The sequence below is a fragment of the Paenibacillus sanfengchensis genome, assembly GCF_036864765.1.
GTDB classification, from domain to species: domain Bacteria; phylum Bacillota; class Bacilli; order Paenibacillales; family Paenibacillaceae; genus Fontibacillus; species Fontibacillus sanfengchensis.
Genome location: NZ_JBAGJC010000002.1, coordinates 461,372 through 658,167 on the forward strand (window position 1 = coordinate 461,372; position 196,796 = coordinate 658,167).

A 196,796-nucleotide genomic window follows, 5' to 3' on the forward strand; every position below is an offset into this window, starting at 1 on the left:
ACAACGATGAATTTGCCCCCGTCCATGCCGCCGATCGAAGGAAGCTGCGTGTTGGGAAGCGTCATGGCCAGCGCCACGGCCGCCAAAATCGAATCGATCGCAAACGCGATATCCGCCAGCTCCACTTTAAGAACGGTAGCCCAGAACCCGGATTGCTTCTTCTCCCCCTCGACCTTGTCGTTCTTCCTGTTTTTAAACGCCAATTTTCTTACGATGTGGTTGATACTGATGAACAACAAGTACAGCGCGCCGATGGCCTGAATCTGCCACACGTCCACCAGAAACGAGATGACGAACAAGGAAGCCAAACGAAACACGAACGCGCCCAGCAGCCCGTAAAAAAGCGCCTTTTTGCGCTCCGCTTCGGGAAGATGCTTGACCATAATCGCCAGCACCAGCGCGTTATCCGCCGCAAGCAATCCCTCCAGTACGACCAGAAGCAGCAGTACCCAGCCGTATTCCAACAACATCGACAGTTCCATATCAGTTCCCTCTCTCCCATTTTTATAGTAAAAAAATAAAAGACCTTTGCCTTCCGCGGCAAAGGTCCATAAAACAAGAAAAGACCTTTACCTCATAGCGGGCAAAGGTCTTGCTAACAACGTCAATCATTCATCGTTGCCAACAAAGCCGGGAGATTGAAGCCTCCGAAATGACGGCAATGTTGTAAAAGCTACTCCCCTTTAGGAGAACTATTTGGTTTAATTTTAATATAAGTGATTTACTGGGGATTGTCAAAGGCCTGAGGATCATATTCGCTCAATTTCCCCTCATAGATCAGTCGAAGAGATTCGCTCTGCCGGAAGTCATCCGGCGTCACCAGCGCGGGCAGCTTATTCCAGAGCTTGATCCCCGAGCGCTCCAAAATTTCCGCGACAAACTGCGAGCAAAAATAAGAATTACTGAATTCGACGGGCTCCTGAAGCGCGATGCCGATGACCCCGAGAATATTGTACAAATACTTTTGCCGCTTCCGTATGAAAAGTTGCAGCACCCGTTTCATCTTCTCGACTTCGCGGTCCGATACTTTAAGCTCATAGATGACGCAGGTCGTGTTCGGATATTTGCTGAAGGTGCCCGTCTTGATGTCTTCCTTGACGAACCCGCCGTTCAACGGATTGTTCGGGTTCTTCCTCCCGAAGCTGTAAAGCTCCGAAAGCTCCCGGTTAAAGGAAATCGACGCATGATTATAGGGTGCCCGGGTGTAGCCTTTGATCATCTTGGTGAAAAGCGTTCCCGTATTCGTCAGCAAAATGTAAACCGACCGATTCCGTTCCTCTGCCATTTACGAAATTTCCCCTTATCAAGTTTGAACTATTCCTTCATAATAACATAGGATCCCTATTAAGGAATCCCGGGCCCTCAGCAGGGCAAGGAGGATTAATCTGATGAATAGCTCGCTGATTACACTTCTGGTGATTTTTATGGTTTTAACCGCTATACATGTCATTTACTACGTCCAGTCCAAGCGCCGCTCCGGGCAAGAAGATTATGAGGCTATCGGCCTTCGCCTCCGGGACTGGTGGGGCATGTTTCTGGTGCTGTGCCTCGCCACGCAGTTCAATGCGGTCGTTTCACTGCTGTCGCTGATGGTGCTGGCCTTTTTTGCGCTAAAAGAGTACTTCTCGATGATCCGGTCGAGAAAGGCCGACCGCCGGATTTTTCTGTGGGCGTATCTGTCGATTCCGGTACAGTTCTATTGGATCTACACCGATTGGTACGGGATGTTTATCGTGTTTATTCCGGTGTACGTCTTCCTCTTTCTCCCGCTCCCGCGCCTGATCAACAAGGGGACCGTCGGTTTTGTACGCAGCGTCAGCCGCGTGCAGTGGGGCCTCATGCTGATGGTGTTTGGCCTCAGCCATCTGGCCTATTTCCGGTATGCCACGCCGGAGTATGGAGCGGGGTTGGTACTGTTCCTCGTCGTTCTGACACAGCTCAATGATATTATTCATTACCTGGCCTCGATGTACTTCGGCAAAAGAAAAGTCGTCCCGACCGCGAACCCCAATCTGACCTGGGAGGGCTTCGTCTGCGCGTTTGTCGCCACCACGGCCGCTTCCTTTTTGATCCACCCTTACCTGACGCCGCTGACCCTGAAGACCAGCCTCTTTTTCGGCATGTTAATCAGCCTGAGCGGCTTTTTCGGCAGCCTGACCATCTCCGTGCTCAAGCGGGATCTGCTGATCGGCGACGACGACAAATCCCACGCCCTGAGAAAAAGCTACCTCGGCCTGGTCGACAGCCTCACCTACACCTCGCCGGTGTTCCTGCATGTGATGCGGTACTTTTTTGATTTCATGTAAGCAAGGCTTCTCTCCCCGATCCGGAAAAACGCTTGCGAGCTTTTGCCCGCAAAGTTTGTTATATCCCCCCTATGGATACAATAAATACCGCACCTTTCTCTATGTTGGATTCTGAAGGAGGTAGTGGGGGGATATGACCTACAAAATATCCAAGTACCAACTGTTCACGATTACTTTCATTTTTCAATTAGGAACGACCATTATTTTTGGATTCGGCGGCTTGGCCGGTAGGGATGCGTGGATCAGCAACCTGGTTTCATTAGGTCTTGGCTTTTGCGTGATTTGGATATATACCACTTTGGCGCGCATGAACCCGGGGTTATCCCTGGTCGAATGGTTTCCCGCCCAACTGGGCCGCTGGATCGGGACACTGATTGCGCTGCTGTACCCGCTCATGTATTTGTATCTTGTAGGCCGAATTATTGCGGATGTGAGAGATATGGTTTCAACCACCATCTTGCCAGGAGCGCCGCCCATTGTATTTACGGGGTTATTTGCCATTGTTATCGCCTATTGCGCCTTTGGCGGCATTGAGATTGTCGCGCGGTTGGGGGAATTAATTTTTCCCGTCGTCATCCTTATGTTCATTACGGAGACAATCCTGCTCATCGGGTCGGATGTATTGCATTTCGATTATATCCAACCGGTGTTGGAGGAGGGATGGGGTCCCATCTGGAAGGTGGTTTATCCAAACGGGATCACCCAGCCGTTTGGGGAAACCCTTGCCTTAGCCATGTTCTGGCCGGATGTACGAAACCGGGATAAGGTTGCAAAAAGCACCTTTCTCGCCACTTTATTGGCCGGACTGATGATCACCTGTTTTGATTTTTTGGCGGTTCTGGTTTATGGAGATTTGTTTTCGCGTTTTCTCTATCCGCTTTACACCCTACTGAGTATGATCAGCATAGGAAAATTCATCGAGAACTTGCAGATGTTCGGAGTTCTATATTTTTTCGCGACGGCTTTAATAAAGAGCACGATCAACATACTCGCGGCGCTCAAAGGCATCCAGCAGCTGAAGAAGATGAAAAATTACCGCGCGCTTGTCATCCCGGCTGCCGCCATCGCCTTGTTCCTGGGAATGACCATGTCGAAAAACATCGCCGAGCATATCTATTACCAGCATTTTAAAATATTGGTTCCTTATTTCTGGGTCCCGCTGTTTTTGGTCCTGCCGGCGCTGCTGCTTATTGTAACGTGGATCCGGCAAAAGGCGCTAAAAAAGTGATCCGTTTATTTTTGGATGCTGTCTTCTTCCAGTTGCAGCGATGCTCCCGTTACGCCGATCCGCCGGATCGACAAATCCGCTTTGACGGAAATCTCGACCTCACGGAACTCTTTGTTCCAGTTGTTCTTTAAGGTTTTCCAGCGGGATAAGTGTTTCCGGTGGATGGTTTCGCCAAATCCGAAAACATCTGCCCCAAACTCTTTTTGGACCTTCTGAATGGTTCGCAGAACTTGCTCTTCAATGTGTTTCTCCAGCGCCTCTTTAACGAGTGCAATATGACGGGTTTGCGTGAGATCCAGACCGGTGTTGTTTTCGCGTATCATACCTTGTCCAGTTAACTTGACCCGGATTTTAACTTTATCGTTTTCAAACATCGGCTGAATCTTGCTGCCTATTTTGTTCATATCCATACTGACGTAGCCGTCATCTTCCGGTATGTTTGCCGTAACCACCAGTTTTCTTAGTTGCCCTTTAATCCACCGCAGCGTTCGGCCCTCGGGCACGTTCAAGAACCCGAGCAATTTCAGATCCTTGTTAAAAATCCCGGTTCCGGCAATATGGAACCCATTCGCATTGGAGTCATCTTGCTGCTCATCCCCTCCTTGCGCGGACGGGTCAAAACCGATCGCAATGACCGGCAAGGCCACACAGCTACCTTCACTGGCCGCGGAAATCATCAAGTTAATTAACCCCATTTCCTGCATCGTCCCGGTCTGGTCATATTCTTGTAAAGCCCCGAGGCCGGGGATTTTCTCCAGTGGGTAGGAAACCTCCAGAAAATTTTTGGCGGTTCCGCCTCGGACGATAAATACATCGCTTCTCAACTTGAGATTCGGATCCCGGGTATACGTATCCAAAATATTTTTGATGCCTTTTCTAGCGAGCGGTTCTCCAATCACGATGATCCGCCGGTGGCCGCGGAACACTTGCCGCGAAAGCTTGGTTTGCATTTGCTGGACCGCATCCAGCGTGTCCCTTCCGATGCCGTTCACAACGAAATAGGATTTGCCCTGGCCCCCTCCGCTTCCGCCGCCTTGTCCCTGTACACTGCTGATTTGCGACGGGATGATCACTTGCGCGCTTATCAGAACCCCCTTGTTTTTTGCTTCGTCGATGCCCCATGCCAGCTCAAGGGCAAGCTCGTCGACCTCCGAACTACCCCAACACCCCGTCGTTAAAAATAAAGGCAGCATGGTCAGCAAAATCAAACAACTCGTTCGTCTCCGGTTCATCTTTCCTCTCTCCCTCGTCTTGGACCCGGCCGCTGACCTTGCGGCACGCGCTTTTGGTTCGCCCCGGAGCTGAGCGGGGGACGGTCGGTCATGCTCCATCTGGGCGCACGGATGAGAACATTTTTCAAACTTCCGGGAATTTGCGGGGCCATCGGACTCATGTAAGGAATCCCAAATGAACGAAGGCCGAGGAGATGGATGGCTATGATAAAAACGCCCGCAATGACCCCGTATAAGCCCAGGATCCCAGCCAAAATCAAAACGGGAAAGCGGAGCATCCGGTACGCCGTCCCGAGATTATATCGCGGTATGGCAAATGAGGAAATACCCGTTGTAGCTACGATAATCACGACCGTGGCCGATACGATGCCGGCCTGTACGGCGGCTTGCCCGATCACAAGAGCCCCTACGATACTGACGGCCGAACCGATCGTTTTCGGCAGACGGATACCCGCTTCGCGAAGGCCTTCAAACATAAACTCCATCAGTATGACCTCGACAACCGTAGGAAACGGGACGCCTTCCCTGGCCGCGGCGATGCTGATGAGCAAATCGGTAGGAATAAGCTGCTGATGAAAGGTGGAAAGCGAGACGTACAAAGACGGAAGCAACAGAGAAATATTTAATAGGGAATAGCGAATGAGGCGAACGAAAGTCGTATAAAGAAACCGTTCGTAATAATCCTCCACCGCCTGTAATCCGGACCAAAAGGTCATCGGAACGATCAGCACAAACGGAGTGTTGTCGACGAGAATGCCGACCTTGCCTTCAAGCAGGCTGGAACAGACGACATCGGGCCGCTCCGTGTTTTGAATCTGGGGAAACGGGGACCAAGGCACATCTTCAATGAATTCTTCGATATAGCCCGATTCCAGTACCCCGTCAATTTGAATGCGCCGAATTCTGCGGCGGACTTCCTCCAGAACCGAATCCGAGACGACACCTTCCAGGTAGGCAATGACGACATCGGTCCGGGTGAATTCACCTATGGCGAGCGATTCCATTTTGAGCTTTTCACTGCGGATGCGTCGGCGGATCAGGCTGGTGTTGGTTCGCAACGTTTCCGTGAATCCATCCCGCGGTCCGCGGACGGACAGTTCGGCGGTCGGTTCTTCGATCGCCCGTTTTTCGAATCCGCTAAGATCGGTGAGCAACGCCTTATTCTCTCCATCTGTCAAAACGGCGATATTGGCTTTCAGAATCCCTTCGACGACCTCACTGACCCGATGAGCCGTCTTTACCTGGGCTATCGCCAGAAGTTGTTCTTCGATAAGGGCTCCTGGCAAATCGGCACTCTCCGTCCCGAGCGGCAGGCCTTCGAACATCATCGGCTTTAGTACGACCTGATCCAGTATATTGGCGTTCACCAGCCCATCGAAGTAAATCAGAAGCAGGCGAGGTTGTCCATGAATCGTAACCGAACGGAACACGATATCGGAACAGTCGGCAAAGATTTGCTTAAACACCTGTTCATTTGCGGAGACAGCGGCAGCGAGCGAATCCGCCTGATCGTCTCGGGCAGGTGCGCTCTGATTCTTTGTCGGCTCCGCTTTGCTTAAGGATCTCAACAACTTAAGGATGTCCATCTTTCCGCTCCTATCTCGTAATGATGTATATTATTCCGGTTCAAAAGCGGATCATGCAAAATGATGGTTTTTTCCAGAGTCTGTCTCTATCGTGCACCCTATAACATGTTATATTATCTAACATAAAAGTAAACTCAAACTACCGAATACGCTATTATTTTAAATTTATATGTCATCAATATTGACATTTAAATCATTTGAATTTATATTGAGCTTATTAGACTTCCAGGTCTATCCCCACAACGACCGTGGCCGGATAGACCCCCCTCATCATTTACAACAAAATAAGCAGAGTCAGCCACAAGGGCGTGGCTGCGCATGGCAATGGGGCCGATAAACGGGAATCGCATTCTTCATCAGGATGCGGGTTTCGGGTGTCGGTCTCTTTTTGCTTTTAAACACCTAACTGAGGAGGGAATGTAAATTAACATAACATTATGGATAGAAGGCAGCAGGATTCATGCAACCCACTGAATTGGAAAAAGGAGGATGTTCACCATGGATGCAAAAAGCTTTCGCAAAGCCGGCCATTTCCCGAGTTTACTTTCTTCATTTCTGTACTTTGATGTCAGCTTTATGATTTGGGTGCTGTGCGGAGCGCTGGCGCTCTTCATCACGAAGGACTTCGGCCTTTCGGATACGCAAAAAGCGGCGATGGTCGCCATTCCCATCCTCGGCGGCTCGATCTTCCGCATCCCGATGGGCATCCTGGCGGACCGCATCGGCAGCAAAAAGGCCGGCCTGATCGGCATGTCCCTGACCCTGATCCCCCTGATCTGGGGCTGGCTCGGCGGAAGCAGCCTGCTGGAGATGCAGATGATCGGCTTTCTGCTCGGCTTCGCCGGGGCCAGCTTCGCCGTATCGCTGTCCTTGGCCAGCCGCTGGTATCCGCCGCAATACCAGGGGCTGGCGATGGGCATCGCGGGCGCCGGCAACAGCGGCACGGCGCTCGCGACCTTTTTCGGGCCGCAGATCGCCGAGGCTTACGGCTGGCACAGCGTATTCGGCTTTGCGTTGATCCCGCTGGTGGCCGTGATGATCGCCTACACCCTTATGGCGAAAGACGCGCCGGGCCGCCCCGCGCCCAAGCCGCTCAAGAGTTATCTCGGCGTCTTTAAGTATCCCGACACCTGGTGGTTTTCGATTTTCTACGCGATCACCTTCGGCGGGTTCGTCGGCTTCGCCAACTATGCGAGCATTTTCTTTTACGACGTCTATGGCGACCATGTACACCCCGGCGGTCTGACCAAAATTCAGGTCGGCTATCTCGTGACCATCACCGTGATCGCCGGCAGCTTCTTCCGACCCTTGGGCGGATGGATCGCCGACAAAATCGGCGGCATGCGGCTTCTGCTCGTACTCTACAGCGTCATTGCCGCCAGCGCCTTTGCCATCGCCACCATGCCGGATTCTTTTGTGGTTATGCTGATCTACACCAGCATCATGATGGCCTGCCTCGGCATGGGGAACGGCTCGGTATTTCAGATTATTCCGCAGCGGTTCTCCAGCGAAATCGGGGTGATCACCGGCATCGTCGGCGCCGCCGGGGGCTTGGGCGGCTATCTGCTCCCGACGTACGTCCTCGGTCCGCTCAAGCAGTCGACAGGCTCCCAGGTAGCCGGATTTTTGGTCGTCGGCTCGATCGTGCTGCTCACGACGCTTGTTTTTTACGCGGTAACCCGGTCCTGGAAAAAAACCTGGGCCAAAGCGGAATCCGGCGTCCAGTTCTAGACCTAGTGCCCCATCAGCCATCGCAGTAGGAGAAAATGGGAATTCTCTGCTTCAGGAGTAAGGTACTCCATAAGCACGCAGTCTCGAGCACACAGAACATCTCAATCCAAGTCCGCAATTTCCCTAGCCGCCCGCTGTAATAGCGGTCTTATGGCCGCTATTTCGGCCCGACTCGGCCTCACGGGGATAATAGCGGTCAAAAAAGGCCTTATTTCCCTGTTGCGGGCACCGAAATCAGGGTTTGGCCTGCTTTTTCCCAAAATAAGACCCTAAAAAGCACTGAAGTTGCATCAAACCTGACAGGGTGCTGCTTATTTTGAAACTTGTCGCCTCGGTGTGGCGAGTTGGATCCGGCGCCCCCATTTCCCTAACCTCCGTCGCATGAGCAGCCTTGCAAGAAAGACGAAATTAACGCTAACGGTTGCCTCAGCCGTTATTTGTCCTGAAAACGCCGACTTCCCATTCTAACGGTCGCCACGGCGCCTATTTTCGCATAAACAGGCTGTTAAGGCGAGAATCCAGGGGAATAACGGCGCTCACAACCGTTAGAATTTCGAAAGGGCTACTTTTCGTTAAATAGCGGCTGCTACAGCCGTTAGACTCCTCTCAGGCGTTAGTACCAGCCGGAAAGCCTGACCTTTTGCAGGAATTTATACTTAGGGCCCCCATTTTTAACCATATTCTTCTTTCATGTTAGGGTAGTGTATCGTTAGTGCCTAAAAAGCCGTTATTTCACACCGCCCAGCCGAATCCGGCAAAATAGCGTCGTAAAAGGCCTTTATCTACCTGCCCGGCTGTCAAAGGGAAGCGGGCTCCGCCGAAAAGGATAAGGTGTTGGCCTAGAATGGCAGGAGTCTGAAAAGTTTTGTTCCAAACAGAAGAAAAGATACAGTTGTGCAGGAATTCTATGTAAAACAAGGTTGTCTGATGAAGCACTAGTATAGTATTTCAATCTCAATCCAATCGGCGGGAGGTGAACTCGGATGACCACGAAACAAGTGAAAAGCGTGTGCCCTTACTGCGGGGTCGGGTGCGGAATGGTGCTGGAAGTCTCCGGCGGCCGTGTCGTCAAAGTCTCCGGCGACCGGGAGCATCCGGCCAACTTCGGCCGGCTCTGCACCAAAGGCGCCACCTCTGCTGAAGCCCTGGCGGAGTCCGGCCGTATGGAGCAGGCCTATCTCCGCCCTTCCCGGGAGGCCGCCCCCGTGAAGACGGGGATGGATGAGGCCATCCGCGAAACCGCCCGGCGGCTCCGCGGCGTGCTGGAAAAGCACGGGCCCGACGCCCTCTCCTTCTACGTGTCGGGGCAAATGTCGCTGGAGGCCCAATATTTGATCAACAAGCTGGCCAAAGGCTTCATCCGGACCCGGCACATCGAATCGAACTCGCGCCTTTGCATGGCGAGCGCGGGCAGCGGCTACAAGCTCTCGCTGGGAGCGGACGGGCCGCCGGGGTCGTACCGGGATATCGATCAGGCGGAGCTGTTCTTCGTCATCGGGGCCAATATGGCCGACTGCCACCCGATCCTGTTCCTGCGCCTGATGGACCGGGTCAAAGCGGGAGCGCGGCTGATCGTCGTCGATCCCCGGCGGACGGCGACCGCGGATAAGGCGCATCTTTATTTGCCGGTCCGGCCCGGGACCGACCTGGCTCTGCTGAACGGGCTGCTGCATCTGCTCGTCCAAAACGGCCGCACGGATCCGGAATTCATATCCGCGCATACGACCGGCTTTGAGCAAATCCCGGAATTTATGGACGATTACCCGCCCGCCAGGGTGGCGGAAATCACAGGCATCCCCGAAGCGGATATCCGCACCGCAGCCGACTGGATCGGCGAATCGCGCGAGTGGATGACCTGCTGGACCATGGGCCTTAACCAGAGCACGCACGGCACCTGGCACACGAACGCGATCTGCAATCTGCATCTCGCCACCGGCGCCATCTGCCGTCCGGGAAGCGGCCCCTTCTCCCTCACCGGCCAGCCCAATGCCATGGGCGGACGGGAGATGGGTTATATGGGGCCGGGGCTGCCCGGTCAGCGTTCCTTGCTGGAAGAGGCGGACCGCCGATTTGTGGAGAAGCTCTGGCAGATCCCTGCCGGAACGCTTCGCACCGAGACCGGCGGCGGCACGGTCTCCATGTTCGAAAGCATGAAGTCCGGCGAAATCAAAGCCTGCTGGATCATTTGCACCAACCCGGTCGCCTCCGTCCCCAACCGCAAAACCGTGATCGCGGGTCTCGAAGCGGCCGAACTGGTCATTGCGCAGGACGCTTTTCTGGAGACCGAAACGAACCGCTATGCGGACATCCTGCTGCCCGGCGCGCTGTGGGCCGAAGGCGAAGGGGTGATGGTCAACTCCGAGCGGAATCTGACTTTAATGCAAAAGGCCGTCGAACCGCCCGGGGAAGCTCTCCCGGACTGGCGGATCATCGCCGCGGTCGCGTGCGAGATGGGCTACGCCGACGCCTTCACCTACGCCTCCTCGGAGGAGGTGTACCGGGAAATCCAACAGGCGTGGAACCCGAAAACGGGCTACGACCTGCGGGGCGCCACTTACGAACGGCTGCGGGAAGCGCCCGTGCAGTGGCCGAGCGCGCCGGGCGAGGCCAGCCGCCGGAGCCCGATCCGCTACCTGAACGGGCGGGCGAAGACGGCATCGGCTGTCGCCCCGGACCCGCAGCAGCGCCAATCTCCCGGCGAACCGCGGATCCTTTTTCCTACCGCGGACGGGAAGGCCGTGTTTTGGGCACGGCCCTATATGCCCCCGGCGGAACTGCCGGATGAGGAGTACCCGTATGTGCTTAACTCGGGCCGGCTCCAGCACCAATGGCACACGCTGACCAAGACGGGGAAAGTCCCCAAGCTGATGAAGCTGAATCCCGGGCCGTTCCTGGAGATTCACCCCGCCGACGCGGCGCGGCTGAACATCCGGGATGGGGACCGGGTGAACATCGCCTCCCGGCGGGGTCGCGCGGTCCTGCCTGCCGTCGTGACCGACCGGGTGCGCGTGGGAACCTGCTTCGCCCCGTTCCACTGGAACGACCTGTTCGGCCCCGATCTTGCCGTCAACGATCTCACCAGCGATGCGGTGGATCCCCTCTCCCTGCAGCCTGAGCTGAAATACTGCGCCGTCGCGCTGGAGAAGGCGGCCGAGCCGCGGCAAGCGGTGGAGGAGACGCCGCCGAATCACCAACCCTATCGGAAGGAGGCCGAACCGATGGCACAACAACAACAATTGCAACTGGAGCAGTTGGAGGCGCTCACCCATGTGCTGGGCCTTCCCCACCCGCTGACCGACTTGACGCTCGACCCGCACGAGCAGGCTTATTTGTCGGGCTTTCTGACCAGCCTGCGGAGCGGGGATGCCCGGGCGGTGCCCGCCGTCCCGGTGCTCCCGCCGACCGCGCCGCTTCCGCCCGCCAAACGCTATTGGGTCGACGGGCTGCTGGCCGGCATGTTCTCCCGGGTTCCTCTGCCGGAAGCGGAGAAGCCCCAATTCCCGCCCGTCACCATCCTCTGGGCGTCCCAAACCGGGAACGCGGAAGGCGCCGCCCTGCACTGCGCCCAACAGCTAAAAAAAGCCGGCCATTCCGTCAGGCTCGCCAGCATGAGCGAGTATCCGGTGGCCGAATTGGCCGGCGAACACTTTGTACTGTTCATCGCCAGTACGTTTGGCGATGGGGACCCGCCGGACAATGGGGAAAGCTTTTTTCGCGCCTTGAAGAGCGGGAACGCCCCCTCGCTGCCTGAATTGCAGTTTGCCGTGCTTGCGTTCGGGGATTCCAGCTTCGAGCGTTTCTGCGGCTTCGGGCAGGACCTGGACGACCGCCTGGCGGAGCTCGGGGGACGACGGCTGCTCAGCTGTATGCGCTGCGACACGGATTACCGGGAACAGGCCGAGGCCTGGGCAGATGCGGTTGTGGAGCGGTTAAGCGATGGAAACGGGGCCCTCGGAGATGCCGAATCCCCGAGCCCTCGTGTTTTTGCCGCCGCTGCCCCTGCCGTTGTCTCTCCCGCCAGTCCCCGCCTCACCGCCGCCGCAGGCATGGCGGCGGCTACGCTGGCGACCGCGGCAGCCACAGCCGTCGCCCCCCATCCGGATGAGCGCGGGGCGGGCGAATCCGGCCGGGATCGGCCGGTGTCTTCACGGCTTCTTTTTAACCGGCTCCTGAACCGGCCCGGCTCCGAAAAAGAAACCCGCCACTACGCCTTCGATCTCCGCCGAACCGGGCTGGCGTACGAGGCCGGCGACGCGTTGGGCGTTTGGCCCGCCAACGACCCGAACCTGGCGGAAAGGCTCCTCGGTGCGTTGAGGCTCGATCCTTTGGCCCCGGTACACGTCAAGGACCAAGGCACGCTCCCGCTCGCCGAAGCGCTGCGACACCACTACGAGATCACCCGGATCAACAGAGAGTTGCTCCAGTTTATTCAAGAGCGCATACGGGCCGAAGTCTTGGGGGATCTGCTGCAGGAGAGCCATCGGGACAAATTCAAGGCCTGGCTGTGGGGCCGGCAGTTGGTCGATGTGCTGGAGGAGTTCCCCGTCTCTCTCACCCCGGCGGAGTTGACCGGGCTGCTCAAGCCGTTGCAGCCCCGGCTCTATTCCATCGCCTCCAGCCCGAAGCTGCACCCGGAAGAGGTGCATATTACCGTCTCCACCGTACGGTATGAGCATCGGGGTCAAGTTCGCAAAGGGGTCTGCTCCACTTTTTTGGCCGACCTCGCCAAGCCCGGGATGGGTATCCCGGTTTTCATCCAACAAAACCGCCACTTCCGCCTCCCGGATGATCCCCGTGCGCCGATGATCATGGTCGGCTCGGGCACCGGGATCGCCCCCTTCCGCGGCTTCCTGCAGGAACGCCGGGCAGCCGGGGCCCCGGGCAGGAACTGGCTGATTTTCGGGGAACAGCGGGAGGCGTGCGATTTTTACTTCCGGGAGGAGTTGGAAGCCTTCCGGAAGGACGGATATCTGCACCGTCTCGATACGGCGTTTTCCCGCGATCAGGCGGACAAAATCTACGTCCAGCACCGCCTGCTTGAGCAGGGTGCCGAGCTTTGGGCATGGCTGCAAGAAGGCGCCCGCTTCTATGTTTGCGGAGACGCCGGCCGCATGGCCAAAGAGGTCGATGCCGCCCTCCGGACCGTGATCCGGGACCATGGCGGACTGGACGAAGACGCCGCGGACGCCTATGTATCCGACATGAAGCGAAACAAGCGCTATGCCAAAGATGTGTACTGAGTCTGCCGTAAATATCCCTCACAAGATTTTTCGGGCCGTTCCCGCGAACGGTCCTTTTCCGGTCCTCCCGGGAAGGAAATGCCCCCGCTAAAGCGAATGGAAATAGGAGATGGCAGTGAATAAACCTGGAAAGGCGGATATCCATGATTCGATCGAGTATTCTTAGCGACGGGATGGTTCTTCAGCGGGGCGACAAAGTGAACATCTGGGGAAAAACGGACCGGGCGCAAACCGTGAAGCTTTCTTTTCTCGGCAAAACCTACAGCGCGCAAACCGACTCCGATGGGGGGTGGAGCGTCGTTCTGGAGGATTTGGTGGCGGGCGGCCCCTTTGAAATGGTCATTACCGCGGGCGAAGAACAGCGCGTCCTCCGCGATATTTTAATCGGTGAGGTTTGGGTGCTTGGCGGCCAGTCCAATATGGAGCTGCCGGTACGGAGAACGCTGGACCTGCTGGCGGACGAGATTGCGGACGTCCATCTCCCCTGGATTCGGCAGTTCGCCGTTCCGCAAACGTACGATTTTCATGGCCCGCGGGACCCTTTGACGGAGGGTCATTGGGTTTCCGCCGTCTCCGAGGACGTGTTGGACTTTAGTGCAGCCGGGTTCTTTTTCGCCAAAGCCTTATATGAAAAATATAACGTCCCCGTCGGCCTCATTCTCACGGCGGTGGGCGGTACCCCGGTCGAGGCCTGGATCAGCGAGCCGACGCTGAGGCGGCTGGGCGGCTATGACGTCCTTTTGGATCAGAATAAAGACGATCAATTTGTAACCGCTGTCAAGAAAAAAGATGAACAACGCAGCGCCCGGTGGTTTGAACGCCTGAACGCGTCCGATGCGGGACTCCGTGAGGACTGGTACCGCGATGACCGGGCTGCGGGAGAATGGGGGACATTGACGCTGCCCGGTTCCTGGGCGGAGCTCGGCCTCGAATCCATGCGGGGCGCAGTATGGTTCAGGAAAGAATTCGATCTCCCCGCATCCCTCGCCCCGGAGACAGAGGAAGCTTTTTTGAAGCTCGGCACCATCGTGGATGCCGATGAGACGTTTATCAACGGGACGCGGATCGGGAGTACCGGATATAAATATCCACCGCGCCGGTATCCGGTTCCCGCCGGGCTGTTGAAGCCGGGTAAAAACACGCTCGCCGTGCGCGTCATCAGCACGCAGAACACCGGGGAATTCATCCGGGATATGCCCTATGAGCTGAGGGTCGGCGGGTACAAGCTGGACCTGACGGGCGCGTGGGAATACCGGGTCGGTGCGGTCGCCGGAAACCTGGAGTCCCAGACCTTTTTTCAATATATGCCCGCGGGGGTTTATAACGGGATGATTCATCCGCTGCGGAATTACCGGATTCGAGGAGTCGCCTGGTACCAAGGGGAATCGAACACGGAGCGCCCGGCGGGGTACCATAAGCTGTTCCGGGCTTTGGTTGAGGATTGGCGGCGGCTGTGGGGATTCGACGAGTTTCCCTTCATCTTCACGCAGCTGGCCAATTTCGGAACCGACGATGGGGACGCCCCGGCCAACTGGCCCGTGCTTCGGGAGGAGCAAAGAAAATCTTTGGAGATTCCGGTTACGGCGATGGCGGTAACGATCGATATCGGAGAATACAACGACCTGCACCCCCAGGATAAAAAGACGCTGGGGCAACGGCTCGCCCTATGCGCCGCCAAAATCGCCTATCGCGACGAACGGATCGTGCATAGCGGTCCGCTTTATGCGGGCATGGACCGCGCCGGAGATACTCTCCGGCTGCATTTCGACCACGTCGGCGGCGGTCTCGCCATACGCGGCCGGGACACGGAACTGCGGGGATTCAGCCTGCGCGGAACGGATGGTGTTTTTGTCCCCGCACAAGCGGAGATCTCCGGCAGCACTGTTGTGGTGAGGCACGAGAGTGTCCCGGTACCGGTTCATGCCCGCTACGCCTGGTCCAATAACCCGGCGGACGCCAATCTGGTGAACCGGGAAGGGCTCCCGGCCTCGCCGTTCACCACGGAAGAGTAAGACGCGGATATCCGTGCATACCGGCGTCACAGGAGTGTAATGGCTACTCACTCCCTGTGACGCCATTTTGCTTTTTTCGTTCCATGTGGAACAATTTTCGACATTCTCCACGCTAATCCGTCAGAAAGGCCCTGACCCGGTCCGCCCGAATCCACAGCGGTTTGCGCTGCCCCGCCCTTTTTACGATGCCTTCGGCGGCGAGGCGGTTCATCGCTTCGGTCACCGTCTCGCGCGCGCTTCCCATCATGCTGGCCAGTTCCTGATGTGTCAGCTCCACCTCCAGCCGGACCCATTCCGGCCGATCCGCCTCCGCCTCCTCCCCGGCCAAAGGAGCGGCGAATTTGTCCGCAAGCTTATTCAGAAGAAATAACAGCCGCTTTCTGACGCTGCTGTAAGCCATGTGCTCCAGAAGCTCCTCGACTTCCGCCAAGCGGGCGGACATGATTTCTATGAACTTGATGGCCAAATCCGGTTTCTCCCGGAGGAGCGCTTTAAATTGCCCATAACTCATCGTGCATATGACGGAATCCTCCAGTGTGACCGCATAAACCTGCCTACTGGAGACAGGCGCTCCGATTTCCCCGAAAAGATGTCCCGCCGTCAGCACATCGAGCGTAAGCTCCTTTCCCTCCAGAGTCATCGAATACAGCCGAACCGCCCCGGACTTCACGAAGTATAGCCGGGGTTCTTCCGGGTTCGGGGCAGCGACAAGGCTCCCTTTTTCGACAGGTTCGATTCGGGTATCCCGCTCCACCTGGTTATAGTCCTGCGGCTCCAGGATTTGAAATAAGTTAACTCTTGATAAGTACTTGAGCTTGTTCAATGCGGACCCTCTCTTTTTTTAGCGAGTGTAGGCTGGCTTACATTTCTCCATCTTATTTCAGACTATAATCACTTTCAAGAACGCTAGGGGGTGTACGTCTTTGAACTACTTATTGATCGGCCAATGGACTCTGGTCGTGATGTTCGTCCTGTCGGCGGGAATGAAATTTGCCCGTACAAAAAACATGGTCCAGCATTGGACCGAGTACCGCTATCCCATGGGTCTGATGTTCCTGATCGCTTCGCTGGAGCTATTGGGCGCGGCAGGCATTTTTGCGTCGCTCTGGCTTCCGGAGTTGTTGAAGGTGTCCGCGCTCCTCCTGGGAGGAATGATGCTCGGGGCGATTCATGCCCATCTTGTTCGAGCCAGGCACAAGCCCTACATGGCCCTTAACGCGCTATTCATGCTCATGATCGCCGCTGCCCTGTTCATCTCGTAAATGTTGCCGGACTAACCCGCAGAAAAACCACTTCCTAAAGAAAGAAGTGGTTTTCCCCGTAGTTTATTGTCGCAATGGGTCTATTCGCCATTCAAATCAACCGTCTTGTTCAGCTCGGTCTTGGACTCGGTTCCCGTCAGTTTGGAAAACAGGCGCTTCACCATTTTGATTTTGCTGCCGGTTTCCCAATACTCGGCGGTTTCCGCTTTGATCTTGATCAGGACGAGGTTCGGATCGTCGCTCGTCGTATCCAGTAATTCGCCGTAAGCGGCGTTCCAGAACTCCTTGATCTTCCCGCGATCCTCGACCAATTCGGCCTTCCCCCGGATCGACACATAGGATTGCCCTACGTAAGCCACATTTACCATGGGATTCTGAAGCAATTCACGGTATTTATTGGTGTCCTTCATGGTCAAAAACCAAAGATCGCCGTCAAATTCGACCTCCTGGGTCTTCATCGGGCGGGAGACCAGTCCTTCCCCCGTCAGGGTAGTTAACATCGCCGTATCGATTCCTTTGATTAAGTCTCTTACCGTTTCAATCGCTTCTTGATGGGCTGTCTGCGAATTCGACATGTCTGTTCACTCCATTTGCTTAGTTTGGGCGGGCCGTGTTCTTCGTTTATATTAAACAACAGGAGGCCGGATTAACCCTAATTTGAAGCCAGGGAAAATTGCGGGCGTCGGATCTCCGTACGTCATTTCATTTTATATAAAAAGTACATAAACCGGTATGGCCGTCCATTACTCCTTCGACGCGGCCGCATACACTGATTGTGATTGCATCTATGCAAGGAGGTCGTCGACATGCCCATTACCGATAGATATATTTTGCAGCCCAGTCCGCCGTTCTCGCTGGATGGAAATGATGAGGAGAGCGTAAACCTGGCGCTTCAGGCTGCTCCCAACGCATCCGTAGGTGTGATTCAGGGATCGGTTCGACTCGCCAACGGCACCCCCGTCCCTGCGGCTACCGTCCAATTGTTTACCTCGCAAGGTGTGCCTGTCCAGCATGTGAACACCAACCCTCAGGGGCTCTTTGTCATTCCGGATATTCCGGTCGGCGCTTATTTAATTACTGCCGCAGAAACGGGATTCCTTACGCCTCCGCGGATTCCGCTCAGCGTTTCCCAAGGGCAGCCCACTCAGGTGACAATCACGCTGCAGCCGGATCCGGCAGCCACCACCGGGGCCGTGTTTGGCATTGTGAGAAATGCCACGAACAATCAGCCCGTGAATAATGCCGCCATCAACCTGTTCAGGGTCGATGGAGCCACAAACATCCTGGTCGGAACGGTGTCTTCCAATTCAACCGGGCAATATCTGTTTGCCAACCTGCCGAGCGCCACCTATTTCGTTCAAGCTACCATTCTGGGGTTTCTGCCCAATCAGAGTGCCCCTGTCACAATTACAGGCAATCAATTCGCCCCCTTGGACATCAACCTGACCGTCGATCCGGATGCCAATACGGGAACCTTATCCGGAATTATCACCGATCAAGCGACCGGTGCCGCCGTTCCCGGGGCGCTGGTGGCCCTGTACGCGCTGAATGGCAATGTGGAGACGGTCGTCCAGATCACGCAAACGAATGCCGCGGGGCTGTATCTGTTCGGCGATATACAGCCGGGAACTTACCGGGTCAAGGCTACGGCTCAGATTGAAGTATGACGAAGGAACAATATGTACTCACGGACAGCTCCGTTTTTGTTCTCCGCCCCAAAGAGAGCCTTTGGGTGCCGCTGGAACTCCAAAGACGGAAGAAGAGCAAAGAACCCAGCCCCCATACAGAGCCTTCCCGGTACAAGCGCAACACCTCCAAACGTTACCGGCCCCTCTGCCGTTCTCCCTTGCACATAGGGTTCTGCCTCGTCATCAAAAGCAAGAGGCGAATTTACAAGCAGCGGATCCGGCTAAGGATTTTAGACCGAAGCGGGTGTCGGAGCAAAGTTACATGGAGTAACACAAGAAAGCTGCACACCCTGCGCGGGGCAGTCCGGCCTGCTCCTGTCGACGCCAGGCTTTCCGTTACCGTAAGAAGGCGAAAAAGAAAGACTCGAAAGCGATTCTTCGTAAGCTTTTAGGGAAGCAAGGCTCCCACGAAATAGTTAAAGCCTGCTCCATTTCTCAAACGGTAGCAGGCTTTAAGTTTCTTATTTAAGATTCACCCAGGAATCCCTTTTTGAAAATACCCAGCAGGTAGTCCAGCGTAATCGGATCGCTGTACGTCGAGGCGTTCATATCGATTTCAATGACTTGCTTGTTCTTCACGGCCGGAATGTTCTTCCACATCTCCGTCTTCATAAACGAATTGTCGTCCGCGGCTCTGCGGCTCAAGACGACAAAATCGCCGGCATACTCGGGAATCACCTCTTGAGACAGCGTGTAGTAGCCCGGCCCCAAGGCATCCTTTTCCACCTTCTCCGGCATGCTCAGACCCATAGCCTGGTACAGAATCTCGGTCCCGCGCGCCCAATTATTGCCGAACACGTAGAAGTTCTTCGCGTCCGTTTCAAATACCGTCACCGAGACATCTTCGCCATGCTTGGCTTTGATTTCCCGTCCGGCTTCTTCGGCCCGCTTCTTGAAATCATCGATCCAGGTCTGCGCCTCCTGCTCCTTGTTCAGCAGCTTTCCGATCTCAAGCTGTTGTTCCAAATAGTCCAGCTTCCCCCAGGTATAAGCCACCGTTGGCGCGATTTTCTCCAGTTGGTCCAGATTCTTCATATGCGTACCCGTGATAATCAAGTCCGGGTTCAATGCCATAATCTGCTCCAGATCATCGTCCGAAACCACATCCACTCCCGCAAGCTTCTCCGTAAAAAGCGGGTTCTTCATCGTCCATTCGTCCACGCCGACCAGCGTCCCCCCAAGCGACAGCACGTTCGGCGCATTTGTCAATGCCACGATCCGGGTCGGGTTCGCGGGAACCTCCACAGGGCCTTTTTCCGAGGAATAGGTGACCGTTCCGGTTGCGGACGGCTCCGCCGCTTCAGCCTTAGGCGCCGAAGCACTAGCCTTCTCCGGGGACGCGCCTTGCCCGGAATTGGCCGAATTGCCCCCGCAAGCGCTAAGGACCAGCAACAGGATGAGTGAGGTTAAGGTGAACAGCTTGTTTTTCATTTTCGTCTCCTTCTGTGTTGATTCATATTTATAGATGTCCATTATCCTCCAAATGATAATGATTATCGATCTCATATGTACCTACTATATTTTCTCCCCCGCCGGTTGTCAATCCTATTTTTTTGGCAGGCCTACGTTAAGGATCTGGCTGATAACGGACCACCAAATCTCTAAAAACAAAAAAAGAAGCCTTAACATTCGCTAAGGCTTCGCTTCCGCTTCGTGCTTGCTTATACTCTTGGGAAACCGCTCAAATACTGCTTCGGCACTTGCGTTTCTTTGCCGAGCTTCACCGCCGCTTCCAGCGTCCAATAAGGGTTCCGCAGCATGGCCCTTCCAACGGCCACCAGATCCGCGTCACCGTTGCCGATGACGGCATTGGCCAAGGCAGGCTCATCCAACCGGCCGACCGCGATTACCGGAACATCCAGAGTATGCTTGATATCTCTTGCCAAAGGAACCTGATAAGCGGCATGCGTTCCCGGTCTGCCCCAAGCTGCAATCGGCCCCTCTCCGCCGGCGCTGATGTGGAACATATCCACGCCAGCTTCACGATAGACTTTGGAGAACTCAAGGCTCTCCTTAATGCCGTATCCTCCCTCCATATACTCCTGAGCGGAAATACGCATGATCAGCGGCATACCGGCAGGCATTTCGCTTTTGGCGGCTTCAATGACCTCCCGGCCGAATCGGGTCAAATCCTGACCATACTCATCCGTTCTTTGATTCGTGAGCGGGGAATGAAACTGATGAATCAAGTAACCGTGTGCGCCGTGAAGCTCGATCGTATCGAAGCCGGCCTGAACGGCCCGGCGTACGGCCAGGCGGAATTTTTCCACCATGTCCTTCACTTCTTCGGTGGTCAAGGCTCTTGGCGTCTTGGACTTCTCGTCAAAAGGAATCGCCGAAGGCGCCACGGGAACCGGGGCATCTTCCGCCTTCCGCCCGGCGTGGGCGATTTGGATGCCCACCCTCGCGCCGTGCTGATGGGAAGCTTCCACGATACGCGCCAAGGGCGGGATCTGGTCGTCCGACCACAAACCCAAATCATAGTCGGAAATGCGGCCATCCGGCTCCACGTCCGTCATTTCAATGATAACCAATCCGGTTCCGCCCACGGCTCTGCTCACATAATGCGTGTAATGCCAGTCGTTCGCGATCCCGTCTTTTTTCGTAACGGAATATTGGCACATCGGCGGCAAGACAACGCGGTTTTTTAACTCCAACGATTTAAGCTTGTAGGAACTGAACAGATGATCCATAGTGAATACCACTCCTTTTTGATCTACATCCAGAATATCCATGAAACGAACTTATGATGCAAGTCAATAAATTGCATGCGCATGCATATAAATTAGCACGCTACAAGCCATTCCGTCAAGCCCGGCCCTGGGCCGCAAAACTTCCGTCGGCCCGGGGTTGGCTCTATTTGTCCGAGAGAAAGCAAAGGACCATCCTTTGAAATTCTTCGCCCGCGAAGGCTTCCGCGAGGGTCGCCTTAAAAGTGGGCATGGCCTTCTCCAGCTTTTCGGCACCGATCGGCGTTAAACAAGTGTACACGGCTCGGCGATCATCTTCACAGACATTTCTTCTCAGCGCTCCGCACCCCTTGGCTTCAAACCGGCTGACCAGCCTGGAGATGGCGCTCTGGCTTAAACCTACAAGGTCTTCCAATTGCTGCAGTTTCAATTTTTGCTCCGCGGCTTCGGACAAAAACATCAGCAGGTAGAACTCTTTGAGGGACAACTGATGGTTCTCCTGCAAGGCCGCTTCCAACCGATTGGCGATACTCGCCTGAACCTGCGTTAAGGACAGCCAGTTATCGATCAAACGATCCCGATTCACGGGGTCTTTTTCCATAGTTAAGTTCACCTGTCTTCATGTTAGCGTTTCTTCTCCGGGGTGGGACGCTCTTATTTTATCATTTTTTGCCCGGTTGTGGCCAAACCGCATTTTGTTCACTTTGTCCTTGTTTATATAAAAGCAGCGTTGCATTTCTGGTGCCCGTAATTTCCCAGTCACCCGCCGAGCTTAGCGGCCTTTTGGGGCGCTATTTCGGCCCGACTCGGCTCCGGGGAAATCATAGCGGTCAAAAAGGCCCTTATTGGACTAGTGCGGACCCCGAAATATAGTTTCGGCCCGATTTTTCCCAAGAATAAGACCTAAAAAGTCCGCTATTTCATACCGATGATCCGCTTTCGACAAAATAGCGCCGTTTAAGGCACTTATTCACTTACCCTACTTTCAAAGAGGATCTGGCCGCCCGTGATTCAATGGCTTAATGCAGCGCTAGTGACAGAAACAGTCATTTTTCGCGAAATAGCGGCTGTGCCGTCAATGACGTTGCAACAAACCTTCCTTGATGCTGCCCATTTGGGGATCCGCCGCTTCGGCAAGCAACATGTCGAACTTAGATCGTCGTCTCCCCTTCTAAACCATGCTAACGGTCGCCACAGCCGTTATTTGCCCTGTTCGCGCTGACTCCAAATTCTAACGGCTGCCACGGCCCCTATTTCATATAAGTATGGCTGTTTTGGTCGAAATGAAGGTAAATAACGGCCCACACGACCGTTAGAATCCCAATACGTGATTCAATCGCAGCATAACGGCTCTCACGGCCGTTAGACTTCCTAACTGCAGAGCCTTGTTTAGAGTCCTGTACTTTTTTGCGAAGTTCTTTAAAAGCGATTAAGGCATCAAGCTCCGTTGTAATCATCTGTCAGGGTTAATGCAACGCAATGGACTTTTCTTCACTCGTCCGCGCCGATATTCACGGCGTTCCCTTTCACTCGGGGCTCCCCGTCCATATCCTGCGCTCCGATGATGGCGTTATCCGTCGACCCGGCATCGATCGCCGGCGACGAAGACTTTAGATGGAAGTCGCCACCCGCGGCATTCACGAATTCGGGATCGGCAAACAAAGAATGCGCATCGTTGCCGGTTCCCGATTTGTACGCGGAGAATCCCGTATACTCTTTATTTTTCCAGGTCCAGGTGGCATCGGAGCCGCCGCCCGGAGCAAAATATAAATTATAATCCACAACGTTGCCGGAGTTTTTGGTGAATGCATTGTAGATCAATACATCCGTGGAGTTGGCCACGAAAATATTGTTCTTGATCACGTTGTTTCGCGTATCGTACTGCACGAGAAGCTGGCCGTTATAGCCGTTCAGAGTATCGTTTTTGTACACCGTATTGTTGACGATCTTGCAGTTCACAGTCGAGCCGCGCTCATCATCGTAACCACCCATGGCGATGCCGGTCAGCCGGTTGTTATAGACCACGTTGCTGCGGACCGTAATATTGCTGGTGGCTTTACCGGCATGCTCGGAGGCAATTTCAACGCCGATGTCGTTGTTGTAGCTGTAGTTCCGCTCGATGATGCTGTCCTTGCCGCCATCCACATAAATGCCGCCGGCAGAGTTGTCGTCTTTCCCGTAAGACGGGTTGTTTTTAACGGAATTATTGTACACCCGATTGCCCTTCACCAACCCGTTCCTCGCCTGATCGTAAGCGGTATTCGGGGCGGTTCCCTCAAAGCCGATCAGATCGATCCCGATGTTGTCATTATCATGAACGAGGTTATCGGTCACCGCGAAGCCGTCCACATTTCCGTTTAAAACGAGAGCTTCGCTGGAGCCCAGTACTAGATTGTACAGCTCATTGCCGCTGATGGTAAGGTCGTGAAGCGAAGCCGGAGCTTTCGTGCCATAAACGGCGATACCGTGGGCGTCCCGGCCGAGCCGATCCCCGCCGGTCGGCTTGGCCGTGTTTTTGATGTCGTGAATTTTGTTGTTGGACAGATTAATGAAGCCGCCCGAACCGTGGACATAGATGCCTACAGGGACCGCGTTCTTGGAAGCCGTTGTAAACCCGCGGATTTCAAATCCCCGAACAGTAACATAATCGACATCGGACAGTTCGATCAGCCCCTCGGTTCCGCTGACCGAAAGCCCGGTCCCGTCAATGATGGCGCTCTCCGTGCCGTAGCTTGCGAACACAATAGGGCCCTGCGAAGCGGAGCCGGAACGGGTTATTTTCAGCTTCTCCTTGTACACGCCGCCCCGGACATAGACCGTGCTGCCCGGAGGAACGGTGTCGGCCGCATACTGCAGCGTCTTCCACGGCGCGCCGCTCGTCCCCGCGTTGGAGTCACTGCCGCTCGTCGCTACATAGTATTCGGCACCCGCCGCCGAAGCGGCCGGAGGTTGTACATTTCCGGCAGCCAGACCGAATCCCAAAACCATCGTTAAACAACCTGCCAGTAACATTTTTCCGAGTTTCTTCACGATTTTTCAACTCCCATCTCATTTGGCATTCGTCAAACTAACGTATCATCGATTTGCGTCTTCTTGCAAGCGATGCACGGCTTCCACCGTCGGCAGACTTCCGGTGCCGCCAGTGCCAAGGGTCGACAAGGCTCCGCACGCGCTGGCGAATCGCAGCAGTTCATCGCCGCGGCGGCCAAGCAGGTAGCCGTGAATGATCCCCGCGTTGAAGCAGTCGCCCGCTCCCGTCGTATCCACCGGAGTCACCGCGTAAGGACCGGCCGTGATCACACTTCCATCATGCTGGCGCAGCGAAGCCCCTCTGGAGCCTTGCTTGACCGCCACCATCCCCCCGACGGGAGGAAGCAGGGTTTCAAGAACACTGGCGACCCCGTCGGCCGGGAAAATATGCAGCAGTTCATCCTCACTGGGAATGAACAGATCCGTTTCCGCCAGCAGCGCGCAGATGCCGTCGCGATCCCACCGGTTGGCCACATCCCAGCCCGTATCGAACGACGTGCTGATCCCGTCCGCGCGCAGCCATCCAAAAAGCTCCCGCCAATGCGGTCTCATGCCATCCTGCAAATAATAGGAGCCGAAATGCAGATGGTGGGCCTGCCGCAGCAGCGCCTCCGGGATATACTCCGGGGTCAGCAGCGGGATGCTGCCGGCATAGGTTAACAACCCACGGTCGGCGGGTGTGGAGAAGGACAGCGTTACACCTGTCTTAACGTCCGGCAGCCGGGTAACATGCTCCGTGCCCACGCCCATACGCCGCAGTTCGCCCGTGCAAAAGGCGCCGAAATCGTCGTCCCCCACCACGCTGACGAACCTCACATCCGCGCCCAGGCTGGCCAAAGCACAGGCCGTGATGGCCGAAGAGGAACCGAGCACGACCTCGAAGCCATCGATCATCTTCTCCCGGTTCCACTCCGGCATCACATCGCCTCCGGACACGATGATGTCCACATTCAGCTCGCCGGCGACGACTACAACGGGCCTCGCCTCCATGGACCGCATCATTTCAATACCGGAACGAAGTCCCGTTCCGCCTCATACAGTTCTTCGAACATGCGCCCGATTTCCTCCAGGGAGCAAACGGCCGCGGACAGCGGGTCCACCATCAGGGCATGGCGGGCCATCTCCTTGTCGCGATTCAGCACCGCTTCCACAGCCAGGTCAAAGAAAGCCATATTTGAGCGGCACAATGCGGCCAAATGCTCCGGCAGTCTCCCGAAACGGGTAGGCTGCACGCCTCTCCGGTCAACCAGGCAAGCTACCTCGACCACGCCGTCCGCCGGTAAATTTTCGATTAGCCCCCGGTTGGGCACGTTGCCGTAGATCACTTTCGGCTCATGCTTCAGCACCGCTTCAATAATGACTGCCGCATACTCCTTACTGGATTGCAGTTCAAGCGGCATCGTCCCCTCGAGCTGCGCAGCGATCTCTTCATCGTTCTCTTTACGCCAAATTGGCCAGTTGTCGGCATAATAACCTGTCGCCCCGTTATAACCGGAGTTGCAGTGCAAATCGATCAGCGACTGACGCTTCCGGTAATATGGAATATACTCCGAGAAATGCCCGCTGGATTCCGAAACGAAAGCGCCCAGATATTTCATCGCATCGAAGCGGACAGGGTCCTGGCGCAGCAGCTCGGGGTCCTTGATTTTTTCCAGGAGAACGGGGTACAGGTCCTTCCCGGCATGAGTCAGTTCCACAAACCAGGACATGTGGTTGATGCCGCCGGCTCTCCAGTGCATTTCTTCGTAAGGAATCCCGGCGTATTCCGCCAGTTGGGCGGACGTGTTCTGGATGGAATGGCACAGGCCGACCACCGGGAGATTCGTGATGCGGGAGGTCAGAAGCGTTACGGCGGACATCGGATTCGTATAGTTCAGAATCATGGCGTCGGGACACAGCTCTTCGACGTCCCGGACAATCTCCATCCAACTGGGGAGGGTACGCAGGGTTTTAAATAGGCCGCCCGGCCCCAGCGTATCACCGATGCATTGATTGACCCCGTATTTCAGCGGAATTTCATACTCGTAACGGACCGTCTCCAGCCCGCCGACCTCAATTTGGTTGATCACGAACCGGGAGCCGCCGATCACTTCCCGGCGGTCCGTGGAGGCAATTACCTCCCACCGTTTTCCCGTCAATTCCACAATTTTGAGCACCAGCTTGCGCGCAAGCTCAAGCCGCCCCGCATCGATATCGACCAGGGCGATCGTACCGCCCTCCACCCCCTCGATCAAAAGGATATCCATGGCGATTTCCCGGGTAAACGCACTGCCTGCACCGATAATTGAAATTTTCGTCATAGCTCTTCTCCTCGCCCCTTATTTCATGCCTGTCATCGTCAGGCCTTTAATGAATTGCTTCTGGAAGATCAGGAACACAATAATAACCGGCACGGTAATCAGAACCGCCGCGGACATAACGACGTTGTAATTGACCTGGTGGGTCCCGTTAAAATAGACCAATGCGAGCGGAACGGTCATCTTGCTCTCATCATTCAATACAATCAGCGGCCAAAGGTAGTTGTTCCAGGAGTTCATGAACGTGAATATTCCCAAGGCCGACAGCATCGGCAGGATGAGCGGCGAGATGATGCGGAACATCAGCCGGAACTCGCCGGCGCCGTCCATTCTGGCCGCCTCCAGCAGTTCCTGCGGGATCTCCTCGATAAATTGCTTGGCCAGGAACACGCCGTAGGAACTGACCAAATTCGGCAAGACGATCGCCATCAGATGGTTGACGAGTCCAAGCTCGGCCGTAATGAGATAAGTCGGAATCATCAGGACCTGAAACGGAATCATCATGGTCGCCAGGATCAGGATGAACAGCAGTTTTTTCCCCTTGAATTGATGTTTGGCAAAAATATAGCCGGCCAGGGAGCTGGTGAACAAGGTGATGGCCGTGATGATGACGGAGGTCACCAAGCTGTTCAACAACCACGTGACAAACGGCGCATCGCGGAAGACCGTCCGGTATCCCTCCAGGCTGGGCTGCCGGGGAAACAGCCCGCCGGTGCCCGAAACGATTTCCATATTGCTCTTTAGCGATGACAACACCATCCAGGCGTAAGGAAGCAGCATGATACAGGCGGCCACCGCCAGAAAGAATATAAGAACCCCATCCCACGAACTGCGTTTATGCGGCATAAGCTTCTTTTCCCCCTCTCAATGTTCCCACTGCGTACGCCCCCATCTCAGCTGCAGCAAAGTCACAAGCAGAATGATCACGAGAAATACGGTTGCCATTGCCGAAGCGTATCCCATATTCGAAGTGGAGAACGCCTGGTCATAAATATGCAGGGCCAGCACCCGCGTCTCGTTGAAAGGCTCCCCCTTGGTCATGATCTGAAATTGGGCGAAGGTCTGGAAGTAGGAGACTACCGTGGTCACGGAGACGAACAGCAGCGTTCGGCGCAGCAGCGGCAGCGTGATCCGCCGAAAAATATGCCACCGGCCCGCGCCCTCCAGGATCGCCGCTTCATAGTACATCTCGGGAATGGAATCCAGCCCGGCTATGAAAAGGACGATGTTATAGCCGATGTCGGCCCACAGGGTCATCAGAATAACGGAATAAAGCGCATAGTGCGGATCGCCGAGCCACTGGACCGGGGCCATATGCAGCTTGGTCAGCAGCATGTTGAACAAGCCGCTGTTGTAATTGAACATCGTGTTCCATACGATGGCGGTACCCGCCAGCGGCGCGATCGTCGGGAGAAAAAACACGGTGCGGAACAAATTTTTGAGCCACGGAATTCTGACTCGCTGAATGGCCGAAGCAATCAACAGCGTAATGACGATATTGACCAGCACGGCGATGGTTACGAATTTGAACGTGACCCATAACGATTTCAAGAAGACGGTATCCTGGACCATGCGGAGATAGTTCTCCGCTCCCACGAACAGCGCGCTTGTACTGAGCGGGCTGTATTTAAACAGGGACAAACCCAGGCTCCAGGCAATGGGCAGGAAAGCAAACACCCCGAACAGAAGCAGGATCGGCACCAATGAAATGAGGATGAACCTCCGCTTGGCCCTGTACCCCGCCGTCTTTCCAGCCAGTCTGGCCTTTTCCGCCTTGTCGGTTGGTACTGCCATACTCATGCGAACACCCCAATCACTTATGTTGGTCCTGATTACCGTTGATGGCCTTCTCTATGTTCGCCAATCCATCCTCCACGCTTAGCTGTCCGCCAACCATCAACTGAAAGTTGTCGTTGACCTGCTTGAAGAAGAAATCCCGGTCCGCCACCGGACCGATCCATTGGCCGAGCGGCAATACTTCCAGCGAGGTTTTCATGTACGGATTGTTCTTCAGGAATTCCGGATCTTCGGCGATTTCTTTTTTGGCCGGGACGGTAAAAGTGTCCGTATTCCATGCCGAAAGATTCTCCTTCTCCGAAATGAACCGGATGAACTCGAGCGCGGCCTCCTGCTGCTTGCTTTGCTTCGCGATCGCAAGGCCCCAGCCGGATTCGGCGGCAAAGGCGGGCGGATTCTCCGTGAAGGACGGTACAGGGACGTATTCAAAATCGCTGACTTTATAATTGTTCAGTCCGGCGGCAATCGTCCAAGGACCGCGGTAGGTCATGGCCGAGTTCCCGCGGAAAAAATGATCGGAGGTGTCGAGCTCTCCACCGAACGAGGCCAAATCCGCGACTTTGTCGTCGGCCACGAGCGAGACCAAAGCGGACATCGCCTTCCGCGCCTCCGGTGTCCCGAAATGGACATGTCCGTCCTCTCCCCAGAAGCTTGCGCCCTGCTGCAGGATAAGCGACAGGAAAGTAAACGTGATATTGTCCGTCGATACAAAATCGAAGCCCTTGACTTTAATGACATCGCCTTCGCGGACGGTCAGTTTTTTGGCGTAGTCCACAAGCTCCGTCCAGGTGGACGGCGGCTGATCGAAGCCTTGCTCCTTCAGCATTTCCGGGTGAACCAGCATACCGCCGTTTTCAATGTTGTATTCCAGCGGCAGCCCGTACAGCTTGTTATCCCGCAGATACCCGCCAAGAGGCGCGTCATAATACGCCTTTTTCACATTTTCGCTATCGGGGATTTCAGCAAGCAGACTGTTCTTGGAATATTCGGGAACCCAAGTGCCGAACAATTCGGCGATATCGGGCGGTTTTTTCGCGGAGAATGACGCTTTTAGCTTCTGATTGTACACGTCATACGGAAAGGTCTGATACTCGATCGTTACATCGGGGTGTGAGGCCTGATATTTCGAGATTATTTTCTTGTATGCGTTTACAATTCCGTCCTCTTGATGGCTCCAAAAGACCAGGTTGACCTTGCCTTTCGGGTCCGCGGATGTACCCCCGCCGGAAGCGGCGGGGCTTGCACAGCCCACCATAGCGAATACAACGCAAACAACCGCCATAATCAGCATAAATTTGGAAAACCGCATTCGCATATCCTCCCTTATCCTGCAAATTAGCCAGCCTATGAAGGGGAGGTTGCTTGAGGTTAAAGCGCCATCAAATAGAAGCGGCGTGGTCTATAGGTGTATGTACGGCAATCTGCTGCTCCCGGCACGCTTGCTCAAACCATCCCTCCGGTTGCTTGTTCGTAATTACCCCCGTCACCTGATTGAGAGGAGTAATGGTAAACAAAGCGCTCTTCTCCAGCTTGCTTTGATCGAATACAGCATACACTTCGCTGGAACGTTCCATCATCAATTGGGCAATACGGGATTCAAGCTCGGAATGCATCGTAAAGCCATGATTCAGCGATACGCCATCCACCCCGAGAAACATCTTGGTGATGTTGATTTTATCGATCACATTCTCCGCCAGCGGACCGCTTAGCTCGTAGCTTTTGGCCCGCATCACGCCGCCGATCACGACCACCTGGATATCTTCGGCGTCGGCCAGTTCAAAAGCAATATTCACCGCGTTGGTGACAATCGTAATATTCCGGTGTTTCTTCAGCGCTTTCGCAATAAAGAACGTCGTGGTTCCCCCGGTCAGGCAGATGATGTCCCCTTCCTCCACCAGGGCGGCCGCGGCCTCGGCAATCAGCTCCTTATCCTGGCGCTTGAAATCGCGCTTGGCCGCAAAAGGAAGCTCCGCCGCCGATGACATCAGCGCCCCTTCATAGATCGCTCCTCCAGTGGTGCGAATGATGCCCCCCGCTTTTTCCAGCATATCCAGATCGCGCCTTGCGGTCGCTTCCGAGCAGCCGACGGCCTCGATAATCTCCTGCAGCGATATTTTTCCGTGCGTTTTGATCAGTTCCAGCGTTTTCGCTCTGCGCAGCTCACCCTTTGAATATTGCATAAGACTCTCCTTTGAAATATCTGGGACTAGCCCGTGTTAGCTCTATTGTGGAGGATGGAAGGATAGATTGCAATACGCCGAAATGAACCCGCATCCTGTTAAAAAGACCGCGCGACGACCGCTTTGGCCGGGCCCCTTCACAACGCTATAATCTGTACCTGCGGCTCGTATTCCCGGAAAAGACGGGGATCGATGTTTCCCGCTTTATCGGACATCGCGTTTGCCGCGGCCGCCGCGGCGGCGGTACGCAGTCTGGCCACGGCCGAATCGCCGCGTTCTTCCGCGTAAGCCATGCCGGCAACGAAGGCGTCGCCGCAGCCCACGGTATTCACGGGCTGAATGGCCGGCGGCAGCACCAGATACCCCGCTCCATCCAGGATCGCCACGGCTCCTCGGCTGCCCAGCGTGACGCACACCTCGGCAATTCCCTGGTCGGCCAGCATCCGCGCGGCCCGGGTCCATTCGCTCAGCTCCCCCGGTTCGCGCCCCAGCCATCCGGCCAATTCCCGCTCGTTCGGTTTCACAAAATGAGGCGGTGCGCCGAGTCCGGCGCTGAAGGCCGCTCCGCCGGTATCCAGAAATGCCCGCGCGCCAGCGGACCGAACGATGCCGATCAGTTCCGCGTACAAGCTGTCCGGCGATCCCGCGGGCAAGCTGCCGGACAGTACGACCACGCTGGACTGCGAGGCCAGACCGTGCAGCGTTTCCTTGATGGCGGCGATTTGGGGTTCCGTGACGGCCGGTCCTTGCCCGAGCAGTTCGGTGGAGCTTCCGCTCGACTCATCCAGGATGTTGAGGCAGACTCGCGATTCTCCTCCCGGGGCATGGACAAATTCCGTCCGGATGCCTCGTTCGGCCAGGCTGCGTTCAATGAACGCACCATTGGTCCCGGCGATGATGCCGGTGGCCGTGACCTGGCCGCCGAGCTGCCGGATCACCTTGGCGACATTGTTGCCTTTGCCGCCCGGCTCGTCTATTTGCCGGGACACCCGCTGCACCCGGCCCACGCTGAACCGGTCGACGTAACAGGTCCGGTCGATAGCCGCATGGAGCGTGACCGTGGTGATCATCGGGCCACGCCGGCTTTGCCGGCGCATCCGCAGAGCCGCATTTTCTCCATCGCCAGCCGTTTGACTGCTTCCTTCGCCGGAACCATGTATTTGCGCGGATCGTTTTCTTCGGGATGGTCCGTAAATACGCCCTTGATCGCGTCGGAGAACGCGATGCGCAGCTCGGTGGCGATGTTCACCTTGGACATCCCCAGCGCGACCGCCTGATGGATCTGCTCGGCTGGAATACCCGACCCGCCGTGCAGGACGAGAGGAACGGCCACACGATCCGCGATGCGAGCAATCCGCTCGAAATCGATGTTCGGCCGGCCCTTGTAAATGCCGTGAGCGGTTCCGATCGCGGGCGCAAGTGTGGATACTCCGGTAAGTTCAATAAACCGAACGCATTCTTCGGGGTCGGCCAACGACGCTTGCCGCTCATCGACGACAATGTCGTCCTCAACCCCGCCGACCTTGCCTAACTCGGCCTCCACGTTTACGCCTGAAGCCCGGGCGATCTCCATCACTTTGCGGGTTTGGTTCACATTTTCCTCAAAAGGATGCATGGAAGCATCGATCATCACCGAGGTGTAGCCTGCACGTATACACTGGATGATCGTCGGAAAATCGGTGCAGTGGTCCAAGTGCAGCGCAATGGGAAGACCGGACCGGTCCGCCGCGGTCTTGGCCGCACGGGCGATATAATCCGGCCCCAAATGTTTGACGGTGCCCACCGTGGATTGAATAATCAGCGGTGACTCCGTTTCAACCGCCGCTTCCACCACCGCTTGAAGCATCTCCAGGGTGTGCACATTAAAAGCGGCGATAGCGTATTTCTCCCTTCGCGCATCTTTCAGCATTTCAGTAGATGAGATTAGTGGCATACTTATCCCCCTTACGAATTATTCGCTGCAGTACCGGGGATGCAAAATTTTATAGGATAGCTGACCGCAGCAGTTTGAACGATCGTGGCTCCTCCTTCCGCAGGGATTGGAATCGGATGAAACAGATTTAAAAATGTTATGTTTGTGATTATAATAATCGGTAATTATGATTAAATCAATCATTTTATTGAAAAATATCGTAGGTATCTAGGTTAAATGCGTCAAAATTACTGATTTTTTCAATCTTATTATTGATTTTTTGATCTAAACAATTATAGAATTGACGTAAAGTGTCATTATTCCATTTTCAGGAGGTCCCCTTTATGAGTCTGACTTATAGTGAAGTTAAAGACCAGTACAAAGCCTTGCGGCAGACCTACGATTATATGCTGGCCAAACGCGATGAGATTACCGCCTTTGTCCGCGGCCGGCCGATCAGATCCCTTACTTTTGTCGGCTCCGGCTCGAGCTATTGCTTAAGCGAATCAGCCGCTTTCTCCTTCCGGTTGCGGGCAGGCTTGCCCGCCATTTCCTTGGCCGCCGGCGATCTGATGCTTCATTCCTCCCGCTACCGTTCCATGCTGGAGGGCACCTTGGCGATCGCACCCTCCCGCTCCGGCAGCACCAGCGAGGTGGTCGAAGCGCTGCGCCTGGTCCGGGCCGGGGAGTCGGTTCCCGTATTGACGATCTCCTGCGTAGCGGGTTCTCCGCTGTCCGCACAGGCCGATTTCGCCCTGGAACTCCCCTGGGCCTTCGACCATAGTGTCTGCCAGACGCGCACGGTGACCAACCTGTACGCCGCCAACCTCCTGATTGCGGCTTTTCTCGGCAACGATGAAGCCCTGATTGCCGATATGCAAAAGGCCATTCATCAAGGCGAGGCCTACATGGCGCGCGTAGAGGACAACATCCGCCGGACCGCCGGCTTCGCCTGGACGAACGCCGTGGTGCTTGCGGACGGGGAATTGCAGGGTCTGGCGGCTGAAGGCGCGCTCGCCTTGACTGAAATCGCCAAGACGCAAGCGCACTCCCACCATCTCCTCGATGTGCGCCACGGCCCGATGGTCACGGTGGGCCCGGACACGCTTGTGATCGCGGCCTTATCAAGCAGCGGCAGCGATCATCAGCGCAACCTGATGCGCGACATCAAAGACCGGGGAGCCACCGTGATCGCCTTTGCCGATTCGACGGCAGCCGTGCCGCAAGACATCGTTGACCTCGCGGTTGTGGCGGACAGTCCGCTGGACCCCGCGGTGCAAGGCATTCCGTTCATTTTCATTGCGCAAATCGCCGCTTTGACCAGTGCCGAGCGCCATGGCATCAACCCCGACCAGCCGGATGGGCTGGTTGCTTGGGTGAAGCTGTAAAAGAAAACAGGGCTCCCTTGAGCGGGAAGCCCTGTTCTCTTATGTTCCGCAAAATGTCCGGTATGGCCGACCGGAAGGATCCGGCAGGCCGCAGTATTCTTCCTGCTCCGGCCCGTAATCGTAAGGCTTGGCCAGCACGGCCAAAAGCCGCTCCATTACGCCGGTATCCCCGCGTTCCACGGCCGCCTCCAGCGCCTCCTCCACCCGGTGATTGCGCGGAATCACCGCCGGATTGCTGCGGCGCATCAGCGCCTGCGCGGCCTCGGCGCTCTCCTCCTGGCGGCCCTGTCTCGCTTGCCACTCCTTCCGCCAGGCCGCAAATTCGTCTGCGCTCTCAAGCGCGGCCTCCGTCGGCCGATCCAGGCTCAGCGCCCGGAAGGTGTTGGTGTAGTCGGCACGGGTCTTGTACATCACGCCCAGCAGACGCTTGATCAAAGGCACATCCTCCGGCTCCTCATTGAAGAGCCCCAGTTTGGCCCGCATGCCGCCCAACCAATGATGGTGGAACCGCTCGGCAAAATCGCCCAAGGCCGTTTCCGCCAGTTTGACCGCCTGCTCCTCGTCCTCATGCAGGAGCGGCAGCAGCGCCTCGGCAAACCGCGCGAGATTCCAGGCGGCGATTTCCGGCTGGTTGCCGTAGGCATAGCGGCCGTGCCTATCGATGGAGCTGAACACCGTGGCCGGATCATAGGCGTCCATGAAGGCGCAGGGTCCATAGTCGATGGTTTCGCCGCTAAGCGCCATATTGTCCGTGTTCATGACGCCGTGGATAAAGCCCACGAGCTGCCACTTGGCGATCAGCGAAGCCTGCCGCTCGATCACCTCCCGGAGCAGGGAGAGATAGCGGTTCTCGCCCGGGTCAGCCTCCGAAAAATGCCTTTCCCAAGTGTAATCCGCCAGCGCCCGAAGCTCCTCAGCCTCGCCCCAATGGGCCGCGTATTGAAAGGTCCCCACCCGCAGGTGACTCGAAGCCACGCGGGTCAAAATCGCGCCGGGCAATCCGGTTTCCCGGTGCACGGTTTCACCCGTTGTAACGACCGCCAGGCTGCGCGTCGTCGGAATGCCCAGCGCGTGCATGGCTTCGCTGATGATGTATTCGCGCAGCATCGGTCCGAGCGCCGCCCGGCCGTCCCCTTGCCGGGAATAGGGGGTCCGGCCCGGGCCCTTCAGTTGGACGTCAAACCGCGTGCCCTGCGGCGTCCTCTGTTCGCCCAACAGGATGGCCCGCCCGTCGCCCAGCTTGGTAAAATGCCCGAATTGGTGCCCGGCATAAGCTTGAGCCAGCGGCGCGGCCCCTTCGGGCAGTTCGTTGCCGGCCAATACCGCCAAACCCCGATCATTTTTCAGCGCTTGAATATCCAGCCCCAGGGCAGCGGCCAACGGCTCATTCAGAACGACCAGCTTCGGCAAGCGGACAGGCGTCGGGGTTACCTTGGAATAAAAAACCTCCGGTAACCGCGCGTAACTGTTATCGAAATTCCATCCGGGTTCCGGAATTGCGTTATGTTCTCTCATCGGATCTCCTTTCGGTTGTTATGATGGTAACGATAAACCAGGGCATTTTCTTGTATTGTTCGCTCGTATCCAATTATTATCCGAGAGGTTAAAAGATGTTGGCGACATACGCTGCAGAGGGCGGTGGGGCCAAATTAACGGGAATTCCTCCCGTTAATTAGGTACGTATACGGCTGCAGCGGAAAATTAACTGGAAAACATCCTGCTAATTCACCTGAAATCGGGTATATCGGCGATTAGGGCCACAATATAGATGGAGTTTTTCCAGCTAAATCGGGTCCAAGGGACCATAGCGGAAAATTAACGGGAGGTTTTCCCGTTAATTGCAGCCACTGATTCTAACTACTTCGTTCGCTTCTGTACGCCTCTATCATCCTCTTGTTCTTCTCATCGATCCGAAGCGGAATCCCTTGGCAGTTAATCACGATGCCGCTCATGGTTTCCGACAACGCCAAAAGGTCCTCATAACCCGCGACATTGCTGCTCCAGATCTCTTTATCGTACACCTTTTCAAACTCGGCCCAATCCGTAAAGGCCGGCAGCCAAATAGTATCACCCTCCCCTCCCAGTACGCCAAACTGAAGGGTGGCTCCTGCCCCGATCGTCTTTTTGCCGTGTTCGTCGGGCGGTGACGGGTTTGGCTCGATCAGTTGCATGGGCAGTAAGTACCTGGCCTGAATCAGTTGCTCCAGCATTTCGGTCTCCAGGGTCTGGAGAAGCGATCTTTTTCTATCCTGGTCAGGGTCTTGGATGGACATCGTTTGAAAAAATCGGATCAGCGCCCGCTGCAGCCCAGGATTGCTTACGGGAATGTTGATCTCCGGTACCCCGCTCCAATCCGGCGGCGGCAGAAGCTCGTCCCGTTCGATCTCGACATGGTATTGTCCATTATCGAGCAGAATCCTGGGCAGACCCAGCGTATGCAACTCCGCGATTTTCGGGAGAATGTTCTCCTGGTCCACCTTTTGCATATCCAGCATCAGCAACTGCTGCATAAAATAATCCCGCGCATTCGCAGCGTACGCTTCCCTGGAAAATATCCAGACCCGGTCGTCGGCGTCGAGGTAGGGGTAATTGGTGTTTTTTTCGTAGGCTATGTATAACGTTTCGGCTTCCTTGATCTTCTCCAGAAGCACGTTGTGAAACTCCTTAATCCGCTCATCCAGATAAACGTTCGGAAAAACCTCCTCCACCTTAAAATACTTGGCGGAATGAATCAAAAAAATCAGCTCCTGGATCTCCAGGGCCTCGTATTCCTCCGCGGATACCTGCGGACTAAAGATAAACTTCCGGCCGATTTCGTCCTTGCGCTGCTCGTTCATTGCCCCGCTCCTCTCGTAGGTTTTGCCTTACTATAGCGATGCTTGAAACTTGCCATATATGAACCGGGAAGGACTAAACTTAAGTCAATTTGCGAAACAAACCGGCGTTAATGTCGGATCCCTTAGTTACATTTTAAACGGAAATCGAACCTTGAGTATAGAGCAGCTAGACCTTATTACGGAAGCTATGGGGTTAACTAGAGGGTATTTTTATGACCAGTATTTTGAGGAAGTCTTGGTGGAGTCCGTTCCGAACTGGCGTAAAATCAGGCCATTTCTCTACGGCTGCGCGGAGCCATCCAGTTCGAATTATTCGTATACCAGTCGATGAGTATAATCAGTCGGATTCGCTAAAAGAGTTGGCCAATGTCTATCGTTCGTTGCATCGATGGGATAAGGTGAAGGAAATATCCGGGAAGCTGAGGGAAAGTGTACTATCAAGCCATAACCCTTTGAAAAGAAATTGTGTGGAGGGGGCTGCCAACTCCCTCCTACTTCATTAAAGATCTCTATCAAGCGCTACTGCACGGTTTTGTCTGCATCTAGTGCCGTATATTCATTTCCTGTAATCCTCTTATACTCTTCTGTCGTGATCTCTCCAAATGGGTTTAGTTCAGTCTTAACCGCACCTTTTAGCGCCTCTGCCGTAATCCAATTATTTTCAAAAGCGAGTGTCCAAAATTTCAAGCTTGTTCAACTCCCCTCAATTTAATAATGTCGAGTTTCGCCGCAGCCAGTTCCGTGCCCAAAGCGCTGATTGTTTGTTGCTGCTGAATATTTTGCAGCTTCATTGACGTTAACTCTGCCCCCAGCAAATCGGTAGCGCTCGGTTCCTGTGGATTTGGCCGAGTCCGCTCCTCAATCTCTTCCGGAGTCAATCCCTCCCCCCATAAAGTCGGCGGCTCTGGCGCCACATATACCGGAGGCTCTCCGCGCTCGTCCTCCGACTGCACGGACCATTCGTTATAGGCTACCTTATATGCTTCCTCGGCTGCGAACAACTCGTCCTGATATGCCTCCCACGCTTCCAAGTCGAAACGAGGACGGAACAGGCCCGGAGTTACCGGAATCCCGACCGTGTATCCGACATGAATGGGTTCCGGCGTTTTATCTGTGTCTTCCGCGTCCGGCGTGATATAAAAAGGGACAACGCCCGAAAAGGCGTCGTCCGCGATTACGTCCTCGATAAAGAGGCCATTCGTGTCTATTTTAGGAGCTGTTTTCATGTGCTTCCTCCTTTAGTATTCTGCCAAAAATGTTATATTAGAACAGTCTACGTATTCATTTCCCCCCAAACCATACAACATAACGCTCCCGTCCGAACCTAATACCAATTCCCCTATGCCAGAATTTGATGCCGCCGAATATAGAATAGGTATAGTCGTCGTCCGAAGGGTACGGTAGCCCGCAGGAAGCCTAAATAACACCACACCATTAGAAGTAAGTCCACCCGTTACACGTCCGGTTAGTTGGACTCGTCTGCCTACTTTCGTAAATAATAAGGGTTCGCTTACCATATTATTCCACCCATTAAGAAGTGTAGGGGTAATCCAGACGAGAGGCACATCCTTCTCGGCCTTTTTTTGCTCGACGACAGAAACGCGCTGTAACGCCTCGGCGACGTCTGCCGTTAAATCGACCAACTGCGCCTTTTCCGTCGCTGCCACGGATCCAGAAATAGGCTGAACCGGGGACCTGTCGAGCTTGATATATGTGACGGAGTATACTACAGATGGATCAAATAATCCCTTTGCAAGAACGGCAATAGCCCCTCCGCGCCCGTATGAACTGTTTGAAGCTGTCTCCCATCCATAGTCGTTTTGGGAGTCTTTATAAATCGACAAAATCCTATTTGTTGCGTATCTCAGCCACGAAATTGAAGCGCCTGCATCATTTATCTTGTAGGTGTCGATAAAATTAGGATTGGCCTTTTCCCTCAACACAATCCCCGTTCCGACTTCGGTAAGGTTATTGCCCTCATGCAGCGAAAGCGCGCCCTCGGAAGAGACAGGCTCGACGGAATCCTTTGCGAGACGGTATAAGAGCTGATACGGCGTCCAGAGCGAATTTATCACGGTCGAGGGCAGAGTATAGCCATAGTCACCGGATCCGCGTTCAAAAACGCCAATCTGCGAAGAAGTAACAGGAGTCCCTATTCCAACGTAGCGCTTAAGCCAGCCCTTTGTACCCGACCCATTATACTGCTCAAAGGTTGTATTCCAAGTTTCCTGAGAAGCCATAACCCATCCGTTAAAATACGCTTTGATCTCGTCCGACGTCGGTATATACGCTGATCTGTAAGTTATGACGATGTTATTCGTTCCGGCTGCTGGTGCCGTAGTAAACGTCAGGACGTGACTGGTGTACGTATAAGCTGTTGTCGGCGATCCGTTGACTGATACAAAAAAAGTAGACGGCATAAGCGCCAACCCGTTTGGCGGCGTAAGCGTGAATGCCTTTTTCGCCCCGTCACCGCTGAAGGTTTCCGTTTTCGATAGTTCGCCCCATCCGCTATCTTTATTAAGAACGGCAACTAGGAAAGACCCTCCATTAAAATTCAAGTCATTCCAGAAAGCTCCTTCGTCCCCGATTTCGCTTATCCATGGCAACCTAGCCCCGTTATATTTGGTTACGAATTTATTATTAGGGGAACTGTCGGTAAATCCTGATATCCTCCCCCCGGAAATCCTGACTACCTTATACCCGGATTCGGCGGTATGGTACTCCCACGGTAGCAACCCGTCCAATACGACTTTTTTCCATTTCGCCAGCTTGAAATATTGTCCCTCTTTCTCGAACAATACGTCGGGATTACTGCCATCGATGGGGTTCGAGTTTAACTCCGTTTGCAGGGCAAGCATCGTGTCCCGGCGCGGTTTGAATGGTTTTGGCGTGATTCCAAGGTTCAGCATCGGCTCCGTAGTTCGATAAACGCCCGGAGAGGTCCCCACGTTGCCCGTCCCGGTAGGGGCTTGTGTCGCGTTGCTAACAATAATACTCAGTTTTTTACAGTTAGATGGGATTGTGAATGTTTTGCTGGAAACAGTGTTTCCCGTAAATGCCAGAATTGTTACACTGTTAAGATCAACAGCCCGCACATTTGCTCCCGTAATCGTGTAGGATTGTCCCGGCAAAACGTCGAGGTTATATTGCAAATACTCCTGAGTTGTCCCTGCTGCGTTTATTGTTACGTCATAAGGACCATCAATCGCTACATTTCCGCCTTTTTCGGGCCATTCAGGAAACGGAGGTAGCAAGTTTTCACCGTATCTGACAACGTAAGGGCTATCGACGCCGATTATTCCGGACGGAACGAACGGATATTTTATCGCGATCTGCTCAGCTGTCATTCCGTTCAAACTGTCATACTCACTCGCCGAAATTTCGTATATTCTCAGCGCGTCGACGTTCCCTGTTGAGCCCTGTGATCCTACAATAACAGCCCCAAAATACACGGTTCCAGACTCGGAAAAGGCGTTTTGTGGAACCTTGAAGAACAGGGTTTTAAACTTGTCTCCTGTCGAGGATAGAATCACTTCTGATGCCCGCTCAGTCTCGGGCCTCTCCGACTCAATCATACGGATCCTGGCTTGTACTCCGCTAGGTACTTTTACCTCACCGACAGCAACATAAAATTTACTGGGTTGATAACGAATTATTTGATTAAGGTCGACGTAAGGGTCCCCCGTCAGCAAATTTCCTTTAATACTCGCGGATCCCTCGACCTTATTTGTTGTGTCTATTGTAAACCGCCCAGTGTCGGGCCATCCTTGAAGCGAGTCGCAACTCCCGGAATTCCCCAATACATTAATCAACGTCCGCCCCTTAATCTCACCCAGCCGGAACCGCGCATCCTTAGCTGCATTGATCACCTGTAGGCCGGGCTGGAGTGTAACCGGATCGATATCAGCGGTGTCCAGGCGATCCTTCAATTCGGTGTGCAGTTGATTGATTTCCTGTCCGATCTGGTTCATATCCTCGGCTTTGACAACATCACTATTCTTCCAATCCATTTTAGCCATCGTTTAGTTTCCCTCCTTTACCTCAATGGTTTGGAGCATCAAATGGTCGGCCGCAATCGGTATGTTGACGACATTGCTGCTCAAAACGGTATCCGCTGCGTCCTTGAGTTCAATTAAGGTGACCAGGGGGATTTCTGCAACCGGAATGATGTAATTCAATACCAGTACTTTATCCGTCACCGATTTAACTTCAAAATCCGTAATCGCATAGGTCCCGTTGAGGACCACTTTGGCCACCCGGCCATTAACATACTCGGCAACGTCATGTAGGATGCCTTCAGCTATCATTTTATTGGCACCTCCGTACCATAATGGAGAAACGGCTTTTCTCCCAGCTTCCAGGAGCCGTCTAATGTATAATTCCATCTCATTTCCCGCATACTGATGTGCTCTTCAAGTTCGATTGCACCCGTTAGCGCCGTGTTTTGCTGGTACACCAGGTTAGCGGGCTTGACCGTCTCGATCGTCCGGTGTACCTCTTTAAATACGTTGGCATTGTCGATGCTGGCCGTCACAGTTAGCACACTGTCGGCATAATTCACCGACGCGACCGTCATTCCCTGACCAACCAGCATGTCGAGCTGCCGCTGCAAATACCTGATCGTAAATGGAGGCTTGGTTTGGTAACGATTCAGCAGGCGACGACGCCTGAAATCCATCGTCTCCGCCGCCGGGTCCGCCTGGATCCCGAGCATTTGCTCCCGCCGCTTGATGGCCTGCAGGCCGGACGTCTCGATAAACTGGTCATCGAAGAGCTGATCGATTGCCCCTTGCATCAGGTGGAGCTCAACGGTCTCGGTGTCGGCCAACTCGGTAAAGTCCTCGATTCCCAAGTAAAAGGCTGGCAGATGGATCAAAATCCGATCCTCAGGCATGGATCTTCACCGTCCCCGGCAGCGGCACTTCGTCGGAACCCAATGAAAGGTTGGCCGGTGACCCGTCAATCGTCGTTCCGGTGACGTCCTCGATCCCCGACACAGTCAAGATGCGGGCATCGATCTGCGCCGTCCGAACGATCAATGGGTTCTGACCGGCCCAGTCCTTTCGGAGTTCCAAAAGATAGGATGCCACCACGGACTCCACATCTGCCTGTACCTGCCCAGGCGTCACCCCGGGGGCAAGCGTCAACGTCGTCTCGATGTTAATTGTATGGCCGCCCACACCCGCAATGGTGACTTTATGGTCGATCGGTGCCTGACCATACCCTTGGCCGGTGTTGCCCGTCGGATCTATGATCGTCTGTACTTCACCGACCAGGGTTTGCGAGGGTGGCGTCCAGTCCGCGGCGATGATCGTACACTTGACCGTTCCCCCACCCTGCCACACCGGATACACCTTGGTGGCACCCACGCCGGGGATGGCATTGATCCGCTGCTTGTAGTCGGCGACATTGCCGCCAAAAGCAGGCTCATTGACGGCAACATAAAAACGCTGCCGCAGCTCATCGTCCGGTTCTTCGTCCTCGCCCGGAACAAGTACCTCAGCCAGCACAGCACGGGAAAGATTCGCCACGTAATCGATCGGCAGCAGTGCGCCAAACTGCCCATTACCGATGGTTCCCGGCGTCTCGCAAACCAATTTATACATGCCGGTGCCGATTCTCTCCTTGACGACAAAGGTCAACTCTCCGATCGCATACCGGCCGCCCAGCGGCACATCCACCGGCGCGTTGCTCTCGCCGTAGAACAGCCCCTTGCGCTCGGCCGGCGTCGCCCCGGCCCGATTGACGCCGAATTCCGCGGTCCTCCGGGTCAAATACTCACCGGAGGCGGTGTCCACGAAGGACAGATTATAGTCGATGTCCAGCTCGATATACATTTGCGCCAGCTCGGCCGCCGCCGGTGCGCAGGCGTCATAAATGACGCTGCCCTCCCTTTTGTCGATCGTATCCGGCACCCGGGAGAGCATCCGCTGTAATATGAAATCAAATGTCATATGCTCATACATTTCGGTTCACCTCCTGCTCAAAACTCCCGTAAACCGTTGCCACCGTAAAGCGGATGGTGATTTGGTCTTCTTTCATCTCGGCCTGCACATTTTCAACCGAGTCAATCCGATCATCCGCTAAGAGAGCCTCCGTAATCATCCGGGTCGCTTCGGATTGAACAAATGCCGGACTGCTGCCGAGCAGCAGCGTGAGCTCGTGGCCGTAGTCGGAAGAGTAAATGTCATACCCAAACCGGTCTGTCTGAAAAACCTTATAAATCGCCTGTTTGATGGCATCCAGGCCGTCCGTTTTACCAACGACGCGTCCTTTAGCCAGGTCAAATTTCCAGGTCAGGGAGGGCAGCGGCTCCTCGTCCAGCCTTTCGTCCAACAGACTCCGGTCCGTTTCCGGAATCATGACGCGCTCACCACCCTATCCAAAATCACATACTGCTGCCCGCCCTGCACCCGGAGCAGTAGCAGCTTGTCCCCTGCCTCAAGACCGCGGCGGATAACGATCGGCTTTACCGGCAGCGCCGGCTTGGTCTGTTTCGTAGCGCTGCCCGAGCCGCTGTCGTCGGTATACTCGTGGCTGTGGTTCAAATTGATTTCAAAATGAACCAGCGACTCCGGGAGAAGCAAAAAATCCGCCGGAAGCGTGAATCGTTGATCCACGAGCACTTCCAGCGGATTTGTCTTAGTAACTTCCCCGAACATCACCGCGGCGGGATTGCCGGCATTTACGGCGTCCGTCGCGGCTTTTTTCAATGTGCCTAGTAAATTCGCCATTCACACCACCCTCAAATCCAGTGTCATTGTGTGCGCGGCGCCGTCAAAATCGTGAGCACACTCGTCCACCATCAGAGCCTGATCCACCCCGTATTCGGAGATGACGATCCGGACGCGAATGCCGGCCCTGACCCGGATATCCCCTAAAGCGTTTACCTTAAGCGACTTGGTTTCACGGTTTTTCATCATGGACAAGTTGTTCAGAAGCTCCTGGATCTGCGCCGCGTTCTTTTTTTCATCCACCGACTGGTAGAGCTGCAGCAGCCCCCACCGCTTGATATTGACGCTGTCCTTGGCCAGGTATATCTCGCGTTTGCCGGTCTCCTTATTGTCCTTGTACAGCTTAATCTGGTTATACGTGTCGCTGTCGATGGAGCGCTTGACCTCATAGTCATACATCAGCCTGCCGTCACCGACAGTCAGATCCAGACCGGTATCGGTTACCTCACGCAAACACAACGCACCGAAATCATCGTACAGGCAGTAATCGCGGCCGGTGTTTTCGTAAGTGAGCGTAATCGCCTTGCAGATGATATCCAGCAGCTTTTGCCCGTCCTCGCTCATCTGAATCTTATGTCGGGTATCAGCTACATCACCAAGCTTGAGGTTAAAATCTTTCGCAATCCGCCGGAGCACCTCGGTAGCGGTTACCCCCGTAAACACGTAGGTGTCGGTATTCATAAGATACCGGATCTGGTCATACGCCGTAATCTGAACGGCTTCATCCCGGCCCTCGTCAATGCTGAAAATATATCCATGGAATACATTCGTGTCATCGACCCGGACCCGTACGATATCCCCGTTATTGTAGGTAAAATGGGACGATTGAAAAGGAGAGCCCTTGATCAAGTTAAACGAGACACTGCCCGCCTTGCCAATCCGGGACGTCTTCCAGGACAGCCCCTCCACGATTTCACTAATGTCCCATTCGGCGTCCGCACCGCCCCCCTGGCGATTGATGATTTTCACAGCCAAGGTCATGGCAGCTTCAGCACCTTTCCGACCGGCAGCCGCTTGAGGTCCGCATCCTTGATGCCGTTAAGCTTCTGGATCTCTTTCCAGCGCCCTCCGTTCCCGAGCTTCATTTGCGCCACCTTCCAAAGGCTGTCGCCCGGGGCCATCTTATAGGTTTTCGGCTGCTGCTTATCGTTTGGCCGGGCCCCGGTTGTCTTTTTCTGGACTTTAGCTCCGCCGTTTTTGGTCTCGCGTCCGATTTTCCGCGCGGCATAAAACACATATTTTTTAAGCTTGATGTCATACTCAATGTCGCCGCCGCTGCCCGCCACCTCTTTCCAAGTGAAGGACTCGATGCTGGCGGCGGTATTAATTTCATAAGTGTCACTGGTGAAAATAAACCGGATCGGCAGCTTGGCAACCATCCACTTTTCGATCATCTTGATATATTCAACCGGGTGCATTAGTTCCTCCGTCGTCACAAACCGATACCGTCGGGCCGGAAATAAGCCGCTGAAGCTGTATTCCGTCAACTCCCGGTCCTTGATCACATTGATCTGGCCCAACCCTACCACATCAAACGTTTTGCCCTGCCCCGACTCACTGACGTTGATTTCGGAAGGGTTGACCGGTAGCCTTAACACCTCTGCCCTGTTGTTGAAACTTAACTCAACGCCATATACTGGCACCATCCATCCCTCCTATCAACCATACACAGCATCCACCGACGAGGCGATATCCCGCTCAAGCTTTTCGGAAATATGCGCGATGATCGTATTGATGTCACTCTGCTGGCGGACATGGGTATCGCCGAAACTGATCGACGGCTGCAGGGTAACGAAATTTTGAATATTCTTCATTTCTGCGAGCTCCCGCATCATTTTTAAATCCTCCGAGGAAATGTCCACGGTTTCATTAATGCGGTCCACACTGCCGACGTTTCCGACACTGCCGATATTGGCGGTATTGGCGGGGTTCCCAACTCCTAGTCCAGATCCCGGCACCATCCCCCCGGTACCCATGGGGTTTTTGTCCTTGGATGGATCCTTGCCGAAACCGGATTTGCCGAAGTTGTTCAGTTTATTTGCGAACTTATCGTAAGACTCCGACCCCAGCTTACGGCCTTCATCGACAGCCCCGGAGGTGTCCTTAAGCTGCATACGGTCGAAACTGACGACATTATCCGGCATTTCCGGCGCTTTATAACTGTCCAATGCGCTTTTTAGGCCGTCACTAAGGATATGAAGATTAAGGTCATCTTCAGAAAGGAGTTCTTTCTTCTTGAAGTCAGTGCCTAACAAGTTGTTAATGCCGTCGATCAGCCAATTGATATGCTTTAATCCGCCATTAACCATTTTAAGAATCATACCTACAAAACCACTGGCAAAGTCCTCCGCGGACCTAAGCATATCGTACATATACCCGCCGAACGTCATCACCAGGTCATAAATCAGCTTTTTGATCGCATACACCGGATTGATGAACAAGTTGATCATAAACTCCGCAAAACTGAGGAACAAATTGTAAGCCGTGGCGACCAAGTTGTACAAAGTCGCGAACAACCCGTAAAACAGCCCGACGACAAACCCCACAATCTCTTGGCCGGAAACTCCAAAGCTCATCAGCAAACCGATGAGCAGCCCGATCCCTGCGGCAATAAGCAGCAGCGGCCAGTAAACCCCGAGCCAGGCTATGGCCTGGGCCACAACAGGAGCGATCATGCCCCAGAGCAGCGCGGTCATTAGTACCAAAGCCGCCCCTATGCCGAACAGCATCATGCTGGCTGAGCCTCCCCCGGAGTTGAGCAGCTCAAGAAACGACGATACTGCGCCGACAACTCCGCTCAAAAAGGTCCCAACCATGCTTAAACCCGTTCCAAAACCGCTGATAAAGTTTGTAACCGCCTCGCCGTTCAAAGCTTCAAGGAGCGTGTCAAACATCGGGCCAAGCGCGTTGATTCCTTCCCGTCCCACCGAACCGAGCTGAAAGTTAAAGGTGTCCACCACCCGCTTCCATTTCACGGCCGGCGTGTCCATCATCGTTTCAAAGGCCGCCTTCGTCATGTTCTGCTTATTCAGCAATTGGTCCATCGCTGCGATCATTCCGTTGACGTCACCCTGCTTGACTGCCGATTTGATTGCGCCTTGATTCACCGCGGTTTCGGGAATGTTGTAATCCGAGCTCAGGGCTTTCGTGTCGCCGGACAGCATTTGCGAAATTGCGCCGGTAGCCCCCTCAAGTCCTTTCCCGGGATTTAACTGCGAGAGCCGCATGGCCAGCATATTCAGCTTCTCCAATTGCCCCGGATCGGTCGTTTTGGCCATAAACCGCTGGGTACCCGCCAAGGCGGCGTTGACATCCTGCCCATAATTCAACGCTTGCGCGGCCGTCTGATCGAAAATTTGCTTCCCTGCCGCCGAGCCCCCCGCACGAGTCGAAATTTGGTCCAGGGCGGTTTGCTGCTGTGCTCCGATATTTAAGAAACGCTCCAGATGCGGCTTGCCGGCATCCGCGATCTTTTTTACGTCAATCTTTTTGAGGGCCGTGACAAAAGTGCTCGCCTTCTTGGCCGATTTGTCAGTCGCTTGGTTGAGCTTTTCTTGGGCTTTCGCCAACTCCCCGACTTCTTTCCGGACCTGGGTTACGACTGTCATCGTTCTTTGGACGGTTTCAGTATAGAACAGCATGGCCATTGCATTGTTTTGCGCTGCTCTTTCCGAGGCATTCAAAACGGTCACCGACTGTTCAAGCGGCTGTATCACCTGAGGAAGCATCCGGCCCGCGTTATCATAAGCTTTCAGCATTAAGGTCGCATCTGCCAAGTCTTCACCTTCTTTCCGGGCAGGAGGTTCATTTCTTCTTCACCGCTTTCTTCTCCGACTTGATGATCTCCTGAATCATCGCGATGAGCGCGGCTTTTTGTCTGACGTTCAGCGCGGCGAACTCCCAGGGCATCAAGTGGAACCGGTTTAGAGCAAAGAGGGCGCAGACGGATTCGCCGTCGCCCTCATCGATTAGTTTTTTACCTCGTCCGCCAATTCGTTGATACTTTTATCGAAGCCGTTGATCTCCTGTACCTTCTGTACGAGCGTGGCGTATTCGCCCGGGAGCAGCATTTTCCGTAGGCATTGGTCCGCGCCCATCACTTGATAAGACTGCTGGAGCTCGGCGTTTTTCAAGTCCGGGAACACGACGCTGGCAACCGCCAGCTTGGCCAAATACTCGTCGGTATTGGTCTCGAAGCTGACCATCCCCTTGTCTTTCACCTTCCGTTGGCAGGATCTGCGGATCGCCTCGTTCTCGTCCTCGGTCATGCTGCGCAGCCGCCATGGTACAGGCACACCTTGCTCGTCCTTAAACCGGTCGGATACGACGACTTCCTCCACCAGTCCGGCGGCGGCGTTTTGGGCAAAAAAAGCAGATAAAGAGCTCATTCGTGAATTCCTCCTGTATCGTTTTATTTTCTCGTGAAAATATCGTTAGTTGGTCGGTTGAATCGCGTTAAAGGACTCCGTCACATCGTAATCCTCGAAGGTAAACGGAATTTCCTCCTCAAGCATATCCTCGCTGGACGCGTCGAATTTGGTCGCAATGATACTGTCGAGGTTGCAGCCCCGCAGGAACACGGTTTGTTTGCCCGCGCCGCTTCCCGGCTGCTCGTTCGTAATCATCAGGTCAAACCAGAAGTCGGTCCCGTTCTTCACGTAGTCTTCCATCAGCTTGCGGAATAAAGAGGAAACATAGTAGATCGTCAGCGTACCCGTACCTTTCCAGCCGGCCGACCGCTGCGGCGTCCCCGTTCTGCCCAGGGTCGGAACGTCCACCTTCGTTTTTTCGATCGTCGATTCCAAAGTTTTGGCGTAGAACAGTTCCTCCGTCCGATCGCCAATTACTACGAACGCCTTGGCCTGCTTGCCGCTTACCGCATCTCTCACATTAAAAAAAGAACCTGCCATCGTTTCGTCCTCCTTAGTTGACCGTGACGGTCATGTAGATTTTTTCGATACTGTCCACCGGCTGCACGCTCAGATTGATGACAACGGCGTCCCCGTCGATGCCCGGCAGCACTTCCAAATCGGTCTCCGCGTTGAAATTCTGAATCGCTCCAATCCCCTGCAGGCTCCCCAGATAGCTGAGCACCTCGCCCTTCAGCAAGTTGCGGCCGTCCGCGTTGTTGCCGATTTTTCCGATATAGCTCGCGGTGAACGTGCGCTGAATGTCCCGGGCGATCGTGTCCAGCACGCGCACCACGCGGTTTTTGCTGAAATGCTTAGCCTTGTCGGCCGTAAACGTCGTCAGCGTATTGATGTCCTGTTGGATTTGCACTTTCCCGTTCGACGCCGACAAGACCAGTTCGCCGTTTTGCAGCGCCTGGATCATCTCGCTGTAGGTGTACTTCGGCGTTACGTCGACCGCATTCGGAATTTCCGTGTAGGTGAGCGATTCATTGACCCCTGCCGCCGCTTCCATGGCGGCGATTTCCCATAACAGGTAGATCGGCTCCACCGTCAAACCGTCCGCGGTCACGACGCTGTTCTTCAGGCTGATGACCCCTTCATAGTCCGCTTGCGGGTAGTTGTAGAGGACGGTGACGATTTTTTTGCCCTCCTGCTCCCGCAGTCGCTTCGTGTAAGCTACGGCCAGTTGCTTCAGCGCCGAATCGTCAGTCGGCAAACCGAGCACGTCGAACTCCTCCGCTTCCAGCGCCGCCAGCGCGTCGGTCCAGTCGCCGCTGCCGCCGGTACCTTCTTTGCCGCCTGCCAGCGCCGTTCCCGCCGTTTCGGTCAGCTCGCCGCTGCCTGAGAACGTGACGAAGTCGTTGTTCTTAAGCGCCTCCGCCGTGCCGACGATTTGCGCGTCCACCTCTTCACCCTCCAGCAGCGTGCGCACTTCATAGACATCCGGCTGGTCCACGCTGGCCTGAACGACGATTTGCAGGTCGTTGCCGCGGGTGCCGCCGTATTTGGCCGTGGCCTTCAAATTGCCGATGACCGCAGCCGCCTGTGCTGCGTTCTTCGCGCCCAGCCGGTAGATTAGCACTTTGCCGGCATGCGCCATTGCCGACGCGATATGGCGGATTCTCGCGTCAGCCGCATGAAAGCCCAGCAGCTTCTGCGCGTTTTGCAGAAACGACTCTCCCTCCAGCTTGATCACGCCGCTTGGCCCCCAAGGCAGCGGTGCCGGAAAAGCCGCCACCCCGCGCTCGCCAACCGTTCCCACCGGGCGAGCCGCCGATTTAAAATTGATGTATGTCCCCGGAGATACTTTATTTTGCGTTGTCCATGTGCCATTAGCCATGTTCCTTCACTCCTCTTTGGATAAATGATTGTACCGCCTGCTCAGCTTCGGCTTCCGTATAGGCAGCCCCGTCCTCCAGCACCACTTGCAAAATGTCCTTTTCCACGCCGCTAAAACGTCTGGCCGCCAAGAACTGTGCCTTAGAAAAGGTTCGCTCTCGCTCCACAAGCGTCTCCTGCTTGTCCGCTTGCTTTTTAATCCCCATGTTTGACCATCCCCTCCTGCCGGAGTGTTCTCATTTTCACGACTTCGCCGGCCGGTACCCAGACGAAATGCGAGAAAGTCAGGTACAGATGCAGTGTCCCATCGTCCTTCCATTCGGTGTGTATTCCTGCTCCGGGCATCAGTCCATCATCCGCCGAAGTGACCGCAAACAGCTCATAGAACTGCTCCGCCACCTCATTAGCGGAATACCTGCCGCGCTCCACGGGAGGGAAGAACTGTACGTCCAGCGAATACGTCCGCTTGAACCGGCGGTTCAACTCCCGGGTCTGTTCCGACTTCAGCAGTTGCACAAAAATGCACGGCACCGGTAAACTATCCGACCCGCGCTCCGTGTGAACAGGCAGCTCAGGGAACCTTGCCGTGAGCATGTCGGCCACGCTTTGCACCACGTTGTTTAAGGTTGACTGCGACAAATCCTCACCTGCCTTCGTTTAACGCTTAATTCCCGCGCCGCGACACAGTTCAGGGAGCCCTCGCGGCTTGCCCTCATCTTGGTAAATCCTCATTTTGCACTACGTTCGAACGCCCTTCCTCTTATAGCGCCTACCTGGTCTCATCACCCGCTGCAATTGAGGCTTGTCCCAAATGAAAGGACCGCGGCACTCCCCGAAACCGGCCACACGGGAAAAAAGGGCCGTGAAAGTCTCATTCACGGCCCCGCGTTAGGATTAAATATGCAATTTCTATTTCTTCGACAATATCATTTTATCCCGGATTTACGGCCATCGTTGGCCCTAAAAAGGACAAGGAGAGGACAGGAAGCGGAAGGAATTTGGTTATTGACGGATTTTGGGAATGGTGCTAATATCAAAGCGAAGTTAAAACCTTTAAACTTTTGTACACGTTATTCCCGGATGGTTCTACCGGTAATTCTCTTGTTAGGCAAGGAAATTTCTATAGCAAGAAAGATAAACTGTTTTTTATTTTCCCCTAAAGTTAAAACCTTTAAACTTATATGCAATGGAGGCAATCCATAGATGAACATCCATGATGTAGCCAAGAAATCAGGGCTCTCTGTAGTGACGGTTTCCAGAGTCCTGAACAATTCGCCGTCGGTCCGGGAAGCAAATAGACAGAAGGTTCTCCAAGCCATCGAGGAGTTGAACTATCAGCCTAATTCGGCGGCACGCAGTCTGGTACGCGGTAAAACGGGAGTCATCGGAATGTCGATCACGAACTTCAACGACTCTTTCTATGATCGCGTTATTCGGGTGGTGAATCGCAAACTGGCGGAGCAAGGATACTTTCTGGCCTTATCCATCGCTGAAAACGAGGTGGAGGATAATTTTTTGTTTCAGAGGGACCGGGTAGACGGCATTATCTTGTTGTCTCCACTTCGAGAAAACGAATATGTAGTTGAACTGAAGCGAAAAAACATTCCGTTCGTTTTGCTGGATAATCAATTCCAGCATGAGGATGTTCCCAGTGTGGTCGTCGATAACTATCAAGGCGGGTATGAGGCTACGAAGCATCTGATTGATCTGGGACACACCCAAATCGCGCATATCGGTGGCCCCTCAGTGTTCCTGAGCGTAGAGGAGCGCAAGAGGGGATATGTTCAAGCGCTGAATGAAGCCGATTTAACGCCGTTCGGTATGGAATTTTGCGGTTTTACGGTAAGCAGCGGATATGAAGTGGCCAAAAGATGGATTCGCGAAGATAAGCTGCCGACCGCTATTTTTTCCGGAGACGACTTTATCGCCCTTGGGGTTGTTCAAGCCCTTCGCGAGGAGGGGATTCTGGTACCGCACGATATCTCGGTTGTCGGCTTCGATGATCAGCAGTTTGTAGGTGAATTCTTCCCCCGGTTGACGACAGTCCGACAGCCGGAGGCGCAGATGGGCAGCATCGGCGTCGACTTGCTGCTAAAGCTGATCAACGGGGAGGTGATGCCGGCTGCTGTAACCAAGCTCGCCCCTCAGTTTCTTGTACGCGAGTCCACGGCACCTGTAAGGCAAACCTAAATAAATAGGAGTGAACGATTTGTGAGGTACTTTTTGGGCGTTGATGCAGGCGGAAGTAAAACCTACGCGGTCATTGCGGATGAACAAGGCAGCGTCATCGGTGTAGGTCAAGGGGGAAACGGAAATCATCAAAAAAATCGGGAGCAGGCAGGGGCGAATCTGCATCGGGCTGTAACGGAAGCGCTCAAGGTTTCGGGACTGACACCGGAACAAGTCGAGTTCTCCTGGTTCGGCCTCGCGGGAGCGGATAGAGAGTCCGACTTCCGGATTTTGCGGCCAATGATTCGCCGACTCGGCCTGCCCCGAACCGATATTTCCTGCGATACCTGGATTGCATTGCGGGCAGGCACGGAAAAGAGTTATGGCGTGGTCCTGATTTGCGGATCGGGCGTAAACTGCGCCGGTAAAAATCCGCAAGGCGAAACTTACCAGTGCGGCGGGTTTGGCTACCGGTTTGGCGACTTCGGCGGAGGGTACGATTTGAGCGTCGAAGTCTTCCGCAGTGTAATGCGAGCGGATGAAGGAAGAGAGAAGCCAACGGTTTTATCGGAACGCTTAACGAGTTTGCTGGGCTATTCCCATGTTTCGGAGCTTAGGGAGGATTACTTGGACGATTTCAGAGACTTGCCTCCCCATATTGCGGAACTGCTGTTTCAAGCCGCGGAAGAAGGGGATGAGGTAGCTGCCGGGCTGTTGATCAAGCAAGGGGACGAACTTGGCCTTGCCGCCTCGGCGACGATCCTGCAACTGGGGATGGAAACCGGTACGTTTGACATCGTCCTTGCAGGCAGTCTGCTGACAAAAGGAGATCGCTCCGGGATCATTCGGGGGGCCATTGAACGAAACGTGAAACAGACCGCTCCAGATTGCACTTTAAGGGTTTTAACCCGGGAGCCGGTCATCGGTTCGGTCGTTCTGGCGATGGAAAACAGCGGGATGCAAGTAAACCGCGAAATGCTTGATCGTCTGTCGCTGGCGGAAATGCCGCAAGCCATTAAATGCTAGTCTTCATGAACCATAAATCGATTGAGTGAAGGAAGGGGCTATCTTGAAGGAAACACTGAAACTGGTTGTCGTCGGAGCGGGGTCTTCTTATACTCCGGAGCTTATTGAAGGCGTTATCATGCATCACAAAGAGCTGCCCGTCAGCGAAATATGGCTGGTGGATATTGAAGAGGGAACGGAAAAGCTGCACACGATTGCGGAGCTGAGCAAGCGGATGATTGCCCAATCCGGACTTCCGATTACCGTATGCGAGACGCTTGATCGCAGAAAGGCCATCGCCGGAGCGGACTTTGTCTGCACGCAAATCCGGGTAGGCATGCTGGAAGCGCGGAAATGGGACGAATTGATTCCGCTGAAGTACAATGTCATCGGTCAGGAGACGACCGGCCCCGGAGGCATGATGAAAGGCCTGCGCACGATTCCGGTGATTCTGGATATTTGCAAGGACATCGAGGAGCTTGCTCCGGATGCCTGGTTGTTGAACTTTACCAATCCGGCCGGCATGGTTACCGAGGCCGTCCACAAATATTCTTCGGTAAAGAGTGTAGGCCTGTGCAACTCGCCGATCGGTTTTCAAAAGTGGCTCTCCGAGTTTTTTGGGCTTCCGATCGAAAAGATCTATGCGGAGTTTGTAGGGATTAATCATTTGCATTGGGTATCCGATGTGGTGATCGATGGGGTAAGCAGGCTGCAAGAGCTTATTGATTATCCAAAGAGCTACAAGGCGAGCAATGTGCCGTTCGATGCCTGGGATCACCGCTTTTTGAATTCTTTGAAAGCGATACCATCCTATTATTTGAGCTATTACTATATGACGGACGCTATGCTTGACGAACAAAGGGAAGCTGCGGCTACGACCGGCTCGCGTGCCGAAGTGGTGAAGCAGGTGGAAGAAGAGCTGTTCGAGCTGTACCGGAACGTTGAGCTAAAGGAGAAACCAAAGCAGTTGGAGCAGCGCGGCGGTGCCTATTACTCCGAAGCGGCGGTGCTGCTGATGCGTTCTATCTATAATGACTCACGCGATATCCAGACGCTGAACGTAAGGAACGGCCGAACCATCGACTTTTTGCCCGAGAATGCCTCTATTGAAGTCAACTGTATCGTAACCAAACAAGGCCCGATGCCGATCCCTTTGCAGAAAATTCCGCACTCCGTCAAAGGGCTGCTGGCTGCCGTGAAGCAATATGAGAGCTTGACGATCGAAGCGGCCGTGCATGGAGACCGGGACACTGCGCTGCAGGCGATGGTCCACCATCCGCTGGTGCCTTCCGTCACCGTAGCCGAACCATTGCTGGATGAAATGCTGGAGAAAAACAAAACGTACTTGCCCCAGTTTCAATAGACTGTTCCAGAGGAGGGGAAACCGATGAAGGCGGCTGCGAAGTCAAGTAAATGGAAGCAGTTAGGCAAACAGTGGGATTTACAGTCCATGGTTTGGCCGGGCATCATCTTTGTCTTTATTTTCAGCTATATTCCGATGTATGGCGTGGTTATGGCGTTCCAGCAGTACGATATTTTCGCCGGAATCCTGAAGAGCCCTTGGGTTCAATTCATGAACTTCAAAATGTTCTTCCAAGCGCCGGAGTTTTGGAACGTGATGAGAAATACGCTGGTGATTAGCCTGTTGAAGCTGATCATCTCCTTCCCGGCGCCGATTCTGCTTGCGCTGATGCTGAATGAAGTCGGGAACATGGCCTTTAAGCGTTTTATCCAGACCGTCAGCTACTTGCCTTATTTCCTGTCCTGGGTTATTGTATCCGGTTTTGTATTCTCGCTTCTGTCCGTGGATAACGGAACGGTGAATTTCTTGCTGGAGCGCTTCAACCTGATCCAGGAGCCGGTGAACTTTCTGGCGGTTCCGGAATACTTCTGGTCGATCCTGGTCAGCGTGAACGTGTGGAAGGAAGTCGGCTTTGCGAGTATCGTTTATCTTGCCGCCATCGCCGGCGTTGACCCGACCATGTATGAAGCCGCCTCCATAGACGGCGCAAGCCGATTCAAACAAATCTACTTAATTACACTCCCCAGCATAGCGCCCATCATTATTATTTTCATGATTCTTGCCATCGGCAATCTCCTCAGCGCGGGCTTTGAAGATATTCTACTGCTGGGCACCAATCCGATCCTGCGGGAATACTCCGATGTCATCGATACCTATGTTTATCGCGTCGGGATTTTGAATGCCCGATTCTCCTACGCGACAGCGGTGGGGCTATTCAAAGCGGTGATTAGTGTGATCTTGCTGGTGACAGCCAATAAGATCGCCCGCCGGGCAGATGTTAGTCTCTGGTAGGGGCTTCAACTTAAAGGGGGAATGAAAAATGAGACTAAGTCCGGGTGACAAAATCCTGCAGCGGACCATTTACATCCTGTTGACGTTACTCGCGGTTATCATGCTTTATCCGTTCTGGAACTCGCTTGTGATTTCCTTCAACCAAGGGAGCGACACGGCGCTTGGCGGCATAACCCTTTGGCTAAGGGTCTTTACGCTTGAGAACTATTATATCGTGTTCCAGGATAAGCGTTTATTGAACTCCTTTTGGGTCACCATCCTAAGAACCTTGTGCGGCACGGTGTTGTCGGTCTTTTTCACGGCTCTCTTGGCCTATGGGATGTCCAAAAAAGCGTTGCTGTTCCGAAAGCACTACATGGTGTTCTTTATCGTAACCATGTTCTTTAGCGGAGGGTTGATTCCAACCTACATGCTTATCCGTTCTCTCGGCATGCTCGACACCTTTTGGGTCCTGGTGATCCCCGGCATCATCAGCGTTTATAACATGATCGTCATTCGCACCTTTTTCGCGGCTCTGCCTGACGGGCTGGAGGAATCGGCCAAAATCGACGGCTGCAGCAACTACGGCATTTTCTTTAAAATCGTCATCCCTGTCTCCGGCCCGGTACTGGCTACGATTGCCTTGTTTACGGCAGTGGGGCACTGGAACGACTGGTTTACGGGCGCGATCTATATTACGACGGATCACTTGCTGCCCATTCAGACGCTGCTGCGCCAAATTATGAACTCCAACATCATGACCGACATCGCCTCATCCAATGCCATCGCACTGGATCATATGAACCGGAATCGGACGATTACGGCGAAGTCGCTGACCATGGCCACGATGATGATCGCCACGATCCCGATTATTTTAACGTATCCCTTTCTTCAGAAGTATTTCGTCAAGGGGGTATTGATTGGCTCGTTGAAAGAATAGCAAGCTCCATATTCTATAGAAAGAAGGGGAAAAAATGCGCAAACGCATGAGATGGATCTCGCTTCTGATGGTCTCTTTACTTGTTGTTCTGACAGCTTGCGGCGGGGGCGGGGAAAAAAACGGGGGGACACCGGATACCCAGGCCGTCGATGACGGCAGCGGAATCAAGCCGGTAACCTTCAGCTTCTATGGGCATTACGACTGGCTTACGACAGCGCCTTGGGCCGAGAACGAAGCGACGAAATGGATTCAGGAAAACCGCAAAGTGACTGTTGAACCGATACAATCCGGAGGGGCCGCCGCGGAAAAGTTTAACACGATGATCGTCAGCAACGATCTGCCGGATGTCATTTTTACCGATCGGGGGGCAACGGTGGAACGGCTTGCGAAAGCGGGAAAGCTCGTGGCGCTGGATGATTACTATGCGAAGTATCCGAATTTCAAGAAATATGTCAAAGAATCCACCCTGAATCTGCTTCGCTCCGAGGACGGAAAAATATATCAAATTCCCAACTGGTATACCTCGGGACAATTCGGCAACGGCGGCTGGATGGTCAATAAAGATATTTATAACGCGCTTGGCAAACCGGCGCTGGAAACCTTCGATGACCTATATCAATATTTATTGCAGGTTCGGGACAAATATCCGGATGTCGTGCCTCTTGAAGTCGGGGAGAAGGGGGCCGGACTTGAAATGATGTATGGCGGCTTCAAGGAGAATTCCACCAGCAAGTTCATTTCCCTCAAGGGATATCCGGAAGGCGACAAGCTGGTCTCCATCTATGATGATCCCGCTTTTAGCGAGATGATGCTGTATATCAATAAACTGTTCCGCGAACGCCTGATTACGCAGGATGCGCTGCAGCAAACCCAGGACGCGGTCAAAGAAAAGGTGAACACCGGCCGGGTAGCGGTCATGGTTGAATCCAACATCACCACCTATGGTGCGGAGGGGCATCGCGCGCTGACGGCAAGTAATCCGAATAGCGGTTATGAAATCATATGGCCGATTCATAAAGCCGGATTGGATAAAAATAAGGTTTTTGTAAGCGGTTTCGAAACATTGGGTTGGAACGTGAATGTGATTACGACCAGCGCCAAAGACCCGGAAGCCATTTTTGCTTACTATGACTGGATCACCGGTCCGGAGGGGCAAAAGGTTCTGTTCTTCGGTCCGAAAGGCTTATACTGGGATGAAGAAGATGCGGACGGAGCACCGATTCCGAACGAGAAGTACAAGTCGACGCCCGCCAACGAGCGTACGGAAACCATGAGAAAATTCGAGGACTTTAACTGGGCGGGAAATACGACATTTATCGATACGGCCAAAATGAATCTGGAGGCTTCGCTTTCCGCGAATCAAAAATCCTGGGAGACGATAGCGCAGTCCACCGTAACCTGGAAAACCGCGATGGACATTACGGAATTTGTGAATACCGACCCGGTGCCGGATACGGAAATCGGCATCATTGCCCAAAATATTCATGATATTCATACCGTTGCTTTTGCTCAGATGGTCCATGCGAAGTCGGATGCCGAGATGCTGTCGGCCCTGGAGACGGCCAAAAAGAACACGGCCAAAGCCGGGCTGGATAAGCTGCTCCAATTCAAAACCGAAAGATGGCAGGAGAATGTCAAGAAAATCAAGGCGACTAAATAATACTTGTTGGATTCTGGAAAACAACTATTTCATAGGGAGGCAAGAATATGAGGGTTGCGCTAAAAGCGAGGTTCATGGCGGTGCTAGGCTTGGTGTTGGCTTTCTCGGTGACGGGCGCTTCAGGTTCGGGGATGGCGGCGGCGGGGAGTAACCCCCCTTTTGAAACGGAAGTCATTGTCAGAACGGTGAACCAGTTTAAAAACAAGACGGACGTGCTGAACTTTGTCGCGATGTCCAAACGCTACGGCGTCGATGTCATCAGTATGAACGTCAAGCAGGATGAAGATGATGAGGTACCGTCCGGACGGGTATTCTACCGGAGCGAAATCGCGCCCATAGCGCAGGGATACGAGAATTTCGATGCGCTGCGGGAGGTCTTGACGGCGGCTCATGCCGCCGGGATCAAGGTTCATGCCTGGATTCCGCAATTCCATGATCAGGAGGCCTTCCGGAAGCACTCGGAATGGCAGATGCAATCGTTGGTGAACGGCGTCCAAACCCCATTTACGGGCGCTAACGGCAACGAATACTTCGTGAATCCGCTTCATCATGAAGTACAACAGTATGAGCGGTCCATTATCCGGGAAGTGATTGAGAATTATTCCGTGGACGGCGTGGTGCTGGATTGGATCCGCTTCGACAATTACAACATGGACGTCAGCGATTACACGGTGGCGAAATATCAGGCGGAATTCGGGTATTCCCCGCTTAGCATCGATTTCGAGGCGGATTCGCCTCAGCGCGAGCAGTGGAACGCATGGAGAACCGATCAAATCGGACAGTATGTAGGCGATATCCGTCAGGATATTTCCCAATCCTCGAAGCCGGATTTGAAGCTCGGCGTGTATATTTTGCCGCCGGAGTTTAGAGAGGTCGGGCAAGACGTATCGAAGTTTAAACAACATATCGATTTCATAGCGCCTATGGCGTATTTCGACGACTGGGGTTTCAACAGCGATTGGGTCTACAGCACGGAATACGGCATTCTGAAGGACACGAGTGACCGGATCAGCGGCCATCCCGTGGACATTGTGGCCACGCTGGATAATGACTGGACCGATGACGAATATCAGGAGGTCTATAAAGGCATCCGCGATAATTATCCGGGCGTGAAGCGCCTCTCCTTCTTTGCCGACGGAACTTGGCCCGAAGCCGAGCTGGCGAAAATCAACGAACGTACAACCTGGCCGACGCCGGACTGGACGCCCCCGGTCGAGCAGGATTATCCGGCTCAACTGCCGGCAGGCTGGAAGGCGAGAAATATCGGCTCGATGCCGGGGAACGCATCATACCATTCCTCCAAAAAACAATTTACAATGAGCAGCCGTTCCACGGATATTTGGGGGAGCGCGGATCAACTGAATTTTGTGTATCAACCCGTTAAGGGCGACGCGGAGATGATCCTTCAGGTACGGTCGATGGACCTTATGAACGGTTGGGCCAAGGCCGGCATTATGATCCGGGAGTCGCTGAATGCCGATTCGAAGCACGCGGACATGGTGCTTACCCTCGAGAACGGCGCAGCCTTCCAGTATCGCGTAGACACCAAGGGAAGTACAGCCGATCGGACTGCGGATGCATCCGCTCCAAGCTGGCTGAAGTTGAGCCGAAAAGGCAACACCTTCACCGGTTCGATTTCAACCGACGGGAAGAAGTGGCAAACGATCGGAACCGCTAATATCTCTATGAGCCGTCAGGTTTATATCGGCATGGCGCTTAGCAACCCGGGAGATGATCCGGGAAGTAAAGCCGTGTTCGGAAATGTGAAGTTAACTGTCCGGTAGAGTTAAACTCAATTACGATAGATACGTAAAAAAGCCGCCCTCCGTAGGTCAAGAAGACCACCGGAGGGCGATTTTAGTTAAGCCGGCGAATAGGATGCTCTCCGCTTACCGGCTTACGGTGTAGTTTTGTCCGTAGTTGTTATCCCAGTAAGTTTGTCCATTGACGGTGTAGGAAATAGCGTACTTAATTTGCGACACACTGGGGGCAATAGAATCGATCGTAAAATGCCAAGCCTCTACACTGTCGTCGGAGTTTGCCGGCATTGAAAAGGAGGCGTCGGCTTCTTTCGTGGTTGCCCAGTTATCGGTGGTATATTTGATTTTGACCTGTTTGCTGAAGCCTAAATTTTTTACATAAACGCCACCCAGGAAGGTGTCCTGGCTTATTTCATCGTAGGCGCGAAGGACGTTCGGTTTCCCGAGAATGGTGGAACTTTCCGTATAGCGGCTGACGGAGTAATTTTGGCCGTTGTTATTGTCCCAATACGTTTCCCCGTTGACCTCATACTTGATAGCGAATTGGATCGTTTCGGCATTGACGAGCTCGGGATGCGTATTGTTCATGTTGTTTGTGGATACGGCGAAACCCCATTTTTCATGCCCTGCCTCGGCTGGCCCTTCATAAGAGGCGTCCGTATCGTACCACTTTCCGTCTCCCGGAGTATAGTGAATTGTTACGTTTTTTTGAGGACTCAGATTGCTGACTTCCACTTTGCCGCTGAATCCTACATAGCCAAACTTGTAAATATAGAGATTGGCCGAAATCAGTTGAACCGGCTGGTCACTTGCAAAAGCCGCTTGCGCAAACGTTAGCGCAAACATCGCAAATAAACACAACCCCGACACCAACTTCTTCACCTTACCGTACATTTTCTACCATCTCCTATTTTTGGGATATGTTACATTAATAAAATAGCACAGAAAATTCCAAAAATAAATACGTTTTTCAGAAATTTTCTGATTTTTCAGAAGGAGTAGAATTTTTAATATACTTCTTCGCGCAAACGTTTGTCTTTGTTTTCTGTACGCTCTGCATGAGTATAAACAGATAAACAGGTTTTTGGTAGAGCAAGAACGAACTAAGTGGTAGCGGGATAGAACCATTTTTTCTAGGAAAAGGAGTGCTCGAAATGCTGAAACATAAAAAGGTCATCGTAACGGGGGCGGCATCGGGAATCGGCAAAGAAATCGTCAAGCAGTGCTTGCAGGAAGGGGCAGCGGTCCTCGCTTGCGACATTCACGAGCCATCCCTGCAACATTTAAAAGGGGCCGTCAATGAACATGAACAAGATCGTCTGTATACCTATCAGCTGGATGTAAGCAAGTATGAGGAGGTCGCTAGATTCTTCGCCTATGTGGAAGCGGAACACAGCGACGTCGATAGCTTAGTCAATAACGCCGGTATTTATTTGGCGAAAAATATACTGGACTACCAGGAAAATGAGATTGACCACGTCCTCGATATCAATGTGAAGGGGTACATCTATTTTTCCCAACGGTTCGGCAAAAAAATGATCCAAAGCCAGCGCAAAGGCGTCATCGTGAATATGTCTTCCGTGTCGGGTTTAGAAGGCAGTTCGGATGCCATCTACGGTTTATCCAAAGCCGCCGTTCTCGGCTTGACGAAAAGCTGCGCCATGAACTTCGCCCCATACCTTCGAGTGAACGCGGTCGCTCCTACGATGGTCAGTACACCGATGATGGATACGATCCCCGACTGGAGAAAAAAAGAGTACCTAAGTCACCAACTTATCGACACGCCCGTATTGCCGGAGGATGTGGCCGATACCGTAGTTTTCTTGTTGTCCGATAAATCCAAGCACTATACGGGGGCGACCTTCGACATCAATAATGGAGGATATTTAAGATAGGGGTAAAAAAACAGGGCACTCCCGGGAAGCGCCCTTGTTGTCCTATTATGCCTCGATCAAACCCGAATTTGGCCTCCACAAAAAAGAGATTTTAGTGAACAAATTTAGTGAAAAATTTGCACTTCCGAAGTTGAAATAGGGTGTTGAACATGTTATCATGGAGCACACAAAGGGATTGACTACTTCTTAGTATTCGATTCTGAATCGGCATAGTTGATCAAGAAAGAGCCCTTAACCGCCAAGTTAAAAGGGCTCTTTTTTGTATCTTCTGCATATTATTGGGTAATGATAACAATTAATAATTAATAAACCCGAGTGAAAGCAGATTCCAGCTATACTTACCTACATGGTTTGGTCTACTTATGGATGTAACCGCCAAGTTAACCGTCCATAAGTACTGTGGTCATGTTGGAAGAGCTGCTTTCTTCGGGTTTGCCCCTAAGAGCTAAGTTCTACTTCTCGGTATGGATTCCAAGGAATCATAAGGAGAATTCGAACGAAGTAGTAAGCTGCTTGAAACAGCTTTGCAATGATGTTGGTCCATCGCATCATCCTCCTCATATTCTTGTTTTTCTTCAACATAGTTGATTGGATGTAGGCGTATAGCCCATAACGCACATATTGATTATATGTCGTTTGGATATAACTGGAAATGTAAAGGGCGTTCCATCCGGTAGTACAAATGACACCGAAATCTATTCTACATTCTCCAATCTTACATATAAAAAAACACTGGGGTCAGCCTTTCGCTATCTAGTAGCCCCGCCTCTTATTTCTTCTTCACATCCATCGTATCCAAAACATCCTTAATCACCCGGAAAATAAGCTTATTCTCCTCCAACGAGCGATCATAAAGCAGCGAATTTATTACCTCCAAAACCTCGGCCTTATCTTTCCAGGAGTCCACCTTCTTCGTTTCATGAAACTGAAACATCACTGCTAGAGGCACATCTAGCCCCTGAATGATTTTCTCCAGCGTTTCGATGGAAATATTGCGTGTTCCCCGTTCGACGGTTCCTATGTATGACGCGTTTACGCCGGCTTTTTCAGCAAGCTGTTCTTGTGTAAGTCCTTGTTCTTTCCGCAATTGCTTGATCCGTTTGCCTATGACTTTCAGTAGCACGATTTACCACCTCTCTATCAGATTAGAGAAGCATTGTGCCCACAAACAGAACAGAATATGCATTATATTGTTGAAAATAGTGCTTATATACACTAAAATATAAATTGTCACTAGTTTCTTTCACAATTCCCTCGAACTTCCATATATGAAGAGGATAAATAATGGAGTATCTTAATGTATCCATAGTGCCTGTAGATCGCAAAAATACCATTTATTTTTACGGGGAGGCTATCTCGATAGACTGCTATTTACTTTATGGGCCTAGTCATGGGGATGATTTTTTAAAGACCAGTGAAGCCATGCGGCAATTAGCAAATCAAACATACAATGAAATGCACTTTAACTTGTTTGTGGAGCAAATTAATTTTTCTACTTACGGAGCCATCCATGGCTTTTTGACATCTGGGAAAAGAAAAAAAGAAAACCACCCTCCTTTTATAAAAAGGCTGATGGTTTGGGTATTTGACAGAAAAACTCAAGATTGCCGCGCCTTCGGGTACTACGAGGTTTAGTTTCTTATCACTCTATTCAACTGCCCTCATATACTTGATCCATCCCCATCTTATTGATAAATGCCTTCTCTATTTCCACGGTAATCTGGTTGTTGTCCACCGTTTCCCGAAACTTCAAAGCTTGCTGCTATAAATGAGTGTTCAAAAGTCAGGTTTTCAGCACCGAGAAGATTGGATGAAGCTTAGGGACTGAGTAGCGCAGCGTAGGAAGAGCCTACGTGAGCAGCGGAAGGCCCGGCTGAATTCAAGATTCGATGCCGATTAAGCTCCATGACTCTGCTTCGTGATCAAAAGATGACTTTTTGAACTACCTCTAAAATAATCATGCTGCCAGCACTCCTATAGCTCGGTATATTTGGTCATTCTTCCAAAAGCTTTGTCCACCGGATACTTAGCGGCGTTTCTCCGCATTTTGTCCCGGATAATATCTTCGATGTTAAGATCTAGCGCGTCGGCCAAATAAACCGCGTAGATCAGCACGTCGGCCAGTTCGTCGGCAATTTCCTGCTTCTTCTGCGTCACACCCTCTTCGGATGATTTCCACTGAAAATTCTCCAGCAGCTCGGAGGCCTCCAGACTTAGCGAGATCGCCAAATCCTTTGGATTATGAAATTGCCCCCAGTTCCGCTCTTCCCGAAAAGCGAGCAGCATCTTGATCAGCTCTTCATTCATGTTCGTGCTCCTATCATTCCGTAATAGAGTTTGAGCCGTGCTCATCCCAAGCAAAAAAGAGACGGTCCTCCCCCATGATTCGGGGCCCGCCTCTTGTCGTTTCTTGATGTGGCCATGCTTTGGCCCCTGGTTAAATATGCCTACTCCCAACTTATTACGGAACGCGGGATTCGTCAAATGGACCCATGCCACCGATTCTTCTAAAAAAAGATCCCCACACTCCTCAAATCTCCATAGACTCGCACATAAAAATCATAGAAACACCCCTTTATTTGGCATTAATTCCTGTTTATGATCTCTTTGCGATCAAACCCAACCGTATGAAAAGGAGGAATGTCAACAGATATGACACCGCTTACATCTTTTTAAAACGCCATAATCGTCAGGAGTAACGGGTCTGCATAGACCTGCCGCCAGATGTACGGAACTTGAGGAAACTTAATATGAAGGGAGATTGAAATTCGTGAAAAGCCAAAGACGCCTCGCCGCCTGGATTTGCATGCTGAGCCTGATCGCAGGAACGTTCTTCGCCCCCCTCGGATTTCCCTATCCTGCCCACGCCGCGGGAGGGCCGAATCTGGCCGCGGGGAAAACGGCGACGGCCTCCGGCCATGCCGATGTTTATGTTGTTTCCAACGTGACGGATGGTAACCCGGACACCTATTGGGAGAGCACCAATCATGCCTTCCCGCAATGGGTTCAGGTCGACCTCGGCAGCGCGGCTCAGATCGACGAAGTCGTACTGAAGCTGCCGTCCGGCTGGGAGAGCCGGTCGCAGACCTTGTCCGTGCAAGGGAGCGCGGACGGCTCGAACTTCTCGGACATCAAAACCCCGGCTAGCTATACGTTCGATCCGAACGCCGGGAACACGGTGTCGATCGACTTTGCCGCAGCCAGCGCTCGTTACGTGCGAGTTCACGTGACGGCCAATACCGGCTGGCCGGCTGCGCAAGTTTCCGAGCTGGAAATCTACGGGGACAGCAGCGGTGCCGATAACCAGCCGCCGACCGCTCCGGCAAATCTGGCCTATACGCAGCCCACCCCGGATACCACCCTCCTCACCTGGGACGCGGCGACTGATAATGTCGGCGTCGCCGGATACGACATTTACGCGAACAACCAGCTTCGCGGGAGCGTGGACGGATCGACGCTTCAGTATGCCGACCCGCAACCCGCCGGCACAACGGTGACGTACTACGTTATCGCCAAGGACGCCGCGGGCAACGTCTCCCCGCCAAGCCAGACGGTCACCCGGACCGGTTCGGGCGGCGGCAACGGGACCAACCTGGCCCTCGGCAAGCCGATGACGGCCTCCTCTTCGACGTTCACCTATGTGGCGGCCAATGCCAACGATAACGATATAAGCACTTATTGGGAAGGAAGCGGCCATCCGAGCACGCTCACCGTGGATCTTGGGGCCAATGCCGACATCACGGCGGTCGTCCTCAAGCTGAATCCGGCCAGCGAATGGGCCACACGCACGCAAACGATCCAGGTACTGGGGCATGACCAAAATTCCGCGACGTTCACAAATCTGGTCTCCTCCGCTTCTTATACATTCAACCCGGCTTCGCAAAATACGGTGACGATTCCCGTGGACGCCACGGTGAGCCGCGTGCAGCTCCGGTTTACGGCCAACTCCGGGGCGCCCGGCGGCCAAGTGGCCGAGTTCCAGGTCATCGGTACCGCGGCCCCCAACCCCGACTTGACGGTCACGAATATTTCCTGGTCGCCGGCTTCCCCGGACGAATCCCATACCGTTACGCTTAACGCCACCGTCCGGAATAGCGGCTCCGTGGCCTCTACCGCAACCGATGTGAACTTCTACCTGGGAGACGCCCTCGCCGGGACCGCTTCCGTAGGCTCGCTCGCCGCCAATACCTCGGCGGAGGTCTCCGCGACCCTAGATCCGAAAGAGGCCGGCTCCTACGCCGTAACCGCCAAGGTGGATGAGGACAATAAAGTTGTCGAGACCAACGAGGCGAACAATAGCTACACCCATCCTTCCCCGCTGGTCATCGGCCAGGTTCAAAGCTCCGACTTGATCGGAACGGCCTCATGGACGCCAAGCAATCCCAGCGCGGGCGATACCGTAACCTTCACCGTGAACCTCAAAAACCAGGGAACGATCGCTTCTGCCAGCGGGGCCCACGGCATAACGGTCGTGCTGAAAAACGCAGCCGGCTCCACCATTAAGTCGTTTACCGGATCCCACAACGGCGTTTTAGCGGCGGGGGCGTCGGCGAACGTCACCGCCGGTACGTGGACGGCCGCCAACGGCAGCTACACGGTAACGACGACGGTCGCGGCCGATGCGAACGAAATGGCCGCCAAGCAGGCCAACAACGTCAGCACGTCCAGCTTGTATTCCGGGCGGGGCGCCAACATGCCGTTCACCATCCTGGAAGCCGAAGCCCCGGGGAACGGCACCAACGGGACGAAGCTGGCTCCGAACTTTACACCGGGCGATTTTGCCGGTGAGGCTTCCGGCCGTTCGGCCGTGCATCTGGACGCCGTCGGGGAATATGTGGAGTTCACGCTGACCTCGCCGGCCAACGCGTTCGTACTCCGCAACGCCGTGGCCGAAAATACCACCGGAACGGTCAGCATTTACGCGGACGGCGTCGATAAAGGCAACTTTACCGTGACCTCCAAGTTTTCCTACGTTTACGCGACGCCATCCACGCTCGGACGGCTCGGCTATGACAATTCGGGCTCCAAGGCCTACTGGCTCTACGAGGATTCACAGTTGCTGCTGGATCAAGTCTATCCGGCGGGGACTAAAATCCGCATTCAAAAAGACGCCGGGGACGTTCCCTGGATCTATGTGGATATGATCGAGACGGAGAATGTGGCTCCCCCCGCCGCGAATCCGGACCCGAGCAAATATGTTCAGGTTTCGGCCGCCAAATCCATCGAGCAGGCGCTGAACGAGTTCCGGCAAGATCCGGCCAAGAAAGGGATTTTCATCCCGGCCGGCGAATGGACCCTCCCGTCCAAAATATACCTGTACGGCCGGGCAACCGAGATCATCGGCGCGGGGCCTTGGCATACTCGACTCGTCGCCCCGAAAGACCAGACGAACACCGATGTCGGATTTAATATCGGCTCCGGCGCGAACGGTTCAACCATTAAGGATCTGTCCGCCTGGGGCAACTACATCTACCGGCAAGACGGACCCGGCAAGTTCATCGACGGAAACGGCATGCAGAACGTCACCATCGAGAACGTCTGGGCCGAACATTTTGTCTGTCTCTATTGGGGAGTAAACTCTTCGCACAATACGTTCAAAAACAACCGGATCAAAAACATGTTTGCCGACGGCATCAACATGACCAACGGCTCCTCCTACAACATCATCGACAACAACTATGCCCGGGGGACCGGCGACGATTCGTTCGCGTTGTTCAGTGCGATCGATTCGGGCGGCTCCTACAACGTAGGCAACAAGTATACCAACCTCACCGCCACCAACGTCAGACGGGCGGCCGCCTTTGCGGTCTACGGCGGCCAAAACAACCTGTTCCAGAATCTGTATGGCGCGGATACCCTGACGTATCCGGGCGTCACCATCAGCAGCTTGAGCTTCGGCTATAACACGCTCGGTTTTGGCGATCAGGATACCGTGATCGACGGCGTCACACTGGATCGCACAGGCGGGGATTTCTGGACCAGTGTCGGCGGCGACGACAAAATCAACGACTACCAGAACTTCGGGGCCATCTGGTTCCACGGCGGCGACAGGGACTTCAAGAACGTACTGGTGAAGAACGTCGACATCAATAACCCGGTGTACTTCGGACTGATGTTCCAGTCCAAATCTCCGGAGAACCTCCCGCTGCAAAATGTCCGCCTCGAGAACATTACGATCAACAATCCAACCCGCTACGGCATTAAACTCGTCGTTAAGGCGGAGGACGGCCAAGGTCCGGTTGTCGGCGAAGCAAGCTTTACCAATGTCAAAGTGAACAACCCGGGCATTACGGCCATTTACGGCGAAAATCAGTCCCCGAACTTCAACGTCATCCGGGTGTCCGAAAATAACTGGTAACCCTTATATTTCGGTGGCAACGGCAAAAATGAAGGAATGGCGGTGCAAGAGGGTGTCCTCGCGCGTCGCCATTCTTCTTTTTTACTACTCTATATTTATTTCTACCTAAGAATTATAATTGAGCATATTACCAAAATATCCTACGGGTAGAGAGGGGAACTTTCGTGAGAAAGCTGGTTGCTTCATTGGCGGTGACGCTTGTTATCGCGCTGCTTTTTCAGCAGCAGGTTTTTGCCATGGGCATTTACGTTAAGACTTTGACCGGCAAGACCATAACCCTGGATGTAGAGCCTTCGGACTCCATAGAAATGGTGAAGCAGCAAATATCCGATAAAGAGGGCATTCCCGTCGACCAGCAGCGGCTAATTTTTGCCGGGAAACAGTTGGAGGACGGCCGCACGTTGTCAGACTACAACATTCAAAAGGACTCCACGCTGCATCTGGTGCTGCGAATACGCCATGATGCGTCTTTGGAAAGCCTCGCCATCCATCCGGGAAACCTGGACCCCGTGTTTGTTCCGGCGGTGGAAGCGTACCGGACCAATGTCCCGTACGATACCCCGTCCATTTCGGTCTCCGCCGACGCGGTGGATGACACGGCCTCGATCCAAATCAACGGCGGGAACGAAAATCCGGCGGACGTGCCGCTTCAGGTCGGAGATAATACCGTCACTATTACGGTAACCACGGCGGATAATACCACGAAAACCTACACAGTGACGGTAAAAAGAGCGGTCCCCGTGCCGATTGACAGTTTAGCCGTGGCGGACACGTCGGCGACCACGGTCGCGTTAAGCTGGGCGGCAGTGCCGGGAGCTTCCGGCATGGCGATCGAGCAGTCCTTTGCAGGGCGGAACGATTGGGCGGCGGCAACGACGGCAACGGCCCCTATAGCGACGGATGCGACATCCGCGACGGTGACGGACCTCAGCCCGGATACGGCGTATGACTTCCGACTGGTCGTCACGGGCGGCGCTAACGAGGGCCGGTCCAATATCGTCAGCGCCACGACCGGCAAGCCGTCCGTCGACGCGGAGACGCCGACGGTCGTCTCGCAGCCGCTGGACCAGACGCTGCACCTGGGCGCTTCCGCCCGGCCTTTAAGCGTCACCGCCGCCGTATATGACGGCGGAACCCTAAGCTACCAGTGGTACCGGAACGACAAGAACGACACGGCCAGTGGAACCGCGATTGAAGGAGCGGCCGATTCGTCGTATTTACCGCCGGATAAGACGGTCGGCACCACGTACTATTATGCGGTGATTACGAACACGAACCCGGGCGTAACCGGCGTTCAAATGGCATCAGCGACAAGCGTGGCGGCCAAAGTGACGATTCTTGCGGCCAACCCGCCGGGTGGCAATAACAGCGGTGGATCGTCAAGAGGTACGTCGGGCGGTTCGTCCTTGCTGACTCCGATAAAACCGGAAAATCCGGCTACACCGAAGGCGGAGTTCACGTTTAAAATCAACGGCCAAAGCGCCGATATCGGGTCCGTCTCGCTCACGGAAGTCAATGGGCGTAAGGTCCCCAAGGCCGTTTTGGATCCCGGCAAGCTGCGCGAGCGGCTGGCCGCTGTGGAACAGCCTGCCGTAGCGATAGCTGTACATGAAGACGCGGATGCGGTGATCGGCGAAATCAACGGAACGTTGGCCGCTTTTTTGCAGGAGAAGCAAGCCGTTCTGACAGTGGGGTCCCCCCAAGCGGCATTGACGCTGCCGGTTCGGGAAATCGATCTCGAGAGTTTATTGCGGCAAATGAAATCCTCCGGACAAAATCTGACCTTGCAGGATCTTGAGATTCAGATTGAAATCGCCAAGGGTAGTTCCTCGAAAATCCAGTCGGTGGAACAAGTTCCCATCGAGTTTGCGGTGCGGGGCATGCACAAACAAACGACCGCCGATATCCGGGAATTCGGCGCTTACCTGACATGGGACCTCCCGCTCCCGAGCGGCGCTTCCCCTGCAGACACAACAGGGGTTATGCTCGGCCCAGACGGCAAGGTACACCCTGTACCGACCCGGTTTATGGAGGCGGATGGACAACACTACGCCAGATTGTCGGGGATGGCCACCGGAACCTACGCACTGATCCGCCGGCAGCCGGCCGGATTTAGCGACGCGGCCAACCATTGGGCCAAAGGGGCCATCGATAACCTGAGTTCAAGGCTGATCCTCGACGGAGGAGAATCCGGGCGGTTCCGGCCCAACGACGAGATCAGCCGCGCCGAGTTGACGGTGCTGCTCGCGCGGGCATTGGGGCTTCCGCTCAAGGAGGGTGCCTCCCGGTTTTCGGATGTAAACACGGGCGACGGATACTACAGCGAGATCAATACGGCGGCCGCCTTCGGTCTGATCGGCGGCTTTGAAGACGGCGCGTTTCGCCCGGCCGACAAGATCACGCGCGAGCAGGCCATGACCATGATCGCTCAGGCGATGAAGCTGACCGGTTTGGCGGACCGGCTTCCCGGTCCATCCGCGGGACATCCCGCGTTGAGCGCGTTCCCCGATGCGGCGGACGTGTCGCCTTGGGCGCAAAGCGGCGTCCGCGACAGCGTTGCGGCGGGACTGACCACAGGCCGAACCGATGGCCAACTGGCGCCGCAGAGCTATGTCACCAGGGCCGAGGTCGCCATGATCCTCGAACGCCTGCTGCAAAAATCAGGGCTTATTTAGTTCATCAAGGGGCTAACCGTTTTATCGGTGGCCCTTTTTTACTTCGTGCGGCCCGGATTGGCCCAAATAGGCTGAATTAGCGGGAGAAAATCCAGGTAAATGGGCGAGGCCTAGGCCCAGTCTTGGGGCCAAGCAAGGCCATGATTGGGCCCTGGGCAACGAATTAACGGGAAAACCTCCCGTTAAATGACGCGCGAGTAGCTAGGGGCGAAGATTAACTGGAAAAAGTACCGCTAATTTGCCATGATCGGGCCGGACTGGCCAAAATGGGCTAAATTAGCGGGAGAAAATCCAGCTAATTGGGCGAGGCCCCACCAGGTGAGCGAAATTAACGGGAGGAAATCCCGTTAATACGAGAGGACGACGAGACCGGACAACACACTCAGAAAATCAAGGCTCTCAGGTGAAGGATTAGTTAGTTGAGTAATATGATTTGCCTGCGGTGTTTAGATACGGTAGAAGATAAAGGCAAGTTTGAGCTCTGAGAATGTTTATCTGGACGAGGGTCTGGGCAAGGGCCTGGGCTCCGCCTTGGAGGCGAGCAAGGTCATGGTTGGCTATGGATGGGCCCTGTTAGGCTATGGTTGGGCTATGATTGGGCTATGATTGGGCTATGATTGGGCCATGGTTGGGCTATGGTTGGCATGGTTGGCATGGTTGCCATGATTGTCCAAGGGTGGGCCCTGGGCGGCGGATTAACTGGAAAACTTCCCGTTAAATAACGCGCGAGTGGCCAGGAGCGAAAATTACCTGGAAATAGTCCCGCTAATTTACCGCGTTCAGGCCGGATCGGCCAAAAGGGGCTGAATTAGCAGGAGGAAATCCAGCTAATTGGGCGAGGCTCCACCATATGAGCGAAATTAACGGGAGGAAATCCCGTTAATGCATGGGGTTTTCCCGTTATCCTAACGTTCCCCCCTCCTCTCCCCGCAAAACTGATCCAAAATGCGCATGACAACTTGTCCCGCTTCCCTTAAACTATGAGTACCATTTGCATTCTTTTCCAGTCCCCCTATTTTCTCACCCCTATTTTAAAGGAGGAATGAACTTGTACAAACCCGGCAAATCCAAACGCATTCTCATCCTGGGCATCCTTGCGGCAAGTCTGACCGCCCTGCCCTTCTCGGCGGCTGCCGACGGCGGCGGAACCACCGGCCCCACCGTGGAGCTCCGGATCATGGAAACCACCGATCTGCACGTGAACATGGTCAATTACGACTATTTCGCGGATAAGCCTACCGACGAGTACGGGCTGGCGAAGACGGCGACGCTGATCAAGCAGGCCCGCACCGAAGCCAAAAACAGCCTGCTCATCGACAACGGCGACCTCATCCAAGGCAATCCGTTGGGCGATTACGTCGCCACGGTGGAAACGTTGAAGGAAGGCGAGACGCACCCCGTCTTCAAGGCGATGAACCTGTTGGATTACGATGCCGGCAACCTGGGCAACCACGAGTTCAACTATGGCCTCGATTTTCTGGAGCGGTCGCTGGAGGGCTCGGATTTCCCTTACGTTAACGCCAATATCTACATAGACGACAAGGACGGAGATCCTGCGAACGATAAAAACACCTTCACTCCATACCTGATTCTCGACAAGGAAGTCACCGACAACAGCGGCGCCAAGCACAAACTCAAGGTGGGGATCATCGGCTTTGTGCCGCCGCAAATTATGGTGTGGGACAAGGCGAAGCTTGAGGGCAAGGTCGTTGCCAAAGATATTGTGGAGACGGCGGAGAAGTTTGTTCCTCAGATGAAAAAAGAAGGCGCCGACCTCATCATCGCGGTTCCGCATTCCGGCTTCGAAGACATTCCGCAAACTCCGCTGATGGAAAACTCGGTCCTTTATCTAAGCAAGGTTAAGGATATCGACGCTATTTTGTTCGGGCATGCGCACAAGGTATTCCCGGATGCTTCCTTCGAGGGCAAGCCCGGCGTTGACTTGACCAAGGGCACTATCAACGGCGTGCCTGCCGTGGAACCCGGATATTGGGGCAACAACCTGGGGATTATCGACTTAACCCTGGAGCAAAAGAGCGGCAAATGGACCGTGAAGAACTCCGCCGTTGCCGTGAAACCGATCTTCGACAGCGCGAAAAAGGTCCCTTTAGTCGAGGCGGACCAAAGCATATGGGATGCGGTCAAGGAAGAACATGAGGCCACGCTGGAATATGTCCGGGGGCCGGTCGGCAAAACGACCGCACCGATTAACAGCTGGTTTGCGCTGATCCAGGACGACCCGTCCATCCAAATCGTGACCAATGCGCAAAAATGGTACGTGGAGCAGCATCTGCAAGGCACGGAATACGAAGGCCTTCCCGTGCTGTCGGCCGCAGCGCCGTTCAAGTCGGGCGGACGCCAAGGCGCGAATTATTACACGGACATTCCGGCCGGCAGCATCGCCATCAAGAACGTCGCGGATCTCTACCTGTACTCCAACACGGTTAACGCCGTGCTGGTCACGGGAGCCGAACTGAAGGAATGGCTGGAATGGTCGGCAGGACAGTTTAATCGGATCGATCCCGCCGGCACACAAGAACAGGCTTTGGTCAACTACGACTTCCCGACCTATAACTTCGATGTCATCGATGGCGTCACTTATCGGATCGATGTGACGCAGCCCGCCAAATACGACGCCAAGGGCGGACTGCTGAACGAGAAAGCCAGCCGGATCGTCAATCTGTCTTACAACGGCAAGCCAATCGATCCGGCGCAAAAATTCGTCGTGGCGAGCAACAACTATCGCGCCTCGTCCAGCAAGTTCGCCAATCCGGACGGCAAACGGATCATTCTCGCTTCGCCGGACGAGAACCGACAGGTCGTCATCGACTATATCCGCTCGAACGGCACGATCAACCCGAGCGCCGACGGCAACTGGTCGCTGGCGCCCTTCGGCAGCGCGAACGTGACGTTCGCCACTTCGCCGGCGGCCAAAGAAGCTATGGCCGGTAACGCGTCGCTCGCCGCCAAGCAGAACGAGTTGACGTACCTCGAAACGACCGAAGACGGCTACGCCAAGTTCAAGCTGAGCGTGACGGCCGACGGCAGCAAGCCGGTGGCCCAGCCGGCGTCGCCGGCGACTCCGCAGCCGAACCCGACAGAGACACCGGTGACGACGCCGGAGCAGCCCGCTCCGGAAGCCGCGAAAGCGGAACCGGCCGCTCCGGCGAACAACCCGGCTCCGACCCAGCCCCCGGGGGCGGCCAAGGAAACGGTCTACGTCGTTAAAAAAGGCGACAACCTGTACCGGATCGCCCTTGACCACAACACGACGTGGCGGGAACTGGCCAAGTACAACAAGTTGGCCAACCCGAAGCTCATCCATATCGGACAGCATATCCTCATTCCGGCGAAGTAACAAAGGCCGGACCGAACGAACCCTGACGCAGCCAAGCAGCTGCGCCAGGGTTCGTTTTGCTCTGCCCGGCATCCTCCCCAACCGCCTCCGGAGCATTTAAGATTCACTTAAGGTTAGCGGCGTATTTTAGGAGATACATCATAACCGGGGAGGCTCAAGTCCAAATGATAACATCCGATGGATCCGGCAAAGAAACCAGAAAAAGAAGCATCACCTATTTTAAATTCGGCTTGGATTTAATCATGGCGCTGACTTTTGTGCTATTTTTTAACAAGCAGGTCCTCGGCGGGCTTACGTTTCATGAAATAGCGGGAATCGGCTTCGCTGCGGCTTTTCTGACCCATATGGGGCTCAATTGGAGGTGGATCGTCAAGGTGACGGCGAAATTGTTCGACCGCAAGCTGCCGCTGAAGACCAAGTTCAGTTACTTGTTGAATGTCCTGCTGTTGTTGTCCATGACCTTTGTAATCGTCTGCGGACTTTTTATTTCCAGGGTGGTCTTTCCCGCGCTACGCCTCGGCAATGAGTCATGGTTCAAAGTCGCCCACATGTCCGTCGCCTACTTGGTGCTGATCCTCGTCGCGGTGCATATCGGCTTGCACTGGAAATGGGTCGTGGGCGTCTTCCATCAAATCGTCCGCTACCGCATGAAAAAGCCGCTCCCCGCCATGGCTGCAAAGCTGGCCGCGGCCGCGCTGCTGGTGTTCGGCTGCTATCAAATCTATACCTCGAACTTCGCCATGCATTTGCGGGGCGTCGCCCAGGTGGTCGGCTTCTCCACCCCGTCGGTGCACGCGGGAGAACGGGACGGCGGCCGGCCGGAAGGATTCGGGACGACCGCTCCCACGGAAAGTAGGGGGGAACGCGGCGGGTTCGACAGAGCGGACCACGAAGGCGGATTCGTGGGTAGAGGCGGAGGCGCCAGCCCAAACGTTTTTGGCGTCGTCGGAGAATATCTCAGTATGATGTCCGTGTTTATTATTGTCGTTTACTACCTGGATCAATGGCTCCTGAAGCGGAATGCCGCGAGGAAGAAGCAGCGCCTCCAAAAAGCGGGCCCGGCCGGTACGTAACGGATGGCGAAGCTCAGATTCATGCCCGGCCACCTGTTTATGGACAGGTCAGGGCCCCTCTAACCCTCTAACCTTTCAATATCCCGCCCAGATACCCCGACAGCGCCTCGGCCGCCTGGACATGCGCCCGTTTCCCCGGGTGCGTGCGGGAGCCGACGGTTTCCTCGGTCGTGTCGGGCAGCTGGAAGACGGAAACCCGGCGGTCTCCCGTGGCCCGGATATACGCATCCACCGCGCGGTAGATGGCCGGCATCAGCGGGATGCCGATCATGCCGTACGCCCAGACGATATGGGCGTGCCCGTTATTTTTCCGCAGCTTTCCAAGGAAGTTCTCCACCGCTCGCTCAAAAGCCCGCAAATCTTCCTCGTTGTATGTCCCGTCCTCATTCAAACGCTGCTTATACGTTTCTCCCGTAACCGGGTCTCTCCACGCCGGATTGGTAAAAGCCCCGGCATCATTCGTCCCCAGATTCACGACCACCGCATCCGGCTGCCAAGAGGAAAAATCGTGCTCGCGAAACGCCCCCAGCGCTTCGTTCCCGGCCCCTGTCAAAAGTCCGCAAACCTGTCCGTAGTAATCCGGTATATTGCCCCTCGGGTTGTTATCCCAACTGGTCAGCACGCCCCAGCCGCTTTGGGAGATCACCCGGTATTCCGCATCCAGGGCTTCCGCGGTCATATAGGTGTAATTGTCCACGGCGCTGAACCACATCGGAATCCAGTCCTCTTCTTCCCGGGCTCCGACCGCTCCCTCGCCTGACGTGATGCTGTCGCCGATAAACTCGATCTTAACCGACTTGTCCTCCACAGGCATGAAAGCCCCGTCAAATTTCACCGCGTGTATCCGCAAAGAGCATCCCGGATCTCCGCTCATAGCCTGCACGTCTTTGACGACCCGGACATTTTTGATCTTGGCGGGGTTCATCCCCCTAAAAAGACAAACCCAATACCGTCCCTTGGTCAGCATCTGTCTGCTCACGGGCGCGGAGTTGATCAGCACGGTAATCCAAGGCTCGTACTGATCATAATCCACTTCCACTTCGATCCAAAGCTCGGATCCCTTGGCGTTCAGTTCGATCCCACTGCCCGTCCAGAACAACGTTAAAGGCGCCAGATTTCCTGTGGTCCGTCCGTGCACTTTCAAATGCGTAATCTCCGACAATGCGTACTGTTTCAGCTTCTCCTGATCTCGATTTTCCAAGCTCGTCTCTCCTCCATTCAATTTCTCGTATGTGATAAGTCCGTGCTTCCCCTTTCCCTGCTATTTTGCGGCAATTCCTATGTAAGTCCGCGCCGGAACTGATCTAGGATGTTTGAGATGATCACTCTCTATATTAACAATTCAGAAATCTCCAGCACTATGGAGGCGAATTCCAACGGTTGCTCCAAATGTGGGTAATGTAATATTGTCTCCCGTGAAACTCATTTCTTTGCAATTCCGTCTACATTAATAGGTTCGGTATTTCGATGCAGCATCAAATCTAGAACAAAAGGTGTGAATCCAATGAAGAAATGGATGACGGCAAGCCTTGTTTTCGCCCTGCTGGCTGCCGGCGGGACGGATGCTTATGCAGCGGCGGTACGGCAGGCTTCGCCGCAACTGGTGATCAAAGGAGCCGCGGTCAAGGCTGATGCGGCGCCTATACTAAAGTCAGGACGTGTGCTCGTCCCGCTTCGGGTCGTAACGGAAATGCTCGGCGGGAAGGTGGCCTGGAACACGGCCGAGCAAACCGTAAATATCCGGAAGTGGACGGACACGATCCAGTTGACGCTTGGCAAAAAGACCGCGGTCCTCAACCACTCCGGCGAAAGCGAACCGCAAACTTGGCGGCTCGAGGTGCCGGCCGACCAGGTGAAGGGCCGAATTTACGTCCCGCTGCGGTTCGTATCGGAAGCGTTCGGCTACCCTGTGGATTGGGACGGGACCACCGCCAAGGTGAAATCCCCGCTCAGCGCGGCGGAGCAGGAGGTTCTGGCGTCCGGCCCGCTGGAAAAAGCGCGGCAGCTCGTAATGGCCCAAATGCGCGCGGGCAAGATGCGGCACAAGCATGAAGGGGTCACCTCCCGGACCGAGAGCGAATATTGGGAGACGGCTTTCCTGTTTCCCGAAGGCGAAGCGCTTCGCGGCTATATGATCCAGGGCAATACCATCACGCGGTTTGAGTTCACAGAGGATTTCCCCGTGGCGGTTTGGCAGGCCTATGTGAAGGAAGGCGAGGACAAGACCTCAATCCTCCAGGGCCATTGGACAAAAGCCATTGGTGAGAATCCGTCGATGAAAAAGGCCTACTTCACCTACACATCCGGCGGATGGGGGGACAGCAACAATGTGGAAACCGGCCGCATCGACCTGCAAGGCGAGTTCACCTCGCTCGGCTACAAACGCACGGTCGGCGGCGACGTGACGGATTCGCACGGGACGATCTCCTATACGATGCCGGGCGAAAAGCGGCAAGAGGCCGTGAAATTCAAGAAGGCGGACGCGGACAAGCCGTAACGGAAATGCCCCCGAGGCAGCTTGCGGTCACGCTCTGCCTACCACATAAAAAAGTGCCCGGCCCGATACGCGATCGGAGTCCGGGCACTTTTTCATTTCAGTTTACTTCAACGCGGTCCAAACCCAATTCTCTACCTCCGGCAGATCGAAGCCTTATATTCATAAAGGAACTAAATCACCAAGATATATCTGTGCTAGCTTCCTCATTTGATCCTTGTTTTGGTGAGAATGATACAGATTGTGCCCTCACCCAATTGCCCTATTCGGTGCGTCCGAATCTACCTTTTTCATTGTTAACTTAACAGTACCTTTGAATTTACTTCCTCCATTCAATAATGTTATTTATAATGAATCAGAAAGGAGGCTGTCTTTAATGGATGTAAAAAGATTCATATTTCTGATCATTACCTCGTTTTGTTTATTAGCAATTATCATTGGTTGTGACGATTCCAATATTACTACTACTTCCTATATCAAAGTTTTGAAAAAAGAAAGCACGAAAAATGATTTCTGGATTTCGGTAATAAACCCCTACGATTCAAAAGCGGAAATGTTCAAACTTGCAACTGAACAGAATGTATGGAATTTAATAATTAATAACGAGATCTACCTTGTATCCTATAAATCAAAAACTAATGATAATTTTGCAATAATAGAAAGCATTAACTATCCAAAGTAATGAATTTTAGTAAAATAATTACTAATCCTATTATACCTAATTTTCATTTTTTGTAAATTAAGTTAGTTGGTGGATTTATCTTTTTAATTCCGATTATTAGTGGAATTCGCTTTAGCTCCTTACTTTAACAAATCCGTTTACAGGCTATTTATAAAAATTTCGCAATTTTGGGGCGGCTCTTCTAATTCGCCTCCTCCCACTAAACCGAAAAGGGTAACAAACGCACGAGAGCCCCACGCCACATAAAAAAGTGCCCGGCCCGATACGCGATCGGAGTCCGGGCACTTTTTCATTTCAGTTTACTTCAACGCGGTCCAAACCCAATTCTCTACCTCCGGCAGATCGAAGCCTTCCTCCCGGATGTACTCGTGATGTTTCTTCAGTATGGCGTCCATCTCCTCGACGATGGCGGCGTATTGGCCGGCGTCCGGCAGATTCAGCACGGCTTCCTTCACCAGGTCGAAGCGGTCCATTTGGTTCAGCACGCGCATATCGAACGGGGTTGTAATGTCGCCGTTTTCGCGGTAGCCGTGCACATGCAGGTTATGGTTGCGGCGTTCAAAGAACAGGTCTTTGATCAAGCCTTCATAGCCGTGGAAGGCGAAGACGACCGGTTTATCCTGCGTAAAATAGCGGTCGAATTCGTCGTCGGACAAGCCGCGCGGGTCCAGCTTTTGGCTTCTGAGCTTCAGCAGGTCGACCACGTTGATGTAGCGGATTTTCAGCTCCGGCAGCTTCTCATGCAGAATCGAGATCGCCGCCAGGCTTTCGATCGTCGGCTCGGTGCCGGCGGAAGCGAAGACGATATCCGGCTCCCCGCCTTGATCCGTGCTGGCCCAGTCGATTACCTTCAAGCCTTTCTCCACCAGCTCCTGCGCCTCTTCCGCCGTGAACCATTGCGGACGCGGGTGCTTGGACGAGACGATCAGGTTGATCTTCTGGCGGTCGTTCAGCACCGTGTCGAACACGGCCAGCAACGTATTGGCGTCCGCCGGCAAATACTCCCGGATAAATTCCGGCTTCTTGTCGGCCAGATGGCCCAGCAAGCCCGGATCCTGGTGCGTGTAGCCGTTATGGTCCTGCTGGAACACCGTCGACGTGGCCACGACGTTGAGCGAAGGAATGTCCGCGCGCCAGCCTTGATCGGTCGCCTTGCGCAGCCATTTGAAATGCTGGGTCAGCATCGAATCGACCACCCGCAGGAACGCTTCATAGCTGGCGAAGAACCCGTGGCGGCCCGTCAGGACGTAACCTTCGAGCAGGCCTTCCGCCTGGTGCTCGGACAGTTGGGAATCGATAACGCGGCCGTAAGGCGCCAGGAACTCGTCGTTCGGTTCTTTGATGGCGTCCAGCCATTGGCGTTTGGTGACCTCAAACACCGGGCCCAACCGGTTCGACATCGTTTCATCGGGCCCGAAGATGCGGAAGTTCCGGTTCTCCTCGTTGATCCGCACCACCTCGGCGATGTATTTGCCCAGCACGGCCATATCCTGCGCAATTACTTTGCCCGGAACGGAGTTATCCAGCGCATAGTTGCGGAAATCCGGCAAGCGCAAGTCTTTCACGAGTTTGCCGGCATCGGTGACCGGATTTTTGCCCATCCGCCGTTCGCCCTTCGGCAGGATTTCGGCGATCTCGGCTTTCAAGCCCCCGTTTGCGTCGAACAACTCTTCGGGACGGTAGCTGTTCATCCATTCCAGCAAAGCCGGAGCATGCTGCATGTTCTTTTGATCCGCCGGAATCGGAACCTGGTGGGCCCGGAAGGAGTTTTCGTTCGGCACGCCGGCCCATTCCTTCGGCCCCGTCCAACCTTTAGGGCTGCGGAACACAAGCATCGGCCAGGCCGGACGGGTCGGATCGTTGTTTTTGCGCGCATGACTCTGAATGCTATGAATCCGCTCAATGATCACGTCCAGCACGAGAGCCATTTCCTTATGCATCCGCGTGGGGTCTTCGCCTTCGACAAAATAAGGCTCCCAACCCATCCCTTTAAAATAGGCCGTAATCTCCTCTTTCGATTGACGGGAAAGGATCGTAGGGTTGCTGATTTTGAAGCCGTTCAGATGCAGAATCGGCAGCACCGCACCATCCGTAATCGGATTGATGAACCGGTTGGAGAACCACGAAGCGGCCAGAGGTCCGGTTTCCGCCTCGCCATCGCCCACCACGACCGCGGAAATCAAATCCGGGTTATCCAAAATCGCGCCGACGCCGTGGGAAAGCGAATACCCCAGTTCGCCGCCTTCATGGATCGATCCCGGCGTCTCCGGAGCCGCATGGGAGGCTACGCCGCCCGGGAACGAAAATTGCTTGTACAGCTTTTTCAAGCCGGGGATATCCTGCGTGATTTCGGGGTAAATTTCCGTATAGCTGCCGTCAAGGTACGAATTGGACACCATAACCTGGCCCCCATGGCCCGGGCCTTCGATGTAGAACATGTTGAGATCGTACTTCGTGATGATCCGGTTTAAGTGCGCATAAATAAAGTTCTGCCCGGGAATGGTCCCCCAGTGCCCGATCGGTTTAATCTTCACGTCCGAAGCTTTCAAAGGTTCCCTTAACAGCGGATTATCCTTCAAATACAGTTGACCGACGGAAATAAAGTTCGCGGCGCGCCAATAAGCGTCCAGCTTCTCCAAATACGTTTTCGACGAGTAGTCCAGTTGTGCGATGGGTACTCCCATGTCATTCACTCCTATCTCTTTGTTCGTTCGTTTGTGAAACATTTCACCTATGTATCTATCATAACGACTTTTTTGAAAAATGATACGGTCCAATTTTGTGAAAAGATGAACATAATATGAATTTTGGTTGAACCAAAGCCAATCATAACCACCCGTGTGAACGGGTGGTTTGCTCTAAGTCTATAAGCCCTTATTACCGGCTCGCGTCTAAAGGCGTTAGCTTTCACTTCGTTCAAGCTACTATGCCGTTGCCGCTTTTGCCTACCCCTGAAGGGGTGCGATTATTACTAGTACCCGTCAGACAACCTTGATAACATAGAATTCCTGCATATGTGCATGTTTTTTCTTGTTCGGGGACCAAAATTTCAAAATTCCTGCAAATCTGCAGGAATTTTCGACGAAACCGGCTCGTTTCTCTAAAATCGCTAGAAATTCCTGCAGATTTGCATCTTTTTTCGCATCCCCTCGGGAATCGGCCTAAATACCTGCAGATTTGCATCTTTTTGGAGTTGGAAGCTTGGAAGCACACTAGGCACCTCTTTGTATGTGACATATCACTTCGACTAGCCATTAGCCACCGTTTCCTTTCGTTATACAAAAAAATAAGACCGAAACCAAAGTTTCAGTCTTATCGTTGCACCGATACAAACGTATTGAATTTCATATATTTGTAGTGGAAGCGCATATGGGAAAATTCAAACGGCGTGCCGTTGTCGAGGAAAAAGACCCCTTCCATGATGCCGACGGGTTCGTGTTCCCTCAAGTTCAGCAGTTCCCGATCTTCCGGCTGGGAAGGCTCCGCAAAAATCGACAGAAAGGACTTGGTTACGGCCATATTGTGCGCTTCTTCCAAGTAGTTGAAGATCGAGCCTTCGATAATCGTCTGGTTCAAATTTTGCACGATTTTGATCGGGATGTAGCCTGTCTCAATCATAAACGGCTCCTCATCGAACAGGCGCAGGCGCACGATTTTGTATACAAAATCGTGCGGTTCCAGAAACAAATCGCGCTGCAGCTCCTCCGTCGGGGAGATCACCTCGAAGCTCAGCACTTTGACTTTCGGCTTTTTTCCGTCCATCTGAAAATTGTCCGTCACGCCCAGATTCGAACCCTCGTAATTAAAGATCGATTCGTTCTTGAGATACAGCGGATTGATGAAGGTCCCGGAGCCGCGCTTCTTAAAAATAATCCCGTCGCTCTCCATCTTCGCCAGCGCCCGTTTCACGGAGCTGCGGCTCACCCGGTACGTCTCGCTAAGGCTCCGCTCGTCCGGCAATCTCAGGTCCGGGTACCGACCCGCGTGGATGTTCTTTTTCAGGTCATCGATAATTTGTTTATAGATTAATGGTGGCATGCCGACCTCCTTTTCAAAGGTTACTTATTTAGCTCCGGTCAGGAAGGAAAACAACCCGCCCGAATCGGGGCGGGCTTGCTACCCCCTATTATATTTTAGCTTTCTTACGCCTGCTCCGCATTCGCCAAGCCGCGGATAAAGGTTTCGAAGTCGGGGGCGAGCCGGGTGATGCGGTTGTTCTCTTTTTTGTCCACATGGACCACTTCGGGCTCGCGGTCATTTCCCGATTCCCGGTAATCCAGCATCACCACTTCATACGCGGAAGGGCAGTCACAAATGACAACCCCGATTTCGGGATATCCCCCTTGCTCGATCAGCGTCCGGCTGCCCGCTTCGCCGCACAACGAGTGCTTCTTCGTCCGGCCGATACCCAGAATTCCCGCGATTTCGACCGTTTCCCTGCCCGCGCCCGATTCGGACGGGTCCACCGGGAAAAACCGCTGGCGGGGAACGCCTCCGTTATGCTGTTTCATCATTTGCACGTAGTAGGCCGGCAGGCGGAAGACCAGCTCTTCCTCCACGGAAGCCACCAAATCGTCCGTCGGCGGCTCGGACACATACTTCTCCAGCGCCTCCGCGCTGTCATCCCAAAAGTCCGCCATGCCGGTACCGGCAGCGGCCAGTCCGGCGGCCGGTTTGGCCGCCTTGCCAGGCTTGCGCTCCTCGCCTCCGTCAGGCATCGCCGCCGCAGATTCCTCCGCTGGTACCTCCGCAGACTCCTCGGCCGACGCGTCCTCGGCCAGCCTGTCCCGGATCCAGCCGAGGAATTCCTGCGTGTCCTCATCGCCGGGGTCCAGCCGGTCCGCGCCTTCAAAAGCGCGCAAAGCCTCTTCGTACCGCTCCAAATAGTAGTAGGCCAGTCCGATCCGATAATGCCACAGCGGGTCTTCTTGCCCCTCTTCCGCCACCGTCAGGAACTGGTCCACCGCCTCTTCATACCGCTCGAGGTTGTTCAGCGCCCGGCCCAGATGACTGACCAGGGTGTAGTCCCGTTCCTCCGCCGGTACCTCCATAATGGCATCGACAATCTTCTCGAACTCGTCCTCTTCGTGCCACGCCTCCAATTGGGCGATCAACTCTTCTCTCATTCCCGTTGCCTCCGTTCTATTTTTTAAAGTAAACAGCCATACATATAGGTTAAACTAAAGATACATCGTCACATCCACCATTGTAGATATAGAACGCCGCCGTTGGAGCACACACTCAACTGCTATATTAACTGGAAAACCTCCCGTTAATATACCGCCCTTAACCCTTATATCCGATTTAGCTGGAAAATCTCCATCTATTTCGAGATCCATTTGCCGATATACGCAATTTCAGGCGAATTACCGGGAGGTTTTCCATCTAATGCACCTCTGCAGCCGTTTAGGCGCCAAATTAACGTGAGGAATTCCCGTTAAATTCAATCAAACCATTGGCGTTGAGCAAGAGTGTGATAAGAACACTTCCCGTCGATGTCTTTTGTGCTAATCAATAGCTCAGTCTTTATGGCTAATTCTCGTCGTCCAAATCCTTTTTCCATTGATCCATATCATAAATGATTTTGAACCTGTTCACAGGATCGGCATTTTCCTCGAGAAGAGCGTATCCCCCTATTTTCATAGAGAGTTCCATTATTTGCGGGTGATGATGCAATTCCTCCAAATGATCCATTATGGCGGATAGTCTGGACCTCATGGTCAGTTTGCAGACATCCCCTTCCTTACGGAGGCTTACATGTTCTCCCGCGTTCAACCAGGGATTTTCCTCAAAGTAAGCCCTGCTGCAGGTCAAACCCAGCTCCATAACCGGCTCGATGATTTGCCAGTCCGCTTTCTTCAAAGCCGTCCCAATCGACCCGCGGGCTCCTGTAACATAATAGTAATCACGGTAAAAACACATCCGGCAATGCATCTTCGTGACCTCGATCCCGCAGTCCGCCACCGGATATCCCATGGTCACCCCCTCGGATAGAAACTTTGTGGAGTAAAGCTCCAGCGATCTTAGGAACAGCCGGGATCCGAGTTCCAGTCCCTCCTCATCATCCTTATGGCAGCAGTAACTTACGATCTCTTGATCGGGAACATGAAGTTCAAAATCATACCCCGCCCCAAGCTTCCGCGGTTTCAACTCGACCTCCACGCTCGCGTACAAGTCATTTAGGCTGGTCACTCTCGACGCGCCGCCGTTTAGCTTCTTATGTATGTCATCGGTGGATTCCCTGTAGATTATACAGGTATTCTTGAGGCTTAATTCCACGCCCTGTTCCTTCATAAAATCATGGATCCGCCGGAGATGCAAATAATCATTTCCTATAAAAACAATGCTTGTGAACTTCCTCGACCCACCCTCCGCAAAATCAAAATGAGCGCCGATCACGACATCCTTGTCGTATTCCCGGAGATGTTTTATCCTTTCAAAGACCCGGTCCCGGTGCTCATTACACTGTGGAAAAGGAAGCGCAATGCCCAGGTATTTCATGTTCAAATCCGGCAGCAGACTTCTCTGCTCGTCCAGATAAGCGGTCATTTTGTCAAAATAGAGCTTTCGTGTATTCTCCGTCAAATCCCATACAATCCTCTCTCGATCCCTTATTCACATCATATCGGAGCTGGGCCCGCCAGGCAAATGAGCAAACCGGAAAATAATTATATACTATTTATAGAAAAATTTTACTGTAAACTCTAGAAATGCAAACCATTACTTGGTATATTATGGTCATGGACCATAGTCTATCTATAAAGCCCAGTCAGCGCGTCCTTCACTCTTAAATGAAAGTGAGGTGAACGGGCTGTTTTTATTCTAGCGCAAGTGATACTCAAATTTAACAGCATGACGATACGAGTCAGAAGAGAAGTGCAGCAAGTTCCGACATGTAAGGCTATTCGTTTGTTGAAGTAGGATCACATCCGAAGGAGAGATGAATCTGCTATGAGCAAATGGGTAAAGAAAGGCGGGATATTTTCTTTCAGCTTTTTGTTAGCGCTTACAACTTATTCGGGATGGACCTCTCTCACTCCTGCCGCCGATGCGGCGGCATCCGATTACAACTACGCCGAAGCGCTGCAGAAATCGATCTATTTCTATGAGACGCAGCGTTCGGGAGTTCTTCCTGAGAATAACCGCGTGGAATGGCGCGGCGACTCGGGACTGCAGGACGGCGCGGATGTCGGCCATGATTTGACGGGAGGATGGTATGACGCCGGAGATCATGTCAAATTCGGATTTCCGATGGCTTCAACCGCAACAATGCTCGCATGGTCTGTGTATGAGTACCGGGAAGGATACGAACAGTCTGGACAGCTCGATGAAATATTGGACAACATCCGCTGGGCGACGGATTATTTCATGAAGGCCCACACGGCCCCGAACGAACTGTGGGGACAAGTCGGCAACGGAACGGCCGACCACAATTGGTGGGGACCCGCGGAAGTTTTGCCGATGGCGCGGCCCGCCTTTAAGATCGACGCGGCGCATCCCGGTTCCGATCTGGCCGGGGAAACGGCCGCGGCGCTCGCCGCAAGTTCGATTATCTTCAGGGACAGCGACCCGGTTTATGCGGACAAGCTGCTCCGGCATGCCAAAGAATTGTATGCCTTTGCCGATCAATACCGCGGCAAATATTCGGACAGTATTACCGATGCCAAGCAGTTCTACAACTCCTGGAGCGGGTATGCCGACGAATTGAGCTGGGGGGGTGCATGGCTTTATTTGGCCACGGAAGACGAAACGTACCTTGATAAAGCGATCGCCGCCAGTGAACTGTGGGGCACCAACCAGCAAGGGGATTGGGACTACAAGTGGACACACGCCTGGGACGACAAGCATTACGGCGCACAACTGCTGCTGGCCCGGATTACCGGCGATCCCAAATTCATCCGCTCTACGGAAAATAGTATGGAATTCTGGACGACCGGAGTTTCGGGCACGGGTGAGCGCGTAACGTATACGCCCGGCGGCCTGGCGCATCTCGATCAATGGGGCGCACTCCGCTATACCGCAAATCAGGCCTTCCTTGCTTTTGTCTATTCCGACTGGGTCAGCGATCCCACGAAGAAAATAAACGCGCGTTCATTCGCGGAACGGCAAATCTTGTACATGCTCGGCGATAACCCCCGCGAGAGCAGCTATGTGGTCGGCTTCGGCAGCAATCCGCCGCAGCATCCGCATCACCGCACTTCGCACGGCTCCTGGGCCGATAGTCAAAATGTGCCGGAAAACCACCGCCACATCCTGTATGGGGCACTGGTCGGCGGTCCCTCCAAAACCGATGCTTACACCGATTCCATCGGCGATTATGTATCCAACGAGGTCGCAACCGATTATAACGCCGGCTTCACCGGCGCGTTGGCCAAGATGATGATCCTCCACGGCCAGGGACAGCAGCCTGTTCCTTCCTTCCCCGCTCCCGAAGAACGTGAGGACGAAATGTTCGTCGAGGCTTCGGTCAATGCCAGCGGCAGCAACTTCGTGGAAATCCGCGCTCTGATGAACAACCGCTCCGGCTGGCCGGCGCGCGCCAGCGAGAGCATGTCCTTCCGATACTATGTCGATCTGAGCGAAGCCGTCGATGCCGGATACGGACCGGAGGACATTACCGTAACGGCGGGCGGCTACAATCAGGGAGCCACAGTATCCCAACTGCAGCCGTATGATGTCGACAGGCATATTTACTACACAACGGTCGACTTCACCGGGACACGCATCTATCCTGGCGGGCAATCCGCCTTCCGCAAAGAGGTGCAGTTCCGAATCGCAGCGCCGCAAAACACCAACTTCTGGAACAACGCCAATGACTTTTCCTTCCAGGGCGTAGCTAGCGGAGGCGCGGCCCCGGCCAAGACACCGTACATTCCGGTCTATGACGGAGGCCGGCACGTATTCGGCGAACATCCGGCGGGAGGCGGAAATCCGGGTGAGCCTACCGTGCCCGCCGCACCGCGCAACGCCAAGGCTGTGCCGGGTGACGGGATTGTCCGGCTGTCCTGGAACGCCGTAAGCGGCGCAGCCGATTATCTGGTCAAGCGGTCGCCGACCAGCGGCGGCCCTTACGAGACGGTGGGAACGACGACGGAACCGGCCTTTTCCGATGACGGGGTCATCAATGACACGACGTATTATTACGTCATCACCGCCAGAAACGACGTCGGCGAAAGCCCACCTTCGGCCCAGATCAGCGCCAAGCCGCGCACCGTTCCGGTTCCGGCTGAAGGCGACTTGGTCGTCCAATACCGGAACAATGACGCGAACGCCGGCGACAACCAGTTCCGGCCGAATTTCCGCATCGTGAATACCGGCGATGAGGCGGTGGCGCTCGGTGATCTTACCCTGCGTTACTACTACACGATTGACGGGGAGCAATCCCAAGAGTTCCATTGCGACTATGCCGTCATCGGCAGCGGCAACATCAACGGCCGATTCGTCAAAATGGATTCTTCCGCAACCGGCTCCGATTATTATCTCGAAGTTTCCTTTGCTCCGGAAGCGGGGAATTTGGAGCCCGGCGGCGACACCGGCGAAATTCAGATCCGCGTCAATAAAACCGATTGGAGCCATTTCAACGAAAGCGATGACTATTCCTACAACGGGACGCAGCAAGCGTTTGCCGATTGGGACAAAGTCACGCTCTACCGGAACGGGACCCGGATCTGGGGCCTCGAGCCTTGAATCATGTCTTACATGGGACGAAAGAATTGACAAAACCAATATAATCGAAAGGATGATGTAAGGATGACGCATTTAGTCAAGTGCAGGAGACCTGCTTCGATCCTGATGACCGTGGTTTTATTCTTTTCCGTGGCAACGACCGGCGTGTTTGGGTTCGGAACGTCCCGGGCCCAGGCCCAGGAACCGGCTCCCGAGCAGGCTGAGGCAGCGTTGCAGGCGGCTTCCCCGGAGGAAACCCGTTTCCTCCAATTGTATGACCAGCTTAAAGACCCGGACAACGGCTACTTCTCGCCTGAAGGGATCCCTTACCATTCCGTGGAAACACTGATGAGCGAGGCGCCCGATTACGGCCATATGACGACCTCGGAGGCTTACAGCTATTGGCTGTGGCTCGAGGTGCTGTACGGGCACTATACGGGCGATTGGAGCAAGCTGGAAGCGGCCTGGGATAATATGGAGAAATATATTATTCCGGTCAATGAGGGCGACGGCAAAGAAGAGCAGCCGACGATGAGCTACTACAATCCGAACAGCCCGGCGACGTATGCGGCGGAGTATTCGCAGCCGGACCGGTATCCCAGCCAGCTCAACGGCCAGTACGGGGTCGGCAGAGATCCGCTGGACGCCGAGCTCAAGGCCACATATGGAAACAACCAGACCTATCTGATGCATTGGCTTCTCGACGTGGACAACTGGTACGGATTCGGCAATCTGCTGAACCCGAGCCATATCGCCACCTACGTAAACACGTTCCAGCGCGGGGAGCAGGAATCGGTGTGGGAAGCCGTCCCTCATCCTTCCCAGGACGATAAGTCCTTCGGCAAGCCCGGCGAGGGCTTCATGACCCTGTTCACCAAGGAGAATCAGGCGCCGGCGGCGCAATGGCGTTACACGAACGCGACCGATGCCGATGCCCGGGCCGTTCAAGCGATGTATTGGGCGAAGGAGCTTGGCTACGACAATGAAGTCTATTTGAACAAAGCCGAGAAGATGGGCGATTACCTTCGTTACGGCATGTACGATAAATATTTTCAGCAAATCGGCAGCGCGGCGGACGGAAGTCCGGCGGCGGGCACCGGCAAAAACGCCAGCCACTACCTCATGGCCTGGTACACATCTTGGGGCGGCGGCCTGGGACAGTCGGGGAATTGGGCTTGGCGGATCGGAGCCAGCCACGCGCACCAAGGATACCAGAACGTCGTTGCGGCCTACGCCCTCTCCGATCCGGACGGCGGGCTGATTCCCAACTCCCCGACGGCCGGGCAGGACTGGGATACCTCGCTGAAGCGGCAGCTAGAATTCTACACCTGGCTGCAGTCCGCCGAAGGGGCGATCGCCGGGGGCGCGACAAACAGTTGGGACGGCGCTTATAAAGCGTACCCGGCGGGAACGAGCACGTTCTACAGTATGGCATATGACGATGCCCCCGTTTACCATGACCCGCCTTCAAACAACTGGTTCGGCATGCAAGCCTGGCCGGTGGAACGGATCGCGGAATTATACTATATCCTGGCCTCGAAGGGAGACACTTCATCCGAAAACTTCCGCATGGCCAAACAGGTCGTGAGCAAATGGGTCGACTGGTCCATGGATTATGTATTTGTGGATCAAAAGCCGGTAACCGACGCGGAGGGGTACTATCTGGACGAGCAGGGTAACCGTGTGCTCGGCGGTCAAAACCCGCAAATCGCCACGGTTTCGGCACCGGGCGACTTCTGGATTCCGAGCAACCTGGAATGGCAGGGCCAACCGGATACCTGGAACGGCTTCGGCAATTACACCGGCAACCCCGGCCTCCGCGCCGTAACCAAAAACCCCGGACAAGATACCGGCGTCCTGGGCAGCTACATTAAAGCATTGACCTTCTTCGCGGCGGCCACCAAGGCGGAGAACGGCAGCTATACCCCGCTTGGCGGAGAAGCCGAGCAACTGGCCAAATCGCTGCTCGACACGGCTTGGGAGCACAATGACGGCGTAGGCATTACGAAGCCTGAAGCGCGCGCCGATTACTACCGCTACTTTACGAAGGAAATCTATTTCCCGGCGGGCTGGAGCGGCAAGAGCGGCCAAGGCAACACGATCCCGGGAACGAATACCGTTCCTTCCGATCCGGCGAAAGGCGGCAACGGCGTTTACGCCAGTTATTCCGATGTCCGTCCGGACATCAAGAACGATCCCGCCTGGTCCTACCTTGAAAACAAATACAACACGTCATGGAACCCGCAAACCCAGAAGTGGGAGAACGGGGCGCCCGAGTTCACCTATCACCGCTTTTGGTCCCAGGTGGACATGGCCACGGCCTACGCCGAATATGACCGCTTAATCAACGGCGGCGGTGGCGGCCCGGTTGAGCCGGTCGCCCCCAAAGCTCCGACGAATTTGAAAGCGGTTCCCGGGGATGCCCAGGTCTCGTTGACTTGGAGCAAATCAAGCGGCGCCGATAGCTACACCGTGAAACGGGCTTCGGTCAGCGGCGGCCCTTACACCGAAATCGCCACGATTTCCGGGACGTCCTATGTGGACCTCGATGTCGTCAATGACACGACGTACTACTATGTGGTCAGCGCCGCCAACGAGGTCGGCGTCAGCCCCGATTCCGCCGAGGTGAGCGCCAAGCCGACGCCGGTGGAAGGCGATCTCAAGCTGCAGTACCGCACGAATGACACGAATCCGGATGACAACCAGATTCGGGCCCAGTTCCGGATCGTCAATACCGGGGAAGAAAGCGTGGATCTCAGCGATGTCAAGCTGCGTTATTATTTCACGGTCGACGGGGACCAGGCTCAGCAGTTCCATTGCGACTACGCGGTCATCGGCAGCGGCAAGGTGACCGGCTCGTTCGTGAAACTGGATCAAGGCAAAGACGGCGCCGACTATTACCTGGAGGTAGGCTTCGCATCCGATGCGGGAACGCTCGCACCGGGCGCGGACACCGGTGATATCCAGGTTCGCCTCAACAAGGCCGATTGGTCCAATTACAGCGAAACGAATGATTTTTCGTATGATGCGACCAAGACGGCGTATGCCGAGTGGGAGCGCGTGCCGCTGTATTTTAACGGCAGCCTGGTTTGGGGACTTGAGCCTTAAAACCGCCGTTTAGGGAAAAAACAAAGAGGGTCATCCGTCGGGATGCCCCTCTTTGTTATTACGGAGTTGATTCCGTCAACTTCGTCAACTCAAAAATCAGCTCATTGGCCATCCGCTTGTTCAACCGGTACGTTTCGAATTTGCCGGCTTTTGCGGACAAGGTCTTGATCGTTTGAATCTGCGTATCGGTCGGCGGCTGCCGTTCGATCAGCCCCTCATAATTTTGGCAAGCGACCTTCATGGCGGTCTCCGGAGAAAGCAGATCGATGGTTTCATATAACGCTTTCGCCGCTTGTTCGATCGTCACACCAAATCCGGCATCCGTGGACAGCATGAACCGGTCGGGGTATTTTTCCATCAGCGGCACGAAGTCCTCCAATTGGTTGGTGCTTTCGGGATTATAAGCCGTAAACCCTGCAAAAAAATCAATGTATAAGTTCGGATGCTTGCTTAACAAAGCCTCAATATTTTCCGGAGGATTATAAGCGTTGGCATGTCCGAAGATGATGACGGTATCCGGATGCTGATCCAGGGCTTCCTCGAGATGGGCGACCGGCTCGCCGTTGGGCGGGTCGATATGCAGAAGAATCGGCACGTGGTATTGGGCCGCCAAGTCATATATTTTCGGAAAATTCCCGTCGTTCGGATGCTCCGCCTTCCAGGCCACCCGGGACACCGCTTGCGAGTAGGTCGAAGCGGCGGCCACCTCCCCGATGTTTAAATAGCCCTGCTCCAGGTTTTGCTTAACGATGGATACCCCCTCCTCTTCATAGATCGGAAATCCCGCAAAGGAAGGATATACGCTCGAAGGCGCTTGCCGATATTGCTGCCAGGCCAGTTTATCCGTTTGTTGGGCGCTAGGCTCCGAGATATTGCCGAACAGCACAAGGCGGTCGATCCCATACTGCCCCCATTTTTTAAGCGCACCGGGATCGGCCGCATCATGGTTATGTATATCGATGACCGTAAGATCCTGATAGATTTCGTACAGTTCTTTGCTTGAATCCTTGTTCTTCCTCAGACCTTCTAGGAAAGCAACTTCTTCCTTGGGTGTATACTCGGTCAATGGCTCGACCTTGACCTCGGTCCCTTTCTTGTCACCGGCAGTCTCCTCTAATGACGCGCACCCCGAGAACATGACAGCTGCGAGAGTTAGCGCACATAGGGCAAAATGACGCAACGCTTGAGGCATAGGCGTTCCTCCATCTTTATTATTTTGCATAACCCGTTAAAATTTTCAGCTCCGATTGGAAGCGCTATCAAATTATATTAAAAATATATCTCATGTTAGCGCGGATATCCACCTAAATTTGGAAGGTTGCCCTGAAATGACCTCCGACCCAGAAACTCGCTATTTGAGCAGATGGTAATGCCCCATCAGACAACCCCGTTTACATAAAATTCCTGCATACGTGCAGGTTTTTTTCTTGTTCGAAACAAAAAATTAAAAATTCCTGCAAATCTGCAGGAATTTTCGACGAAAACGGCTCATTTCTCTAAAATCACTAGAAGTTCCTGCAGAGGATTTGCATCTTTTTTTGCATCCCCTCGTGGATTGAATTAAATACCTGCAGATTTGCATCTTTTTAGAGTTGGAAGTGTGCTGGCACCTTGAGTACGATACAAAAAAAGGAGAAATCGCCGAACGATTTCTCCTTTCTAATACAACATGGCCATCCCCGCTATCGGGTAGCCTTAGAACGCATTTTCGAAAGCCTTGATGCACGCCCCGTCCTTCGAACGGTCCAGGACCGAGAACCGGATTTCGGCAAACAACGTCCCAAAGCCCTCGTCATCCAAAAGCTCCCGCCACCATCTCGCCACCTTCACCGGATCGTTCCGGAATACGCCGCAGCCGTAAGCGCCCAGAATCAGGTTCCGGTCACCCTTATGGGCGAAGATCGCCAAGGCCAGCCGCATCCGGTCTTTCATCACGCGCTCCGCTTGCAGGGGGTCCTCCCCTTTGAGAAGGACCTGCCCATAGTTCACGGCGGGCAGCGTCAGTACCGACGCCGTGACCGGCCGCTCGATCAGCTCGAACCGCGGGTCGCGGAAAAATACCACATCCGGCGAGTATATAGCATGGTCGGTGTACATCATCGTTCCGCAGGCCCGATTGGCCTTATAGTAGCCTTCGTTGCGCAGCTGCGTTTCGTACAGACCGCTGGATGCCGCCAAGCTCTCCTCCTGGGCCATCGCGCCGTTCAGGAAGCCGCCCCCGGGATTTTTGGCGCTGGCGAAGTTCAGCACGCCGACGCGTTCTTTTCCCGCTTCCGCAAAGTCCAGGATCGTCTTCACCGTAGCCTCGTTGGCGACGGAACGCGCGGCGGCCTGCGACAGCCTCGGCAGCCCGGCGCTTGCGCGCACCAGCTCCGCCCCCCGCTCGGGGTCGAACAGCTCGCTGTTCTCCTCCGAACGCTTCTGCGCCGCGGCAAAATCCACCCGGCGCCCCTCATATTCATAGAACCCTTGCTGTTGAATCCGCAAGGTGTCCTCAGCAATTCCTTTTCGTTTCATTTCCGTTCCCTTCTTTCAATAATAATTCGTCACGGGCTTCGGTCAGCGCAAAGCCCAGCAGATTCCGCCCCCGCCATTTTACGGGGTTCTCCGCATCCGGGTTCGATTGTCCCATCCCGATCCCCCAAATGCGGTCCCGCGGACTGGCCTCGACCAGAATGCGGTTTTTCGTCGCTTTGAGGTAATCGCCAAGCTCCGGATTTTGCGAAAACTTGGCCAGGCTGCCTCTTTTCACAATGCCGTAGCACGCGCTGTCCCAAATCTCCTTGTCAAAGTTGCGGACCGCGCGCCCGTAAGCCTTCATCTCCTTCGGATGCTTGGCCCCCAGGATCGCCTCCAGCATCTCGCTGTCTCCGAACAGCCGGGCTTTCTCGGCCATCATAAACTGCTCGGCGCAGGAATACTTCGTACCCTCCACCTCAAACGGGCACATCCACCACTGACTGAAGCAGCTCTTGTCGACGCCTCCGTTTTTCGGTGGGGTGTGGCCCCAAAAGAACACAAACTTGAACGTTTTCCCTGCGTTATAGGCTTGTCTTAGTTCCTCGATATTGTAAATCATCGGTGTCCCTCCAAATTCCTCCGATACAAGCGGGAGGGCCGGTGTCCCGCGTTTTCGGTATAATGGTCCGTTTCCGTCACCAGATCCGCGACCTTCCGGCGGAAAGCGGCTTTCAGCAGCTCTTTATCCAAAATGACCTCGTACACCTGCTGGAGCTCGGTCAAAGTGAACAGCTGGGGCATCAAATGCAGGGCGATGTCGGTGTAATTCACCTTTCCGCGCAGCCGCTCGATGGCGCAGGCGATGATCTTGGCATGGTCAAAAGCCAAACCGTCATTGGCTACGATCGCATAATCCGTCCCAGTCGAAGCGGGCTTGGCCGTCACCGTTCTCGCCACGACTGCTGTAAGTTCCTCTTCCTCGGCACTCAGCTTGAGTTCGTACTCCAGCGTCTTGACGTACCCGCCCTCCTCGAGCAGCTCCTTCCGTTCCCGCAGCAGCCGGTAGGTTACCTTGAACCAGGCGGCCTCGGCCGCATCGTCCCCCGCCTTCAACTGTACCTGGTCACTGTTGATCAGAGCCATATAGCTGCAGCTCATCACCCAGGTGCGGGGGTCCCGCCCGATATCGCTAAACGTGTACAGCTGCTCCAAATAAACGTCAGCGACACCGGTCTCCTCGCGCAGCTCGCGCGCGGCGGCCTGCTCCGTCGTCTCGTTCGGCCGGACGAAGCCGCCCGGCAGAGCCCATTTGCCCAGAAAGGGGTGCCCTCCCCGACGGATGAGCAAAATGCGCAGCTCCTTCTCGGGAAGCTTACGGTAACTGTCGGCCTCTGCGTCCGTAACCGTAAAAATCACCATGTCCGCCGCCACTGACGGGCGCTCAAAGTCCCCGGCCCGGTACTGCTCCAGAAACTCGCGTTCCGTCAGTCCGTCGCGATCTCTCAAATCCATCGGCTAAACCCGCCCCTTCGCTTGTTCTAAACGCTATTGCTCGCCAACTCCCCAAAGTAGTTCCCGTATGGCCGGAACTTCGCCAGCACCTCGTCGACCCGGCGCATCCGCTCCTCCAGACTTCCCCGCAGCGGAATATAGGGAATCCGGCGCTCCTTCAAATCCGCGACGATTTGCTTGTGAAAAACATGCCGCTTCTGATCCCCGCTGCGATCCCAGGTGTCGTCGTACGGAATGTCGTCCTCGCACAGGAAGAACAAATCGTACCGCCGGGCGTTCTCCAGCGCGATCCGGGTCAACAGCTCCGGTGCCCGGCCATGGTAATCGAGCGCGAACATGTACGTCGTAATCGCATTGGTATCGACAAAAAGATACCGGTTCGCCTCCAGCAAAGCCCGCTCCTCCCGCTCGATATGCCCGACCGCGATCTCGTCGAACGCCTCGAACCCGATTCTGCGGTCCACCTGATGCTCGGTCCAGTAGTCGCGGCCATATTCGCTCGCAAAGGTCGTATGGTACCGCTGGGCCAGCGCCTCGGTAATCGTCGACTTGCCGGTCGACATCGCCCCCACGAAAACCACCTTCGTAATTAGGTCCCGGTACACGACATCACTTACGAATTCCCGGTACTTGTACGGGTCCGAACGCACCATCGTCGCCGAGACCGGGACCCGTTCGCGCGCTTCGTCCACCCGCCGGTCCACCGCCCCCAGGGCGATGCTCATATGTTCGCCGTAGAACTCGCTGGAGTAAAAGTGCGTCACCTGCTCTCCCTTCAGTAGGCCCAGAATATACTGCTCTTCCCGGATTTCGTGTTCCCGGTCGTTGGAATAGCCGTCCGGTCCGTCCCAAGCTTCGATCACCCGAACGGCCGGGTAAAGCCGGCGAATCCAGTTCGCCCGGATATGAAGCGGAATCGGCGTAACCGGAGTCTCGTAGATGACCACGATCAGCTCATCGACCTCTTGCAGCGCCGTCTCGATCATGTATTGGTGCCCTTTATGCAGCGGGGCGAATTTCCCCAGCGTCAATCCCAAAGTCTTCATGCCACCGCCTCCTTGGCCCCTTTGTTCCAATTGTAATAGCCGTAGCCCGCGTTGATCAGATAAGCGCTCCACATCACAATCATCAACAGGCCGTCCGGACTGCCTTCAACCATCCGAATCACCCACAGCAGCACCGTGAACATATTCAGCACGATATATACCAGCCACTGCTCTTTAAACCTTCTAACCATCAAAAGCGTCGCCACGATGGACAGCACCGTCGTAATGGCATCGATATAAGGCGAGTTCTGTCCCGGAATGAACGAGAGCCCGAACCCCAGCAGCAGGCAGCCGAATATACAAACCGCCCCCACCCCAAGCAAACCTTTAAGGGTCATCTGGCGCATGGCCAGCTTGCCGCCCTGACGGTTGTTCTTCCACATGTAAAAGCCGACGACATTCATCGGGACAAAAAACAGCAGATTCAGCATAACCTCCCCGAACAGCCCGTTTACATAAGACAAATAGGCGTAGCCGAGCGTGTTATACATGCCAAAAACATAGCTCATCAGGTTCCCCTTGGCCGCGAGAACCACGCATAATACGCCCGTGATGAAAACCGTGAACCCGAACAAGGAATCTTTGGATATCACCGTAAATCCTATGGCAATGGAGGTAAACAGGACCAGCCATGCGATTTCGAACAAGTTCCAACTACCCGTATACTTCTTCATCTTCACCTTGCATCCCCTCAGCTTTCTGCACTCCCTCTTGGAGCCCAGACTCAAATTGTCACTTAGTATAATATTGATAATAACACTTTGTTACTATCAAAGATAACAGAAGAGCTCGCGGGTGGCAAGTAAATTTTTCCTCCATGAGTGCCGAGAGGGCCTAGGAGGATCAACAGAAGCCGATCCGGTATGGCTGTTTGTATTGTGAACTGTATGATTTGCGCCGAATTAGCGGGAAAACCTCCAGGTAATTTTGCTCCAAAAGCCCACGGGCCGCGATTACCTGGAAAACCTCCCGTTAATTCAAAGCTCCCTGGGGGGGGTTATCGTGGATCAGGCCGAATTAGCGGGAGAAAATCCCGGTAATTCGGTCCTTTTAAGCTAAACAGGCAAGATTAACGGGAGAAATTCCCGGTAATATGACGATGTCACGTCTGCCTCTACTTTTCGGGCTAATTTGTTCGGATTTCCGTCCCTCGAAGCTATCTATCCGCGGTACGCAAGCTTTGTTCGCTGCATTGTATTGTGAATCTGGCGAATGATGTCATCCAGCGACGCCGGATCGTTCACATCGTATTCCTCGATATTCAACCGCAGTACGGGACAGGCGGCAAAACCGTCGATCCACTCGGCATACCGGGCATGCATCCGCTCCCAGTAGGCGCGTTCCGTCCGAATTTCCATTTCGCGGCCGCGCTCCTCAATACGGGATAAGATGGCGGGCAGGCTGCCTTCCAAATAAATCAACACATCCGGATGCGGAAAATAAGGCGTCATCACCATCGCCTCAAACAGGCTGGTATACGTCTGATAGTCCGTGGCCGACATCGTGCCTTGATCGGCATGCATTTTGGCGAAGATTCCGGTATCCTCGTAGATGGAACGATCCTGGATGAACCCCCCGCCGGCTTCCACAATCGCTTTCTGTTCCTTAAACCGTTCGGCCAGGAAATAAATTTGCAAATGAAAACTCCAACGCTCAAAGTCCGCATAAAACTTTTCCAAATAGGGGTTATGATCCACCTTCTCCATCGAAGTCTTGAACCCCAGCCGCCCGGCAATCGCCGCGGTCAGTGTCGATTTGCCCACTCCGACCGTGCCCGCGACGGTAATCAGCGCATGGTCCGGTATTCCGTAGTTGTTCATGATATTAACTCCTTTACCTTTACACCTTGTACCCTTCATAAGTGAAGAATTATACCGTTCATGCCCGCTTTTTACAATCGGTAATTTTCATTTCCGATCCTGGATGATATATCCTTCTTCCGGTTGGAAAGCGATGAAGCCGGCCATCTCTTTTTCCCGGAAATGTATGGGCTGCCAAGCTCCCATGAGCAGGATGTTTCTTTTATCGGCCGCGCCCGTCTGCGGCAATTCAAAACAGCAAGCATGAGGAAAAACGGTCCGCAGCGTGGTATGAGCGGCACGGATGAGGGCATCGCCTCCCCCGCGGCCAAACAGATTCATCAAGAGCGCCCCCCGCTCGTTCAGCTTGTCCCCGCAGAGCCGGAAAAAAGACTCCGAAAGCAGGTGAAGCGGGGTATCCTTCTCCGTAAACGCATCGAGAACGACGAAGTCATGGGCGAGATTCGGCTCCTTTTCCAGCAAGCTTCGTCCGTCGCCAACATCCACATTGGTCTGGGGGTATCCGAAATAACGGCGGCTGACCTCTTTTACCCGCGGGTCGATCTCCGCCACCTTCACCCGTTTATCGCGAAGCCTCGCAGGTAGGGTTCCGATGCCAAGCCCGATGATATAGGCTTCGCTGAAGTCCGGGATATGCGTTTCCATAAGGTGAAGCATGGCCCGGGGATATTCGAAGACGATGCGATCCGGGTGATCGAGATCCATAACCCCTTGAGCGGCTCCGTCCGAAAAAGCCAGCACCCGGAATCTTCCCCGTTCCCCCTCATAATGGGAAATTTCGTAAACCACCAACGTGCTCCCGTCTTCGCCGCAATCCTCGTATAGTACCCGCATCTGTCCTGCTCCCTTTTTATTTATGGCTTTCACCTGGTGTTACCCGAAAATCTCCCCGATTTCCTCCCGCTGCCGAGCCGTAATCCCGGTTTCGCTAAGGACAATGACGGCATCGGCCTTCCGCCAGACGAGCAATTCGCCGTTCGTATCCCAACTGACGATATCTTCGGGAAAGTCGGCTAGCTTTTTCAAACCTAACCGCCGAACCAATTCGCTGTACTTCGCCTCATCCACGACGTCATAGCAGCCCTTATGGTAGAAGTCCAATTCATACTCAAAAACCCTCTCCCATTTCCCTTTGTTCACCTGCTCCAGCACGGCCAGGTTTTCGATATGAGTCTCAAAACGATGGCATTTGATATCGTATCCTTCGTAATATCTTCCCTGCTCATCGATGGTGAAGGTCTCTTGATATAAAGTATCCGCGCACTCCAAGTGCCGGACGACAATGTCATCCTCCGGCTCAATGACGATCAGCCCCGGCTCGTTCTTAAAGGATCCACGGCAAGGCGGCTTATGAAGAATCCCATAGACGATGGGTTTCCAGGTAAGCGTAGTATGTAAAACCGCCGAAGTTCTTTTGAAATTCGATCAAGGCATTCGTAGGTGCTATTCCCGCAGCCTCGAAGGCTTGAATTATGTCGCTCTCCTCCCAAACGGAATCCTTCCATTTGGAGTTATCCAGAAATCGCCGCGCTCTTTTGGATAAATTCACGTCTCCACCCCCCATATAATTCCGGCCGCCTCCGAACCTTCCGCCACTCACACAGCGAAAATGGCAAACCTAACCGCCCTTTCCCCAGCCAGCAGCTAGTTTTTAGTATAACAGAGTATTGGCCTTTTGCTTGATCGATGCGTTTTAGGCAAACCCGGACCCTAAAATGACTTAAGAGCGCTACCTAATTTAGGTTAGCGCCCTTAACTTAACTTTCTCCAGAGAAGTGATTTGGTTTTGGGACAACCATACCCCGTAGCCCATACCGAATACAGACATAATTTGGGGCGTTGGAATTTATCGCCTCATTGAAATCGTTACGAACTCCGCACGTGTGCTGAATATGAGTCGGCATCCCACACATTAACGGGAAAACCTCCCGTTAAATTCCCGCTGTTGGCCCTTGGATCGAATTTAGCTGGAAAAACTCCAACTATTTCGCGGCCCAATGGCCAATATACTCAATTTCAGGCGAATTAGCGGGTGGTTTTCCAGCTAATTCGCCTTTGCAACCGCTTAGGCGCCAAATTAACGGGAGGAATTCCCTTTAATTTAAAAACCAGAGATTGAACCGTAGGCCAAAGTTATGATTACACCATTCGCACGGCTGTCCAATAGGCATATCGTTCAGCCTACCTAGCTCTTGTAACCCCGGACTATTGGAGGTATCGCTTTATTCTCCCGATCGCTTGTTCGCCGGCCTGCCGCCAGCGGTTTTCATGCTCAATCCGGTCGTCCGGGTCGACATCGCCATAATAAGCGCGCATTCCCTCAATCTCCGACGGGATAACTAACATCCGTTCTTCCTCCCTATTAGATATAAATAGACTTATACTAAGGGATTGCCATGATCGGCCGGTTTCATTCCCGGGAAGGGGCAGGGGGAACACGGTCTGATATCTGTTAATTACCTGTTTCTCGCCACGGCCAGCAGATGCGGGCTCATTCCAAGGAGACTTTCCTGTTCTTCAACCATCCTGCATATCGCTAATAATCGTTCACGGCTTTCACGCCCGGCCCATTTTTCTTCGAACGCCGGCACAATCCAGACAGGACCCTCCACGGCCGCTGTTTTCTCGTGACACAAGCCGGCCTCTTCCATTTCACTTTTGAGTTCGGCGGGTGTATGGAAGAAGGCTCTGGCTATGAAATGCGGATACTTTTCCGATCTGATATGCTGTCCGTCCGTCAACTCTCGCCCGATCATCTCCATAAAATCATCGTCTTCAATAAAGTCGTTCTTGTCACCATATACGGAAAGGCCCCATAAGGCAGAGCCAAACCTTGAGATGGCCGACAGGATCATAACGCCGTTCTCTTTCAATACTCTCTTGGCTTCCCGCAGCGCCTCGATTCGTTCGCTTTTTTCCGTCAAGTGATATAAAGGCCCCATCAGCAGTACGAAATCCGCACTGTTGTCGGGTCTGTCCAACTGCCTAGCGTCGGATACTTCTATATTGTAATTAAAAGAAGGGTGAGACCTTTGCAATTCCATCGCGTGCTTCGCGGCCTCGGGAGCCAACTCAAACATATGTACCTCATGCCCCATCTCGGCCAGCCAACGGGAATAAACGCCGATCCCGCCGCCGATATCATAAATCACCTGTTTCTCCGCCGGCAAGTATCTCAAAATCAACTCTTTCGTTCTTTCAAACTCGATTTGACCAATTCCCCGCTGTAAACGGTCCTTTTCCGCCCCGCCGTTGTAGTAGTCGAGGATTTCACTTGCATACTCATGCGACATGTCCATGACCGCTCACTCCAAAAGTATATTTTTCCCAATATTATAGGGCACTGGCGGCAGCCTTTTCAGTCGAAAACGTGAACAAACGGGGAATTTTGGGTGTAATCCGTCGGTCCATCCGGAGGCAATGTCGCCAAGCGAACCGCTGTCTTTGCCCCACGAGCCCCCAGCAGATGTGACATAAAAAAAAGGACCCGCACCTTGCGGGTCCAACCACTATCAGCCGAAAATGACCGATCGGCAGCTAAAGCTTATTCGCGTACATGATTTCCCCATACGTCCCGATAAAGATATATTTTCCGTACATCTTGATCCCGTCTTTCATCATTTCCGTCCCGAATATGCTCACGCCGGGATGCTTGTCGGGGATGGTCACCTTCCGCCACTGCACCCCGTCTTTTGAGACGTAATAATTATCGTAAAGATCGTACTCCCCCTCGCCCAACTCCTCGAAAGAATGGTACATCGCATAGAAAGACCCGTCAAACGCGGTGAGGAAGTTGAAGCCGTCTTTATCTTCGACCAGATTCGTTGTTTGCTTGGACCAATTTACACCGTCTTTCGAAACCCATGTTTTCGTGGGATTATACTGGTTTGCCACAACATACACGCTGCCGTTCCAGGCGAGAAACGCTTCGCTCATGTCCAGCGTCTTCAACAGCTTCCAATGGACACCATCCGTCGTCTGCATGATTTTTGTCGTCGAGGGTTTATATTCGTTATACACCTGGAATGTGGCGAGCAGCCGCTTGCCGTCCCAAGTCATCGAGGTCAGCCAATCGTTACTCACGCTGTCGACCCGCGTCCAGGACACCCCGTCCTTGGAAGTATACACGCCGTACACCTGGTCGGAGGCGACGAAAAATTTGCCCGCCCACATCACGTTGCGCAAGTCGCCGAATTGATCTCTGAACTTAATTTTCGCCAGCTTCCAGGTCGTTCCGTCCGCCGAATAATAAGCCCCGCCATTGCCGACGGCGACGAACTTGTTCGCTCCCCAGGCGACGTTGAACAGGCTCGCTCTTCCGAGCCTGCCGCGGTAAGAGAACGGGCTGCTGCTTCTCCATGTCTTGCCGTCGTCCGTGTAGATCACGCTGCCGTACGAACCCACGGCGACCGTTCGTTTGCCGTTCGTGGCCAGTCCGTTGAAATCCCCGCTCGTCGCCGTACCGATCATCCGATAACTCCACGAGGATCCATCTTTCGTATAGATCGAATACGTTCCGTCGGGGTGATCCTGCCGATCGTTCGAACCGATTCCGGCGAAACCGCTTTTTACGGGGTAAATGGTATAGATATTGGCATGAAGATAAGACAAGTCTACCTTCTTCCAACTGGCGCCATCCCTTGATGAATAAGCGACGTTGATATTCACCCCTTCGTTGTTGCCGGAGGCGCCGGTGACAATATACATGTTGTTGCCGTAAACGATGGTCTGCAATTGAACGCCGTTAGGCGACTTTCCTTGCTTTTTCCAGGTCGTTCCGTCCGTTGAAGTGTAAATGCCGTTGCCGACACCGATGTATTGATGGCCCGTCCAGGCCAGATCGCGAACCCCGGCGGCGGCATTATAGGTTTTGGCGGACCATCCGAGGCCGTCCTTGGAAACGAGGACGTAATTTTGATCATAGCTGCTTACGAAGTAAGTCCCGTTCACATATTTCAGGGAGTTCCAGCCGCGCTCGCTTTTTAACGTATATGAGGCCGTCCAGTTCTCTCCGTCTTTTGACGTAAACACATGTTTCGTCCCCAAAGCCACGAATCCACCCTGGCCCCATGCCAGATTCTCGATCGTTTCGCCCGGGTTAAAGTCCAGCTTCGTCCACGTTAAACCGTCTGTGGAGACAAAGCCTTCGGAAGGCTTGCGGTAAAGGTCCATGTCGTAGTCCGTATTGTTGCCGAACATGACATATTTCGTTCCATCCCATTCGATGGTCGTCAAATGATAATTTCCGAATTTCGAGAGGGCCTTCCAGCTTACCCCGTCCTTCGACTTCATGACCGTTCCGTATGGACCGACGGCTATGTATTCGTTGTTTTTTCCCTTTGTCAGCGCATAGGGCGCGTTGGAGCTAAAGGTCGTGTCCAGCGTCCAGCCTTCGCCCATCGAGACAGGCGGCTCCTGCAGCGTAATCGCATCGATTTCCGGGTAGGCCCCTAGAGCATCCGCCGGCGGGACAGCTCCACCCCATAACGACAATAAGAATGACAAGCAAACGACCATGACGAGCGCACTTCTTCTCATGTTTCCCTCCTGATGTTGACGTCTTGTTGTTTAGAATTATTTTCATCTTAGTCGCTTTTTGTCGAATTGTAATGGGTCTTTATACCTATGAACAAGAAAAAACATAACCAACGGCCTAAATCGACCGTTGGTTATGTCCGATAAAAGTCACGTGTTAATTTACAACTTTTTTACTGGGCGCAATACCGCATAGCCATATCCCTCGGGAAAATGCCGCTGGTAATCCTGCTTTACGTCCTCATCCCATTCATATCCTCTGCTCTTTGGGTCAAAATTCCAGGCGGTATGTTCAACGGCTCCCATGACGGCGCCGTTATCCTTGAGGTAATCGAAAGGCGGATGAAAGAAAACCAGATATTCCGATTCCGGAATCTCTTTGCATTCCATACCGTCCGGAATAGCTCCATTGTAATCCATAGAAACGGGAATTCCGTACAAATAGCCTTTTTGCCCGTCGCGGTAAAACCATCCCGCCGTTTGGCCCAATTGTCCCGGCAGGGCCAGATTGGACATGCTGTCCAGGACGCCGGCAATCTCATCGCAGTTGTGACCGTTTTCCCAAAATGAACCATAATTTTGTACGGACAAATCCCAAATTCCAATAAACTTGTGCGCCGGAATGTACTCGACTTTGATCTCCACCGGTTGTACCCGTGAGTTGCTCATCTTGCCACGCTCCTTGGTTAAATAGTAATGATAAGGCGAAAATACCTCCTGACGAATGGCCAATGGAATGGGCCGCGGTGCCTTACGGTAGGCCGCCGGGGTAACCCGGAACGCCTTGACAAACGCTCTGGTAAAAGACTCCTGTGATGAGAAACCGTACTTTACGGCAATATCCAGCACTCGTTCGTCCGTGTCGCGGAGCTCCAAGGCGGCACGGCTGATCTTTCGTGTCCAGATATAATCCCGCAGCGTCATCCCCGTCAACTCGTTGAATTGCCTGGAACAATAATAGGGGGAGTAACCCAACTGCTCGGACATTTTCAGGAGAGATGCGGTTTCCGTGATATTGGCGTCCACCCAGTCGACCATAAGCTGGACCATTTCATTCCACTCGTACATGGGAGATTTCCTCCTTTCAAACAGCATCATAGCAAAATGGGCTCTTTTGACATTTGATCTGAGTTGCACTTCCTCCAAGCACGCATCATTTATATGTACACTTGTCATATTTTCGCACGATGATAATACCTCAAGCCGTAAACTTCAAAGGTGATAACCCCGAACAGGAAGAACTTTATCATGAAACTCAGAGTGTCCGCAGTACAATATCAGCTTCAGACCGGTGCATCATTTGACGATTTCGCGAAACAATCCGAACACTATATTAAAACCGCCGAGGAGTATACCGTACTGACAAACAAGCCGCAGGCATGGCACGACATGGTCGGGCAGTTGGCGGCGAAGGAGAGCGGGGCACTGCTGCCGATCTAATCCTCTGTCAGTCTTACACACTAAACTAACTTATTAACGGGAGGAATTCCCGGTAATTCGGACAAACAACCCTGAAACCGCCATAGGGCGGCAATCAGGGTTGTTTGCGTACACAACAATTTTATTTAGATTCCAACGTCAAGGTAATTCCCAACACATCGCCCGGCTGTCCGCCGAAAACAATCAGGCCGTTCTCCGGCAGGACCGCGGCGCGGCTCCCGCTGGCAGCGGAGAAGCTCACCGGCGCGCCTTTCGCATCATAAACGACGAATCCCGCGTGCTGCGGCAGATCGACCGTCATGGTCCGGCCTGCCGCCCCGGCGTCGATCTTGAACCAGCGCACGCCTCCCTCGGCCGGGATCGTGACAGCGGACGAATCGCCTCCGTAGATCGGCTTCACGGCCGCGTCGCTTATATACGTCCGGCCGTCGGCCCGCAAGTATTCGATGCCGTCCTTCCGGAAGAACTCCAGGTCGAAGACGTCGCGCCCGTTCATGACCGGAATTTCGGCGACGTTGACCGCGTGGTCTTCGCCCGTGATTTTCGTCCCGTTGGCATAACCGCCCTTCTCGTTAAACTCAATCTTCTTTGTCAGAACCGCAGGAGACAGGTAGAACAGCGAATTGATCTTTTCGTCCAACGCGTAGTAAATCCTTCCGTTCCGCTCCTTCCAGGTCTCCGAAACCGCATCGTTCAGCGGGTTATCGGCCAGCTTCTGACACTCGTAATAAGCCATGACGGCCTGCCCAAGGCCCGGAAACTCCAAATGGCTCTTGACGCGGATGTACGTATGGCCGTTCGTCTGTTCGTCGAAGCTGATGACGGTGCGGCCATCCGCACCCGTAAACTCGTCCTCGCCGGTGTATACGTACGTTTGCTCCGGAATCAAGCCCATCAGCGCGGGCAGCTTCACTTCTCCGTTTTCCACCGTGATCCGAAGCGTGGAACCCACCGTACCATACAATCCGGCATAGGCGCGCAGGCGGTCCGGCATGTCTTTTTTCACAGGTGCAGAGAAAGTTTTGTCCGGCAGAATATCGGCGATGTCCCCTTTCTCCTTCAGGTACGCCAGCAGAATATTCGTCGCCGCGGCCGTATTGAAGATGGATGAACCGCCCGAGGTAAGCAAAGCTATGGAGACGTTCTCTTCCGGCAGCGCGACCAGCGCCGAGTGGTACATCAGCGTGTCCCCGCCTTTCGTCACCGCTTTGATGCCGTAGTCGCCGAACGGAGCCAGATCGACCGAGTCCCAACCGAGCCCGTAACCGAACGTGTTCGTCTCGTCTTTGACCCAGACGCCTCTGCGGTACTCCGGCTGCTGCATGGCGGAGGCCGACGCCGCCGACAGCAGCTCGGGCTTCTCCCCCGTCAGCACTTCCGCGAACAGAGTCAACTCTTCGGCGGTCGAGTAAATGCCGCCGGTTCCGATCACATTCGCGTTCTCCGGAGGCAGAGCGCCGGCGATCCCGGGGAAGCGGATCGGGTACAAGCGGCCGCGGTCGAAGTCGTCGAGCGGCGTCTTCGTCGACGTCAGTTGCAGAGGCCCGCTGACATGACGGGCCAGAAACTCGCTATAGCTCATCCCGCTCACTCGTTCCACCAGAATCTCCAACAATTGAAACCCGTCATTGGCGTAAACGGAGTATTCGCCCGGGTCGGATTTCAGCCGCTGGGATCGCAGGTTTTGGAGCAGGGTGTCATGGTTCTGTGTATCGTTATCTCCCAGCAGCATGCTGTTCTTGTAGTGCGAGCCGTACAATCCCGCCGAGTGATTCATCAGCATGCGGGGCGTAATCCGCTTATACCGTTCGTCAGCCATTTTGAATTCGGAGATATACTCCGTCAGCGGCTTGTCGATATGGATCTTGCCGGCGTCGGCCAGCATCATCGCCGCGGCGGTCACGTACATTTTGCTGACCGAGCCGATCCCGAACATCGCTTCTTTCGCGACAGGCGTCTTGCTCCCCGTTTCCGTTACTCCGAGCCCGCCGGACAGCACGACTCTCCCTTCGTCCCGGATCGCATACTGCACGCCGGTCACGCCATAGCTGTCCACGAGGACCTCCGCCATTTGGCGGGCCTTGGTTTCGGCCGGATCATTTACCGTCGAGCCCCCGCTGGCCCGGGCGGCCTCTTCCGCGACCGGAAGCGCCAACAGCAGTGCCGCCATCACTCCCGCACTCATCCGTTTCCACATCTTCATCAGTTGCCTCTCCTTCTTTCTGTTCGGATTCAGATCTTGCCTTCATCATACGAAGAGAAAGAACCGAACGGACGAAAATGCCCTGAAACGAAAAAAAGAATCCCCAAACGGCATCAAGCCGGGGATTCCTGCGCACTTAAGGGAAGAACGACCATATTGTCGAACGTCTGCGATTCGGTTTCAATCGTCATATGACCGCCGTATTTTTCGCAAATCCGCTGAATGTTCGTCAATCCGTAGCCGTGATAATCCGGATTCGCCTTCCGGCTGCGCAAATCGGACACCTCCCGGTCCACCTGATTGCGAATGCGGATGAATAAAGCGGACTCGGTCGAACGCACCCGGATCTGAATATACCGGTCCTCGGCGATTTTGACTTTTTTTGACGCCTCAATGGCGTTATCCAGCATGTTGCCCAGCACCACGCACAGATCGTACCGTTCGATGCCAAGGTTCGGGGTATAGAGCCGGAGCTCCGTGTCGATTCGGATCCCATTGGCCTGTCCAATATTCAACGCGTTCGTTACCAGCGCGTCGACGGCCAGATTGCCGGTGTTCACCCGGTGGTAGGCATCTTCAATCTTGTTCAATGTTACGCGGATATGTTCATTCGCTTCATCCGTCCTGCCCCGCGCGATACATTCCGCTACGTACAGGAACTGCTGATTCGTATCGTGGATAATCCGTTTGATTTGTTTGAAGCTGTGCACTGTTTTTTCATAATTGGCGTCCTGATAATCCATCTGTTGCTGAAGCTGGGCATTCTCGTGGAGCAGTTGGAACTTGGCGATGACGGTATCGAGAATATAGACGACCAGCACGTTCAAAACGATGAAGCAGAACACCGAGAGGAAGTAGTGAATATTTTTCTCGCTGTAGGCCGTCAGCACATTCACCTGATAAATGCTGATGACCGGTACGCTTAGGAACAGCAGATAATAACGGGAATCGAGGGGGTAATTTTTGCGTTTGGCCAAAAAACGAATCATCTGAACGACGGCAAACATGGCCGTACAGCTGAGCAGCAAGCTCATGGCAAACAGTCGTTGCCCCGGTTTTGTCGTCCAGTCCGAAGGGTCCGCCGTCACGACAACGGAAGGCTCGATCAGATAGAGGGAAATGGAGTTCACCAGCGTGAGCAGGACTGCATAAAGCACGGAATACATGATTTTCAGCTTGAGCTCCGCCTCGAATCCCAGGGCCAGAGAGAAGATGATCACGAGTCCCAGCAGCGAGGACCAGAGCGGAGAAAAATAAACGGTCATATACACCATGTTCAAAATAACAAACGCAATCACATACCACCATTTCGTCGGCTTACCGCTTTCCTTGCCAAAGACGGAATTGAAGTAGAAATTCACCTGGACCGCCATGACCAGCGTAATGCCCAGGTTCAGCAGTATGATGAGTCCCATGTTCTCAATCCGCCTTCATTACCATAAATTTTGTGCAGGCATCCTTGACTTCCTTGATCTTGGACCGCCCGATGGGAAGCTCCATGCCGTTCGACATGACGACTTGGCCGCCGGCAAATTTATGCACGTGGAGCAGGTTAATCAGAACGGCGCGGTGAATTTGTAAAAAACGGTTCTCTTTCAACGCCGCCGCGTAGCCGGAGATCAGCCCCCGGCCCTCGTGGACGGCATGGACCGTCGTGAATTTCAGCCTGCTTTTGACCGTCAGACTTTTGACGGCTTCGATCGCGATAATATCTTCCTGCCGGAGCACAATCTCCTCATAAGCCGACTTGATGATCAGAATGTCCGGTTCGCGCTCTTCGAAATAGCGGCACAGCTTCAGCATCTTCTCCTCGAAGAGGTCCGGTTCGACCGGCTTGAGCAGATATTGAAAAGTGACGACATCGAAGCTCTCCAGCATGTATTCGGCATAACTCGTCAGGAACACGATCTGTTCACTGATCCGCTTCATCTCTCTCAGTTTTCGGGCGGTTTGAATCCCGTTCAATCCGTTCATTTCAATATCGAGAACGAGAATATGGAAGGAGTCCTCCCCGTTCTCATAATGCGCAATCAATTGTTCGCCGGACTCGAACAACACGGTTTCAAATTCGACGCCGCTCTTGACCGACAGGGTCAGCAGCATCTGCTGAACCCGTTCCCTCTGACGGGCTTCGTCGTCGCATACGGCTACCCGGTACATGCGGCATCATCCTTCCTGCGGTGATTCAATCGTAATATAGCGTAACACCGCGCCGACACGGCAGGCAACAGGACACAAGAAACTCTAGCGAGCTAACCATCTATGTATACAAATTCGAGCGATGTTCGGCATCCTCTCTATTACATGGCAGCGCAATTTTTTCAATAGCGGGAGCTCCCTTATCCCTCAAACCGCTGCGTCTTGTACCACTTGGTTTTCCTACCCGTCACTTTGTCGACGACCATCGAGTAGAAGGCCCGCAGGGAAATCAGCAAGAATAGCTGGGAATACGTGAAATAAGCTAGGCAGGACAGAATAAAGTTTTGTGTCGTACTTTGTCCGATATCGGCCGCCAGCGCAAGATTGATCTGCAGCACGAAAAGATAGTACATCAACCCCCAAGCGATCATGAGATAAACATACACATCATCCGCAAACTGAAACGGCATCGTCACCCCCGGCTTAAACATTCCGATTACACCGTAGATCATATTCACGACGATGATGATGTCCGATATGATAACAGCCAGCAAAAACCAGAAGTAACTCGCCGCAAAGTACAGCACATGCAGCTTAATGCGCCAGCTTGACCGGTTAAACAAATGATGGAGGTTGCCGATCACGACGGAAAAATTCCCTTTGGCCCAGCGCTCCCGCTGCTTCAAATAAACGCCAAGTCGCTCCGGCTCCTGCTGATACGCTTCCGCTTGGGGCGCCAGCGCGATGAGCTGGCCTCTCTCCAGAATTTCGAACGAAATGGCCGTATCCTCCGTGATCGCCTGCGTATCCCAACCGCCGATCTCGCGGATCAGCTCCGTTTTGATGATGAAATTCGTCCCCGGAATCGTCCCGAGCCTGAACAGCTCCCATAATCCGGTATGGTAAATCCGCTGGGCCGTAACCAGTTCGAGATTGATGAATTTGGAAAGAAGGTTCTGCCCGCGGTTTCTTGCCTTGTTCCGTCCAAAGACCGCCCCGTAACCTTCCGGGTCTTCCATCGCCTTTTCGATCAAAAAGTATAGCGCGTTCCGCTCCGGGGCCGCATCGGCGTCAAAGATACAGATCCACTCGTGTTTGGCATACTCCAGCGCGTCATTCAGCGCTCCGGATTTACCGCCGGTTCCCTTCCGTTCAAAGATCACAAAATCCCGGTCCCGAAACGCTTCCTTGCTTTTCAGCGCTTGTAACTTCCCGGCGGTATCGTCGCTGCAGTTATCGGCAACAACGATTAACTGCACTTTATCCTTTGGATAATTCAAGCGCAGGATACTTTCCGCCGTCGCCGCAATCACCAATTCCTCATTGTGCGCGGGCACCATCACGGTAACTGTGGGAAACCGCTCCATTTCCTCCAGGCTGGGGATGGTCCAATCCGTCCGGCTTTGCCTGAAAATGAACCGAACCGCACCCCACATAATTATTATCGATTGAAATACGGCCGCCCAAATGCTTATGATCGATAATACCAGTAATAAATCAGCCACTGACTTTCCTCCGGTCATATTTTCGATTTACACGTGCCCGAAAGACCAGCGTTGCTATAAACAATCCCAAAACCGCCAGGGCAAAAATCAGGCTGACAATCTTGCATAAAGGAATAAACCAGGCGGTGTATGCCATTTCCTCTCCTCCTGCCGTAAATCTCTCTCAACGAATCGCGATGCGTTCAGATGTATTCTCCGATCAAATCCGTCTCCGTATTGCGTTCAAGCGCGGAAATCACCGCGTCCGCATGCTCATACTTCCCGAACTGCTCCTTCGTAAAAACCAGGGCCCCGGCGCGGATAATCAGCTTCAGCTCCCGGCCTTTCCGGTCCTGAAAGGGCGTATCCATCAGCGCCTTCTTGATCCGTTCCGTCAACGCCTTCAAAGACGCATGGTTGGTCATGGGCAGCAAGACGATAAACCTTCCTTGATCCAGAGCGAACTTGTAATCCTCATACCGGATTTGCTTCTGAATACCTTCGGACAAAGAAGCGAGCAGCCGGGCATAACCCTGCGATCCCAGGGCTTCCCGCACCATCGGCAAAAACTCGATTTTGAACATGGCCAGACAGAAGTTGTACGTATCCGCATAGCGGCTGGCCAGGTTCGACTGTTTGACCAACGTTGCCGCAAAAGCCTCCTTATTCCCGAGCGAGGTATCCAAATCCACTTCGGGATTCCTGCGCTGCAGCTCCTCAAGCCGCTCCATAAGCCGCTTATTGCGGATCAAACCGGCTTTGATCAATGCGGCTGCGGTCATATTGGCCGGGAGCAGCCACAGCCAGGAGAACGACAGCACGTCCGCCTCGGCGTAAGCAGTAAAATAGACCAAATATGCAACCATATAAACAAAAATACAAACGGCCGTCACCCCGACCGGAAGCAGAAACCCCAGCAGCAGAGCCGCAAGGCACCCTATACTGAAAACCAACTCGGATAAAGTAAAAGACTGGTCTCTAAAGACGTTCACATATACCAACAGTTCCTCCACGATCGCTAAACCGATCAGCAGCACGTATCCCCAGATCATGCGCCGGATTAATCGCTCATTCTTCATGCCCATCTCATAATCCTCACTTTTTCTTCAGAGCATACTCCCCTAGGAGGGGCAGCAAATTATCAAAAATATGCGTATTGGCCTCATACACATATCCGCCGGGATAACGGGCGTCGCGTCCCCTCAAGGTCAGCATTCGTTTGTACAGCTGTTCCGCAAAGGGCCGGTCCCCTTGTTGAAGGGCAAACTGGATAGCGAGGCCGTAAACCGAAGGGGATTCATACTTCACGGCCTCCGTCCGTTCGGCACGCCGATACTGTCCAAACAGTTTTCCCGTTTGCTTGAACTTCTGCTTCAGGAATTGATGCAGGGCTCTTTGATCCCTGTTCGTCTTCCCGGCGTGAATAGCTGCCATCAGTTGATCGATCAAATTCACGCTTGCGTCATACGTGTATTCCCCGGTAACCACGTTGTAAGACTTGGGGTAGAACACCCCGTCATCGGGCATCTCCTGCAGCAGCGTATGATATCGACGGTACGTCTCCTCGTGCAGCACCTCTTCTTGCACAAGCCTCTTTAACGTCGATAAGTCCACATAAGCCAACGCCAACGTATCGGGAGCTTCCTCTCTGGAGAAATCGTAGAAATCCACAAGGTATCCGTTTTTTTGGGAGTGGAGAAGCAATGTTTCCGTTAAACTCTTAGCCTTTGTTTTCCACTCGGGATGGCCCTTCCACTTCCCGGCTCCTTCCAGCAAGGCCCCAATGATCCGCAAGTCGTCGCCAAGGGCGTTCGTGCCCACTTCCGCATTCCCCTCAGGGCTTAATTTCCAGGCAATGTAGTTTCGATCCGCCGTGAAATAGCGGTTTAACGTTTCAAAGCCCTTTTCAAAGGCGGCCCGATCATTACCGGCTAGCGCCGCCTGCATCCAGAATCCGAGCGACTCGGAGAGCGCCTCCCGTCCGGCCGCCAACTCGGGGTTGGCCGATTCCGCCTCCCGTAAGTAGGTAGCCAGTGTGCCGTTAGGGTTGGTCATTTTTTTCGCAATAAAGCTCTTGGTCGATTCTTTCCCTTCCGCATGTGCGCATCCTCCGATCCCTACGGTTAAGGTTACGCTTAGCAGCAGCCCTACTCCCGCCCACAACCATTTACGCCCGCTTCGCCAATCCAAACTGTTGACCTCCATTCCTGCCGATCCCCCGTACTCGTGATGTTGTGTGGTAAAGCGGTCTAATTATACAGCAAATTTATAGCTACTATAGATTCTTACCCACAATAAAATAGAACCAACATAACCGCAACCGATAATTAACCGGACTCCGTTCACCCTCTCGCGCATTGTAGCATTCGATTCTGTACAAAAACTGTACAAACCTTTAGAGAGAGAATCGAAGTATTAGCGTACATCAAATTAAAAAAGCCTGCAAATCTGCAGACTTTTTTCGTGTGCGCCTTTGTTTACTTAAATCCTCCGAATCCGCATCAACTTCGCCGAGCGCTGCTTGTTCCTCCTGCTCAAACCAGATACTCGGCCATAATTTGCTCGATATCGTAGGGAGTAACTCCTTTGTCCACCGAAAATACGCTGTCGGCCCGGTTCGGATCGTCAACCCCTTCCCCGCGCGCCTCGGCATGCAGCCGAAATAAGTCGTGCAGGTCGGGCTTCCGCAATGAGGTCATGGCTTTGCCCATCAAGACCATCCCTTTTTGGTTTCCTTCGACATTGTTGTAGTAATGGGGATGTCTCGTTAACGAAAGATCCGTCCAGATCACCGTACGGGTCACCAGATCCATAATCACAGGGATCGCAATCTGCGTATCTGCGGTGACATCGATCTTATTCACCACGGTGGAAGGCTCGAAAATTTCGCCGGAGCCCGGTTTTTTACGCATCATCCAGCCCGCAAAGCATTCCGGCAAATCGCAATAGGGCTGTTCCGTAAACGAATGCAGCGTGGCAACAATATAACGTCCTCCATAATCCACGATGGAAGGGATGTGCAGATCAATGAACTCGCAGGCGCCCTGAGGGGCAGACACGATATCTCCACTATGAACAGCCCGGTATTTAGAGGAACGCAGATTCGTATAAGAAATATGCTCCACGTACTGCCAGTTGCGGTCATACATCACGGCGGACAAGTCAATATCCACGCGGCCGGTGGGCTTCCCGGCGACTTTCCCTTCCTTCCACCAGTTGAAGAAACGAATGGTATCTCCGTCGGCCATCGGCAGGCGGCTTCCCCGCACAATCGTACGCAGCGACTTGCTTGCCGATCTTTGGGAGAACGGCACATGATAATTCTTCAATTCGGGATTCACATAGACCTTCCCCAACGGTGGGAGCGCGGAGAATCTCCGGACCAGCGCTTCCTCACACAATCGCACGGCTTCCCGGCGGATGGCCTCCTCGATTTCCGGAAGGGTATGAGGGATTGCGAACGCTTTAGCCACAATGCCCTTCGGGAAAAAAATGCGCAACTCCTGCCGTTCGTTTCGGTGGGCAAAATGGTTTTTCACTTGGAGCAGTACCGGGGTCGATACCTGGTCCACGACCTCGCCAAACGCCAGCAATACATACTCCGGGTCTTCGGCCGTTCGAATCAAGTGATCCAATCTTCTGGCAAGTTCGCCGGGGCGCTGTGTCAACAAATCAATAAGTGTCCAGGTATTGCGGTACCGGAAGGCGAGCTCAACGCTTCCGTTAAAGGTGGTGAAAGGCTTGTTATTCCGCAAAATATCAAAAGCCTCTTCACACCGGCGAAACCGGTGCTTATATTCGGAAGGATGCAAAATTTCGCCCAAGCGGATCCAGCGCTCCTTAAACCGGAGCATATCCTCCGTGATCTGGCCGCATTGTTCCAGCAGCCCCAGCAGCAATCGGCGCTCGGACCGTTTAAATTTGCGGAACCGCGTGGCCCCGGCCAAGCTGACATCACCATTCGACCAAGCCACGGCCAGCCGGAGGACGTCGGTGGCGGTTTTAAAATAGCGCCCGATCAGTCCAAGATTGGCCTTGTCATGCTTCATCAAGGAAGCCGCCACGAATCCGACATTCTCCTTGAACGGAATCTCGGCCGGCAGCAATGCCTCCACCTCATCCGGTTCGGCGATTTCAATCGCCGTATCGATATCCTGTTTGTCCGTCTCGGAGATGGAGACCTTGGCTTCGATCAGTCGGCGGATCATCGTATGAAACTCTTCTTTGCTTCCAAGATCAATGACCTTCAGTTCGACCTTATCGAGCAGAGGCGTTCTTTCCGCATGGGGAGGTTCGGGATATTCCAAAGTTAGATAATGATAGATCGCATTCAGATACAGCTCCACGTCATCCTCCTGCATCACCTGCATCGGGAAGCCGGGATACATGGGGTTAAATTCCACATGCGCCCCTACCATGACCCTTAAATCGGCTACCAGCCGATGATAGAACGCTTCAAACTGCTCCCTGGATAACGCACGTACGGTACGCATTAGCTGATGCGAGAATGTGAACCCGAGATGTTCGATATTTTTTAACACCGTCGCCAAGTAAGCTTCAGGAAGTCTGTTCTCCTCTTGTCCTTGTTCGACAATCACTTTGTTCGCTCTTCGCAGCAAAATCGTATTTATCATGATCAAAGAGTCCAGGAAAGCCATATCCCTAAATTCATTAAGGGAAGTAGAAGGAAGGAATATGATAGCCTGGACGCCTCCTCTCCGGGTAGAAATCCTTCAGGAAAGCCGCAACCCTATTTCGCCAATGAGTTTAGAAGGAAGGATCGCGATAGCCTGAAGGTTCAAAGGTTCGAAGTCCGTGACCCGATCGCTTTGATGTACTTATCTTCGCAGAGTTTGCGGCGCGCCAACAGGGTGAAAGTATTACGACTTATAAAAAGGCGCTAAAAAAAAGCGCTTCGAACCCGCCTGCACGCGAGCATCGAAGAGCTTTTTATTAACGGCTTCTCAGGGCATGCTCGATTCGCTTATCCGGTACAAACCAGACTACGGCAACGAGTATGAAAAAGAAGCCGGATATCCAAGGGCTCAGATATGCGGTCAAGGCCGCGATCAAGTAGAGCAACGGAGACAGTTTACCCTTCCAGTCTTTGCCCATGACTGCGACGAATGAAGAATCGCCCGAATGCTGGTTAATAATCGTGCGCTGAAGCAGCCGGTACGAGAACGCCGCCAGCAGCAGAATAATGCCGTACAGCGCCGTTGGAGTGGCGGCAAAATGGCTTTCCCCCATCCAAGCCGTCGTGAACGGCACAAAGGATAGCCAGAAGAGAAGCAGCAAGTTGAGCCACATCAACCGCCCGTTCATCGTTCGTACCATGTGCAATAAATGATGATGATTATTCCAGTAAATGCCCACATATACGAAACTGAAAATGTAGCTAAGAAGTTTTGGGCCAAGTTCGATAAGCGCATGCCAGTTATGGCCTTCCGGTACTTTAAACTCGAGCACCATGATCGTAATAATGATCGCCAGCACGCCATCGCTGAACGCTTCCATCCGGTTTGCTTTCAGAGGGGCTCCCCTTTCTCGCTTCTCGCGCTTTTTTACTATTCGACACCAGTAACTTTGCATATCACCCTCGATCCTGTCAAGAAAAACTTCAGCATTTAACCTGTTCACGAATCCTACAAAAGGATTGGTTGGAACTATATTCAAAAAATGTTCTAGCTGCCGATATACCTATAGTATTAAGATTTGAAAATTATCCCAACCAGGAAACATGGAGGTCGTATTCAATGGCAAAATCATGGACCGTAATGGTCGATGGCTCACCACACGAAATTGGCATTAGAACAGGGCCCTTTAAATGCAAAATCACCGTGGATGGGGTTGAAAGTCGGGTGAAGAGTAGAAGCACAGTGATTCGGCTCATTGATGAACCTATAGTTATCGGGAGCAAAACCCTGAACCTGACTGCAATTGGAGGAAAAGTGGATTTGGCGGTTGACGGATTTTATCTGAATTCCGCAAAACCTTACATCCCCCTTAACAATATCCCGGGCTGGTCAACGGCTATTATGCTGATTCTCACGATATTTGGCTTGCTTTTAGGAGGGCTGATCAGTTGCTCCATCGGTGTACTGGGAGGGGTATCCGTCGTTTCAAATTCACTGGCACCCGGACAGAAAAGCCGGCTCCCTGTCTGTCTGGCCATTACAGCCGCCACCGTGGCGGTGCAGATTGCATACGTTTTTCTTCGGGTACAGCTCATGTATTGATTTACAATCCTGGAATACATAGCCGATGTAACTGGAAATACATAGAAAAATATGCCGACATTATCGGGTGGAAAATGTTCTAGCGCACTTTCTAACCCTTCCAACTCCAAAAAGATGCAAATCTGCAGGTATTTTAGGCCAGTCCCCGAGAGAATTCGAAAATAGATGCAAATCTGCAGGCATTTCTAGCGATTTTAGAGAAACGAGCCGATTGCGTCAAAAATTCCTGCAGAATTGCAGGAATTTTGAAATTATTGTTCCAAACAGAAAAAAAACATGCACATATGCAGGAATTCTATGTTATCCAGGTTGTCTGATGGGGCACTATCACCCTGGATACTTGACGACCGGCCACTTTTGCTTCCGCAACGCGTTCATCGCTTCGGGACCCAGGTTAAGATTGTCTTGTACCAACTGATGAGGCGTCAGCGCCATCCATTGATTCAGGGAAACGTCTTCGAAACGATCGCTCTTAAACATTTCAAGAAACCACAAGCTTTCGTTCCCCGTGTTCTGAATGTAGTGTCCGTAGGCGAACGGTACGTATCCCACATCCCCGGCGCGATAATCAAACGTACGGGCTGTGCCGTTCGCCGCAAACACCGTCATGCGTCCCATTCCCGAGATGTAATACTGCCATTCATCATTGTTGGGATGCCAGTGCATTTCCCGCATACCGCCCGGCTTGATCTCAACCAAAGCGGCGGCAATTTGGGTCGAGATGGGAAAGTTCGTTGAATCGACGATCCGAACGGTCCCCCCCGGAGTAACCATCGGCTTCTGCGCGAGCAGTCGATGCGAAAAGGTCAAAGGAACCGTTCCATAGGGATCCGCTACCTGCTGGCTTTCCAGGGAGCCGGGCACATTCGCCTGGAAAATATACCGCTGTTCTTTTGGAATATGGGCAAAAGCGCTCGCCGGCACCCCGAAATTCGCAGCCAATACGTCCTCCGGGGTATGCGCGAACCAGTCGGAAATCGATAAAGTATTGAGGTCGGAGAAGCCGCCGTCGTCAAAAACGAGCAAAAACTCGCAGCCTTCTTCCAACCCTTGAATCGAATGGGGGACTCCGGGGGGAAAGTACCACAGGTCGCCAACGCCCACATCGGCTATAAAGTTCCTTCCGTTCTGATCGACCGCAGTAATCCGGGCCCGGCCCACAAGCATGATGGACCACTCCGCCTGCTGATGCCAATGCAGTTCACGGACACCGCCCGGCGTAAGCGCCATATTGACCCCGGCCAGCGTAGTTGCCGTCGGAAGCTCCCTGACCGTAACCTCCCGCGACCAACCGCCATGATTCAACTGCATATGCGCATCGGAAAATGAAAACTTCAGGTTGGGGATCGTTCCGGCATCCGTGACGGGAGGAACCAGCAAATCCGGGTTCTCACAGTCCCGCAGAATATCACGCGGACCGAGGTCCCACCAACCCGCTCCATCCTTCCTTATCGGTTGCGGGATTTGTCCCGTTACTGCTTGGTGTTGCGGGTTATTCTCCACATTATCACTCCTCCTTCTCTACTTGCCGCTAATCTAAATTATGCGAAGTGGACTTTTCCCAATCACCGCGACAAGAAAAGGAGATCTTGCCTTCAAATTATGTACTCCATTCCATAGGTCTTGCGTAAATTAAATCGAAAGTAATGCGACAATTTATGTGACTCCAATCACATTCTCTAAGACGGGCTATCCATTAAAGTAGTAGACGGCTTTACATGAAATGGATCGTTATTTCTCTTTAATGAGGGGGGAGATCCCATTCAGGTTCAAGATACGCATTCGAATAAACCGCACCAAAAGCTTCAACGAAGAAGAATGGTCTTGTTTTTGAGCTGCTGTATCCTGGTGCTCCTGTCCATACTGTATGGACTGGCAAAAGGTTCTGTTCCGCTCGGCATTTCTGAAGTTTGGAGCGGCTTAACCTCAACCACGGACGGCATCGAGCATCAGATCGTCTGGAATTTGCGCCTGCCCCGCGTGTTAACCGGGCTGTTGGTAGGGATGTGCCTGGCGGTCTCGGGCGCTATCCTCCAAGGGATTATGCGAAATCCCTTAGCCGACCCCGGAGTGATCGGCATCTCCTCCGGCGCCGGGTTGGTAGCGATCATTACGATGTTGATTTTTCCGCAGTTCATGAGTTTATTGCCCTTCGGCGCGTTTCTGGGGGCGTTCATAGCAGCTGCTTTCGTGTATTTGCTGGCATGGGAAGGCGGGGTCTCGCCGCTTCGCCTAATTCTGGCCGGCGTTGCGATTAACACGCTTCTCGGGGCTGTCACCTCGGCGATTATGATGCTACACAGCGACAAGGTGCAGGCGGTCCTGCCGTGGTTAATGGGGGGACTAAGCGAGCGCAGTTGGCCGCATTTCTGGACGATTTTACCCTATGCGTCGGTAGGTTTGATTCTCTCGCTCTTTGCCGCCAGAACAGCCAATATCCTGCGTCTGGGAGACGACGCGGCCAAACTGCTGGGCCACAAGGTGGAGAAAAGCCGCCTTCTGCTCATTCTATTAAGCACGTTCCTGGCCGGGGCTGCGGTAAGCGTAGCCGGGCTGATCGGTTTCGTCGGTTTGGTCGTGCCGCATATCATCCGCTTGATCATCGGCGACGATTACCGTTTTCTTATTCCTGTTTCGGCGCTGTTCGGCGGGATGCTGGTCGTTTTTGCGGATACGGCGGCCAGAAGCTGGTTTGATCCGATTGAGCTGCCCGTCGGGATTTTGTTGGCGGCGGTCGGCGGTCCATTTTTCCTGTACCTGCTCCAACGCGGGAAGTTGATGGGTGGAAGATAGGGAAGGCAAATACATATATAAGGTGGGGTTACAAATATGACAATGGCAACTCGGTTGAACCGATCTTTCGTTACGATGAGCGCGATGGTTAGTATCCTTCTCCTTGTCGCCGGCTGCGACAATGCCTCTATAAACAAAGACGATACCGCGGCGAGTGTCCAGGAAACGACGGCCTCCGGAGCTTATGCCGCACAGCAAGCCGTTACGGTGACGGATTTGGCGGGCCAAACGGTTGAATTTACCGAGGTGCCGCAGCGGATCGTGACTTTCAGTGCAGGGGATATGTCCATCGTTCAAGCCTTAGGCGGAACCGTGGTAGGCAGGCCCTCAATGAGAGGCGAAGTGCCTGCGGAAGCGAAGGACATTGCCGAAATCGGAACAACAAACGCCATAAATTTGGAGAAGGTGGCCGCATTGCAGCCGGACCTGATCATCGCCCACCGGCAGCTGAATGTCAAGGATATCCCGGCGTTGAAACAACTGGGGGCTAAAATTCTGTTAACGGGCGCTGCTTCGCTTGAAGAGAATAACGCCTCCATCGAAATGATAGGCAAAGTGTTGAACAAGACGAACGAGGCGGAAGCGCTGGTCAAGCGGATCAACGATAAAGTGGCCGAATTGGCAGGGCAGAACAACGGTGACGAAATCCGTTCCTTGATTGTCTTCGGCTTACCGTCAAATTGGATGGTGGCACTCCCGGATTCTTTGTCCGGCAGCTTATTGGATGCGGTGGGAGGATTCAATATCGCTAAAGATTATCCCCAGCTTGAAAGGTTCCCGCAGTACGCCCAATTGAATATTGAACGCATCGTCGAAGCCGACCCGCAAGTGGTGTTCCTGATTACACCGGGGCCGCAGGAAATTGCGGAGAAATCGTTCAAAGCCGAAATGAGCAAGAATCCATCCTGGAGCCATATCGACGCGGTGAAGCAGGGGCATTTTATCGTATTGCCCAACAGCTTGTTCGGATCGAACCCCGGGGCCAAAATCATCGATTCCCTGGATTATCTACACAACGAATTGCAGAAGGTCGCGGCGAAATGATCCGTCAAAAAGGAGGAGGCCCATGTCTCTCTCACTATCAGCCCAGCAAATCGAATACCGACAGTCCGCAGCTTTTTCCCTTCAGAGTTTGTCCATGCAGTTTCAAGCGGGGAAGATTACGAGCATTATCGGTCCGAACGGTTCCGGAAAATCCACGCTGCTGCGCTTAATGTCCAATCTGGCTCACCCCGACAAGGGGACTGTAATGCTTGACGGCAAAGAGATATCGGGGATTCATCCGAAAAAACTAGCCCGGACGATGACGATGCTGACGCAATCGCCAAACCTGGACTTGGAGTTGACCGTTCACGACTTGGTCTCGCACGGACGGCTGCCGCATCGGAAATGGTACGAGAAGCTGACCGGCGAGGATCATGAGCGGATTGACTGGGCGATCTCTATCACCAATTTGAAGCATTTGCAGCATCAATCCGTTCATCGGTTGTCCGGCGGCGAAAGACAGCGGGCATGGATTGCCATGGCCGTTGTCCAATCGCCTAAAGTTCTCTTGTTAGACGAGCCGACGACATACCTCGATATCTCCCATCAGATGGAAGTGCTTGAACTGGTGCAGTACCTGAATCAAGCCTTGGGTATGACAGTGGTGATGGTGCTGCACGATATCAATCAGGCGGCCAAATATAGCGATGAGCTCGTAGTGATGAAGGATGGGACGATTTATTCATCCGGCAAACCGCTTGAGATTATACATCCTGCGCTGTTTGAGGATGTCTTTCTGATTGAAGCCAAGGTTCATCAGGAGAATGGGGTCCCTTTCTTTACCCCCGTACGTCTGCTGCGCAAAAGATACGATGACAGGTAAGCGAAATACCCTATTTGGGCATGTTGGGGAGCGACTTCCAGCCAAGATGCCCGGGGGCCCATCGGATGCTCCTATTTAAATAGTTGCAGCAACGTTTCGTGCCTGTTCATCCAGCTTCTGGGCAAAATCCACAACGCTGTCGAAGTCACCCAGGGTCACACGAATCTGTTGTTGGCTTTCCTCCACAGAAGACTGGACGCGCCCGATCCCTTCCGAAATCTCGGAAACCTCCCTTGCAATACCGTTGACCGTTCCTTGAATTCTGGTGATGGATTCTGTCACCTCGTTGGCCAGCTTGCGCACTTCTGTGGCCACGACATTAAACCTTCTGCCATACGGCCCCGCATGGGCTGCCTCGATGGCGGCATTCAGGGCGAGCAGATGGGTCTGAGAGGCGATGTCCCGGATCGTCCGCACAATTCCCTGGATGGACTTGGCCTGCTCATGGAGCTTGGCCACGTTCCGCTCCAGCGCCCTGAGGACCAATTCGTCCGTTACCGCCTGGTTCTTCATAACTAAGTTTGTCGACCTCCACTATAAAAATAAGCAACACATCTCCAGTTTAACAACGCGATCTGGACAATAAATATACAGGGCCAAGAGGATTCCCCCTGCAGGTGTCGAAAACTCTCAGGGAAGCAGCAGACTTTTTCCAAATAAATGGGGGATATAACGGATGAACCTTCAATCACTCTTTCACGAATATCTGAATCTGAAATTCAATAGAGGTTTACAACCCGTGCAAACGGACAGTTTCGAATATAGCTTTTGTGAAGACGGTAGAACAGCGTTGTTCTTGACCGGTCGTGATGACGAGATCTTTACGGACTGGACGGACGAATTACAGCCGAGAGATCCCCATTACATCATGAACCCCGACTGGGAGCCTGTGCTCTCGGATATTTTCAAACAGATGGATGTATATGATGAACTGATATTTTACTACCTGCTGTTTACGATCAACACGACGACGACCATAGCCAATAGCAATCCATACGGCGCAATGAACGATTTCATGAAAAACTATTGTTTTTTTCAGTTCGCTCAATTGGCGAATGCGTCCGCCTTACATGAGGAACAGAGGCATCAGTTAAGGGGCTTCTTCTTCTTTTTCTACCTTTACGCCCACCCGGTGAACGAGGAAACCCTCTATGCGTTCTCCTTCAGCGGGCAGGATTTGGTTCATACGAAGACCCGGATCAATATGGAGCGGTACTTCTCCTTGTATCACGATTACTACAGCGAGAATCTCGGCAAGTTCAGCGGGAAAATAAACCTGTCCCCCCAAGAAATCGAAGCGTGCAAAAACCTCACGTTGGAGCTGTTAAGATCCATCGAAGGGAAATCCGCCAAGCTCGTCTTGCCGCCGGAAGATGGATTGGAGGACGTGCTGCGGTTGGTCAATCACGTTGACGCGTTGATCCGTGCTTATTCGGAGAATAAAACCCGGGTATTCGAGATGATGGCCGGATTCCTCTCCGACCTCCGCTCCAACCCTTACCGTGATCACTGTTTCCGGACGCTGCTTCAAAATTATGTTTGTTACATTCTCTATTTTAAATTTGATGAGATTCATCATTTGGTGGATTACTTTAAAAACACTCCCACATGGTGCGAGAAGATAATTAACCATATATTTGCGGATACCATCTTTGTGCAGCGAATCATGAGGCTTAACCATATCGATATTTCCGAGTATAAACAGGTAATCGCGTATTTTGGAGCAGAGGCCCGGAGGATTTATCTGTAGGCCCAAAATTCTCTCTATAATTCCTCGACCTCATACAAAGACATATCCAATCCCTGAACGAACGGAGTCCACTCTCCTGTGGAGTACAGCAGCAGCCGATGCATGGCGCGAGTGCATGCCGTATAAAACAGCTTGCGCTCGTTCTCCGCATGATAGGTCCGCGAGGATGCGTCATAGATGAGCACCGCGTCAAATTCAACCCCCTTGGCAAGGTATACGGGGAGAATCAACGTGCCTTGTTCGAAAGTGGGCGTGCTTTTCGTCACATGTTTCAGCCCCCGGCATCCCTGGGACAGCAGGAAATCATAGGCTTCCCGGCTTTCGGCCGCCGTCTTCGTAACGATGCCGATGGAGACCAAGCCCTCCGCTCGAAGCTCGGCTATGTGCTCCGCTATCCGCGCCGTCCGCTTCTCTACGCTGCCCAATCTGGACAGCAGCGGCTTCCGTCCGCTCCGTTCAAAGGCCACAATCTCCTTGCCGTCCGGCAGCAGCGACTTCGTGAATGACACGATCTCGCGGGTCGAGCGGTAACTGCGAATCAGGCGAAATAAGCTTGTTTCCGCCTCCCCGTAAAGCCGGAGAAGCGGCGAGTGTTCGCCGTACAGCTCCGTGGCCTGAGCGAAGATGGCCTGGCCGAAATCGCCGAGCACCGTCATGCGGGCACGGGGAAACATTTTTTTGAGAAACTCGTATTGAAACAGCGAATAATCCTGACCCTCATCGACAAAAACATGCCGGATCTCCGTGTTCGTCCGGACGCCCTCTATGAGTTCTTTCAGATACAGGTATGGTGTCGCATCTTCATAGAACAGTTCCATCCGGCCGAGCTTCTCCCGGGTCTGCCCGCAGATTTCCGCCCAATGCGAAGGAATTCCAGCGCTGTCAGCGCTATCGGTCATCTCCCTGAACGTATCCTCTTCCTCAAACAACTGGCCGTACAACCCAACCATATCTATGAAACTCATCCGCTTCACGCTTCGTTTCAGTGGTTTGAATTGTTCCTTGACGATCATCCGCCGCAGCAATTGCTCCTCCCGGTCGGCATAGTCGAAATCGGCTTCATCCGGCCTCCGCTCCCCCTGCAGCATTTCGCGGACTTCCTCATATTGTTCGGCAAAGTCAAACACGCCCCGCTCCTTGTGCAGTTGTTGAAACGCTTCGGCGTACTGATCTTTGTCGAGATAGTCCAACTCCTCCTGCACCCACAGTTCTTCCCGTTCCTTGCTTTCCAGCGAAGCCAATTCGCGCAGCAGCCACTCCTGCATCATGGCAATCCGGTTGTTCATGCGGATGGAAGGGTCAAAACTGTAGAACTTGGATTTCATCTGCTCGGCCGTGATGAGATCACGATCGCGGAACCGGATGCTGTGGAATCGCATGCCCTCATGCTCCAACCACACCGCGTAATTCCCGAGAGCTTGAAGGAACACGGCCGACGCTTTATATTCAATGCCTTGAACCCGGGCCTCATACCCTTCACCGGAAGCCCCCGTCAAAACATATTCGATCTGATCGAAGGGGTCCTCCACTTGAAACGTCCCGCCCAGCCAGTAGTCGAGATACTCCTGGAAGGTCGTTTGCTGCATATTTTCCTCACCAAGCTCGGGAAGAACCGTAGAGACGTAGCTATTGAACATCGGGTTAGGCGAAAAAAGAACGATTTGATCCGCCTTCAGCCGCTCCCGGTGTTTATACAGCAAGTACGCTGCCCGCTGCAGCGCCGCCGAGGTCTTTCCGCTTCCGGCAGCCCCTTGAACGATCAGCATTCGGCTTTTGTCCTCGCGGATGATGGCGTTCTGCTCCTTTTGAATCGTCGCGACGATGCTCTTCATCTGATGGTCCGCACCCTTGCCCAACACCTGCTGCAGCAATTCATCGCCGATCGTCACGCTCGTATCGAATACGTTTCGCAGTTCGCCCTCCCGGATTTGATACTGCCGTTTCAGCTTCATCGTACCGTTGATCGTTCCGCCCGGGGTATCGTACGCCGCCGCCCCCGGGGAATGATCGTAGTACATGCTCGCAATCGGGGTGCGCCAATCGTACACCAGAAAACTCATCCCGTCAGTATCGACGAAGGAGGATACGCCGATGTAGACCTGCTCGGTAAAACTCATGCCCTCCTCATGAAAATCGATACGCCCGAAGTAAGGGGATGCCAGCAACCGCTGCATATTTTTCCACTGCTGCATCCGCTGCCGGTGGCTCCGCTCCCGCTCGGACAATAGCGCTTCCTGCTGCCGGATACTGTAGAAGGTCTCTTCAAAATCCTCATCCGTGCCGGTGTTGACAGTCACTTCTACCCAAAACTGCCTGCGTATACCTGCCACCTGTTCATGCAGCCCGGACACCTCCGGTTCCAGTTCGGCGATCCTGCCTTGCAGCTTTTCCGTAACCCTATCCAGCCGCTCCCGCTCTTGTCTCCAATCCTCGGCGCTGATCATCTTCTGTCTACATCCCTTCATTCAATTTTTGAAAAATACGATTTGACAAACCGAAATGCCATATGGTAAGATTAAAGTGTAAATAAGATAGGGTGACTACGCGCTTTTTTGAAAAAAATCGATAGTAGTTCTCCAATCATATCACAGCATATCTTTGTGCGCAACTTTAAACCGTCATAATTAAACCCGGCAGATCCGCCGGGTTTTTGATTTTTTTATGCGACGTGCTTTCTTTATAAGACCCGCCTCAGTCCTCCATGGGATTATTATCCGAAAACAAATCCGGATTGTGCTTGAGCATTTCGGTGATTACTTTCTCCACCCTAGCCGCATCACAGACCCTTACAACAGCGTCGCCGAACCGGCCCTTATACATCGCGCCTTTGCTTTCCAGGATCTCATCCACTTTCCAGAAATGCTCGGACCATGACAACCCGCAATGTCTGCGGGAAGGTACCGGTATTTCTGTTCCGTCGGGCAAAACCGTGTAAAGCGTCTCATGATCATCCGTTAATCTACCCGGGATGTCGGCCCATTCTTCAACGCCATGAATAAAGGTATTGCGTCTTAAATCGACCCCCACCAACAATATGGTCGCGTTTCGGTCGAGCAACTTCCCCCAGGCGGAGCCTCTTGCGCAGGGCGTATCAAAACAATGATCGTCTTTCGTGAACTCCAGGGCATCCCGACCTAACGCCGCCACCGAGTGGGTGGGGTGTAACGAACGCACTGCACCGGGCCGTTTCCGAAAAAGTTCGGGTAATATCCCGATGCAAGAGGGCGTCCGGTCCACGTAGAATCTCGGATTATCCGCATTGATGGAGGACCAGGTATGGGTAGGCAACACCAGCAGCCCGTCCTTCATATACGCGGTAAACGCATCCAAGACAGTATCCGCGCCACCCTCGACCGGACCCATGCTTTTCAGCGAGGAATGGATCAGCATCGTTCCTTTGCCGTCAATCCCCATGTGCTCTAGCTGCTTTATTAAACTCTCTTTCGTGTGCATGTTCTTTTTTCCTCCGACCACTTTTTCAAAAACTTGCCCAACAGATGCCGAGAAAGCCTACTGCAGCTTGTTCTCGATCCGCTGCATGAACTCCTCGGCTGCGCTGTAACCGAGCTGTTTGAGATACCAGTTGTTCGCCGCCGCCTCGATTAAACCGGCTACATCCCGTCCCGGCTGAAGCTGGATTTCAATGTGCGGAATTTGGACGCCAAGATATTCGGTGAACTGAGGCACCACCTCCAGCTCATTGTTCAGCGAATTTTCCTTCCATGGAGACAGCTCGATGTCGAGCACGATACGCGTCTCGTCCTGAAATGCCCGGCGCCCATATTGGCGAACGACATTGATCAATCCGACGCTGCGCAGGGCAAGAAACTCGCGTGTCGTCTCATTGTGTGTTCCGAGAAGCGTCGAAGGGCCCAGCTTCTTGAGGACCACAATATCGTCCGCCACAAAGCGGTGCCCCCTGCGAATGAGCGTATGGGCGGTCTCGCTTTTGCCGATTCCGGATTTGCCCCGAAGCAGGATACCTATCCCCGAAACATTCACGCAGACCCCATGAATCGACAACTCCGGCGCCAATGCCTTCACCAGATAGTTATCCAGCTTGGCGATAAACTCCGTTGTCGTCTCGGACGTGCGTAGGAGCGGTATGCCCTCCTGGTCGCAGAACAGAGTTAGATAGGGAATCTCCTGCTGCCCTGACGTCACAATAAAACAAGGCGGTTGATATTTGACAATGTTTCCGATATGAAGCTTGCGTTCCTCTATGCTGAGCGTCAATAAATAGGTGATCTCCTTGCGGCCGAGCACTTGCACTCGCTCCATCGGAAAAAAATCAAAATACCCGACAAACTCCAGTCCGGGTCTGTGCGTCCGTGGACGGGTTATCAAGCGGTCCATTCGGCCGGCTCCCGCGAGCACTTCCAATTGGAACGATTCTGCAAGGCTTTGGACGGTAATCGATTTCATGTAGTTCTCCTCCTGCTGCTAGGGCGTACCCGAAATATACCGATTCATCGATACTTTGTTCTGGATATATTCCACGACCGATCGGTGCATTCCTGCCCCATATTCTTATATGTCACTGGATGTTTTAATTCGCAAATATTTGCGCGACAACGCAAAATATCATGCGGTATACACGGATTTGCGCCAGTTTACTATTTGATATATTGATATTGCCTATCCCGCACCTAATACATTTTGAGGAGAAAAAATCGATGAAAATCATCATTCCCAAAGGAATCACCCCAGCTATCCTGACAACGGCCATCCTGATTGGATGGACTGCGGCCGCGCCAAGCCTACCCGTTGCAGCCGCACAAGACCCTATCGCGTCGGCGCAGACCGCGTCAACCGCTTCGAAGAAGACCATTCCCGTCACCGCCGAGTCGGTGGAACAGTTTGCCGATGCTTATTTTTCGCGTCCCGATGTTAAAGAACGGCTCAAGGGCGCACTCTTTCTTGTCGTTAAAGATGATAAAATCCTGCTCAATAAAGGATACGGTTATGCCGATGCGGCCGCAAAAAAGCCGGTTGACCCCGATACCACGGTTTTCAGAATGGCGTCCATTTCCAAAGTCTTTACAGCAGCGGCCGTCATGCAGCTCGCCGAGCAAGGCAAAATCGATCTGGAGCGCGACATCTCCGAATATATGGCGGGTATCACCATCCCTAATCAAACAGGATCCCCGCTGACGATGAAACATCTGTTAACCCATACAACCGGGTACGACTATACAGAGGGTTCCGCAGCTGCGAACCGCACTTCTCTGGAGCGCTACGTCAAAGAAAACATACCGACCGTCATACGTAAGCCTGGAGAAGCCTACCGTTATGACAATATCGCTTACGTACAACAGGGTTATATCGTACAAAATGTGGCGAAGCTCCCGTTTGAAACTTATACGAAAGAGCACATTTTAAAACCGCTCGGCATGAACAGATCCGATTTTGTAATGAGTGACGAGATCCAAGCCAATCTGGCCAAGGGGTATGATCCTGAAGGCAACGAGATTCCTTTGTACGAGAATACCCCCTATATCGATCCCACCGGAGGATTATTCTCAACCGGGAGCGATATGGCCAAATTTATCATAGCGATGCTGAATGACGGCAAGCTCGGGGAGACCCGGATATTGCAGGAACAAACCGCCCGGACCATGAAATCCTTTCAATTCGGCGTTCATTCCGAGCTGCCTGTGATGGCTTATGGGTTCGAGTCCTTCTTTAACCACCTTCACAACGGAGAGGACGTCATCGGGAAAGGCGGGGATCTTGCCGGAGCTCACTCCTGGATGTGGATGCTGCCCGAGCACAAAGTAGGTGCGATGGTGATCGTAAACGGCGAGGCCATAGACCCTAGAGTCGAACTGTTCGCCGCCTTCATGCAGCAGTTTTATCCCGATCAACGCTCTGTCGCAACGCCTCAACTTCAACGGGCACAAGAACAACAAGCACCTTTGACCCGGTTTGAAGGCACTTACCGCAACCTGCGGAATCCGCAGGCGATCTCGCGTATTACGGCCAGTCAGGACGGTACTCTTACGGTAAAAGATCAGATGGGCACGCATAAGCTGCAGAAATTGGAGGCGTTGTTGTTTCAAGACGAGGAGGGCATGAAGGCGGGATTTAAAGAGGATAGCGGCGGAGAAATCAGCTACTTCTACTATAATGCCCCGGACAGCTTTTTTGAAAAATTGCCAAACCCTGAGCCCTACAGTGACGTACCTGAGCATCACCCGTACGCCTCTTCGATTTATCTGTTAAAGCAGCTTCGGAAGGTCAGCGATGGCGACCCGAGCACATTCGGGCCAGAGGAAACTTTAACCCGTGCCGAATTCGTGCAAATGCTGGTACAGATCGGCGGATTTCCAATGAGCAAGCAGCCTGTCCGATTCGCCGATTCGGCGGGTCATCGGCTGGCACCGGAAATTCAGACAGCCGTAGAACATTTAGGTGTCGAAGGATTACAGGATGGACGTTTTGAACCGGATCGAGCGATCACGAGGCAGGAAGCCGCTTCATTAGCATGGAAGTTTGCGCAGACGTATAGACCGGACCTGCCGCAAACCGCAAAACTAAGCGGCGAACACCCCTCACCTTGGGCCAGGGAGGCCGTTCAATTTGTAATCGCCGCAAAGCTGTTTGGCCCCGAAGTAGGCATGGGCGCTGACGGGACGGTCGATTATAAGCCAACGCGCCCCATGCTTCGCCAAGAAGCCGCCGCGTTGCTAGCTCCGCTTGCCGTTCCGTCGGGATCGTAGTTGCTCCAACCGCTCTTCGATTAAGCTGATCAGCCGCACTTTCTCTTCGTCAGATATCCATTCCGATAGCCTTGCGGCTGCTATCGGCAGTATCCACTCGCCAATGTCATTGAATCGCAGACCGGAATAGGTAAGATATTGTTCCAAATATACATCGCTGATCGTGGACCTTACCCGTTCAAGTGCACTTTAAACGCTGCAAATACTTCGGCCGTTCGACCCTCACTAATCTTTCTCAATGCCTCATCTCCTAATTTTAAAAGGCCGGTTCCCCGGCCTTCCTGACTGTAGCAAAAGGGTCAAGCGTCTAAAGACTGTTGTTTCTTTACCGCTACGTTGCTGTTTCTCCCCCTTCTTCTTTTACTGCCCGCATACAAAGCAAATAATAGAACAAACCAGAGGGGTGTCAGCAATAATGCCATCCGTGTTTCTTTAGCGACCAACATAATCAGGAGAATGATCGCAAACAATGCCAGGACAACATAATTCACGAACGGCGTAAACGGTGCTTTGAATTTGGAATTCGCGTGCAGTTGCGGCTGCTTTTTCTTATACCGTAAATGACAGACCAGTATGACACCCCAGACCCATATAAAACAAATGGCGCTAATGGTTGTCACGATGCCGAAAGCTTGCTCCGGAACGAGCTTGCTCAAGAGGGCTCCCGCCGAAATGACAAGCGTGGATATGAATAACGCGTTTCTCGGCACATGATTTTTGTTCAGTTTTGCCAAATGGGATGGAGCCTGGTCATTCTTCCCTAGATTGTACATGATACGGCTTGTTGAGAACATCCCGCTGTTGCAGGCGGAAGCGGCCGAAGTTAATACGACAAAGTTGATAATTCCAGCGGCCACCGGAATCCCGACTAAACTGAACGTTTTAACGAACGGACTTTCCGAAGGACTCAGTCCCGTCCAGGGATTAATGCACAAAAGGGCAACCAGCGCACCAACGTAGAAAAATAGAATTCTTAACGGAATTTTATTAATCGCCGAGGGAATATTTTTTTCAGGATTCGCGGTTTCCGCGGCCGATACCCCTACCAGCTCCACACCGACAAAGGCAAACACGACCATTTGGAACGAGAGTAGGAACCCGGTAATCCCGTGAGGAAAAATTCCTCCATGCTCCCATATGTTTTTTACCGTGACCATGCCCGCCTCGGTTTTAAATCCTATGATCAGCAAAACAACCCCGATGGCGATTAAAGCAAGGATCGTCACCACTTTAATTAAGGCAAACCAAAATTCCAATTCTCCGAAACTTTTCACGGTCAGCAGATTGAGCCCCAATAAAATAATTAGACAGATGACAGCCGGGATCCATTGCGGGATATTAAACCAGTACTGTACATATACCCCGACGGCGATCACATCGGCCATAGCGGTCATAATCCAGCAAAACCAATAGGTCCATCCGGTTACAAACGCGGCCCTTGGTCCGAGATAGTCCTCGGCAATGTCGGTAAAAGATTGATATCCCGCTTTCGACAACAGGAGCTCTCCGAGCGCTCTCATCACAAAAAACACAGCGATCCCCACGATGAAATAAGCCAAAATAATGGACGGCCCCGCCAGTTGAATCGCTTTGCCCGATCCGAGAAACAAACCGGTACCAATGGTGCCGCCAATGGCAATAAGTTGGACATGTCGATTCGCTAAATCTCTCTTCAATTCTTGTTGTGCCATACCTAACTCCCCCTTAATCAATTAAATCCATTCATGTGAAATGATGAACAACCATGAACGCCAATAAAAAAAGAGATTGGATCACTCCAATCTCATGGTCATAAGAATAATAAATAAAGTTTGTTATTCAAATTTAAGAAATAACAAATAGATTATTTAATACTCTCCTGTCCTTTTGCCTGAGATGGTGAACCCTTCGGCGCCGCGGAACCCCGCGGTCTCTCCAGAAGCCGCTCCTGCTATGGTACGATCCATAGCGATCATAGCTTGCTTGCTATTCAATTTTCACTTTAAATATTTTTCAATACTACTCCCGGCAGCCTGACTTTGTCAATAACATAAATTTCATGTTGGGATCCGCCCAGTAAAACAAAAAGCCAAGCACGGCTTGATGCCGGCCTAGCTTTTTTGTTAAATCACAATGGCTCGTTTTTCTTCCGTTAAGCCGAGCGCCTTCGCGGTTTCCGGATCGATTTGGCGGAAAAGGTCCGGGTTTTCCGACAGCGATAAGCCATAGGACGGGATCATTTCCTTAATCTTTGGCTCCCAAGCTTTCAAATGCTGCGGGAAGCATTTTTTGATGACCTCAAGCATGACGTGAACGGCCGTCGAAGCCCCCGGAGAAGCGCCCAGCAATGCGGCAACCGAGCCATCGGCGGCACTCACTACCTCCGTGCCGAATTGAAGCGTTCCTTTACCGCCCTCCACTGTATCTTTAATAACCTGTACGCGTTGGCCGGCGACGACCAGCTCCCAATCTTCACTCTTGGCGCTAGGGATGAACTCGCGCAATTCATTCATGCGCTGTTCTTTGGACAGCATCAGCTGCTGGATGAGGTATTTCGTCAGTGACATCTCTTTCGCGCCCGCCGCCAACATCGTCAAGAGATTATGCGGTTTTACGGATGTGATTAAATCGAACATGGATCCCGTTTTTAGAAACTTGGGAGAAAAGCCGGCAAACGGTCCAAAAAGCAGCGATTTCCGGTTGTCGATATATCTGGTATCCAGATGCGGAACCGACATGGGCGGAGCGCCCACCGAAGCTTTGCCGTACACTTTCGCATGATGCTGCTGGACGACCTCCGGGTTATTGCACACCAGGAATATTCCGCTGACCGGAAATCCCCCAATCCGTTTTCCTTCGGGAATGCCGGATTTTTGCAGCAGGTGCAGGCTTCCTCCACCAGCCCCGATAAAGACAAACTTTGCGGTATGGCGTTCGACGGCACCGCTGTCCAGATTTTTTACTTTTAATTCCCACAATCCGTCAGGGGTACGCTTCATATGGGTAACACTATGTTTGTAGCGGACTTCGGCATGGTGAGCCTTTAAGTGGTCGAACAACATCCGCGTCAAAGCGCCAAAGTTCACATCCGTACCGGAATCGATCTTGGTCGCCGCCACCGGTTCGGTAGAACTGCGGTTTTTCATCATGAGCGGAAGCCATTCCCTCAGTTTTCCGGGATCATCGGAGAATTCCATCCCGTGAAACAGGGGGTGGTTGGACAGGGCTTCAAAACGCCGCTTTAAAAACTTGACGTTCTGCTCCCCGCGAACATAACTCAAATGAGGCAGCGGCATGATAAAGTCGCCGGGATTATGGATCAGCTGGCTGTTTACCAAGTAAGCCCAAAACTGCTTGGAGATTTGAAATTGCTCATTCACTTTGATGGCTTTGCTGATATCTATGGATCCGTCAGGCCGCTCAACGGTATAGTTAAGTTCGCACAGGGCGGCATGCCCCGTTCCCGCATTATTCCATTCGTTCGAACTTTCCTCCCCCGCGCGGGAGAGTTTTTCAAAAACCGTGATTTTCCAGTCCGGCGCTAATTCTTTTAACAGGGTTCCCAACGTTGCGCTCATAATTCCGGCACCAATCAAGACAACATCTGTACTAGTTTGTCCGTAACTCATTCTACCCTTCCTCACCCTAGAATTTGCCGAAACGATGTAAGCGCTCTCGCCCCGGCATCGCCATAAACCCGTCTCAAGTTCACCCACATCATTCTCATATAAATATCATATGGTCCTAGTGTATCAATAGTGCCGCTAGATTTAAATATTTATTTCTAAGATATTTATAATTTATGCGAAAGACCGGCGGAATTTTACAAAAATAGAAAAAGCAACGCCTTTGACTGCGTCAAAGACGTTGCTTGCAGCTTAGTGTCGCTCGTCCAAGTTAAGCATGTCCGATTCGTAGGACTGAAACGCGTTTTCCAAACCCATAATGACGTCCTTAATCTTCATGTAACCCCTGGTATACGGGACTGAATCCCGAATTTCTTCCCACATATAGTGATAAGGCTTCATATCATTCGTTTCGCATACGATGAAATCCGTATATTCCTTTCCCGGAAGCGCCTCCGCATCAAAAAAGCGCACGCTCACCTGTTCCCTGTATTTTTGAAGAATCCCCTCCAAAGAAGCGGCGTGCTTCCGGCGTTCTTCTCGCGATAAGGCTAGCCAGGAAGGATAAAACTCTACCAAAACAATCATCATATAACGCATTCTGTATACCTCCGCTTTGACAATCTGATCTGAATGTCAGTGTACTCGTTCATCGTCCAGGATGCATTAACATAGGTTAATGCTCGTCGTTACGAAGCAATCTGCTGAGCGAAACAGGGGATATGCCTATATAGGATGCGATATGATATTGAGGAATCCGCTTCTCGAGACCGGGATATTTGAGTAAAAAGGCTTTGTAGCGCTCCAATGCGGAATAACACAATAATTCACGTTCCCGTTCCTCTTTTCTTATGTATAGCCGCTCTACGCTTGTTCGTACAAACCGTTCCCACATCGGGCTTGTATCCATGAGTTCCTTCAGCAGATCATACGAAATCTCAATGACCACCGAGTCCTCCATCGCTTCGATCGAGAAGGCGGACGCTTCTCCCTTTACCATACTGCCGTAGGAAGTCGCAAAATCTTGTTCCAGAGAGAAAGCAACATTATATTCTCTTCCATCGGGCAAGGGGTAAAACAAACGAAATAATCCCTCCGAGCAAAAATAAGCATGGCGCACCCGCTGACCAGCTTCAATGATTCGCGTTCCTTGCCCCACCTTTTTCACGACAGTTCGTTCTACGAACGTATTCCAATCCGCTTCTACAAACGAAAAGACGGAGACCCTGTTTAATAATGAGAGATAATGATGATTTTGGTTTTCAGGTTCCGGAAGCATACTCAAATATACTCCAATACAACTTTTACCAATGCGTTCCCCCGATCGAACCCTTTCTGCTTCTCCAGTTCCAGGTATACGTCGTCTTGATTCAACATCGGTAACCCGTCACCGTTACTCAGCCGATCCAACCGCCGCTGGAGGAATGTACCGATTTCGTACTTCCCGGATTCCTCTGCCCAATCCACCATCAAGACCATTTGTTCACGGATCAAGTCCGATAAAAGTTCGTTATCCTCGACCTGGGAGGAATCCCAATTTCTTTGCATCACACTCAGTTCCTGAGGAGAAAGGAACGTTTCAAGCATTGTTTTACGTTTCATACGATATCCCTCACCTTATTTATTTGGGTAAAGTCCTCCAGTTTATTGGGTCCAAACCAATCTTGGCTTATTTAACAAAAATTGTACCCTATTCCGGAGTGTCAATAGCAAAAGAACCCTTTTGCACCAGGCAAAAGGGCCCCCATTACTGTATAATCTCTTCCGTGGACTTATCCCCGGGCATTCCGGCTAAACTGATTCACGGCACTAAACAGAGCTTTTACGGATGAAGTCATAATATCCACGTCAATGCCGCAGCCCCAATATACGCTGCCGTCCGAAGCCGTAATCCCGATATAAGAAACCGCTTGTGATTTGGAGCCTGTTTCCAGAGCGTGCTCACTGTAGATCAAATCGGTATAGTTCATGCCAAGACCCGTTTGCAGCGCATTGCTGATCGCGTCGAGTCTTCCGTTTCCGGCGCCCTCCATTTCCTTGACTTCATTGCCGGTGCGGATCGTAACGACCGTTTGAAAGCCTTCATCGTCTGTAGAGCGGTATTTGATAAACTCAACAGGGGTGCTGATGTTCACGTATTCCTTCAAGAAAATATCGTAGATCTCCTCGGGCATCAGTTCCTTTTGCTGCTGATCCGATACGTTTTTAACGAAGTATCCGAAGTTTTCGCGCATTTTCGCCGGGAGATCGAGTCCGTACTTCAACTGCAGCACGTACCCGATTCCGCCTTTGCCGGACTGGCTGTTGATGCGGATAATATCGCCTTCATACTCCCTGCCGATATCCTTGGGATCAATGAGCAGGTAAGGGACCGACCAATGCTGCCGTTCCTCTTCCTCACGCCATTTCATGCCTTTGGCAATGGCATCCTGATGCGAACCGGAGAAAGCGGTGAATACCAGCTCGCCTCCGTACGGATGTCTTTCGCTGACTCTCATTTTGGTCAGCCGTTCATAAACGGAGGCAATCGCCGGGAGGTTCTCAAAATTCAGCTTCGGGTCCACCCCGTGGGAGTACATGTTCAGAGCCAGCGTCACAATGTCGACGTTGCCTGTTCTCTCCCCATTCCCGAACAAAGTGCCTTCGACGCGCTGGGCTCCGGCCAGCATCCCCAGCTCCGCATCGGCTACGCCCGTTCCCCTGTCGTTATGCGGATGGAGCGACAAGATCACATGCTTCCGAAAATTCAGGCGCTCGCTCATATACTCGATCTGACTGGCGTAGACGTGAGGCATCGACATGGATACCGTTGCGGGCAGATTGATGATGACCGGATTCTCCGCCGTCGGCTGCCATACGTCGAGCACGCTGTTGCAGATGTCCAGCGCGAAATCGATTTCCGTCCCCGTAAAGCTCTCGGGGGAATACTGGAACTGGAAGTTCCCTTCCGTTTCCTCCGCACACTGCTTCAACAGCTTCGCGCCGTTTATGGCGATGTCGATAATTTCCTGTTTGGATTTGCGGAATACCTGTTCCCGCTGTGCCACTGAGGTCGAGTTGTACAGATGGACGACGGCTTTTTTCGCGCCTTTCAGCGATTCGAACGTTTTGCGGATAATATGCTCTCTCGATTGTGTGAGCACCTGAATCGTGACATCGTCCGGGATCAATTCCTGCTCGATCAAGGTGCGCAAAAAGGTGAACTCCGTTTCCGAGGCCGCGGGAAATCCGACTTCGATTTCCTTGAATCCGATATCTACGAGCATTTTGAAGTATTCCAGCTTTTCCTCCAAATTCATCGGAACGATCAACGCCTGATTCCCGTCGCGAAGGTCGACACTGCACCAGATCGGAGCTTCTGTAATATACTCCTTCCGGGTCCAATTCAAGCTTGTCTCCGGCGGCATAAAATATCCTCTGGCGTACTTTTCAACATTTTTCATGGATATCTTTCCTTTCGTCGATTTTTTGGGTTCATCTGGCGAAGACCGGATGCACAAAAAAAGCCTTTCATCTCCACTAACAACAGAGACGAAAGACTTTGACATCTTACGCGGTACCACTCCGAATTCATGCCGTCGCCCGGCATGCACTCAACGGACACGGGTTTGCAAAGAACGGACAAACCTGGCATCCTCCTGATGATAACGGTCAGGCTCCGGCTCCACCTACTGTAAGAGGTTGTTCAAAAAGTCGTCTTTTGATCACGAAGTGAATCGAGAAGTGACTCGGCATCGAATCTTGAATTCAGCCGGGCCTTCCGGTGCTGAAAAGCCAACTTTTTGAACTCGCACTTTAATGTTTCAGCGAGCAACTCCAAGGCGAGTTCCGATTTTCTTCACGGCTGTTTCACACCGTCCAACAGCTCTCTGTGCGTTTGGAAAACCGTACTATTCCTTTTCAACGTATTTTAATTATTAGAAATAATGCTATATCACCGATATGATGGTGTCAAGTGTAATTTGATCTTTCACCGACAATTGGATGCATGCTGGATGTAAACCTTTTAAAACATGCCATTTTCGTTAGGGGAATTTTCCGGTATCGGCTGGCCTACATCCCATAACTCAACAACCTGGCCATCATGAAAGCGGAAGAAATGCACCACGGCTGCCCCAAGGTCCTCAGGTTTCTGTTTTATATGAGAAAAAACCGCAACGATCTCCCCCTCTTCAATGGCATGCTTGACCTCAAGCATTTTGTTGGGACTCTGGAGGGCATTGTCTTTCATTGCGAGCTTTAGAGAATCCGCATCACCGCGGAAATAGGGATTATGGTGACAGAAGCTCGCACTAATATATCTCCGGTATGCTTCATCTATTTTCCCCGATGCTACGAGCTTCAGAAAGGACACCGCTTTGTCTTTCATGGAGAGGCTTTCTAAAGTATTTTGATCCATAAAAATCAGCCTTTCATTTATTATTTAGCGACGCCCCATTTCCCTAACCTCCGTCGCATGAGCAGCCTTGCAAGAAAGACGAAAATTACGCTAACGGTTGCCACAGCCGTTATTTGCCCTGAAAACGCCGACTTCCCATTCTAACGGTCGCCACGACGCTTATTTTCGCATAAACAGGCTGTTAGGGCGAGAATCCAGGAAAATAACGGTGCTCACGACCGTTAGATTTTCGAAAGGGCTACTTTTCGTTAAATAGCGGCTGCTACAGCCGTTAGACTTCCCTCAGGTGTTAGTACCAGCCGGAAAGCCTGGACTTTTGCAGGAATTCATTCTCGATTACATCAATGCAGGTAAAGTCTGCTCAGATCGTGTGCGGGTTAGTGCAATTTTACTTAGGATAACCACGTGATCGGCGAAATATTGGATATCAAATCAACTTGTAAAGGCACCCGTTAGGGTGCCGGATAGTTGATTTCATCAGGAATTAGGTTGAATTTCCCCCCCTCTTTTCTGTTCGGGTTTACGGGATGGTTTAAAGGCAGAGGCAAGCAAGACCAAAAGGCCCCCCATCCCGATCCAGATTAAGACAAGCGTCGGATGATTCATGCGTAGGCCCTGCCCAAAGAAGAACAACTCGCGCAGTCCTTCAACCATGAAGCGCATCGGCAGCCATGATAATATCCAATCACGGTAAAACGAAGACAATAACTCGGGAGCAAGGCCAAGCAGCGGCGCACCGACAAATAAGAACAATACAAAAATAAACATACCTTTAAATCCAATCCAAGAGAAAACAGCAGAGATCATGAGAAAGAAAGCCAAATAAGCGATGGCCATGAACAAAGCCGCATCCAGGAAATGAGGAATGTGCAAGCCCCAGAGCTTCGCAAACCAGGTGAGGCTAAATCCACTTGCCAAAGCCATAACCGCTCCCCAAAGGACTTGGACTATATTCGCCCGAAGCCGTTCATTACGATTTGCGTAATTAGATTTGTTTTTAACCAGCAAGAAAATCACGCTTCCGATCAGACTGGCCATCCACAAGGGTTGGAACATCGAAATCGGTGAATTCCCGTTTGCACTATGCGTACCGGTTGCATTTACATGGACGACTTCGCTAACGATTGGCGAAACTAATGCGGCTGCTTGTTTCGTCGAGATCGCAGCGCCTTGCCGGTCGAAAGCCGTTAATAGATCACTACGCTTCCTCTCGTTCATGCCATTCACCGCTTGACTTAGCATTTGTTCAGCCATAGCGGATGCCGATGCATTCATGCCCTGATTGACATAAATCCGTACCCGGGGCGAAGACGGGTCCGGCGTCATCAGCGATGCCTGCTTCTCGCTAAAATCACTCGGAATCACCAATGCGGCATAATATTCTTGGTTATTGAGTCCTGCTTTCACTTTCTCTTCATGATCAACTTCGATCCATTTCATCTCCGGCTCTCCATCCGAATTTGCAGAGGTCGCTGACAGAATATTAGACACCATCGTCTCGCCTATATTTGCTTCCGGGACCTCCAAGCCTTCATCCTCATTCACAATGGCTATCGGCAAGTTACGGGGAGTAGGATTGATGCTGGGAATCATGGCAAGGCTAAAAATGAAAATGACCGCCATAACAATAAGGGGTAATGCAACAATTAATTTGTTTTTTAATAAGCTCATAGGTTTCCTCTGTTTTTCTTGCGATTCAGCGGCATCAACTTCAGAATCTGCTGTTTGAGTTCTTTCGCTTTTCCGCCGGCAGGATGGCCTCGATCACGTCCCAATGCTCGGTGATCTTCCCCTCCTCCATGCGGAACAAATCGTAGTAAGCGGTAGGCTGACCGTCGAAGAGACCCTCACTCATCGTAAGCACAAAATCGCCTTGTCCAATGACCTGATGGACATGAGTATATTGAAATTCAATATTTTTCTCCTCCAGCGCCTGCAAAGCGGCATGAAGACCGGAAAGGCCGTCCGCAATATGCGGACTATGCTGAATGTAGTTATCGCCATCAAAGTAAGAGGCAAGCAGGTCGGGGTTCTTCCCAAGCAAGATGTTTTCAACATAACTGTTAACAAATACTTTGTTGGCATCCGTCTTGTCGATATCCTTCACCGCGACCGGCCCGTCAATCATCGTATGATGGCTTGGCGTCTTTTCCGCCATCTCTTGCAAATTGTCCCAATGCTCGACGATGAGTCCATTCTCAAAGCGGAAGATGTCAAAGGCGATTTTAGGGCCGTGAAAATCATATACAGAATGAAGAGCCACATAATCCCCATCGACCAAAGCGCGCTTAACGCTTACCTTTGTACCGATTTCCTTCAAATGATCAAGCGCGCCAAGCATGGCCCCACGACCATCGGGCAGGGCCTGGTTGTGCTGAATATATTGATCTGGATGAACGTAAGCCGTAATCGCTTCGGGATTGCCGCTCTCAAAACTCTCCAGCACGGCGATGGCCTTACGGACAAGCTCATTTTGATGGTTGAAAGTCATTAGAATATCCTCCTTGAGTCTATAGTCATTAGACAAATAATGAACATCACGTTGTTTATTTATCTGTTGCTCATTATAATGAAGGCTAATACAAGGCTCAATATGTAATAATTTTAATTTTGAAGGATAACAGACAATTCATAGAACCTTTGTCGCTTAACGGATAAAATTTTATGTAGGGGGGAACGAAAACAGTGAACAAGAAGACCGATCTAAGAATACTGCGCACCATTCAATCGATTCGAAAGGCGTTTTATGAGCTTATTCAGGAAAAAGGATATGAGGCGATAACGATCCAGGATATTGCCGACCGGGCAATGATCAATCGAAACACATTTTATCTCCACTACCAAAACAAACCTGATTTATTAGATACATGTATGAATGAATTGTTGAGCGAATTAAAGGATGTAGTCGTTCAATGCCCCATCAGCGCGAGTTCTTCCAGTACTTCTAAACTCGGAACAGTCATGCAAGCCATATTGGAACATATTTCGCGCAACACTTCTTTTTACTATGCCATGTTAATTGATGAGAATAGAATCTATCAGTTTCGAGCGAAAATGGAGCATATTGTTAGAGATAAGCTAAATGAGGGGTGGAATCCCGCGCAGGACAATTCCCCTTTAGCAATATCCAAGGAGTTGCTGCTCGAATTCCTCGTATCGTCATTCATGGGGATTGTCATTTGGTGGCTCAACAACGATCAGCCTCTTCCTGCGAACGAAGTTTCATCCCAGTTCAGCAGAATCGTTGCCTACGGGCATTTGAAAGCTGCCGGCATCGCCGTCAAGGAATAAAATGAGCGGACACATTGCCCCGGTGATACGTCACCGGACTCGCTGACAACCGCTGTCAGCATAGTTCAATCGGGATCGTCTTCGTAATGCTTGGCGATTTCTTGTGCCATTTCCCGGAGCCGACGCTTCAACTCCAGCGGCTCCCGAATGCGAATGGCCGTGCCGAACGTCATCAGATACATCGGAAGATACTTGTTCATCGTCGGGACGTCGAGCAGAAATCTAGCCTCCCGATCGGTCCGTTCCGTCAAATAGTGGCGCAGATGCCAATGGCCGCAAACCGCGTTCAGCTTGTCCGGCTCTCCCTCGATGCGGATGACCGCCAGCGGTCCGTCCGCCTCCCGCCCCCGCTCGGACTGGTCGCGGAAATAGGCGGACGCCGAGAAGCGTTCCGGCTTTTCGAACCGCGCTTCGGTCGGCTCCAGCCGCGCGATGCGGTCCACGCGGAACGTCCGCACCGCCTGCGCCCGATGGCAGAACGCGACAGCGTACCATTCGTTCCGGTCGTAAGCCAACCCGAACGGATCGACCTCGCGTTCGTCGGCCCGCTCCGCATTCGCTTTGCGATAGGCGATGCGGACCGTTCGTCCGTCCTTCGCCGCCTGCTCCAGATCCCGGAGCAACGGAACGACGGAAGGCGGACGCGCCGGAGAAATCACATCCAGTCCGCTCGTGTGACGGGACAGATCGTGGCGCTGCTCTTCGTGCAGCCCGTTCTCCACCTTTTTCAACGCGCTTTCCAGTTCCTCGGTGTACGGATAGCCGGCGCCCTGCGCAAATTTAAACGCGTCCACCAGCGCCTTGAGCTCTACGGTGTTGAAGAACAATGGCGTCTCCCTGAAGCTTTCCAGAATGCGAATGCCGCCGTCATGGCCCGATTCCCCGACGACCGGCACGCCGCTGGCGCATAATGCGTCGATATACCGGTACACGGTACGAACGCTGATCTCCAAACTGTCCGCGATCTGCGCGGCGGTGAGCTTCCTTCCGGATCGCAGCATCCAAAGCATGGACAACATGTTATCCCATTTTGCCATCGGGGGCCTCCTCTTTTTCTCGCGACACCAAAACTATTGGAGCCTTTTATTCGCTATGGATAGAATTCATTAACTCGAAGAAGTATTTTGGCTCATGCGTCCGATATAGGTTGAACCATGAATGTAAGGTTTCCGGTGCAAATACATCCAGCAGCTTCAACACATGCATCGTAAACTCCAATGGCGCTACTCCTGACGCGGTTACTAAATTCCCACCGGTTACGGCCGGTTCAATTTCGTAATGCCGTTCTCCATTGTAATTAGGACATAGCATTTTCATATATTCCAGATCGTTGCTTGTATGCCTTCTTGAGTCCAGCACTCCCATCTTAGCAAGACCCAAGGTTGCGCCGCAAATCGCCGCCACAACAGTGCCTTTATCTAAATATTCGGACACTTTCTTCAATATAGGTTCGTGAATGGCTTCCATCCAAGTATTCCCGCCCGGAAGAACTATAACATCCGTACCTTCCAAAATACACTCATCAACAGAAATCCTAGGCAGTATTTTTAATCCTCCCATTGTAGTCACCGGTTTTTTATCAACACCTACCGTAATCACCTCTAAGGGCGCCAGTTCTTTTTTAAAATACCTTCCCGAGTTTAGTTCCGCTGTTAAATAACCCGTCTCCCAATCCGCCATCGTATCAAATACATAAAGATACACTTGTTTTGTATGCAAAATATACACTCCTTTAGTAATGCATCCATCATTGACCCCATTATAAAAAAACTTTACTGACAACTTCCGTCAGTAAAGTTTTCAAGCTTGATAGAAATTAAAGAGTCTATGTTTGCAATATCAACGCAACCGCCGTATTACTCGGTCTGTCCGTGTTCAGGAATGGCGTCGGTTCGAATCACAAAAGCCACCTCCCGTGTCCCATTGTTCCATTTGCACAGCAGGCGAAAACCTCTCAAGACAGCGCCGTGTTCATAATCTTTACTGTTTGAGCTCGCATAGGCCTGCATGTTCTCCTTCAGTATAAAAGAAGCCGTTCCCTTATCGAACTCCACTTCAGGTTTAAGGGGCTCGGTTTTTTCATATTTCATCCTGCCTTCTTCCGTCAAAACATAATCAATCAGCTCATACGAGTCCGGTTCGACGGTTTGGTCAAGAAATTTCACCTGAATGGTCTCCCCTAACTTCACATAAGGAAGATTTGCAGCCTTGTTTTCCAAAATGGATTGAAAAGAATCTAAGTTTCCGTAATCCGGTTTCTCCACAGTCTTTGAAATAATAACTGGACTAATATCCTGGTTATTAGCCTTTACCTCTATAGTACCTGAATCCGCAACAGCCTTGGCTGAATTGTTGTCATTATCACAAGCAGTGATTGCGATCAGAAGCGTGAGACCTAGAGCCAGCAGCATAGTTTTTTTCAATATTTCACTCCCTTAAGCAAAGTTTGGACTAAAATAATGAAAAAACGGCCCTATCAATTTCAAAGGATAGGACCTGTTTTTTTATATTTTACCAAATCATTGTAATTAATTCTAATTCTTCTTCCACATGGTTAAATGATTCGATGCGTACGGGGAATAGTCAGCCTGATGCTTCATAAGGGGCGCCATTCCCCATTTCGAAATGACTTTCAAGTATTTGGGGCTCGCTAATGGCCCGCCGGCTTGATACACAATTCCGGAGTGTTCGCCATTATCATAGTATACACGTGTTCCAATCCCCGCATTAATCAGGTTAGTAAAACTGGAATAGCTTCCATCCGTCATATAGGCACTTGGGTTATTCATCCAATAAGTGTTGCTTGTAGAATCCGAATACCAAGCATAAGAATGGCAGTTGTAATTGCTTGTTGAAGACGAAACGAATGTTGCGTTCGGATATGCCTGTTTATATGAATTGTTGAGTTGAGCTTTTTGGGTAAGAGTTAGTTCCTCTCCTCGAATGATTACCGGTACACTTGTCCCCCTCGGTGTTTTTACAGTACTACTCGACGCAGTAAGCACCAAGCTTTGGGCCAATTTCTTATTAGATACCGATTCCCAAATGGATGTCTGTGATAAGAGGACGCTCAATGTCAGCTCTCCCAGAGATGGCTCACTACTAAACGTCTTGTTAGTCTGCAACTTGGCCAGCAGTTGATCACCGGCATCATCGCGGGTCAGCAGCTCTCTAAACGCATCCGAGTCTTTGGCCAGCGCCTTGAGACCATCGGCGTATGAATCGTAGGCATATATATTAATAACTAAAGGATAGTCAAGTACTGCATTGACAACCTCCTCCGTGGTCATTTTTTTCAGTACATCATTCGGAATACGAGTCACATCCAGCATTTCCCGTTTGCTTGATAAGTTGGCCCACTCCGGGTCGTCAGGCGTAATCTGATATTCAAAGTTTACACCGGAATTTTCCTGACTTAGATCGTCACCGGCAACCTCACTGGCAAAAACATTTACACTAAACGAACATAGTAATATTGTTGCCATCAATAGACTGAATAACTTTTTCAAATTTACCGTCTCCCTTGTTTTGTTTTTGCACTTTACGCCTTCTTTACCTTGGACCATGGGACTCCGTAATCTAATAGACATTCTCACCTCCCTGGTTAAATTGGAATTAAAAGTAAATTACAACGTTATTGTATACCCTTTCATATCCAATTAATAGATTATATTGGAAATCGACACATAATGTTAAAACAATTTTTCCCAGTTGGGGTGAAACAATAGAAGGCCACCGAAGTAATCGGCGGCCTAATTGTCGGTGATTCTACTATCACGTCTATTTTTCTTCTTTAATAACCAATAAAACGCCATAAGGATCAAGGTGGAGCCAACCCAAAACGTTGCACCAATGTTCTCTCCTAGAATAAGCCATCCAAGCCATGTTCCAACCACGGGCTGAAAAAAGAAAAATAGCCCTCCGCTTGAGGCGTTAAGCAATTGCAAACCACGATTCCAAAGTAAAAATCCACCTGCCGTTGAAACAATGCCCAAGTACAAGAACCCTACTCTCGTTATTTACGCTTTCGGGCGACCACCGCTAACCGGCCGTTGTCGGTCGAGTACTCGCAGGTAGACAGTACAATAAGCTTGTCGCCATACCGGGCCGTTACGCCCGTGTCGTAAAGAGCGAGTTTTTTGATGTTCTGAACATAATCATCAAACTCAGCGGGCGTACGTACCTTATCAATCTGGTAGTACTTAAAAACGTCGTCCGATTTGCGATAAACTTTTGACAGGATCACGGCAATTATCTCATACTCTTCCTTTTCGTATAGCGTGCTGAACTGGAACGTGGCGTGCTCCTTGTAAAAGCTTTCTTTCTTATACTTCGACAAGTCTTTGAACATCCAGCCGCTTTTCATGTGGTGTCCGTGAATCAGCAAAATGTCCGAGCCGTCGATCCGGCTGTGCGCGTCCAAAAAGGGGAGCCCGCTTTGGGTTTCCTTTTGATCAAAATCGCGATTGAGATAGTATTCCGGATCCTGTGGATTCTGCATAATCGGGTAATTAATGCGGGTATTGTCAACCTTTAACCATCCGACAATGTCCGGGTTTCTTTCGTAAAGCTCTCGAAACTCGGGAAGCATGACCGCCTCACGCGCCTTCGCGGCTAAAGGAAATACCTTTCCTTGGTCCGTGTCCAACCCTTCCGCCCATGTTTCGGTCAGCTTTTTGATTTTCTGTTGTTCGGCATAATCCCCCACGAGCATTCTCGCAAGATTGGCCAGGGAAAATACCAACAGAAGGACGGAAACGGCGATAAGAATTTTTTTGATTTTGCTCATGTTCTTACCGCCTTTCCGATTACAGAATGTGCTTTTTCTTCTTTATGTCGAGCAGACAAATTCCGATGGTAATCAGGGACAACAACGCCAAAATCATATAGGAGATTGGCGACGGTCTGTGATCCCCCGTTTCCGGAACATCGTCCAGCTCGTTGTCGGCGTTGCCAGGTCCGTCACCGACGTTGTCGGCTTCGTTGCCGGCGTTGCCGATGCCGTTGTCGACGTTGTTGCTGGCTCCGTTATCCACGTTGCCAGCTCCGTTGTCGACGTTGCCGGTTCCGTTATCCACGTTGCCAGCTCCGTTGTCGACATTCCCGGCTCCGTTATCCACATTGCCGGTTCCATTGTCAACGTTGCCGATTACGCTGTCGACGCTACCGTTTATGCTCTCGATGCTGCCAGGTTCCGGCTTGACAGGATTAGGAACGGGGGTCACCGGAACCGGATAAGAATTTCCGGATCCTGAACCGCCGCCTGTTCCTCCGCCGCCGCTATTGCCGCCGGTACTTACCGGGCTCAATTCTACATTGTAGCGTACGATGTCGCTTCCAACCTTGATCAGGTCGCTTGTATGCGTCACATATCCGGTTTTTGTGACCACCAGATAGTAATCCGTATTCGGGAACACCATGTACGCATATGCGCCGGTTGCGTCGCTGTACTGACTTGGACTGGCGTTATCGTTCGGTGCAAAGCCCGGAATGCCCGGCAGCGTCACTTTCGTGCCTGGCACAATGCCTTTGGCTTTGTTCTCCGGCGTGTCGGCATAGTACAAGGTGACTTCGGCACCTTCAATCACTGCGCCGGTCGTTTTGTCCGTAATGATGCCGTACGGATCAACGAGCTCCTGAGAAATATTCAATTCTCCGCTGGCCTTCACGCTCAGAATCGCATCCCGAACAATCGTCAGTTCTTGGCCCGGCTCAAATTCGTAACGCACTTCCATTTTATAGTTCTCCGCGGTTAAACCGTCCGCCGAGAATGCGCCGTTCGGCTGCAAATGAAAAGCTTTAGGAGCGCCATCTTGGTCCTTAACATATTGATCGTTCGCATCGCGCAAATAGATGCGCATCTTGCCGGCGAGCTCGCTGGTCACCAGTGAAGACTGCCCTTCAGGCTGCTTCAGGAGTACGACACCTACGGCCGTAATGTCCGCAGGAACCAGCTCTCCGCCTTTCACATCACCCTCGACTTGCGCTTTTTGCGTGAAAGTGATCGGCTGTTCGACGCCGCCCACTTCGATCAGTTTGGTGTAACTGATCGTATAGTCGCCGCCATACAGCACAGGATGGAAGTACGCACCATCGGCGTCGGTTATGATCTCATGCTCTTTGCCATTCGTTTTGTCGGTAATGACAATGGTCGCATTCGGAATCACTTCGCCCGTTTCGTTATCGCGCAGCACCCCGATGATCGCTGCCGGTACGGTAGTTACCTTGGCGATGTTGCTCGTCAATTTCCCTTCCGTCAGGCTGTCCACCTTAGCCACGATAAAGTGATCCTCAGGCGTTGTAGTTTCCAGCTCCGGCGGTGTATAAGAGATAACCGCTTTCCCTTGCTCATCGGTCGTAGCCTTCACTTCCGATTGATCCGGCAGCAGGAAGATGACTTCCTGGTTCGCCACCGGCTTGCCTTCATGATCGGTCAACGTTGCCGCCAACTGCGAAGCTGTCTTACCGTTGCCGGGAACGACAGCAGGATCCGCCGTCAGTGTCAGCTCACCGGGGACATATCTCGCATTGACGAATCGGGCTTCGGTAATCTCTTTGTGAATAATCGTGCCGGTGTGCTTCCGATTCGCCGGGTCGGCGGTATAATCCTCGCCCGCATAATCGGTCTGCGTGACGATATAGCGGTCACCGCTCGGAATGCCCTCAATGGCGACGGTTTCCCCATGCTTGAGGGTGATCTTATCGCCAGACTTGATCGTTCCCATCGTACCGTCCGATTTGGTGTAGGCGTACGCCTTACCCACAGCGGCGTCCGGGAATTGGACCGTAAACTCGAAATCTTTATTTTTGTCCGCCCCGTTGCCGACTACCGTCTCACCGATCAGCAGACCGCCGTACACCATCCGCGTGTTGACGATCCCCTCTTGATGGTCGCCCCCATCGGTAATGGTGCCGGTCGTTTTCCGGTCCGGCCAGGTTGTCGTGTATCCTTCGGCCGTATAATCGGCCTCGGTGACGGTGTAGATTGTACCCTTGGGAATTCCATCAATGACGGCGGTTTCCCCATGCTTCAGGGTGATCTTCCCGCCGGACTGGACGGTTCCCGTCGCACCGTCCGATGTCGTATAAGTAAACGCTTTGCCCGCTCCCGGGCCCTCGAACATGACGGTGAAATCGAACGCCTTGTTCTTGTCGGCACCGTTACCGGCTACCGTCTTCCCGATCGTCAACTTGCCGGGGAGGTACTTGGCGTTAACATACTTCGCTTCGGCCGTTTGTTCCTTCACGATGCTGCCGGTGCGCGTCAGATTCTCCGGATCGGTAGTGTAGCCATCGTTTGCGTAATCCTTCTGAACGATAGTGTAGGTGATGCCGTCCGGGATATCCTTGATGGTAATCGACTGGCCGCCTTTCAACTTAACGGTTCCGCCATCGGCTATGGTGCCGCTTGCGGAGCCATTATAGGCATAAGACTTATGGTTGCTGAAAGAGATCGTATACTCAAATTCCTTGTTCGGATCAGCCCCTAGTCCTTCGATCGCCATTTCCAGCTTCAAATCGCCAGTCTCCCACACCGGGGTTGGCACAACGAGCGGTTTGGCGCTGGTCACCTCCACCCCGTCCACCCAGATGGGATTCCATGGAGTAGACGCCACACGTACCTGATAAACCGTTGTGGTCGGCAGATAGGTGGTAGGGTCGATATAAGTTTGCTTGAGCACATAAAGCCCCGCTTTGGCAAACAGGCTAAGCTTGCCGTCCGGACCGGTGGTTCCGCCGGTAACCTCTGTTACGCCGTCGGGCTCATACAGTTTGAATACTACGCCGCCCAGCGGCTTGCCTTTGGGGTCAACCTTGAGCAGATCCAGTTTACCCTGAGTTTCCGCGCTGCCGCCTACGTCACTGTTGTCGACGGCGTGTTCGCTTTTGGCGCTGATACCGTCCAAGGTGTCATCGCCCATCAGTTTGATCTCGTTGCCCACCTTACCACCGGTGGGTACATTAGTAACCTCGGTCTGATACGTGATTTGATAGAGCTGGTTCGGATTCGCCATGCGGAAAATCAGCCGCGTCGCTCCACCTTCCGTAACGGTTTCCACCTTGACTTCACTGTTCGGATCGTACAGGTTCAGCGCATCGCCGTCCCTTTCAAGGCCTCCGCTTGGAGTCAGCTTGGCTTTGTATACCGCCATATCGGGACGTCGCAACGAAAGGTTCCCGTTCTCATCCTTACGCAGTGCCAGCCCTTCCCCAAGGGTATCTTGCAGATAAACGCCGTCCTTGACCTCGAAAGGAGGTGTGTAGTTCACCGTCCACTCCAGTACACCAGGGTTCGGCTTTGTCACCGATTTGCCCAGCGTCTGCATCGGAACGATGACCTTGCGGCTGGCTTTGACCGCGGTAGGCTCATCCCCCCATGTGATTTTCATCTCGGCGGTGTTCGTCGCTTCAATCTTTGCGTTGCCTGATTCAAAGTATTGACGCAGGGCCGCCTCGCTCGGTCTTGCCTTGACCAGAACGACGTAAGGGCTTTCCAGCTTGGTAAAGGAAAAGGTACCTACGTTTCCTGCAGCGGAAAAGCTCACAAGACCACTTGGGTCGGAAATCGGCGTCGTTGCGCTAACCGTCGCTCCATAGTCTGCCCGGGCTCCCTTGTAAATCGCAAAATCCTGTCCCTCCGAATAGGGCACAAACTCCCAGCCCTCGGGTAGGGTATCTACAAGTTTGATGTCGCTGGCAACGTGATTTCCGCCATCCTTTGCCATCTCTTCGGTCCTCATGCCGTTCATATTGACCGAAAACCGGAAGGTCACCGTCTTGCTCACCCGATCAAAGGCTGCCAGTGTATAAGTTTGGTTAGCGTCATCCCGGATGTAGCTTCTGACATCGTTAGGAATAGCGCCTGTTCCATCCGGTTTGGACGCAAAGAGCATCTCTTTGGCCAGCATGCCGCTATTGAATCGTTGAGAAATCCGGTTTGAATCAATTGTCCGAGTTGTGCCTTCAAACAGGACCGCCCGGTTAAACTGATCCGTGGACTTATTGCCCGCGAAATGCTCCCACTGTGTCATCAGGGAATTATATGTGAAGGAAGCGGGCTTATCGGTGTTGTATCCGGTGACTTGAAGCAAGTCGGCGACAGGCTTCCCATCCTGTGAAAGCGTGTATACTTGATGCGTTAATCCGTCACTCGACTGAAAGGAACCGGACTGGAACCGCTGGTAGTAATTCTCCCTGCTGTTCCCCTTCAACTGATTCAGAATTGCAGAGTCAAGCACCGGACTGGCGGTAAGCTTGGTGAAGTCGATGGAGCTTGCATCCCCATACACCAGCAGATCGTACACCGCACCGTCCGGAAGAGCCTCCTGAGGTGTTAGGGTGATCTTCCACGGCAATGTGCCCAAAGCAAGGGTTTCCCCAGTACCTATGCTCTTTGTCAGGGTATGGGCACCGATGGTGACAACGGCCGTGTCCCACACGCTAGCTTGGTCATTGTCCTGCACGGTATTGACATCCAGCTTCCACTGGGCGGTGGCCTTGTTATTGAAGCTGGTCTGACTGCCCGTAACTTCGGACACAATGACCAGACGGATCGGGCCATTTACCTCACCGAACGAATACACATTGTTTGCATCGGGGGTAATCGGCGTTGTTGTGTCCGACCACTTCTGACCGTCCCATGTTTGCCAAGCGGCCGATAATCGGGTAAGTCCGGCCGGCAAGGGATCGGTGATCGTAAAGTCCTTCAGCCCTTTTTTGCTGTAGTTCTTGTTAACATCAATCGTCCATGTAATGGTATGCGGGTCTGAAGAACTCGTCCGCTTATTCAATGTGCCGCTCTTCTGAATCCAGTCGGGTCTGAAAGTCACGCGCCAAGAATTCGAGGAAAGCAGCTTGCTGTCCGACGCGTCTCTCAATTCCGTGATATTTGTGACAGTCTGATACCCACTAGCCGTATTATACTCAGTATAATATTTCGCCTTGGGAATCCACGTCCTGAAAGTGACGGTCGCCTTGTCGCCGAATCCCTCCGGGAAGGCATAGACCAACGAGTTCCCGCTGCCGCTTTCCGGTGCCACTGTGTTGCCGTTAACCTTCAGGGAGCCCTCCACCAAGGTGCCCACCTGAGCCGGATCGAGCGCGTTGTAGAACTTCAGTCCGTCCAGCGGCTGCGGAATGGCGGGATCAAACTCATCCGCAGCGGTAATGTCCACCTGCCACTCGATGGTTCCATCCACGAAGTCTGTCGGATAAATCCAATTGTTTTCAGTAGCGTTGCTGTTGGATTTCAGTTTGATGCTGTACGCAGGCGTAACTTGAGGGTTTTCAAGCAGGTAGTTCCCGCCGAAGATGTTAATCGGCTTTCGCTCGCCGTATTGTATACCCGACAAGTCTGCCTTAGCGGTGGACTCAAAGCCGAAGGAGACGTTCTTACCCTGGCCGTTGAAGAAGCGTTCTTCGCCATCAAACACCACCCTGATCCCCGCTTCGGAGAAATAGGCGGTTCCGATGGTGTAACCCGTTTTTTCCTTCAGCGTCATTGTGGCATCCGGCAGGATGACTTCCGGGAAATAGGTCGCTTTGTCCAACATTACATAGTCGCCATGCAAAATGACCGTGCTGCCATCCACCGTGTTCGGATCGTCGGCATCCCCTTTCACCGGGATCTTGATATCGCTCGATCTTAAGGTGAAGGGCTTTCTGCCATGAATGACGTCATCCGTATGTAAGACATTTTCGTTCTGCACGACTTCCAACGGAAAAGGCGAATTGGCCCCCATGAGTACCGCCGTTTTGTCCGTCGGGGCTGCCGTCATCACCATGAAATCGTTCGGCACATCGTACACCGCCTCAGATGCCGAAGGCGCTTCGTCCGCGCTCGGCGAATCGGCTTCGCCAACGGTCTCCGCCCCAGACTCGCTTGGCACACTTTCCGCATAAGCAGTGACAGAGAACGCCACCGTTTGCAAGACAAGCATCATCGCCAGGCAGAAAGAGAGTATTGCTTTACCTATGCTGCGTTCATGTTTCAAGACTGTAATCTCCCCCGTTCCAAAATTGCCTAAACGCGAAAAGACCTATGCGTTTGCTTGATCTCAACGACCCTTTACATCACCCAAATATTTCAAATTTTAAATAAACAGGTGAAGGTCATGGGCGTTCAGGCGGTTGATCATCTTAGTAACTTTCTCCCCCCTTCTTCGACATTTTCACCATTTAAATACTGCAAATGGCAGAGTACGCCCAGTTTAAACAGCGTACTTCGCCATTATATTCGAGAGATCTCTACAAATTCTAGACAAAACTCGACAAAGGGCCTTGAAGGCGAAAAAAACAATGGAGGAATGATGCGAGAAGCCGTAAAGGAGAACAACCATCAGGCTGTTCTCCTTTTCCTGGAGGAGTATGGGTCACGTCGATCTTCTAAGATATACTTCGGATTTTTCAATGAATTCTTTAAGTCCTTCCGGTACTTCAATATATCCTGCTCATTCGGGGTCTATCTGGGAATAACCCAAATTAAAAAGATTGCACCCCAATAGGCACAACTCGGTATCACCTTGATTCAGCCCCCATCAGACAACCTTGATAACATAGAATTCCTGCATATGTGCATGTTTTTTTTCTGTTTGGAACAATGATTTCAAAATTCCTGCAAATCTGCAGGAATTTTCGACGAAATCGGCTCGTTTCTCTAAAATCGCCAGAAATACCTGCAGATTTGCATCTTTTTTCGAATCCCCTCGGGGACCGGCTTAAAATACCTGCAGATTTGCATCTTTTTGGAGTCGGAAGGGTCGGAAAGTGCGCTAGGTCCCTTGATCTCCGTGGGTTAAATACGATTTTTCTCCTACTACGATGCCTGAAGGGCCCTAGTCCTGAATTTCCGTATAAATTTGAAAGGTAACTCCGAATTTGTCCGTGACATCCCCAAATCCGGGGCTAAAGGCTTCTTCCTGAAACGGCAAATTCACTTTTCCGCCTTGCCGCAAAGCTTCATAGAGCTGTTTTGATTTTTCTACGTCGTTCGTTGTGATGCAAATGGTTACCCTTTTTCCGTTGGCAATGGGTGAACCCCCTGGAGCATCGGAAAACATGAGTTCCGTTTCACCCACTTGTACCTTTGCATGGGCCACCAGGTTTTTTAAATCGTCAGTAAACGTATTCGGCATTCCCGACATCTCCCCGTAAGTAATCATCGAGAGAACTTTAGCGCCAACGGCCTGTTCATAAAACTGAATAGCCTCCCTTGTGTTTCCCTCCAAAGTAATATAAGGGGTTAGTTTTACAGTCATAAATTGTACCTCCCTGGGTTCGGTGAAATTTGATTCATTCATATAGACGAGTTACGCGCCCCCAAATCATCGGTCACTCGCAAAATTCTTATTTCGCCCCCCTGCTGTCAAGAAAAACGGGCACCCTACCCGAAAAATGACACCTATCTCTCGGATGATCCGGGTTGATACAATGAAGGTATTCCCCTGTGCAATTATTTTCCATGGGTTACATAGGTTGGGGAATTACTTTAATTGAGGGAGGGTATTTATGAGGCGTTCTCACTTTAGGGAAAGGCGGTTTGTTCAAAAAGTATTCAGTATGATCCTGACGATAGTGATCGCGAGCGGCATCGGTCTGTTGCCGACTTCGAAGGTTCAGGCCGCTGAAGGAACAGGAACCACCATTACCTCGATGAATTACTTCTCGGCGGCAGACGGACCGGTCATCACTAAATCAGGAGTCGGTCAAGCCAGTTATGGATTCGTTATGCCTGTATTTAATGGAGGCTCCGCCACCTGGAATGAGGTTGTCCAAGACTTGGGCGTGAAGGTGAAAGTAAACGGCAGTTGGGTCGATATCGACAGTGTCGGCAGCTTTGTTTATAACCAAAACTGGGGTCACTGGAGCGACAGCGGCTTTAACGGCTACTGGTTCACCCTTTCAACCACGACAGAGATTCAGTTGTACTCCAAAGCGAATGGGGTTACGCTCGACTACAAACTGGTATTCCAAAATATCAACAAAACGACGATTACGGCGATGACGCCGACGCAAGGACCGGAAATCACGGCGGGAACGACGGGCGGAGCCGGCTTCACTTATCCGGTCTTCAACAATGATCCGGGTATTCCTTATGCGGCTGTGGCCGGTGATTTGAAGTTGTATGTTAAACCCGTAAACAGCAGCGAATGGATCGATATTGACAACAACGCGGCCAGCGGCTGGATCTATGATCAAAACTTCGGCCAATTCACCGACGGAGGCGGCGGCTACTGGTTTAACGTCAAGGAGTCGATCAACGTCAAGTTGGCATCGAAAACCTCTTCGGCTAACGTCGTTTACACCATCATTTTCAATGAACCGGTGAGAAATTCATATATTCTTACTCCCTTTGAAGGAACGACTTTCACCGCAAATGAAAGCGGTGCCATTGGTCTGCCCCTGCCCAAGATTGATGGAAGCGCCCCGGTCGCCGATGAGCTTGGGAACTTCGTATACCAGATTCATATCAACGGGCAATGGGTTGACTTGGGGAATTCCGGTCAGAGCGGATTCGTATATTCCGCGAACGGTTACAATAACCAGTCCAGCGCCAATCAGTGGGGGTATTGGGCCGACCATATCTACGGGCTGTGGTTCCAGCCCATCCAGGAAGATATGCAAATCCGCATCGGCTACCCGTTAAATGGGCAGGCGGGCGGAAATATCGGCGATAATTTCATCTCCTACACCTTTATCGGAAATCCCAATGCTCCCCGTCCCGATGAAAACGATCATGGGGATATTCCGCTCGGAACCCCGAACGATCCGGCCATCGAGGGCATGACGCTGGTTTGGCAGGATGAGTTTGACGGAACCCGGCTGGATGCGGGGAAATGGAATTATGAGCTGGGCTATTACCTCAATGACGATCCCGGTACCTGGGGTTGGGGCAATGCGGAACTGCAGCACTATACCAACAGCCCGCAAAATGTATTTGTGCAGGACGGGAAGTTGAATATCCGGGCCTTGAGTGAGCCCAAATCCTTCCCGCAGGATCCAAGCCGGTATGCCCAGTACTCTTCCGGTAAGATTAACACCAAGGATCATTTTTCGCTCAAATACGGCAGGGTGGATTTTCGTGCGAAACTGCCTGTGGGGAACGGCATCTGGCCGGCCTTCTGGATGCTTCCGAAAGATAACGCCTACGGCTCGTGGGCGGCATCCGGCGAAATCGATGTGATGGAAGCGAGAGGGCGTCTGCCCGGCACGTCTTCCGGCGCCATTCATTTTGGCGGACAATGGCCGGCCAATACCTATCTTTCCGGCGAATATCACTTCCCGGCAGGGCAAACCATCGCGAGTGACTATCACGTCTATTCCGTCGTCTGGGAAGAAGACAGCATCAAGTGGTACGTGGACGGCAAGTTCTTTTTTAAAGCCACCCGGGATCAGTGGTACTCCTCCGCTGCCCCAAACAACCCGAACGCTCCGTTCGACCAGTCTTTCTACCTCATTATGAATCTGGCGATCGGCGGGAACTTTGACGGCGGCGTGACCCCAGGTCCCGGCGACATCCCTGCGACGCTGCAAGTGGATTATGTACGCGTGTACAAAGACGGCGGCGGCCAAAATCCCGGAGAGCCCGGGCCGGGTTCCCCCTCCACGGTCGTCATCGGCGATGCAGTGAAAGGTCTGAAGAAAACCGGCGATAACTTGCTGTTCTATGTAAACGGCGCAACCTTCGCCGATTTGCACTACAAGGTCAATAACGGCACACAGCTCAATGTAGCCATGACCGGGGCGGGGAACGGCAACTATACCTATGCGGTCAACAACCTGCGGCACGGGGATACCGTCGAGTACTTCTTTACCTACAACCCGGGCCAAGGAGCACTGGATACCCCTTGGCAGACTTATATTCACGGGGTCACGCCAGGAAGGCCGGAATAAACCCGGGAACCGCGTTCTACCTCAAACAGGGCTCCCTCAGACGAGGGAGCCCTGTTTTTGATACAACATACCCGTTTTAAGCCTGCGCCCCCACCCCGTTTTCCGCAACGGAAACCGGCTTTACGAGCGCCTTTTTCTCCCAGGCCCGGCTTCTCCAGCGAAGCAGCATCATGACCCCGCGGAGCCATTCGTCCACCGTAAAAGCGATCCATACGCCAAGCAGCCCCAACCCGGAATGAACCCCCAGCACATAAGCCAGCGGCACCGAGACACCCCACATCGAAAGCACGCCCATCAAGACGGGAAAACGCGCATCTCCGGCGGCGCGCAGCGAATTGATGATCACCATATTGAAGGTCCGGCCGGGTTCGAGTACGATGGATAGCAGAAAAATCCCCGCTCCCGCGGCAATGATTTTGGGGTCCTCCGTGAACATGCCGATCAGCTCGTGCCGGAATATCGCCGCTACCCCGACAACAGCCAACGTTAACAGGAAGCTGATCCTCACGCTGGTTATAAGCCGCCGATAGGCCGCCTTCATTTCCCCCGCGCCGACCATCTGTCCGACGATGATCTCGGTCCCCGCTCCGATCGCCAACGCAAGCGCCATGAAATAATTCGATATGTTCATGACATAAACATGCGTATTTAACGCGGTGATGCCGATCATGTTGACAAAACTGATCACCATGAGATATTGCGACTGCCAGGCCAGATGCTCGCCCGCCGCCGGCAGCCCCACGCTCATAATCTGTTTCACGTAGGGACCGTTCCAGGTTACGTAATCCTTCCGGTGGATCGGTGCGGGAATCCGGCGATACAAAAGGATAAAAAGAACGATGATGCCGAGGAAGCGGCTAACGACCGTGGAGATGGCCGCCCCCGTAACGCCCCACTCCGGAAAGCCCAGGTTGCCGAAAATGAGCAAATAGTTTCCGGTCACATGGATCAAATTGACGCCCAAAGTTACATACATCACGCTTTTGGTGTTCCCGCTCGCACGAATCACCGATGAAACCGCGTAAGACAGCGCCTCGATCCAGATAAATCCGCCGATGATCTCCAAATAGTGGCTTGCGATGCCAATTTGTTCGGGATCCAAGTTTAACAGCCGCAGGAGGGATTCCCCAAAACTGACGAGGACCAGGCTGACGAGAATTCCGAAAATCAGGTTCAACGTAATCGCCAGGGCCGAAATCCGGCTCGCTTCTTTCTCCCGCCCCGCGCCGATATACTGGGATACCGCCACACTGGTGCCGATTCCGACAAAGCCGAACATCAGAATGCAGAAGTAAATGATTTCGTTGGCTAAGCCTACGGCCCCCGTCGCCTTGTCGGAGATGCGGCTTAACATAAACACATCGACTGTGCCGAGCAACATCCGCAGTACGGAGTCGACGAAAATGGGCCAAGTCACAGCAAAAAGACTAAGTTTTTTCCACGAGGGAATACGTTCGGATAAGGTCACGTTATACAAGCTCCTACTATGTGTTTTTTCTCTTTCGACCTTCCTAGTGTAGCGCCGGCAAGCCAATACGTCTATGGGGGAAATTTCGTTTATAGAGGTTGAACTAAAGAATTGGGGTTGGGCAAGGATGTGATAAGGTTGTAGATATAAAGTCCCGCCGTCGGAGTCTGCATCATTAACGGGAAAATTTCCCGTTAATGTACCGCTCTTGGCCCCTCGATCGGATTTAGCTGGAAAAGCTCCATCTATTTCGCGGCCCTATTGCCGATATATACAATTTCAAGCGAATTAACGGGAGGTTTTCCAGCTAATTCGCCTCTGCAGCCGCATATGTACCCAATTAACGGGAAGAATTCCCTTTAATTCGAACCAAACCATTAGTTGCAGGTTAAGACTGTGAAAAGAACCCTTTACACCGCTGTCTAATATGCAAATCAATAGTTCAACCTATATAGCACAAAAAAATAAAAGCGCCCAATGGGGCGCCAGGGGTTATGCCTAGGATTCTTCCGTGTACTTTTTAAAATTATCCATAATCGCTTGCCAGCCCGCTTGCTGGAATTCCACCGGATGCGTGCTTTCCGCGTCAAACGTTTCGACGACCTTCGTTTCGTTGCCTTGGCCGCTAAAGGAGATTTCGACCCTTCTCCCATCTCCCATCGTATAAGAGATCCATTCATGCGTCCTCACTTCGTCATAGACCCCGCCAAAATCAAAACCCATGCTGCCATCCTTCGCTTCCATTCGGGTCGTAAATTTGCCGCCGGCCCGCAAATCATTCTCCGCTCTTGGCGCATGCCAATCCTCGGAAGCTTGGTTCCACTTCGTAATGTGCTGCGGCTCCGTCCAATAGCTCCATACCTTTTCAATTGGCGCTTGAATGACTGCCTGAACGGTTACTTTCGTCGGTTGATTCGTTTCCATTTTGAAAGACACCTCTCTCAATATCATCGTTTTTTGTTTATCAATAATATAGACGTCATTCGAATTCAAAATTCATCGGTGGATCTGCTCCGGCAGCCCAAAACGTAAAAATAATTTGGTGTTAATGAAATTTTGGACGTGGAGGATCTGATTATCCTTGATTTCAAGCACATGAATTCCCCAAGGGATGAGGACCCCGGCGTCTTCCGGATTCGGCATATATTGCGCAAAGGCGGGATATCCGCCATTTACCGTAATCGGCACAAAGCGGGAGCCCTCACAATGCGGCCGGGTCAACGAAAAAAACTCGAACAGATCGTTTCTGCCACGCACCCACATGGCAAAAGGCGGCATCGACATACAGCCTTCCTCATGAAATAACGCGACCAGCGCATCGATATCAAATTGTTCAAAGGCCTCCACATACCGTGACAGCAGCTCATGATCAGGCTCGGCGTCCATCCGGCTGAGCTCGTCGGAACGCAGCCGGGTCCGGTTCAAGGTTTCCCTGGCTCTCTGCAAAGCGCTGTTCACGGCGGCCGGCGACATCCCCAACGTATCGGCGATCTGTTTGGAGGACCAGTCGAAGACATCCTTTAGAATAAGAACGGCACGTTGACGAGGCGGTAGAGTTTGCAAGAGTGCGATGAAAGCGAGCTGCAGCGTATCTTTGCGAATAAGCACATCTTCGGGATTCTCCCCAAAATCGGGAGCAAGCCAGATCCAGGAGGAATCGGGCAACGTTTCGCGGGGTTCGACGATGGAGACCGCCGGATCGGACAGATCGACGGGCAGAGTACGGCGCTTGGCTTGTCTTAGTTTGTCCAGACACAGGTTGGAGGCGATTCGATAGACCCATGTTTTGTACGATGATTCCTGCCTAAAGGAGCCCCAGCTTTGCCAAACCCGGATATAAGTTTCCTGAACCGCATCGTCAGCGTCATCGATGGATCCCAGCATTCGGTAGCAAAACGAGGTTAGCCCCGGCTTTAAATTCTCCAATAACTGCAGATCCACTGCCGTCTCGCTCATAGTAGCCTCCTTTTGACGGGGAAAATTGATTTGTGCGTTTTGTCATAGTTTACCACAGGAGCGTCCGGTGAGCATCCTTCTAATGGCGATGGCTCATCATGAATATTTTTTGCATAAGTCCCGGTCGGAAAATCCTACTGTTCTGAAAAGCCGAGTCCTTGTAATGGCCTTGGTCGGTAAAGCTCTGGTTCGCAGAGGCCCGGGTAGAAGAGGCCTTACGGCAAAGCTATAATAAGACAGGAGCTGGCCCAACTGGGTCAGCTCCTGTCTGTTAGTTTGAGGCTTAGGCAACAAAAAGCAAAACAACTAGCTCTATGATCTCCGTTACCGACAACTACGACCGGAGGTTTACGACTATTCGTTATCCGGCGTGGCCGGACCCATCAAGCCTTGAACGGCGCCGAGAAACGGGCGAATGGACTTGATCATGCCGTAGCCCATCTTCACGAGCGGAACAAATCTCCGAATCATGCCGAACAGCCGCAGGCCGCCGCCGAGCATACCGCCAAGCCCTCCTGTGCCCGCAGCGGTGCCGCCAGGCCCGCCCAAGCCGCCGAACAGCGAGCCCATTATCGGGAGGAATGCCGACACCTTGGCGTCCGGCTTGCGGGAACGCGAATGGCCGGACGGTTTGCGCGCGCCGCTTCTCCGTTTGCCGGGACGGACGCCCGGGGGATGTGCACCCGCTCTGTTTTTGAGGGATCGGGAGCTTTGCTTCCCGGAAGAAGCGCGTGGGAGGGCTCCAGCGCTGGCAAGTTCCAACCCGCCGGGATTCACGTCGGTGATGAAGCCGACGTAAGTCTCTCCGCTGTTCAGGGTGACACATACCGGACAGCCCTGCAGCTTCTTCGCCCGCGCACGTATCTCTTTCGATTGTGCCATGAAGTTCACCTCGATCACTGAGTTGTACTTCAGTTTACGCCAGGGGCGGGCTGACTGCTTGTGCGAATGGGTCATGTGTACGCCGAAAATCGCTTGATGGGCTCGCCGTTTATGATCTCCGGAACTTTTGCATCAGCAAAGAAGATGGGCCAATCGTCTAATTTCCATGCTCATTCTGGCGTTAACGGGATACACTTCTTCCAGGTAACGAAGAATGTGCAGCGCCGATTCCGGGGTTCGTTCGTATCCCAGAATCATATCGCCCACCCGTTCTGCAAAAGAAGGGTATCTCTTTTCCATCCGCCGCTCCTCACCGAATACATCCGGGAAATACGCCTCCTCCTTCTCTAACAGATGCAGAGCGGACAGGATGTTATCCACGGCATAGCTCTGGACGAACCGCGCTGCGGAGAGTTTCTCTCCCCGGGCATATCGGCATAGTCCCACGTACAAGTTGGTTAAAGCCTCATTCAGCGGAAAATCAAGCCCCTCTCTTCGTTGCGTCTCTGTTCTCCTTCCGCCCTTAGCGATCTCCGGATTCGTGCAAGCCGGATCCATCCAAACAATTCTTCCCTCCGAGTATGCGATATGCTCCATCTCGTTCTCCTCGAACACGGCATACTCGCCATATATTCCGTCTTCGAACAAGATCTTGTATCCGTCCGCCGTATTCCGAAAAGTATATGCCAACGGATACACCTCCTCCAGCCAATCGAACCTCTCAATATACCCTTGTTTATACCCCGGCTTCACTACTACGAAAAAGTCCAAATCCGAATAAGCATCGATTCGATCCGTTTCCACCCCAACCGATCCGACTCCCAATAGCAACAGCGCTTCACCTCTTCGCGCCAGTGAACCTCCGATTTCATCAAGTCTTCTAAGAAGCCCTTCTTTCGTCGCCATCCCAACTCTCCTCCATTTCAGACCATAAAAAAAGGCCCAACCCCAACTGCAGCGAGGTTGAACCTTTCGGTTACATAGCCTTTAAATTATTTTTACTTTAATATTCTCCTTTTATTACGAAAAACGAGCCCCGAATCGTTCCGGCCAGTTTGGATTTCTGGCGGGCAAACTTGAACTTCTTCTCTTCCAACTCCCGGGGAACCTCCATCCCCTCGGAGAGTTTAAAACCAACCGCCCGTTTCTTCGGGTCATCTACGGTATACAAGACATTGACCCCCAAGCCATCCTCATAAAAGACGAAGGCCCATTGGATATTCTCCACTTGAAAACGCGACGTTTCCAGAGGCTTGGCCGCAAACTCGATACCGCGTTCCTCTTTCAAAATCCGGTTCACATAATCAAGGGTCTCCTGGCTTTCGCCGGCGGGTTCCACCGCAAATTCATGCTTGTATTTATTCATGAAGTAGCGGGCTTCATTCGCGCGCAAACCGGCCAGCGCTTCCGCTACGGGTGAAGACTCCAAACCGATCGTGGACACATTTTTAAAATCAACAATATAGGACATCTCCACCACGGCTCCTTTTTATCCGATTATTTCCTAACGACGGGAATCCACATTTCGCCAAACACCTGGCCGTCCCGCTGCCCCATGATCACCGTTGCATTCGGCCCGCCTACATACGCGACATGGCTGACTTCAGGCAAGACTTGGCCGAAGGCAATCCCGGCAAGCTGATTACTCAATACATCGGCCGTCGCCCCTTCTCCTTTAACCACCAGGTATTCCCCTTTAGGGAATTGAATAACCCGGGAACCCTCCGCTGCTGATGCCGACCCCGGCGCCGATGACTCGGTCAAAACTCCGGCATAATACATCATCTTGTTGTTCACCGCTTCGTTTACGGCAAATACATAGTCGTTGGCGGCCATAGATTTTAAAGTGTCCAGCCTTCCGTCATGATTGACCGCCTGCCAAAAGTCCGATTTTTCCTTGTTAATGCCGGCATAGTCCGTGTAATCGCTCTTCAGCTCGGTGCCCAGACCGTAAACGATAAAGCCCTCTTTTTCTTCCAATTGATAGTTTGCCATGTTCATAACCTTCCTTCTTTTTTATTTAATTTGTGTTCTTCACTTGATAGACTTATGATAATCTTTAATCATGTCAAAAAATGATACCATTTAGGAGTCGCGATGAAAAAAGTTGAACGGATTAATACGATCATGCGGTATATCAATAATCGTTCCCAATTTACCATTTCCGAAATCATGCGCGAATTTCAGATCTCCCGTTCAACAGCCATTCGGGATATCCGGGAAATCGAGGCCTTGGGGATGCCGCTTGTCGCCGAGGTCGGAAGGGATGGGGGATATTTTGTCATGCACAACACGCTCCTCCCTGGCGTTCGTTTTACCGATAATGAGGTCAAAGCCCTTTTTATCGCCTTTATGGCCACAAGAAATGCGCAGCTTCCCTATCTGAAGAGCCGTCAATCTCTAGCCGAGAAATTACTGGGCCTCATTTCGACCAACCAGCAGGACGACCTTGTTCTTTTGAATCAAATCCTGCTGTTTGAAGGAACCAACCCGCATAATCCCGACCTGCTTGAGCTTTCGGACCTCCCCCACCCTATGTTGGAAAAGCTCATCCAAAACCTGCTTACGGACAGCTATTTGCGGATTACGATCGAAGAAGCGAAGGAGATCAAATCTTACCCCATCTATCTCCTGCACCTTTTTCATCAAAAGGGCCTTTGGCTGATGGAGGGATTTGACTTGCTGGAAGAAAGGAAACGGCTGTTTCCCGTCGACGGGCTCACCGATGTCACACCCTTCTCGCCGAAAAAAAGGTTAAGCCGGAAAAAGATTCTGGAAATCCTGAGCAAGCAGGAAGAAGAAATCAACCTTGTCCTGGATCTGGGCCCAAAAGCCATCGCCCAGTACAAGAAATACCATCCTTTAAAGGCTTCCGTCTCCTATACGAACCCTTATCAAACCACGGCCATTCTGAAGACTTTTATCCCTGTGGATAAGCCCGAAGAATTGACCGAAATCACCAATTGGCTTCTTTTCCTGGGCGGGGATATCCAGGTCAGGGAAGCGCCGAAGGAGCTCCTGGACAGGTTGGAAGAACGTGCATCGTATTGGTACAAATCACGATGAAATCAGCCCCGCCGGATTCCAACTTTTCCGCCGCATCCATCATGATTTTCGTGGCCTCATCCCATTTCCCCTGATACTGAAGACTTTTGATCTCATCAAAATCCACGGAATACATGAGGCTCTTGGCGGAATGATGTCCTCCCAGCTTCTCATTGACCCGTTGGTTAACATAGAACACGTACCTCCAAGGGGCTTTTAACTCTATCCTCCATTAATTACGGTTCAACTTCAACCCTTTGTCCCACCGGTTTGTTTTTTCATAAACCAAAGATAAAAAATACGGGACAAGAAAAAGGTAATTAAAAGGGAGGCCCACGTCCAGTACCAACTCCAAGCGATGTAGCGAATGAGGTTGGTGTACTTTTCCAACAATACCTCCAAAATGGTCATCCAGCTCGGAAAAAACAAAAACCAGAGTGTTTTATGGATGTTGGTTTTGTTTTCCGGAAATTTCATGTTAAACACGACGCAGAGAGCGGGAAAGATAAAATACTCGAACGAAAAACTACTTCGCGATGCATAGGGAAACATACGTACCGGATATTCAATTAGTTTGTACTGTACAACTAGTAGGCCTAAAAACCAGGTAAGTATTTGCTTAAAAGAAAATATGACAAACGCTTCTCGAATTTTATTACGCGGTGTCGTAGCTAGCAACAGCAGAATGGTTAAACTCCATACTACAATTAATATGATTATTTCCATTGTCATAAGACGCATAACCTCGGTTACATAGGATATGTACAGTATTTCCCTTAAGCAAGAATTTAAGCTCTTCTGCCCTAAAGCTTAAATCAAAATCGTACCCGTACCACACACAACAATCTGTGACGGCAAGCAGGGCCATCCTTGGCGGGATGGCCCTGGCAAGCTGTTAATGTCCGGCGTGCAATTCATCCCGGTCTATAGCCTCTGGAGGCTGCTCCAACCAACCCTGGTCAATCATAAGATTGGCGCCATCCTCCACATACAACGATACATCCAATTGGCATTTTGCATATAAAGTACCTATATCTTTTCTGCCATTCAGTGATGCGCCATTGGCGTATTCCCGAATCTTCATGGAGAACATGTCGATTTTATGGTAAACCATGAGTTTATCCGAGAACGGAGGCTCCGTGGAGGGTCTGACCAAATGATCAATACTCGGAGGGAGCGGCAAACCGTCTTTAGACAATTTATCCGACATCAGATCAATATGTTTATGATTTATCATCTTCCCGCGTTCCAAATATTGTCTGACCTTTTCACTTCTCGCCACCTGGCTAAAGCCAATAATGATCGCTTTACTCGTAATATCGTTGTTCAAGTTTGCGTAAAAATGGGCAATTTCCAATCCTTGCAGCGGTCTCACCTTTCCAAAAAAAGCATTTAAAAAACTCTGCTTGGTAATAAAGTCCACGCCTTGGGGCGGAGGGATGACGGGTGAATTCATTAATATATTTCTGGAGAGTAAGGCCTCCATGACATTGATCATTAATTTACTGGTATCCTGAAGGGCCTTGACGAAGAATTCCCGGATATCTTTCCTTGTCACCAAGGGGATAGCCACGCTATAAATACTCACCCCGGCCTTACCCAAATACTTCAGGTAATGAAGATAGAAATCATCTTCATACAGTCGGGGTGCCTCCAAGTTTACATCTTCGTCCGTAAACCCGACCGGGATCGGAAAATCGGCTTGTTTAAAAATAGCCTCAATGGTTTGTATATACTCTTCACATAACCCCAGGGCATATTGTAAATTTTCTTTAATCTCTTTATCGTCCACATGTTGAAGAAAATAACTAAGCACGCATTTCCCCATCGTATTCCCCACATATGTTGCCCAGAGTTTCCCCATCTCCGCTGCGGTTAAATGCGATTGATCGGTTTTCACAAGCACTCATTCCTTTGCGATCTATTGAGAACCCGTGTTTAGGATATCCCTTGAACCGTTTGAAAATACACGGTTTCTGCGGCATACCAGACTGCTATTGCCGTTTGATCGATTTCGCTGGAAAGCTCGGCGAGAATGAAGTCCCCAGCAGATTGGTGCCAATGACACCGACAATAATAAGCGCAGAACCGACGATATGATACATTCTGATTTCCTCCCCAAGCAAAAGCGCTCCGGCAGCGATCGACACGATCGTCGACAGGTTGGAGAATACGCTCATTTTGGAGGCTTCGATTCGGGACAAGGCATAGTTGGAACTAAGCGCCGTAACCAGTGTGGACAAGACGCCAAGATAGAGAATGGCCGCAACAAACGCACCGCTGGCCAGCGGAGAGAACAATTGATCGAGTGTACCTGCGGCGGTGTGCCCGGCAAGCGACACGGCCAGGAAAGAAACAAAAGCAATGCCCAGCATGACATACGTGATCTCCGCAGGACTGAACGATTTGAGCAGCCTTCTCGCGAGCACATTATAGCCCGCAATGGCCAGGCAGGACAGGAACAAGAGAACTATTCCCGTCATGTTGGACCAATCGATGCCGCCGCCTTTCATGATAAAGATGAACAGGACTCCGCTCACCGACAGACAGATGGATAGCTTTTGCAGGAGCGTGGTCGTTTCTTTCAGGAACAAGAACGCCAGCAGCAGCGTTAAAACCGGCGTAAAAGCGAACAGAATGCCGCCTTCGCTGGACGTGGTATATTTTAGACCGTAAGATTGAAGCGCGAAAAACGCCAATGGATACAAAATAGCCAAGAGCACCGCCTTGCCGAGCTTTTTTCCGCGGTAGTTCAAACGGACTCGGCCCAACAGGACGGGAATGGACATCGCGGCAAAGGACGCGGCAAACCGGAAGGTCAGTGTATCCATAGGGTCGGCGAATTCGAGCGCAATCTTCGTAAATAAAAAGGAAAACCCTATAATCATCGCATTCATAATGGCGCATAGATAAGCAAGTTTTAATCCGGATGAATTCATCGAAGTAAGTGCCTCCTTAAACCCCATAGTGTTGTCATATTCGCGGACGTGGGGCTGAATACTTGAAATGGTAAAGCGAAATGGGGACACCCACAACCACAAGTTTCCGGAATTGTATCGATACAGTTCTGAATCCGGGGTCGACTCCGGCGTTTATATCCAATTTAAAGCTGCCGCAAACCGTTAATTTGGATCCGCTGATAAAACGCCTGTCGGCGAGGCAAGTGAAAGCGGTGACCGAAAAGTCGTTCTATTTGACAAACTGGCTTGAGCGGGAAAAGTTTTTGCGAATCAGCATTCCGCGGGTCAGGCCGGAGAGAATCGAAGAGGGCGTGAGGGGGATTATGGAGGAGGTGAGGAGAGAAAACAAAAAGTCGCCGTCCGATTCCTGACAGGGATTGTGAACGGCGACATATAGAGTCTTCAAATTAAGTAGCGCTCTTTTCGAAGGAGATACAGATCTCACTTGGCAAAGCTAGTCGGCCAATTCCGCCAGCACCTTGCCAAGCCGGTCCAGCTGCTGTTCATTAGCTTCTAGGCAGATGGGCTTAGCTTGTTCAAACTCCTCTTTTATCTTGAAAAGTTGACGAAAGGTGACCCTGGTGCGGCCATCGAAGTCCTCGAAGGTAGCCGTTACCCGAAATTCGTGAACGTTTAGATGATCAATCACGACCCGCTCCGGCGGTATGAACTCAACAAATACATTATGGTTAGGATAATCCACGCCATCCGGTCCGTGCATGGTGAACTTCCACGTCCCTCCCGGCCTCATATCGCACTCGTGAAACGTATTCTTGAAGCCTTGCGGTCCCCACCACTTTGCTAATAAATCTGGGGTTGTCCATGCCCGGAACACAAGTTCCCGCGGGACATCATACTCGCGCGAAGCAATAAGTTCATTTTCAGCTATCGTCATGTTCCAGCCTCCCCTTCTACCCTTCTACTACCTTGCCCAGTGTATCCAACATGATGTTTGTACCGTGTTCCCGTATTTCTGGCGTATCATGTCCGTCAAAGAATGCGCCTTGCTCTGTGAAAATCAGCTTCGTACCGCCCTCCACCTTGATCAACTCGACCGTTGTGATCGAGACGGAGATGCGTACGCCGTCCGAATCCAGCGTGTACGTATAGACAATACGCTGCTCCGGAACAAGTTCCTGGTAGCTGGCGTCGAAGGTAAAAACCGGCCCTTCCGGCGGCCCGCCGCTGCTGTACTCGCGCCCGCCAACCTGGAACTCGAAGATCTCCGGCTTCGAAAACCACTTGGCTTTAGCCATCGGGTCGGCCCATGCTTGATACACCCGCTCCGGCGGAGCGGCATAAATCCGTTCTACGACGAAGGTTCCATGCTTGACGAATCGTTCTTTCATTGATTTTCCTCCTTACGTTTCGAAATTCCATTCTCTTCGGTAAGAAAATCTCCCAACAGGTCCAAATGTCGCTCCCAACTCGTTTGCCGCTCAATGACCGGTTTCTCAAATCTCATCTTCATCGCCTGCAAAAGGCTCGTGAAATCTTCAACCGTTAATTCCGCCTGGCCCTGCATAAGCTTGGATACGTATCTTAGCTGCTCCAATAGTTTCTGCTGCAGTTTAATCTGTTCTTTGATTTGGTCTATCTGCAGTTCCACGATCTCAAGCGGACTGATCTGCCCGCCATTTAAGGCCGATTTAATCTCCTCGAGAGATAATCCCAGCTCCTTAAGCGATAATATCTGGTGCAAACGCGACAAGTCCGATTCATTGTACAGCCTGTGGCCGGATTCCGTTTGTCCCGACGGAGAGAACAACCCGATTTGATCATAAAACCGCAAAGTTCGAACGGTAAGCCCCGTTAACCTGGCGAGCTCCCCCACCTTCCAATGTTTCTTCATGAACCATCTCCACTCTTTGGCGCTAGCTATGTACCGGTAGCTCTATTGTAAAACATGACGTTACGTAATGTTCAAGTGAAATCGTGACATTTTTACAGACCGATCTTCCAATACCGATTCAGGAGGTGGAATCCAGCTTACTTAAATGCACGGAAGGCCACCGAAAAATCGGCGGCCTGATTCCCAGTGATTCAACTATCGCTTATTTCCGGATTTGTATCACTAATTTTCCCCGGATATGCTTTGTTTCAAGGCATAATTCAACCCTAAATGATAAGCTTGATGAAACAGCATCTCATAATGCTTCGAATCGGAATCCAAAGTCTCGTACAAAAATTCAACCTTGGAATTGGAAACACCGCAATAATCCGCAATTCCCACATTGAGCAGGTGAGTAATCATTTCATCATAATTACGCTTTTTCATCTGCTCTTTGGAAACGCCCGCCAGACCGATCCACAAGACTTGTTGGTGATGAAGCTGGTTTGAACCGTACGCAAACCCGTTGTTCCATACACGGTCAATATAACCTTTTAGCATGGCCGGCAAGTGCCACCACCAAACCGGAAAAATAAATGCCAGAGCATCATGCTCCTTCATTCGCCGTATTTCCCTTTCCACCTCAGGGGAAAAGGTCTGTTCCGCCGCTGACCAATCCGGTTCATCTATTTCTTTTAAAACCGGGTCAAAGCCAATCCCGTGCAAGTCCAATATCTCATATTCATGACCGGCCTCGGCAAGACCTTGCACGAAACGATCGGCAACCTTAAAGGTGAGGGAATCTTTTCTCGGGTGCGACACAACGCATAATACTTTCATACTTGTATCTTCACTACCTTTCTTGAGCAGTTAACTTATAGCCATCATCCCTGGCTGATGCTATTATAAACAGGACTCGAATAACCTGGAAGTACGCACTTTCACGTGCTATAGGATGATACGGGTGCCATAGGAACATGGAAGTGCCCTACTCTAGATAACTGCCCAAGAAGTTATGTTCTTGGCAAAAACACATCCTTTTAACGGAGGAGTAAAGATGACTGAACCGAGGGACAATAGCATTCGAAAAAAGTATAGAGCTGGGGTGGAGGCGGCATTAGAAGTCATGGGGGGAAAATGGAAGCCTCTGATCATCTATCATTTGATGACCGGCCCGAAACGGACTTCGGAGCTCCGCCGGTTAATCCCCGATATTACGCAAAAAATGCTGACCACTCAACTAAGGGGCCTGGAAAAGGATGAGATTGTAGCACGAGAGGTATATAAAGAAATCCCGCCTAAAGTGGAGTATAAGCTAACCCCCTACGGCTGGGGATTAAAGCCCGCGCTAGACCATTTATGCTATTGGGGAGAGGATCACCTGGATAAGGTTTATGGCGACAAATCCAAGGTTTTGGAGGAGTTTTAAGTTTCATAACGAGAAAAGACCATCATCACATCATGTTTGATGGTCCTTTTTTGCTCAATAAAGCTCCCCGTTAACTCATTTATTAAGTTGCTCATTATACATACTTATGGAGTGAACCTTATCTTTTAATAAGTTATCGATGATTTGCTTTAATACACCCGGTTCCCGTAAGTCTTCATTTTCCATTTTGGCAAGCTCATGTACTTGCACCCATTTGCTGTCGGAAATTTCATCCTCTTCGAGATTTAAAACCCCTCCGGTCATCTCACCTATAAAATGAAATAAAATAACTTGATTGTTCGTACGGCTCCTAAAATTATATACACCCGTAGTACCCGTCAGGTTTACTTCCAGCCCCGTCTCTTCTCTAACTTCCCTACGAGCTGTATGGAGAATGTCCTCACCATATTCCATACGCCCACTTGGAAAGTTCCACTTATCCCTAGCATTAGGCTTATTCTCTTTTATAATCAAGACTTGATCATGATTAAAGATGGTTACACTTGCTACTAAAACAATTGCCTCTTGCGACATCCAATTCTCCTCCATAGTGCATGTTTGCACTAGTTTTTTTAAGGCTCGTTCCACCGGTTCTCCCAAGGGGCTGTCCTTGCGGCGCATTTTGTAGAGCCAAGTACGTCACCCGATGCAACTCGCCTAGGTCAGCCGCCCAGCGCACTTCCAACACGGCCAACTCCAAAAAGATGCAAATCTGCAGGCATTTAAGCCGATTCCCGAGGGGATGCGAAAAAAGATGCAAATCTGCAGGCATTTCTAGCCATTTTAGAGAAACGAGCCGGTTTCGCCGAAAATTCCTGCAGAATCTCAGGAATTTTCAAATTTTGGCCCCGAACGAGAAAAAAACATGCAGATTTGCAGGAATTCTACGTCATCCAGGTTGTCTGATGGGGCCTCCACCCCTCATGCCTTACGGGCAGAGGGCGAGTAAAACACATCCCCATGCATATGTTGAATTCTATCCCAGTTGGCCGGATTGGTCGTGTCTGGCGAACGGTGCTCCAAAATGGCTTGATACAGGGCGGTTTTTTCCTCCAAATGGGCGATGTGCCGTTTGGCTTCTTCGAGCTTCATGAGCGCCGCCTCTTTATGCTCCATCATGAGTTTATAGCGTTGCGGAATGGTCGAATCCCCTTCCAGACATAAATCGATGTACATTTTAATGACTTCGATCGGCATCCCGGATTGCTTAAGGCATTTGACGCCAAACAGCCAGTTGATCGATTCTTCGTCGAACATCCGAATATTATGCTCATTGCGCTGTATGCTCGGCACCAGGCCTTTATCCGTGTAAAAGCGCACAGCGTGCTCAGTGAGTCCCGTGATCTGTGCGGCTTCTTTGACCGTATACATGTAAAATCCCCCTTGGAAAAAAATAATAAAAGGCGCTTGACTTCGTGTAACACGAAGGTCCTAAGCTTATTGTAACGCAAATCGGCGATAAGCGGAGCTGCCGCTCTATAAGGCCAATCCCCGGGATTCGCAGCCGTTTGCCGTTATACATTTGAACTAAGGAGGAGTTGCCATGCAAACCGTAACACTGAACAACGGAGTGAACATGCCGATCATCGGCTTCGGAGTTTACCAGGTCCCTGATGCAGAAGAATGCGAGAACGCAGTATATGAAGCACTGATGGCCGGTTACCGCCTGATCGACACCGCCGCCGGTTATCTGAACGAGGAAGCGGTCGGGCGCGCGATCAGACGCAGCGGCATACCGCGTGAGGAGCTGTTCATCACGACCAAACTTTGGGTTCAGGATGCCGACTACGAGAGTGCCAAGCTGGCTTTTGCCAAATCCCTGAAGAAGCTGCAGCTGGATTATCTCGATCTGTACCTGATTCACCAGCCGTTCGGCGATTACTACGGCGCTTGGCGCGCGATGGAAGAGCTGTATCGCGAAGGAAAAATCAAGGCGATCGGGGTCAGCAACTTCCATCCCGACCGTCTGATGGACCTTATCGTGCATAACGAAATCGTTCCCGCGGTTAACCAGATCGAAACGCACCCGTTCTACCACCAGCTCGAGAGCGCCGCTTTTATGAAACAGCAGGGTGTGCAGCACCAGTCATGGGCGCCGTTTGCTGAAGGACGGGGCAACCTGTTCGGCAACAAAGTCCTGGTCTCGATCGCGGAAAAATACAACAAATCCGTCGCCCAAGTCGTGTTGCGGTGGCTTGTTCAGCGTGGAGTCGTTGTTATTCCAAAATCGGTGCGCAAAGAGCGGATCGTCGAAAACTTCGACATTTTCGATTTTGAGCTGAGCGCGGAAGATATTGAACAAATCTCCACCCTGGATACGGGAAAAAGTCTGTTTTTATCGTATCACGATCCGGAAGTCGCCAAGATGATGGGCAACTGGAAAGTCGATCTGTAAGCCTTGATCCAACCGTTAACGAAAAGGACAGGAGCCGGCACCCCTGTTCTTTTTAATCTAAAATTTCTCCCACCCGAATACCGGCCTCAACATCTTGCGCATCCAATAAGCGAGTACCGTCCCTGCGCCCCATGAACCGGGATTCTGCAAGTACTCCATGTATTGATCGTTGATGATATAAGTCCGAGTGGAAGTAGGGTTCTTCAGCCCGAACTTTTCCCACAACGCCGGATCATTGGAACCCCCGAGCTTTACGAGCATATTCGCCGTCTCTCTATTTATGTTAGCCGGAATTTGCTCGAAGGCTTGGATGATTTGCGCATGGAATTCGTCGATCGGATGGCGGTTAACCAGGCTCGTCAAATGGATGCTTTCGCGAATGTAAGAAACGTATGCCAGATGGTCAGCCCAGAACTTGTCGATAAAATAAAGCCGCACCCGCTGCTCCGAAGGGCTCACCTTCGTCTTGCCTTTCAAAATGCCGAGCCGCTCCTCGTATAGAATACGCCGCTGTTCCTCCACCATATCCGAATAACGGTTCAGTTCCAGGCGGATCTGGAAGTTCTGGCCCATAATCACGCGCTGAATGTGGGTGATTTTGCCGCGGAGCACCGACTCTTCGAGAGCATCATCCTGCCTGAGACCGCGATAGGCGGGCGGAATCGCTTTATCGATGCCGAACCGCAGCATCAACTCGTCTTCTAAGCTTACGAAAAATACGGAAGCTCCCGGGTCCCCTTGGCGGCCGGAACGACCGCGCAGTTGGTCGTCGATCCGCATGCTTTCGTGCACATGCGTACCAATCACGTACAACCCGCCCAGCCCTGCGACTACTTCCGCTTGCGCGGGGTTGCCACCGCCGAGCCGGATGTCGACGCCGCGTCCCGCCATATTCGTAGACACCGTCACGGCGCCGATTTCTCCCGCTTTGGCGATGATCTCCGCTTCTTCCGCGTCGTTTTTCGCATTCAGAACATGGCATGGGACGCCGAGAGCCGCAAGCGCCTCCGCCAGCCTGTCGGACTCCTCGACGCTTGACGTACCGATGAGAATCGGCCGTCCCGTCCGATGAACGGACGAGATTTCCTGGAGAAGCGCCTTAAATTTGGCTTCTTTATGGGTATAAATCCGGTGCGGATAGTCGATCCGTCGGTTGGGCCGGTTCGGCGGAATTGGCACGACCTGGAGCGCATAAATCGTTTCGAATTCCATGGCGGAAACTTGCGCGGTCGCCGACATTCCGCAAATCTTCGGATATAGGCTAAGGAAGTGTTGCAGGGTGATCGTCCCGAGAATGTTCCCTCCGGCTTTCACGGGCAGCCCTTCTTTGGCCGCTAGCGCGGCTTGCAGCCCCTCCGGTAAATGCCGATTCTCCGCCACGCGGCCGGTATATTCGTCGATCAGTTCGATTTTACCGTCACGGACGATGTAATCGACGTCTTTTTTCAATAACGCTTCCGCATGCAGCGCGCAATTTAACGACGATAACAACTCACTATGACGGCTTTCGTACAAATTGCCGCATCCCAGCAGTTCCTCCGCTTTCGCGGCGCCCGCCTCATTCAAATAAACATTCCGCTGGAACTCGTCGAAGTCGAAATGCTCCCCCTGCTTAAGCTGCCTGGCCACTTCCGCGAAACGAGTGCCGTTGTTGCTCTCGGAAGAGCCCGGCTCGCCGGCGATGACGAGCGGCACCCGCGCTTCGTCGATAAGCAGCGAATCCGCTTCGTCGACGATGACGTAGTGGAAAGGACGATGCACGGTGTCGGCTTCGACCAATGCGATCGAGTCGCGCAAATAATCGAACCCCGCCTCTTTGGCCGTCACATAGGTGATATCCGCGGCGTACGCTTCCCTTTTCTCGGACAGGCTCATGCCAGCTTGAACCGACCTTACCGTTAACCCGAGAAAATGATAGATCGGGCCCATCCACTCCGCATCCCGATCAGCCAAGTAATCGTTAAACGTCAGCACATGAACGCCTTCGCCGGTCAGCGCATTGAGATAAGCGGGCAGCACCGCGGAGAGCGTTTTTCCTTCGCCGGTATGTTGCTCAATTAAATATCCCTCATGAAGAGCGACGGCAGCCATGATCTGGACATCGTAAGGCTGCAATCCGAGCGTTCTCTTCGCCGCCTCGCAGACTAGCGCATACGCATCGACAAGCAGCTCGTCCAAAGGCGTACCCGATGCTGCCTCCTTTTTTAGCCGGAGAGACTCCGTTTGCAGCCGCTGATCGTCCCAAGCTTCCAAATTCCGTTTTCGGATGAACTCCGCTTGGTCCCGATAACCTTTCAGCCTAAGCTTGTTATCGCAGTCTTTCAATTCTCGCATCCACTTGACGGCTAAATTCATCGGAATGGGATCCCTCCTTCCTACTCATCCTTTAACCGCCGTTGATACAAAACAACGGACACCATCGTTAATACAACCGTCCATACCAAAATAATAAGAAGGGGTTTCAACACATCTCCCGCCGTAAAACCGGCATTGCTTATATGTAGCAAATGCACAAGCTGACTGCTCGGTACGTAATCCAGCACTCCGAAGATCGGATAATCATCCGCCAGAAACACTCCCCAAGGCGCCCCGGTAAATACGAATGCCACGGGAATTATGGATAACGATGCATCCAGCAGCGTCCTGGAGAATAAGCCGCAGATCGTTCCGGCCGCGATGTATAGAATGATCGAAAGAATAACGGCCGCCGCAAAAGCCCATACATTGGCCGGCTTATATCCGAATATATACGTAGAAACGGCCAGAACGACAGCAGACATGACAAAGACCAGGCTGCTTTTACCGACTAAAACGTCCAGGGTCGTGGCCGGAGTCATCATTAATGATCTTAACGTGTTACGCTCCTTTTCTTCCGCAATCAAGCAGGCTTGTGCGAAACATGTCAGCAACACAAACGAAAGATTAAGCACGGTAGCGAAAGTTCCGGCCACGGAGGCTAAGGGCAAAGACGAATCTACACCTCGAATAAGAAGTGCGAGAATAATAGGGAGAATCAACATAATGGAGACCGCATAATTGCGCGAAAACTCTTTATAATCCTTCACAAATATCGCGCGCACCCGTTTTAATGAGATACCCGTACTCATAGCAACTCACTTCCTGTCATTTTAATGAAGACATCGCCCAGACTTGGCTCTTTCGTTGCCAATCGATCAATGAGCCCTCGTTTCATCCAATCGGCGATTTGCTCGGCCGTTCCCTCATCGATGGGAAGCTCGTAGGCTTCCCCAGTGGTTAATTCAACACAAATTGCGTTGTCCCGATGCTGTTTTTTAAGTTCCTTGGGTGAGCCGATGGCTTGAATTTGCCCTTGATACAAAATCGCTACACGGTTACATAGCAATTCTGCCTCAGCCATATCATGCGTAGTTAAAAAAATCGTTGTCCCTTTCTCATTTAAATAGCGTAAACCTTTATAAATATGTGCCGAGTTTACGGGATCCAAAGCCGAAGTAGGCTCATCCAGGAATAATAATTCCGGCTCATGGATCACCGCGCAGGCCAACATGACACGCTGGCGCATCCCTTTCGATAAGCGATGGACTTTCTTCTTCCGCTCTCCGCTTAAGTTCACAAACTGCAGCACCTTATCGATCGAAGTTTTAGGAAGATCATATAATTTACGATACAGCTCCAGATTTTCCTCAACCGTTAATCTCTCATATAGACCGCTGTTATCCGTCAAAATGCCAAATCGCATCTTCTGTGCGGACTGCCGCATCCTCTCCGCCGGCTCGTTAAATACGCCGGCCTGTCCGCTTGTCGGATTTAACTGCGCCGTTAGAATCTTGATTAGCGTCGTTTTTCCCGAACCGCTCGGACCCAGGAACCCGAAAATTTCCCCTTTCGGAATGGAAAAGGACACGTCCGACAACGCATCCTTGCTTCCAAATCTCTTTCGAATATGTTCCACTTGGATCACATCCATGAACACCACTTCCTTAGCGTTGATGCCTTAAGCATATAAATAATGCATGCTTCCAGCCATCAAAACCCGCCGAAATGTAGCTATTGCCGCCTGAACGGTACCCTGGAATGCCTAATGGGTTCAATATTGCCCCGGAAATTAAAGATGAAGAAGCGCCTTTAATTCCTGCAACTTTGAACGGGATAACGGAACCATGGCATCTTTACCCGTATTTAATCGCAAGCTGTAGCTGTTCTTCGTCCATGTAATGATCTCCCTTATCTTTTGCAGATTCACGATGTAGGATCGATGGCACCTAAAAAAGCCGAAATTCATCAATCTCTGCTCGAGCTCGGTTAGCGTCAAAGCACAGACATAATTTTCTCCACCCACATGAACGAGGATCGAACCCTCTACACTTTCTATGTAATCGACTTCAGGCGGATCAAATAAAATCACCTTGTCATTTTTTTTCGTAGAAATCTTCTGCAGCGTGATATTGGCCTGATCTTGTTCCGGCACTTCCTGCTTGTCCTCTTCCGAGTCCCGAATATCGAGTGGATGAAATCCGGATTCGTTCAATCGATAAATGGCATCACAGGAAATCAGGGCATCCTCTAAATTCGAAGTTAAAATTAGAATCCGCTTCTCTTTCGAAAGGTCATCCAAAATCCGTTTAAAATGACGGCGATCCTCTTCCTCCAAGTAAAAATAAGGCTCCTCCAGGACAAGCGTAGGCTGATGCGCAAAAAAGACACGCAGCAAGGTCACGTACATCCTTTTCGACGAGCTTAAATTCTTGATTTTTACCCTCCGTTCTTCTTTTAAAGCAAAATAATCCATTAACTGAGCAGCACGGTCCTTCCTCTCCGTCACCTTGACTAGAAAAGTGATCAGCTCTTCCACCGTTAAACGCATATACTCGTTCTGCCCAGTTCGAAATATGTAATATTGGGAACGATCCGCTAATTGTTTCATCAACAGCTGCTTTCGCTTCAAGTCCGTTATAATGCCGATTGATTGGTTCGATGTCATATCTAGTTCCATCTTCGGTAGAAATAATTCCCCATCATGATAGATTGGTTGAAATTGCATGCCGTCCTCCCGGTCCGTGCCGATATACGATATATATAACAATTATAATGTTGGGGTGCTTTTTTGAAAAATATAACGGCAAATTTAAAGGCTCCCATACGGGAGCCCTGACTCTTCTCTTCACATCACGTAAATCGTCCATCAGCTCCCACGATCCGAAACGGTTGATAACTCCTGGCCATGGAAGATCGCACAGCCTTAGAAGCACGCGAACGAGCTAATCCGCCTCAAATCGATACCGAAGTACCCCCAGAAGAAACCGAACCATCTGAATCCTGCAACAGAATTACGCCCGACGAATACCGGGAAGAACCAGAATTGCTCCCCGTTGTTTAGCCAAATGTATGTGTTGCGGTATAGGCAGCGTCTGATCCCTCCGGGGTCAACGGCAAATGTGGTACTCTGCATTTGCGGTACGAATTGCGGTGGAGGAGTTGTCGGCGCTTGAACCCCTCCCGGTGCACCCCCCGGAGATCCACCTGGAATCCCCGGTCCGCCCGGGAATCCTCCGCCAGGTCCTGGTGCTGGAAAAAAACCCATATATGATCACTCCTTTCAATGAGTAGGCATGATCATCATATGCATTCGCGGAAAGGGCGCTTGGGTGAACGCCCATAAAAAAACATCAAGCGCCAAAACAGTGATTCCTTTTCTTTACCTATCGAATTGATTCTACTTCTCCTGCTCCTTCATCACCTGCTCAATCCCGAGCAGAATCACCTTCAAGCCGAACTCAAACGCCTTGTCGGTTCCCATCAGTTCGTACAGCCCGCTCGTGAACATTCTCCGGAACAGCCCCGCATCCGTCTCGCTCATGGAATCCAGAAGGCGAATCATTTGCTCACCCGGAAGCGCCTCCGCTCCATGCTCTTTAAGAATTGCAGAGACATTTCGCTGGTGCTCATAATCGTCCAGAACGAAGTTGTAGACATAATTCATAAGCGTGAGAACCACCTGCACTTTCTGCTCTTGCTCGAGCGGCGTCGATTCCACGCAGAGCAGCATACGGTTGTTCAACCGGATGATGTCCGCTTCGTGGGGCAGCGTCGACATCATGAGCTGCGTGGAGCAAGGATACCGGCCGAGCACGCTTCGAACCGTTACCGCAAGCCCCTTCAGTTGCTCCTTCCAGTCCCCCTCGGCACGGTACTCCTCCAGAATCTTTTTCGATACCTGGTTGGCCAGACGTTGGTAGAGTTGCTGCTTGCTCTTGAAGTGCCAGTACAAAGAAGGAGCCTGAATCCCCAGGCGTCCGGCCAATCGTCTCATGCTGAACTTCTCGATGCCATCCTCTCCAAGAAGCTCCCACGAAGCTTCCAAAATCTTATCCTCCGAAATCTGAGGCTGTTGTTTTTTCATCGATACCCGCCCTTTTACCTAACAGTGTAAGTTTATGCTTTACAGGTTTATAAAGTTTATGATATCATCTAACACTGTAAGGCTCAACCTAACACTGTTAGATTAGCAATTAAAATTATATTACGAAAGTGGTGATCCACATGGATGCAGAAAACCTCCATTACTTTGAAAAGGCCCCCGTCGCAAAAGCTGTAGCTCACTTCGCTGTACCGATGATGCTAGGCACGTCAATGAGTGTCATTTATTCCATTTTGAACGCCTATTTCCTTGGTACACTTCACAATACCGCCATGCTAACCGCACTCGCGCTAACCCTGCCGTTATTCGCGATCATTATGGCGCTAGGCAACTTGGTTGGTATCGGCGGCGGTACATTCATTTCCCGTTTGCTGGGAGAGAAAAAATATGATGATGTAAAGCACGTGTCTTCATTCGCTTTTTACAGCAGCTTAGGTCTCGGTCTGATCGTCATTGCCGTCGGCCTCCCATTGATCGATCCTATCGTTCATGGCCTGGGGGCCACACCTGACTCCTTCGGATTTACGAAGGAATATGTCACGATTATGCTTATGGGTTCGCCATTCGTCGTATTATTCTTCACGCTGGAGAATATCGTGCGCTCGGAGGGTGCGGCCATCACGTCGATGATCGGTATGATGCTCAGTGTTGTCGTCAATATTATTCTCGATGCGATAGTCATCTTTGTCTTCCATTGGGGCGTGATCGGAGTTGCGTCCGCTACGGTCATTTCCAACTTGGTTGCGAGTGCCTTCTACGCCTTCCATATGGGAACTAAGAGCCAATTCTTAACCGTCTCCGTGAAATGGTTCAAGGCCACCAAGGACATTCTGGGCAATGTATTCAAAATCGGAGTTCCCGTCTTTATTATGAGTATCTTTTTGGGGGCGATGTCGCTCATCTTTAACCATTTTCTTATTGAATATGGGGATCCGGCCGTAGCGGCTTACGGAATTTCATCACGTTTGTTGCAATTTCCCGAGTTTATTCTGATGGGGTTATGCGAGGGAGTCGTGCCGCTCATCGCCTTCTCATTTACAGCAAATAAATTACGCATGAAGCATACCATTGGATTTACGATCAAAGTGATTGTAGCATTAGCAGTTGTGTTCGGCGTCATCGTCTATCTGATTTCCGATCACTTGATTGGTTTATTTACGCATGACCCGCAATTAATCGAAATGGGCAGCTACATTCTGCATGTGACGTTCTTATCCTTGTTCATTACAGGAATGACCACGTTGTTCACGGGGATTTTCCAAGCCACAGCGCAGGGAACCGCCGCGTTTACGATGTCGGTTATTCAAGGAGTTACTCTGATTCCTGTATTGTTTATCGCCAATCAGATGAACGGCTTCCACGGGGTAGTCTGGTCACTCGTCATTGCGGATGCCGTCGCGTTCCTGGTTGGTGTCATCATGCTATATGTTCTGCGAAACAAATTGCAGCCGGATTTGGAGAGTTTAGTTCAGTAAGAAACCTATAACACGCAAAAGGGCAGGATCCGGTCACTCCCCGATCCAGCCCTTTTTTAGGTATTTGTATCGCGCGATAACTCGATCTAATTGTCCGGACAGATAAGGCGAAACATCGCCAATTCGTGCTAATGCTTCTAACAAGGGAAAGGTATCCCCGCCCCATGGACCTTGTGGATCATAAACTTGTCTGCCGATTCGCACGCTGCCAACTCCTATGAAGGGTTTCAATCGTTCCAATCCCTCAATAAGCAACCCAGCCGGTAGCGCTTTGTTCCTGCGTCGGGACCATTCTGCCAAGAAAGACATCCCTCGCAATATATCATATTCAAAGAATCTCGGGAAACAGGGTTTCAGCCAGTCCTGATTGATAATGCTCCCGTCTTGTTTAGAACATACAAGACGATGTTCTATTAAGTAGCGTGCACCTTCATCTAGAAATACGGTTTCCTGTTCAGTAAAATCGCGGTTGGTATGCCATAAGATAGCTTCGAGCGGAGGAAGGGTAGAAATAATGGAGCTCTTATGGGAATGAACGTAAGCATCAGGATCACAGTTCAGTCCGCCATCAGGTAACTGATATTTTAATAGCCATTCGCGAATCCAGGGGAGTTCATTGTCCAAATCACAGCCATAAGCCTTGAGGATCATATAGTACACGGCAAGTTCACAATGGCAGCAATCCATCTTCATTTTATCGCTTTCGCTCGTTGGATGGTCATTGGGAGATATGATGAAGGTCTGCCAGACTTGCGTTTCTAGCAAATATTTAGCTCGGACAATAGCAGACTCGGGGATTTTTTTCACTTCTCCCATTTCATAAAGTGCCGCCATATGCCACCATGCCCCGTTCCATTTGTGGCGGCTGTACTCGCCGCTGACCTCCAAATTCGGGGAAGAATCCAAGAACCTGATCGATTCTTCAATTGCCAGAACAATAGTTTGATTTGCCCCCATCTTGCCCCCTCCTTTTAACTGCTGACTTCACGCTTAATTATAAAGCACGCTCCTTCCGTTTTCCAAAACCTTGCAAGATTATAATCGTGATCTAGCGGCATCCTCCCTTTCATTAGTTGCGGCCCTAATGCATGACATGCTGTGGAGGCAAACCCAGTTGCGGCTTTGTAAGATTCGCTTCTGCTGCCAGAAGTAGAGTATAGTAGGGGTAGTTAAAAATATATTCCAGGAGGCTGCTGCCATGTCACAGGAGATTTGGATTAACCTGCCGGTCAAAGATGTTGAGAAGTCAACTGCCTTTTTCAATGAGATTGGGTTCCATGCGGAGAGCGTGGGTAACGAGAGAGCCAAGCTTGCCATAGGCCAAACAACGATTCTTCTGTTCCCGGAGGCGGCCTTTGAGAAATTTACAGGTTCAAAAACCGCGGATACTTCCCAAAGCGCGGAAGTCATATTTTCCATTGGCGCTGAAAGCAGGGAAGAAGTAGATGCCTTTATTCAAAAAGTAGAGTTTGCCGGAGGAAGCATCTTTGGCAAGCCGAGTGAAATGGACGGCTGGATGTACGGCGCAGGATTTGCCGACCTGGACGGCCACCGCTGGAACCTGCTGTACATGGATCAGAGCAAAATGCCGAAACGCTAATATGGAAACGCCGGATCACCTGCTTAAGGTCACCGGCGTTTTTTTTACATATATCACATTAATCTATCGATTCGAAAATCACGACCATCAAAGTAAATCATGTCGCCTTCTGGAACATGCCAAATCGCCTGTAAACGAGAGGGTTGCTTACGGCCATCCTTAGTTTGGTAGTCACTAAACAATGCCGTCCACTTCACTTGCTGCCGTTCGCCATTCATTGAAGTATAGGTCCGATCATCCGTTGAAAACGAGAGTAATTCCCCGGTTTCGCTGAAAGTAAATAAACCGCTAGCTTCTATGCCTTCATAGGTTATGATTGCTTTAGCGTGCGTTTTATCCACCTCTTTCCAGGTCATGTAGTCTTGCAATGCAGCATCAGGAATCAATAACGATTCGGATAAAAAGGTCACCAAGCAAGCCCGATCCATCTCCCCTCCCGTTTCGTTGAACAAGGTAATCCCTTTGGCCAGAACACCTTTCATGCCTCCTGCACCATCCAGAAGAGAGTCATACCCTTGAAATGGAATGCCGTACATCCGTGTATCGATGAATGCGACTCGATCGGGTTCCTGCACAAAATTAACCTGCGAGTAATCCATTTTGATCATTGGCTTTTCCCGCGATAGCCTAAAATCCACATCTTTAAAACTGATTTTCATGTGTGAACTCTTCGGTTTGCCTATATAACCACAGGTCTCTAAATATCGCTTTACAGGAGTGGGTAAATCTTCGACTTCTTTATATGCTAGAACCCCCGTCACTTGGCTGGAACGCTCTATACACTCCTTGATATCTCGATTAAATTTTGCCTTTAGAGGCGAATACGGAATAACAAAATAAACGACGACGGCAACAACTATGAAAGCTAGTAAAAACAATCCGGTCAACATGGGTTTTCGACTCCTTTCCTGACCTCAGATCCTTAACTCTCCCTTACTCGGGAATTCTCTTCTATTCGTCCCAGATTGTCGGCCAACTGTTGAATGCCGTAAAATAAACCGTTTGTTATCTTCTCATCAAAATGATGAAATAAATCTTGCATAAACTCATTTTCAAGATCTTCTCGTCCCTTAAGATAAGCGTGACACTGGGAGGTCAACTGAACCCGCACCACTCTCGCATCCTTTTCATCTCTCTTAAGGGTGACAAACCCCTGCTTCTCCAGAATCATGGCAAGTTTCTTTATGTTTTGTCTGGAACAACCAAAGATAACCGCAACTTCACCTAGTGTGGGAGATGGATTTCCATTCTTTAAAATGATGGCGATTAGGAGCCATTGCTTTAAGGTGATGTTTTTATCTAATTTATCCCCTACGATTTGCATCCGATTCGCTAGTGTCAGCAAAGTAGCAAAAATGAATGCTTGCTTCTCCTCTTGATTCATCGCGCTAAACCTCCTTGCAAATAAGTAACTAGTTACGTTTCTTATTTTACTTAACCGGTTACCTATTCTTCAGTGATATATGTTATATAACAAATCACCATTATAGATGCACAGCAGGGAAGAACAACCCGGTCGATAAGGCCGGGTTGATTTTTCTCGGGCATCCTGATTAATTCTTAACGTCTCCGTAAAATGGTTCAAAGCCGTTTTTATCCTTGTTAAGCAGGCCCTGACTTCAACCAAGTCGGGGCCGATGGGTATCATATATTCTCTTGCTTTAATGCATCAATAATATTTTCCTTCTTTATTTTCGCGCCGGAATAAACCATCGCGGAACCGACAATGACAAATACAGCGACAATGACAGACAGAATGCTCATCCAAGGGAGGGTGAACCCGTAGCTGAATTTGTTCGCAAATGCCCTGTAGATCAGAACCATCACGACGAAACTGGCGGGAAGCCCGAACAACAGCGACTTGACCCCGTAAAAAATACTTTCATAGTTCATCATTCTCGCAAAGCCTTTTGGCGTCATGCCTACGGATTTCAGCATCGCAAATTCCCGTTTGCGAAGAGACAACCCCGTCGAGATCGTATTAAAAATGTTCGCAATGGCAATCGCAGAGATTAATACGATAAAACCGTAAGAAAAGACGGACATCAATAGAATCTGTTGTTCTTCGCTCTTTCTGGATTGATATACATTGTAAACATTCAGATGGGTCTCATGCATCTCTTCAATTTCCTGCTGCGTTCTCATCGGTTCTTTGCTTTTCAAATGGAGATACGTCGAAATGTTAACCAGGCCCTCGTCGTCTGCCAGTCGATTCATGACGCGTTCCGACACGATCATATTTAACCCGCCTACGCCAGTCGGGTTCATCCCCATAGGGGCCTGATCCGTCAATGCGGCAACGATCACTGGGTCTGGCTTCGTTTCTTCCCCATTCTCTTTATAGAAATTCGTTAGCTCGATCCTTTGACCGACCTTCGTATCCATGGCCTTCGTCTGAATATACTTTCCCGTGTCCATATCTTTGTATTGAATCGTATCCATCACAATCGCGGCGGGATGATCCGGATCGGTAAGCTGTTCGTAATCTGCGCCAACCGCTCTGGCATAGGCTTGCAGACTCGAATCGTTCAATGCATGAATTTTAATGTCGTAAGGGTATTTCCCGTCTTGCAGCATACTCTTATCCTTCTTCACCTTCTCTTGCAATTCATCGGCGATGATCGCTGCATCGACCCAAGCGTTCCCATATAACTCGTGAATCACGTTGTAATCCGTGACGCCATCCAGGGATACCATCGATCGCATCAACCGGTCATCTATTCTTTTTCCGTTGCTGTACGACACTTCAATATCGTAATTGACGCCTTCCCGCGACAGTTCCAGGGATTGTGTCATGCCGGCCGTAAAAAACGATACCGTCAAAAACAAAACGATGCTGATGACCAGCGAAAAAAGAACAGCATGATATCTCCGTTTGTTTCTTTTTAAGTTTTTCAGCCCGATTTCCGCTTCGATCCCGAAGAGCTTGCGAATGAACTTCGACGTTTTTACGGCTTTGGCCGTAAGCTTTACGTCGGTGGTTTGGCGAATCGCGTCCATAGCGGATAACTTGGAGGCTTTGATCGCCGGGAGATACGTCGAAACGAAAATCGTCAGCATCGAAACAAGACAAGCCATCAAGAGCGATAACGGCGTGACGATGAGCCTCAGCTTTTCACTGGTCCATAATGCCCCTTCAATCATCGTGTTCATGAACCAAAAGGTGATCCCGATCCCGGCAAGACCGCATAGGATGCCAATGGGAATGCTGATTAAGCCAATGACGATACCTTCAAAAAGCACTGAATTTCGCTTCTGTCTTTTCGTAGCCCCCACGCTCGCGAGCATCCCTAAATGGCGGGAACGTTCCGATACGGATATCGCAAAAGCGTTATAGATGAGCGAAACCGAGCCAATCATAATAACCGCCATCAGGATCGCCGATAATGAGAACATCATGCTGTACGAGGCTTCGCTTTTGGACAAACCATAATAATGAAGCAATTCGTTATTATATTGGACGGTTTCAATTTGGTTTTGCTTAGCCAATTCCTCCGCATGAGCGAACAAGGACGGATTGACACGCTGCAAGGCCACCGACGCATCGACTCGATCGTTTCCCCTGATAATATCTTCATTGACATAGCTAATGATCGTATAGCCCGGGGCCCAAGCCGTTTCCCAGGCGGGACGCTTGATGAAGCCTACCACCGTGTAATCCCTTGTCTTGATATGCTGCAACGTTTCGGTCAATGTGCCGTCTTCCCTACGCAGCGGTTCGGTCTGATCCAGGGGATGATCGCCCCCTTGTTCGAATCGTTCGCCGATGCGAAGGGTTAGACGATCGCCGATTTCGTACTTCACTTTGGCGTTCGTTGCAACGGGCTCGGAGATCACGACTTCCTTGTCCGTATTCGGAAGACGCCCCTTGCTTAGTTCAACCTGAAATTGCGCGAAACCCTGCGCATCATATTCTTTGATGAACAAGTACGGCTTATTGGGGTTTTGTCCCCCTTCTAATGAGGCATAGCCAAGGTCTCTTGAGATCGCAACGCTTCTGGCTCTGTCATCGCCCTCTATAGCCGCAAGTTGTTCTTTGGTCACATCGTGATATTGGACATGCCACTCCCCTGTATCCGCAATGGTCTGCCTAATCATTAAATCCGAAAAGGAAACAACAAGCGTAGCGACAGCGGTCACCATGGCAACCGAAATAATGACGCCGATGATGGTTACAAGCGTTCGTCTCCTGTTCTGCTTCAGATGCCGGAGGGTTAATGTATTGACAATATTCATCGCCTTATCACCTCATCTTTGGCAATCCTCCCGTCTTCAATCGAAATGATCCTGTCGGCTTGCAAGGCGATCCGTTCGTCGTGCGTAATCACGATCAGCGTCTGTTGATAGGTCTTATTCAGCATTTTTAATAAGTCGATGATCTCGCTGCTATTCTTGCTGTCCAGATTCCCGGTCGGTTCGTCGGCCAGCATGATCGCAGGATGGCCGATGAGCGCCCGGCCGATCGAGGCACGTTGCTGCTGTCCACCGGATAGCTGATTCGGCAGGTGGTTCAACCGATGCTGCAAACTCAACGTATTCACAAGGCCTTCCAATTGCTTTTGATCTACCTTTTGTTTATCCAGCAAGAGCGGCAGCGTAATATTCTCTTCCACCGTCAGGACGGGAATCAGATTGAAAAACTGGTAGATCAGGCCGATTTGCCTGCGCCTGAAGATGGCCAGCTGCGTTTCGTTCAAGGCATACATGTCCGTATTCTGAACATAAACTCTACCGCCAGTCGGCCGATCCACGCCGCCCAGCATATGAAGGAGCGTCGATTTCCCCGATCCGGACGGGCCGATAATCGCGACGAATTCGCCTTTTTGGACCGAAAAGGAAACATCGTCAAGCGCCTTCACCGCCGATTCGCCTGTGCCGTATTCTTTAGACAGATGCTCGATTTTCAAAATTTCCATTGTAATACCTCCTAAAAGTTTTGTGAGCGTTACTTCTTGAATCGACTTCGTACAAAACTCACTTCGGAAGCATGGGCCTTCCCTAAATGCTTAATTCCAGAAATATACCATCTTTCTAAATCCCACATCCCACAGGGTCACATTCCCCTCCATGGTTATCGTAAGCTCATTGGCCTGGGGGAGGAAAATTCCGGCCCTATCCGGCTCATGGCGCCCGGCTTCTGCGGATACGGACAGGAACTCATGTCCATCGACGATAACCCTGATGCTGCCATGAGAATCCTTTTGATCGGGAATCCCATAATTCATGGAGAGATACATCTCCTCTTTATTGCCTAACGTATATGTGTACGTTTCCTTGTTTTTGCCTTCGGCGGTATACACATTATATTGGGGTTTCACGTCTTGACCGCCAATCTTAAGACTGGACGGTTTGGTTCCCGTTGGTGGATTCCCGGTACTATCCTTCAATTCTATCGCCACAAAGGGGCCCATTTCTTTGATGAATACTTGGTCAAGCATCCCGAACACCCCCCACACCCCAAGCATCAGGACAACACCGGAAATACCTGTAGCGGCAATATTTCTCCAGTTGTTTTGTGTACGAAAGCCAAGTTTGTACGCCCCGAATCCGATAGCTGCGCCCGATGAGTTCTGTATGACGTCATTCATGTCGAAGCTGCCGAGCAAAGTGAATGCCTGAATAGTCTCCAGCAGGAGAATGGACAGAATAAACCATGTCATAAAGCGAACAAAGCGGATCCGATATAATAACGGAATCAAGATGCCAAAAGGAATAAAGGCTGCGATGTTCCCGAAACCCACAAAATCCATCAACGTAGGATGCAGAAGATCGGACAGGCTCGGCACCCTAAAAAAACTGTCCGGTAAAAAAATAAAGGTGTACTCGGCGATTCGATCCGCCTTACCTACTCTGCCGAAAGCGAAAAACAAAAAATAAAGAATCAACAGGGTATAGAATATCGTGATTGCAAAAATAACTTTGCGCTGTTGCTTCGAAAGCATGGTTTTACCTCCATCGTTCATCTGATGAATATCATTTTATCTGCCTAAAATGACTTTCCAGTGACGTTGAAGGTGACAATTCAGTCACTTACGCTAAATCACGTGCTTATAAAATTTTATTCGAAACTGCGTACCCTTCCCGCTGTCGCTCGTCACATCGATCACGCCGTCCTGGCTGGAAATGATGCTGTGAGCCATCGCAAGCCCTATACCGATGCTCCCTTCACTGGCGTTCTTTCCTTTGTAAAAACGTTTAAAAATATAAGGCAAATCTTCTTTCGGAATGCCTTTTCCGCTGTCAGCAATGACGAGTTCCGTAAATAACGCATTTTCGGAAAATGCGATGGCGATGGCTCCGCCTTCAGGCGTATGCTCCACGCCGTTCTTCAAAATATTGATGACCGCTTCGGCCGTCCAATTGAAATCTCCGACAAAAGAGACATCGTCATCGCCCGCGATGGAAACCGTCTGTCCCTTAATATCCATTGGAATCATAACCGGCTCTAATGCCTTTTGGATCAGCTTTTTCATGAGTATCCGATCTTTTTTGAATGGGATGGTCTTCGCGTCCATTTTCGATAGCTTAAGTAAGGAAGAAACAAGCCAATCGATGCGTTCAAGCTGGACGCGAATATGATGGGTGAACTCCGTTCTTTTGGTAGGAGGCAGGTCAGGGGCGCTTAACAAATCCGCCATCACCGTCATGGAGGTGAGCGGCGTTTTGAGCTGATGCGAAATATCGGAGATGGCATCCGTGAGTTGAATTTTGTCCCGCTGCAATAGCGACCGGTGCTCCGATAGCATGAGCGTCACTTTGTAAATATCATTCTTTAAAATACTTAGCTCGCCTTCCTGGTTATCGCGAACGTCAAGGGAATCATTGCCGTTGCTGATTTCCCGCAAATAGACGGACAGCTTCGCCAGCTCGCGATATCTCCATCTCATGAATAGCAAACTTGTGCCCATAAGCAGCATGGACACAATCAAAACAAATACGGCCGTGACGGACGAAAAGAAAGCCGCAACCACGGTCGCGGTTATGCCGATCAAGCTCATAGCGAGCCATAATATTTGAATTTCCCGATTGCGCAGCATCTAATCACCGACCTTATAGCCTAAACCGCGTACCGTTTTGATCAAAGCCGGATGCCCAGGATCATCCTCCAACTTTTCCCGCAGCCTTTTGATATACACCGTTAACGTATTGTCGTTCACGAATTCGCCGGCCACGTCCCAGATCTGCTCCAAGAGCTGATTCCTGGTGAGGACCTGTCCAACGTGGTTGGCGAAGATCATCAATAAGCGATATTCCAAGGCGGTCAGCGGAATTTCGGCGCCGTTCTTATGCACTTTGCCCTCCAGCGTATGGATTCGAACATTGCCGATGTCGATTAGCGCTCTGGCGTTGGACGGCTTCTGGTATCTCCGCAAGACGGACTTGATCCGGGAGAGCAGCTCATGAACCCGAAAAGGTTTGGTAATGTAATCGTCGGCTCCCATGTCGAGCCCCATCACGACATTGACCTCATCGTCGATCACCGTTAAGAAGATGACCGGAATGTCTCGCCGTTCCTTCGCCATCTTGCACAATTCATAACCGCTTCCGTCCGGAAGCTGTAAATCAAACAGGCATAAAGCAAACTGATCGATATCTTCGGTGAGCACCTTTTTGGCTGAGGCGACATCATGGCACAGCACGGCCCGATAACCCTCTTGCTGCAGCGAATATTCCAGTCCCGACGCGATTGTCTTATCATCTTCGACTAATAATATTTTCATATGCGGATCATCCTTACGTTAGAGAAAATTCACTACACATCTTAGTTTCGATATTATAACAGATTTTCTCAAACATCTTCAGCGCAGGATGAAAGGAGAAAACCGACAGCTCCAGCGACAGGCCTGCAATTCGAAAAAGAAATGCGAGGAGAATGGGAACCATCAGACTAAAGGAGACCGCATAATTGCGAGAAAATGCTTTGTAATCCTTCACAAATACGCTCAAGCACGGTTTTAAGCGGTATTTAATAACAAGACAGAATATCTCCTTGTTATAGTACGTGATTCATATCACAACCGCAAATGCCTGGACGTGTATACTTTTTTTATAGAGTAAAGATAACAGGGGAGGTTCTAGCATGGGGCGATATGAACCGCAAAGAAGTTTCTTGAAGTCTAACTTTCTTGAATTTAAACATGTGAAAACAGATAAGATAAAGGGTCTGCCAAAACCAATGACCGTTAAACCTTATTCCTCTTCATCCGTCATTATTGACCTCCCGGAATGTAGCGGGGATGTTGTAATAAAACAAAGCATCTACGAATGTATAAAGGAAAGAAGAAGCACCCGATTTTATTCTGAGGAAAGTTTACATCTTGAGGAGTTATCCTATCTATTATGGACTACTCAAGGAATAACAAGTACAACGAAGACCGGGCTTACCCTTCGAACTGTGCCATGCAGTGGCGCAACACATACCTTTGAGACCTACCTTTTCATTATGCGGGTGGAGGGAATCCGCCAAGGAATTTACAGATATTTACCGGTGGAACACAAGCTCTTATTTATGTCTGAATTGGATGAAATTGATCAAAAAGTTGATGCCATTACATTAGACCAGCCATTTGTCCCGAATTTCTCGAAAAAGGCTGCCGTAATGTTCGCATGGAGTACAACTCCATACCGTTCCGAATGGAAATACGATATCTCTGCACATAAAAAAATCCTGATTGACATTGGTCATGTTTCTCAGAACCTTTATCTGGCAAGCGAATCGATCGATGCAGGAGCTTGTGCGATCGGCATTTATGACCAAAACCTAATCGATGATGTATTAGGTTTAGACGGTGATGAAGAATTTATCCTTTTCCTAAGCGCTGTAGGGAAAAAACGAAAATAGTCAAAAGACTCACTACTTATCTCAAATTAGATTTAAAAACTCATCTAAAGTAAACCTGCCTACAACTTCAAAACCATTGCCTTGCCCTCTTGGTTTTATAACAACAGTGCCTAAGCTCGGGATTTCCCCTAATCCAATACCTTGAGGGAAACTGTGAGCAATTATCACTTTGTTGGTCTTAGGAGACGGTAATGCTTCTAATTCAGAAGTTAAGTCTTTTAAAGTCGATTGCTGCTCGGCGGGAGGCAAGGAACCGTTTAATTTATACACTCTAACCCAGAACGGGTCAATTTGAACCTCGTCCTCACTAAAAGCCAATGTTGCGGTTTCCTTTGTCCGGCAAAAGGGACTAGCCAGAACGGGGTTCTGGATCGGAATTTGCAAACTACGCAGTGCCTCACCAAATTTTGCAGCTTGTCTTCTTCCAGCCTCGGAGAGATTTCTTTGGGTGGAGCAATCATTGAAATCAATATTCGGTAAGTCCTCCCCTACTGTTGCATCCCCATGCCTTACATAAAGGGTATAACCCCCTTGACGAAGTGAATTTAGCAACGAGGGGTCTGCAGGCCTTGATTTCGAAACGCCTCCTAATGCTCCAATCGGTTGTGTGAGTATCAGAAGCAGTACACAAAAGATACTTGTGAAAAAAAATCTTTTCATTTTTTTAAACCCACCTTCAGGTACGTATTTACCATGAAATAGTGTCTGCAAGGAGGTGAAAATTAAAACAGGTAATGGCAAAACTGCTGCTACCCGTGTACCTCCGCACCTCCCCTTTTCGGAACTGACAGCTTTTAAGCACACTTCGTGCCTGATCTTCCTTTTAGTGCCTCCATGATTTTTTGACCAATCGGTCCGAATATATTTGACTGTTTAGTCCGGAAAGTGATATGGTGAACCTAGATCTTCCACCCTTTGGATCATGCACCCATTCTCTAAAGAAAGCGAGGCAACTGAAATGAGTACCTTGTCTTACGAGCAAGCCGAGCAGCTCATTCAACTTTTCACAGACCGTTATATTCATAAGGATTATGATGCATTTCTCGATTTGTTTGCTGACGATAGCGTCTTCGAATTTCCTTATGCCCAGGAACCGAATCCTAAACGTCTGGATGGGAAGGCGGCGCTGCAGCAGTATCTCGAGAAGCTGGAAAAAGTGCTTGAAATCACCTCATTCACCACACCTGTCATTCATGTAGCGGCCGACGCTCCGGTGTTCTTTGCTCAGTTCGAAGCGAGCGGCAAGAACCTGGTTACAGGCGGATCTTATGAACAAAGCTATATATCCGTAGTTGAAGTTCAAGATGGCAGGATTGTCCGCTACCAGGACTACTGGAATCCACTAGCAGCCAATTGAAACCCGACATAAATGAGAACTAAAGGGGATAATCGTATGCCTAATGAATCATCCACTCGTTTTCTGCTAACCGGAGGACAGGGCAAGACCTCCTCCCGCATCGCACAGCTGCTGCACGGTCAGGGCTATCTGATTCGAAGAGCCGGACGCAGTGTACTCAAGCCCGGGGATGAACAAGTCGGTGAACACGCCCCATTCGACTGGTTCGATGACTCTAACCATGATGACCTCCTGCAAGACGTCCATGCCGTATATCTGGTTGCACCTGCGAGCCTGCATCCTGAAGAAGTCATGATTCCTTTTATCCGCAGAGCACTTGACGCTTCGGTTAAGCGTTTCGTCCTGTTATCCAGTGCCTCAATTCCGGAGGATGGCCCCATCTTCGGTGGCGTTCACCGTTATCTGCATGACCATGCCCCCGAATGGGCCGTATTGCGCCCCTCCTACTTCATGCAGAACTTCACGGAACCCAGCCACGGGCACGGGCACTCCTTGCGCCACAGCGGGCACATCTATACGGCAGCCGGAGACGGCAAGATCGGCTTCGTCGACGCAGATGATATTGCAGCTGTTGGCTTTCATGCCCTGACCGACAAGGAGCCCCATAATCGGGAGCTCATCATTACGGGCCCAGAATCCCTCACTTATGATGATGTGGCCGGAGTGATCCGCAGCGTTACCGGCCTGGACGCCAAGCATATTCACGTCACACCGGAGCAACTCACAGAGAGGCATAAGGCCGCCGGCTTGCCGGAGAGCTATGCCGAGTACCTGGCCGGAATGGATGTCCGTATTCGCCTCGAAGGAATGGAGGATCAGGTAACGGACACGGTACTTCGTGTAACCGGGCGAGAGCCGCGTTCCCTGGAGCAATTCATTTCGGCGAATAAGACGTCGTTTCATCTAATTAACCAAATGGTACCTTAAGATAAAAGGCTCTCCTGTCATCACCATTTAAGATGACCATAGGAGAGCCTTTTCGGTTCACATTTCTATGAGATCTGCCGCTTAGCTACCTTGTATTGTTCGAAAGACCGTTAGTACCATTTGTAAAATGGCAACCAGCCTCGGCTCATCCATTCCCAGCTTGGCTGACGTGATCAGGGCAATCCGCTCATGCACTAGGAACCGGGCCAGGTCTCGGATGTTCACCTCCGGGCCTATTTCCCCCTCTTCAACCGCGCGTTCCAGCATAGTGTAAAAGATCTGTTCCGACAGCTCGACACTCTCGTGCAAATAAGCAGCCAGCTCCTTATGATGAGGCGCCTGCTCGATCGCGCTGCTAATAATGAAGCATTGCAGGCGCAATTCGGGGTCCATGAGGACTTTTATGATGGTCGTGAATGCAAGCTCCACCTTTTCAACGACCGTTCCCGGTCCCTCGCAATGCTGCTTCAACTCCTGATTCTTCTGATCCATATAATGTCGGACTGCTGCGAAAAACAATTCCCACTTCGTTCCGTACGTATCATATATACTTTGGCGGGCAATGCCCAGTCCATGGATTAAATCCGGCAGCGAGGTGCCTTCATAGCCGCGATTCCCAAAAACATTCATGGCTTTATGAAGGATCTCATTCGTATCAAAGGCCTTCGTTCTTGCCACCATCCACACCCCTTTCTTCAGTTATTCCTATAAGCAATTATACTATAATTGCTGGCGAACCCGCTTCTTCCGCCCGGATCTGCGGGAAAGTCTTTTCTTATCGAACCGTAAATTCACCACGCGTATATCTTGACATCCGATATATTTAAAGTTATTGTGGATACATTAAGTCCATGATAAAAATGCTTGAGCCTATTTACATTGCAACGAATTTTAAGATAAGAAAAGGAGCTGGGTACCATGAAGAATGAATTATTTGATGCGGCGGTATGGGAACGGGCTTGGAAGGAAGATTTACAAACGGCAGTGATGAGAATGAAAAATGCGGGGATTGATCCCACCCACTCTTTTGACCATAAAGCCCAGGCTTTCAATAAGGAGGTCTTCAGCGAAGGTGGCCGACGCAGAGCCAAACGGATTATCGGATGGCTGGAGGACCAGGGGGTCACTTTTGCGGGGAAGTCGGTATTGGATATCGGTGCGGCCTCCGGAGGTTTTGCGGTGCCCTTTGCCCAGAGGGGAGCTGAAGTTACAGCCGTTGAGCCAAACTTACCGCTGGTTGAACTGATGAAAGAAAATATAGCCGGGTCCGCAACCGGGAACATTAAGATAGTAACCAAACCGTTTGAGGACATTGATGTTCAGGGTAACGGATGGGAAAAGGCGTTTGATCTCGTCTTCGTCTCCATGTGCCCCGTATGGAGCAACTGGGATGATGTGGAGAAGGTGCTGAGCTGTGCCCGGGAATTTTGCTATTTGAGCACCATGGTAGGCTCCGCGGAGCACAGTCTGTTGGATGAAGTATGGCCACTTGTTAGCGGCCAACCCCGCATGAACGAAGTTATGGATATGGCCTATTTGTCCCATATGCTGCTGCTTAAGGGTTATGCTTATCAGTCTCTGGTTACGAGGGAAATGCAAACAATCGTGGTATCCCATGCCGTGGCGTTGGAAGAGGTCATGACTATGCTGAAAACGTCCAGTCGATCGGCAGATGAGCAAGCGCGGGTGCGCAGCATCGTCCTGGAGCATCTGGAGCGCAATTATCCTTCCGGCGAGGTGACAGTCCGGAAGGGAGGACGGTTCGGCAAGGTGCTGGTCCGCCTGCAAAACCAGCAGATGTACAGCAGGGATTAGAGGGAAGAAAGAACAACCCGGTCGATAAGGCCGGGTTGTTTTTTCTCAGGCATCCTCCGCCCTAACGGGGTTGACTGCAAAGAGGGAATGAATGTTGCCTTCGGGATCTGCAAAGAAGCCCGTGGTATGCCCCCAGGACATCACCTTCGGCGCTGCTATCCCTATAGCCCCTTTTGCAACATAAGCATCATACCTAACGTAAACATCCTCAGGGGAATCACATTCAAAGTTAAGCTCAAAAGCTTGCCCTCTACGCTCTTCTATAAAAGAATGGTGACCGTTTGTGTTATCTGCCATTAATGGTCCCGCGAAAATGGCTAGTCGAACGCCATCATTCTCAAATTCAGTGTAATGTTCTTCTTCTATAAGCACCTTAAATCCCAGAACATCACGATAAAAGCCAGTCAATCTAGGAACATCAAGCGCCAAAACAGTAATTCCCTCCAATTTTACTCTCATGCCCATACCGGCACCCCTCCAAATAAATTCAATTTTACTTCGCCTACTCCTTCATCACCTGCTCAATCCCGAGCAGAATCACCCTCAAGCCGAACTCAAACGCCTTGTCGGTTCCCATCAGCTCGAACAGTCCGCTCGTGAACATTCTCCGGAACAGCCCCGCATCCGTCTCGCTCATGGAATCCAGCAGGCGAGTCATTTGCTCGCCCGGAAGCGCCTCCGCTCCATGCTCCTGAAGAATCGCGGAGACATTGCGCTGGTGCTCATAATCGTCCAGAACGAAGTTGTAGACATAATTCATAAGCGTGAGAACCACTTGCACTTTCTGCTCTTGCTCGAGCGGCGTCGATTCCACGCAGCGCAGCATACGATTGTTGAGCCTAATGATATCCGCTTCATGGGGCAGCGTCGACATCATGAGCTGCGTGGAGCAAGGATACCGGCCGAGCACGCTTCGAACCGTTACCGCAAGCCCCTTCAGTTGCTCCTTCCAGTCCCCCTCGGCACGGTACTCCTCCAGAATCTTTTTCGATACCTGGTTGGCCAGACGTTGGTAGAGTTGCTGCTTGCTCTTGAAGTGCCAGTACAAAGAAGGAGCCTGAATCCCCAGGCGTCCGGCCAATCGTCTCATGCTGAACTTCTCGATGCCATCCTCTCCAAGAAGCTCCCACGAAGCTTCCAAAATCTTATCCTCCGAAATCTGAGGCTGTTGTTTTTTCATCGATACCCGCCCTTTTACCTAACAGTGTAAGTTTATGCTTTACAGGTTTATAAAGTTTATGATATCATCTAACACTGTAAGGCTCAACCTAACACTGTTAGATTAGCAATTAAAATTATATTACGAAAGTGGTGATCCACATGGATGCAGAAAACCTCCATTACTTTGAAAAGGCCCCCGTCGCAAAAGCTGTAGCTCACTTCGCTGTACCGATGATGCTAGGCACGTCAATGAGTGTCATTTATTCCATTTTGAACGCCTATTTCCTTGGTACACTTCACAATACCGCCATGCTAACCGCACTCGCGCTAACCCTGCCGTTATTCGCGATCATTATGGCGCTAGGCAACTTGGTTGGTATCGGCGGCGGTACATTCATTTCCCGTTTGCTGGGAGAGAAAAAATATGATGATGTAAAGCACGTGTCTTCATTCGCTTTTTACAGCAGCTTAGGTCTCGGTCTGATCGTCATTGCCGTCGGCCTCCCATTGATCGATCCTATCGTTCATGGCCTGGGGGCCACACCTGACTCCTTCGGATTTACGAAGGAATATGTCACGATTATGCTTATGGGTTCGCCATTCGTCGTATTATTCTTCACGCTGGAGAATATCGTGCGCTCGGAGGGTGCGGCCATCACGTCGATGATCGGTATGATGCTCAGTGTTGTCGTCAATATTATTCTCGATGCGATAGTCATCTTTGTCTTCCATTGGGGCGTGATCGGAGTTGCGTCCGCTACGGTCATTTCCAACTTGGTTGCGAGTGCCTTCTACGCCTTCCATATGGGAACTAAGAGCCAATTCTTAACCGTCTCCGTGAAATGGTTCAAGGCCACCAAGGACATTCTGGGCAATGTATTCAAAATCGGAGTTCCCGTCTTTATTATGAGTATCTTTTTGGGGGCGATGTCGCTCATCTTTAACCATTTTCTTATTGAATATGGGGATCCGGCCGTAGCGGCTTACGGAATTTCATCACGTTTGTTGCAATTTCCCGAGTTTATTCTGATGGGGTTATGCGAGGGAGTCGTGCCGCTCATCGCCTTCTCATTTACAGCAAATAAATTACGCATGAAGCATACCATTGGATTTACGATCAAAGTGATTGTAGCATTAGCAGTTGTGTTCGGCGTCATCGTCTATCTGATTTCCGATCACTTGATTGGTTTATTTACGCATGACCCGCAATTAATCGAAATGGGCAGCTACATTCTGCATGTGACGTTCTTATCCTTGTTCATTACAGGAATGACCACGTTGTTCACGGGGATTTTCCAAGCCACAGCGCAGGGAACCGCCGCGTTTACGATGTCGGTTATTCAAGGAGTTACTCTGATTCCTGTATTGTTTATCGCCAATCAGATGAACGGCTTCCACGGGGTAGTCTGGTCACTCGTCATTGCGGATGCCGTCGCGTTCCTGGTTGGTGTCATCATGCTATATGTTCTGCGAAACAAATTGCAGCCGGATTTGGAGAGTTTAGTTCAGTAAGAAA

At 52.0% G+C, this 196,796-nt stretch carries 168 protein-coding genes, 2 pseudogenes, 1 riboswitch and 1 other annotated feature (1 of these 172 cut by a window edge); of the genes and pseudogenes, 47 read left to right on the forward strand and 123 right to left on the reverse strand.

Annotated features, from left to right (window positions below):
• On the reverse strand, positions 1-482 hold the 5' portion of the coding sequence (locus V4U84_RS05455) for a TerC family protein (protein ID WP_334072445.1). Its footprint begins 304 nt before the window's first position; only the first 482 of its 786 coding nucleotides appear in the window; it begins with the start codon at positions 480-482; the stop codon falls past the left edge of the window.
• A gap of 239 nt (positions 483-721) precedes the next feature.
• On the reverse strand, positions 722-1,285 hold the full coding sequence (locus V4U84_RS05460; protein WP_334072446.1) for a hypothetical protein: 564 nt from the start codon (positions 1,283-1,285) through the stop codon (positions 722-724).
• A 103-nt stretch (positions 1,286-1,388) separates the two neighbouring features.
• Here V4U84_RS05460 and V4U84_RS05465 point away from each other — a divergent pair, with 103 nt between their 5' ends.
• Both V4U84_RS05465 and V4U84_RS05470 read left to right on the forward strand, forming a co-directional pair.
• Complete coding sequence (locus tag V4U84_RS05465; protein WP_334072447.1) at positions 1,389-2,306, forward strand: phosphatidate cytidylyltransferase; 918 nt, start codon at positions 1,389-1,391, stop codon at positions 2,304-2,306.
• 133 nt (positions 2,307-2,439) lie between these two features.
• On the forward strand, positions 2,440-3,534 hold the full coding sequence (locus V4U84_RS05470) for a GerAB/ArcD/ProY family transporter (RefSeq protein ID WP_334076866.1): 1,095 nt from the start codon (positions 2,440-2,442) through the stop codon (positions 3,532-3,534).
• A gap of 5 nt (positions 3,535-3,539) precedes the next feature.
• On the opposite strand, the gene V4U84_RS05475 is transcribed toward V4U84_RS05470, so the two are convergent.
• Together V4U84_RS05475 and V4U84_RS05480 are read right to left on the reverse strand one after the other, a co-directional pair.
• Complete coding sequence (locus tag V4U84_RS05475) at positions 3,540-4,766, reverse strand: Ger(x)C family spore germination protein (protein ID WP_334072449.1); 1,227 nt, start codon at positions 4,764-4,766, stop codon at positions 3,540-3,542.
• On the reverse strand, positions 4,763-6,352 hold the full coding sequence (locus tag V4U84_RS05480) for a spore germination protein (protein WP_334072450.1): 1,590 nt from the start codon (positions 6,350-6,352) through the stop codon (positions 4,763-4,765). Before V4U84_RS05480 ends, V4U84_RS05475 begins: the two co-directional genes overlap by 4 nt.
• 498 nt (positions 6,353-6,850) lie before the next feature.
• Here V4U84_RS05480 and V4U84_RS05485 point away from each other — a divergent pair, with 498 nt between their 5' ends.
• The 3 genes from V4U84_RS05485 to V4U84_RS05495 all read left to right on the forward strand — a co-directional run bounded on the left by V4U84_RS05485 (position 6,851) and on the right by V4U84_RS05495 (position 15,335).
• Complete coding sequence (locus V4U84_RS05485) at positions 6,851-8,083, forward strand: nitrate/nitrite transporter (RefSeq protein ID WP_334072451.1); 1,233 nt, start codon at positions 6,851-6,853, stop codon at positions 8,081-8,083.
• Positions 8,084-9,066: 983 nt separating this feature from the next.
• On the forward strand, positions 9,067-13,323 hold the full coding sequence (locus tag V4U84_RS05490) for a sulfite reductase subunit alpha (protein WP_334076867.1): 4,257 nt from the start codon (positions 9,067-9,069) through the stop codon (positions 13,321-13,323).
• Between the two features lie 143 nt (positions 13,324-13,466).
• Positions 13,467-15,335: a sialate O-acetylesterase gene (locus tag V4U84_RS05495; RefSeq protein ID WP_334076868.1), complete on the forward strand. Its 1,869-nt coding sequence runs from the start codon at positions 13,467-13,469 to the stop codon at positions 15,333-15,335.
• A 112-nt stretch (positions 15,336-15,447) separates the two neighbouring features.
• Here the strand turns inward: V4U84_RS05495 and V4U84_RS05500 are convergent, their stop codons facing one another.
• Positions 15,448-16,158: a Crp/Fnr family transcriptional regulator gene (locus V4U84_RS05500; RefSeq protein WP_334076869.1), complete on the reverse strand. Its 711-nt coding sequence runs from the start codon at positions 16,156-16,158 to the stop codon at positions 15,448-15,450.
• 100 nt (positions 16,159-16,258) lie between these two features.
• On the opposite strand from V4U84_RS05500, the gene V4U84_RS05505 reads away from it, so the two are divergent.
• Positions 16,259-16,597, forward strand: coding sequence for a DoxX family protein (locus V4U84_RS05505; RefSeq protein WP_334076870.1), 339 nt, complete (start codon positions 16,259-16,261; stop codon positions 16,595-16,597).
• 80 nt (positions 16,598-16,677) lie between these two features.
• On the opposite strand, the gene V4U84_RS05510 is transcribed toward V4U84_RS05505, so the two are convergent.
• Positions 16,678-17,172 carry a pyridoxamine 5'-phosphate oxidase family protein gene (locus V4U84_RS05510; RefSeq protein WP_334076871.1) on the reverse strand — a complete coding sequence of 165 codons (495 nt, stop codon included), beginning with the start codon at positions 17,170-17,172 and terminating at the stop codon, positions 16,678-16,680.
• 231 nt (positions 17,173-17,403) lie between these two features.
• Here V4U84_RS05510 and V4U84_RS05515 point away from each other — a divergent pair, with 231 nt between their 5' ends.
• Positions 17,404-18,264, forward strand: a complete 861-nt coding sequence (locus V4U84_RS05515) for an MSCRAMM family protein (RefSeq protein ID WP_334076872.1) — start codon at positions 17,404-17,406, stop codon at positions 18,262-18,264.
• 486 nt (positions 18,265-18,750) lie between these two features.
• Here the strand turns inward: V4U84_RS05515 and V4U84_RS05520 are convergent, their stop codons facing one another.
• The 12 genes from V4U84_RS05520 to fba form a co-directional block, all read right to left on the reverse strand.
• Complete coding sequence (locus tag V4U84_RS05520) at positions 18,751-19,716, reverse strand: iron-hydroxamate ABC transporter substrate-binding protein (RefSeq protein ID WP_334076873.1); 966 nt, start codon at positions 19,714-19,716, stop codon at positions 18,751-18,753.
• Positions 19,717-19,946: 230 nt separating this feature from the next.
• On the reverse strand, positions 19,947-20,978 hold the full coding sequence (locus V4U84_RS05525) for an NADH:flavin oxidoreductase/NADH oxidase (protein ID WP_334076874.1): 1,032 nt from the start codon (positions 20,976-20,978) through the stop codon (positions 19,947-19,949).
• A gap of 163 nt (positions 20,979-21,141) precedes the next feature.
• Positions 21,142-21,576, reverse strand: coding sequence for a MarR family winged helix-turn-helix transcriptional regulator (locus tag V4U84_RS05530; RefSeq protein WP_334076875.1), 435 nt, complete (start codon positions 21,574-21,576; stop codon positions 21,142-21,144).
• Positions 21,577-22,466: 890 nt separating this feature from the next.
• Positions 22,467-24,005, reverse strand: a complete 1,539-nt coding sequence (locus V4U84_RS05535) for a right-handed parallel beta-helix repeat-containing protein (RefSeq protein ID WP_334076876.1) — start codon at positions 24,003-24,005, stop codon at positions 22,467-22,469.
• A gap of 45 nt (positions 24,006-24,050) precedes the next feature.
• A complete protein-coding gene (locus V4U84_RS05540) occupies positions 24,051-24,995 on the reverse strand; it encodes a carbohydrate kinase family protein (protein WP_334076877.1) in 945 nt (314 codons plus the stop codon).
• Between the two features lie 8 nt (positions 24,996-25,003).
• Positions 25,004-26,305 (reverse strand): alpha-galactosidase, encoded by a 1,302-nt coding sequence (gene melA, locus V4U84_RS05545; protein WP_334076878.1) that lies wholly within the window; start codon positions 26,303-26,305, stop codon positions 25,004-25,006.
• 18 nt (positions 26,306-26,323) lie between these two features.
• Positions 26,324-27,148, reverse strand: coding sequence for a carbohydrate ABC transporter permease (locus tag V4U84_RS05550; RefSeq protein ID WP_334076879.1), 825 nt, complete (start codon positions 27,146-27,148; stop codon positions 26,324-26,326).
• A gap of 18 nt (positions 27,149-27,166) precedes the next feature.
• Positions 27,167-28,096, reverse strand: a complete 930-nt coding sequence (locus V4U84_RS05555) for a carbohydrate ABC transporter permease (protein ID WP_334076880.1) — start codon at positions 28,094-28,096, stop codon at positions 27,167-27,169.
• Positions 28,097-28,115: 19 nt separating this feature from the next.
• The gene (locus V4U84_RS05560; RefSeq protein WP_334076881.1) at positions 28,116-29,408 is read right to left on the reverse strand and encodes an ABC transporter substrate-binding protein; all 1,293 of its coding nucleotides are present in this window, start codon (positions 29,406-29,408) and stop codon (positions 28,116-28,118) included.
• A 70-nt stretch (positions 29,409-29,478) separates the two neighbouring features.
• A complete protein-coding gene (locus V4U84_RS05565; RefSeq protein ID WP_334076882.1) occupies positions 29,479-30,279 on the reverse strand; it encodes a DeoR/GlpR family DNA-binding transcription regulator in 801 nt (266 codons plus the stop codon).
• Positions 30,280-30,416: 137 nt separating this feature from the next.
• Positions 30,417-31,376: a 1-phosphofructokinase family hexose kinase gene (locus tag V4U84_RS05570; protein WP_334076883.1), complete on the reverse strand. Its 960-nt coding sequence runs from the start codon at positions 31,374-31,376 to the stop codon at positions 30,417-30,419.
• The gene (gene fba, locus V4U84_RS05575; protein ID WP_334076884.1) at positions 31,346-32,212 is read right to left on the reverse strand and encodes a class II fructose-1,6-bisphosphate aldolase; all 867 of its coding nucleotides are present in this window, start codon (positions 32,210-32,212) and stop codon (positions 31,346-31,348) included. The genes V4U84_RS05570 and fba overlap by 31 nt, the downstream gene beginning before the upstream one ends.
• 323 nt (positions 32,213-32,535) lie before the next feature.
• Here fba and V4U84_RS05580 point away from each other — a divergent pair, with 323 nt between their 5' ends.
• Positions 32,536-33,579: an SIS domain-containing protein gene (locus V4U84_RS05580; protein ID WP_334072471.1), complete on the forward strand. Its 1,044-nt coding sequence runs from the start codon at positions 32,536-32,538 to the stop codon at positions 33,577-33,579.
• Between the two features lie 39 nt (positions 33,580-33,618).
• Here V4U84_RS05580 and V4U84_RS05585 read toward each other — a convergent pair whose 3' ends face one another.
• Positions 33,619-35,094: a protein adenylyltransferase SelO gene (locus tag V4U84_RS05585; RefSeq protein WP_334072472.1), complete on the reverse strand. Its 1,476-nt coding sequence runs from the start codon at positions 35,092-35,094 to the stop codon at positions 33,619-33,621.
• Positions 35,095-35,432: 338 nt separating this feature from the next.
• Positions 35,433-36,416 (reverse strand): SseB family protein, encoded by a 984-nt coding sequence (locus V4U84_RS05590; RefSeq protein WP_334072473.1) that lies wholly within the window; start codon positions 36,414-36,416, stop codon positions 35,433-35,435.
• A 58-nt stretch (positions 36,417-36,474) separates the two neighbouring features.
• On the opposite strand from V4U84_RS05590, the gene V4U84_RS26900 reads away from it, so the two are divergent.
• A complete protein-coding gene (locus tag V4U84_RS26900; protein ID WP_416367213.1) occupies positions 36,475-36,747 on the forward strand; it encodes a helix-turn-helix domain-containing protein in 273 nt (90 codons plus the stop codon).
• Between the two features lie 188 nt (positions 36,748-36,935).
• Here the strand turns inward: V4U84_RS26900 and V4U84_RS05595 are convergent, their stop codons facing one another.
• The 16 genes from V4U84_RS05595 to V4U84_RS05670 form a co-directional block, all read right to left on the reverse strand.
• A complete protein-coding gene (locus V4U84_RS05595; RefSeq protein WP_334072474.1) occupies positions 36,936-37,103 on the reverse strand; it encodes an XkdX family protein in 168 nt (55 codons plus the stop codon).
• Entirely contained in the window at positions 37,100-37,642 is a 543-nt protein-coding gene (locus V4U84_RS05600) for a hypothetical protein (protein ID WP_334072475.1), read from the reverse strand. The genes V4U84_RS05595 and V4U84_RS05600 overlap by 4 nt, the downstream gene beginning before the upstream one ends.
• Before the next feature lie 12 nt (positions 37,643-37,654).
• Positions 37,655-40,438 (reverse strand): hypothetical protein, encoded by a 2,784-nt coding sequence (locus V4U84_RS05605; protein WP_334072476.1) that lies wholly within the window; start codon positions 40,436-40,438, stop codon positions 37,655-37,657.
• A gap of 3 nt (positions 40,439-40,441) precedes the next feature.
• Entirely contained in the window at positions 40,442-40,726 is a 285-nt protein-coding gene (locus V4U84_RS05610) for a ketopantoate hydroxymethyltransferase (protein WP_334072477.1), read from the reverse strand.
• Positions 40,723-41,313, reverse strand: a complete 591-nt coding sequence (locus tag V4U84_RS05615) for a putative phage tail protein (protein WP_334072478.1) — start codon at positions 41,311-41,313, stop codon at positions 40,723-40,725. The genes V4U84_RS05610 and V4U84_RS05615 overlap by 4 nt, the downstream gene beginning before the upstream one ends.
• Entirely contained in the window at positions 41,306-42,385 is a 1,080-nt protein-coding gene (locus tag V4U84_RS05620) for a baseplate J/gp47 family protein (RefSeq protein ID WP_334072479.1), read from the reverse strand. Before V4U84_RS05620 ends, V4U84_RS05615 begins: the two co-directional genes overlap by 8 nt.
• Positions 42,378-42,782, reverse strand: coding sequence for a DUF2634 domain-containing protein (locus tag V4U84_RS05625; RefSeq protein ID WP_334072480.1), 405 nt, complete (start codon positions 42,780-42,782; stop codon positions 42,378-42,380). The genes V4U84_RS05620 and V4U84_RS05625 overlap by 8 nt, the downstream gene beginning before the upstream one ends.
• Positions 42,779-43,153 (reverse strand): DUF2577 domain-containing protein, encoded by a 375-nt coding sequence (locus V4U84_RS05630; RefSeq protein WP_334072481.1) that lies wholly within the window; start codon positions 43,151-43,153, stop codon positions 42,779-42,781. The genes V4U84_RS05625 and V4U84_RS05630 overlap by 4 nt, the downstream gene beginning before the upstream one ends.
• Positions 43,154-44,134: an XkdQ/YqbQ family protein gene (locus V4U84_RS05635; protein WP_334072482.1), complete on the reverse strand. Its 981-nt coding sequence runs from the start codon at positions 44,132-44,134 to the stop codon at positions 43,154-43,156.
• Positions 44,131-44,799, reverse strand: a complete 669-nt coding sequence (locus V4U84_RS05640; RefSeq protein WP_334072483.1) for a LysM peptidoglycan-binding domain-containing protein — start codon at positions 44,797-44,799, stop codon at positions 44,131-44,133. Before V4U84_RS05640 ends, V4U84_RS05635 begins: the two co-directional genes overlap by 4 nt.
• Before the next feature lie 12 nt (positions 44,800-44,811).
• Positions 44,812-46,929, reverse strand: a complete 2,118-nt coding sequence (locus V4U84_RS05645) for a phage tail family protein (RefSeq protein WP_334072484.1) — start codon at positions 46,927-46,929, stop codon at positions 44,812-44,814.
• Positions 46,930-47,121: 192 nt separating this feature from the next.
• Complete coding sequence (locus V4U84_RS05650; RefSeq protein ID WP_334072485.1) at positions 47,122-47,541, reverse strand: phage tail assembly chaperone; 420 nt, start codon at positions 47,539-47,541, stop codon at positions 47,122-47,124.
• Between the two features lie 45 nt (positions 47,542-47,586).
• Entirely contained in the window at positions 47,587-48,063 is a 477-nt protein-coding gene (locus V4U84_RS05655) for a phage tail tube protein (protein ID WP_334072486.1), read from the reverse strand.
• Between the two features lie 13 nt (positions 48,064-48,076).
• Entirely contained in the window at positions 48,077-49,405 is a 1,329-nt protein-coding gene (locus tag V4U84_RS05660; RefSeq protein WP_334072487.1) for a phage tail sheath family protein, read from the reverse strand.
• The gene (locus tag V4U84_RS05665) at positions 49,398-49,610 is read right to left on the reverse strand and encodes a hypothetical protein (RefSeq protein ID WP_334072488.1); all 213 of its coding nucleotides are present in this window, start codon (positions 49,608-49,610) and stop codon (positions 49,398-49,400) included. The genes V4U84_RS05660 and V4U84_RS05665 overlap by 8 nt, the downstream gene beginning before the upstream one ends.
• Positions 49,600-50,043 (reverse strand): phage tail terminator family protein, encoded by a 444-nt coding sequence (locus tag V4U84_RS05670; protein WP_334072489.1) that lies wholly within the window; start codon positions 50,041-50,043, stop codon positions 49,600-49,602. Before V4U84_RS05670 ends, V4U84_RS05665 begins: the two co-directional genes overlap by 11 nt.
• A gap of 564 nt (positions 50,044-50,607) precedes the next feature.
• On the opposite strand from V4U84_RS05670, the gene V4U84_RS05675 reads away from it, so the two are divergent.
• From V4U84_RS05675 to V4U84_RS05705, 7 genes are read left to right on the forward strand one after another with little or no spacing between them, the layout of a single operon-like run.
• Positions 50,608-51,594 carry a LacI family DNA-binding transcriptional regulator gene (locus V4U84_RS05675; RefSeq protein WP_334072490.1) on the forward strand — a complete coding sequence of 329 codons (987 nt, stop codon included), beginning with the start codon at positions 50,608-50,610 and terminating at the stop codon, positions 51,592-51,594.
• A 21-nt stretch (positions 51,595-51,615) separates the two neighbouring features.
• The gene (locus tag V4U84_RS05680) at positions 51,616-52,599 is read left to right on the forward strand and encodes an N-acetylglucosamine kinase (protein ID WP_334072491.1); all 984 of its coding nucleotides are present in this window, start codon (positions 51,616-51,618) and stop codon (positions 52,597-52,599) included.
• 43 nt (positions 52,600-52,642) lie between these two features.
• Positions 52,643-53,941 (forward strand): 6-phospho-beta-glucosidase, encoded by a 1,299-nt coding sequence (locus V4U84_RS05685; RefSeq protein WP_334072492.1) that lies wholly within the window; start codon positions 52,643-52,645, stop codon positions 53,939-53,941.
• Positions 53,942-53,965: 24 nt separating this feature from the next.
• On the forward strand, positions 53,966-54,892 hold the full coding sequence (locus V4U84_RS05690) for an ABC transporter permease (RefSeq protein WP_334072493.1): 927 nt from the start codon (positions 53,966-53,968) through the stop codon (positions 54,890-54,892).
• 28 nt (positions 54,893-54,920) lie between these two features.
• Positions 54,921-55,811, forward strand: a complete 891-nt coding sequence (locus V4U84_RS05695) for a carbohydrate ABC transporter permease (protein WP_334072494.1) — start codon at positions 54,921-54,923, stop codon at positions 55,809-55,811.
• A 34-nt stretch (positions 55,812-55,845) separates the two neighbouring features.
• On the forward strand, positions 55,846-57,471 hold the full coding sequence (locus tag V4U84_RS05700) for an extracellular solute-binding protein (RefSeq protein ID WP_334072495.1): 1,626 nt from the start codon (positions 55,846-55,848) through the stop codon (positions 57,469-57,471).
• Positions 57,472-57,518: 47 nt separating this feature from the next.
• Positions 57,519-59,255 (forward strand): family 10 glycosylhydrolase, encoded by a 1,737-nt coding sequence (locus V4U84_RS05705; RefSeq protein ID WP_334072496.1) that lies wholly within the window; start codon positions 57,519-57,521, stop codon positions 59,253-59,255.
• A gap of 105 nt (positions 59,256-59,360) precedes the next feature.
• Here the strand turns inward: V4U84_RS05705 and V4U84_RS05710 are convergent, their stop codons facing one another.
• Positions 59,361-60,125, reverse strand: coding sequence for a hypothetical protein (locus tag V4U84_RS05710; RefSeq protein WP_334072497.1), 765 nt, complete (start codon positions 60,123-60,125; stop codon positions 59,361-59,363).
• Positions 60,126-60,385: 260 nt separating this feature from the next.
• Here V4U84_RS05710 and V4U84_RS05715 point away from each other — a divergent pair, with 260 nt between their 5' ends.
• Complete coding sequence (locus V4U84_RS05715; RefSeq protein ID WP_334072498.1) at positions 60,386-61,126, forward strand: SDR family NAD(P)-dependent oxidoreductase; 741 nt, start codon at positions 60,386-60,388, stop codon at positions 61,124-61,126.
• 769 nt (positions 61,127-61,895) lie between these two features.
• Here the strand turns inward: V4U84_RS05715 and V4U84_RS05720 are convergent.
• Entirely contained in the window at positions 61,896-62,249 is a 354-nt protein-coding gene (locus V4U84_RS05720; RefSeq protein ID WP_334072499.1) for a helix-turn-helix domain-containing protein, read from the reverse strand.
• 161 nt (positions 62,250-62,410) lie between these two features.
• Between V4U84_RS05720 and V4U84_RS05725 the strand changes: the two genes are divergently transcribed.
• Positions 62,411-62,761, forward strand: a complete 351-nt coding sequence (locus V4U84_RS05725; protein ID WP_334076885.1) for a hypothetical protein — start codon at positions 62,411-62,413, stop codon at positions 62,759-62,761.
• A gap of 339 nt (positions 62,762-63,100) precedes the next feature.
• Here V4U84_RS05725 and V4U84_RS05730 read toward each other — a convergent pair whose 3' ends face one another.
• Complete coding sequence (locus V4U84_RS05730; RefSeq protein WP_334076886.1) at positions 63,101-63,433, reverse strand: nucleotide pyrophosphohydrolase; 333 nt, start codon at positions 63,431-63,433, stop codon at positions 63,101-63,103.
• Between the two features lie 499 nt (positions 63,434-63,932).
• Between V4U84_RS05730 and V4U84_RS05735 the strand changes: the two genes are divergently transcribed.
• The 4 genes from V4U84_RS05735 (at position 63,933) to V4U84_RS05750 (ending at position 74,590) form a co-directional block, all read left to right on the forward strand.
• A complete protein-coding gene (locus tag V4U84_RS05735) occupies positions 63,933-67,484 on the forward strand; it encodes a discoidin domain-containing protein (protein ID WP_416367214.1) in 3,552 nt (1,183 codons plus the stop codon).
• A gap of 164 nt (positions 67,485-67,648) precedes the next feature.
• A complete protein-coding gene (locus tag V4U84_RS05740) occupies positions 67,649-70,159 on the forward strand; it encodes an S-layer homology domain-containing protein (RefSeq protein WP_334076888.1) in 2,511 nt (836 codons plus the stop codon).
• Between the two features lie 1,042 nt (positions 70,160-71,201).
• Positions 71,202-73,517 carry a bifunctional 2',3'-cyclic-nucleotide 2'-phosphodiesterase/3'-nucleotidase gene (locus tag V4U84_RS05745; RefSeq protein WP_334076889.1) on the forward strand — a complete coding sequence of 772 codons (2,316 nt, stop codon included), beginning with the start codon at positions 71,202-71,204 and terminating at the stop codon, positions 73,515-73,517.
• Positions 73,518-73,681: 164 nt separating this feature from the next.
• Positions 73,682-74,590 carry a DUF4405 domain-containing protein gene (locus V4U84_RS05750; RefSeq protein ID WP_334072505.1) on the forward strand — a complete coding sequence of 303 codons (909 nt, stop codon included), beginning with the start codon at positions 73,682-73,684 and terminating at the stop codon, positions 74,588-74,590.
• 67 nt (positions 74,591-74,657) lie between these two features.
• Here V4U84_RS05750 and V4U84_RS05755 read toward each other — a convergent pair whose 3' ends face one another.
• On the reverse strand, positions 74,658-75,791 hold the full coding sequence (locus tag V4U84_RS05755; RefSeq protein WP_334076890.1) for an SGNH/GDSL hydrolase family protein: 1,134 nt from the start codon (positions 75,789-75,791) through the stop codon (positions 74,658-74,660).
• A gap of 303 nt (positions 75,792-76,094) precedes the next feature.
• Between V4U84_RS05755 and V4U84_RS05760 the strand changes: the two genes are divergently transcribed.
• Positions 76,095-77,087, forward strand: coding sequence for a copper amine oxidase N-terminal domain-containing protein (locus V4U84_RS05760; protein WP_334076891.1), 993 nt, complete (start codon positions 76,095-76,097; stop codon positions 77,085-77,087).
• A 373-nt stretch (positions 77,088-77,460) separates the two neighbouring features.
• Positions 77,461-77,766 (forward strand): hypothetical protein, encoded by a 306-nt coding sequence (locus V4U84_RS05765; RefSeq protein WP_334076892.1) that lies wholly within the window; start codon positions 77,461-77,463, stop codon positions 77,764-77,766.
• Positions 77,767-78,065: 299 nt separating this feature from the next.
• On the opposite strand, the gene V4U84_RS05770 is transcribed toward V4U84_RS05765, so the two are convergent.
• The 4 genes from V4U84_RS05770 to V4U84_RS05785 form a co-directional block, all read right to left on the reverse strand.
• Complete coding sequence (locus tag V4U84_RS05770; protein WP_334076893.1) at positions 78,066-80,450, reverse strand: phosphoketolase family protein; 2,385 nt, start codon at positions 80,448-80,450, stop codon at positions 78,066-78,068.
• 628 nt (positions 80,451-81,078) lie between these two features.
• A complete protein-coding gene (locus V4U84_RS05775) occupies positions 81,079-81,804 on the reverse strand; it encodes a GntR family transcriptional regulator (RefSeq protein WP_334076894.1) in 726 nt (241 codons plus the stop codon).
• A 104-nt stretch (positions 81,805-81,908) separates the two neighbouring features.
• Positions 81,909-82,892, reverse strand: a complete 984-nt coding sequence (locus tag V4U84_RS05780; RefSeq protein WP_334076895.1) for an SMI1/KNR4 family protein — start codon at positions 82,890-82,892, stop codon at positions 81,909-81,911.
• A gap of 406 nt (positions 82,893-83,298) precedes the next feature.
• Positions 83,299-84,351 (reverse strand): elongation factor G, encoded by a 1,053-nt coding sequence (locus V4U84_RS05785; RefSeq protein WP_334076896.1) that lies wholly within the window; start codon positions 84,349-84,351, stop codon positions 83,299-83,301.
• Positions 84,352-84,717: 366 nt separating this feature from the next.
• Between V4U84_RS05785 and V4U84_RS05790 the strand changes: the two genes are divergently transcribed.
• Both V4U84_RS05790 and V4U84_RS05795 read left to right on the forward strand, forming a co-directional pair.
• Positions 84,718-87,453, forward strand: a complete 2,736-nt coding sequence (locus tag V4U84_RS05790) for a glycoside hydrolase family 9 protein (RefSeq protein WP_334076897.1) — start codon at positions 84,718-84,720, stop codon at positions 87,451-87,453.
• A 63-nt stretch (positions 87,454-87,516) separates the two neighbouring features.
• Positions 87,517-90,540 carry a glycoside hydrolase family 48 protein gene (locus tag V4U84_RS05795; protein WP_334076898.1) on the forward strand — a complete coding sequence of 1,008 codons (3,024 nt, stop codon included), beginning with the start codon at positions 87,517-87,519 and terminating at the stop codon, positions 90,538-90,540.
• 58 nt (positions 90,541-90,598) lie between these two features.
• Here V4U84_RS05795 and V4U84_RS05800 read toward each other — a convergent pair whose 3' ends face one another.
• The 14 genes from V4U84_RS05800 to V4U84_RS05865 form a co-directional block, all read right to left on the reverse strand.
• Positions 90,599-91,732 (reverse strand): amidohydrolase family protein, encoded by a 1,134-nt coding sequence (locus tag V4U84_RS05800; RefSeq protein ID WP_334076899.1) that lies wholly within the window; start codon positions 91,730-91,732, stop codon positions 90,599-90,601.
• Between the two features lie 503 nt (positions 91,733-92,235).
• Complete coding sequence (locus tag V4U84_RS05805; protein ID WP_334076900.1) at positions 92,236-93,057, reverse strand: TIGR02452 family protein; 822 nt, start codon at positions 93,055-93,057, stop codon at positions 92,236-92,238.
• Positions 93,035-93,619 (reverse strand): NADAR family protein, encoded by a 585-nt coding sequence (locus tag V4U84_RS05810; RefSeq protein ID WP_334076901.1) that lies wholly within the window; start codon positions 93,617-93,619, stop codon positions 93,035-93,037. The genes V4U84_RS05805 and V4U84_RS05810 overlap by 23 nt, the downstream gene beginning before the upstream one ends.
• Entirely contained in the window at positions 93,616-94,512 is an 897-nt protein-coding gene (locus tag V4U84_RS05815; protein ID WP_334072517.1) for an NUDIX hydrolase, read from the reverse strand. The genes V4U84_RS05810 and V4U84_RS05815 overlap by 4 nt, the downstream gene beginning before the upstream one ends.
• 26 nt (positions 94,513-94,538) lie before the next feature.
• Positions 94,539-95,558 (reverse strand): AAA family ATPase, encoded by a 1,020-nt coding sequence (locus V4U84_RS05820; RefSeq protein WP_334076902.1) that lies wholly within the window; start codon positions 95,556-95,558, stop codon positions 94,539-94,541.
• Positions 95,555-96,232 (reverse strand): nicotinamide riboside transporter PnuC, encoded by a 678-nt coding sequence (gene pnuC, locus V4U84_RS05825; protein WP_334076939.1) that lies wholly within the window; start codon positions 96,230-96,232, stop codon positions 95,555-95,557. Before pnuC ends, V4U84_RS05820 begins: the two co-directional genes overlap by 4 nt.
• A gap of 486 nt (positions 96,233-96,718) precedes the next feature.
• Positions 96,719-97,378 (reverse strand): deoxynucleoside kinase, encoded by a 660-nt coding sequence (locus V4U84_RS05830; protein WP_334076903.1) that lies wholly within the window; start codon positions 97,376-97,378, stop codon positions 96,719-96,721.
• 87 nt (positions 97,379-97,465) lie between these two features.
• Entirely contained in the window at positions 97,466-98,212 is a 747-nt protein-coding gene (locus tag V4U84_RS05835) for a spermidine synthase (RefSeq protein ID WP_334076904.1), read from the reverse strand.
• A gap of 39 nt (positions 98,213-98,251) precedes the next feature.
• Positions 98,252-98,647: a hypothetical protein gene (locus V4U84_RS05840; RefSeq protein ID WP_334076905.1), complete on the reverse strand. Its 396-nt coding sequence runs from the start codon at positions 98,645-98,647 to the stop codon at positions 98,252-98,254.
• Between the two features lie 79 nt (positions 98,648-98,726).
• A complete protein-coding gene (locus V4U84_RS05845; protein ID WP_334076906.1) occupies positions 98,727-98,927 on the reverse strand; it encodes a hypothetical protein in 201 nt (66 codons plus the stop codon).
• 656 nt (positions 98,928-99,583) lie between these two features.
• The gene (locus tag V4U84_RS05850) at positions 99,584-99,724 is read right to left on the reverse strand and encodes a hypothetical protein (RefSeq protein ID WP_334076907.1); all 141 of its coding nucleotides are present in this window, start codon (positions 99,722-99,724) and stop codon (positions 99,584-99,586) included.
• 110 nt (positions 99,725-99,834) lie between these two features.
• Positions 99,835-100,677 carry a class I SAM-dependent methyltransferase gene (locus V4U84_RS05855; RefSeq protein WP_334076908.1) on the reverse strand — a complete coding sequence of 281 codons (843 nt, stop codon included), beginning with the start codon at positions 100,675-100,677 and terminating at the stop codon, positions 99,835-99,837.
• 238 nt (positions 100,678-100,915) lie between these two features.
• Positions 100,916-102,916, reverse strand: a complete 2,001-nt coding sequence (locus tag V4U84_RS05860; protein ID WP_334072524.1) for a sialidase family protein — start codon at positions 102,914-102,916, stop codon at positions 100,916-100,918.
• Positions 102,917-103,075: 159 nt separating this feature from the next.
• On the reverse strand, positions 103,076-103,981 hold the full coding sequence (locus V4U84_RS05865; protein WP_334072525.1) for an AraC family transcriptional regulator: 906 nt from the start codon (positions 103,979-103,981) through the stop codon (positions 103,076-103,078).
• 180 nt (positions 103,982-104,161) lie between these two features.
• On the opposite strand from V4U84_RS05865, the pseudogene V4U84_RS05870 reads away from it, so the two are divergent.
• Positions 104,162-104,266, forward strand: a pseudogene (locus tag V4U84_RS05870) (carbon-nitrogen hydrolase family protein); the annotation flags it as partial.
• Positions 104,267-104,474: 208 nt separating this feature from the next.
• Here V4U84_RS05870 and V4U84_RS05875 read toward each other — a convergent pair.
• The 9 genes from V4U84_RS05875 to V4U84_RS05915 form a co-directional block, all read right to left on the reverse strand.
• Complete coding sequence (locus V4U84_RS05875) at positions 104,475-106,556, reverse strand: serine hydrolase domain-containing protein (protein WP_334072526.1); 2,082 nt, start codon at positions 106,554-106,556, stop codon at positions 104,475-104,477.
• Positions 106,557-106,669: 113 nt separating this feature from the next.
• The gene (locus V4U84_RS05880; RefSeq protein WP_334072527.1) at positions 106,670-107,971 is read right to left on the reverse strand and encodes a GHKL domain-containing protein; all 1,302 of its coding nucleotides are present in this window, start codon (positions 107,969-107,971) and stop codon (positions 106,670-106,672) included.
• Between the two features lie 4 nt (positions 107,972-107,975).
• On the reverse strand, positions 107,976-108,716 hold the full coding sequence (locus tag V4U84_RS05885) for a LytR/AlgR family response regulator transcription factor (RefSeq protein WP_334072528.1): 741 nt from the start codon (positions 108,714-108,716) through the stop codon (positions 107,976-107,978).
• 179 nt (positions 108,717-108,895) lie between these two features.
• Complete coding sequence (locus V4U84_RS05890; RefSeq protein ID WP_334072529.1) at positions 108,896-110,200, reverse strand: glycosyltransferase family 2 protein; 1,305 nt, start codon at positions 110,198-110,200, stop codon at positions 108,896-108,898.
• Complete coding sequence (locus V4U84_RS05895) at positions 110,193-110,336, reverse strand: hypothetical protein (RefSeq protein WP_334072530.1); 144 nt, start codon at positions 110,334-110,336, stop codon at positions 110,193-110,195. The genes V4U84_RS05890 and V4U84_RS05895 overlap by 8 nt, the downstream gene beginning before the upstream one ends.
• A gap of 46 nt (positions 110,337-110,382) precedes the next feature.
• On the reverse strand, positions 110,383-111,258 hold the full coding sequence (locus tag V4U84_RS05900) for a GGDEF domain-containing protein (RefSeq protein ID WP_334072531.1): 876 nt from the start codon (positions 111,256-111,258) through the stop codon (positions 110,383-110,385).
• Positions 111,259-111,274: 16 nt separating this feature from the next.
• Entirely contained in the window at positions 111,275-112,384 is a 1,110-nt protein-coding gene (locus V4U84_RS05905; protein WP_334072532.1) for a glycosyl hydrolase, read from the reverse strand.
• A gap of 329 nt (positions 112,385-112,713) precedes the next feature.
• Positions 112,714-114,813, reverse strand: a complete 2,100-nt coding sequence (locus V4U84_RS05910; protein ID WP_334072533.1) for a TerD family protein — start codon at positions 114,811-114,813, stop codon at positions 112,714-112,716.
• 319 nt (positions 114,814-115,132) lie between these two features.
• Positions 115,133-115,711 (reverse strand): TMEM175 family protein, encoded by a 579-nt coding sequence (locus V4U84_RS05915; RefSeq protein WP_334072737.1) that lies wholly within the window; start codon positions 115,709-115,711, stop codon positions 115,133-115,135.
• Between the two features lie 224 nt (positions 115,712-115,935).
• On the opposite strand from V4U84_RS05915, the gene V4U84_RS05920 reads away from it, so the two are divergent.
• The gene (locus tag V4U84_RS05920) at positions 115,936-116,418 is read left to right on the forward strand and encodes a hypothetical protein (protein ID WP_334072534.1); all 483 of its coding nucleotides are present in this window, start codon (positions 115,936-115,938) and stop codon (positions 116,416-116,418) included.
• Between the two features lie 327 nt (positions 116,419-116,745).
• On the opposite strand, the gene V4U84_RS05925 is transcribed toward V4U84_RS05920, so the two are convergent.
• Positions 116,746-117,921: an oxalate decarboxylase family bicupin gene (locus V4U84_RS05925; protein ID WP_334072535.1), complete on the reverse strand. Its 1,176-nt coding sequence runs from the start codon at positions 117,919-117,921 to the stop codon at positions 116,746-116,748.
• A gap of 315 nt (positions 117,922-118,236) precedes the next feature.
• On the opposite strand from V4U84_RS05925, the gene V4U84_RS05930 reads away from it, so the two are divergent.
• From V4U84_RS05930 to V4U84_RS05940, 3 genes are read left to right on the forward strand one after another with little or no spacing between them, the layout of a single operon-like run.
• Entirely contained in the window at positions 118,237-119,211 is a 975-nt protein-coding gene (locus tag V4U84_RS05930) for a FecCD family ABC transporter permease (RefSeq protein WP_334072536.1), read from the forward strand.
• Between the two features lie 36 nt (positions 119,212-119,247).
• On the forward strand, positions 119,248-120,255 hold the full coding sequence (locus V4U84_RS05935) for an ABC transporter substrate-binding protein (protein ID WP_334072537.1): 1,008 nt from the start codon (positions 119,248-119,250) through the stop codon (positions 120,253-120,255).
• Between the two features lie 22 nt (positions 120,256-120,277).
• Positions 120,278-121,078: an ABC transporter ATP-binding protein gene (locus V4U84_RS05940; protein ID WP_334072538.1), complete on the forward strand. Its 801-nt coding sequence runs from the start codon at positions 120,278-120,280 to the stop codon at positions 121,076-121,078.
• A gap of 75 nt (positions 121,079-121,153) precedes the next feature.
• On the opposite strand, the gene V4U84_RS05945 is transcribed toward V4U84_RS05940, so the two are convergent.
• Positions 121,154-121,591: a methyl-accepting chemotaxis protein gene (locus V4U84_RS05945; RefSeq protein ID WP_334072539.1), complete on the reverse strand. Its 438-nt coding sequence runs from the start codon at positions 121,589-121,591 to the stop codon at positions 121,154-121,156.
• A gap of 163 nt (positions 121,592-121,754) precedes the next feature.
• Here V4U84_RS05945 and V4U84_RS05950 point away from each other — a divergent pair, with 163 nt between their 5' ends.
• Positions 121,755-122,828, forward strand: coding sequence for a hypothetical protein (locus tag V4U84_RS05950; RefSeq protein ID WP_334076909.1), 1,074 nt, complete (start codon positions 121,755-121,757; stop codon positions 122,826-122,828).
• Positions 122,829-122,842: 14 nt separating this feature from the next.
• Here V4U84_RS05950 and helD read toward each other — a convergent pair whose 3' ends face one another.
• The 3 genes from helD to hprK form a co-directional block, all read right to left on the reverse strand.
• Positions 122,843-125,272 carry an RNA polymerase recycling motor HelD gene (gene helD, locus V4U84_RS05955; RefSeq protein WP_334076910.1) on the reverse strand — a complete coding sequence of 810 codons (2,430 nt, stop codon included), beginning with the start codon at positions 125,270-125,272 and terminating at the stop codon, positions 122,843-122,845.
• A gap of 247 nt (positions 125,273-125,519) precedes the next feature.
• Complete coding sequence (locus V4U84_RS05960) at positions 125,520-126,281, reverse strand: AAC(3) family N-acetyltransferase (protein WP_334076911.1); 762 nt, start codon at positions 126,279-126,281, stop codon at positions 125,520-125,522.
• Positions 126,282-126,338: 57 nt separating this feature from the next.
• Entirely contained in the window at positions 126,339-127,253 is a 915-nt protein-coding gene (gene hprK, locus V4U84_RS05965; protein WP_334072543.1) for an HPr(Ser) kinase/phosphatase, read from the reverse strand.
• A 251-nt stretch (positions 127,254-127,504) separates the two neighbouring features.
• Between hprK and V4U84_RS05970 the strand changes: the two genes are divergently transcribed.
• Positions 127,505-129,550: a serine hydrolase gene (locus V4U84_RS05970; protein WP_334072544.1), complete on the forward strand. Its 2,046-nt coding sequence runs from the start codon at positions 127,505-127,507 to the stop codon at positions 129,548-129,550.
• Positions 129,551-129,849: 299 nt separating this feature from the next.
• Here the strand turns inward: V4U84_RS05970 and V4U84_RS05975 are convergent, their stop codons facing one another.
• The 9 genes from V4U84_RS05975 to V4U84_RS06015 form a co-directional block, all read right to left on the reverse strand.
• Complete coding sequence (locus tag V4U84_RS05975) at positions 129,850-131,241, reverse strand: amino acid permease (protein WP_334072545.1); 1,392 nt, start codon at positions 131,239-131,241, stop codon at positions 129,850-129,852.
• A gap of 157 nt (positions 131,242-131,398) precedes the next feature.
• Positions 131,399-131,478, reverse strand: a riboswitch (glycine riboswitch).
• A gap of 174 nt (positions 131,479-131,652) precedes the next feature.
• Positions 131,653-133,158, reverse strand: coding sequence for a malate:quinone oxidoreductase (locus tag V4U84_RS05980; protein WP_334072546.1), 1,506 nt, complete (start codon positions 133,156-133,158; stop codon positions 131,653-131,655).
• A gap of 249 nt (positions 133,159-133,407) precedes the next feature.
• Positions 133,408-133,755: a darcynin family protein gene (locus tag V4U84_RS05985; protein WP_334072547.1), complete on the reverse strand. Its 348-nt coding sequence runs from the start codon at positions 133,753-133,755 to the stop codon at positions 133,408-133,410.
• Between the two features lie 76 nt (positions 133,756-133,831).
• A complete protein-coding gene (locus V4U84_RS05990) occupies positions 133,832-134,434 on the reverse strand; it encodes a Crp/Fnr family transcriptional regulator (protein WP_334072548.1) in 603 nt (200 codons plus the stop codon).
• Positions 134,435-134,436: 2 nt separating this feature from the next.
• A complete protein-coding gene (locus V4U84_RS05995) occupies positions 134,437-134,757 on the reverse strand; it encodes a hypothetical protein (protein ID WP_334072549.1) in 321 nt (106 codons plus the stop codon).
• 170 nt (positions 134,758-134,927) lie between these two features.
• On the reverse strand, positions 134,928-136,598 hold the full coding sequence (gene leuA, locus V4U84_RS06000; RefSeq protein WP_334072550.1) for a 2-isopropylmalate synthase: 1,671 nt from the start codon (positions 136,596-136,598) through the stop codon (positions 134,928-134,930).
• Positions 136,599-136,679: 81 nt separating this feature from the next.
• Positions 136,680-137,068: a binding site (T-box leader), on the reverse strand.
• Between the two features lie 93 nt (positions 137,069-137,161).
• The gene (locus V4U84_RS06005) at positions 137,162-137,554 is read right to left on the reverse strand and encodes a nuclear transport factor 2 family protein (RefSeq protein WP_334072551.1); all 393 of its coding nucleotides are present in this window, start codon (positions 137,552-137,554) and stop codon (positions 137,162-137,164) included.
• Positions 137,555-138,031: 477 nt separating this feature from the next.
• On the reverse strand, positions 138,032-139,225 hold the full coding sequence (locus tag V4U84_RS06010; protein WP_334072552.1) for a YhgE/Pip domain-containing protein: 1,194 nt from the start codon (positions 139,223-139,225) through the stop codon (positions 138,032-138,034).
• Between the two features lie 40 nt (positions 139,226-139,265).
• Positions 139,266-140,045 carry a nuclear transport factor 2 family protein gene (locus tag V4U84_RS06015; protein ID WP_334072553.1) on the reverse strand — a complete coding sequence of 260 codons (780 nt, stop codon included), beginning with the start codon at positions 140,043-140,045 and terminating at the stop codon, positions 139,266-139,268.
• Between the two features lie 194 nt (positions 140,046-140,239).
• Here V4U84_RS06015 and V4U84_RS06020 point away from each other — a divergent pair, with 194 nt between their 5' ends.
• Positions 140,240-140,845, forward strand: a complete 606-nt coding sequence (locus tag V4U84_RS06020; RefSeq protein ID WP_334072554.1) for a TetR/AcrR family transcriptional regulator — start codon at positions 140,240-140,242, stop codon at positions 140,843-140,845.
• A 65-nt stretch (positions 140,846-140,910) separates the two neighbouring features.
• Here the strand turns inward: V4U84_RS06020 and V4U84_RS06025 are convergent, their stop codons facing one another.
• The 8 genes and pseudogenes from V4U84_RS06025 to V4U84_RS06060 all read right to left on the reverse strand — a co-directional run bounded on the left by V4U84_RS06025 (position 140,911) and on the right by V4U84_RS06060 (position 153,102).
• On the reverse strand, positions 140,911-141,882 hold the full coding sequence (locus tag V4U84_RS06025) for a helix-turn-helix transcriptional regulator (protein ID WP_334072555.1): 972 nt from the start codon (positions 141,880-141,882) through the stop codon (positions 140,911-140,913).
• A gap of 46 nt (positions 141,883-141,928) precedes the next feature.
• Positions 141,929-142,564 (reverse strand): type 1 glutamine amidotransferase family protein, encoded by a 636-nt coding sequence (locus V4U84_RS06030; RefSeq protein WP_334072556.1) that lies wholly within the window; start codon positions 142,562-142,564, stop codon positions 141,929-141,931.
• Between the two features lie 137 nt (positions 142,565-142,701).
• On the reverse strand, positions 142,702-143,268 hold the full coding sequence (locus V4U84_RS06035; protein ID WP_334072557.1) for a hypothetical protein: 567 nt from the start codon (positions 143,266-143,268) through the stop codon (positions 142,702-142,704).
• 111 nt (positions 143,269-143,379) lie between these two features.
• Positions 143,380-144,354: a hypothetical protein gene (locus tag V4U84_RS06040; protein WP_334072558.1), complete on the reverse strand. Its 975-nt coding sequence runs from the start codon at positions 144,352-144,354 to the stop codon at positions 143,380-143,382.
• A 271-nt stretch (positions 144,355-144,625) separates the two neighbouring features.
• A pseudogene (locus V4U84_RS06045) lies at positions 144,626-144,852 on the reverse strand (EamA family transporter); the annotation flags it as partial.
• A gap of 8 nt (positions 144,853-144,860) precedes the next feature.
• Positions 144,861-145,634: a class B sortase gene (gene srtB, locus V4U84_RS06050; protein WP_334072559.1), complete on the reverse strand. Its 774-nt coding sequence runs from the start codon at positions 145,632-145,634 to the stop codon at positions 144,861-144,863.
• 19 nt (positions 145,635-145,653) lie between these two features.
• A complete protein-coding gene (locus tag V4U84_RS06055) occupies positions 145,654-151,839 on the reverse strand; it encodes a DUF7601 domain-containing protein (RefSeq protein ID WP_334072560.1) in 6,186 nt (2,061 codons plus the stop codon).
• 840 nt (positions 151,840-152,679) lie between these two features.
• Positions 152,680-153,102, reverse strand: coding sequence for a VOC family protein (locus tag V4U84_RS06060; RefSeq protein ID WP_334072561.1), 423 nt, complete (start codon positions 153,100-153,102; stop codon positions 152,680-152,682).
• A gap of 250 nt (positions 153,103-153,352) precedes the next feature.
• Here V4U84_RS06060 and V4U84_RS06065 point away from each other — a divergent pair, with 250 nt between their 5' ends.
• Positions 153,353-155,737 (forward strand): glycoside hydrolase family 16 protein, encoded by a 2,385-nt coding sequence (locus V4U84_RS06065; protein WP_334076912.1) that lies wholly within the window; start codon positions 153,353-153,355, stop codon positions 155,735-155,737.
• Positions 155,738-155,813: 76 nt separating this feature from the next.
• On the opposite strand, the gene V4U84_RS06070 is transcribed toward V4U84_RS06065, so the two are convergent.
• The 7 genes from V4U84_RS06070 to V4U84_RS06100 all read right to left on the reverse strand — a co-directional run bounded on the left by V4U84_RS06070 (position 155,814) and on the right by V4U84_RS06100 (position 162,038).
• A complete protein-coding gene (locus tag V4U84_RS06070; RefSeq protein WP_334072563.1) occupies positions 155,814-157,205 on the reverse strand; it encodes an MATE family efflux transporter in 1,392 nt (463 codons plus the stop codon).
• A 498-nt stretch (positions 157,206-157,703) separates the two neighbouring features.
• Positions 157,704-158,129: an SRPBCC family protein gene (locus V4U84_RS06075; protein ID WP_334072564.1), complete on the reverse strand. Its 426-nt coding sequence runs from the start codon at positions 158,127-158,129 to the stop codon at positions 157,704-157,706.
• A gap of 72 nt (positions 158,130-158,201) precedes the next feature.
• The gene (locus V4U84_RS06080) at positions 158,202-159,191 is read right to left on the reverse strand and encodes a sigma-70 family RNA polymerase sigma factor (protein WP_334076940.1); all 990 of its coding nucleotides are present in this window, start codon (positions 159,189-159,191) and stop codon (positions 158,202-158,204) included.
• 324 nt (positions 159,192-159,515) lie between these two features.
• A complete protein-coding gene (locus tag V4U84_RS06085) occupies positions 159,516-160,043 on the reverse strand; it encodes a hypothetical protein (protein ID WP_334072567.1) in 528 nt (175 codons plus the stop codon).
• Between the two features lie 132 nt (positions 160,044-160,175).
• A complete protein-coding gene (locus tag V4U84_RS06090; RefSeq protein WP_334072568.1) occupies positions 160,176-160,949 on the reverse strand; it encodes a hypothetical protein in 774 nt (257 codons plus the stop codon).
• A 97-nt stretch (positions 160,950-161,046) separates the two neighbouring features.
• Positions 161,047-161,514 (reverse strand): phage tail protein, encoded by a 468-nt coding sequence (locus V4U84_RS06095; protein ID WP_334072569.1) that lies wholly within the window; start codon positions 161,512-161,514, stop codon positions 161,047-161,049.
• A gap of 26 nt (positions 161,515-161,540) precedes the next feature.
• Positions 161,541-162,038, reverse strand: coding sequence for a GyrI-like domain-containing protein (locus V4U84_RS06100; RefSeq protein WP_334072570.1), 498 nt, complete (start codon positions 162,036-162,038; stop codon positions 161,541-161,543).
• Between the two features lie 102 nt (positions 162,039-162,140).
• Here V4U84_RS06100 and V4U84_RS06105 point away from each other — a divergent pair, with 102 nt between their 5' ends.
• A complete protein-coding gene (locus V4U84_RS06105; RefSeq protein WP_334072571.1) occupies positions 162,141-163,109 on the forward strand; it encodes a helix-turn-helix transcriptional regulator in 969 nt (322 codons plus the stop codon).
• Here the strand turns inward: V4U84_RS06105 and V4U84_RS26905 are convergent.
• From V4U84_RS26905 to V4U84_RS06120, 4 genes are all read right to left on the reverse strand, one after another.
• Entirely contained in the window at positions 163,039-163,224 is a 186-nt protein-coding gene (locus V4U84_RS26905; protein ID WP_416367215.1) for a hypothetical protein, read from the reverse strand. The two genes, V4U84_RS06105 and V4U84_RS26905, sit on opposite strands and share 71 nt — an antisense overlap.
• Before the next feature lie 113 nt (positions 163,225-163,337).
• Positions 163,338-163,829, reverse strand: coding sequence for a CBO0543 family protein (locus V4U84_RS06110; protein WP_334072572.1), 492 nt, complete (start codon positions 163,827-163,829; stop codon positions 163,338-163,340).
• 154 nt (positions 163,830-163,983) lie between these two features.
• Positions 163,984-164,988 (reverse strand): DUF3231 family protein, encoded by a 1,005-nt coding sequence (locus V4U84_RS06115; protein WP_334072573.1) that lies wholly within the window; start codon positions 164,986-164,988, stop codon positions 163,984-163,986.
• A gap of 94 nt (positions 164,989-165,082) precedes the next feature.
• Positions 165,083-166,027, reverse strand: a complete 945-nt coding sequence (locus tag V4U84_RS06120) for a DMT family transporter (RefSeq protein ID WP_334076913.1) — start codon at positions 166,025-166,027, stop codon at positions 165,083-165,085.
• 80 nt (positions 166,028-166,107) lie between these two features.
• On the opposite strand from V4U84_RS06120, the gene V4U84_RS06125 reads away from it, so the two are divergent.
• Positions 166,108-166,419 (forward strand): hypothetical protein, encoded by a 312-nt coding sequence (locus tag V4U84_RS06125; RefSeq protein ID WP_334076914.1) that lies wholly within the window; start codon positions 166,108-166,110, stop codon positions 166,417-166,419.
• A gap of 83 nt (positions 166,420-166,502) precedes the next feature.
• On the opposite strand, the gene V4U84_RS06130 is transcribed toward V4U84_RS06125, so the two are convergent.
• The 4 genes from V4U84_RS06130 to V4U84_RS06145 form a co-directional block, all read right to left on the reverse strand.
• Positions 166,503-166,943, reverse strand: a complete 441-nt coding sequence (locus V4U84_RS06130) for an SRPBCC family protein (RefSeq protein ID WP_334076915.1) — start codon at positions 166,941-166,943, stop codon at positions 166,503-166,505.
• Between the two features lie 16 nt (positions 166,944-166,959).
• Positions 166,960-167,397, reverse strand: coding sequence for an SRPBCC family protein (locus V4U84_RS06135; RefSeq protein ID WP_334072577.1), 438 nt, complete (start codon positions 167,395-167,397; stop codon positions 166,960-166,962).
• Positions 167,394-167,900 (reverse strand): MerR family transcriptional regulator, encoded by a 507-nt coding sequence (locus V4U84_RS06140; protein WP_334072578.1) that lies wholly within the window; start codon positions 167,898-167,900, stop codon positions 167,394-167,396. The genes V4U84_RS06135 and V4U84_RS06140 overlap by 4 nt, the downstream gene beginning before the upstream one ends.
• A 222-nt stretch (positions 167,901-168,122) precedes the next feature.
• Positions 168,123-168,719 carry an NAD(P)H oxidoreductase gene (locus V4U84_RS06145; RefSeq protein WP_334072579.1) on the reverse strand — a complete coding sequence of 199 codons (597 nt, stop codon included), beginning with the start codon at positions 168,717-168,719 and terminating at the stop codon, positions 168,123-168,125.
• A 217-nt stretch (positions 168,720-168,936) separates the two neighbouring features.
• Here V4U84_RS06145 and V4U84_RS06150 point away from each other — a divergent pair, with 217 nt between their 5' ends.
• Positions 168,937-169,308: a winged helix-turn-helix transcriptional regulator gene (locus tag V4U84_RS06150; RefSeq protein ID WP_334076916.1), complete on the forward strand. Its 372-nt coding sequence runs from the start codon at positions 168,937-168,939 to the stop codon at positions 169,306-169,308.
• 75 nt (positions 169,309-169,383) lie between these two features.
• On the opposite strand, the gene V4U84_RS06155 is transcribed toward V4U84_RS06150, so the two are convergent.
• Positions 169,384-169,842, reverse strand: coding sequence for an NUDIX hydrolase (locus V4U84_RS06155; protein WP_334072581.1), 459 nt, complete (start codon positions 169,840-169,842; stop codon positions 169,384-169,386).
• 387 nt (positions 169,843-170,229) lie between these two features.
• Entirely contained in the window at positions 170,230-170,679 is a 450-nt protein-coding gene (locus V4U84_RS06160; protein WP_334072582.1) for a MerR family transcriptional regulator, read from the reverse strand.
• A gap of 172 nt (positions 170,680-170,851) precedes the next feature.
• Between V4U84_RS06160 and V4U84_RS06165 the strand changes: the two genes are divergently transcribed.
• Positions 170,852-171,703 carry an aldo/keto reductase gene (locus V4U84_RS06165; protein ID WP_334072583.1) on the forward strand — a complete coding sequence of 284 codons (852 nt, stop codon included), beginning with the start codon at positions 170,852-170,854 and terminating at the stop codon, positions 171,701-171,703.
• A gap of 57 nt (positions 171,704-171,760) precedes the next feature.
• Here the strand turns inward: V4U84_RS06165 and V4U84_RS06170 are convergent, their stop codons facing one another.
• The 4 genes from V4U84_RS06170 to V4U84_RS06185 all read right to left on the reverse strand — a co-directional run bounded on the left by V4U84_RS06170 (position 171,761) and on the right by V4U84_RS06185 (position 176,726).
• Positions 171,761-174,058 (reverse strand): preprotein translocase subunit SecA, encoded by a 2,298-nt coding sequence (locus tag V4U84_RS06170; RefSeq protein ID WP_334076917.1) that lies wholly within the window; start codon positions 174,056-174,058, stop codon positions 171,761-171,763.
• Between the two features lie 20 nt (positions 174,059-174,078).
• Positions 174,079-174,810 carry an ABC transporter permease gene (locus V4U84_RS06175; protein ID WP_334072585.1) on the reverse strand — a complete coding sequence of 244 codons (732 nt, stop codon included), beginning with the start codon at positions 174,808-174,810 and terminating at the stop codon, positions 174,079-174,081.
• Positions 174,807-175,652, reverse strand: coding sequence for an ABC transporter ATP-binding protein (locus tag V4U84_RS06180; RefSeq protein ID WP_334072586.1), 846 nt, complete (start codon positions 175,650-175,652; stop codon positions 174,807-174,809). The genes V4U84_RS06175 and V4U84_RS06180 overlap by 4 nt, the downstream gene beginning before the upstream one ends.
• A 138-nt stretch (positions 175,653-175,790) precedes the next feature.
• Entirely contained in the window at positions 175,791-176,726 is a 936-nt protein-coding gene (locus V4U84_RS06185) for a LytTR family transcriptional regulator DNA-binding domain-containing protein (protein WP_334076918.1), read from the reverse strand.
• Between the two features lie 392 nt (positions 176,727-177,118).
• Here V4U84_RS06185 and V4U84_RS06190 point away from each other — a divergent pair, with 392 nt between their 5' ends.
• Positions 177,119-177,292 (forward strand): hypothetical protein, encoded by a 174-nt coding sequence (locus V4U84_RS06190; protein WP_334072588.1) that lies wholly within the window; start codon positions 177,119-177,121, stop codon positions 177,290-177,292.
• A 106-nt stretch (positions 177,293-177,398) separates the two neighbouring features.
• Here the strand turns inward: V4U84_RS06190 and V4U84_RS06195 are convergent, their stop codons facing one another.
• Positions 177,399-178,085, reverse strand: coding sequence for a TetR/AcrR family transcriptional regulator (locus V4U84_RS06195; protein WP_334076919.1), 687 nt, complete (start codon positions 178,083-178,085; stop codon positions 177,399-177,401).
• Between the two features lie 140 nt (positions 178,086-178,225).
• Between V4U84_RS06195 and V4U84_RS06200 the strand changes: the two genes are divergently transcribed.
• Positions 178,226-179,578: an MATE family efflux transporter gene (locus V4U84_RS06200; protein ID WP_334076920.1), complete on the forward strand. Its 1,353-nt coding sequence runs from the start codon at positions 178,226-178,228 to the stop codon at positions 179,576-179,578.
• Between the two features lie 33 nt (positions 179,579-179,611).
• On the opposite strand, the gene V4U84_RS06205 is transcribed toward V4U84_RS06200, so the two are convergent.
• A complete protein-coding gene (locus V4U84_RS06205) occupies positions 179,612-180,535 on the reverse strand; it encodes a hypothetical protein (protein ID WP_334072591.1) in 924 nt (307 codons plus the stop codon).
• A 241-nt stretch (positions 180,536-180,776) separates the two neighbouring features.
• Between V4U84_RS06205 and V4U84_RS06210 the strand changes: the two genes are divergently transcribed.
• A complete protein-coding gene (locus tag V4U84_RS06210; RefSeq protein ID WP_334072592.1) occupies positions 180,777-181,178 on the forward strand; it encodes a VOC family protein in 402 nt (133 codons plus the stop codon).
• A 53-nt stretch (positions 181,179-181,231) separates the two neighbouring features.
• On the opposite strand, the gene V4U84_RS06215 is transcribed toward V4U84_RS06210, so the two are convergent.
• The 7 genes from V4U84_RS06215 to V4U84_RS06245 all read right to left on the reverse strand — a co-directional run bounded on the left by V4U84_RS06215 (position 181,232) and on the right by V4U84_RS06245 (position 188,899).
• Entirely contained in the window at positions 181,232-182,068 is an 837-nt protein-coding gene (locus V4U84_RS06215; protein ID WP_334076921.1) for a DUF6544 family protein, read from the reverse strand.
• 32 nt (positions 182,069-182,100) lie between these two features.
• A complete protein-coding gene (locus tag V4U84_RS06220) occupies positions 182,101-182,562 on the reverse strand; it encodes a MarR family winged helix-turn-helix transcriptional regulator (protein ID WP_334072594.1) in 462 nt (153 codons plus the stop codon).
• A 260-nt stretch (positions 182,563-182,822) separates the two neighbouring features.
• The gene (locus V4U84_RS06225; RefSeq protein WP_334076922.1) at positions 182,823-185,414 is read right to left on the reverse strand and encodes an ABC transporter permease; all 2,592 of its coding nucleotides are present in this window, start codon (positions 185,412-185,414) and stop codon (positions 182,823-182,825) included.
• Positions 185,411-186,094 (reverse strand): ABC transporter ATP-binding protein, encoded by a 684-nt coding sequence (locus tag V4U84_RS06230; protein ID WP_334072596.1) that lies wholly within the window; start codon positions 186,092-186,094, stop codon positions 185,411-185,413. Before V4U84_RS06230 ends, V4U84_RS06225 begins: the two co-directional genes overlap by 4 nt.
• A 90-nt stretch (positions 186,095-186,184) precedes the next feature.
• Entirely contained in the window at positions 186,185-187,120 is a 936-nt protein-coding gene (locus V4U84_RS06235) for a VanZ family protein (RefSeq protein WP_334076923.1), read from the reverse strand.
• Positions 187,121-187,213: 93 nt separating this feature from the next.
• Positions 187,214-188,215, reverse strand: coding sequence for a sensor histidine kinase (locus V4U84_RS06240; RefSeq protein WP_334076924.1), 1,002 nt, complete (start codon positions 188,213-188,215; stop codon positions 187,214-187,216).
• Entirely contained in the window at positions 188,216-188,899 is a 684-nt protein-coding gene (locus V4U84_RS06245; RefSeq protein WP_334076925.1) for a response regulator transcription factor, read from the reverse strand.
• A 359-nt stretch (positions 188,900-189,258) separates the two neighbouring features.
• On the opposite strand from V4U84_RS06245, the gene V4U84_RS06250 reads away from it, so the two are divergent.
• Positions 189,259-190,020 carry a SagB/ThcOx family dehydrogenase gene (locus V4U84_RS06250; protein ID WP_334076926.1) on the forward strand — a complete coding sequence of 254 codons (762 nt, stop codon included), beginning with the start codon at positions 189,259-189,261 and terminating at the stop codon, positions 190,018-190,020.
• A gap of 21 nt (positions 190,021-190,041) precedes the next feature.
• On the opposite strand, the gene V4U84_RS06255 is transcribed toward V4U84_RS06250, so the two are convergent.
• Positions 190,042-190,680 carry a histidine phosphatase family protein gene (locus tag V4U84_RS06255; protein WP_334076927.1) on the reverse strand — a complete coding sequence of 213 codons (639 nt, stop codon included), beginning with the start codon at positions 190,678-190,680 and terminating at the stop codon, positions 190,042-190,044.
• 298 nt (positions 190,681-190,978) lie between these two features.
• Here V4U84_RS06255 and V4U84_RS06260 point away from each other — a divergent pair, with 298 nt between their 5' ends.
• Together V4U84_RS06260 and V4U84_RS06265 are read left to right on the forward strand one after the other, a co-directional pair.
• Positions 190,979-191,377 (forward strand): nuclear transport factor 2 family protein, encoded by a 399-nt coding sequence (locus V4U84_RS06260; protein ID WP_334076928.1) that lies wholly within the window; start codon positions 190,979-190,981, stop codon positions 191,375-191,377.
• A gap of 36 nt (positions 191,378-191,413) precedes the next feature.
• The gene (locus V4U84_RS06265) at positions 191,414-192,304 is read left to right on the forward strand and encodes an NmrA family NAD(P)-binding protein (RefSeq protein WP_334076929.1); all 891 of its coding nucleotides are present in this window, start codon (positions 191,414-191,416) and stop codon (positions 192,302-192,304) included.
• 81 nt (positions 192,305-192,385) lie between these two features.
• Here V4U84_RS06265 and V4U84_RS06270 read toward each other — a convergent pair whose 3' ends face one another.
• Positions 192,386-192,982, reverse strand: coding sequence for a TetR/AcrR family transcriptional regulator (locus V4U84_RS06270; protein ID WP_334076930.1), 597 nt, complete (start codon positions 192,980-192,982; stop codon positions 192,386-192,388).
• 240 nt (positions 192,983-193,222) lie between these two features.
• Here V4U84_RS06270 and V4U84_RS06275 point away from each other — a divergent pair, with 240 nt between their 5' ends.
• Positions 193,223-194,119, forward strand: a complete 897-nt coding sequence (locus V4U84_RS06275) for a class I SAM-dependent methyltransferase (protein WP_334076931.1) — start codon at positions 193,223-193,225, stop codon at positions 194,117-194,119.
• 45 nt (positions 194,120-194,164) lie between these two features.
• On the opposite strand, the gene V4U84_RS06280 is transcribed toward V4U84_RS06275, so the two are convergent.
• On the reverse strand, positions 194,165-194,584 hold the full coding sequence (locus tag V4U84_RS06280) for a VOC family protein (protein ID WP_334076932.1): 420 nt from the start codon (positions 194,582-194,584) through the stop codon (positions 194,165-194,167).
• 37 nt (positions 194,585-194,621) lie between these two features.
• A complete protein-coding gene (locus V4U84_RS06285; protein WP_334076933.1) occupies positions 194,622-195,299 on the reverse strand; it encodes a TetR/AcrR family transcriptional regulator in 678 nt (225 codons plus the stop codon).
• Between the two features lie 140 nt (positions 195,300-195,439).
• Between V4U84_RS06285 and V4U84_RS06290 the strand changes: the two genes are divergently transcribed.
• Entirely contained in the window at positions 195,440-196,792 is a 1,353-nt protein-coding gene (locus V4U84_RS06290) for an MATE family efflux transporter (RefSeq protein ID WP_334076920.1), read from the forward strand.
• The last annotated feature ends 4 nt before the right edge of the window (positions 196,793-196,796 follow it).

Coding starts and splice junctions, on each gene's coding strand:
- V4U84_RS05460 (WP_334072446.1), bottom strand. CDS start 1,285: ATGGCAGAGGAACGGAATCGGTCGGTTTACATTTTGCTGACGAATACG.
- V4U84_RS05465 (WP_334072447.1), top strand. CDS start 1,389: ATGAATAGCTCGCTGATTACACTTCTGGTGATTTTTATGGTTTTAACC.
- V4U84_RS05470 (WP_334076866.1), top strand. CDS start 2,440: ATGACCTACAAAATATCCAAGTACCAACTGTTCACGATTACTTTCATT.
- V4U84_RS05475 (WP_334072449.1), bottom strand. CDS start 4,766: ATGAACCGGAGACGAACGAGTTGTTTGATTTTGCTGACCATGCTGCCT.
- V4U84_RS05480 (WP_334072450.1), bottom strand. CDS start 6,352: ATGGACATCCTTAAGTTGTTGAGATCCTTAAGCAAAGCGGAGCCGACA.
- V4U84_RS05485 (WP_334072451.1), top strand. CDS start 6,851: ATGGATGCAAAAAGCTTTCGCAAAGCCGGCCATTTCCCGAGTTTACTT.
- V4U84_RS05490 (WP_334076867.1), top strand. CDS start 9,067: ATGACCACGAAACAAGTGAAAAGCGTGTGCCCTTACTGCGGGGTCGGG.
- V4U84_RS05495 (WP_334076868.1), top strand. CDS start 13,467: ATGATTCGATCGAGTATTCTTAGCGACGGGATGGTTCTTCAGCGGGGC.
- V4U84_RS05510 (WP_334076871.1), bottom strand. CDS start 17,172: ATGTCGAATTCGCAGACAGCCCATCAAGAAGCGATTGAAACGGTAAGA.
- V4U84_RS05515 (WP_334076872.1), top strand. CDS start 17,404: ATGCCCATTACCGATAGATATATTTTGCAGCCCAGTCCGCCGTTCTCG.
- V4U84_RS05520 (WP_334076873.1), bottom strand. CDS start 19,716: ATGAAAAACAAGCTGTTCACCTTAACCTCACTCATCCTGTTGCTGGTC.
- V4U84_RS05525 (WP_334076874.1), bottom strand. CDS start 20,978: ATGGATCATCTGTTCAGTTCCTACAAGCTTAAATCGTTGGAGTTAAAA.
- V4U84_RS05530 (WP_334076875.1), bottom strand. CDS start 21,576: ATGGAAAAAGACCCCGTGAATCGGGATCGTTTGATCGATAACTGGCTG.
- V4U84_RS05540 (WP_334076877.1), bottom strand. CDS start 24,995: ATGGAGGCGAGGCCCGTTGTAGTCGTCGCCGGCGAGCTGAATGTGGAC.
- melA (WP_334076878.1), bottom strand. CDS start 26,305: ATGACGAAAATTTCAATTATCGGTGCAGGCAGTGCGTTTACCCGGGAA.
- V4U84_RS05550 (WP_334076879.1), bottom strand. CDS start 27,148: ATGCCGCATAAACGCAGTTCGTGGGATGGGGTTCTTATATTCTTTCTG.
- V4U84_RS05555 (WP_334076880.1), bottom strand. CDS start 28,096: ATGGCAGTACCAACCGACAAGGCGGAAAAGGCCAGACTGGCTGGAAAG.
- V4U84_RS05560 (WP_334076881.1), bottom strand. CDS start 29,408: ATGCGGTTTTCCAAATTTATGCTGATTATGGCGGTTGTTTGCGTTGTA.
- V4U84_RS05565 (WP_334076882.1), bottom strand. CDS start 30,279: ATGCAATATTCAAAGGGTGAGCTGCGCAGAGCGAAAACGCTGGAACTG.
- V4U84_RS05570 (WP_334076883.1), bottom strand. CDS start 31,376: ATGCGCCGGCAAAGCCGGCGTGGCCCGATGATCACCACGGTCACGCTC.
- fba (WP_334076884.1), bottom strand. CDS start 32,212: ATGCCACTAATCTCATCTACTGAAATGCTGAAAGATGCGCGAAGGGAG.
- V4U84_RS05580 (WP_334072471.1), top strand. CDS start 32,536: ATGAGTCTGACTTATAGTGAAGTTAAAGACCAGTACAAAGCCTTGCGG.
- V4U84_RS05585 (WP_334072472.1), bottom strand. CDS start 35,094: ATGAGAGAACATAACGCAATTCCGGAACCCGGATGGAATTTCGATAAC.
- V4U84_RS05590 (WP_334072473.1), bottom strand. CDS start 36,416: ATGAACGAGCAGCGCAAGGACGAAATCGGCCGGAAGTTTATCTTTAGT.
- V4U84_RS26900 (WP_416367213.1), top strand. CDS start 36,475: ATGAACCGGGAAGGACTAAACTTAAGTCAATTTGCGAAACAAACCGGC.
- V4U84_RS05600 (WP_334072475.1), bottom strand. CDS start 37,642: ATGAAAACAGCTCCTAAAATAGACACGAATGGCCTCTTTATCGAGGAC.
- V4U84_RS05605 (WP_334072476.1), bottom strand. CDS start 40,438: ATGGCTAAAATGGATTGGAAGAATAGTGATGTTGTCAAAGCCGAGGAT.
- V4U84_RS05610 (WP_334072477.1), bottom strand. CDS start 40,726: ATGATAGCTGAAGGCATCCTACATGACGTTGCCGAGTATGTTAATGGC.
- V4U84_RS05615 (WP_334072478.1), bottom strand. CDS start 41,313: ATGCCTGAGGATCGGATTTTGATCCATCTGCCAGCCTTTTACTTGGGA.
- V4U84_RS05620 (WP_334072479.1), bottom strand. CDS start 42,385: ATGTATGAGCATATGACATTTGATTTCATATTACAGCGGATGCTCTCC.
- V4U84_RS05625 (WP_334072480.1), bottom strand. CDS start 42,782: ATGATTCCGGAAACGGACCGGAGTCTGTTGGACGAAAGGCTGGACGAG.
- V4U84_RS05630 (WP_334072481.1), bottom strand. CDS start 43,153: ATGGCGAATTTACTAGGCACATTGAAAAAAGCCGCGACGGACGCCGTA.
- V4U84_RS05635 (WP_334072482.1), bottom strand. CDS start 44,134: ATGACCTTGGCTGTGAAAATCATCAATCGCCAGGGGGGCGGTGCGGAC.
- V4U84_RS05640 (WP_334072483.1), bottom strand. CDS start 44,799: ATGGTGCCAGTATATGGCGTTGAGTTAAGTTTCAACAACAGGGCAGAG.
- V4U84_RS05650 (WP_334072485.1), bottom strand. CDS start 47,541: ATGAGCTCTTTATCTGCTTTTTTTGCCCAAAACGCCGCCGCCGGACTG.
- V4U84_RS05655 (WP_334072486.1), bottom strand. CDS start 48,063: ATGGCAGGTTCTTTTTTTAATGTGAGAGATGCGGTAAGCGGCAAGCAG.
- V4U84_RS05660 (WP_334072487.1), bottom strand. CDS start 49,405: ATGGCTAATGGCACATGGACAACGCAAAATAAAGTATCTCCGGGGACA.
- V4U84_RS05665 (WP_334072488.1), bottom strand. CDS start 49,610: ATGGGGATTAAAAAGCAAGCGGACAAGCAGGAGACGCTTGTGGAGCGA.
- V4U84_RS05675 (WP_334072490.1), top strand. CDS start 50,608: ATGAACATCCATGATGTAGCCAAGAAATCAGGGCTCTCTGTAGTGACG.
- V4U84_RS05690 (WP_334072493.1), top strand. CDS start 53,966: ATGAAGGCGGCTGCGAAGTCAAGTAAATGGAAGCAGTTAGGCAAACAG.
- V4U84_RS05695 (WP_334072494.1), top strand. CDS start 54,921: ATGAGACTAAGTCCGGGTGACAAAATCCTGCAGCGGACCATTTACATC.
- V4U84_RS05700 (WP_334072495.1), top strand. CDS start 55,846: ATGCGCAAACGCATGAGATGGATCTCGCTTCTGATGGTCTCTTTACTT.
- V4U84_RS05705 (WP_334072496.1), top strand. CDS start 57,519: ATGAGGGTTGCGCTAAAAGCGAGGTTCATGGCGGTGCTAGGCTTGGTG.
- V4U84_RS05710 (WP_334072497.1), bottom strand. CDS start 60,125: ATGTACGGTAAGGTGAAGAAGTTGGTGTCGGGGTTGTGTTTATTTGCG.
- V4U84_RS05715 (WP_334072498.1), top strand. CDS start 60,386: ATGCTGAAACATAAAAAGGTCATCGTAACGGGGGCGGCATCGGGAATC.
- V4U84_RS05725 (WP_334076885.1), top strand. CDS start 62,411: ATGGAGTATCTTAATGTATCCATAGTGCCTGTAGATCGCAAAAATACC.
- V4U84_RS05730 (WP_334076886.1), bottom strand. CDS start 63,433: ATGAATGAAGAGCTGATCAAGATGCTGCTCGCTTTTCGGGAAGAGCGG.
- V4U84_RS05735 (WP_416367214.1), top strand. CDS start 63,933: ATGCTGAGCCTGATCGCAGGAACGTTCTTCGCCCCCCTCGGATTTCCC.
- V4U84_RS05745 (WP_334076889.1), top strand. CDS start 71,202: ATGAACTTGTACAAACCCGGCAAATCCAAACGCATTCTCATCCTGGGC.
- V4U84_RS05750 (WP_334072505.1), top strand. CDS start 73,682: ATGATAACATCCGATGGATCCGGCAAAGAAACCAGAAAAAGAAGCATC.
- V4U84_RS05760 (WP_334076891.1), top strand. CDS start 76,095: ATGAAGAAATGGATGACGGCAAGCCTTGTTTTCGCCCTGCTGGCTGCC.
- V4U84_RS05765 (WP_334076892.1), top strand. CDS start 77,461: ATGGATGTAAAAAGATTCATATTTCTGATCATTACCTCGTTTTGTTTA.
- V4U84_RS05770 (WP_334076893.1), bottom strand. CDS start 80,450: ATGGGAGTACCCATCGCACAACTGGACTACTCGTCGAAAACGTATTTG.
- V4U84_RS05775 (WP_334076894.1), bottom strand. CDS start 81,804: ATGCCACCATTAATCTATAAACAAATTATCGATGACCTGAAAAAGAAC.
- V4U84_RS05780 (WP_334076895.1), bottom strand. CDS start 82,892: ATGAGAGAAGAGTTGATCGCCCAATTGGAGGCGTGGCACGAAGAGGAC.
- V4U84_RS05790 (WP_334076897.1), top strand. CDS start 84,718: ATGAGCAAATGGGTAAAGAAAGGCGGGATATTTTCTTTCAGCTTTTTG.
- V4U84_RS05795 (WP_334076898.1), top strand. CDS start 87,517: ATGACGCATTTAGTCAAGTGCAGGAGACCTGCTTCGATCCTGATGACC.
- V4U84_RS05800 (WP_334076899.1), bottom strand. CDS start 91,732: ATGCCTCAAGCGTTGCGTCATTTTGCCCTATGTGCGCTAACTCTCGCA.
- V4U84_RS05805 (WP_334076900.1), bottom strand. CDS start 93,057: ATGAAACGAAAAGGAATTGCTGAGGACACCTTGCGGATTCAACAGCAA.
- V4U84_RS05810 (WP_334076901.1), bottom strand. CDS start 93,619: ATGATTTACAATATCGAGGAACTAAGACAAGCCTATAACGCAGGGAAA.
- V4U84_RS05815 (WP_334072517.1), bottom strand. CDS start 94,512: ATGGATTTGAGAGATCGCGACGGACTGACGGAACGCGAGTTTCTGGAG.
- V4U84_RS05820 (WP_334076902.1), bottom strand. CDS start 95,558: ATGAAGACTTTGGGATTGACGCTGGGGAAATTCGCCCCGCTGCATAAA.
- pnuC (WP_334076939.1), bottom strand. CDS start 96,232: ATGAAGAAGTATACGGGTAGTTGGAACTTGTTCGAAATCGCATGGCTG.
- V4U84_RS05830 (WP_334076903.1), bottom strand. CDS start 97,378: ATGAACAACTACGGAATACCGGACCATGCGCTGATTACCGTCGCGGGC.
- V4U84_RS05835 (WP_334076904.1), bottom strand. CDS start 98,212: ATGCGGGTACTATACGAGGATTGCGGCGAAGACGGGAGCACGTTGGTG.
- V4U84_RS05850 (WP_334076907.1), bottom strand. CDS start 99,724: ATGTTAGTTATCCCGTCGGAGATTGAGGGAATGCGCGCTTATTATGGC.
- V4U84_RS05855 (WP_334076908.1), bottom strand. CDS start 100,677: ATGGACATGTCGCATGAGTATGCAAGTGAAATCCTCGACTACTACAAC.
- V4U84_RS05860 (WP_334072524.1), bottom strand. CDS start 102,916: ATGAGAAGAAGTGCGCTCGTCATGGTCGTTTGCTTGTCATTCTTATTG.
- V4U84_RS05865 (WP_334072525.1), bottom strand. CDS start 103,981: ATGTACGAGTGGAATGAAATGGTCCAGCTTATGGTCGACTGGGTGGAC.
- V4U84_RS05875 (WP_334072526.1), bottom strand. CDS start 106,556: ATGAAGATGTGGAAACGGATGAGTGCGGGAGTGATGGCGGCACTGCTG.
- V4U84_RS05880 (WP_334072527.1), bottom strand. CDS start 107,971: ATGGGACTCATCATACTGCTGAACCTGGGCATTACGCTGGTCATGGCG.
- V4U84_RS05885 (WP_334072528.1), bottom strand. CDS start 108,716: ATGTACCGGGTAGCCGTATGCGACGACGAAGCCCGTCAGAGGGAACGG.
- V4U84_RS05895 (WP_334072530.1), bottom strand. CDS start 110,336: ATGGCATACACCGCCTGGTTTATTCCTTTATGCAAGATTGTCAGCCTG.
- V4U84_RS05900 (WP_334072531.1), bottom strand. CDS start 111,258: ATGAAGAATGAGCGATTAATCCGGCGCATGATCTGGGGATACGTGCTG.
- V4U84_RS05905 (WP_334072532.1), bottom strand. CDS start 112,384: ATGGAGGTCAACAGTTTGGATTGGCGAAGCGGGCGTAAATGGTTGTGG.
- V4U84_RS05910 (WP_334072533.1), bottom strand. CDS start 114,813: ATGATAAATACGATTTTGCTGCGAAGAGCGAACAAAGTGATTGTCGAA.
- V4U84_RS05920 (WP_334072534.1), top strand. CDS start 115,936: ATGGCAAAATCATGGACCGTAATGGTCGATGGCTCACCACACGAAATT.
- V4U84_RS05930 (WP_334072536.1), top strand. CDS start 118,237: ATGGTCTTGTTTTTGAGCTGCTGTATCCTGGTGCTCCTGTCCATACTG.
- V4U84_RS05935 (WP_334072537.1), top strand. CDS start 119,248: ATGACAATGGCAACTCGGTTGAACCGATCTTTCGTTACGATGAGCGCG.
- V4U84_RS05940 (WP_334072538.1), top strand. CDS start 120,278: ATGTCTCTCTCACTATCAGCCCAGCAAATCGAATACCGACAGTCCGCA.
- V4U84_RS05945 (WP_334072539.1), bottom strand. CDS start 121,591: ATGAAGAACCAGGCGGTAACGGACGAATTGGTCCTCAGGGCGCTGGAG.
- V4U84_RS05950 (WP_334076909.1), top strand. CDS start 121,755: ATGAACCTTCAATCACTCTTTCACGAATATCTGAATCTGAAATTCAAT.
- helD (WP_334076910.1), bottom strand. CDS start 125,272: ATGATCAGCGCCGAGGATTGGAGACAAGAGCGGGAGCGGCTGGATAGG.
- V4U84_RS05960 (WP_334076911.1), bottom strand. CDS start 126,281: ATGCACACGAAAGAGAGTTTAATAAAGCAGCTAGAGCACATGGGGATT.
- hprK (WP_334072543.1), bottom strand. CDS start 127,253: ATGAAATCGATTACCGTCCAAAGCCTTGCAGAATCGTTCCAATTGGAA.
- V4U84_RS05970 (WP_334072544.1), top strand. CDS start 127,505: ATGAAAATCATCATTCCCAAAGGAATCACCCCAGCTATCCTGACAACG.
- V4U84_RS05975 (WP_334072545.1), bottom strand. CDS start 131,241: ATGGCACAACAAGAATTGAAGAGAGATTTAGCGAATCGACATGTCCAA.
- V4U84_RS05980 (WP_334072546.1), bottom strand. CDS start 133,158: ATGAGTTACGGACAAACTAGTACAGATGTTGTCTTGATTGGTGCCGGA.
- V4U84_RS05985 (WP_334072547.1), bottom strand. CDS start 133,755: ATGCGTTATATGATGATTGTTTTGGTAGAGTTTTATCCTTCCTGGCTA.
- V4U84_RS05990 (WP_334072548.1), bottom strand. CDS start 134,434: ATGCTTCCGGAACCTGAAAACCAAAATCATCATTATCTCTCATTATTA.
- V4U84_RS05995 (WP_334072549.1), bottom strand. CDS start 134,757: ATGAAACGTAAAACAATGCTTGAAACGTTCCTTTCTCCTCAGGAACTG.
- leuA (WP_334072550.1), bottom strand. CDS start 136,598: ATGAAAAATGTTGAAAAGTACGCCAGAGGATATTTTATGCCGCCGGAG.
- V4U84_RS06005 (WP_334072551.1), bottom strand. CDS start 137,554: ATGGATCAAAATACTTTAGAAAGCCTCTCCATGAAAGACAAAGCGGTG.
- V4U84_RS06010 (WP_334072552.1), bottom strand. CDS start 139,225: ATGAGCTTATTAAAAAACAAATTAATTGTTGCATTACCCCTTATTGTT.
- V4U84_RS06015 (WP_334072553.1), bottom strand. CDS start 140,045: ATGACTTTCAACCATCAAAATGAGCTTGTCCGTAAGGCCATCGCCGTG.
- V4U84_RS06025 (WP_334072555.1), bottom strand. CDS start 141,882: ATGGCAAAATGGGATAACATGTTGTCCATGCTTTGGATGCTGCGATCC.
- srtB (WP_334072559.1), bottom strand. CDS start 145,634: ATGAGCAAAATCAAAAAAATTCTTATCGCCGTTTCCGTCCTTCTGTTG.
- V4U84_RS06060 (WP_334072561.1), bottom strand. CDS start 153,102: ATGACTGTAAAACTAACCCCTTATATTACTTTGGAGGGAAACACAAGG.
- V4U84_RS06065 (WP_334076912.1), top strand. CDS start 153,353: ATGAGGCGTTCTCACTTTAGGGAAAGGCGGTTTGTTCAAAAAGTATTC.
- V4U84_RS06075 (WP_334072564.1), bottom strand. CDS start 158,129: ATGGAAACGAATCAACCGACGAAAGTAACCGTTCAGGCAGTCATTCAA.
- V4U84_RS06085 (WP_334072567.1), bottom strand. CDS start 160,043: ATGGCACAATCGAAAGAGATACGTGCGCGGGCGAAGAAGCTGCAGGGC.
- V4U84_RS06090 (WP_334072568.1), bottom strand. CDS start 160,949: ATGGCGACGAAAGAAGGGCTTCTTAGAAGACTTGATGAAATCGGAGGT.
- V4U84_RS06095 (WP_334072569.1), bottom strand. CDS start 161,514: ATGTCCTATATTGTTGATTTTAAAAATGTGTCCACGATCGGTTTGGAG.
- V4U84_RS06100 (WP_334072570.1), bottom strand. CDS start 162,038: ATGGCAAACTATCAATTGGAAGAAAAAGAGGGCTTTATCGTTTACGGT.
- V4U84_RS06105 (WP_334072571.1), top strand. CDS start 162,141: ATGAAAAAAGTTGAACGGATTAATACGATCATGCGGTATATCAATAAT.
- V4U84_RS26905 (WP_416367215.1), bottom strand. CDS start 163,224: ATGTATTCCGTGGATTTTGATGAGATCAAAAGTCTTCAGTATCAGGGG.
- V4U84_RS06110 (WP_334072572.1), bottom strand. CDS start 163,829: ATGCGTCTTATGACAATGGAAATAATCATATTAATTGTAGTATGGAGT.
- V4U84_RS06120 (WP_334076913.1), bottom strand. CDS start 166,027: ATGAATTCATCCGGATTAAAACTTGCTTATCTATGCGCCATTATGAAT.
- V4U84_RS06125 (WP_334076914.1), top strand. CDS start 166,108: ATGGGGACACCCACAACCACAAGTTTCCGGAATTGTATCGATACAGTT.
- V4U84_RS06130 (WP_334076915.1), bottom strand. CDS start 166,943: ATGACGATAGCTGAAAATGAACTTATTGCTTCGCGCGAGTATGATGTC.
- V4U84_RS06135 (WP_334072577.1), bottom strand. CDS start 167,397: ATGAAAGAACGATTCGTCAAGCATGGAACCTTCGTCGTAGAACGGATT.
- V4U84_RS06140 (WP_334072578.1), bottom strand. CDS start 167,900: ATGAAGAAACATTGGAAGGTGGGGGAGCTCGCCAGGTTAACGGGGCTT.
- V4U84_RS06145 (WP_334072579.1), bottom strand. CDS start 168,719: ATGAAAGTATTATGCGTTGTGTCGCACCCGAGAAAAGATTCCCTCACC.
- V4U84_RS06150 (WP_334076916.1), top strand. CDS start 168,937: ATGACTGAACCGAGGGACAATAGCATTCGAAAAAAGTATAGAGCTGGG.
- V4U84_RS06155 (WP_334072581.1), bottom strand. CDS start 169,842: ATGTCGCAAGAGGCAATTGTTTTAGTAGCAAGTGTAACCATCTTTAAT.
- V4U84_RS06160 (WP_334072582.1), bottom strand. CDS start 170,679: ATGTATACGGTCAAAGAAGCCGCACAGATCACGGGACTCACTGAGCAC.
- V4U84_RS06165 (WP_334072583.1), top strand. CDS start 170,852: ATGCAAACCGTAACACTGAACAACGGAGTGAACATGCCGATCATCGGC.
- V4U84_RS06170 (WP_334076917.1), bottom strand. CDS start 174,058: ATGAATTTAGCCGTCAAGTGGATGCGAGAATTGAAAGACTGCGATAAC.
- V4U84_RS06175 (WP_334072585.1), bottom strand. CDS start 174,810: ATGAGTACGGGTATCTCATTAAAACGGGTGCGCGCGATATTTGTGAAG.
- V4U84_RS06180 (WP_334072586.1), bottom strand. CDS start 175,652: ATGGATGTGATCCAAGTGGAACATATTCGAAAGAGATTTGGAAGCAAG.
- V4U84_RS06185 (WP_334076918.1), bottom strand. CDS start 176,726: ATGCAATTTCAACCAATCTATCATGATGGGGAATTATTTCTACCGAAG.
- V4U84_RS06190 (WP_334072588.1), top strand. CDS start 177,119: ATGTGGTACTCTGCATTTGCGGTACGAATTGCGGTGGAGGAGTTGTCG.
- V4U84_RS06195 (WP_334076919.1), bottom strand. CDS start 178,085: ATGAAAAAACAACAGCCTCAGATTTCGGAGGATAAGATTTTGGAAGCT.
- V4U84_RS06200 (WP_334076920.1), top strand. CDS start 178,226: ATGGATGCAGAAAACCTCCATTACTTTGAAAAGGCCCCCGTCGCAAAA.
- V4U84_RS06205 (WP_334072591.1), bottom strand. CDS start 180,535: ATGGGGGCAAATCAAACTATTGTTCTGGCAATTGAAGAATCGATCAGG.
- V4U84_RS06210 (WP_334072592.1), top strand. CDS start 180,777: ATGTCACAGGAGATTTGGATTAACCTGCCGGTCAAAGATGTTGAGAAG.
- V4U84_RS06215 (WP_334076921.1), bottom strand. CDS start 182,068: ATGTTGACCGGATTGTTTTTACTAGCTTTCATAGTTGTTGCCGTCGTC.
- V4U84_RS06220 (WP_334072594.1), bottom strand. CDS start 182,562: ATGAATCAAGAGGAGAAGCAAGCATTCATTTTTGCTACTTTGCTGACA.
- V4U84_RS06225 (WP_334076922.1), bottom strand. CDS start 185,414: ATGAATATTGTCAATACATTAACCCTCCGGCATCTGAAGCAGAACAGG.
- V4U84_RS06230 (WP_334072596.1), bottom strand. CDS start 186,094: ATGGAAATTTTGAAAATCGAGCATCTGTCTAAAGAATACGGCACAGGC.
- V4U84_RS06235 (WP_334076923.1), bottom strand. CDS start 187,120: ATGCTTTCGAAGCAACAGCGCAAAGTTATTTTTGCAATCACGATATTC.
- V4U84_RS06240 (WP_334076924.1), bottom strand. CDS start 188,215: ATGCTGCGCAATCGGGAAATTCAAATATTATGGCTCGCTATGAGCTTG.
- V4U84_RS06245 (WP_334076925.1), bottom strand. CDS start 188,899: ATGAAAATATTATTAGTCGAAGATGATAAGACAATCGCGTCGGGACTG.
- V4U84_RS06250 (WP_334076926.1), top strand. CDS start 189,259: ATGGGGCGATATGAACCGCAAAGAAGTTTCTTGAAGTCTAACTTTCTT.
- V4U84_RS06255 (WP_334076927.1), bottom strand. CDS start 190,680: ATGAAAAGATTTTTTTTCACAAGTATCTTTTGTGTACTGCTTCTGATA.
- V4U84_RS06260 (WP_334076928.1), top strand. CDS start 190,979: ATGAGTACCTTGTCTTACGAGCAAGCCGAGCAGCTCATTCAACTTTTC.
- V4U84_RS06265 (WP_334076929.1), top strand. CDS start 191,414: ATGCCTAATGAATCATCCACTCGTTTTCTGCTAACCGGAGGACAGGGC.
- V4U84_RS06275 (WP_334076931.1), top strand. CDS start 193,223: ATGAAGAATGAATTATTTGATGCGGCGGTATGGGAACGGGCTTGGAAG.
- V4U84_RS06280 (WP_334076932.1), bottom strand. CDS start 194,584: ATGGGCATGAGAGTAAAATTGGAGGGAATTACTGTTTTGGCGCTTGAT.
- V4U84_RS06285 (WP_334076933.1), bottom strand. CDS start 195,299: ATGAAAAAACAACAGCCTCAGATTTCGGAGGATAAGATTTTGGAAGCT.
- V4U84_RS06290 (WP_334076920.1), top strand. CDS start 195,440: ATGGATGCAGAAAACCTCCATTACTTTGAAAAGGCCCCCGTCGCAAAA.